General features: G+C 40.4%; 209 protein-coding genes, 12 tRNA genes and 1 riboswitch (2 of these 222 only partly in view). Of the genes, 120 read left to right on the top strand and 101 right to left on the bottom strand.

Going from position 1 to position 230,686, the window contains the following annotated elements; translation table 11 throughout:
• Positions 1–393 carry the end of an exodeoxyribonuclease V subunit alpha gene (gene recD, locus ACU696_RS18390; RefSeq protein ID WP_109911790.1) on the top strand. 1,455 nt of this gene lie to the left of the window's left edge, so only the last 393 of its 1,848 coding nucleotides appear in the window; its start codon lies beyond the left edge, outside the window; the stop codon is at positions 391–393.
• Between the two features lie 53 nt (positions 394–446).
• A complete protein-coding gene (locus ACU696_RS18385; RefSeq protein WP_004908691.1) occupies positions 447–1,016 on the top strand; it encodes a hypothetical protein in 570 nt (189 codons plus the stop codon).
• A 103-nt stretch (positions 1,017–1,119) separates the two neighbouring features.
• Here ACU696_RS18385 and argA read toward each other — a convergent pair whose 3' ends face one another.
• Positions 1,120–2,463: an amino-acid N-acetyltransferase gene (argA, locus tag ACU696_RS18380; protein WP_109911792.1), complete on the bottom strand. Its 1,344-nt coding sequence runs from the start codon at positions 2,461–2,463 to the stop codon at positions 1,120–1,122.
• Between the two features lie 362 nt (positions 2,464–2,825).
• Between argA and amiC the strand changes: the two genes are divergently transcribed.
• The gene (amiC, locus tag ACU696_RS18375) at positions 2,826–4,076 is read left to right on the top strand and encodes an N-acetylmuramoyl-L-alanine amidase AmiC (protein ID WP_004257585.1); all 1,251 of its coding nucleotides are present in this window, start codon (positions 2,826–2,828) and stop codon (positions 4,074–4,076) included.
• A 136-nt stretch (positions 4,077–4,212) separates the two neighbouring features.
• Here the strand turns inward: amiC and ACU696_RS18370 are convergent.
• The 3 genes from ACU696_RS18370 to ACU696_RS18360 form a co-directional block, all read right to left on the bottom strand.
• Positions 4,213–4,289: transfer RNA gene (locus tag ACU696_RS18370), tRNA-Met, on the bottom strand.
• 18 nt (positions 4,290–4,307) lie between these two features.
• Positions 4,308–4,384 (bottom strand) — tRNA-Met (locus ACU696_RS18365).
• Positions 4,385–4,445: 61 nt separating this feature from the next.
• A tRNA-Met gene (locus ACU696_RS18360) sits at positions 4,446–4,522 on the bottom strand.
• A 232-nt stretch (positions 4,523–4,754) separates the two neighbouring features.
• On the opposite strand from ACU696_RS18360, the gene mltA reads away from it, so the two are divergent.
• Positions 4,755–5,876 (top strand): murein transglycosylase A, encoded by a 1,122-nt coding sequence (gene mltA / locus ACU696_RS18355; protein ID WP_004908700.1) that lies wholly within the window; start codon positions 4,755–4,757, stop codon positions 5,874–5,876.
• Positions 5,877–5,906: 30 nt separating this feature from the next.
• The gene (tcdA, locus tag ACU696_RS18350; RefSeq protein WP_004908703.1) at positions 5,907–6,722 is read left to right on the top strand and encodes a tRNA cyclic N6-threonylcarbamoyladenosine(37) synthase TcdA; all 816 of its coding nucleotides are present in this window, start codon (positions 5,907–5,909) and stop codon (positions 6,720–6,722) included.
• A gap of 41 nt (positions 6,723–6,763) precedes the next feature.
• On the opposite strand, the gene csdE is transcribed toward tcdA, so the two are convergent.
• Together csdE and csdA are read right to left on the bottom strand one after the other, a co-directional pair.
• Positions 6,764–7,222: a cysteine desulfurase sulfur acceptor subunit CsdE gene (gene csdE, locus ACU696_RS18345; RefSeq protein ID WP_004908705.1), complete on the bottom strand. Its 459-nt coding sequence runs from the start codon at positions 7,220–7,222 to the stop codon at positions 6,764–6,766.
• Positions 7,223–7,240: 18 nt separating this feature from the next.
• Positions 7,241–8,446: a cysteine desulfurase CsdA gene (gene csdA, locus ACU696_RS18340; protein ID WP_196723987.1), complete on the bottom strand. Its 1,206-nt coding sequence runs from the start codon at positions 8,444–8,446 to the stop codon at positions 7,241–7,243.
• Positions 8,447–9,143: 697 nt separating this feature from the next.
• Here csdA and ACU696_RS18335 point away from each other — a divergent pair.
• The 3 genes from ACU696_RS18335 to rlmM are packed head-to-tail and all read left to right on the top strand — an operon-like array spanning position 9,144 to position 11,604.
• Entirely contained in the window at positions 9,144–10,085 is a 942-nt protein-coding gene (locus ACU696_RS18335; RefSeq protein ID WP_004908711.1) for a transcriptional regulator GcvA, read from the top strand.
• A gap of 27 nt (positions 10,086–10,112) precedes the next feature.
• Positions 10,113–10,508 (top strand): DUF423 domain-containing protein, encoded by a 396-nt coding sequence (locus ACU696_RS18330; RefSeq protein ID WP_004908716.1) that lies wholly within the window; start codon positions 10,113–10,115, stop codon positions 10,506–10,508.
• Complete coding sequence (gene rlmM / locus ACU696_RS18325; RefSeq protein ID WP_109911794.1) at positions 10,501–11,604, top strand: 23S rRNA (cytidine(2498)-2'-O)-methyltransferase RlmM; 1,104 nt, start codon at positions 10,501–10,503, stop codon at positions 11,602–11,604. The genes ACU696_RS18330 and rlmM overlap by 8 nt, the downstream gene beginning before the upstream one ends.
• A gap of 54 nt (positions 11,605–11,658) precedes the next feature.
• Here rlmM and xni read toward each other — a convergent pair whose 3' ends face one another.
• From xni to queF, 3 genes are all read right to left on the bottom strand, one after another.
• On the bottom strand, positions 11,659–12,414 hold the full coding sequence (xni, locus tag ACU696_RS18320; protein WP_209101905.1) for a flap endonuclease Xni: 756 nt from the start codon (positions 12,412–12,414) through the stop codon (positions 11,659–11,661).
• Positions 12,415–12,432: 18 nt separating this feature from the next.
• Positions 12,433–13,800: a nucleotide 5'-monophosphate nucleosidase PpnN gene (gene ppnN, locus ACU696_RS18315; protein ID WP_123382299.1), complete on the bottom strand. Its 1,368-nt coding sequence runs from the start codon at positions 13,798–13,800 to the stop codon at positions 12,433–12,435.
• A gap of 85 nt (positions 13,801–13,885) precedes the next feature.
• Positions 13,886–14,731, bottom strand: a complete 846-nt coding sequence (gene queF / locus ACU696_RS18310; protein WP_123382300.1) for an NADPH-dependent 7-cyano-7-deazaguanine reductase QueF — start codon at positions 14,729–14,731, stop codon at positions 13,886–13,888.
• Between the two features lie 146 nt (positions 14,732–14,877).
• On the opposite strand from queF, the gene syd reads away from it, so the two are divergent.
• Entirely contained in the window at positions 14,878–15,438 is a 561-nt protein-coding gene (gene syd / locus ACU696_RS18305) for a SecY-interacting protein (protein ID WP_004908733.1), read from the top strand.
• Between the two features lie 463 nt (positions 15,439–15,901).
• On the opposite strand, the gene ACU696_RS18300 is transcribed toward syd, so the two are convergent.
• A complete protein-coding gene (locus ACU696_RS18300) occupies positions 15,902–16,798 on the bottom strand; it encodes a DUF535 family protein (RefSeq protein ID WP_209101907.1) in 897 nt (298 codons plus the stop codon).
• 255 nt (positions 16,799–17,053) lie between these two features.
• On the opposite strand from ACU696_RS18300, the gene ACU696_RS18295 reads away from it, so the two are divergent.
• The 3 genes from ACU696_RS18295 to ACU696_RS18285 are packed head-to-tail and all read left to right on the top strand — an operon-like array spanning position 17,054 to position 18,629.
• On the top strand, positions 17,054–17,389 hold the full coding sequence (locus tag ACU696_RS18295; RefSeq protein WP_109911797.1) for a YqcC family protein: 336 nt from the start codon (positions 17,054–17,056) through the stop codon (positions 17,387–17,389).
• 7 nt (positions 17,390–17,396) lie between these two features.
• Positions 17,397–18,155, top strand: coding sequence for a tRNA pseudouridine(65) synthase TruC (truC, locus tag ACU696_RS18290; RefSeq protein ID WP_004908740.1), 759 nt, complete (start codon positions 17,397–17,399; stop codon positions 18,153–18,155).
• 21 nt (positions 18,156–18,176) lie between these two features.
• Positions 18,177–18,629: a flavodoxin gene (locus ACU696_RS18285; protein ID WP_004908745.1), complete on the top strand. Its 453-nt coding sequence runs from the start codon at positions 18,177–18,179 to the stop codon at positions 18,627–18,629.
• A gap of 83 nt (positions 18,630–18,712) precedes the next feature.
• Here ACU696_RS18285 and ACU696_RS18280 read toward each other — a convergent pair whose 3' ends face one another.
• The 4 genes from ACU696_RS18280 to map all read right to left on the bottom strand — a co-directional run bounded on the left by ACU696_RS18280 (position 18,713) and on the right by map (position 23,944).
• Complete coding sequence (locus tag ACU696_RS18280) at positions 18,713–19,093, bottom strand: DUF3461 family protein (protein ID WP_004908747.1); 381 nt, start codon at positions 19,091–19,093, stop codon at positions 18,713–18,715.
• A 418-nt stretch (positions 19,094–19,511) separates the two neighbouring features.
• Positions 19,512–20,339, bottom strand: coding sequence for a 2,3,4,5-tetrahydropyridine-2,6-dicarboxylate N-succinyltransferase (gene dapD / locus ACU696_RS18275; protein WP_004908750.1), 828 nt, complete (start codon positions 20,337–20,339; stop codon positions 19,512–19,514).
• A 62-nt stretch (positions 20,340–20,401) separates the two neighbouring features.
• Positions 20,402–23,038 carry a bifunctional uridylyltransferase/uridylyl-removing protein GlnD gene (glnD, locus tag ACU696_RS18270; RefSeq protein ID WP_109911799.1) on the bottom strand — a complete coding sequence of 879 codons (2,637 nt, stop codon included), beginning with the start codon at positions 23,036–23,038 and terminating at the stop codon, positions 20,402–20,404.
• 108 nt (positions 23,039–23,146) lie between these two features.
• Positions 23,147–23,944, bottom strand: a complete 798-nt coding sequence (gene map, locus ACU696_RS18265) for a type I methionyl aminopeptidase (RefSeq protein WP_036957992.1) — start codon at positions 23,942–23,944, stop codon at positions 23,147–23,149.
• Between the two features lie 651 nt (positions 23,945–24,595).
• On the opposite strand from map, the gene rpsB reads away from it, so the two are divergent.
• The 19 genes from rpsB to tilS all read left to right on the top strand — a co-directional run bounded on the left by rpsB (position 24,596) and on the right by tilS (position 46,530).
• A complete protein-coding gene (rpsB, locus tag ACU696_RS18260; protein WP_004908759.1) occupies positions 24,596–25,321 on the top strand; it encodes a 30S ribosomal protein S2 in 726 nt (241 codons plus the stop codon).
• 142 nt (positions 25,322–25,463) lie between these two features.
• Entirely contained in the window at positions 25,464–26,315 is an 852-nt protein-coding gene (gene tsf, locus ACU696_RS18255) for a translation elongation factor Ts (RefSeq protein WP_004908761.1), read from the top strand.
• 190 nt (positions 26,316–26,505) lie between these two features.
• Entirely contained in the window at positions 26,506–27,234 is a 729-nt protein-coding gene (gene pyrH / locus ACU696_RS18250; RefSeq protein WP_004257499.1) for a UMP kinase, read from the top strand.
• A gap of 107 nt (positions 27,235–27,341) precedes the next feature.
• Positions 27,342–27,899, top strand: coding sequence for a ribosome recycling factor (frr, locus tag ACU696_RS18245; RefSeq protein WP_109911800.1), 558 nt, complete (start codon positions 27,342–27,344; stop codon positions 27,897–27,899).
• A gap of 147 nt (positions 27,900–28,046) precedes the next feature.
• Positions 28,047–29,240: a 1-deoxy-D-xylulose-5-phosphate reductoisomerase gene (ispC, locus tag ACU696_RS18240; RefSeq protein ID WP_004908768.1), complete on the top strand. Its 1,194-nt coding sequence runs from the start codon at positions 28,047–28,049 to the stop codon at positions 29,238–29,240.
• Positions 29,241–29,426: 186 nt separating this feature from the next.
• Positions 29,427–30,182 (top strand): polyprenyl diphosphate synthase, encoded by a 756-nt coding sequence (uppS, locus tag ACU696_RS18235; protein ID WP_109911801.1) that lies wholly within the window; start codon positions 29,427–29,429, stop codon positions 30,180–30,182.
• A gap of 9 nt (positions 30,183–30,191) precedes the next feature.
• The gene (gene cdsA, locus ACU696_RS18230) at positions 30,192–31,052 is read left to right on the top strand and encodes a phosphatidate cytidylyltransferase (protein WP_004908774.1); all 861 of its coding nucleotides are present in this window, start codon (positions 30,192–30,194) and stop codon (positions 31,050–31,052) included.
• An 8-nt stretch (positions 31,053–31,060) separates the two neighbouring features.
• Positions 31,061–32,413, top strand: a complete 1,353-nt coding sequence (rseP, locus tag ACU696_RS18225) for a sigma E protease regulator RseP (protein WP_109911802.1) — start codon at positions 31,061–31,063, stop codon at positions 32,411–32,413.
• A gap of 42 nt (positions 32,414–32,455) precedes the next feature.
• Positions 32,456–34,870: an outer membrane protein assembly factor BamA gene (gene bamA / locus ACU696_RS18220; protein WP_109911803.1), complete on the top strand. Its 2,415-nt coding sequence runs from the start codon at positions 32,456–32,458 to the stop codon at positions 34,868–34,870.
• Positions 34,871–34,959: 89 nt separating this feature from the next.
• Entirely contained in the window at positions 34,960–35,454 is a 495-nt protein-coding gene (gene skp, locus ACU696_RS18215) for a molecular chaperone Skp (RefSeq protein ID WP_004908780.1), read from the top strand.
• Positions 35,455–35,457: 3 nt separating this feature from the next.
• Positions 35,458–36,495, top strand: a complete 1,038-nt coding sequence (lpxD, locus tag ACU696_RS18210; protein WP_109911804.1) for a UDP-3-O-(3-hydroxymyristoyl)glucosamine N-acyltransferase — start codon at positions 35,458–35,460, stop codon at positions 36,493–36,495.
• A 129-nt stretch (positions 36,496–36,624) separates the two neighbouring features.
• Positions 36,625–37,077 carry a 3-hydroxyacyl-ACP dehydratase FabZ gene (fabZ, locus tag ACU696_RS18205; protein ID WP_004257450.1) on the top strand — a complete coding sequence of 151 codons (453 nt, stop codon included), beginning with the start codon at positions 36,625–36,627 and terminating at the stop codon, positions 37,075–37,077.
• Position 37,078: 1 nt separating this feature from the next.
• Positions 37,079–37,876 (top strand): acyl-ACP--UDP-N-acetylglucosamine O-acyltransferase, encoded by a 798-nt coding sequence (gene lpxA / locus ACU696_RS18200; protein WP_004908785.1) that lies wholly within the window; start codon positions 37,079–37,081, stop codon positions 37,874–37,876.
• Positions 37,877–37,920: 44 nt separating this feature from the next.
• A complete protein-coding gene (gene lpxB / locus ACU696_RS18195) occupies positions 37,921–39,072 on the top strand; it encodes a lipid-A-disaccharide synthase (RefSeq protein ID WP_115167780.1) in 1,152 nt (383 codons plus the stop codon).
• Positions 39,072–39,665: a ribonuclease HII gene (gene rnhB, locus ACU696_RS18190; RefSeq protein WP_109911807.1), complete on the top strand. Its 594-nt coding sequence runs from the start codon at positions 39,072–39,074 to the stop codon at positions 39,663–39,665. Before lpxB ends, rnhB begins: the two co-directional genes overlap by 1 nt.
• Positions 39,666–39,676: 11 nt before the next feature.
• A complete protein-coding gene (gene dnaE / locus ACU696_RS18185) occupies positions 39,677–43,159 on the top strand; it encodes a DNA polymerase III subunit alpha (protein WP_164529102.1) in 3,483 nt (1,160 codons plus the stop codon).
• 12 nt (positions 43,160–43,171) lie between these two features.
• Positions 43,172–44,131: an acetyl-CoA carboxylase carboxyl transferase subunit alpha gene (gene accA, locus ACU696_RS18180; RefSeq protein ID WP_004908798.1), complete on the top strand. Its 960-nt coding sequence runs from the start codon at positions 43,172–43,174 to the stop codon at positions 44,129–44,131.
• Positions 44,132–44,276: 145 nt separating this feature from the next.
• Positions 44,277–45,164 carry a DMT family transporter gene (locus ACU696_RS18175; protein WP_042851536.1) on the top strand — a complete coding sequence of 296 codons (888 nt, stop codon included), beginning with the start codon at positions 44,277–44,279 and terminating at the stop codon, positions 45,162–45,164.
• A gap of 13 nt (positions 45,165–45,177) precedes the next feature.
• Positions 45,178–46,530, top strand: a complete 1,353-nt coding sequence (gene tilS / locus ACU696_RS18170; RefSeq protein WP_109911810.1) for a tRNA lysidine(34) synthetase TilS — start codon at positions 45,178–45,180, stop codon at positions 46,528–46,530.
• A 63-nt stretch (positions 46,531–46,593) separates the two neighbouring features.
• Here the strand turns inward: tilS and rof are convergent, their stop codons facing one another.
• A complete protein-coding gene (rof, locus tag ACU696_RS18165; RefSeq protein WP_004908806.1) occupies positions 46,594–46,857 on the bottom strand; it encodes a Rho-binding antiterminator in 264 nt (87 codons plus the stop codon).
• 271 nt (positions 46,858–47,128) lie between these two features.
• On the opposite strand from rof, the gene ACU696_RS18160 reads away from it, so the two are divergent.
• The 7 genes from ACU696_RS18160 to chbG all read left to right on the top strand — a co-directional run bounded on the left by ACU696_RS18160 (position 47,129) and on the right by chbG (position 53,466).
• Complete coding sequence (locus tag ACU696_RS18160; RefSeq protein ID WP_209101909.1) at positions 47,129–47,785, top strand: copper resistance protein NlpE N-terminal domain-containing protein; 657 nt, start codon at positions 47,129–47,131, stop codon at positions 47,783–47,785.
• Positions 47,786–48,156: 371 nt separating this feature from the next.
• Positions 48,157–48,477 (top strand): PTS sugar transporter subunit IIB, encoded by a 321-nt coding sequence (locus ACU696_RS18155; RefSeq protein WP_004908810.1) that lies wholly within the window; start codon positions 48,157–48,159, stop codon positions 48,475–48,477.
• Positions 48,478–48,592: 115 nt separating this feature from the next.
• A complete protein-coding gene (chbC, locus tag ACU696_RS18150) occupies positions 48,593–49,951 on the top strand; it encodes a PTS N,N'-diacetylchitobiose transporter subunit IIC (protein WP_036957985.1) in 1,359 nt (452 codons plus the stop codon).
• A 44-nt stretch (positions 49,952–49,995) separates the two neighbouring features.
• Positions 49,996–50,343, top strand: a complete 348-nt coding sequence (chbA, locus tag ACU696_RS18145) for a PTS N,N'-diacetylchitobiose transporter subunit IIA (protein ID WP_004908815.1) — start codon at positions 49,996–49,998, stop codon at positions 50,341–50,343.
• 10 nt (positions 50,344–50,353) lie between these two features.
• Positions 50,354–51,220, top strand: a complete 867-nt coding sequence (chbR, locus tag ACU696_RS18140; protein WP_109911813.1) for a transcriptional regulator ChbR — start codon at positions 50,354–50,356, stop codon at positions 51,218–51,220.
• Positions 51,221–51,328: 108 nt separating this feature from the next.
• Positions 51,329–52,681, top strand: coding sequence for a 6-phospho-beta-glucosidase (locus tag ACU696_RS18135; RefSeq protein WP_109911821.1), 1,353 nt, complete (start codon positions 51,329–51,331; stop codon positions 52,679–52,681).
• 35 nt (positions 52,682–52,716) lie between these two features.
• The gene (gene chbG / locus ACU696_RS18130; RefSeq protein WP_196723988.1) at positions 52,717–53,466 is read left to right on the top strand and encodes a chitin disaccharide deacetylase; all 750 of its coding nucleotides are present in this window, start codon (positions 52,717–52,719) and stop codon (positions 53,464–53,466) included.
• A 62-nt stretch (positions 53,467–53,528) separates the two neighbouring features.
• On the opposite strand, the gene proS is transcribed toward chbG, so the two are convergent.
• The 6 genes from proS to metN all read right to left on the bottom strand — a co-directional run bounded on the left by proS (position 53,529) and on the right by metN (position 59,156).
• Positions 53,529–55,247 carry a proline--tRNA ligase gene (proS, locus tag ACU696_RS18125; protein WP_004908825.1) on the bottom strand — a complete coding sequence of 573 codons (1,719 nt, stop codon included), beginning with the start codon at positions 55,245–55,247 and terminating at the stop codon, positions 53,529–53,531.
• A gap of 99 nt (positions 55,248–55,346) precedes the next feature.
• Positions 55,347–56,066, bottom strand: a complete 720-nt coding sequence (gene tsaA / locus ACU696_RS18120) for a tRNA (N6-threonylcarbamoyladenosine(37)-N6)-methyltransferase TrmO (RefSeq protein ID WP_447343208.1) — start codon at positions 56,064–56,066, stop codon at positions 55,347–55,349.
• A 7-nt stretch (positions 56,067–56,073) separates the two neighbouring features.
• The gene (gene rcsF, locus ACU696_RS18115; protein WP_004908829.1) at positions 56,074–56,475 is read right to left on the bottom strand and encodes an Rcs stress response system protein RcsF; all 402 of its coding nucleotides are present in this window, start codon (positions 56,473–56,475) and stop codon (positions 56,074–56,076) included.
• Between the two features lie 122 nt (positions 56,476–56,597).
• Positions 56,598–57,419: a MetQ/NlpA family lipoprotein gene (locus ACU696_RS18110; protein ID WP_004257378.1), complete on the bottom strand. Its 822-nt coding sequence runs from the start codon at positions 57,417–57,419 to the stop codon at positions 56,598–56,600.
• Between the two features lie 59 nt (positions 57,420–57,478).
• Positions 57,479–58,132, bottom strand: coding sequence for a methionine ABC transporter permease MetI (gene metI, locus ACU696_RS18105; RefSeq protein WP_004257375.1), 654 nt, complete (start codon positions 58,130–58,132; stop codon positions 57,479–57,481).
• Positions 58,125–59,156, bottom strand: a complete 1,032-nt coding sequence (gene metN / locus ACU696_RS18100) for a methionine ABC transporter ATP-binding protein MetN (RefSeq protein WP_004915275.1) — start codon at positions 59,154–59,156, stop codon at positions 58,125–58,127. The genes metI and metN overlap by 8 nt, the downstream gene beginning before the upstream one ends.
• A gap of 168 nt (positions 59,157–59,324) precedes the next feature.
• On the opposite strand from metN, the gene gmhB reads away from it, so the two are divergent.
• Entirely contained in the window at positions 59,325–59,891 is a 567-nt protein-coding gene (gmhB, locus tag ACU696_RS18095; protein ID WP_004915273.1) for a D-glycero-beta-D-manno-heptose 1,7-bisphosphate 7-phosphatase, read from the top strand.
• Between the two features lie 118 nt (positions 59,892–60,009).
• Here the strand turns inward: gmhB and ACU696_RS18090 are convergent, their stop codons facing one another.
• The 7 genes from ACU696_RS18090 to ACU696_RS18060 all read right to left on the bottom strand — a co-directional run bounded on the left by ACU696_RS18090 (position 60,010) and on the right by ACU696_RS18060 (position 67,033).
• Complete coding sequence (locus tag ACU696_RS18090) at positions 60,010–60,720, bottom strand: ArsR/SmtB family transcription factor (protein WP_109913266.1); 711 nt, start codon at positions 60,718–60,720, stop codon at positions 60,010–60,012.
• A complete protein-coding gene (locus tag ACU696_RS18085; RefSeq protein WP_109913267.1) occupies positions 60,701–61,108 on the bottom strand; it encodes an amino acid-binding protein in 408 nt (135 codons plus the stop codon). The genes ACU696_RS18090 and ACU696_RS18085 overlap by 20 nt, the downstream gene beginning before the upstream one ends.
• Entirely contained in the window at positions 61,101–61,424 is a 324-nt protein-coding gene (locus tag ACU696_RS18080) for an antibiotic biosynthesis monooxygenase family protein (RefSeq protein WP_109913268.1), read from the bottom strand. The genes ACU696_RS18085 and ACU696_RS18080 overlap by 8 nt, the downstream gene beginning before the upstream one ends.
• 118 nt (positions 61,425–61,542) lie before the next feature.
• A complete protein-coding gene (locus ACU696_RS18075; RefSeq protein ID WP_184957451.1) occupies positions 61,543–61,875 on the bottom strand; it encodes a YfiM family lipoprotein in 333 nt (110 codons plus the stop codon).
• 67 nt (positions 61,876–61,942) lie between these two features.
• Complete coding sequence (gene pssA / locus ACU696_RS18070) at positions 61,943–63,298, bottom strand: CDP-diacylglycerol--serine O-phosphatidyltransferase (RefSeq protein ID WP_109913270.1); 1,356 nt, start codon at positions 63,296–63,298, stop codon at positions 61,943–61,945.
• A 159-nt stretch (positions 63,299–63,457) separates the two neighbouring features.
• Positions 63,458–66,103 (bottom strand): bifunctional acetate--CoA ligase family protein/GNAT family N-acetyltransferase, encoded by a 2,646-nt coding sequence (locus ACU696_RS18065; protein WP_164529097.1) that lies wholly within the window; start codon positions 66,101–66,103, stop codon positions 63,458–63,460.
• 228 nt (positions 66,104–66,331) lie between these two features.
• Positions 66,332–67,033: a tRNA-uridine aminocarboxypropyltransferase gene (locus ACU696_RS18060; protein WP_109913272.1), complete on the bottom strand. Its 702-nt coding sequence runs from the start codon at positions 67,031–67,033 to the stop codon at positions 66,332–66,334.
• A gap of 169 nt (positions 67,034–67,202) precedes the next feature.
• On the opposite strand from ACU696_RS18060, the gene ACU696_RS18055 reads away from it, so the two are divergent.
• On the top strand, positions 67,203–68,297 hold the full coding sequence (locus tag ACU696_RS18055; RefSeq protein ID WP_110731775.1) for a tRNA/rRNA methyltransferase: 1,095 nt from the start codon (positions 67,203–67,205) through the stop codon (positions 68,295–68,297).
• Between the two features lie 151 nt (positions 68,298–68,448).
• Here ACU696_RS18055 and emrB read toward each other — a convergent pair whose 3' ends face one another.
• The 11 genes from emrB to nrdH all read right to left on the bottom strand — a co-directional run bounded on the left by emrB (position 68,449) and on the right by nrdH (position 81,879).
• On the bottom strand, positions 68,449–69,987 hold the full coding sequence (gene emrB / locus ACU696_RS18050) for a multidrug efflux MFS transporter permease subunit EmrB (RefSeq protein WP_109913274.1): 1,539 nt from the start codon (positions 69,985–69,987) through the stop codon (positions 68,449–68,451).
• 14 nt (positions 69,988–70,001) lie between these two features.
• Positions 70,002–71,183, bottom strand: coding sequence for a multidrug efflux MFS transporter periplasmic adaptor subunit EmrA (gene emrA, locus ACU696_RS18045; RefSeq protein ID WP_447343207.1), 1,182 nt, complete (start codon positions 71,181–71,183; stop codon positions 70,002–70,004).
• A 216-nt stretch (positions 71,184–71,399) separates the two neighbouring features.
• Positions 71,400–71,915 (bottom strand): transcriptional repressor MprA, encoded by a 516-nt coding sequence (mprA, locus tag ACU696_RS18040; protein ID WP_109913276.1) that lies wholly within the window; start codon positions 71,913–71,915, stop codon positions 71,400–71,402.
• A 663-nt stretch (positions 71,916–72,578) separates the two neighbouring features.
• The gene (locus tag ACU696_RS18035; protein ID WP_209101132.1) at positions 72,579–73,778 is read right to left on the bottom strand and encodes an MFS transporter; all 1,200 of its coding nucleotides are present in this window, start codon (positions 73,776–73,778) and stop codon (positions 72,579–72,581) included.
• 130 nt (positions 73,779–73,908) lie between these two features.
• Positions 73,909–74,904, bottom strand: coding sequence for a glycine betaine/L-proline ABC transporter substrate-binding protein ProX (gene proX, locus ACU696_RS18030; protein WP_109913278.1), 996 nt, complete (start codon positions 74,902–74,904; stop codon positions 73,909–73,911).
• Positions 74,905–75,005: 101 nt separating this feature from the next.
• On the bottom strand, positions 75,006–76,181 hold the full coding sequence (proW, locus tag ACU696_RS18025; RefSeq protein ID WP_109913279.1) for a glycine betaine/L-proline ABC transporter permease ProW: 1,176 nt from the start codon (positions 76,179–76,181) through the stop codon (positions 75,006–75,008).
• Entirely contained in the window at positions 76,174–77,373 is a 1,200-nt protein-coding gene (gene proV, locus ACU696_RS18020; RefSeq protein WP_004908883.1) for a glycine betaine/L-proline ABC transporter ATP-binding protein ProV, read from the bottom strand. The genes proW and proV overlap by 8 nt, the downstream gene beginning before the upstream one ends.
• A gap of 728 nt (positions 77,374–78,101) precedes the next feature.
• Positions 78,102–79,073 carry a class 1b ribonucleoside-diphosphate reductase subunit beta gene (gene nrdF, locus ACU696_RS18015; protein ID WP_004908884.1) on the bottom strand — a complete coding sequence of 324 codons (972 nt, stop codon included), beginning with the start codon at positions 79,071–79,073 and terminating at the stop codon, positions 78,102–78,104.
• A 12-nt stretch (positions 79,074–79,085) separates the two neighbouring features.
• Positions 79,086–81,218 (bottom strand): class 1b ribonucleoside-diphosphate reductase subunit alpha, encoded by a 2,133-nt coding sequence (nrdE, locus tag ACU696_RS18010; RefSeq protein WP_117162201.1) that lies wholly within the window; start codon positions 81,216–81,218, stop codon positions 79,086–79,088.
• An 11-nt stretch (positions 81,219–81,229) separates the two neighbouring features.
• Positions 81,230–81,643 (bottom strand): class Ib ribonucleoside-diphosphate reductase assembly flavoprotein NrdI, encoded by a 414-nt coding sequence (gene nrdI, locus ACU696_RS18005; protein WP_209101135.1) that lies wholly within the window; start codon positions 81,641–81,643, stop codon positions 81,230–81,232.
• 8 nt (positions 81,644–81,651) lie between these two features.
• Positions 81,652–81,879 (bottom strand): glutaredoxin-like protein NrdH, encoded by a 228-nt coding sequence (nrdH, locus tag ACU696_RS18000; protein WP_109913212.1) that lies wholly within the window; start codon positions 81,877–81,879, stop codon positions 81,652–81,654.
• A gap of 288 nt (positions 81,880–82,167) precedes the next feature.
• Between nrdH and ACU696_RS17995 the strand changes: the two genes are divergently transcribed.
• Positions 82,168–82,626 (top strand): methylated-DNA--[protein]-cysteine S-methyltransferase, encoded by a 459-nt coding sequence (locus ACU696_RS17995; RefSeq protein ID WP_004908893.1) that lies wholly within the window; start codon positions 82,168–82,170, stop codon positions 82,624–82,626.
• Between the two features lie 216 nt (positions 82,627–82,842).
• Positions 82,843–83,052 carry a transcription antiterminator/RNA stability regulator CspE gene (cspE, locus tag ACU696_RS17990; protein WP_004257099.1) on the top strand — a complete coding sequence of 70 codons (210 nt, stop codon included), beginning with the start codon at positions 82,843–82,845 and terminating at the stop codon, positions 83,050–83,052.
• A 133-nt stretch (positions 83,053–83,185) separates the two neighbouring features.
• Here the strand turns inward: cspE and lipA are convergent, their stop codons facing one another.
• The 9 genes from lipA to rsfS all read right to left on the bottom strand — a co-directional run bounded on the left by lipA (position 83,186) and on the right by rsfS (position 91,882).
• Positions 83,186–84,151, bottom strand: coding sequence for a lipoyl synthase (lipA, locus tag ACU696_RS17985; protein ID WP_004908904.1), 966 nt, complete (start codon positions 84,149–84,151; stop codon positions 83,186–83,188).
• A gap of 123 nt (positions 84,152–84,274) precedes the next feature.
• Complete coding sequence (gene lipB, locus ACU696_RS17980) at positions 84,275–84,838, bottom strand: lipoyl(octanoyl) transferase LipB (protein WP_231136593.1); 564 nt, start codon at positions 84,836–84,838, stop codon at positions 84,275–84,277.
• Between the two features lie 391 nt (positions 84,839–85,229).
• Positions 85,230–85,493: a DUF493 family protein YbeD gene (gene ybeD / locus ACU696_RS17975; protein ID WP_004908910.1), complete on the bottom strand. Its 264-nt coding sequence runs from the start codon at positions 85,491–85,493 to the stop codon at positions 85,230–85,232.
• A 151-nt stretch (positions 85,494–85,644) separates the two neighbouring features.
• Positions 85,645–86,856: a D-alanyl-D-alanine carboxypeptidase DacA gene (gene dacA, locus ACU696_RS17970; protein ID WP_110731776.1), complete on the bottom strand. Its 1,212-nt coding sequence runs from the start codon at positions 86,854–86,856 to the stop codon at positions 85,645–85,647.
• Positions 86,857–87,028: 172 nt separating this feature from the next.
• Complete coding sequence (gene rlpA, locus ACU696_RS17965; RefSeq protein ID WP_209101138.1) at positions 87,029–87,997, bottom strand: endolytic peptidoglycan transglycosylase RlpA; 969 nt, start codon at positions 87,995–87,997, stop codon at positions 87,029–87,031.
• 13 nt (positions 87,998–88,010) lie between these two features.
• The gene (gene mrdB / locus ACU696_RS17960) at positions 88,011–89,123 is read right to left on the bottom strand and encodes a peptidoglycan glycosyltransferase MrdB (protein ID WP_109913209.1); all 1,113 of its coding nucleotides are present in this window, start codon (positions 89,121–89,123) and stop codon (positions 88,011–88,013) included.
• 37 nt (positions 89,124–89,160) lie between these two features.
• Positions 89,161–91,050 (bottom strand): peptidoglycan DD-transpeptidase MrdA, encoded by a 1,890-nt coding sequence (gene mrdA, locus ACU696_RS17955; protein WP_004908921.1) that lies wholly within the window; start codon positions 91,048–91,050, stop codon positions 89,161–89,163.
• 32 nt (positions 91,051–91,082) lie between these two features.
• Positions 91,083–91,553, bottom strand: coding sequence for a 23S rRNA (pseudouridine(1915)-N(3))-methyltransferase RlmH (gene rlmH, locus ACU696_RS17950; protein ID WP_004908925.1), 471 nt, complete (start codon positions 91,551–91,553; stop codon positions 91,083–91,085).
• Positions 91,554–91,555: 2 nt separating this feature from the next.
• Positions 91,556–91,882, bottom strand: coding sequence for a ribosome silencing factor (rsfS, locus tag ACU696_RS17945; RefSeq protein WP_080641496.1), 327 nt, complete (start codon positions 91,880–91,882; stop codon positions 91,556–91,558).
• 344 nt (positions 91,883–92,226) lie between these two features.
• Between rsfS and ACU696_RS17940 the strand changes: the two genes are divergently transcribed.
• A complete protein-coding gene (locus ACU696_RS17940; RefSeq protein ID WP_238789255.1) occupies positions 92,227–92,871 on the top strand; it encodes a DUF1722 domain-containing protein in 645 nt (214 codons plus the stop codon).
• On the opposite strand, the gene nadD is transcribed toward ACU696_RS17940, so the two are convergent.
• The 8 genes from nadD to ACU696_RS17900 all read right to left on the bottom strand — a co-directional run bounded on the left by nadD (position 92,859) and on the right by ACU696_RS17900 (position 101,204).
• On the bottom strand, positions 92,859–93,524 hold the full coding sequence (gene nadD / locus ACU696_RS17935) for a nicotinate-nucleotide adenylyltransferase (RefSeq protein ID WP_109913207.1): 666 nt from the start codon (positions 93,522–93,524) through the stop codon (positions 92,859–92,861). The genes ACU696_RS17940 and nadD overlap by 13 nt on opposite strands.
• Positions 93,517–94,548 carry a DNA polymerase III subunit delta gene (gene holA, locus ACU696_RS17930; protein ID WP_209101141.1) on the bottom strand — a complete coding sequence of 344 codons (1,032 nt, stop codon included), beginning with the start codon at positions 94,546–94,548 and terminating at the stop codon, positions 93,517–93,519. Before holA ends, nadD begins: the two co-directional genes overlap by 8 nt.
• Positions 94,548–95,087, bottom strand: a complete 540-nt coding sequence (gene lptE / locus ACU696_RS17925; protein WP_004908937.1) for an LPS assembly lipoprotein LptE — start codon at positions 95,085–95,087, stop codon at positions 94,548–94,550. Before lptE ends, holA begins: the two co-directional genes overlap by 1 nt.
• A gap of 30 nt (positions 95,088–95,117) precedes the next feature.
• Positions 95,118–97,700, bottom strand: a complete 2,583-nt coding sequence (leuS, locus tag ACU696_RS17920; protein ID WP_109913205.1) for a leucine--tRNA ligase — start codon at positions 97,698–97,700, stop codon at positions 95,118–95,120.
• 350 nt (positions 97,701–98,050) lie between these two features.
• Complete coding sequence (locus ACU696_RS17915) at positions 98,051–98,776, bottom strand: amino acid ABC transporter ATP-binding protein (RefSeq protein WP_004257041.1); 726 nt, start codon at positions 98,774–98,776, stop codon at positions 98,051–98,053.
• Complete coding sequence (gltK, locus tag ACU696_RS17910) at positions 98,773–99,450, bottom strand: glutamate/aspartate ABC transporter permease GltK (RefSeq protein WP_109913215.1); 678 nt, start codon at positions 99,448–99,450, stop codon at positions 98,773–98,775. The genes ACU696_RS17915 and gltK overlap by 4 nt, the downstream gene beginning before the upstream one ends.
• A gap of 4 nt (positions 99,451–99,454) precedes the next feature.
• Positions 99,455–100,195 carry an amino acid ABC transporter permease gene (locus tag ACU696_RS17905; RefSeq protein ID WP_109913204.1) on the bottom strand — a complete coding sequence of 247 codons (741 nt, stop codon included), beginning with the start codon at positions 100,193–100,195 and terminating at the stop codon, positions 99,455–99,457.
• 115 nt (positions 100,196–100,310) lie between these two features.
• A complete protein-coding gene (locus tag ACU696_RS17900) occupies positions 100,311–101,204 on the bottom strand; it encodes an amino acid ABC transporter substrate-binding protein (RefSeq protein ID WP_004908948.1) in 894 nt (297 codons plus the stop codon).
• Between the two features lie 582 nt (positions 101,205–101,786).
• On the opposite strand from ACU696_RS17900, the gene ACU696_RS17895 reads away from it, so the two are divergent.
• The 5 genes from ACU696_RS17895 (at position 101,787) to ACU696_RS17875 (ending at position 106,571) form a co-directional block, all read left to right on the top strand.
• Complete coding sequence (locus ACU696_RS17895) at positions 101,787–102,197, top strand: hypothetical protein (protein WP_042851762.1); 411 nt, start codon at positions 101,787–101,789, stop codon at positions 102,195–102,197.
• A gap of 48 nt (positions 102,198–102,245) precedes the next feature.
• Positions 102,246–104,318, top strand: coding sequence for a protein-disulfide reductase DsbD family protein (locus ACU696_RS17890; RefSeq protein ID WP_109913203.1), 2,073 nt, complete (start codon positions 102,246–102,248; stop codon positions 104,316–104,318).
• On the top strand, positions 104,315–105,046 hold the full coding sequence (locus tag ACU696_RS17885; protein ID WP_004908958.1) for a DsbA family protein: 732 nt from the start codon (positions 104,315–104,317) through the stop codon (positions 105,044–105,046). The genes ACU696_RS17890 and ACU696_RS17885 overlap by 4 nt, the downstream gene beginning before the upstream one ends.
• Positions 105,047–105,432: 386 nt before the next feature.
• Positions 105,433–105,933, top strand: coding sequence for a protein disulfide oxidoreductase (locus tag ACU696_RS17880; protein WP_004908960.1), 501 nt, complete (start codon positions 105,433–105,435; stop codon positions 105,931–105,933).
• A 110-nt stretch (positions 105,934–106,043) separates the two neighbouring features.
• Complete coding sequence (locus ACU696_RS17875) at positions 106,044–106,571, top strand: hypothetical protein (protein ID WP_004908962.1); 528 nt, start codon at positions 106,044–106,046, stop codon at positions 106,569–106,571.
• 48 nt (positions 106,572–106,619) lie between these two features.
• Here ACU696_RS17875 and ACU696_RS17870 read toward each other — a convergent pair whose 3' ends face one another.
• Positions 106,620–107,333 carry an NUDIX hydrolase gene (locus ACU696_RS17870; RefSeq protein ID WP_004908966.1) on the bottom strand — a complete coding sequence of 238 codons (714 nt, stop codon included), beginning with the start codon at positions 107,331–107,333 and terminating at the stop codon, positions 106,620–106,622.
• Positions 107,334–107,484: 151 nt separating this feature from the next.
• Here ACU696_RS17870 and ACU696_RS17865 point away from each other — a divergent pair, with 151 nt between their 5' ends.
• Positions 107,485–108,504: an SPFH domain-containing protein gene (locus ACU696_RS17865; protein WP_109913202.1), complete on the top strand. Its 1,020-nt coding sequence runs from the start codon at positions 107,485–107,487 to the stop codon at positions 108,502–108,504.
• Positions 108,504–109,427, top strand: coding sequence for a sugar kinase (locus tag ACU696_RS17860; protein WP_209101144.1), 924 nt, complete (start codon positions 108,504–108,506; stop codon positions 109,425–109,427). The genes ACU696_RS17865 and ACU696_RS17860 overlap by 1 nt, the downstream gene beginning before the upstream one ends.
• A gap of 47 nt (positions 109,428–109,474) precedes the next feature.
• Here the strand turns inward: ACU696_RS17860 and lnt are convergent, their stop codons facing one another.
• The 5 genes from lnt to miaB all read right to left on the bottom strand — a co-directional run bounded on the left by lnt (position 109,475) and on the right by miaB (position 115,244).
• On the bottom strand, positions 109,475–111,004 hold the full coding sequence (lnt, locus tag ACU696_RS17855) for an apolipoprotein N-acyltransferase (RefSeq protein WP_123382158.1): 1,530 nt from the start codon (positions 111,002–111,004) through the stop codon (positions 109,475–109,477).
• On the bottom strand, positions 111,004–111,888 hold the full coding sequence (gene corC / locus ACU696_RS17850) for a CNNM family magnesium/cobalt transport protein CorC (protein WP_004908986.1): 885 nt from the start codon (positions 111,886–111,888) through the stop codon (positions 111,004–111,006). The genes lnt and corC overlap by 1 nt, the downstream gene beginning before the upstream one ends.
• Positions 111,889–112,253: 365 nt before the next feature.
• Positions 112,254–112,721, bottom strand: a complete 468-nt coding sequence (gene ybeY, locus ACU696_RS17845) for an rRNA maturation RNase YbeY (RefSeq protein ID WP_004908987.1) — start codon at positions 112,719–112,721, stop codon at positions 112,254–112,256.
• Entirely contained in the window at positions 112,722–113,774 is a 1,053-nt protein-coding gene (locus tag ACU696_RS17840) for a PhoH family protein (RefSeq protein WP_209101634.1), read from the bottom strand. It lies immediately after the preceding gene.
• 39 nt (positions 113,775–113,813) lie between these two features.
• Positions 113,814–115,244 carry a tRNA (N6-isopentenyl adenosine(37)-C2)-methylthiotransferase MiaB gene (miaB, locus tag ACU696_RS17835; protein ID WP_004908990.1) on the bottom strand — a complete coding sequence of 477 codons (1,431 nt, stop codon included), beginning with the start codon at positions 115,242–115,244 and terminating at the stop codon, positions 113,814–113,816.
• A gap of 461 nt (positions 115,245–115,705) precedes the next feature.
• Here miaB and ubiF point away from each other — a divergent pair, with 461 nt between their 5' ends.
• Positions 115,706–116,893 (top strand): 3-demethoxyubiquinol 3-hydroxylase, encoded by a 1,188-nt coding sequence (ubiF, locus tag ACU696_RS17830; RefSeq protein WP_209101147.1) that lies wholly within the window; start codon positions 115,706–115,708, stop codon positions 116,891–116,893.
• A gap of 70 nt (positions 116,894–116,963) precedes the next feature.
• On the opposite strand, the gene ACU696_RS17825 is transcribed toward ubiF, so the two are convergent.
• From ACU696_RS17825 to nagB, 10 genes are all read right to left on the bottom strand, one after another.
• Positions 116,964–118,319 carry a dicarboxylate/amino acid:cation symporter gene (locus tag ACU696_RS17825; RefSeq protein ID WP_109912839.1) on the bottom strand — a complete coding sequence of 452 codons (1,356 nt, stop codon included), beginning with the start codon at positions 118,317–118,319 and terminating at the stop codon, positions 116,964–116,966.
• A 545-nt stretch (positions 118,320–118,864) separates the two neighbouring features.
• Positions 118,865–118,939: transfer RNA gene (locus ACU696_RS17820), tRNA-Gln, on the bottom strand.
• Positions 118,940–118,949: 10 nt separating this feature from the next.
• Positions 118,950–119,026, bottom strand: a tRNA-Met gene (locus ACU696_RS17815).
• Positions 119,027–119,076: 50 nt separating this feature from the next.
• Positions 119,077–119,151: transfer RNA gene (locus ACU696_RS17810), tRNA-Gln, on the bottom strand.
• Between the two features lie 31 nt (positions 119,152–119,182).
• A tRNA-Gln gene (locus tag ACU696_RS17805) sits at positions 119,183–119,257 on the bottom strand.
• Positions 119,258–119,288: 31 nt separating this feature from the next.
• Positions 119,289–119,373: transfer RNA gene (locus tag ACU696_RS17800), tRNA-Leu, on the bottom strand.
• Between the two features lie 6 nt (positions 119,374–119,379).
• Positions 119,380–119,456 (bottom strand) — tRNA-Met (locus ACU696_RS17795).
• A gap of 369 nt (positions 119,457–119,825) precedes the next feature.
• Positions 119,826–121,049 (bottom strand): DNA-binding transcriptional regulator NagC, encoded by a 1,224-nt coding sequence (gene nagC / locus ACU696_RS17790; RefSeq protein WP_115167741.1) that lies wholly within the window; start codon positions 121,047–121,049, stop codon positions 119,826–119,828.
• A gap of 11 nt (positions 121,050–121,060) precedes the next feature.
• Entirely contained in the window at positions 121,061–122,224 is a 1,164-nt protein-coding gene (nagA, locus tag ACU696_RS17785) for an N-acetylglucosamine-6-phosphate deacetylase (RefSeq protein WP_004908999.1), read from the bottom strand.
• A 75-nt stretch (positions 122,225–122,299) separates the two neighbouring features.
• The gene (gene nagB / locus ACU696_RS17780; protein ID WP_004909001.1) at positions 122,300–123,103 is read right to left on the bottom strand and encodes a glucosamine-6-phosphate deaminase; all 804 of its coding nucleotides are present in this window, start codon (positions 123,101–123,103) and stop codon (positions 122,300–122,302) included.
• A 416-nt stretch (positions 123,104–123,519) separates the two neighbouring features.
• Here nagB and nagE point away from each other — a divergent pair, with 416 nt between their 5' ends.
• The 6 genes from nagE (at position 123,520) to glnS (ending at position 131,149) form a co-directional block, all read left to right on the top strand.
• Complete coding sequence (gene nagE / locus ACU696_RS17775) at positions 123,520–125,547, top strand: N-acetylglucosamine-specific PTS transporter subunit IIBC (protein ID WP_209101150.1); 2,028 nt, start codon at positions 123,520–123,522, stop codon at positions 125,545–125,547.
• 241 nt (positions 125,548–125,788) lie between these two features.
• Positions 125,789–126,043: a colicin E3-like toxin immunity protein gene (locus tag ACU696_RS17770; protein ID WP_209101153.1), complete on the top strand. Its 255-nt coding sequence runs from the start codon at positions 125,789–125,791 to the stop codon at positions 126,041–126,043.
• 186 nt (positions 126,044–126,229) lie between these two features.
• On the top strand, positions 126,230–127,483 hold the full coding sequence (locus ACU696_RS17765) for a hypothetical protein (RefSeq protein ID WP_272659368.1): 1,254 nt from the start codon (positions 126,230–126,232) through the stop codon (positions 127,481–127,483).
• Positions 127,480–128,286, top strand: coding sequence for a sel1 repeat family protein (locus tag ACU696_RS17760; protein ID WP_226537870.1), 807 nt, complete (start codon positions 127,480–127,482; stop codon positions 128,284–128,286). The genes ACU696_RS17765 and ACU696_RS17760 overlap by 4 nt, the downstream gene beginning before the upstream one ends.
• A gap of 210 nt (positions 128,287–128,496) precedes the next feature.
• A complete protein-coding gene (locus tag ACU696_RS17755; RefSeq protein ID WP_110732271.1) occupies positions 128,497–129,312 on the top strand; it encodes a sulfite exporter TauE/SafE family protein in 816 nt (271 codons plus the stop codon).
• A 169-nt stretch (positions 129,313–129,481) separates the two neighbouring features.
• Positions 129,482–131,149 carry a glutamine--tRNA ligase gene (glnS, locus tag ACU696_RS17750; RefSeq protein WP_004909016.1) on the top strand — a complete coding sequence of 556 codons (1,668 nt, stop codon included), beginning with the start codon at positions 129,482–129,484 and terminating at the stop codon, positions 131,147–131,149.
• A gap of 207 nt (positions 131,150–131,356) precedes the next feature.
• Here glnS and ACU696_RS17745 read toward each other — a convergent pair whose 3' ends face one another.
• The 7 genes from ACU696_RS17745 to kdpF all read right to left on the bottom strand — a co-directional run bounded on the left by ACU696_RS17745 (position 131,357) and on the right by kdpF (position 139,723).
• Positions 131,357–131,752, bottom strand: coding sequence for a DUF5329 family protein (locus ACU696_RS17745; protein WP_209101162.1), 396 nt, complete (start codon positions 131,750–131,752; stop codon positions 131,357–131,359).
• 96 nt (positions 131,753–131,848) lie between these two features.
• Positions 131,849–132,535, bottom strand: coding sequence for a two-component system response regulator KdpE (kdpE, locus tag ACU696_RS17740; protein WP_004909034.1), 687 nt, complete (start codon positions 132,533–132,535; stop codon positions 131,849–131,851).
• Between the two features lie 16 nt (positions 132,536–132,551).
• Positions 132,552–135,239, bottom strand: a complete 2,688-nt coding sequence (gene kdpD, locus ACU696_RS17735) for a two-component system sensor histidine kinase KdpD (RefSeq protein WP_109912834.1) — start codon at positions 135,237–135,239, stop codon at positions 132,552–132,554.
• 8 nt (positions 135,240–135,247) lie between these two features.
• On the bottom strand, positions 135,248–135,841 hold the full coding sequence (gene kdpC, locus ACU696_RS17730; protein WP_109912833.1) for a potassium-transporting ATPase subunit KdpC: 594 nt from the start codon (positions 135,839–135,841) through the stop codon (positions 135,248–135,250).
• A 10-nt stretch (positions 135,842–135,851) separates the two neighbouring features.
• A complete protein-coding gene (gene kdpB / locus ACU696_RS17725; RefSeq protein WP_109912832.1) occupies positions 135,852–137,915 on the bottom strand; it encodes a potassium-transporting ATPase subunit KdpB in 2,064 nt (687 codons plus the stop codon).
• A 13-nt stretch (positions 137,916–137,928) separates the two neighbouring features.
• Positions 137,929–139,632, bottom strand: coding sequence for a potassium-transporting ATPase subunit KdpA (gene kdpA / locus ACU696_RS17720; protein WP_209101170.1), 1,704 nt, complete (start codon positions 139,630–139,632; stop codon positions 137,929–137,931).
• 1 nt (position 139,633) lies between these two features.
• Positions 139,634–139,723: a K(+)-transporting ATPase subunit F gene (gene kdpF, locus ACU696_RS17715; protein ID WP_071524535.1), complete on the bottom strand. Its 90-nt coding sequence runs from the start codon at positions 139,721–139,723 to the stop codon at positions 139,634–139,636.
• Between the two features lie 444 nt (positions 139,724–140,167).
• Here kdpF and ACU696_RS17710 point away from each other — a divergent pair, with 444 nt between their 5' ends.
• Positions 140,168–140,374, top strand: a complete 207-nt coding sequence (locus tag ACU696_RS17710; RefSeq protein ID WP_004909050.1) for a YbfA family protein — start codon at positions 140,168–140,170, stop codon at positions 140,372–140,374.
• Positions 140,375–140,573: 199 nt separating this feature from the next.
• Positions 140,574–141,317 (top strand): type 2 GTP cyclohydrolase I, encoded by a 744-nt coding sequence (locus tag ACU696_RS17705; RefSeq protein ID WP_004909053.1) that lies wholly within the window; start codon positions 140,574–140,576, stop codon positions 141,315–141,317.
• A gap of 285 nt (positions 141,318–141,602) precedes the next feature.
• On the opposite strand, the gene ACU696_RS17700 is transcribed toward ACU696_RS17705, so the two are convergent.
• A complete protein-coding gene (locus tag ACU696_RS17700; protein WP_117162193.1) occupies positions 141,603–142,730 on the bottom strand; it encodes a multidrug effflux MFS transporter in 1,128 nt (375 codons plus the stop codon).
• A 132-nt stretch (positions 142,731–142,862) separates the two neighbouring features.
• Between ACU696_RS17700 and ACU696_RS17695 the strand changes: the two genes are divergently transcribed.
• Entirely contained in the window at positions 142,863–143,624 is a 762-nt protein-coding gene (locus ACU696_RS17695) for an AraC family transcriptional regulator (protein WP_117162219.1), read from the top strand.
• A gap of 84 nt (positions 143,625–143,708) precedes the next feature.
• On the opposite strand, the gene ACU696_RS17690 is transcribed toward ACU696_RS17695, so the two are convergent.
• Positions 143,709–144,995: a citrate synthase gene (locus tag ACU696_RS17690; protein WP_004909058.1), complete on the bottom strand. Its 1,287-nt coding sequence runs from the start codon at positions 144,993–144,995 to the stop codon at positions 143,709–143,711.
• A gap of 670 nt (positions 144,996–145,665) precedes the next feature.
• Between ACU696_RS17690 and sdhC the strand changes: the two genes are divergently transcribed.
• The 22 genes from sdhC to ACU696_RS17580 all read left to right on the top strand — a co-directional run bounded on the left by sdhC (position 145,666) and on the right by ACU696_RS17580 (position 165,838).
• Entirely contained in the window at positions 145,666–146,055 is a 390-nt protein-coding gene (gene sdhC / locus ACU696_RS17685) for a succinate dehydrogenase cytochrome b556 subunit (RefSeq protein ID WP_004909059.1), read from the top strand.
• Positions 146,049–146,393, top strand: a complete 345-nt coding sequence (sdhD, locus tag ACU696_RS17680; RefSeq protein WP_004909064.1) for a succinate dehydrogenase membrane anchor subunit — start codon at positions 146,049–146,051, stop codon at positions 146,391–146,393. Before sdhC ends, sdhD begins: the two co-directional genes overlap by 7 nt.
• Positions 146,394–148,160: a succinate dehydrogenase flavoprotein subunit gene (gene sdhA / locus ACU696_RS17675; protein ID WP_004909067.1), complete on the top strand. Its 1,767-nt coding sequence runs from the start codon at positions 146,394–146,396 to the stop codon at positions 148,158–148,160.
• Positions 148,161–148,195: 35 nt separating this feature from the next.
• On the top strand, positions 148,196–148,912 hold the full coding sequence (locus ACU696_RS17670) for a succinate dehydrogenase iron-sulfur subunit (RefSeq protein ID WP_004256824.1): 717 nt from the start codon (positions 148,196–148,198) through the stop codon (positions 148,910–148,912).
• A gap of 496 nt (positions 148,913–149,408) precedes the next feature.
• On the top strand, positions 149,409–152,222 hold the full coding sequence (gene sucA, locus ACU696_RS17665; RefSeq protein ID WP_004909072.1) for a 2-oxoglutarate dehydrogenase E1 component: 2,814 nt from the start codon (positions 149,409–149,411) through the stop codon (positions 152,220–152,222).
• A gap of 14 nt (positions 152,223–152,236) precedes the next feature.
• Positions 152,237–153,448 (top strand): 2-oxoglutarate dehydrogenase complex dihydrolipoyllysine-residue succinyltransferase, encoded by a 1,212-nt coding sequence (gene odhB, locus ACU696_RS17660; protein ID WP_004909074.1) that lies wholly within the window; start codon positions 152,237–152,239, stop codon positions 153,446–153,448.
• Positions 153,449–153,580: 132 nt separating this feature from the next.
• Positions 153,581–154,747 (top strand): ADP-forming succinate--CoA ligase subunit beta, encoded by a 1,167-nt coding sequence (sucC, locus tag ACU696_RS17655; protein WP_004909077.1) that lies wholly within the window; start codon positions 153,581–153,583, stop codon positions 154,745–154,747.
• Positions 154,747–155,619 (top strand): succinate--CoA ligase subunit alpha, encoded by an 873-nt coding sequence (sucD, locus tag ACU696_RS17650; protein ID WP_004256808.1) that lies wholly within the window; start codon positions 154,747–154,749, stop codon positions 155,617–155,619. Before sucC ends, sucD begins: the two co-directional genes overlap by 1 nt.
• An 841-nt stretch (positions 155,620–156,460) precedes the next feature.
• On the top strand, positions 156,461–158,029 hold the full coding sequence (gene cydA, locus ACU696_RS17645; protein WP_004256799.1) for a cytochrome ubiquinol oxidase subunit I: 1,569 nt from the start codon (positions 156,461–156,463) through the stop codon (positions 158,027–158,029).
• Positions 158,030–158,043: 14 nt separating this feature from the next.
• Positions 158,044–159,183 (top strand): cytochrome d ubiquinol oxidase subunit II, encoded by a 1,140-nt coding sequence (cydB, locus tag ACU696_RS17640; RefSeq protein WP_004909081.1) that lies wholly within the window; start codon positions 158,044–158,046, stop codon positions 159,181–159,183.
• 11 nt (positions 159,184–159,194) lie between these two features.
• A complete protein-coding gene (gene cydX, locus ACU696_RS17635; protein ID WP_004909083.1) occupies positions 159,195–159,308 on the top strand; it encodes a cytochrome bd-I oxidase subunit CydX in 114 nt (37 codons plus the stop codon).
• 5 nt (positions 159,309–159,313) lie between these two features.
• Positions 159,314–159,601: a cyd operon protein YbgE gene (gene ybgE / locus ACU696_RS17630; protein WP_004256791.1), complete on the top strand. Its 288-nt coding sequence runs from the start codon at positions 159,314–159,316 to the stop codon at positions 159,599–159,601.
• 134 nt (positions 159,602–159,735) lie between these two features.
• Positions 159,736–160,131 carry a tol-pal system-associated acyl-CoA thioesterase gene (gene ybgC, locus ACU696_RS17625; RefSeq protein WP_004256789.1) on the top strand — a complete coding sequence of 132 codons (396 nt, stop codon included), beginning with the start codon at positions 159,736–159,738 and terminating at the stop codon, positions 160,129–160,131.
• Entirely contained in the window at positions 160,128–160,811 is a 684-nt protein-coding gene (gene tolQ / locus ACU696_RS17620; protein WP_004256787.1) for a Tol-Pal system protein TolQ, read from the top strand. Before ybgC ends, tolQ begins: the two co-directional genes overlap by 4 nt.
• 17 nt (positions 160,812–160,828) lie before the next feature.
• Positions 160,829–161,251: a colicin uptake protein TolR gene (tolR, locus tag ACU696_RS17615; RefSeq protein ID WP_004256786.1), complete on the top strand. Its 423-nt coding sequence runs from the start codon at positions 160,829–160,831 to the stop codon at positions 161,249–161,251.
• Positions 161,252–161,302: 51 nt separating this feature from the next.
• The gene (gene tolA, locus ACU696_RS17610; RefSeq protein WP_109912828.1) at positions 161,303–162,421 is read left to right on the top strand and encodes a cell envelope integrity protein TolA; all 1,119 of its coding nucleotides are present in this window, start codon (positions 161,303–161,305) and stop codon (positions 162,419–162,421) included.
• 146 nt (positions 162,422–162,567) lie between these two features.
• Positions 162,568–163,860 (top strand): Tol-Pal system beta propeller repeat protein TolB, encoded by a 1,293-nt coding sequence (tolB, locus tag ACU696_RS17605; protein ID WP_004909089.1) that lies wholly within the window; start codon positions 162,568–162,570, stop codon positions 163,858–163,860.
• A 44-nt stretch (positions 163,861–163,904) separates the two neighbouring features.
• Positions 163,905–164,402, top strand: a complete 498-nt coding sequence (gene pal / locus ACU696_RS17600) for a peptidoglycan-associated lipoprotein Pal (protein WP_004909091.1) — start codon at positions 163,905–163,907, stop codon at positions 164,400–164,402.
• Between the two features lie 22 nt (positions 164,403–164,424).
• Complete coding sequence (gene cpoB / locus ACU696_RS17595) at positions 164,425–165,216, top strand: cell division protein CpoB (RefSeq protein ID WP_109912827.1); 792 nt, start codon at positions 164,425–164,427, stop codon at positions 165,214–165,216.
• 196 nt (positions 165,217–165,412) lie between these two features.
• Positions 165,413–165,488 (top strand) — tRNA-Lys (locus ACU696_RS17590).
• Positions 165,489–165,526: 38 nt separating this feature from the next.
• Positions 165,527–165,602 (top strand) — tRNA-Lys (locus ACU696_RS17585).
• A gap of 160 nt (positions 165,603–165,762) precedes the next feature.
• Positions 165,763–165,838: transfer RNA gene (locus ACU696_RS17580), tRNA-Lys, on the top strand.
• Between the two features lie 50 nt (positions 165,839–165,888).
• Here ACU696_RS17580 and ACU696_RS17575 read toward each other — a convergent pair.
• Together ACU696_RS17575 and ACU696_RS17570 are read right to left on the bottom strand one after the other, a co-directional pair.
• Entirely contained in the window at positions 165,889–166,158 is a 270-nt protein-coding gene (locus ACU696_RS17575; protein ID WP_147318174.1) for a hypothetical protein, read from the bottom strand.
• A 23-nt stretch (positions 166,159–166,181) separates the two neighbouring features.
• Entirely contained in the window at positions 166,182–167,060 is an 879-nt protein-coding gene (locus ACU696_RS17570) for an aminoglycoside 6-adenylyltransferase (protein WP_164529082.1), read from the bottom strand.
• 400 nt (positions 167,061–167,460) lie between these two features.
• Between ACU696_RS17570 and ACU696_RS17565 the strand changes: the two genes are divergently transcribed.
• The 5 genes from ACU696_RS17565 (at position 167,461) to ACU696_RS17545 (ending at position 173,380) form a co-directional block, all read left to right on the top strand.
• Positions 167,461–168,306: a hypothetical protein gene (locus ACU696_RS17565; protein WP_209101172.1), complete on the top strand. Its 846-nt coding sequence runs from the start codon at positions 167,461–167,463 to the stop codon at positions 168,304–168,306.
• 498 nt (positions 168,307–168,804) lie between these two features.
• Positions 168,805–169,845, top strand: coding sequence for a quinolinate synthase NadA (gene nadA / locus ACU696_RS17560; RefSeq protein ID WP_004909097.1), 1,041 nt, complete (start codon positions 168,805–168,807; stop codon positions 169,843–169,845).
• A gap of 64 nt (positions 169,846–169,909) precedes the next feature.
• On the top strand, positions 169,910–170,632 hold the full coding sequence (gene pnuC, locus ACU696_RS17555) for a nicotinamide riboside transporter PnuC (protein ID WP_109912823.1): 723 nt from the start codon (positions 169,910–169,912) through the stop codon (positions 170,630–170,632).
• A gap of 355 nt (positions 170,633–170,987) precedes the next feature.
• The gene (aroG, locus tag ACU696_RS17550; RefSeq protein ID WP_109912822.1) at positions 170,988–172,043 is read left to right on the top strand and encodes a 3-deoxy-7-phosphoheptulonate synthase AroG; all 1,056 of its coding nucleotides are present in this window, start codon (positions 170,988–170,990) and stop codon (positions 172,041–172,043) included.
• Positions 172,044–172,459: 416 nt separating this feature from the next.
• Positions 172,460–173,380: a hypothetical protein gene (locus tag ACU696_RS17545; RefSeq protein ID WP_209101174.1), complete on the top strand. Its 921-nt coding sequence runs from the start codon at positions 172,460–172,462 to the stop codon at positions 173,378–173,380.
• 65 nt (positions 173,381–173,445) lie between these two features.
• On the opposite strand, the gene ACU696_RS17540 is transcribed toward ACU696_RS17545, so the two are convergent.
• Together ACU696_RS17540 and gpmA are read right to left on the bottom strand one after the other, a co-directional pair.
• Positions 173,446–174,186 carry a hypothetical protein gene (locus tag ACU696_RS17540; protein ID WP_109910947.1) on the bottom strand — a complete coding sequence of 247 codons (741 nt, stop codon included), beginning with the start codon at positions 174,184–174,186 and terminating at the stop codon, positions 173,446–173,448.
• Between the two features lie 173 nt (positions 174,187–174,359).
• Positions 174,360–175,112, bottom strand: coding sequence for a 2,3-diphosphoglycerate-dependent phosphoglycerate mutase (gene gpmA, locus ACU696_RS17535; RefSeq protein WP_004909107.1), 753 nt, complete (start codon positions 175,110–175,112; stop codon positions 174,360–174,362).
• A 928-nt stretch (positions 175,113–176,040) separates the two neighbouring features.
• Between gpmA and ACU696_RS17530 the strand changes: the two genes are divergently transcribed.
• From ACU696_RS17530 to ACU696_RS17500, 7 genes are all read left to right on the top strand, one after another.
• Positions 176,041–176,487 carry a hypothetical protein gene (locus tag ACU696_RS17530; RefSeq protein ID WP_109910949.1) on the top strand — a complete coding sequence of 149 codons (447 nt, stop codon included), beginning with the start codon at positions 176,041–176,043 and terminating at the stop codon, positions 176,485–176,487.
• Positions 176,488–176,509: 22 nt separating this feature from the next.
• Complete coding sequence (locus ACU696_RS17525; RefSeq protein WP_004909112.1) at positions 176,510–176,830, top strand: PTS fructose transporter subunit IIB; 321 nt, start codon at positions 176,510–176,512, stop codon at positions 176,828–176,830.
• Entirely contained in the window at positions 176,817–177,935 is a 1,119-nt protein-coding gene (locus ACU696_RS17520; RefSeq protein WP_110731791.1) for a PTS fructose transporter subunit IIC, read from the top strand. The genes ACU696_RS17525 and ACU696_RS17520 overlap by 14 nt, the downstream gene beginning before the upstream one ends.
• A gap of 91 nt (positions 177,936–178,026) precedes the next feature.
• Positions 178,027–180,612, top strand: coding sequence for a glycoside hydrolase family 38 N-terminal domain-containing protein (locus ACU696_RS17515; RefSeq protein WP_209101176.1), 2,586 nt, complete (start codon positions 178,027–178,029; stop codon positions 180,610–180,612).
• Between the two features lie 12 nt (positions 180,613–180,624).
• Complete coding sequence (locus ACU696_RS17510; protein WP_123382146.1) at positions 180,625–182,175, top strand: fructose PTS transporter subunit IIA; 1,551 nt, start codon at positions 180,625–180,627, stop codon at positions 182,173–182,175.
• Positions 182,176–182,351: 176 nt separating this feature from the next.
• A complete protein-coding gene (locus ACU696_RS17505) occupies positions 182,352–183,059 on the top strand; it encodes an oligogalacturonate-specific porin KdgM family protein (RefSeq protein ID WP_109910953.1) in 708 nt (235 codons plus the stop codon).
• 32 nt (positions 183,060–183,091) lie between these two features.
• Entirely contained in the window at positions 183,092–185,209 is a 2,118-nt protein-coding gene (locus ACU696_RS17500) for a metallophosphoesterase family protein (RefSeq protein WP_109910954.1), read from the top strand.
• A 120-nt stretch (positions 185,210–185,329) separates the two neighbouring features.
• On the opposite strand, the gene ACU696_RS17495 is transcribed toward ACU696_RS17500, so the two are convergent.
• From ACU696_RS17495 to modE, 3 genes are all read right to left on the bottom strand, one after another.
• Complete coding sequence (locus tag ACU696_RS17495) at positions 185,330–186,157, bottom strand: CPBP family intramembrane glutamic endopeptidase (protein ID WP_109910955.1); 828 nt, start codon at positions 186,155–186,157, stop codon at positions 185,330–185,332.
• 204 nt (positions 186,158–186,361) lie between these two features.
• Positions 186,362–187,831: a molybdate ABC transporter ATP-binding protein ModF gene (gene modF / locus ACU696_RS17490; protein ID WP_164529078.1), complete on the bottom strand. Its 1,470-nt coding sequence runs from the start codon at positions 187,829–187,831 to the stop codon at positions 186,362–186,364.
• A gap of 139 nt (positions 187,832–187,970) precedes the next feature.
• Positions 187,971–188,759: a molybdenum-dependent transcriptional regulator gene (gene modE, locus ACU696_RS17485; RefSeq protein WP_004909124.1), complete on the bottom strand. Its 789-nt coding sequence runs from the start codon at positions 188,757–188,759 to the stop codon at positions 187,971–187,973.
• A gap of 218 nt (positions 188,760–188,977) precedes the next feature.
• Here modE and ACU696_RS17480 point away from each other — a divergent pair, with 218 nt between their 5' ends.
• A complete protein-coding gene (locus tag ACU696_RS17480) occupies positions 188,978–189,130 on the top strand; it encodes an AcrZ family multidrug efflux pump-associated protein (protein ID WP_004909125.1) in 153 nt (50 codons plus the stop codon).
• An 85-nt stretch (positions 189,131–189,215) separates the two neighbouring features.
• Here the strand turns inward: ACU696_RS17480 and ACU696_RS17475 are convergent, their stop codons facing one another.
• Complete coding sequence (locus ACU696_RS17475) at positions 189,216–190,265, bottom strand: ElaD/SseL family deubiquitinase (RefSeq protein WP_004909126.1); 1,050 nt, start codon at positions 190,263–190,265, stop codon at positions 189,216–189,218.
• A 277-nt stretch (positions 190,266–190,542) separates the two neighbouring features.
• On the opposite strand from ACU696_RS17475, the gene modA reads away from it, so the two are divergent.
• The 3 genes from modA to modC are packed head-to-tail and all read left to right on the top strand — an operon-like array spanning position 190,543 to position 193,103.
• A complete protein-coding gene (modA, locus tag ACU696_RS17470; RefSeq protein ID WP_109910958.1) occupies positions 190,543–191,319 on the top strand; it encodes a molybdate ABC transporter substrate-binding protein in 777 nt (258 codons plus the stop codon).
• A gap of 25 nt (positions 191,320–191,344) precedes the next feature.
• Positions 191,345–192,034, top strand: coding sequence for a molybdate ABC transporter permease subunit (modB, locus tag ACU696_RS17465; protein WP_109910959.1), 690 nt, complete (start codon positions 191,345–191,347; stop codon positions 192,032–192,034).
• 1 nt (position 192,035) lies between these two features.
• Positions 192,036–193,103 carry a molybdenum ABC transporter ATP-binding protein ModC gene (modC, locus tag ACU696_RS17460; RefSeq protein WP_004909131.1) on the top strand — a complete coding sequence of 356 codons (1,068 nt, stop codon included), beginning with the start codon at positions 192,036–192,038 and terminating at the stop codon, positions 193,101–193,103.
• Positions 193,104–193,187: 84 nt separating this feature from the next.
• Here the strand turns inward: modC and ACU696_RS17455 are convergent, their stop codons facing one another.
• Complete coding sequence (locus ACU696_RS17455; RefSeq protein ID WP_209101180.1) at positions 193,188–194,006, bottom strand: pyridoxal phosphatase; 819 nt, start codon at positions 194,004–194,006, stop codon at positions 193,188–193,190.
• Positions 194,007–194,766: 760 nt separating this feature from the next.
• On the opposite strand from ACU696_RS17455, the gene ACU696_RS17450 reads away from it, so the two are divergent.
• From ACU696_RS17450 to pgl, 5 genes are all read left to right on the top strand, one after another.
• Positions 194,767–195,729, top strand: coding sequence for a Gfo/Idh/MocA family protein (locus ACU696_RS17450; protein WP_209101182.1), 963 nt, complete (start codon positions 194,767–194,769; stop codon positions 195,727–195,729).
• A gap of 14 nt (positions 195,730–195,743) precedes the next feature.
• A complete protein-coding gene (locus ACU696_RS17445) occupies positions 195,744–196,946 on the top strand; it encodes a DegT/DnrJ/EryC1/StrS family aminotransferase (RefSeq protein WP_209101185.1) in 1,203 nt (400 codons plus the stop codon).
• Positions 196,943–197,371: an NUDIX hydrolase gene (locus ACU696_RS17440; RefSeq protein WP_004909135.1), complete on the top strand. Its 429-nt coding sequence runs from the start codon at positions 196,943–196,945 to the stop codon at positions 197,369–197,371. The genes ACU696_RS17445 and ACU696_RS17440 overlap by 4 nt, the downstream gene beginning before the upstream one ends.
• A 31-nt stretch (positions 197,372–197,402) precedes the next feature.
• Positions 197,403–198,197, top strand: coding sequence for an inositol monophosphatase family protein (locus tag ACU696_RS17435; protein ID WP_109910963.1), 795 nt, complete (start codon positions 197,403–197,405; stop codon positions 198,195–198,197).
• A gap of 116 nt (positions 198,198–198,313) precedes the next feature.
• Positions 198,314–199,294: a 6-phosphogluconolactonase gene (gene pgl, locus ACU696_RS17430; protein ID WP_109910964.1), complete on the top strand. Its 981-nt coding sequence runs from the start codon at positions 198,314–198,316 to the stop codon at positions 199,292–199,294.
• Positions 199,295–199,571: 277 nt separating this feature from the next.
• Here pgl and bioA read toward each other — a convergent pair whose 3' ends face one another.
• Positions 199,572–200,840: an adenosylmethionine--8-amino-7-oxononanoate transaminase gene (bioA, locus tag ACU696_RS17425; RefSeq protein ID WP_209101187.1), complete on the bottom strand. Its 1,269-nt coding sequence runs from the start codon at positions 200,838–200,840 to the stop codon at positions 199,572–199,574.
• A 93-nt stretch (positions 200,841–200,933) separates the two neighbouring features.
• Between bioA and bioB the strand changes: the two genes are divergently transcribed.
• From bioB to uvrB, 5 genes are all read left to right on the top strand, one after another.
• Positions 200,934–201,971, top strand: coding sequence for a biotin synthase BioB (gene bioB, locus ACU696_RS17420; protein ID WP_164529075.1), 1,038 nt, complete (start codon positions 200,934–200,936; stop codon positions 201,969–201,971).
• Positions 201,971–203,128 (top strand): 8-amino-7-oxononanoate synthase, encoded by a 1,158-nt coding sequence (gene bioF / locus ACU696_RS17415; protein WP_117162176.1) that lies wholly within the window; start codon positions 201,971–201,973, stop codon positions 203,126–203,128. Before bioB ends, bioF begins: the two co-directional genes overlap by 1 nt.
• Positions 203,106–203,891: a malonyl-ACP O-methyltransferase BioC gene (gene bioC, locus ACU696_RS17410; protein WP_196723766.1), complete on the top strand. Its 786-nt coding sequence runs from the start codon at positions 203,106–203,108 to the stop codon at positions 203,889–203,891. The genes bioF and bioC overlap by 23 nt, the downstream gene beginning before the upstream one ends.
• On the top strand, positions 203,884–204,561 hold the full coding sequence (gene bioD / locus ACU696_RS17405; protein ID WP_209101190.1) for a dethiobiotin synthase: 678 nt from the start codon (positions 203,884–203,886) through the stop codon (positions 204,559–204,561). The genes bioC and bioD overlap by 8 nt, the downstream gene beginning before the upstream one ends.
• Positions 204,562–205,188: 627 nt before the next feature.
• On the top strand, positions 205,189–207,207 hold the full coding sequence (gene uvrB, locus ACU696_RS17400) for an excinuclease ABC subunit UvrB (protein WP_004909151.1): 2,019 nt from the start codon (positions 205,189–205,191) through the stop codon (positions 207,205–207,207).
• A 214-nt stretch (positions 207,208–207,421) separates the two neighbouring features.
• Here uvrB and ACU696_RS17395 read toward each other — a convergent pair whose 3' ends face one another.
• The gene (locus ACU696_RS17395; RefSeq protein WP_004909155.1) at positions 207,422–208,330 is read right to left on the bottom strand and encodes a gluconeogenesis factor YvcK family protein; all 909 of its coding nucleotides are present in this window, start codon (positions 208,328–208,330) and stop codon (positions 207,422–207,424) included.
• A gap of 291 nt (positions 208,331–208,621) precedes the next feature.
• Here ACU696_RS17395 and ACU696_RS17390 point away from each other — a divergent pair, with 291 nt between their 5' ends.
• The 8 genes from ACU696_RS17390 (at position 208,622) to ACU696_RS17355 (ending at position 216,447) form a co-directional block, all read left to right on the top strand.
• Positions 208,622–209,119 (top strand): RNA polymerase sigma factor, encoded by a 498-nt coding sequence (locus tag ACU696_RS17390; protein ID WP_004909157.1) that lies wholly within the window; start codon positions 208,622–208,624, stop codon positions 209,117–209,119.
• Positions 209,120–209,121: 2 nt separating this feature from the next.
• Positions 209,122–210,063 carry a FecR family protein gene (locus tag ACU696_RS17385; RefSeq protein ID WP_209101193.1) on the top strand — a complete coding sequence of 314 codons (942 nt, stop codon included), beginning with the start codon at positions 209,122–209,124 and terminating at the stop codon, positions 210,061–210,063.
• Between the two features lie 134 nt (positions 210,064–210,197).
• Positions 210,198–212,864 carry a TonB-dependent hemoglobin/transferrin/lactoferrin family receptor gene (locus ACU696_RS17380; RefSeq protein WP_209101196.1) on the top strand — a complete coding sequence of 889 codons (2,667 nt, stop codon included), beginning with the start codon at positions 210,198–210,200 and terminating at the stop codon, positions 212,862–212,864.
• 432 nt (positions 212,865–213,296) lie between these two features.
• A riboswitch (molybdenum cofactor riboswitch) is annotated at positions 213,297–213,436 on the top strand.
• The gene (moaA, locus tag ACU696_RS17375) at positions 213,426–214,406 is read left to right on the top strand and encodes a GTP 3',8-cyclase MoaA (RefSeq protein ID WP_109910973.1); all 981 of its coding nucleotides are present in this window, start codon (positions 213,426–213,428) and stop codon (positions 214,404–214,406) included. It overlaps the preceding riboswitch by 11 nt.
• Positions 214,407–214,430: 24 nt before the next feature.
• Entirely contained in the window at positions 214,431–214,907 is a 477-nt protein-coding gene (gene moaC / locus ACU696_RS17370; protein WP_109910974.1) for a cyclic pyranopterin monophosphate synthase MoaC, read from the top strand.
• Positions 214,907–215,152: a molybdopterin synthase sulfur carrier subunit gene (gene moaD, locus ACU696_RS17365; RefSeq protein WP_004909166.1), complete on the top strand. Its 246-nt coding sequence runs from the start codon at positions 214,907–214,909 to the stop codon at positions 215,150–215,152. The genes moaC and moaD overlap by 1 nt, the downstream gene beginning before the upstream one ends.
• Position 215,153: 1 nt before the next feature.
• Positions 215,154–215,606, top strand: a complete 453-nt coding sequence (gene moaE, locus ACU696_RS17360) for a molybdopterin synthase catalytic subunit MoaE (protein WP_004909169.1) — start codon at positions 215,154–215,156, stop codon at positions 215,604–215,606.
• A 133-nt stretch (positions 215,607–215,739) separates the two neighbouring features.
• Positions 215,740–216,447 (top strand): Bax inhibitor-1/YccA family protein, encoded by a 708-nt coding sequence (locus ACU696_RS17355; RefSeq protein WP_109910975.1) that lies wholly within the window; start codon positions 215,740–215,742, stop codon positions 216,445–216,447.
• 212 nt (positions 216,448–216,659) lie between these two features.
• On the opposite strand, the gene ACU696_RS17350 is transcribed toward ACU696_RS17355, so the two are convergent.
• From ACU696_RS17350 to cecR, 5 genes are all read right to left on the bottom strand, one after another.
• Positions 216,660–217,766, bottom strand: a complete 1,107-nt coding sequence (locus ACU696_RS17350) for an ABC transporter permease (protein WP_109910976.1) — start codon at positions 217,764–217,766, stop codon at positions 216,660–216,662.
• Between the two features lie 9 nt (positions 217,767–217,775).
• Positions 217,776–218,915: an ABC transporter permease gene (locus ACU696_RS17345; protein ID WP_110731799.1), complete on the bottom strand. Its 1,140-nt coding sequence runs from the start codon at positions 218,913–218,915 to the stop codon at positions 217,776–217,778.
• Positions 218,912–220,651 (bottom strand): ATP-binding cassette domain-containing protein, encoded by a 1,740-nt coding sequence (locus ACU696_RS17340; protein WP_209101200.1) that lies wholly within the window; start codon positions 220,649–220,651, stop codon positions 218,912–218,914. Before ACU696_RS17340 ends, ACU696_RS17345 begins: the two co-directional genes overlap by 4 nt.
• 9 nt (positions 220,652–220,660) lie before the next feature.
• Positions 220,661–221,656, bottom strand: coding sequence for a secretion protein HlyD (hlyD, locus tag ACU696_RS17335; RefSeq protein ID WP_004909179.1), 996 nt, complete (start codon positions 221,654–221,656; stop codon positions 220,661–220,663).
• 153 nt (positions 221,657–221,809) lie between these two features.
• Entirely contained in the window at positions 221,810–222,508 is a 699-nt protein-coding gene (cecR, locus tag ACU696_RS17330; RefSeq protein ID WP_109910978.1) for a transcriptional regulator CecR, read from the bottom strand.
• A gap of 285 nt (positions 222,509–222,793) precedes the next feature.
• Between cecR and rhlE the strand changes: the two genes are divergently transcribed.
• The 3 genes from rhlE (at position 222,794) to ACU696_RS17315 (ending at position 225,649) form a co-directional block, all read left to right on the top strand.
• Complete coding sequence (gene rhlE / locus ACU696_RS17325) at positions 222,794–224,131, top strand: ATP-dependent RNA helicase RhlE (RefSeq protein ID WP_109910979.1); 1,338 nt, start codon at positions 222,794–222,796, stop codon at positions 224,129–224,131.
• A gap of 168 nt (positions 224,132–224,299) precedes the next feature.
• A complete protein-coding gene (gene dusC / locus ACU696_RS17320; RefSeq protein ID WP_109910980.1) occupies positions 224,300–225,241 on the top strand; it encodes a tRNA dihydrouridine(16) synthase DusC in 942 nt (313 codons plus the stop codon).
• A gap of 159 nt (positions 225,242–225,400) precedes the next feature.
• Complete coding sequence (locus tag ACU696_RS17315) at positions 225,401–225,649, top strand: GlsB/YeaQ/YmgE family stress response membrane protein (RefSeq protein ID WP_004256598.1); 249 nt, start codon at positions 225,401–225,403, stop codon at positions 225,647–225,649.
• An 80-nt stretch (positions 225,650–225,729) separates the two neighbouring features.
• On the opposite strand, the gene sseA is transcribed toward ACU696_RS17315, so the two are convergent.
• On the bottom strand, positions 225,730–226,569 hold the full coding sequence (sseA, locus tag ACU696_RS17310; protein ID WP_004909190.1) for a 3-mercaptopyruvate sulfurtransferase: 840 nt from the start codon (positions 226,567–226,569) through the stop codon (positions 225,730–225,732).
• Between the two features lie 38 nt (positions 226,570–226,607).
• Positions 226,608–226,769: a hypothetical protein gene (locus ACU696_RS17305; protein ID WP_004256593.1), complete on the bottom strand. Its 162-nt coding sequence runs from the start codon at positions 226,767–226,769 to the stop codon at positions 226,608–226,610.
• 257 nt (positions 226,770–227,026) lie between these two features.
• On the opposite strand from ACU696_RS17305, the gene dinG reads away from it, so the two are divergent.
• A complete protein-coding gene (gene dinG / locus ACU696_RS17300; protein WP_004909193.1) occupies positions 227,027–229,138 on the top strand; it encodes an ATP-dependent DNA helicase DinG in 2,112 nt (703 codons plus the stop codon).
• A 136-nt stretch (positions 229,139–229,274) separates the two neighbouring features.
• On the opposite strand, the gene dps is transcribed toward dinG, so the two are convergent.
• Together dps and rhtA are read right to left on the bottom strand one after the other, a co-directional pair.
• The gene (gene dps / locus ACU696_RS17295; protein ID WP_004909197.1) at positions 229,275–229,778 is read right to left on the bottom strand and encodes a DNA starvation/stationary phase protection protein Dps; all 504 of its coding nucleotides are present in this window, start codon (positions 229,776–229,778) and stop codon (positions 229,275–229,277) included.
• Between the two features lie 326 nt (positions 229,779–230,104).
• Positions 230,105–230,686, bottom strand: the 3' portion of a protein-coding gene (gene rhtA / locus ACU696_RS17290) for a threonine/homoserine exporter RhtA (protein WP_109910981.1). 306 nt of this gene lie beyond the right edge of the window; only the last 582 of its 888 coding nucleotides appear in the window; its start codon lies off the right edge, out of view — the gene reads right to left on this strand; it ends in the stop codon at positions 230,105–230,107.

Here is a 230,686-nt window from a genome sequence, read left to right as displayed (position 1 = left end):
TATGCAGGCCGGCCAATTATGATTAGTCGTAATGATAGCCCTCTAGGACTCTTTAATGGGGATATCGGTATCATTTTACCTGATGAAGAAAATGCACTTAGAGCTTATTTTCAATTTCCTGATGGGACTATACGTGGAGTGCAACCTAACCGACTCCCACAACATGAAACAGCTTATGCGATGACAGTTCATAAATCACAAGGTTCGGAGTTTGCTCATACCGCATTGGTTTTACCAAATGTATATTCTCCCGTAATGACCCGTGAGCTAGTGTATACGGCGATAACTCGAGCTAAAAAAGAGCTATCTCTTTATGGCAGTCCAAAGGTATTACGTCGAGCAGTTGAAACGCCAACCAAGCGGCGAAGCGGTTTAGCGACCCAATTAATGTGACTAGTTTATATGTAAGTTACGTGAATATTTAACCCTAAAGTAAAGGTAATGAGATGGATAACCAGCAAGCAATGACGGCAATTACAGTAACATTAAATGCAAGGCTTGAACCGATTAGACGTGGCGATTTAGAAGACGCATTTAATGAAGTCATGAAAAGCATGGGTAAAAATATCCATGTCACAGGTGGTGGAACACTATTAGCTGATAATGGTGAAGCGCAGGAATGCGATATAGAAATAGCACTTGAAGAGGCCAGTGACGAAAATATCAGTTTAATTATTCAACTTTTTTCTTCAATGTTAGCTCCAAAAGGTTCTCGTTTATTTATTCATGGCGAAGATGTGCGAATTGATTTTGGCTCAGATGAAGGTATGGCTATTTATTTCAACGGGACAGAGCTCGCAGATGAGGTTTATGAAAATGGGGATATCAATGAGGTGTTCGATATCCTAGATGAAGCAGTGGAAGACATCGGGAGTATTCACGGAGTTTGGGATGGCCCGACAGAAACCGCATTTTATTTTTATGGTACTTCTTTCGCTGAGATGAAAGCTGCAATACAGCCACATATAGACTCCATTCTTTTGTGCGAGAAAGCCAGAGTTATTCAGATAGCTTAGTGGCTATTCCGTGGTTTTAAAGTCACAACCCAAACTATACATCCTTGTATAGTTTGGAGTTAAAGCAGGCGACTAAACAGTCATTATTTGACGATTCTAATGTTTATTTATCCGGTTGGTTTTTTAAATCTAAAATCAATATCTTAGAACGGCGCTGGTAGTTATATAAAGCCTGTTTTTTCATTGGTAACATCTCAATTTCCGCGGGGGTAAAACCACGCTCTTGAAACCAATGGATGCTACGAGTTGTCAGAACAAATAGTTTATCTAGGCCAAATTGTTTCGCCTGTACGGCAATACGGTGCAGAAGTTCTTCTCCTCTAGACGAACTGCGGTAATCAGGATGAACAGCGACACATGCCATTTCACCTAATTTTTCTTCTGGATAAGGGTAAAGCGCTGCACAAGCGATGACTAAGTTATCACGTTCAATAATGGTAAATTTATCAATTTCCATTTCTAACTGTTCACGTGAACGTCTAACTAAAATCCCTTGCTGCTCTAATGGGCGAATAAGCTCTAATATTCCACCAATATCATTAATGTTAGCACGGCGAATTTGTTCCGCACTTTCCATGACGATTTGTGTACCAATACCATCACGTGAGAACAATTCTTGAATTAAAGACCCATTTTCTTGATAGCTCAATAGATGGCTACGGCGGACGCCTCGGCGGCAAGCTTTTGCTGCTCCACGCAGGAAACGCACGGTTCCTGAATAGAAATCACCTTCAGATTCCAGCTCTTGAATGCGGTTTTCTGCTTCATTCGGAAATAATTCAGATAAAATATTGCCGTTTTTATCTGCAACACCTTGAGAGGAGCAAAAGCCAATCAGCTTTTCTGCTTTCATTTTAACTGCCAATTGGGTGGCAATTTCTTCAGAGGTCAAATTAAAACTTTCCCCTGTGACTGAGACAGCAACCGGCCCAATTAGAACGATAGAACCATTATCTAACTGATTATTAATAGCTTCTTCATTAATACGACGGATCCTTCCGCTGTGGCAATAATCAATGCCATCATCGACCCCGAGAGGCTGGGCAATAACGAAATTGCCACTAACCACATTAATATGCGCCCCTTGAAGTGGGGTATTTCCTAAGCTCATAGATAACCGAGCTGTAATATCTAATTGTAAAGCTCCAGAAGCTTGTTTTACATATTCAAGTGTATTCGCATCGGTTACGCGAGTATGTTTATGATAAACCGCCTCATATTGGTGCTCAGCTAAGATATCCTCGATTTGAGGTCTTGCGCCATAAACGACAATAATTCGGATGCCTAAACTATGCAATAACCCTATATCATTGACAATACTGGGAAAATTTTCATGCGCAATCGCTTCACCACCAAGCATAATAATAAATGTTTTGCCGCGGTGGGCGTTTATATAAGGGACCGAATGGCGAAACTCATCAACCAACTCGGTGCTGCGCTCTTTCATAACAACCCTCTTAATTGAATTTTTATTCGTTAATAATGTATTTTTATTCTTTTTGTTGGGAAATATCAAGTAAAAGATAGGATAAAAAAAGTAACATTTTTATTTTTTACATTTACATATCTCTAAACTTAACTGGATATACTCTACGAAATCTAAATTGCATAAAATTGACACAGAAAGTCACTCACAAATATTTTCTCTTAGTATGATTAAGTTATACTCATTACTGTAACTCTATAGATGCTTTGATATATTCTTAATGACAGAGTGCAAATGATTAGTTAGAGTGCGTGTTTCAAGTCTAATTATTAGCAATTATCCTAAAATCACTTTATTTCTCAGTTCTAGGTTCGGAATTATTGATGAGTCACCAAGATCACAACCCATCTAAGCGTCGTTTTATTCAAGGCGCAGCTGCAGTTATGTTACTGAGCATTAGCCCATTCGGTTTTTCTGCGAGTAGCAGTGTGGTGGCTGTGCGTATTTGGCCAGCATCGAGCTATACTCGAGTTACATTGGAATCTAGCACTCCATTGAAGTACCGTCAGTTTGTGCTTAATAACCCTGAACGTATTGTGGTCGACCTTGAAGGGGTGCAGTTAAATAATGTGTTGAAAGATATGGGAACTCAAATTCAAACACGTGATCCCTATCTAAAACTAGTTAGAGTTGGGCAATTTGATCCAAAAACGGTTCGCTTGGTGTTTGAGGTTAAAAATAAAGTCAGTCCTCAATTCTTTTCGATGGCACCTGTCGCGGAATTTAAACACCGCTTGGTTCTGGATTTTTATCCAGGCAAAGGTGTTGATACCAATGATGACCCACTATTGGCATTGCTTGAGGATTACAATAAAGGTGATCTTGAAGAAAGTATGCCTGCTCAAGCGAAGAAACCTGGAAAGGCGGGAACGGATCGTCCAATTATTATTATGATCGACCCAGGACATGGTGGCGAAGACCCTGGTGCGATAGGTAAATATAAAACGCGTGAAAAAGATGTGGTTTTACAGATTGCCCGTCGCTTAAAAGCGTTGATAGATAAAGACCCTAAAATGCGCTCCTATATGACACGCAATGAAGATGTCTTTATTCCGTTAAAAGTCCGAGTAGCGAAAGCACGTAAAATGCAGGCAGATTTATTCGTTTCAATTCATGCAGATGCATTTACTAATCGTTCAGCCCGTGGTTCTTCTGTTTTTGCACTATCAACGAAAGGGGCTACTAGTAACACGGCTCGCTACCTTGCACAAACACAAAACGAAGCAGACTTAGTGGGGGGAGTGAGTAAAAGCGGTGATGTGTATCTTGACCATACGATGTTTGATCTCGTGCAAACCGCGACGATTAATGACAGTTTGAAATTTGGTGATGAAGTGTTAAAGCGGATGGGGAAGGTTAATAAATTGCATAAGAATAGAGTTGACCAAGCTGGATTCGCGGTACTGAAAGCACCAGAGATCCCATCTATTCTAGTCGAAACGGCTTTTATTAGTAATTTAGAAGAAGAACGGAAATTAAAAACAGCTAAATTCCAACAGCAAATGGCGGAATCCATTTTTGAAGGAGTAAAAGCTTACTTCCGTAATGGCGGTGCATTAGCAATTCGCAACTAATTGATTAAAATCAGATTAAGATAAAGAAAGGTGATAAGCGAGTGTGTGAATCGCCTTTTTTATTGATGATTAAAAATAGAAGATCTTATTGTGAAGTTATAAAAGGAACTGAATCAGAAATGATATTCGAAAGAATTGGTTGCGGGGGCTGGATTTGAACCAACGACCTTCGGGTTATGAGCCCGACGAGCTACCATGCTGCTCCACCCCGCGACTGAAGAGGTAAAAAATTGGTTGCGGGAGCTGGATTTGAACCAACGACCTTCGGGTTATGAGCCCGACGAGCTACCAAGCTGCTCCATCCCGCGACTGAATTTTTACGACTTTATACTGCAGATTTTTTGTTACTTTACTGATTTAATCAGTAATTGGTTGCGGGGGCTGGATTTGAACCAACGACCTTCGGGTTATGAGCCCGACGAGCTACCATGCTGCTCCACCCCGCGTCCGATGCGGGCACTATACTCGGGATGAGATCTGATGCAAGTTTTTTCGTGTTTTTTTTACAAAATTTAGCATTTACAGAACAAAATATGTTCTGTCTGGCTGTTTTTTACACTTTGATGAGTAGGGAAAGGAAAATAACCTCTCTAAATATATTTACACGTTTCATTCCCTAATTGGGTTTGCTATTGTGCGCTTCATATTGGATTGTTGGATTTATCTGGGTGGTAGAGCATGAATATAGGGCTAACAAAAATCGTCAATAAACATACAGTAAAAAAATGGTTAGTAACCAGCGTATTTCTTTCTTTATTGGCTGGATGCCAAACCCATCCAACGGATAAAGGCCAACAATATAAAGATGGTCGCTTAGTTCAGGATTTACAGAAAGTAAATCAGGTGAATGTAAATGGGCGACCTATAAATGCGCCAGATTTTAATCAACAGGTTAATGAAATTAAAAATGCATCACCGCGGTTGTTTAAAAATAATAACGACACCTACCATGCTATAGAGAATTGGTTGATGGCGGGAGGAAATCCGGCTCAATTGGCTAATTTCAATTTAACCGCTTTCCAAATGGAAGGCGCCGATAATTATGGAAACGTACAATTCACAGGGTATTACACGCCTGTTATTGAGGCCCGCCGTATGGCTCAAGGGGAGTTTCGTTATCCGTTGTACGGCATGCCACCAAAAGGAAAAACTCGCTTACCTAGTCGAGCAGCTATTTATAACGGTGCCCTGAGTGATAATTTAATTTTAGCTTATAGCAATTCACCGGTTGAAAATTTTATGATGGAAGTTCAAGGAAGTGGCTATGTTGATTTTGGGGATGGTAGCCCACTGAATTTCTTTGGTTATGCAGGTAAAAATGGTCACGCATACAAAAGTATTGGAAAAGTACTGGTGGATCGTGGCGAGGTTCCTCTGAGCCAAATGTCATTACAAGCTATTCATGATTGGACTAATCAGCATAGCGAGCAAGAAGTTCGCCAGCTTTTAGAAGAAAACCCGTCATTTGTATTTTTTAAACCACAATCATTTGTTCCTGTTAGAGGGGCAAGTGCTGTTCCTTTAATCGCTAAAGCATCCGTTGCATCAGATAAAACCCTTATTCCACCGGGTACAGCCTTGCTCGCAGAAATCCCTGTATTAGATAATAACGGGAAATTTACGGGGCAGTATGAAATGCGTATGATGATAGCCTTGGATGTCGGTGGGGCGATTAAAGGGCATCATTTTGATATTTACCACGGTATAGGCCATGAAGCTGGAAAAATGGCCGGTTTTTATAACCATTACGGGCGAGTTTGGGTGCTGAAAAAAAGCCAGCCGCTATTTGGTTCACTGTAGTTACAGGTTTAACTGAGGTTGTTCGTTATTATGCAAGCTAAGCTTTCTGATGCTTGGATGCAGCGTTTTGCTGGGATCGGGCGTTTATATGGGCAACATGCTCTTCATCTTTTTGCACGTTCCCACATTTGTGTCATTGGTATTGGTGGGGTAGGTGTGTGGGCCGCTGAGGCACTTGCTCGTTCAGGTATTGGGCATATCACATTGATTGATATGGATGATATCTGTGTGACTAATACTAATCGGCAATTACATGCCATCAAATCGACCGTTGGGCAGCCAAAAGTTGATGTGATGAAAAATCGTATTTTAGAAATTAACCCCGAATGTGTAGTAAATGTTATTGATGATTTTATTACGGTTGATAATGTCGCTCATTACCTTGATGCGGGGTTTGATTATGTTATTGATGCGATTGATAGTGTAAGGCCTAAAGCTGCGCTGTTAGCGTATTGTAGGCGCTTTAAAATACCCGTTATCACCACAGGCGGTGCTGGTGGGCAAATCGACCCAACAAAAATTCAAGTAGTGGACTTGGCTAAAACAGTTCAAGACCCGTTAGCGGCTAAGTTGCGAGAACGCTTAAAATCCGATTTTAACGTCGTTAAAAATGGAAAAGGAAAGCTTGGGATTGATTGTGTTTTTTCTACCGAACAGCTTGTTTATCCACAAAGCGACGGTACTGTGTGTGCGGCAAAAAGCACTGCGGATGGTTCAAAGCGAATGGACTGCGCTTCAGGCTTTGGTGCGGTTACTATGGTTACGGCTAGTTTTGGGTTTATTGCTGTTTCACATGCACTTAAAAAGATGATAGCAAAATCACAACGGGAAATGGAAAAACAGTAAAGTGAATGAGGCTATTGCGATAGATAGCCTCATCCAATGAATTATGCAGGCGTCATTTCATTAGCAATATTTTGAATTGCAGTAATGAGTGACTGAATACCATTTTGGCGCGATTCACTGAGCTGCCCAGGTAAGCCGGTTTGAGTTAGTAAGTGATTAAAATCAATTTCCATAATCTCTTTCGCTGTTTTTTGCTCAACTGCAGCTAACAAAATGGCAAATAATCCTTTCACTACTCGGCCTTCACTATCCCCATAAAAATGAAATGTTTCATCATCATTCAGTAGTGCGCCAATCCAAACACGGTTTTCACAGCCTTTAACTTCTTGAGTTTGCAGCTTTTCATCATCAGACAATGCTGGCAACTTTCTCGCCAATTGAATTAATAAACGATATTTATCTTCCCATGCTTTATGTGTGGAAAACTGTTCAACTATTTCTTGAATTTTAATCTCTGTACCGAATGGGTGCGGAGCAAGTTCATGGTTAGTCGAAGTCATTAGGCTTCCTTTATTGATTTATTCATTGAGTATAGAAAGTGAAACAGTAACTGCATCGATAAATTTATCGACATCTTGCTGGTTATTGTAAGGCATCATTGAGATGCGCAAGCAGCCACTTATATTTAATGCATCCATTAATGGTTGGGTGCAATGTTGACCATAGCGTAATGCAATATTTTGCTCGGTCAAGAGGGCTCCCAGATCACTATGGTGAACATCTTTGAAGTTAAATGATAGCAAAGGAGAATGAGGTACACTATAGCTAATAAAGCCGGGTAGCGCCGACAGTTTTTTAGCTGCATATTCGATTAATGAGCAAGTATATGTTTCTGCTAGTGTTAAATTTATTTCTTCCAGCCACTCTAAAGTAGCCGAAAAGGCAATTACCCCTGCAATATTCGGTGTTCCTGCTTCGAATCGTTGGGGAATAGGGGCAAGAGTGAAATTATCAAATGTGACGTGAGTCAACATTTTTCCTCCACCATGCCAAGGAGTCATTTGCTCTAAAAGTTCTGTTTTGGCGTAGCAAACCCCAAGCCCAGTCGGCCCATATAACTTATGTGCTGAAAATACATAGAAATCGATATTTAGCTCACTGACATTTATAGGGCTATGAACGACACCTTGTGCTCCATCAACAACGACTAGCGCCCCTACTTGGTGAGCAAGTTGAGTCACCATCTGTATATCTGGCTGATAGCCAGTTACATTAGACATTTGTGTGATAGCGATGACTTTCGTTTTTTCCGATAATTTAGATTTGAGAACATCAAGGTTCAACGTCAGGTTTTTTTCAACCGGCCATTTTATAATTTTGGCGCCAGTTTGCTGTGAAAGCATAATCCAAGGTAATAAATTTGAATGATGTTCTATTTCGCTGACAATAATTTCATCGTTAGGCTGTAATCTTGAGCGAAAATAACCTTGTGTAATTAAATTAATTGATTCTGTTGTCCCGCGAGTCCAAATAATATTTTTTTCACTTGAAGCATGAATATATTTCGCCGCACGAATTCGACCTAGTTCATAGTTACGGGTTAATTTTAATGATTCAGGTGATTGCCCGCGATATACCGAACTGCCTGACAAGCGATAATAGTCATTTGATGCATTGATCATGGCAATGGGCTTTAATGCTGTAGCTGCACTATCAAAAAATAGTGTTGGTGAGTCTATCGCTGGAAAAGCGAGACGAAATGTGGCGGCGCTGAAATGATCCATGAGTATTTTCTTTTTAGTCAAAATTTCAATGTGATTTGATATTACTGAGTGCTGTATTAATGGATTGTACATTTATTAGTACATTTATGGTTATTTCTGATTAATTTAAACGCATCATTTTTTAATCTAATCATTGAAATATTTTGTTACGTTTGGTATTAATTGTTAGCATTATTCTCTATGTGGTTTCAAGATGATTCAGTGTTTTGCATTACAATACAATGCCTTTAACTTATAAAGTTATTTTTTTCAGCACTTAGTAAATAATTTTCAAGATTTATCTTAAATATCTTACTGATAGTTTTTTCGGTACACTAGTAATTATCTATAGATATCTGTATTTGTTAAGTTAAATTGTTTAAGTAAATACCATTAAAATATTAAAAAAAGAGTAAAAAAAAGCACCGCGCGTTGGCGGTGCACTATATAAAATCACTATGGACAGACAGGGTAAATGTACAGGAAGTGAAAAAACAGTAGCTAAAGCTACAAAGGTCTGGTTCAACCAGACAACTTGCAAACACAACATCACAACCACAAAGCCAAAAGTTTCAAAGTAACTAAACTCTGTAACTTTTCGTTCCGGCTTAGGAAGTGTGCATACTATAGGTATTTACTAGCGTATCCTCAAGGGACAAATTATAATGCTTCGGATGAAAAAAACTAATGCATAACAAGATGCCAAGTAGAAGTGATTATGTCTAAAAGATTACCGCCCCTAAATGCTCTGAGAGTCTTTGATGCTGCAGCTCGTCATTTAAGTTTTACTAAGGCAGCAGAAGAATTATTTGTAACTCAAGCGGCCGTTAGCCACCAAATGAAAAGTTTGGAGGATTTCCTTGGGTTGAAATTGTTTCGCCGACGCAATCGTTCATTGCTATTGACAGAAGAAGGTCAAAGCTATTATCTTGATATTAAAGAGATTTTCTCTTCTTTGAACGAGGCGACACGTAAATTACAAGCTAGAAGTGCAAAAGGGGCATTAACGGTGAGTTTATCCCCAAGTTTTGCGATTCAGTGGCTGGTACCAAGGCTTTCTGGTTTTAATCAAGCCTATCCCGGAATTGATGTGCGGATCCAAGCTGTAGATAGAGAAGAAGATAAATTGGCAGATGACGTTGATGTCGCTATTTTCTACGGTAAAGGTAATTGGCCTGGGCTAAGAACAGACAGGCTTTATGCTGAATATTTAATGCCAGTATGTTCACCATCTTTATTAACAGGGGATCGCCAACTAAAAAATCCTGAGGATTTAGCAAAACATACGTTACTTCACGATTCTTCACGAAGGGACTGGCAAGCATATGTTAAGCAACTAGAGTTACAAAATGTAGTTAATGTACAGCAAGGTCCTATTTTTAGTCATAGCGCTATGGTTATTCAAGCCGCGGTTCATGGCCAAGGAATTGCACTAACGAATAATGTGATGGCTAAAAATGAAATTGATGCAGGGCGCTTAGTTTGTCCCTTTAGTGAGGTATTAGTTAGTAAAAATGCATTCTACTTAGTTTGCCAAGAAAATCAGGCTGATTTAGGCAAAATAGCTGCATTTCGCCAATGGATTCTTGGGCAGGCTGCAAGTGAACAAGAGAAATTAGGCTTTATTACGGGTGACCAAGATGTGGCGCTTATTCAGTAATCAAGTATTTAAATAAAAGGTGTTACTGTGAATAGTCGTTTGATGTTAATTTTCGCTGGAATTAGTGGTTTCTTTACTGTTGCTTTTGGGGCTATTGGTTCACACGCGTTATCGTCAATTATGAGTGTCCACCAAATGGACTGGATTGAAATCGGGCTACGTTATCAAATGTTGCATACTGTTGCATTGATGGTGCTCGGGGCAATTCTATTACGTAAAATTATTCTGTGGTTCTACTGGTCAGGTGTGTTTTTCTCTGTTGGGATACTTCTTTTTAGCGGTAGCCTTTATTGTATGGCACTATTGCAGGTAAAATACTTTTCTTATTTTACGCCAATAGGTGGTGTATGTTTCCTAATTGGTTGGCTGTTAGTGGTTATTGGCGCTATGCGTCTAAGGAAATCGGCGTCACGCAATGAGTAATAAAATTGCACTATATTGCCGTCCAGGCTTTGAAAAAGAATGTGCAGCAGAGATTACAGATAAAGCTGGGCAAAAAGAAATTTATGGTTTTGCCCGCGTAAAAGAAAATAGTGGTTATGTTATTTTTGAGTGCTACCAAGCAGAAGATGCGGATACACTCGCACGAACGTTACCTTTTCGAGAATTAATTTTTGCTCGTCAAATGATTGTAATAGGGGACTTACTTAAGGATTTACCGCCTGAAGACCGTATTACCCCGATTGTAAATGCATTGAGTCAGCAAGTTGTGCGGGCAGGAGATCTCCGTGTTGAAGTTGCTGATACCAACGAATCGAAAGAATTGCTAAAGTTTTGCCGCAAGTTTACGGTACCTTTGCGTAATGCATTACGTAAAGAAAAAATCTTATTACCACTTGAAAATTTTAAGCGACCAGTTATTCATGTATTCTTTATTGCCCCAGGTTGCTGCTATACCGGGTATTCATATACTAATAATAGTTCGAATTTCTATATGGGGATCCCAAGGTTAAAATTCCCATCAGATGCCCCGAGCCGTTCAACCTTAAAACTTGAGGAAGCTTTCCATGTCTTTATTCCTTATGAAGAATGGGAGGAGCGTCTAGCAAGTGGAATGAAAGCTGTAGATCTTGGAGCATGTCCAGGGGGATGGACTTATCAATTGGTGAAACGCAGTATGATGGTCGATGCTGTAGATAATGGTCCTATGGCGGAAAGCCTTATGGATACAGGGCAAGTTAAGCATCACCGTGAAGATGGTTTTAAATTTAAGCCTACTTCCCATAACATCACTTGGTTAGTCTGTGATATGGTCGAAAAACCAGCTAAAGTTGCTGCATTAATGACGGATTGGCTTGCTCAAGGTTGGTGCCGAGAGGCCATTTTTAACTTAAAATTGCCGATGAAAAAGCGCTATGAAGAAGTCTCACATATCTTAGAAAAGTTGAAAATACAGCTTAAAGAACAAGGCGTTAATGTGTTGATTCAAGCGAAGCAGCTTTATCATGACCGAGAAGAAGTGACTGTACATGTGATGAGGGTATGGTCGGCGAATCCGATGGCACGTGAGTATTATTAATTCATAAATTCAGTCAATAAAAAGGCCACTAATGAAGTGGCCTTTTTATTTCTACTAGCTGGTTGTATAACGCAGCTGATTTAAATTTCCTTGGAGCACAATATCGGTTCTTAACGTCGCAATATCTCGGCAAATCAATGCAATCTCCTGCTGATTGATTAGCTTTTTCTGCCATTTCTCTTCAATTTTATCTAAATTGGCAAATATATTTTCAATTGAGTGGTATTGCTGCAAGAGTATTGTCGCACTTTTGGGGCCAATGCCCGCGACACCAGGAACTTTACTACTACTGATCCCAGCAAGTCCCCAATAATCAGGGAGCTGCTCAGGAGAAACGCCAAATTCCTTTTCAATAAAAGGGATATCAAGCCAGCGCTTTTGAAAATAATCGCGAATTCTTAAGTTAGGGGCAAGTAGCTGGCAGTAACCTTTATCTGTGGATACGATGGTGACAGTGTGCCCCGAACCTGCAATACGTGTTGCTAAGGTAGCGGCTAAATCATCGGCTTCATCTCCTTCAGACTGCCAACAGTGAATCCCTTTTTCTTTAAATAAGGCTATTAATACGGGGAGCTCAGTATGCAAATCTTCAGGCATAGGTTGCCGACCTGCTTTGTAATCGGGCAGTTTTTCATGACGCCAGCTTTGATGACGCCCTTCTTCATCGAACACCGCAACAACGTGTGTGGCATTAGTGTGGGCGATCAACTGCGATATTGCAGATAAACAAGTTTCTCCACACGGGCTTCCTTGCACCGCGTGGATACGGCGTATTAAGTTTAATGCATCAATAATTAATAAGTGGATCATAAATACGCCATCATTTACTTATTTCACGATTTCATAGCAAGGTTCATATGCCGTACCACCCGGTAATTTCATACGATGTTGCTCAACGAAGCCTTGTAATAGCACATCCATACGCTTCATTAGCTCACTATCGCCGTGAATTTTGAATGGTCCATGCTTTTCTATGGCTTTCATACCAAATTCTTTCACGTTACCAGCCACAATACCGGAGAAAGCACGGCGTAAATCTGAAGCCAATTTTTCAGGGGCTTGCCCTGGATGGAGGTTCAGTGATGCCATATTTTCATGCGTTGGTTCGAATGGATGCTGTAAATCGTGAGCAATTTTAATGGACCAGTTAAAGCTATAGGCATCGCCGGTGCTACGGCGATTTTCTTTAACTTGTGGCATGCTACGTTTCATTACACGAGCAACTTCTGGTGCATCGTCAATAATAATTTGGTAATGCTTACTGGCTTCATCACCTAAAGTGTGACGAATAAAATCGTCTAACACTTCAAAGTATTCTGCACTTTCTTTTGGACCCGTTAAAATCAATGGTAGAACTTGTTCACTGTTGGCTGGGTCCATCAAGATACCAAGTAAATAAAGCAACTCTTCAGCGGTACCAACACCACCAGGGAAGATAATAATCCCATGACCTAATCGAACGAATGCCTCTAAACGTTTTTCGATATCAGGCATAATGATGAGCTCGTTCACTAATGGGTTTGGTGGCTCAGCAGCGATAATTGAAGGTTCAGTTAAACCGATAAAACGGCTATTTTTGTATTGTTGTTGGGCATGGCCAACAGCGGCACCTTTCATTGGTGCTTCCATCGCTCCCGGGCCACAACCAGTACAGATATTGAGTTCACGCAAGCCAAGCTCGTTACCGACCTTACGGCCATATTGGTATTCAATTTCATTAATTGAGTGGCCCCCCCAGCAAACAATCATACTTGGGTCTTCATCAATATGTAGTGCGCGAGCATTACGTAATATAGAGAAAATCATATTGGTGATATGCGTGCCGTTTTCGAGGTCTAGATTAAATTGTTCTTTGGCATGCGTAATCTGCGCATGAACAAATAAAATGTCACGTAAGACGGCAAACAGGTTTGCTTGTAAGGTGCGGATGATTTTACCATCAACAAAGGCTTTTTCTGGGGGCTCGATAAGTTCAAGCTTAACGCCACGTTCACGACGTAATACATTGATATCAAAATTTTTACTTTTTTCTAATAGCTCTTTGCTGCTATCAGTTAAGCTGCCTGAATGCAAAACGGCTAAAGAGCAATTCCTAAATAATTGGTACAAATCGCTACTGGCCGTGCGTTTTAGCATATCAACTTCAAGTTGAGAGAGTAGATCCATAGATCCTAATGGACTGATATGAGTAATCAAGTAGTACTCCTTTACCCCATGGGTTCTTGATATGTGAATTGTACTGCAAATGTATTAATTACATTTACTTTTCAAGCATATATATTTATTGCCGTGATAAGCGACCTAATTCAGGCGTAAATTCTTCATTACTACGCCATGGGTTTATGTCAAGCCCTCCACGGCGAGTATAGCGTGCGTAAACACTTAATTTTTCAGGTTTACATAATTGCATAATATCAGTGAAAATGCGTTCAACGCATTGTTCGTGAAACTCATTATGATGGCGAAATGAGACCAAGTAACGTAATAAGGCTTCGCGATTAATTTTTGGTCCGCGATAGTGGATCTGCACAGAGCCCCAGTCAGGTTGATTGGTAATTAAACAATTTGATTTTAATAAATGGCTCACTAACGTTTCGTCAACAACTTGTTGTTGGGTACAATTCGCCAAATAGTCACGATTAAACTCATAATTATCAATGTCAATTTCTTGCTCATCAATACATGTGCCAAGTAATGGCTGGATAGGTTGATGAGAAAAGTGCTCTAATTTATGGAGTGTAACGCTTACTTGCCCATTAGCACAGCGGCTTAAATCATTTTGCAAAGCGCTTCGCACATTTTCCCAAGTTTCAAAACGCGTTTGGTTAAAACTGTTTAGATAAAGCTTAAAACTTTTAGACTCAATTAAATTTTCGCTATTTGCATCAACACTAATCGAGCCTATCGCTACTTGGGGAACACCACGCTGATTTAGCCATGAAAGCTCGTACATTGTCCAAATGTCAGCACCGTGAAATGGAAGCGACTTAGCGTGAATGGCTAAAGGATCACGATTTAAGCTACGAGGGACAGCTTGTAATAATGTGGCATCATACTGGTCATGATAAGCCGTTTTTTTCCCAAGAGTTAAATTATTAAGTGCGGGATTATTCTGATAGTGTGACATAGGAGTCCTTATACTTCATAAACTAAAAATGAGGCTAACAGGTAAAAATTGGGATATTTTCTTCGTCTGTGAACTTCTGTCATAATACCATTTATCGGCAACATTGACGCCTTTCTCTTTAAATTGACTACAAAAAATAGATAATTATGAATACATCACATTCTGCCGCACTACATAATTTTACTCAAAAATATGTTTCACAATGGCATCAACAAACGGGGTTACCTCCTGCCTCAACAGATTTATATGGCATTCCATCTCCCTGTATTGTCCGTACAGGTGAAAATTGGGTTTACTGGGAGCCTCAAGCATTTCCAATAAAGGATGCGAACTTGGATAAAGTCGCGACAGCATTGGAGATTAATTTACAAAGTGATATCCATACTTTTTATACGACACAGCTTGCTGGCGATATGAAAGCCACATTTCGTGATATTACGCTGAGTTTAGTGCAGGTTTGGAATGAAGATGACTTCATCCGTTTGCAAGAGAATTTAATTGGTCATTTAGTCACTCAAAAGCGTTTAAAACTATCCCCCACGCTGTTCATTGCGACTTTAGAGTCTGAGATTGAAATGATATCAATGTGTAATCTCACGGGGGAAATTATATTAGAAAAATTTGGTAGTCAGGACCGGCGTGTACTTTCTTCGAATTTAACAAGTTTTCTGGATGAACTAGGGGTTGTCGTTGAACCTCAGGGGTAAGTATTTTTAAGTGGGTTTGTGTAAGTAAATGCCTACAATTGAACTAAGTAATTTCTTAAAAAATGATCTTTATATTGTAATGATAATTATTTAACTTTTAATTTCATGGCGTTACTATCTGGTATGCGATTTTTGCGTGTTTTACTGTGTTATTGTTTATTTTGCTAGGTTGTTTCATTAATAGATTTAATGCATTCTTATCTCGCTGGACAGGGTAAACTCGTTTAGCTTTTTATACCTTCTTGTGAGGTATAAAAATTGTTTAAAACAAAGCGATGGAACGCGACTAGATGACGAATCTATGAATTTGTTTTAATCAACAGGATGTTGAATGACGGGAAGTCATTTTGCAGGATGCGTAAATTTTAAAGTATGGGCCAGTCAGCTTAGGTTGACTGGCTTTTTTAGTTATGAATCACTCGTAGCTAAGTGGTGTTAAAGTGCTAAAGATAATTTATTAAAATTAATGCTCTAAGCTAATTGAATTCTTGGTTAACGAGGTAATAATCTCTTGAGTCATGGCATCGCGTAGTGCTTCCCGGCGGCGAAATTCAGCACGACGCTGGCTTTTCACTGACTCAATATCTCGTACAGGCTCTTGAGTGGGTAATTGGAACCAACCATCAGGTGTTTTCGTTGCACTACATTCTTGCCAAAACGTATCGTAGCTTGATTTCAAATGTTGGCTCTTAATATGGCACTGGTTTGAAATTCCTAATATTGATTTTACCTGAAAGAAGCTTGCTACGGCATAAATGGCTGACATTAATAAGTTTTTTGGTCTCATACCGTGCATCTGTTTAGTAATTAATCTAACTTGGTCGACACTTTGTTCAGTGGAAGGGCCTTGCAAAGAGCATACGTATAGTTGACCTTCAGGGCCAAAGGAAAAGCTCATTAAATAAATATCGTCGCCCGTTTCATTTTTCAAGTGTAAAGTGAGATCGCCTTCCCGAGGGTATTGAGAATAAATCAAAGTTAATTGAGCGAACTCGCCTGATTTTAATTCAATGTTTGCCACGATAAGCCCTTTTCGCTTAGCAGAAAACATCGCTTCAATAGCTTCAGGTTTAAATGTCTTTTCAATTAAGTTGAGAGTGTAGCTGGCGGTTAATAGCTTTTGCTTTCCGCTCCAGCTTTTATGTAGATACTTATTTATAGGGCGTTCGATAAAATGAGGAACGCTTTCAATAACTGAAGAAAATTGCGCACTACGGTAGTTTTGGCACATAACTTGATAATGCTGATATTGTGACGAAGGTAGCTTTGAAATACGTATTTTTCTTTTTAATTCAATATAGTTAGAATTTAAAGCTTTCCAGACTTTATTTTCTTTACGCCACTGTTTTAGTCGTCCCATAGATAAACCATTTTGTTGTTAATTATTCTGTAAGTACTAAATTGATAAAACATTTAATCTTACATGTGCTATCTGCAACAAAATATAAACGAATCTTATTAAATGAGTTGTTCGATTAATAGCTACGATAATAATTATTATCGATATGCAAAATAAATAAACTTGTATTTGTTAAGGCTTAACCCCATGTATCCGACAGAATTATGATAGAAAATACCGTATATTTGCTGCAGCCATCACTAAATGAGTTTAAGTATGAATATTGAACAACGTATTATTGAGAAACTTCGTCACTTAGAAGAGGAAATGAAATTAAAATCCCTTTGGAATGAACAGCCACCTTCACCTGAAGCTTTTAACAGCATAGAGCCTTTTTGTATTGATACGATGGAGGCTATAGAGTGGCTGCAGTGGATTTTGATACCTCGTCTTCAAATGTTAATTGAACAAGGGGCAGTACTGCCAACTAATTTTGCCGTCGCGCCTTATTTTGAAGAAGCTTATAAGCATGATGAAGAAGAACAATACACGCTAATTATTAATTATTTGCGTGAATTAGATGGTTTTTTCTCAACGAAGACCAACGGGTAATTTATTGATGTTGGAAATTATTTATCACGACGAATATCTGGTGGCGGTGAATAAGCCTGCGGGTATGTTAGTGCACCGCAGCTGGTTGGACAGTAAAGAAACCGTATTTGTTATGCAAACATTACGTGACCAAATTGGCCAGTATGTTTATCCCATTCATCGCCTCGATAGGCCTACCTCAGGTATATTACTTTTTGCATTATCGAGCGAGGTTGCAAGGCTGTTATCGGCTCAATTTGAAAACCATCAGTTAGAAAAAGTGTATCACGCTGTTGTTCGTGGTTATTTAACCGAAGAGCAAACCATCGATTATCCGCTATTAGAAGAATTAGATAAAATTGCAGATAAACATGCGTCACGTGAACCTGTTCTACAGGAATGCGTTACCCACTGTAAACCGATAGCAACAGTTGAGTGCGCGATTGCGATTGGGCGATATGAAACATCAAGATTTAGTTTAGTTGAGTTAAAACCTGAAACTGGTCGTAAACATCAATTGAGAAGGCATATGTCTCACCTTCGTCACCCTATTATTGGTGATAGCAAGCATGGAGACTTACGGCAGAATAGAGGAGTGAATACACATTTTTCAGTGTCTCGCTTGATGTTACATGCCAGCTTATTAAATTTAAATCACCCAATAACAAAAGAAAATATATCGTTAGTTGCCACGTGGGATACACAATGGTTGTCATTAATTGAGCAATTTGGATGGTCAGATAAAGTTGCAAAATTAGGGATAAACGTCATTAACTCATCAAGTTAACTATGAAATAGAGGGAATGTTATGTCAAAAATAGGCATTTTTGTTGGAACTGTCTATGGGAACTCTTTAGCTGTTGCGGAAACGGCACAAGAAATTTTAGAGCAGCAAGGGCATGAAGTGGTTGTTTTTGATGAGCCCACCTTGAATGATTGGCAACTTTATAATTCAGGCAATGAAATTGCACTTATTGTTACTTCGTCGACAGGGCAAGGGGATTTGCCTGATACAATCGCCCCGTTATATAGCGAAATCAAAGATGTTGTCGGTTATCAACCGGATTTGCGTTATGGCCTAATTGCTTTAGGCGATAGCAGTTATGAAAGTTTTTGTGGCGCTGGTATTCGTTTTGATGAGTTGTTAGCTGAGCAATCAGCAACCCGTATTGGTGATATTTTATTTATTGATGCGATTGAAGTCGATGTTCCCGAGGAGTTTGCTAAGCCTTGGGTTGAAGCATGGGCTGAGTTACTTTAAATGTCTGCGCCGTAGTATTACCAGTATTAATGATAAATATCGGCAGTACTACGGCGCAGTAAATCAATCGTTTCGCCTGTAAATTATTTACGGGTCAATTTTTCTAGATCCGCTTCAATTTCCGCGATCTTGTTTGAAACCACATGTTCAAGATGACGTAAATCATCAAGAATTTTGTGTTTTAAATCAATATCAGTTTGATCTGTTTGGCAAATTTGGTCTAGTTCTTCGATGGCATAACGCAGGTTAGTGTTAATTTCATTAATTTCTTTGAAATTATTATTACCATCCGCAATGGTTTTACGCTGGCGTGGATATTTGAATTTTACGCTTTTAGCGAAAAACTCCCCTTTATCTTTGCGAAAATAAATTTTTAAAATGTCATTATTCGCTTCTTGGCGTAAGGTGTAGCGGTCGATGTCTTGAGGGTTACTGATGCCTAAACTTTTCAAATTATCGTACATGTTAGCTCGCTTTACTGTAGAGACAGAGTCGGTGAACAAAGTGATAGTGTGAGCAGGCCGTAACAATATCGGTCTATTTCTCGTTAAGAAGTTATCTATTCTACCCATCTGGGTGATAGATTGAATGATGTTATTACGCAAACAGCATCATTATAATGAAAAATAAAATAATACAGTTTTATTAGAGGTAAACGGCAAAAGCTACGGACATATTATGCGCGATTTCTAGAAATTGACAAACTTCTCTTTGCAATTAATGCGCTAATATTAAAAGGTAACGCTGATATGGCCACCCGAGTTGCATACGAGTGTATGCGATTCGGGATAGCTTCGATTTTTAACCTAATTACAATGGCTCATGACAAAAACTTATTATAAAAACCAGTAACAGGTTTGGTATGAGATTCTAGGTGATTAATTACTCATCAATCGTTCTTAATAATTCATTAATACCGACTTTGCCGCGAGTTTTCTCATCGACTTTTTTAACAATGACTGCGCAATATAGGCTATAGCGACCATCTTTTGATGGTAAATTTCCCGATACAACCACGGAACCAGCAGGGACTCGGCCGTAATGAATTTCACCTGTTTCACGGTCATAGATTTTGGTGCTTTGTCCCAGATAAACCCCCATTGAAATAACGGAGCCTTCTTCAACAATCACCCCTTCGACCACTTCGGAACGAGCACCAATAAAGCAGTTGTCTTCAATAATCGTTGGGTTGGCTTGTAGTGGCTCTAAGACACCGCCAATACCCACGCCACCAGATAAATGCACGTTTTTACCAATCTGCGCACATGAGCCCACGGTTGCCCATGTATCCACCATGGTGCCTTCATCAACGTAGGCACCAATATTGACATAAGATGGCATTAATACGCTATTTTTAGCGATATAAGCGCCTTTACGTACAGCCGCTGGAGGAACAACTCGGAAGCCTTCTTTCTCGAAGCGAGCTTGGTCATAATCTGCAAATTTCATCGGCACTTTATCGAAATAACGGCTTTCTGCACCGTCAATCACTTGGTTATCTTGAATGCGAAAGGATAACAAAACCGCTTTTTTCAGCCATTGATGGGTAACCCAAACACCGGCAATTTTTTCAGCTACACGCAATTTGCCGCTATCGAGTAATGCAATGGTATCTAGCACGGCTTGTTTTACCGAACTTGATACAGTATTTGGTGTGATACTGGCTCGCTCTTCGAACGCTTGTTCAATGATCGCTTGTAAATGCTGCATTGATTGTATTTTCCTCTTGAATGACATAAAAGTGAACGTTCACCATGAAAATGTGATGGACGCTATATTTTATCCTTCGATTTTAGGGTTTCTGTCAACCTTTCTGATAACTCTTGTTGCATATTTTTAGTCAACGCTTTGTGATCTTTATCTGCTAACACAAAGAAATCTTCCACTTTTTCGCCAATTGTGGTGATGCGCGCGCCATACAGAGAAATTTCCATTTGAGCAAAAATATGACCGATGCGAGCTAATAAACCAGGTTGGTCCAAAGCGAACAACTCCATATAAGTGCGACGTTCGTTAGTGGAATGTAGAAAATTAACTTTTGTTGGCACGGTAAAGTGACGTAACTTTGACGGTAAAGTACGTGGCTTAGGCAGTGAAATTTCGGGTTGCTGAACGGCTAATAACAACATTTTTCGAATATGATCGTATCTGTCTTTGGATAGGGGGCTACCGTTAGGTTCAAGTACGACGAAGGTATCCATGGCCATATTGTCTTTGTTAGTAAAAATTTGAGCACTGTGAATGCTTAAATTTCGTCGATCTAATTCGCTGGCGACAGCGGCAAATAAATGGGGTTTATCATGGCACCAAATGAAAATTTCTGTTCCGCCATGTTTAGGTTGCGTGCTGATTAACACTAAAGGCTGGCTCAAATCATGGGCTAGTAGGTGCTTAGCATGCCATGCTAATTGGGATGGAGTGTGACGTAAAAAATAATCTGCATGGCAACGAGACCATAACCCTTGTAGTTTTTCTTCATCAATGGATGATTGGCGCAGTAATGATAAAGCCTGATAACGATGGTGACGAATGCGTTCACGTAAGTCAGGGGTGCTTTGCATGCCTTGATTTAACTGGTGTTCTGTTGATAAAAATAGTTCACGAATTAAACTTTGTTTCCAACTATTCCACAGCGTGCTATTTGTCGCACAAATGTCAGCGACAGTTAGACACATCAGGTAGTTAAGCCGTGAAACGGTTTTTACTTCCCCTGCAAATTGTTTAATGACATCAGGATCTTGGATGTCGCGTCGTTGAGCGGTTACTGACATCAATAAGTGATTTTTCACCAACCATGACGCCAATTCAGCTTCTTTGGTAGAAAAATCATGTAGTAAGGCAAAATCATAAACAAACTCAGAGCCGAGATCGGAGTGATCTCCTGAGCGGCCTTTAGCAATATCGTGGAAAATCGCTGCTAATCGTAAAAGCTCAGGTTGCAATAATTTGGGATAAACACTAACGCAAAGAGGGTGATCTCGTCGGTTTTCTTCTAAGGTAAAGCTATCAATTTTTTGCAGCACACGAATAGTATGTTCATCAACGGTATATGCATGGAATAGGTCGAATTGCATTTGCCCGACAATATTGCTCCATAGCGGTGTGTAAGCGCTTAATACACTATGAAGGTGCATGGGAACAAAGGCACCTTTGATTGCTCTGGGGTGGCGTAGAATTTTGATAAACAGTTTTCGGGCTTCAGGAATTTCACATAATGGCACTGAAAGGTTACGGCGTGCATAACGAAGCTGACGTAATGTGGTGGAATAGATCCCTGTAATATTTGGATAGCGAGCCATTTGATAAAACATTTTTAAAATAGCAGCTGGTTGCTTAATAAATAATTCTTCATCAATAACATCAATCAATGACCCGCGTAATTGGAATAGCGAATCAATAGGGCGTGGTTTTTCGTTAGGGTTAAGCGTTAAAATGGCCTCATCAAATAATTGTAATAGCATTTGATTGAGTTCTCTCACCCGGCGAGTGACACGATAGAAATCTTTCATCATTCGTTCAACGGGTTGGTTTTTTTCGCCCTCATAACCCAGTAACCGAGCTACACTAAACTGGCGGTCAAATAGTAGACGATTATCATGACGTTTCACCACTAAATGGAGCGCAAAGCGAATTTTCCATAAAAACATTAAGCACTCTTTGAGTTCTTGGCGCTCTTCTTCGGTGAGAAAGCCAAAGCCCACCATTTCATCGACGGTGGTTGCGCCAAAATGGCGCCTGCCGACCCACAGTAATGTATGGATATCTCGCAATCCCCCTGGGCTACTTTTAATATCAGGTTCTAAATTATAGCTGGTGCTATGGTAGCGTTGATGACGTTCTTGTTGTTCTTCAATTTTTGCAGCAAAAAAGACCGCGGAAGGCCAAAAATCATCGCTAAAAATGGTTTTTTGTAATTGTAAAAACAGGGTGACATCACCACAAATTAGCCGTGATTCAATGAGATTAGTTGCAGTGGTTAGGTCTGCATTTCCGGCTTCAATGCATTCAGCCAGCGAACGAACACTGTGGCCGATATCAAACCGTAGATCCCACAATAGAGTAATAAATTGCCCAATTTCGCTAGCAATGTGCTCTGGAAGAGGGGTTTTGCTTAACACTAAAATATCAATGTCAGAAAGTGGGTGCAATTCATGGCGTCCATAACCCCCAACAGCGATTAGTGACATATCTGGTTGCTTATCAAATTGAAAGGATTGCCATAATCGCGTTAGTAAGGCATCAAGATAGTCACTACGTAAGTGAATGAGATCGACAACATCTTTACCTTGCTTGAAAGCCTCTTCGAGCCACTGATCAAAATTATCGACATGTTGCCTTAATGAATTCAGCTCAAGGTCATGAGTACTAAATTGATTAGGGGGTAGGTAGGAAGCTGAATTTACAGTCATCTTTATCTTTCCGTATTGATAGCAATAGGGGTTAGCTACCAGCTTACGGTTTTTTGATAAAAATGAACAGAGGAAGAGCCTTCGGTTAGGAAGGCTCTACAGAGAAGATTATTCGTTAACTAATACCGCAGAGATAAATGGTTCTTCTTCTTTACGCAGTGTGAGGATTTCACAGCCGTTATCCGTCACAACTAACGTATGTTCATATTGGGCAGACCAGCCGCGGTCTTTGGTTTTTACTGTCCAACCATCTTTCATGGTACGAATACGGTGATCGCCTGTATTGACCATAGGCTCAATGGTAAAAGTCATCCCTTTTTGCAGGACTACGCCACTGTCGTCAGCGTCGTAGTGTAGAACTTGTGGTTCTTCATGAAAACCTTGGCCAATGCCGTGGCCGCAATATTCACGCACAACAGAGAAATCTTGTTTTTCGACAAATTCTTGAATGGCTTTACCCAAAGTTCGTAAGCGAATACCCGGTTTAACCATACGAATTGCCAAATACAAGCTGTCTAGTGTGACTTGGCAAAGGCGCTCACCTTGAATCGTCGGTTTACCAACGATAAACATTTTGGAGGTATCGCCATGGAAGCCATCTTTGATGACGGTAACATCAATATTGACAATATCGCCATCTTTCAAAATTTTATCATCACTAGGAATGCCGTGGCAGATGACATCATTGACGGATATACAAACTGATTTAGGAAAACCGTGATAATTCAGGCACGCAGGGATAGCTTGCTGTACGTCAACAATATGTTGATGACATAGGCGATCTAATTCACCTGTACTAACTCCCGGCACAACGTGCGGAGCAATCATTTCTAATACTTCTGCGGCTAAGCGGCCAGCAACGCGCATTTTCTGAATATCTTCTTCAGTTTTGATAATAATAGCCATGAGTGTAGTCCATTCATGCCAACATTGATTAAAGGCATGTTAAAAAAGAGGGGTAAAAATAGGGAGCCCATTTTACATCGATGAGACATATGGTAACAGCCACCGCATTTTCTGCCAACTAGCTATCGAACGGATTCGAAAGTCGAAGTTACTTTATAGTAGATAAGGAAAGGAGCAGAGCTTGTTCATTTTGAGCTTTTAACAGCACAAAATGCAAAATAATAATGAAGGTCATCTAGAAGGCATTGCAAAAATAAGGCTTTTTTATCTTGCCAAATAGTGTCTATAATTGAGCTGAGCAATGGTTAAATATTGCTCAGCTCAATAGCTTTAAATCAAATCCACTTTTAGGCACTTTTGTGAGCGAAAAAAACAACAAAAGTTGGCTTCTAAGTTGGTTTTATGGTATAAAGCGCGCCGGCAATCCATATTATTTCTTATCACCATCATCGAAATGTCATTTTATGGCGTCAAGATGAAGCCGTTGATAAAATATTGGATGTGCGAAACTTAAAACTCAATTGTGTAATAACACACACAAATCGACACGTGCACCGGGGTGCTCTTATGCGTTTTTTAACGCAGCTTTGGAGTCGGTAGCATGGGATTTGTGGAGGCATAACCCCAATTACTTAAATACAGAGGTATTAAATGGCAACTGTTTCCATGCGCGATATGTTACAAGCAGGCGTACACTTTGGTCACCAGACTCGTTACTGGAACCCAAAAATGAAACCTTTCATTTTCGGTGCGCGTAACAAAGTTCATATCATCAACCTGGAAAAAACTGTTCCAATGTTCAACGAAGCTCTGGCTGAGTTGACTAAAATTGCTTCTCGTAAAGGCAAAATTCTGTTTGTCGGTACTAAACGTGCTGCAAGCGAAGCCGTTCAAGAAGCTGCTAACAGCTGTGATCAGTATTTCGTTAACCACCGTTGGTTAGGCGGAATGTTGACTAACTGGAAAACCGTTCGTCAGTCAATCAAACGTCTGAAAGATTTAGAAATTCAATCACAAGACGGTACTTTTGACAAACTGACTAAGAAAGAAGCGCTGATGCGTACTCGTGAACTTGGTAAGTTAGAAAACAGCTTAGGCGGTATCAAAGATATGGGCGGTTTACCTGACGCTCTGTTCGTTATCGATGCAGACCACGAACACATTGCTATCAAAGAAGCAAACAACCTGGGTATCCCAGTATTTGCTATCGTTGATACTAACTCTGATCCAGACGGTATCGACTTCGTTATCCCTGGTAACGATGATGCAATCCGTGCAATCAAACTGTATCTGGGCGCTGTAGCAAGCACCGTTCGTGAAGGTCGTTCACAAGATCTGGCTGTTCAAGCAGAAGAAAGCTTAGTAGAAGCTGAATAATAAGGCTCAAACCCTTATTTAGGTATTGCTATACAGGTACTGCTATATGTTAGAAGGGGCCTGATTTAGGCCCCTTTTATATATGAATCAGAACTATCCACGTGGGGAAGACTCCCACGGGGAATATCGAGGAATAAATCACATGTCTGGAATTACCGCTGCATTGGTAAAAGAACTGCGCGAACGTACTGGCGCAGGTATGATGGAATGTAAAAAAGCACTTGTTGAAGCTAATGGCGACATCGAATTAGCGATTGATAACATGCGTAAATCAGGTCAAGCAAAAGCGGCTAAAAAAGCAGGTCGCGTTGCAGCTGAAGGTGTTATCCTGACGGAAGTTTTCAACGGTGGTAAAACAGGTGCTCTGGTTGAGCTGAACTGTGAAACTGACTTCGTTGCTAAAGATGCAGGTTTCTTAGCATTCGGTAAAGAAGTTTTAGCTTCTGTTGTCGCTGACAAAAATGCTGACATCGATGCACTGAAAGCAAAATTCGAAGAAGCTCGTACAACATTAGTTGCGAAAATTGGTGAGAACATCAATATTCGTCGCGTTGCTATTCTGGAAGGCGCACAAGTAGGTAGCTACCTGCACGGTGCTCGTATTGGTGTTTTAGTTGCGGCTGAAGGCGCTGACGAAGAGTTACTGAAACACATCGCTATGCATATCGCTGCAAGCAAACCTGAATATGTAACTCCAGATGATGTTCCTGCTGATGTTGTTGCTCACGAGCATCAAATTCAGTTAGACATCGCAATGCAATCTGGTAAACCACGCGAAATCGCTGAAAAAATGGTTATCGGTCGCATGAACAAATTCACAGGCGAAATCTCTCTGACTGGCCAGCCTTTCGTAATGGACCCAAGCAAATCTGTTGGTGACTTACTGAAAGAGAAAGGTGCTACTGTTTCTGGTTTCCTTCGTTTCGAAGTAGGTGAAGGTATCGAGAAAGTTGAAACTGACTTTGCAGCAGAAGTTGCTGCGATGAGCAAGTAATCAACTAAGGGCCGCCAATTGGCGGCTCTGTTTTATATACGTATATTCCCCGGATGTTAGCGTCATCGGCATACGCTAGAATTTGTGTGTATAAAAAAATTATATTTAAATTAATTAAAAATTTTAGGTACGTAGAACCGTGTGATTCTACGTGTGTTACCCCAATAAATATCTGTTAGGACAGAACACCATGGCAACCAATGCAAAACCCGTTTATCAGCGTATTCTGCTTAAATTAAGTGGCGAAGCCTTACAAGGCGCAGAAGGTTTTGGTATCGATGCTAGCGTTTTAGATCGTATGGCTCAGGAAATTAAAGAACTCATAGAACTGGGTATACAGGTCGGTGTGGTTATTGGCGGTGGTAACCTGTTTCGTGGTGCTGGTTTGGCACAAGCTGGCATGAACCGTGTTGTCGGAGACCACATGGGAATGCTAGCAACGGTGATGAACGGACTCGCGATGCGTGATGCATTACATCGCGCCTATGTGAATGCAAGACTGATGTCTGCGATCCCACTTAACGGTGTCTGTGATAACTATAGCTGGGCAGAGGCCATTAGCTTGTTACGTCACGGCCGCGTTGTTATTTTTTCGGCAGGAACAGGAAACCCATTCTTTACAACAGACTCCGCTGCGTGCCTACGTGGTATTGAAATTGAAGCGGATGTTGTGTTAAAAGCAACAAAAGTTGATGGTGTTTATTCAGCAGACCCTGCTAAAGACCCTGACGCAGTTCTTTATGAAAATCTGAGCTACCAAGAAGTGTTGGAACGTGAACTTAAAGTGATGGACTTAGCAGCATTCACATTAGCACGTGACCATAACTTACCGATTCGTGTATTCAATATGAATAAACCGGGCGCTTTACGACGCGTTGTTATGGGCGAAAATGAAGGAACTCTGATTTCTCACAATTAATACTCAGAGACATGACCTGAGTTTAAATGTATTATCTAATATAAATTCAGACAATTTAAGCGAGGTCGCATGCGGCCTTTAATAACCAGTTCTTAAGGGTTGAAAACGTGATTAACGAAATCCAAAAAGATGCTCAAGACCGTATGGAAAAGAGCCTTGAAGCATTCAAAAACCAAATTAGTAAAGTTCGTACAGGCCGTGCATCTCCAAGCCTATTAGATGGCATTACTGTTGAGTACTACGGTTCAGCGACACCTTTGCGCCAATTAGCTAACGTCACTGTTGAAGATTCACGGACATTAGCTATTTCGGTTTTTGACCGTAGCATGTCACCAGCGATTGAAAAAGCAATCATGGCATCAGATTTGGGCCTGAACCCGTCATCAGCGGGTACTGTTATCCGTGTTCCACTTCCTCCATTAACGGAAGAACGTCGTAAAGACTTAATTAAAGTGGTCCGTGGTGAGGCAGAGCAAGGTCGTATCGCAGTTCGTAACGTTCGCCGTGACGCTAACGACAAAGTCAAAGCGTTACTGAAAGATAAAGAAATCAGTGAAGATGACGAACGTCGTTCACAAGATGATATCCAAAAACTGACTGATAGCTACATCAAGAAAGTTGATGAAGCATTAGCGCAAAAAGAAGCAGAGTTGATGGAATTTTAATCCATCATAATAATAAAGCCACCAATGCAGACGGTAAAAGTGTGCGTTAGCGTGGCTTTATTATTTTTCAAGTTTATTAAAAAATCCTTTCTAACCTCTAAGCTGATATAATCTCAGTATTGAATTAATACAGAGTACTCAATCACTATGAAACGTCTGACAATCCTAGGTTCTACAGGCTCAATTGGTACAAATACACTTTCTGTTGTTCGCCAAAATCCCGAAAAATTTCAAATTGTTGCTTTAGTGGCAGGAAAAAATGTCACTGAAATGGCGAAACAATGCCTTGAGTTTAATCCGAAATATGTCTCAATGGCGGATGAATTATCAGCAAAAGCCTTAAAAACTATTTTGATTGAGAATAACTGCAAGACTGAGGTTTTGTCAGGAAAACAAGCGGCTATTGACCTTGCGGGCCTTGATGATGCCGACCAAGTTATGTCAGCAATTACCGGAGTTGCCGGTTTACTTCCTACCTTGGCTGCAATACGTAAAGGTAAAAGAATATTATTAGCGAATAAAGAGTCTTTAATTACCAGTGGCCGTTTATTCTTTAATGAGATTCGTAAGCACAATGCAACCGTATTTCCTATTGATAGCGAGCATAATGCTATTTTCCAAAGTTTACCGGAAATTATTCAACGCAATTTAGGCTTTGCTGATTTATCAGCCTCGGGTATTTCAAGTATTGTTTTGACCGGTTCTGGCGGGCCTTTTAGGGATACACCATTATCGCATTTTGATAACGTGACACCTGATGAAGCATGTAACCATCCAAATTGGTCAATGGGACGAAAAATATCAGTTGATTCAGCGACAATGATGAATAAAGGTCTAGAATATATTGAGGCTTGCTACTTTTTTAATGCGAATGCTGAGCAGATGGAAGTAATTATCCATCCTCAATCGGTTATTCATTCTATGGTTCGGTATAAAGATGGCAGCGTGATAGCACAACTGGGTACGCCTGATATGCGCACTCCGATTTCATATAGCATGGCTTATCCTCAACGTATCATATCTGGTGCAAAACCTCTTGATTTTGCAACGCTTTCATCATTAACGTTTGTTCAGCCTGACTACCAACGCTATCCTTGCTTGAAGCTCGCAATCGATGCCTGCCACCAAGGGCAAGCCGCTACAACCGCGCTTAATGGTGCAAATGAAGTGACTGTTGCGGCCTTTCTTGAAGGCAAAATACGCTTTACGGATATAGCAAAAATTAACCACAGTGTATTAGATAGCCAAGTTTTTTCTGAACCTGTTTCAATTGAAGAGGTCTTAGAAATCGACGAGCGAGCACGTAAAAATGCAGAAAAAATAATCGCTCAGACAATTTAACGCTGGTATGTGTTTTATTTAGTTGCTGATAGCCATAATAACTCTTTAATATGTGACGTGTTTAAAAAAAGAAAAATAACATAGCACTACTTTGAGAATTAAGGATGTGTCTTATCAGCAAATTCAATAATAGTAGTTATTATTGGTCTGTATACTCAAAGTGGTACTCACAAGGATTAATATTTAATGAACTCTAGTGGTGAAAATCTCTCTGATTCAATGATGCCTAAGCATGTTGCTATCATTATGGATGGTAATGGTCGATGGGCTAAGCAAAGAGGGAAACTCAGAATTACAGGTCATAAGGCAGGTGTTGAATCTGTCCGTAATTCGGTGCGTTTTGCGGTGAAAAATAAAATTAGTTCGCTCACATTGTATGCATTTAGCAGTGAAAACTGGAGACGACCAGAGAAAGAAGTGAGTTCTCTAATGGAACTATTTGTTTTTGCTCTTGATAATGAAGTTAAAAACCTGCATAAAAACAATGTCAAACTAAAAGTCATTGGTGATATTAGTCGTTTTAGTGAACGCCTCAGAAAAAGAATTGATAAGGCAGAAGCATTAACGCAAAACAACACTGGGCTAAAACTGAATATAGCCGCGAACTATGGTGGTCGCTGGGACATCAGTAACAGTGTAAAACAAGTATTTGCAAAGGTACAAAGTGGTGAACTTTCTATTGATGACATCAATGAAGAAAATATTAATGACCATATTTGTATGCATGATCAAGAAAATGTCGATTTAGTCATTAGAACCGGTGGGGAGCATCGCATTAGCAACTTCCTATTATGGCAAGTCGCTTATGCGGAATTTTATTTCACCAACGTTTTGTGGCCAGATTTTGATGAAATGGTGTTTCAGAGTGCAGTTGATGCTTTTAGTAAGCGTGAGCGCCGTTATGGTGGAGCTGAATCAGATGATGAACTGGGCAAGGAATAGGGGATAGATGTGCTGAAATATCGTTTACTTACTGCGATAGTCTTAATACCGATTGTTATAGCAGCTCTGTTTTTACTTTCCCCAGCAAATTTTGGGCTTGTCGTAATTGCGGTTTGTGCTTTAGGAGCTTGGGAATGGGCACAATTTGTCGGCTGGCATTCACAAGCTAAACGTGTCGGGTTGGCGGTTGTTTTTGCAGCAATATTACTTGCAATGCAATTTTCTATCTCCAATATAAACCAGTTCTCCTCTGAGCCTATGGTTTTGTATGGCCTGTGGGCAGGTCTTATTTGGTGGGTAATAGCGATTATTTTAGTTGTTACCTACCCAGCATCGGCTTCTTGGGGTAAATCAGCAATTATCCGGTTGTTATTTGGCGTGTTAACGATTATCCCATTTTATTGTGGAATGATGGTTTTAAGAACTGTGGGTTATCAAAGTGATACATTCTTCGGTGCTTGGTGGTTACTGTATGTCATGTTGCTAGTTTGGGGGGCAGATTCAGGTGCCTATGCATTTGGTCGTACTATCGGACGCAACAAAATGGCACCTAAGGTATCTCCTGGTAAAACGTGGGAAGGCTTAGTCGGTGGGCTGATAACAGCAGGGATTATCTCATGGTTATTTAGCGCCTTTGCGCCAATCCCTGTGATGCCTGATTATTTACTAGTGACTTCAATTATTGTTGTTGTAGTATCAGTATTTGGTGATTTGACCGAAAGTATGTTTAAGCGTCAATCAGGTATTAAAGATAGTAGCCACTTAATTCCAGGGCATGGCGGTATTTTGGATCGTATTGATAGCCTGACGGCAGCAATCCCTGTTTTTGCTGGGCTAAATTTGTTAATTTTTAACGGTTTTGGTCTTTAGGAAGATACATGGGATTTATTTGGAGTTTAGCTGCATTTATTATCGCGATAGGCGTGTTAATTACAGTACACGAGTTCGGTCACTACTGGGTTGCTCGTCGCTGTGGTGTTTATGTTGAGCGCTTCTCTATTGGCTTTGGCAAAACGTTATGGCGTAAAGTCGATAAACATGGCACTGAGTTCGTTTTAGCCATTATCCCATTAGGGGGTTATGTCAAAATGCTTGATGAACGTGTTGGAGAGGTTGTTCCTGAGCGTCGTCATCAAGCGTTTAATAATAAAACAGTAGGTCAACGAGCTGCCATTATTAGTGCGGGGCCTATTGCGAACTTTTTATTGGCAATTGTTGTCTATTGGATTGTCTTTATGATTGGCGTTCCTTCTGTGAAGCCTGTCATTGAAGATGTAAAACCAGGTTCTATTGCGGCAATTGCAAATTTTGAACCAAAAATGGAACTAAAATCCATTGATGGCATCGAAACTCCTGATTGGAATTCAGTTCGCTTAGCATTGGTCGGCAAAATAGGTGACCACGAACTGACTGCACAAGTATTACCGAGTGGTTATAATGAACCGATGACAAAAACGGTTGATTTAACGACTTGGCAGTTTGATCCTGAGAAACAAGATCCAATTTTGTCGTTAGGGATAATGCCTGTTTCTGCAAAAATTGACCCTGTTATTCAAAAAGTCACAGAGGGGTTAGCTGGCGAACGAGCAGGTTTACAGAAAGGTGACAGAATAGTCAGTGTTAACGGGGAGGTATTAGGCCTTTGGAACCCAGTAACACGAATTATTCGTAATAACCCAGGTGTACCGTTAAAACTAGAAGTACAACGGTCGCAACAATTGGTTTCACTCACGTTGACTCCTGATAGCCAAGATGGACAACGTGGAGAGAAAATTGGATTTGCAGGCGTAGAACTTTCAGTGTTACCGTTAGCAGATGAATATAAAATGGTGCAGCAATATGGGCCATTCTCTGCGTTTTACCAAGCCAGTGATAAGACGTGGCAGTTAATGAAGTTGACGGTCAATATGATGGGTAAACTGGTTGTTGGGGATGTCAAACTCAATAACTTGAGCGGTCCGATATCTATCGCTAAAGGTGCGGGGGTATCCGCCGAGTCAGGCTTGGTATATTATTTGATGTTTATTGCGCTTATTAGCGTCAATTTAGGTATCATCAATCTGTTTCCATTGCCTGTTTTAGATGGGGGGCACTTGCTCTTCTTATTAATTGAAAAAATTAAAGGAAGTCCAGTGTCTGAGCGAGTACAAGACTTTAGTTTTCGGATAGGTGCAATGGCATTGATTCTGTTAATGGGACTTGCACTTTTTAATGATTTCTCTCGCTTCTAATTTTTATAAGCTGGGGACCAGTAAGGAATACGCATAACAACGATGGCGATGAAAAAGTTGCTCATAGCGTCGCTGCTTTTCGGCAGCGCCACTGCATACGGTTCAGACGGATTCGTAGTTAAAGACATTCGTTTCGAAGGTCTACAACGCGTCGCCGTTGGTGCAGCATTATTGAACATGCCAGTTAGGGTTGGCGATTCAGTTGATAACGATGATATCAGCCGTTCGATCCGTTCCCTATTTTCAACCGGTAACTTCGAAGATGTTAGGGTCCTGCGTGATGGAAACACGCTGATCGTTCAAGTTAAAGAGCGGCCAACGATTGCCAGTATCACCTTTACAGGTAATAAGTCTGTTAAAGATGATATGCTCAAGCAGAACTTGGAAGCTTCAAATATCCGCGTTGGTGAGGCACTTGACCGCACGACAATTGCGAATATCGAAAAAGGTTTAGAAGACTTTTACTATAGCGTTGGTAAATATAATGCAACAGTAAAAGCTGTTGTGACACCTTTACCACGTAACCGTGTGGATTTAAAATTTGTTTTCTCTGAAGGTGTTTCAGCTCAAATTCAGCAAATTAATATTGTAGGTAATAAAAATTACACTACAGCAGAATTAGTTAATAAGCTGCAATTGCGTGATGATGTACCTTGGTGGAACCTTGCTGCTGACCAAAAATACCAGAAGCAAAAACTGGCGGGTGATTTAGAAACTCTGCGCAGTTTTTATCTTGACCGCGGTTATGCACGTTTTAACATTGACTCCACGCAAGTCAGTCTGACTCCAGACAAAAAAGGCATTTATATTACGATTAACATTACTGAAGGCGACCAATACAAAATATCGGGTGTCGAAGTTAATGGTAATACTGCAGATCACTTAACTGAAATCCAAGAACTTATCACTATCACACCGGGAGAGTTATATAACGGTGCTCAAGTGACAAGCATGGAAAACAAAATCAAAGATATGTTTGGCCGCTATGGTTATGCATATCCTCGAGTAATGACACAGCCTGAAATCAACGATGCAGATAAAACCGTGAAATTGCATTTAAATATTGATGCAGGTAACCGTTTCTATGTGCGTGAAATTCGTTTCCAAGGCAATGACACCAGTAAAGACACCGTTTTGCGTCGTGAAATGCGCCAAATGGAAGGGGCATGGCTTGGAAATGACCTTGTTGAACTCGGTAAAGAACGTCTGAATCGTACAGGTTATTTCGAAACTGTTGATGTTGAGACTCAACGTGTACCGGGCAGTCCTGACCAAGTAGATGTTATCTACAAGGTTAAAGAGCGTAATACAGGTTCAATGAACTTTGGTATCGGTTTTGGTACTGAAAGTGGTGTGAGTTTCCAAGTTGGGGTTACACAAGATAACTGGTTAGGTACAGGTAATGCGGTTGGTATTAACGCAAGTAAAAACGACTACTCAACTAACGTTGAATTCTCATTTACTGACCCGTATTTCACCGTGAATGGTGTGAGCTTAGGCGGTCGTATTTTCTATAACGACTTTAGTGCGAAAGATGCGGATCTATCTGGCTATAACAACAAAACGTATGGTCTAGACAGTTTCTTAAGCTTCCCGTTCAATGAAAATAACTCTTTCCGTGTTGGTGCGGGTTACGTTCATAACCGACTTTCAGACATGCGAGCTCAAGCTGCGATGTGGGATTACCTCGACTCTATGGGGAAAAATCCACCAGTTACAGAAAATGGGCGTAATAAAGAAAGTTTTGATGCGGATGACTTTACGCTTAACTTAGGTTGGACTTATAACTCGTTAAACCGTGGTTTCTTCCCAACATCGGGTAATAAAACGAACGTATCGGGTAAAGTAACAATACCTGGCTCTGATAACGAATACTATAAACTGCGCTTTGATACCGCACAGTATTACCCACTGGATGAAGACCAAACTTGGGTAGTTCTGGGGCGTGCACAAGCAGGTTATGGTGATGGTATTGGCAGTAAGCAAATGCCATTCTATGAAAACTTCTATGCGGGTGGTTCAAGCACCATTCGTGGTTTCCGTTCGAATAATATCGGTCCAAAAGCGGTTTACTTGAAGAGAATTAATGGTGTGGATGGCCCTGAGCCAGGAAGCCCATCAAGTGATGCGGTCGGTGGTAATGCGATGTACGCAGCATCATTTGAATTAATCACTCCGACTCCATTTATTGACGAGAAATATTCGAACTCAGTTCGTACGTCTCTGTTCGTTGATGCGGGTACGGTATGGGATACTAATTGGAACAGTATCAATGCTGATTGGCGTAAAGGTATGCCTGACTACGGTAAGGCAACTAACGTCCGTGCTTCTGCTGGTGTTGCTTTACAATGGATGTCCCCTCTTGGACCACTGGTCTTCTCTTATGCGCAGCCGATTAAGGACTACGAAGGGGATAAATCAGAACAGTTCCAATTTAATATTGGTAGAACGTGGTAAGCTATTCCAGTTTCTACTTATGATGGCTCCCATAATTTTATGGGAGCAACCAAAATTTCCAGCCATACGTATGGGTTAAGGAGTTTAGTGTGAAAAAATTGTTGTGTGCAGCGGGTGTGAGTATTGCTTTAGCAATGTCTGCGGGTGCTTATGCTGAGAAAATCGCTATCGTCAATGTTGGTGAAATTTTCCAAAATATGCCTGCGCGTGAAGCCGTTGCTAAACAGCTTGAAAGTGAATTCAAAAGCCGTGCGACTGAGTTACAAAATCTAGAAAAAGATTTGCAAACTCGTGTTGAAAAATTGCGCCGTGATGGTGCAACGATGAAGCAAAGTGAGCGCGAAAAGCTTGAATCTGAACTCATGACTAAACGTGATCAATTCGCTGAAAAAGCTCAAAAATTTGAAGAAGACAACCGTCGTCGTCAAGGTGAAGAGCGTACTAAAATTTTAACTCGTATTCAGAACTCTATTAAGTCTGTTGCCGCTAAAGAAGGCTATGATGTCGTTATCGATGCAAATGCAGTTGCCTATGCAAAAGATAGCGTTGACATTACAAGTCAGGTTCAAAAACAGGTTAAATAATAGATGTCTTCAATTCGATTGGCTGACCTTGCTCAGCAGTTGAATGCGCAATTACACGGTGATGGTGATATTACCATCACCGGTATTGCTCCAATGCATTCAGCGAATAATCAACAGATTACTTTTTTATCTGACAGCCGTTATAGTGACAAATTGGCCGATTGCCAAGCTGCAGCGGTGGTTCTCACAGCAAAAGATCTCGAAGCATGTAAAGTAGCTGCACTGGTAGTGGATAACCCATACCTTGCTTATGCACGCATGGCTCAAATTATGGATACAACGCCAAGTCCGGCTGAAGATATCCACGCATCAGCGGTAATTGCTGATGATGCAAAACTCGGTAAGAATGTCGCAATTGGCGCAAATGCTGTTATCGAAAGTGGTGTTGAACTTGGCGATAATGTGGTGATTGGCGCAGGTTGTTTTGTGGGTAAAAATACACGCATAGGTACAGGGACCCGTTTATGGGCAAATGTCAGCGTGTACCACAATATCGAAATTGGTACACATTGTTTAATTCAATCTGGCACTGTGATTGGTTCAGATGGCTTCGGTTATGCAAATGATCGTGGTAATTGGATCAAAATTCCTCAGTTAGGCACAGTGATCATCGGCGATCGTGTTGAGATCGGTGCAAGCACAACGATTGATCGCGGTGCGTTAGATAACACTGTGATTGGTAATGGGGTTATTATCGATAACCAATGCCAAATTGCACACAATGTCATAATTGGTGATAATACCGCAGTTGCTGGCGGAGTTATCATGGCTGGTAGTTTAAAAATCGGTCGTTACTGCATGATTGGTGGGGCTAGCGTCATCAACGGTCATATGGAAATTTGCGATAAGGTCACAGTAACAGGAATGGGTATGGTCATGAGGCCTATCACTGAACCGGGAGTATATTCTTCAGGAATTCCTTTACAGCCTAATAAAGCTTGGCGTAAAACAGCTGCTTTAGTCTTAAGTATCAATGAGATGAATAAGAGACTGAAACACGTTGAGCGTGAATTAGATAGCCAAAATCAAAAAAATCAGTAATCATTTTGTAATTCAGGCTAAAATAGTTATCTGAGTTACGTTTTCCGGCCTGCCAGTTAACCTAATTTATGGGTTAAAGCAGGCCGATTCATTAATTAAACCGTATTAATAGACAGGAAGAGTATTTCGATGAGTGATAATCATACTCTGAATATAGAAGAAATCTTAGAACTGCTTCCACACCGTTACCCATTCCTTTTGGTTGACCGTGTATTAGATTTTGAAAAAGGCAAATCATTGCGTGCAGTGAAAAATGTGTCATTTAATGAGCCATTTTTCCAAGGGCACTTTCCAAGCAAACCCATTTTTCCTGGCGTATTAATTTTAGAAGCCATGGCACAAGCGACTGGGATCCTTGCGTTTAAAAGCGTTGGAAAATTAGAGCCTGGTGAGTTGTACTATTTTGCAGCGATAGACAATGCGCGTTTTAAACGTCCTGTTCTACCAGGAGACCAAATGGTCTTAGAAGTAGAATTTATTAAAGAACGTCGCGGAGTTGCACGTTTTAAAGGTGTTGCTAAAGTTGATGGAGAAGTGGCCTGCGAAGCAGAAATGATGTGCGCCCGTCGCCGTGAGGTCTGATATGATTGATAATACAGCCTATATTCATCCATCCTCTATCGTAGAAGATGGAGCTATCATCGGTGCCAATGTTCGTATTGGCCCTTTTTGTTATATTGGCGCGAATGTCGAAATTGGCGAAGGTACTGAGTTGAAATCTCATGTTGTCGTTAATGGCCATACAAAAATAGGCCGTGACAATGTGATTTTCCAGTTCGCTTCCATTGGTGAGATTAACCAAGATCTTAAATATCAAGGTGAACCAACACGAGTTGAAATCGGGGATAGAAACCGTATTCGTGAAAGCGTAACTATTCACCGTGGTACAGTTCAAGATGTTGGCCTGACAAAAGTGGGCAACGATAATTTACTGATGGTGAATGTGCATATTGCCCATGATTGTATCATTGGCAACCGTTGTATTATTGCAAATAACGGTACTTTAGGTGGCCATGTAACACTTGGTGATTATGCCATCATTGGTGGTATGACCGCAGTTCATCAATTTTGTAAAATTGGTGCTCATGTTATGGTCGGCGGTTGCTCTGGTGTTGCACAAGACGTGCCACCTTATGTTATTGCACAGGGTAACCACGCAACACCATTTGGTTTAAATCTTGAAGGTTTAAAACGCCGTGGTTTTGAAAAAGAATCACTACATGCTATTCGTAATGCATACAAGGTGTTATATCGTTCAGGTAAATCATTAGAAGAAGCACGTGAAGAAATCGCGGAAGCGGCAAAAGCCAATGAACACGTTAAAGTGTTTAGTGATTTCTTAGAGGATTCAGCACAGTCTAAACGTGGTATTATTCGTTAATCTAGTATTAATGAATCTGGGCCTTTAATAAGGAGCGAATTTCGGTGAATAATAGCCGCCCACTTACTATTGGCCTTGTTGCCGGAGAAACATCTGGTGATATTCTCGGTGCTGGGCTTATCCGTGCACTTAAAGAGCAAATACCAGATGCTCGCTTTGTTGGTGTTGCTGGTCCATTAATGCAAGCGGAAGGTTGTGAAGCTTGGTATGAAATGGAAGAGCTTGCTGTCATGGGCATTGTTGAAGTCCTTGGCCGTCTACCTCGGCTATTATCCATTCGTAAGGATTTAACCCAGCGTTTTACTGAACTACAGCCGGATGTTTTTGTTGGGATTGATGCCCCTGATTTTAATATTACCCTAGAGGGGCGCTTAAAATCGAAAGGTATCAAAACCATTCATTACGTTAGCCCATCAGTTTGGGCATGGCGCCAGAAGCGGGTATTTAAAATTGGTCGTTCAACAAATTTAGTATTAGCTTTTTTACCTTTTGAAAAAGCATTTTACGACCGTTTTAATGTTCCTTGCCGTTTTATCGGGCATACAATGGCGGATGCCATTCCATTACATCCTGATAAACAAGCCGCTCGACATCGGCTGAATATTCCTGAGCATGTTAAATGTTTGGCTTTACTGCCAGGAAGTCGTCATTCAGAAGTCGAAATGCTAAGCGCAGATTTTCTCAATACAGCGAAAATATTACAACGCAATATCCCTGATTTACATATTGTGGTGCCGTTGGTGAATGAAAAACGCCGCCAGCAGTTTGATGAGATAAAAGAAAATACCGCACCTGAATTGCAAGTCCATATTTTAGATGGTCAGGCTCGTGATGCAATGATTGCAGCAGATGCGACTTTGTTAGCATCAGGAACAGCAGCACTTGAGTGTATGCTAACAAAATGCCCAATGGTGGTGGGGTATCGTATGAAACCTTTCACTTTCTGGTTAGCTAAACGGTTAGTGAAAACGCCGTATGTTTCTTTGCCTAATTTGTTAGCAGAAAAAGAAATTGTGAAGGAGTTACTACAAGAGGAATGCCAGCCTGATAAACTCGCACAGCAGTTGCTTCCTCTCCTAGATGGTGGAGAACAGGTTGAAAACCTGAAACAAACTTTTTTACAATTACATCAGCTTATTCGTTGTGATGCAGATAAACAAGCTGCTGAAGCGGTATTAGATATGGTCAAAAATTAATGGAATTTATCTATCCAAAAGCAAATTTAATCGCTGGTGTTGATGAAGTGGGTCGAGGCCCGCTAGTTGGAGCTGTAGTGACCGCGGCAGTGATTCTTGATCCCAATAACCCAATTACAGGGCTGGCAGACTCAAAAAAACTCACCGAAAAAAAACGTGAGAAATTATTTGATGAAATCCAACAAAAAGCGCTGTGTTGGTGCATTGGTCGCGCAGAACCAGAAGAAATTGATAACATAAATATATTACATGCAACTATGTTAGCGATGCAGCGCGCAGTTGCGGGTTTATCTATTGTTCCTGAGTATGTTTTAATTGATGGCAACCGCTGTCCTAAATTGCCAATGCCTTCACAAGCAGTCATTAAAGGCGACAGCCTAGTACAAGAAATTAGTGCAGCATCCATTTTAGCTAAAGTGATTAGGGATAGGGAAATGGTCGAATTGGACAAAACCTTTCCTGAATATGGCTTTGCGAAGCATAAAGGCTACCCAACCGCGTATCATTTAGAAAAATTGGCGCAGTATGGTGCAACCGAATTCCATCGTAAAAGCTTTGCTCCAGTGAGAAGAGCTTTAGACAGCAATAAGTAGGTATTAGGTCGATGGCATCACCTCGTTTTATTCATTTACGTGTTCACAGTGACTATTCCATGATTGATGGGCTAGCCAAAACGGGGCCACTGGTTAAAAAAGTGGCTTCAATGGGCATGCCTGCGTTTGCGATCACCGATTTTACTAACCTTTGTGGGCTAGTCCGGTTTTATGGTGCAGCACATGGTGCAGGGATCAAACCCATTATTGGTGCTGATTTTTATGTGGAAAGTGAACTATTGGGTGATGAAATATCTCACTTAACTGTTTTAGCACGTAATAATGAAGGTTATCAAAACCTTACCCTACTCATTTCTGAAGCGTACCAAAAAGGCTATGGTGCGGTTGGACCAACAATTAAACGTGAATGGCTGGCTAAGCACAAAGATGGTTTGATTCTACTCTCTGGTGGCCGTAAAGGGGATGTCGGGCAATGTCTATTAAGAGGTAATCAAACTTTAGTGGATGAGTGCCTTGCATTCTATGAAACGCATTTTCCAGATTGCTACTACTTAGAATTAGTCAGAACAGGGCGGCCAGATGAAGAAAGTTATCTGCATGCGGCTGTCGAGTTAGCAACTAAAAAAGGCTTGCCTGTTGTTGCAACGAATGATGTTTGCTTCATTGAAAGTAGTGATTTCGACGCCCATGAAATACGTGTTGCTATCCATGATGGTTTTACATTAGCTGATCCGAAAAGGCCTAAAAATTATAGCCCTCAGCAATATTTACGTTCCGAAGAAGAGATGTGTGAGCTATTTGCTGACATCCCTGAAGCGTTAGAAAACAGTGTAGAGATTGCTAAGCGTTGTAACGTCACGATTCGCCTTGGTGAATACTTCTTACCGCAATTCCCAACAGGGGATATGAAAACCGAAGACTTTTTGGTTATGCGGTCAAAAGAAGGGTTAGAAGAGCGCCTCGAGTTTTTATTCCCAGACGAAAAAGTACGAGCGGAAAAACGCCCTGAATACGATGAGCGTCTGGAAATTGAACTTAACGTGATTAATCAGATGGGGTTCCCCGGTTACTTCTTGATCGTGATGGAATTTATCCAATGGTCAAAAGATAATGGCGTACCTGTGGGGCCGGGGCGAGGTTCCGGTGCGGGCTCTTTAGTTGCTTATGCCCTTAAAATTACGGATCTTGATCCGCTTGAGTTTGACTTGCTTTTTGAGCGTTTCTTGAATCCGGAACGTGTTTCGATGCCTGACTTTGATGTCGATTTCTGTATGGAAAAACGCGACCAAGTGATTGATCACGTAGCCCAAATGTATGGGCGTGACGCTGTTTCACAGATCATTACTTTCGGTACGATGGCCGCCAAAGCGGTTATCCGTGACGTGGGGCGCGTACTTGGGCACCCATATGGTTTTGTTGATAGAATTTCAAAATTAGTGCCGCCAGACCCCGGTATGACACTGGAAAAAGCGTTCGAAGCAGAACCACAGCTACCTGAAATTTATGAGGCTGATGAAGAGGTTAAAGCGCTTATCGATATGGCGCGTAAGCTCGAAGGTGTCACACGAAATGCTGGTAAACATGCGGGTGGGGTGGTTATCGCTCCAACTAAAATTACTGACTTTGCGCCGCTTTATTGTGATGCGGAAGGTAATAACCCTGTCACACAATTCGATAAAAACGATGTCGAATATGCGGGGTTAGTGAAGTTTGACTTCCTTGGTTTACGGACATTGACGATCATTAACTGGGCGTTGGAAATGATCAACGCGCGTCGAGCCAAGAAAAATTTAGAACCGATTGATATTGCAGCTATTCCGCTACACGATCAAAAAAGCTTTGATATGCTGCAGCGCTCAGAAACCACAGCGGTATTCCAGTTAGAATCCCGTGGAATGAAGGACTTAATTAAGCGATTACGCCCCGACTGCTTCGAGGATATGATCGCACTGGTGGCATTGTTCCGTCCCGGGCCACTGCAATCAGGCATGGTAGATAACTTTATTGACCGTAAACATGGTCGTGAAGAAATATCGTACCCAGATGTACAATGGCAACATGAATCATTAAAACCTGTTCTAGAGCCCACATATGGGATTATTTTATACCAAGAACAGGTTATGCAGATTGCTCAGGTTTTAGCTGGCTATACGCTTGGCGGTGCGGATATGCTGCGTCGTGCGATGGGTAAAAAGAAACCTGAGGAAATGGCGAAGCAGCGTTCTGTTTTTGAAGAAGGTGCAATTAAAAACGGAGTAGACGGCGAGCTATCAATGAAAATCTTTGACTTGGTAGAGAAATTTGCCGGTTATGGGTTTAATAAATCGCATTCAGCTGCCTATGCTTTAGTTTCTTATCAAACATTATGGTTAAAAGCGCACTATCCCGCTGAATTTATGGCTGCAGTTATGACCGCGGATATGGATAACACGGAAAAAGTGGTTGGTTTAGTTGATGAATGTTGGCGAATGGGCTTAAAAGTATTGCCGCCAGATATCAATAGTGGGCTTTATCACTTCCATGTGAATGATGAAGGTGAGATAGTTTACGGTATCGGTGCAATCAAAGGGGTCGGCGAAGGCCCGATCGAAGCGATTGTTGAAGCTCGTCAACAAGGCGGCATCTTTAAAGAGATTTTTGACCTTTGTGCGCGAGTTGATATTAAAAAAATTAACCGTCGTGTGATGGAAAAGCTTATCATGGCAGGGGCATTTGACCGATTAGGCCCTCATCGTGCAGCGTTGATGTCTTCCCTTGAGGATGCGTTAAAAGCAGCTGACCAACATGCTAAAGCAGAGGCAATAGGCCAAGCAGATATGTTTGGTGTACTAGCTGAAGCACCTGAACAAGTTGAAAGTTCATATGCAAGTGTACCTAAATGGCCAGAGCAAGTAGTATTGGATGGTGAACGAGAGACGCTTGGTTTATATTTAACAGGGCATCCAATAACGCGATACTTGAGCGAAATAGAGCGCTATACTAATGGGCTTAGATTAAAAGATGTGAACCCCACCCCTCGTGGTCAAGTAACAACTGTGGTAGGTTTAGTACTTTCAGCTAAAGTGATTACAACCAAGCGTGGAAATAGAATAGGGATTTGTACGCTTGATGATCGTTCCGGTCGTCTGGATATTATGTTATTTTCAGATGCACTCGATAAGTACCAACATATGTTGGAAAAAGACAATATCCTGATAGCCACCGGTCAGGTCAGCTTTGATGATTTCAATGGTGGTAATAAAATGACAGTGCGTGAGTTAATGGATATTAGTGAAGCAAGGGAAAAATATGCACGAGGACTTGCAATTTCACTGTCAGATAAACAAATTAACGATCAATTGCTGAACCGGCTTCGCAGTACTCTTGAACCTCATCGTTCAGGAACGATCCCGGTTCATCTGTATTACCAGAAGGATGATGCCAGAGCCAAGCTTAAATTTGGTGTTGTTTGGCGTGTGACGCCAGTGGATCCCCTTTTGAACGATCTTCGAACTCTGCTGGGTAGTGAGCAGGTAGAATTAGAATTTGACTAAAATAGGAATATTATGAGTCTGGATTTTCTTGATTTTGAACAGCCAATCGCGGAATTAGAGGCGAAAATTGATTCTCTAACAGCGGTTAGCCGTCAAGATAACAACTTAGAAGTTAACCTAGATGAAGAGGTTGCTCGTTTACGTGAAAAAAGTGTTGAACTGACACGTAAAATTTTCTCTGATCTAGGGGCTTGGCAAATAGCTAAACTCGCTCGTCACCCACGTCGTCCATATACATTGGATTATATTTCTCGCATTTTTACTGATTTCCAAGAATTAGCAGGGGATCGCGCTTATGCAGATGATAAAGCCATTGTCGGTGGAATGGCGCGTTTGGATGGTCGTCCAGTCATGATTATTGGGCATCAGAAAGGGCGTGAGACAAAAGAAAAAATCCGTCGTAATTTTGGTATGCCAGCCCCAGAAGGTTACCGTAAGGCACTGCGTTTGATGGAACTGGCTGAGCGTTTTAACTTACCTATTATCACCTTTATTGATACTCCAGGTGCTTATCCGGGAGTTGGTGCTGAAGAGCGTGGTCAGTCAGAGGCTATCGCACGTAATTTACGTGAAATGTCACGTTTATCTGTCCCAGTCATTTGTACCGTTATTGGTGAAGGTGGCTCTGGTGGTGCACTTGCTATCGGTGTGGGTGATAAAGTCAATATGCTGCAATACAGCACTTATTCTGTTATTTCACCAGAAGGCTGTGCATCTATTCTATGGAAAAGTGCAGATAAAGCACCATTAGCAGCAGAAGCAATGGGGATTACCGCCCCACGTCTTAAAGAACTGAAATTAATTGATAATGTTATTCCTGAGCCATTAGGCGGTGCACATCGTAATTATGATGAAATTGCAGAACAGCTAAAAGCACGCCTAACCGAGGACTTAGACGAATTAGAATTATTAGATGCTGAAGCATTGAAAAACCGTCGCTATCAGCGCCTGATGGACTATGGTTATTGTTAATCATTAACAGCTAATCATTAATAAATACGGGAGTTTGCTTTTGCCAGCTCCCGTTTTTATTTTTAAGCTAGTCATTTTTAATGATAACCGAGTGTTTTGATTTAAATTATTCATCTACTGAAAATAACTATAGATAGGGACTAGGGTGCGACAATATAATTATTTGCTATATGCTTTTACTTGCGTGTTGATATGGAGCTTTATTCCTATTGTCTCTCGTTTTGGGCAAGAAGGCATGGACAGCTTTCAATTCCTGTTCTGGTCGAACGTAATATCTGCGATATCTGTGATTATTGTTGCTCTTGCTTCAGGCTATCGACTGACAAAACTGTTTATTTTGCCAAGAGATATATTAGTCAAAGTCTTTGTTCTTGGCTTTCTTGACTGTTTATTCTATTTGTTGCTGTACTACGGATATTCCATTGAGAATGGTATAGCGGTATTGGTCATTCAATATAGTTGGCCATTAGTTATTATCTTGTTATCAGTAGTATTGCTAAAAGACAAATTAGCTGGAAGACAAATAATTGGTATCATAATCGGTTTTATTGCGGTGATTATTACTTTTACCAAAGGGCAAATTACGCAATTACATGTTGAAAACCCAACAGCGTTATTACTGGTTTTTAGTGGTGCGTTTTGCTTTGCCCTAATGTCAGTTTTCTCCCGTCAATATTCGATTGACCCCTATATTAGTACTGTATGGTTATTTATTTTTTCAACGCTGACTTCTTTTGTCTTATTGATGCTGTTTAGTGAAATGCGATTACCTTCAAAAGCGGCTTTTTGGCCAACGTTGATTAATGGTATTTTAATCAACGGGGTGTCTTACATTTTATGGTTCAAGGCGATGAATACAGGGCACTCGGCGAAAATAGCTTCTGTGGTATTTTTGTCTCCCGTATTATCGGTGCTCTGGTTAGTGTTAATCTTAAATGATGCTTTTGAAATTGCGTATGCAATAGGGGTATTACTGGTAATTATTTCTGGTGTTCTGTGTGTTGGCGCAAAGAGCCAAAGTCAGAAGTTGTGAGAAGGGCGAATAAATGTCACAGCATTCGCAAGTCATTGTTGATAGGGTTCTTAATAAAATAAGCGGTATCGAAAAAATTCTAGTGGGATTCAGTGGTGGTATTGACTCAACAGTTTTATTACATGCACTTTATCTTATTCGAAAGAAACAGCTTCCTCTATTAGAGGTTCGCGCTATTCATATTCATCATGGGTTGAATAGAAAAGCAAATGAATGGGAGCAGCATTGTGCTCAATTGTGTTTACAGTGGGACATTCCTTTCATTTGCCGACACGTAGTGGTTGATTCAAGCCAAAAAGGTATTGAAGCAGCGGCACGAGATGCCCGTTATCAGGCTTACCGAGAAGAATTACAAGAAGGTGAGGTGCTAGTTACGGCTCAACACCTTGATGATCAAGCAGAAACTTTCATGTTAGCGTTAAAGCGTGGTAGTGGGCCAGCAGGGTTGTCTTCAATGCCTGAACAATTAGCGTTTTCAGCATGTTGCGGTTCAACATCGCTGCTACGACCATTACTCTCAACACCCCGTATAGCGCTAGAAGCTTATATGCAAGAGCAGCAATTATCGTGGGTTGAAGACGATAGTAACCAAGATGATCGTTACGATAGAAATTTTTTACGCCTGAATATCATGCCTGTTTTGACTGAGCGTTGGCCGCATTTTTCGAGTGCAGTTGCCCGCAGTGCAGCGTTATGTGCAGAGCAAGAAACATTACTTGATGAGTTATTAAAGGATTCCCTTGATGAAATGATGGATTATCGAGGGGGGCTATTTATTGATGACTTGAAAGCCTGTTCATCAGCAAAACGCAATGCACTTATTCGCCGCTGGATTGGTCTGCATCAGCTACCAATGCCACCATTTAACCAATTGGAACGTATTTGGCAAGAAGTGGCGTTAGCTCGGCAGGATGCGGATCCTATTTGCCGTTTAGGGCAATTCGAAATTCGCCGTTATCAAGGTGCGTTGTGGGTTGTTAAGCGCATTAATAGCTTAGCTAATCAACAATTTGAATGGATTTATCCCGAGGCTTTTGAGTTACCTGAATCCTTAGGAATTTTACAAATTATGGAAGGTGAGGGGCAAATACGTCCACCATTTTCACATGAAAATGTGACGGTTCGTTTTGGGCTGCAAGGCACGCTCAATATTGTAGGACGGCATCGTTCCAGAAGCAGTAAGAAGATCTGGCAAGAATTAGGAGTAGCTCCATGGATGAGAGAAAGAGTGCCTCTAATTTATTATAACGACCAGCTCATTACTGCGGTGGGGTGTTTTATTACTCCTGAAGGAATGGCTGATGAAGCGACTCTTGGTATTGCTATTGATTGGCAAAAAGAGAGTGAATTTAAGGTGTTGAGTTAATGAGAAGCCCCTTATGACTGTGATTACCATAAGGGGCCATAGAAGGACTCAAAATAGCGAGTATTAGTGAGAGTGGTCGACAACAATCGTGCCGATTTCTGGATGACTGAAGGAAATTATGCAATCCAATCTTAACTCCTTGGTTCCTTCATGTGTCTCAACAATCAGGTACTCAACTTTTTTTCGTAGGAGTAAATCATTGGCCTGCCCCTCAATATTCACGCCGTCATTAAGTGCTATTTGCAATTTTAGCTGACGTTGGCATGCGATTTCTAGATATTCGTAATCATCACAATTGATAGGTTGATATTCAGTATCTGTAGACATATTCCCTCACCACTGTGTTAGTGGCGGTTATTGCCGCCTTGAACATGTTGTACCAAGCAAAAATGTGCTTAGTACGATAATAGCACAGTAACTTTAATAACTATAATCACAGCACTGGGAAAAAGACAATTCTTATTCACCAAATCAATGCATAACGTATTTTATCAGTAATGTCCGAATTTTCTTATGTTTGCCATATTTTTATTAGATGAAATGCTATGATGTTTATATTGGTTAATAAGTTAAAACACATGGTTTTAAGGGAATTATAATGAAAAAATCACTAATGTTAGTCTTAATGGCGGTTGGAAGCATTACGTTAGCTGGCTGTCAGAGTGCGACAAAAAATATTGATGCAGCACCAGTCGATAAAGTATATACAGGGGTTTTGCCTTGTGCGGATTGCTCTGGTATTGAGGCGACATTGCTAGTTAACCAAGACGGTAGTTATGTAGAACAGCTTGTCTACTTAGGAACTAAAGATGGTGATACTGCTTTCCATGATACTGGTAAATGGGATATAGAAAATAATAAATTACGTGCAACGAATCCTAAAGGTGAGAGCACTTATTTTGCCCAATCAGCAGATGGCCAATCAATGACCTTACTGGATTTAGACGGTAACCCGATTGAAACACAGATGAATTATACATTAGACCAAGTTAAGCCAAGTAAAAAAGTGGGGCAATACCGCTATATGGCAGATGCAGCGGTATTCTCAGAGTGCGCTAGTGGTCGTCAATATGCAGCTTCTGGTATCGAATTAGAAAAAGCGTATGGAGAAACGGGTGTAGATGGTGGTACGCCAGTTTACGCTGAAATTGAAGGTTATTATACCATTCGTCCTTCAATGGAAGATGGTCAGTTCGACTCAGCATTAGTACCAACAGGTACAATTAAATTCGACAAATCGACTTCTTGTAACTAATTCGTACTTTTTCCTTTCTTAAAAGACCCACTTCAGTTGAAGTGGGTCTTTTTCTTTCGGACTCCTAAATTATCGACTAACGCCTCGTATTCTCTATCTTTAATTCATTTCTTATCATTATTTGACATCAGTATAACTTTTTTATTGACGCAAAATATTTATATAAATGTGAAGGTCGTCATAGCTGCTGGTCAATAGGAGACAATTGTTGCTCAGTTTGAATTATCGAAAAGGCTGGGAAGGCAGTATACTCAATTCAACTAGAGATAATTATACTCTTTAGCGTGTAGGGCTGAGTTATATGATAAGTCTATAAGAAAACTTATAAGTCACAGCGGTAATAAAAAATAGAACGAATTAAAGGATAAGGAATGAATAAGAAAAATATTTATCTATTTTGTTCTGCAGGTATGTCTACCTCACTGCTAGTTAACAAAATGAGACAGCAAGCAGAAAAATATGATGTACCTGTCAATATTGAAGCCTTCCCTGAAAGCTTAGCTTCAGAGAAGGGTGTAGATGCGGATGTAATATTGCTGGGCCCGCAAATCGCGTGGATGTTATCGGATATTCAGAAATTATTACCTAATAAGCCAGTTGAAGTTATTGATTCACTTTTATACGGAAAAGTGGATGGGCTTGGTGTACTAAAAGTCGCTGTTGCAATCATAAAACAACAATCGGCAAGCTAGTATCAAAAAGCTATTTACTACCTCTACAACATAATAACTCCATCGACATTAACGCTATTAATACAACGTAATTAGTTAAGAATGGAGCACACTCAAAAAAATTGAGGGTAATTTTATGAGTCTTTTTATCACTTCGCTTGAAAAGGTTCTCCTTCCATTCGCAGTTAGATTGGGAAAGCAACCTCATGTTAATGCAATAAAGAATGGTTTTATTCGAATTATGCCTCTGACATTAGTTGGGGCAATGTTTGTGCTAATTAATAATGTTTTTCTGAGTTTTGATACAGGGTCTTTTTTCTATTCTTTGGGCGTTAGACTAGAACCCTCAACGATAGAAACACTAAATGGCTTTAAAGCCATCGGTGGAAATGTTTATAACGGGACATTGGGGATAATGTCCTTAATGGCACCTTTTTTTATTGCAATGGCACTGGCGGAAGAACGTAAGGTGGATCCTCTAGCGGCTGGTTTGTTAGCCGTTGCATCTTTCATGACAGTAACACCTTATGACGTCAATGGTGCTTATGCTGTTGGTGCTAACTGGCTCGGTGGGGCAAATATCATTTCAGGGATCATTCTAGGGCTAGTCGTTGCTGAAATGTTCACTTTTATTGTTCGCCGTAATTGGGTGATCAGATTACCCGATAGCGTACCTCCATCTGTATCTCGTTCATTTTCTGCACTTATTCCTGGTTTTATTATCTTATCCATTATGGGAATTGTGTCGTGGGCATTAAGCGGTATTAGTAGTAACTTCCATCAAATTATAATGGATACAGTATCAACACCACTTGCTTCTATGGGGAATGTTGTTGGTTGGGCATATGTTGTATTTACGTCTCTACTATGGTTCTTTGGTATTCACGGTTCTCTCGCATTAACCGCATTAGATAGTGGCATAATGACCCCATGGGCATTGGAAAACGTGTCTTTGTATGCTGAATATGGCTCAGTTGACGCTGCGATTGCTGCGGGTAAGTCTTTCCATATGTGGGCAAAACCGATGCTTGATTCCTATGTGTTCTTAGGTGGAACCGGTGCTACATTAGGATTAATTATTGCTATCTTTATTGCATCACGCCGTGCCGATCATCGTCAGGTTGCGAAATTAGCATTACCAGCGGGTATTTTCCAAATTAATGAGCCGATTATTTTTGGTCTACCCATTATTATGAACCCAGTAATGTTTATTCCATTTATTCTTATTCAGCCTTTATTGGCGGGAATAATGGTCGCGGCTTATTATCTAGGGATTATCCCGCCAGTGACGAATATTGCACCATGGACGATGCCTACTGGGCTAGCTGCATTCTTCAATACAAATGGTAGTATTGCCGCTTTATTACTTGCATTATTTAACCTTGGTGTGGCCGTACTCGTTTATCTTCCATTTGTTGTGATTTCTAATAAAGCACAAAACACAATTGATGAAGAAGAAAGTGAAGAAGATATTGCTAACGCACTTAAATTTTAAAATAGGGAGGAGCTTGCTCCTCTCATTAAAATAGAGATAAAAATATGTTTGAGCTTAATGATATCCAAGAAAATGCCACTACGGATGAACTTGAAGAAGTTGTCATGGGACTGATTATTAATGCAGGGCAAGCAAGAAGCTTAGCTTACACCGCATTAAAAAAAGCGAAAGAAGGTGATTTTGTGACCGCAAAAAGTTTAATGGCGCAATCTCATTCCTCGTTGAATGAAGCTCATAAAGTGCAAACTCAGTTAATTGAAAGTGATATGGGGGAAGGGCGAATCAAAGTAAGCCTAGTCCTAGTTCATGCGCAGGATCATTTAATGAACGCAATGTTAGCCCGTGAATTAATTACAGAGTTAATTGAATTACATGAAAAACTAAACCATTAGAGAGAGGGTCATGATGCAGACACTGATGAATAGAACCGACACTAATGCTGAAATTAAACTAGTTCAAGAAAGTGAACTTTTTAATAATAAAACCTTTCATGTCTTTATTTATAATAAAGTTGAGAGTGCAAGTGGACTGCATCAACATGATTATTATGAATATATGATCGTTTTAACGGGGCGTTGTTATCAAATAATTAATGGAAAAAAAGTTTTATTAGAACGAGGAGATTTCATTTTTCTTCCAATAGGGTCTTATCACGAAAGTGCTTATGATTTTGGGCCAACACGAATATTGAATGTGGGTATCAGTAAATCATTTTTTGATAAACATTACTTACCACTATTACCAAGTTGTTTTGTTGCATCACAGGGTTATCAATTGAAAAATGAGTTTATGGCTTATATAGAATCCGTAATCGCATCATTAAATTTTCGTGATAGCGAATTTAATGAATTTATTGAGTTAGTTACATTTAATGTAGTAAATCGATTACGCCATTATCGTGAAAAAAGTATGCGAGATGATGCACCGCAGTGGTTAAAAAGCACATTGGAAGAAATGCATGATATCGCTATGTTTAGTGAGAGAGCTCTACAAAATATGATTTCTATAACGGGAAAATCACAAGAATACTTAACCCGGGCAACAAAAAGATATTATGGCAAAACGCCAATGCAGATTATTAATGATATCAGAATTAACTTTGCTAAAAAGCAACTTGAAATAACTAATTATTCAATTACAGATATTGCTTTTGAATCAGGTTATAGCAGCCCAAGTTTATTTGTAAAAAAATTTAAAGAGCTAACTTCATTAACACCGAGTGATTACAGAAAAAATCTATTTAGCGTTGAACAAAAAATGGTAGGTTAAATTATTATCTAAATAAGCTTTCCATTACTAAAATCTCTAGCATACCCATCTTTATATATAAGGATGGTGTGCTTTTCTATGTCTATTATAAAGGTCCATGAGGTTAATATGACTCGGAAATTAAAAGTTGTTACTATTGGAGGGGGGAGTAGCTACACTCCTGAATTACTGGAAGGTTTTATTAAACGTTACCATGAATTACCTATTACTGAATTATGGTTAGTGGATGTCGAAGAAGGTAAAGAAAAATTAGATATTATCTATAATTTATGCGAACGCATGGTTAAGCATGCCAATATACCTCTAAAGATATTTAAAACACTGGATAGGCGAGAAGCATTAAAAGATGCTGATTTCGTCACGACTCAATTAAGAGTTGGGCAATTAAAAGCGCGTGAATTAGATGAATCGATCCCTTTAAAACATGGTTATTTGGGACAAGAAACTAATGGTGCTGGTGGTTTATTCAAAGGGTTACGAACAATACCTGTGATTTTTGACATTATCAAAGATGTTGAAGAAATTTGCCCGAATGCTTGGATAATTAATTTTACTAACCCTGCTGGTATGGTGACTGAGGCTGTTTATCGGCATACTAATTTCACACGCTTTATTGGTGTTTGTAATATCCCTATCGGTATGAAAATGTTTATTACCGACGTTTTAAAACTATCTGATAGTGATGAATTATCTATCGATTTATTTGGTTTAAACCATATGGTTTTTATCAAAGATGTTATTGTAAATGGCTCATCGAGGTTTAATGAATTATTAGAGGGTATTGCCTCTGGAACGTTAAGTGCCAATTCAGTTAAAAACATTACTGACCTTGCTTTTGACGAAGGTCTAATTCGCGGGTTAAATCTGATCCCATGTTCCTATTTATTGTACTATTTTAAACCTAAGGAAATGCTAGCGATTGAGCTGGGTGAGTATTATAAAGGCGGTGCTAGGGCACAAGTCGTGCAAAAAGTTGAACATCAACTATTTGAACTATATAAAAACCCGACATTAGATGTAAAGCCTAAAGAGCTTGAATTAAGAGGTGGGGCTTATTATTCAGATGCAGCTTGTGAAGTCATCAATGCGATATACAATGATAAGCAAACGGAGCACTATGTTAATATTCCACATCATGGACATATCGATAATATTCCTGAAGACTGGACTGTCGAAATGACATGTATATTAGGTCGTGATGGTGCGAAACCGCACCCACGGGTAAAACATTTTGATGATAAAGTACTTGGTTTAATTTATACCTTAAAAAACTTTGAGATTGCGACTAGCCAAGCTGCAGTAAATGGTCAGTTTAATGATGTTTTATTGGCGATGAATTTAAACCCATTAATTCATTCTGATAACGATGCGCGTTTAATTTCTAAGGAATTACTTATCGCCCATAAAAAATATCTACCCAACTTTGCTAAAGCAATACAACAGCTTGAGCAAGAAGGTTAATTAGCCAGATAGCTTATAGAATTAAGGGAGAGCATATGGCTGTACTACTTATTGTAAATGCTGATGATTTTGGGCTCTGTGAAGCTGTCAATTATGGTATTATTGAATCTCATCGTAATGGGATAGTTCATTCAACTAGTGCGATGATGAATATGCCAGCAATATCCCATGCAGCTAAATTAAGCCAAGAAAATCCGAACTTAGCGGTGGGCATGCATTTTGTTTTAACTGCAGGAAAGCCCTTCTCATCAATGCCTACACTCAGCCGTGATGGAATGTTGGGGAAATGGCTTTGGGATATTAATGATTTACCATTGATTGAGATTGAACAAGAGCTAAACTTGCAATATCAAAAGTTTATCGAAATTTTTGGTCAAAAACCTAGCCATATTGATAGCCATCATCATGTCCATATGATTGAAGGTATTTTTCCAATTGTAGTTGCTTTCGCCCAAGAGAAGGGAGTTGCATTACGCGTTGATCGTCAATTAGAGAAGAATTGGCCACCATTATCATATCAAGTGGTGAGTACGGACTGTTTTAGTAGCGAATTCTATGGTGATGAAATTTCAGAAACACTGTTTTTGAAGATTATTAATGAAGCTAAGGTACAAGGTAATAGATCTATTGAAGTTATGAGCCATCCTGCTTTTATTGATAATGCACTATTAAAAAGTAACTATGCATATCCACGTTTAAATGAATTGGAAGTTTTAACATCTGAAAACTTAAAATCACAAATTTTGGCACATGGCTTTAAGATTGGTTCGTACCGAGACATCTAAAGAAAAAGCCCAAATTCAAAGTAACCTAAATTTGGGCTTTATTTTCTAGCTTTTAACCTGTTTTATTTACCGAGCTTACCTTTTAGGAAGCTAACAATATTTTCTAAACCAACAAGTTCTTTATCATCACTTCGGCGTGATTTATATTCAATTTGGTTGTTGTCTAAGTTACGGTCACCAATAACGATAGTATATGGAACACCAATCAGCTCCATATCGGCAAACATCACACCAGGGCGCTCTTTACGGTCATCGAAAATCACATCAATACCGTTTGCTTTTAAGTCAGTGTAAAGTTTTTCTGCAACCTCTTTAACACGATAAGATTTGTGCATATTCATTGGTAAAATAGCCACTTGGAACGGAGCAATTGCATCCGGCCAAATAATTCCTCGGTCATCATGGCTTTGTTCAATGGCAGCGGCAACAATACGCGTTACACCAATACCATAACAACCCATGGTGACGATTTGGTTATGGCCATCTTCATTTTGGACTGATGCTTTCATTGCTTCTGAGTATTTAGTGCCTAATTGGAAAATGTGGCCAACTTCGATACCGCGTTTAATTTGTAGTACGCCTTTACCATCAGGGCTTGGGTCGCCTTCAACAACGTTACGTAAATCAAAAGCTTCTGGTAACGCTAAATCACGTTCCCAGTTGATGCCAAAATAGTGTTTGCCATCAATATTTGCGCCAGCACCAAAGTCGCTCATTACTGCAACGCTACGGTCGATAACAATCGGTAGAGGCATATTGACAGGGCCTAAAGAACCTGGGCCTGCATTCACCGCATTTCTGATTTCAGCTTCAGTAGCAAATTCTAATGGGCTAGCCACTAAAGGGTGTTTTTCTGCTTTGATTTCATTTAATTCATGGTCGCCACGAATTAATAAAGCGACTAAAGTGTGCCCTGAATCTTTTTTTGCGTGGACAATCAATGTCTTAACAGTTTTCTCAACAGGTAAATTGAATTGTTCGACAAGCTCTGCAATTGTTTTTGCATTTGGCGTATCAACAAGCCGCATTTCTTCTGTTGGAGCGCCACGAGGTGTTGTTGGTGCTAATGCTTCTGCGAATTCAATGTTAGCAGCATAATCAGATTCGGTAGAGAAAATAACGTCATCTTCACCATTTTTTGCTAATACTTGGAATTCGTGGGATGCGCTACCACCGATAGAGCCTGTATCAGCTTGAACAGCACGAAAATCAAAACCAATCCGCGTGAAAATTTTGCTGTAGGCTTCGTACATTGTATCGTAGGTTTCTTGCAATGATTCTTGGCTAGTGTGGAAAGAGTATGCATCTTTCATGATAAATTCACGTGAACGCATCACACCAAAACGTGGGCGAACTTCATCACGGAATTTGGTTTGAATTTGGAATAAATTCAATGGTAGTTGTTTGTAAGACGTAATTTCGTTACGCACTAAATCGGTGATCACTTCTTCATGGGTTGGGCCGAGAACAAACGGGCGCTCACCACGGTCAACAAAACGCAGCAATTCAGGGCCATACTGTTCCCAACGTCCACTTTCTTGCCATAAATCTGCAGGTTGGACGACGGGTAAAGATACCTCTATAGCGCCTGCATTTTCCATTTCTTCACGAACGATGGTTTCTACTTTTCGCAGAACACGCACACCAGTGGGTAACCAGTCATACAGACCAGAGGCAAGTTTACGGATCATTCCTGCACGCAGCATCAGCTGATGGCTGATAACTTCTGCATCCGCAGGGGTCTCTTTTAGAGTTGAGAGCAGATATTTGCTAGTACGCATTGTATAGGTTCCATTAGAACAACAAGTTATGGCAAACGACTTATTTGCCAAGGTATATAGTGAGCTAGTCTACCAGTGACGAAGACTTGTCAAAAGGGGTTAAGGTGATTTTTCGTATGGTTCAATAGCGAATACTTCAGTCACACCATCAATTACTCGCCAACGAATATTAAAATCTAATAAATAGACTGCATAGTCACGTATTTCAGTAGATTGTTTTTTATATGCAGGGCGAGGGTCTTGCATTAAAACTTGTGAAATAAATTGTTTAATACCCGGGTACTGACTTTGATAAGTATTTAATACAGTTTCTGTATGTGGGGTAAATATAACCGGCATATTATCTGAAGGTGTTTCTTGCGCATACCCTGCAGTTGCTGTAGGTATTGCCTCAGCGAAAGGTAAATAAGGTTTTATATCGATAACTGGGGTGCCATCAACCAAATCAAGACTACCAAGCTCAAGGATCACTTGGTTATTTTTTATTGTTATTCCATGTAATTCAACAAGTGACATACCTATTGGGTTTGGTCTAAATGTTGAACGGGTTGCGAAAACACCCATTTTATCATTGCCTCCTAGCCTTGGAGGACGCACTAGTGGCTTCCAGCCATTTTTCATCGTTTGATGAAAAATGAATAAAACCCAAACGTGGCTAAATTGATTGAGACCTCGGACTGCATTTGGCTGGTTAAATGGAGAATTTAGATGTAAGCGTCCCGCACCTCCCTGAACAAGTCCAGGTTGGCGAGGGATCGCAAACTTTTCTTTATAAGGTGATTCAATGTGCCCAATAACATTAAACTGAAAAGATTGCATAAGATACTTATTCAACAATTTTTAATGCACTGCCTTCGCAAATAGTTGCCTGGTAACAACCTGGGGAGGTCATAGTTTGGCACTGGTGTAAAAGTACTGCATCAGCCGCAATATAGGCAGCCTGTGATAACATACTGTTTTTTGCGGTATTCAAATTTGCCGGAGGGCTTTGAACACTTTCTCGACAAGATTCCCCAGAAACAACACCTAAATCTTTGAAAGGCATCCCTAATAATTCTTCTGGACTATTCATTAATTTAACGTTTGCAGTGTTTGGTTTTGTCTCACTCGGTACAGGTTTAGACAATTTCATACTAGTGAAACCTTTATTTTGCCCTGGACTCGTGTATTGGTTAATTCCACACCCGGCTAACAAAAATGTCACCAAAGTGAGCAATAACAGTCTCATAATTATACCTTTCTTATATTATTCAAAATAATGCCGTTGTTTTATAGTCTATAAATTACAAAAAATACTAGACGGCGTTAAGCCGTCTAGTATTTTAATCGTTTTTTAAATAATAAAAAAGATTACCAGCCTTTAACTGCACCACCATCGAAGACTTCGTTAGCTTTATTTGCCACTTCATCTGATTGATATGCTTGAATAAATTTCTTCACATTTTCGCTATCTTTATTATCTTCACGAGCAACAATAATATTTACGTAAGGAGAATCTTTATCTTCAACAAATAAACCATCTTTTGCTGGGGTTAATTTAGGTGTAGCACTACTCGCCCAAGTAGTATTGATGATCGCTAAGGCAATTTTTTGGTCATCTAAAGCACGAGGTAATTGAGGTGCTTCTAACTCAACAAATTTCAGGTCTTTCGGGTTTTCAACCACATCTAAAACCGTTGGCATTAAACCTGTACCATCTTTTAATTTAATTAAACCTTGTTGTTGTAATAACAGTAATGAACGGCCTAAGTTAGTTGGGTCATTTGGTAACGCAATTTGTGAACCATCTGCAAGTTCATCAACTGACTTAATCTTTTTAGAGTAAGCCGCAATTGGATAAATAAAAGTATTTCCAACAGGGACTAATTTATAGTTACGGTCTTTAATTTGCTGATCAAGATAAGGCTTGTGCTGGAATGCGTTCGCATCGATATCGCCTTTACTTAATGCTTCGTTTGGTAAGACGAAGTCATTAAATGAAACAAGCTCAACATTTAAACCGTATTTTTCTTTAGCGACTTTTTGCGCGACTTCAGCAACTTCTAATTCTTTGCCCATGATCACACCAACTTTAATGCTGTTAGCATCTTTCTCTTTTTCACCACAACCAGTGAGAACGAGTGTGCCTAATAGCGCGCCGACAACTGCGATAGATTTTAATTTAATAGACATTGGTTTACCCCTTTAAAACGGACTTTATAAGCACCTCAACGGCGCCGCTATTTTACTAACTATCGATGTGAAACTTTTTTCATTAAATACTCGCCACCAAACTGAATTAGATTTACTAAAATGACAAGTAGAACAATAACGGTATTCATCACAACAGGGTTATAGGTTTGATAACCATATTGTAGTGCGATTTGGCCTAAACCACCGGCACCAACTGCACCACCCATTGCAGAATATCCGACTAACATAATTAACGTGATAGTGGCTGCATTAATTAAACTTGGCAATGCTTCAGGGATTAAAATCTTACGAATAATCTGAAGTGGAGTTGCCCCCATTGCACGAGCTGATTCAATTAAACCACTTGGAATTTCTAATAACGCATTTTCAACCATACGAGCAATAAATGGTGCGGCCCCAATAGTTAAAGGCACGATAGCTGCTTTTAAACCAATGGTGGTACCAACAAGAAACGACGTTAATGGAATAATCCAAACTAGCAAAATAATAAACGGTACTGAACGGAAAATATTAACAACAACCGCAAGAGCACGATATAAGCCAACATTTTCCATAACTTGATCTTTGCGCGTAATATAGAGCAACACGCCTAAAGGTAAACCTAAAACAAAACCTAAAAAGCCGGAAACAAAGGTCATTGTGATAGTGTCAATTGTGCCGTTAATCAGCAGATAAATCATTCTCTCAGACATAACCCAAAACCTCTACTTTCACGTGGTGCTCTTTCAAAAATGCAATTGTGGACTCAACGCCACCATTGATGCCATGTAGCTCTGCTAGCATCACACCAAATTTCACGCCGCCAGCGTAGTCAATTTGTGAACTTAAAATATTAATATCAATATCAAACTTACGTACTGCCATTGAAATTAAAGGTGCATCAACAGACTGCCCTGTAAATTCGAGCTTAAGTAATGGAGATAGGTCTTGACCTGGTTCTGTTTTCAATCGTTCTTTATAATCATCTGGAATATCAATGACTAATGTTGACTGTATAAATGCTTGAGCGACAGGTGTTTTTGGGTGAGAGAATACTTCGCTCACTTTATCTTGCTCGATTAATTGACCTCCACTTATTACAGCAACTTGATCACAAATACGTTTTACAACATCCATTTCGTGAGTAATTAATAAGATAGTTAGTCCTAATCGGCGGTTAATATCTTTCAACAATTCTAAAATTGAACGAGTTGTCGCCGGGTCTAATGCACTTGTAGCTTCGTCACATAGCAATACTTTAGGGGAATTAGCTAATGCGCGAGCTATAGCTACACGTTGTTTTTGTCCGCCGGATAAATTCGCAGGATAAGCATCTTTCTTTTCACTTAAACCAACTAAATCTAGTAATTCATTCACACGCTCTTTAATTTTTTCTTTAGGCGTATTATCAAGCTCTAAAGGTAGAGCAACGTTATCAAAAACAGTGCGTGAAGATAACAAGTTAAAATGTTGAAAAATCATGCCAATGCCGCGACGTGCTCTCGTCAAGGTTTTTTCAGTCATCGACGTTAAATCTTGCCCATCAACAATAACTTGGCCTGAAGTTGGGCGCTCAAGCATATTTACGCAACGAATAAGCGTACTTTTACCTGCACCTGAAGCACCAATAACGCCATAGATCTGACCAGCAGGCACATGCAAGCTAATATCAGTAAGTGCTTGAATGTTACGGCTTCCTTGCTGGAAAACTTTATTAATATTTGAGAGCTTTATCATTTATAGTTTCTAACTTTATCTGAATTGTTTTTAGATAGTGTATCTAATAAGGTTGGATGTTAAGGCGTCTAGACGTCTAAGTCAATAAAGATTGTTCTATTTATTCTATTCTCCTTTTATTTCTTTTCATGAGATACTAAAAAAATACTAAATTTTAGGAGCAAACAGGTGAGTAACGGGATCCCAGCAGTCTTTTTAGATAGAGATGGAACAATTAATATCGATCATGGCTATGTGCATAAAATTGATGACTTCGAATTTATCGAAGGGTCAATTGAAGCAATGCTTGAATTAAAAAAGATGGGCTATGCATTAGTTATCGTAACCAACCAGTCAGGTATTGGTCGGGGAATTTATACAGAAGACCAGTTTATGCAACTAACAGAATGGATGGATTGGTCATTAGCAGATCGCGGTATTGACTTAGACGGTATTTATTTTTGCCCCCATCATACTGAAGCTACAGTAGAAGAATATCGCCAAGACTGTAATTGTCGTAAACCAAAACCTGGAATGCTATTAGATGCACAAGACTTTTTAAAGATAGATATGGCTTCATCCATTATGGTCGGTGACAAACTGGCTGATATGTTAGCAGGTAAAGGTGCTAACGTCGGTACGACCGTATTAGTAAAAAGTGGCGAGCCAGTCACAGATGAGGCAATTAATAATGCAGATCTTGTTATTAATAGTATTGCCGAACTGCCAGAAGCACTAAAAAGAATCAAAAAGTAGTCGTTTTGTGTGGTAAATAGGCAGTTAGAAAAAAAATGTTCGAAGCCTCGTGATGAAAATCGCGAGGCTTTTTTGTATTGATAACATACTGAATTTTATCGATAATGCCTATTTTAGGTTAACCGATATTAATATCAAAAATACGTTTTAAAGCTTTTTTACCATTGGAAGTAAAAGTAATTTCTCTATAGCCTTTTGCTTTATCTATCCATCTATTTTTTTCAAAGAATTGTAGTAGCAAGGCTCCTGCAAGTCCTCCTAGGTGCATACGCCTTTCACTCCAATCCAAGCAAGCGCATGCTATTTTTCGTTTTGTATGAGGAATAATATCTATCCCAAATTTTTTAAATTGCGCCATACCAATATCTGATAACTTGTTTTCTTTAGCGGTAAACCAACCATTTTTATCCATAAATTCGTAGATCTGAACAGCAACTTCCCCTGCTAAGTGATCATAGCAAGTACGTGCTTTTCGCAGATGAATAGGTGTTGCTATTGTTGGGGTATACTCTAATTTAATGGATACCCCCATTAATGTTTCTAATAATTCGGCAATATCTGAGCCTGCAAGTCGGTAATACCGGTGCCTTCCTTGAGATAGACAGCTAATTAAGTGGCTATTTAATAGCTTAGTGAGGTGTGCGCTCGTTGTTGATGGTGCTATATCTGCAACTGCACTTAATTCTGTTGCTGTCCATGCCCTACCATCCATTAATGCACACAAAATGCTGACTCTTGAAGGGTCAGCAATCGCAAATGCAACTTTTGCGATAGATTTCTCTAATGGTTCTTTTTCTTCAATGAGAATACTATTTTTGCTTGGTATCATATGGTAGGTTTTCCCACTTCTTTGTAACTTCAGTAGTTAATATATTATTGTCTGTTATTAATATTAGCCTGTTATTATGGTCGCTATATTGGACTAAGATATTAATTTGGTGGCGTGCAAGCAGAGAAACAATTTCTCCAAGTTCGCCTGGGCGTTCTTGTTTTAATTTGCGGATCACAGGTTTTGAAATACTTTCAATCTTCAGCCCTACTGTAGCCAGAGCATTGCTTGCTTTTTCTGGCTGGGTGACGAGAAAGTGAGCATGGCTTTTTCCTTCGATAGAAAAAACACCACCACCTTCAAGGCCAATACCATGTTTCCCTAATGTTGTCGCCAATAGTGCTAAAGCACCCACTTGGTTTTCAATAATCACATGAATATCATACATTAAAATTATCCTCTTTATTGAATGAGTAATCCTTTAGGGTATTAGCAATTCGAATTCTATAATGAGAAAAAATGGTTTGTTGTCCTTCAACTTGTGCTTCAATATGCATGAAATGTTTTTTCCAATTTTTTACGGCTTCTTCTGTTTCCCACCACGAAAGTGAGAGAATTTTTCCTTCAGTGGTTATACTTTGAAAACGTTCAACCGAAATAAACCCTTCTATGCGCATAAGTTCAGATTTTAGTTGACCGGCTAGTTCAAAATAACGATTTTTTTGTTCTGGTACTGGGATGGCTTCGAAAATCACTGCGATCATGAGTCTCTCCTTAATATTGAGAGCTCAACTATAAAGGGTTAATTAAGAGATACTTCGATGGTGAGCGAAATATTGAAAATAGCAGGGGAATTTAAAAGAATGGGAAGTAAGGAGAGGGTTACTTTAAGGACTGATATAAACTATAACCCGCTATTGACCCTGCAACATCATAGGCAAAATCATGCCAACTCCACCCCGTACCAGCAGGCCTGCTGTCATAAAGCTCTTTTGCTGCGCCAAGAGAAACTGAGAATAGAATACCGAATATGGCAGCATCGCGGTGTTGTATATTTTGTTTGTCTGCATAAGCGTTACCCGATGCAGCCATAGCGGCTGAAAATGCAAAATGTTGTGCTTTATCTTTGCCTTGCCAATTGTCATTGGACCAATGAAAACCACTGCATCCTGTGATGGAAAATATAAGTAAGCTAAAAATTAATGGCTTAAACATATTAGGTATCATTATCCAGATGATGAATGTAAAAAGCGTCACTTAAGTGACGCTAAATTGAGATGTATTATAAAATCCGACTAATTAACCGATCCACTCGTATTCGACGTAGACGTCGGATTAATTTTTTCACTTTAACAGGATAGGTTTGAATACTGTCTAATTCACGAAAATGGCTAACAACCTTAGTATGAGTTCGAATACACTCTAGCTCGTGATTGCGTTGCTCTTGCAACTGTTGTTTTGGGTCGTGAATTAATACTGCGTTTTCAAGATCTAACCCCCAAGCGCGTGGGTTTAAGTTGTTACCCGTGATCAATTGCCAGTGATTATCAACCCACATTCCCTTTAGATGATAGGTATTGTCTGCGTCTTTCCAGAGCCTAACTGTTAACTGCTGGCTATCAATAAAGCGTTGCAAGCGACTAACAAAACGGCGCAGATTGATCTCATAAAGGTATGGTAACGCACCAATTATTTTAAAGGGTTCTTCAGGTGGGATGTAGAAGTCATTGGCAGTTTTGTCGCCAATGATAATTTCTACTTGTTTGCCATCACGGAGTAACCGACTAATAACTCTGACTAACACCGCAGGTAAATTAAAATAAGGCGTGCAGATTGTTAGTTTATTATTTGTTGCACCCATTAAATGAGTGATAACACGGTTTAAATCGTTTTTTTTGCCGAGGCCAACAAAGGGAGTGACAGACAACTCATCATTTGATGCGTTTCCTGAAAATTGATAGGACGCTCCCCGTAAGCCCAAACGAAATTGCTTAATTAGGTGCTTAAACTCAGCTGTTTTTGGCCGATTCGGTGTATTTAATAGATGAATGGCATCAGACTGTAGTAATGCGTCATCAATAAATTTTTTCATTGATGCGGTAAGTTGGCTGTTTTTGATAAGGTGATAACGGTCATAACGGTATTTATTATGACGCTGTAAATAGACGTCATTAATACTTGCACCGCTATAGAGCAGAGTATCATCAAATAAAAAGCCTTTTAGGTGCAGAACACCTAGTGCTTCCCGTGTATTTACAGGAATACCGTAGATAGGAATTTCAATTTCAGGGTAATGTTTTGCAACATCGTAATACCAATCGGCGTTTGTGGCATTTGCAGCAGCCCCTATCCGGCCTCGTTGAGCACGGTGCCAGTCTACGAGAATTTTGATATCCAATGATGTATTAGCTTGTTTTGCAGCATATAGAGCATGAAGTACGTCTTTACCTGCATCGTCTTTCTCTAAATACAAAGCCGTTATGTAGATAGTATTTTGAGCCTGAGAGATTTGTTTAAGCAGTTCATCACGAAAATCTTCTGTCTTATATAGCGTTTTTACATCAGCAATTTCTTGAGATAGTTTTGGCAAACTGACCAAATATTGTTGATGTTTTGCTTGTTTTAATTTTGACAACATCACAGTGTGAATTTTCTCTTATTAGTCTAATAGCAACTCGCTTTGCGCACATTTTTAAGCGAATGATCTATGGATGATAGCATATTTAGCCAAACCATTTAGTATAAATTGACGACTTGTTTAATTACTATACAAGTTGAGCCGTATTCTTGGATATTTCTATAAGTGCAGTGTCAGATTAACTACTCCATCTTCAAACTGAACGTCAATTTCAAAGCCGAGTTTTTTCGCTAGGCTAATCATATTACGGTTTTCAGGCATGGTTATTGCCGTCAGTTTTTTAATGCCGTGGCTCCGAGTATAGTTAAGTAACTTTTGCATCAGTTGATAACCGAGCGTTTGCCCCTTCATGTCGGAACGAACCAGTACTGCAAATTCAGCTTCTTGGTTATCAGGATCCGCCATAGCCCGTGTTACACCTATAATTTCAGGAGCTGTATTGGGGTTTCTTACCGCAACAAAAGCCATTTCCCGATCATAATCAATCTGAGTCATATTGGCGAGATCATCATGGGTAAACTCACTAATTTCGCTAAAGTAACGATAATAAAGATCCTCTTTAGTAACTTGTTCTATAAAGGATTTTAGCAAAGGCTCATCTTCAGGGAGGATCGGACGTAGTAAACAGGTAAGGTCTTCTTTTAAATGAATCGTTTCTTCGAGTTCACTAGGGTAAGGGCGAATTGCCAGCCTAGATGTTGTTGCATCATCTGTTGGGCTTAGAGTCATGGAGACATCAAGTAAAGTGAATTCATCCCCTGAGGCAAGTAATGGGTGAATGTCTAACCTTGTAATATTTGGGCAATCAATAATTAAATTTGAAACGCGCACTAATAAAGCTGACAACCCTATGATATTTAAAGGTTCTAAAGCACTTCGAGATTTGATTTTGTAACTTTTGATGGCATTGATAACTTGGTAGCGAGCTAAAGCCATATTTAGCGGGGGAAGAGCGACAGCAGCTTGGCTCTCTTGTTGCCACTCAATACCACCTTCTCCTAACATGATGAGAGGGCCAAAAACAGGGTCTAGCTCAACAGCGATTCTGAGTTCTTGAGCGCCAGCTCGATTGGCCATACTTTGTACCAACAGGCCTTCAATTCGTGCATTAGGGAAATTTGTTGAAACACGTTCCATAATCGCTTTAGCTGCATCTTCTACCTCTTTAGCATTGCGTAAATAGAGCATGACCCCTTGTACTTCTGACTTATGAACAATATCAGGAGAGCGTAATTTCAAGGCGACGGGATAGCCAATTTTTTCTGCAATTTCAATGGCTTCATTACTAGAGTGTGCTATCCATGTGGGTAAGCTATTTAACCCGTAGGCTTTTAAAATAGGTTGAACTTCATGTGTATCCAAGTGTAGCTTATTATTTTCCAGTGCTTGTTGAATATATTCATGAGCTTGTTGAGTATTCGCTGTAATACCAATAGGTAAAGCCGGAGTTTCTTTGAGTTGTTTTTGGTTACGGCGATATTCCACCATATGCATGTATGCTGTGATTGCCCCTTCTGGAGTACGGTAGGTTGGGATCCCTGCTTCACTAAATAGCCTGCGAGATTCTTGAGATGAATATTCTCCACACCAGTTGGTTAAGATGGTTAGCCATTTTCCTCGTGGGTGCTGCTTAATCGTTTTAATAATTTTTTCTGCCATGGCTTTACTTTCCGTTATCGCACTGGGAGTGTGGATAAGCAATAAAGCGTCATGGTCGTGGCTGTCGAGCATTTTGTTCAGTACATTGATGTAGCGCTCAACGGTGGAATCATCCCCCAAGTCAATTGGGTTTTTCGTCGATAAATCAAGAGGTAACAGGGAGCTTAATTCATTTTCTGTTTCAACACTTAACGTTGCAAGTTTGCCACTACGCAAGAGAAGTTCGTCTAATGCCATCGCTGCGGGTGCAGAACCGTTGCTCATAATAGAGAGGCGTTCACCGCGTAATGGTGTCATATAGCTTAATGTTTCAACCGCAGAAAACATTTCGTGAGTATCTTGCACGCGAAGTAGCCCAGCACGTTGGATAGCGGCGTCATAAGCGGCATCTAGGCTCGGTTTATCGCCTAGAAGTTCTTGTGCTTTGCGGGTTCGACCGCTTTTTATTACTAATATAGGTTTATTACGTGAAGCACTGCGAGATGAGGATAAGAAACGTCGCGCATCACTAATACTTTCGAGATACAGCAAAATGGCACTGGTTTTGCTATCACGGGCTAAATAATCGAGTAAATCGTCAATATCAATATCGATGCTATCACCAAGGGCAATAAAATAAGAAAAACCGATGTCTCGGTGCCTTGCCCAATCCAGAACGGTATTTGATACAGCAGCAGATTGTGAGATAAACGCGAGTTTCCCTTTTAAGATTGGAATCGGGGAGAAACTGGCATTCAATCCTTGCCATGGGGCGAGAAAACCGAGGCTATTCGGGCCTAATAGGCGAATTTGATATTGCTGGGCGACTTTTTTTAATTCATTAAACTGAATGGAAGGGGATGATAAAATAATAACCACTTTACAGCCGGCTTCCCCTAATTGCTGTAAACAGGCGATATTACGTGAGTAATGCGTGCAGATAACGGCAAGGTCGGGTTTGAGTGGCAATTTATCTATGGAAGGATAAGCAAGTACGCCAAGGACAGAGTTTCGGTTTGGGTTAACAGGTAAAATAGGGCCTTTAAAGCCGCTGGTAAGTAGGTTTTTCATCATCACCGAACCTGCACGGCCAGGATTTTCAGATGCTCCAACGACAACGATAGACTTTGGCCTGAATAAAGATTCTAACTGACTGACTAAACCCATAGTTGATAACCCTTTGCTTTGCTGAACGAGATAAGCGTTCAATAGGTAAAAAGTGGCTGAGTGATACTTATGAATACTATGCCTTATCTTTGCGATTGCGCTAGTTTATCTGGTGAGTTTAATTAATTTATACAAGCACGTTCACGTTTTATCAGCACGATTATCTAAAAGTTATCATTTAATGGTACTAGGCTCGAAAAGAAAGAGAAAAATAGTACCAATAAATAGTTAGAGATGAGATTCAGTGAGTAGCATCTGTGCGATAGGGTGATGCGGCTTTCCTTCAAGGTATTTTTGACGGAACAAATTGAAATGGCTAAAGAGTTGTTGTGAAGCGTTTAAATCTCCCGCTAATTCTAAAACGGTAGCTGCAACTTCAGCGGTACAATGTTGCTCTTCCCTTGATGGTGTACGTAGTAAGTAATCACTCCTTGCTTTGGTATTAATTGAAAGCATTGGAATATCATTAAGATAAGGGCTTTTCCGAAACATTTTACGTGCTTCTGGCCAGGTCCCATCGAGTAAAATAAATAAAGCGGGTTTATCCGACAAAGTAGGCTCGTTGACTACGACGCGTTCATTTTGAGCGTAGCTTTCTGGGAAAATGAGGTAAGGTTGCCTTGTGGTGTCTTGTAATGCTGCCAGTAGCTGCGCATCAGGCTCTGTCCTTGACCACTGAAAGGCCAAAGTGTTGGGCAAAACATCCGCAATCAATTTTCCCGTATTACTTGGCTTAAATACTTCACCATCAAACATAATCAAGCAGAATTGACTTTTTGCTTGTGACGATACGGTATCTTGGCACAGGCATTGTGGGATAGGTAACAAGCAATATTGGCAACGTTTTACTCGGCAGCCTCGCGCTTTAAATGGTTTAGTTGATAATGCGAGGCGCTGTTGACGCAAGTGATAAACGGCATTCGAAGTCATGTTGAGTGATATTTTTTAGGTCTAAAATGAAGGCACATATTGTACGCAAAACGATTTCTATGCGATAGAAGTATATTCAATAACTTTTAGATGAGATAATAGTGTGAATCGGTAGCGTAGCCATGCAACATCATGTAATCTTCGCGCCATAGCTTAGTAGGGGATAGTGATGAACGACTCGAATGATTTTAGTGGTAAAAACGGCAAAGTAAAAGTGATGTATGTCCGCAGTGAAGAGCAGGACAATAATAAAGGTAATGACAAACGCCGAGGCGGTGGCCGTGACGATAGGCGTGGTAATGACAAGCGTGGTGGCGATAGACGAGAGGGGGCCCGTCAAGATCGTGGTGGCCGCTCAAATCGCCCTGAAGGAAGTCGTGAAGGGCGTCGCTCCGATAACCGAAATGAGGTATCTCGTGAACGTTCGCCATGGCGCACTGTTTCAAAGCCAGATAGCGAAGAATTAGCGAATGACCACGGCGGAATTGTTGGCAAGAGTCAAATAGATCCTGAACAACTACGTAAGCAGCGCCAGGAAGAAACTCGTATCTATGGTGAGAATGCCTGCCAAGCTATGTTTAAAAACCGCCCTGATGCGATTGTTCGTGCATGGTTCTTACAATCCGTTACGCCGCGTTTTCGAGACGCGTTAAAATGGATGGCGGCAAATCGCAAGGCTTACCACGTGGTAGATGACGAAGAGTTATCGAAAGCATCAGGAACCGAACATCATGGTGGTGTCTGTTTTATCATCAAAAAACGTGGTGGAATGAGTGCGGATGCGTATTTACAACAAGCCGCAGAAAAAGATTGCGTATTGGCACTTGAAGATGTGGGGAATCCACATAATCTAGGTGGAATGATGCGTAGTTGTGCCCACTTTGGCGTAAAAGGCGTTATTTTACAAGATGCTGGCATGTTGGAGTCAGGTGCAGCAATTCGTACCGCAGAAGGTGGGGCTGAGCATATTAAGGCGATTGATGCTGATGGGCTGACTGACACTTTGGATAAATTCCGTAAAGCAGGCTACACCATTGTGACGACTTCCAGCCATAAAGGCAGTCAAGATCTCGCAAAAGCGAAGTTACCCGCCAAAATGGTACTAGTTTTAGGCCAAGAGAGTGATGGTTTAAGTGATAGTACGTGGGATCAAGGCGATATGAGTTTGTATATCGGTGGAACAGGTAAAGTGGAAAGCTTGAATGTCTCTGTTGCAACGGGAATTATGTTGGCCCAGTGGTGGCAACAAAACCAAGTTAAATAATCCTTACGTTTTATAAGAAAAATAAAGCCATACATAAAGGATGCATATCCCAGTTGTATGGCTTTTTTATTTCTGTCATGAAGGCAACTTACTGAATCAGTAAGAGTATTTTGCCAATAGCCTCCCATAAAATTATATGGGGTTAGGCTGATTAATGAGCACCACCGCCGTCTTTCGAACCTGCCCCAAATGGTGGCTTAGCGAACCAGACAATGACCATTAGTAGGATGAAAATTCCAGCTGAGAGCCAAAATATCTCATTTGCTGACATAATCAGTCCTTGGTCAGTGATCGTTTTAGCGAGGTATGCCGAACTTTGCTGCTCATTCATACCAATTTTTGCCAGCTCGCTGTACATCTGTTGGGCATTTGGGTTGTATGGGTTAACAAATTCAGTGAGGTTTTCATGATGCATTGACTCTCTTTGGGTCCACATGGTCGTTGTGATTGATGTCCCGATGGCTCCAGCTAAGGTACGAGTGAAGTTAGATAAACTGGATGCAGAGGCCATTTTTTCTGGTGGTAGGCCAGATAATGTAATGGTTGTCAAAGGCATAAAGAAACAAGCGATAGCTAAACCTTGCACAAATTGCGGCCAAGCGGCCTCGGCAAAACTCATTCCAGGTTCGAATGTATAAGCACGCCAATAGTAACAAACTGCATAGATAATAAAGCTGAATGTCACTAAATAACGCATATCAATTCGGTTACCAAAACGTCCTATAATTGGCGTAATCAGTAGCGGTAATAACCCTACAGGAGCAGAGGCTAGCCCTGCCCAGGTCGCAGTATAGCCATAAACCTCTTGTAGCAATTGCGGCAGTAGTACAATCGTCCCGAAATAGAGCATGTAAGCCAAACTTAGGGATAAACAGCCAATCGTAAAATTGCGTTCTTTAAACAGGGATAAGTCGATGACGGGATGGTCATCGGTGAGTTCCCAGACAATTAAGAAGGCGATAGCGACAACGGCAATAACGGTTAGGACGATAATTTCAGTCGAGTTAAACCAATCCAGCTCTTTGCCTTGGTCAAGCATGATTTGTAAAGCACCAATACCGACAACCAATAGTACCAAACCAATAGTATCAATACGCTGAATAGATATTTTAGTTTCACGGCCTTTTAAGGTACGCATGATTGCAAAAATGATTGCAATACTAAATGGCACATTGATAAAAAATATCCAGCCCCAATGGTAATTATCACTAATATAACCACCAAGAATCGGTCCGCAAATAGGTGCAATAACGATAGTCATTGACCAAAGGGCGAGGGCCATGTTGCGCTTGGCAGGAGGATAATTATTAAGCAGTAGGCTTTGAGACAAAGGAATGAGAGGCCCTGCGACTAAACCTTGTAAAACACGAAATAAGATCAACATCTCTAGGCTGCCAGAAATACCGCACAGCCATGAAGTTAAAGCGAACAAGCCAGTGGACCATAAAAATAGCCTGACTTCACCGATTCTACGCGCTAACCAACCAGTAACAGGGATGGAAATTGCATTAGCAACACCGAAAGAGGTTATTACCCATGTTCCTTGTGAATTGGAAGCTCCTAAATTTCCAGCAATGGTCGGAATAGCTACGTTAGCAATTGTAGAATCAAGAACTTGCATAAATGTTGCCAATGAAAGGGCAATCGTCATCCATGCGAGTTTAGATCCCGTTAAAGGTGCTGTCGTCACGATTGCACCTCCACCTATTGATTCTCTAGGTTATTATTAATTATCTCAGTAACTATTTTGTCTGCAGGAGACATATCCACAGCTAATGCAGCAGTATGATAAGCAGGAGTAGCGCGCATCCCTTTAGAAAGCACTTTGCCGTTTTTATCTAATGTATCAACCGTAACTTCGGTGGATAAACCGATACGTAGTGGATGCTCTTCAAGCTGAGTTTCATCTAAGGCAATACGCACGGGGAGGCGTTGGACTACCTTGATCCAGTTACCACTGGCATTTTGTGCAGGTAATAAAGAGAATGCGCTACCGGTTCCCATATCAAGCCCAACGACAGTACCGTTAAACACGATATCTTTACCGTAAAAATCAGTCGTGACTTTCGCAGGTTGGCCGATACGCATGTCCGCAAGTTGTGTTTCTTTAAAGTTCGCATCAATCCACATACCATTGGAAGGGACAATGGCCATTAATGGTGTTGAATGAGTAATTTGTGAACCCACTTGCACACTGCGACGTGAAACATAGCCATCAACAGGGCTGACGATCTTCGTCCGTTGTAGGGTGAGCCAAGCGTTTCTAACTTGTGTCGCGGCCTGTTCTACTGCGGGTTGTTTTTCAATTGCGGTATTCAAAACAATGGCTTGATTAGCATTATATTGTTCTATTGCCATGTCTAATGCTGCTTTTGCACTGACAACGGCTTCTCTCGCGTGTTGTAGTTCTTCTTTACCGATGACATGGCTACTGCCTAAAACTTCGCGACGTTTTAAATCATTCTGTAAGCGGTTTAATTCAGACCGTTTTACGTCAATATTGGCTTGTAGCTGGCGGCTATTAACCATGTGCTGGCGAGTCTGGCGTACACTGTTCGCTAATTCTGTTTTTGCTTTATCGAGTGTTAATTCTGCATCACGTGGGTCTAGTTCAACCAAAACAGTTCCACTTGTCACGAAATCGGTATTATCCACATTGACTGTCATAACGCTCCCAGAAACTTGGGATTGTATTTGTACTTGGTTACCCGCGACATAAGCGTTGTCAGTTGATTCATAGTGGCGAAGAACGAGATACCAGTAGACCACCCAGCCAACGCCTATAATAATAAATAATAGAGTCAAAAAGATCAGCGCACTTTTGCGTTGTCTTTTTTTATTTCGTTGGGGAGTTTGCGTTTGTTGCATTTCCTCAGGGGAACTCATACTCGTATTTCTCCACTTCTATGGATAAGGATCACGGTTGTTTCCAGTAGTTAGGTATTAACCACTGGAAACTGAGACTACAAATGATTTTGCTGTTTGATGGGATATCGTAAAGCATAAGGCTGAAAGGATAATGAAATATTATTGGCTGAAAAGTATTTTTTCAGCTTTGAGCTAAAGAATGGCTCAAATACATTAACCTTACAATTTCTGTGGTCAATCTTTTATAGTATCTAGTTTTGTCAGTAATTTACGCATCAGCGTGTCAAGCTGTTGTTTTTCATCAGTATCTAAAACAGACCAAATATCAATTAATGCGCTGTGTTGAGGTGGCAATAGACCATTTAAAAATTCAGTCCCTTTTTCTGTGAGGTGTAGATGAAGGCAACGTCTATCGTTGTGACTTTCTTTGCGTTCAATCCAACCATTTTTTTCCAGTTCATCTGCAATTCGTGTCGCATTGGTTCTTGAGGAACCAAGAGCAGCACTGAGTTCAGATGGCTGAATACTGCGGGAGTCTTTTGTATCAAGGATCATGAGTGCCATAAACAGTGTTTCATTGATACCTTGAGACCTTAACATATTATTCCGAGTTTCAAGTAATTTTCCATGAACATGCATGCATAAGCGTGTTAGCAGAATTTCTTGATACGGAATAGGACTTTCATGTGAATCTTGTTGTTCTACACGAGCATTGAGTAGCTCTTCAGTCGGTGTAAATGAACTTTCCATTATTGGGATACCTTATTAGTTTCAGTTGGTAAGATTACAACTGTCATCAACCATCTAAATGGTATATTAAAAGATAGAATTAGCAATTATACTTAATTAATATCGCCGATTTTATTTTGATAATGATACATGATTCATAAATTTTATGAATGTAATTCGCCAGTTTTAGCATAGCCTATCGACTATTTAACTCAGAGTGCGTTAATTTTGACTATAAAACAACCAACCTAATACTAAATTAAAGGCTAATTCCAATCATACAAAACAATATATAATCACATGACATTAACTCAATACCATTTTTTTTGTTACCCAATAATTACAAGTTAGATAGATATTTTCAATGTGTAGGTGTAATTACTTATTTTTGTATAATTAAAACATTATTTGATGAAACAGTAATTTAATTTATTAACAGGAATACTACCTTTTTATCGAGTCATTGTATTTGTTTAACTGTGTCATTCACTAATATTTACTTTGTTTACTATTACAGTTGATAACTATCAGTTCTGTGATGGGCTGTTTATTTATTCAATATTCAACGTATTGGATGGATAAAATTGAACCGTATATTTTTAATGCATTATAACTTTTTATATATTGATGTGTGGGCTCGTTAATTTTTATCTAAAAACGTATTGATATCGGTATGAGTCATATTTAGTCATCAGTTGTGGTGATGACGGGATCAAAGCGAATCCCTATAGACCAAATAATTAAACTTATGGTGGTCAAGATTGCACCTGCAACCGCAACACCCTCCCAACCCGCATGTTCATAGGCATAACCTGAAAGGAGAGACCCTAGAGCGCCTCCAATAAAATAACTGGTCATATAGCCAGCGGTTAGGCGGTTACGAGCTTCTGGTAATATACGATATAACGTACTCTGACTAGTGACATGGACGGCTTGCACTGCAAGGTCTAACACTAATACACCAATGATAAATGCAACGAGGGAATATTTAGCTAAGCCGATAGGTATCCAGGACAATAGCAATAATACCAATCCAATAGTCGTAATGCGCTTTCCTTTTCCTTTATCGACAAGATGCCCTGCTTGGGAAGCCATAAGTGCACCTGCAGCACCGGCTAAGCCAAATAAACCAATAGTCCCTTCGGAATAATTGAATGGCGGGCTGGCTAACAAGAAAGCCATTGCGGTCCAAAGTAAACCAAAATTAGCAAATGATAGTGCACCGAGAGAAGCGCGTACCGCGAGCACTGGAGTGCCGAAAAATAGCCGGCCAATAGAGCAAATCAGCTGAAAGTAGTTTAAGTTAGTTTTTTGATGATAACGTGGAAGTTTAATGGCTAGAACAATCATTAATAGCATCAATAGCGCAAAGGCCACCCAATAGATAGCACGCCAGCCACCGACCATAGCAACAGCACCCGATACAGTTCTCGCAAGTAAAATACCTAGCAATAAACCACTCATAATCATTCCTACCGCTTTGCCTCGTTTATGTGGCTTAGCAATAGATGCCGCGAGAGGGATCAGAACTTGTGCAACAACAGAAAATAGCCCTGTAAGGGCGGTACCTAAAAGGATTTGCCAAATATTATTTGAAAGCGCTGTAATTAATAACCCTAATGCAGAAAGAAAGGTCATGGTTAAAATTAAGCGTTTACGCTCAAATAAGTCGCCCAAAGGGACTAAAAATAGTAAACCTGCGGCATAACCGAGTTGGGCGGCGGTGACAATAAACCCAGCCATATTGGTTGTTAAATTAAACTGCCCCGCAATGGTCTCTAAAAGCGGTTGAGCATAGTAATTACTGGCAACGACAAGGCCAGTGGCAATGGCCATTAAAATAGTGAGGCCCGTTGTCAGCTCTGCAGTTTGGGTCTGTTTCATGAGGATTACCTATTATTAGCTAGGTGACTACTATAAACAAAATTTATTACCTTGGTTTATTTCTTTTTGTCATTGATGCAAAAAAGCCACCGGTTAGGGTGGCTGAGGTTATTAATCGGTTTGTTTATTTTTACTTAGCGGCTGCTTGCGCTTCCTTTACCCAACCATCAAAAGTGGATTGATGGGCTTTGATCCACGCATTTGTGTGGCGTTGAATATCCGATTGTGAGGCTTCACCATTATGCATTCTTAAGTTCTGTGCATTGATATCGGCAATAGGTAGCTTCATCACTTCAAATAATTTTGCTGCTGCTGGGTTATCCGCAGCCCATTTTTTATTGGCGACGATATGCATGGTATTTGGTGGGAAACCATAATTTTTTCCGTTAGGTAATGTGGTGTCTGTTTTTTCACCATTTGGCATTGAAGAGAATGGCACTTCTAACCAAACTACATCACGACCCGGCTTGAGGACATCACTTATCCAATAAGGCGTCCACGTATAATATAAAATAGGCTTACCTTCTTTATATCGGGTAATGGTGTCAGCCATCATCGCCGCATAGTTACCTTGGTTATGGTCGACCGTTTTTTCTAGGTCATAGGCTTTTAAATGGTTATTGATGGCCGCTTCACAGCCCCAACCTGGGTTGCATCCCGTTAAATCCGCTTTACCATTGCCATTTGAATCAAAGAGCTTGGCAATTTTAGGATCTTTGAGTTGTTCAACATTGGTAATATTGTATTTTTCAGCCGTTTTTTTGTCGATGAGGTAGCCTTGAGCCGCATTAACAACATAATTCCCTTGACGATAGAATACATTATCGCCGCCAGCAGCGTCATATTGTGCGTTATGTAAAGGAACCCAGCTGGTGGCTAGGTAAGTCGCATCGCCGTTCGCAATGGATGCGTAAGCTACGTTATAGTCGACTTCTTTGATAGGCTGAACATCATAGCCAAGTTCTTCAAGGGCTTTCGCCACAATCAGTGTTTGGAATGTTTCTTCACTGATCGTGCTTTGCACTGGGTTAATTTTGATTCCTTTACCCGGCAGGTCGTTAGCACCGGCAAATGGAACGGCAAACATGGCTGTTAGTGCAGATGCAAGAATGATTTTATGTTTCATTATATTGTTCCCTCTGTTTTTTCCAGCGAGCTTGGCTTTCATGCTAAGTGCCAAGTTAGGTGCCATATGAATGGCACTCAGGTGAATGGAGGATGTTTTGATTAATGGTTTTTTTTACAAAATGGGCGCATAACTAACCCAATAGGCCCTTTTTGGTACCAGCGGCATGATGTTTTGCCACGAGTATCTTGCCCTAAAGATTGGGTAAAACGGTCTAAGATGATAGCTAGAATAACAATACCGACCCCTCCGACAGATGCGAGCCCCATATCAAGTCGACCAATACCCCGTAAGACCATTTGGCCTAAGCCCCCAACAGCAATCATTGAAGCGATAACGACCATTGACAGTGCTAACATCAAGGTTTGGTTGACCCCAGCCATAATGGTTGGCATCGCTAATGGTAATTGCACTTTAAACAACATTTGGCGAGGGCTTGCACCAAATGATTCAGCGGCTTCAATTAAATCAGCTGGAACTTGTTTGATCCCTAAAATGGTCAAACGAATGATGGGCGGTAAAGCAAATATAATAGTGACGACAACACCAGGTACATTACCGATACCAAATAACATAACAATCGGGACTAAATAGACGAATGCTGGTGTGGTTTGCATCGCATCAAGTAATGGACGAATAACTTTAGCGGCTCTATCACTACGTGCCAGCCAAATACCCAGAGGCAATCCTATGACAATACAAAACAGCAAAGAAGTGAGAACCAGAGACAGAGTCACCATGGCTTCTGACCAAGCACCAATTGCTCCGATGGCTATCATCGAAACAAATGTGGCCACCCCCATCGCGCGTCCTGCTAATTGCCAAGCGAGTAATGCGAAAATGATAATGGCAACAGGGGACGGTAGTGAGGTGAGAAATTGTTCAAACCCACTTAGAATAAAATCAATGGGGGCACGAATCCCTTGGAATACAGGACGAAAGTTAAGTACTACCCAATCGATAGCATGCGCAACCCATGAATCAAGAGGGATCAGTGTGTGCTGGAAGGGATCCATAATATTAAACTGATCGGGGATGATGCTATCTGTTGGAGTGGCATCAAGCCAATCACTTGAACTGGTGTCAGCAGGTGTGGTTGTGTCTGATGCATTTCCCCAAGGATCATCCCCAGCGGTATTTGTTTCGCTAGAGCTTGTTGCTGCCCATGGGTCATCCGCCGGTATATTCTCAGTACCTTGTGTTGGCGTATTCGTGGCTTCAGTATCCGCCCACGGGTCTTGTTGGGTATTCGTTGCTTCTTGATTCTGCTTACTCATTTGGTGTCTCCTTATCCAGCGCCTGTAACAGCATTCCTTTTGAAATTACGCCCAAATAGCGGTTTTTTTCGTTAATAACCGGAACAGCACAAGGGGCTTGTGCCACGGTAGAAATAACTTCATTTAAGGATGTATCACCTTGAATTGGCTCGATATCAGTTAATATTGCAGCTTCAATACCAGCTTTTTCATGGAGTGCTTTTTCTAAGGATTCAACAGAAACCACACCGGCAAAGGTATGTCCTCGAGAAATTAAATAACCGTGATAGCGGTCTTCATCGTTGAGGACTTTTAGCGCTGAACGAGGGCCAAAACCCGGTGCGATATGCAATAGTGCATTAGGCCGTCTGCGTGCAATGTCCTTAGCACTGAATACTTGGCTGATATCTACACCGCGGAAGAAGGTCTTAACATAGTCATTTGCTGGATTATTGAGAATTTCATCAGGTGTGCCGACTTGAACGACAACGCCTCCTTGCATAATGGCAATACGGTCGCCAATTCTCATAGCTTCATCAAGATCATGAGAAATAAAGACAATCGTGCGTTGTTTATCCCCTTGTAAGGATAGCAATTCATCTTGCATTTCAGTACGAATGAGTGGGTCGAGAGCGGAGAACGCTTCGTCCATTAACAGAATATCAGGGTCATTAGCTAGCGCTCTGGCTAACCCGATACGTTGACGCATCCCACCAGAGAGCTCATCTGGGTATGAATTAGCCCATTTTTCAAGATTAACTTGCTCAAGCGCACTCATGGCTTTTTTATGGCGTTCTTCTTTTGGAATGCCAGAAAGTTCCATACCAAAAGCAGTGTTATCGATCACGTTCATATGTGGCATCAGCGCAAAGGATTGAAACACCATACTAATTTTTGTTCGCCTAACTTCGCGCAGTGCTTTGTCTGAAATATTGGAAATATCCTCTCCATCTATCATGACTTGCCCGCTGGTCGGTTCGATCAGGCGATTGAGGAGGCGCACCAAGGTCGATTTTCCTGAGCCAGAAAGTCCCATGACAACAAAGATTTCGCCTTCTTCAATCGTCAGATTAACATCTTGAACACCTACGGTAAGGCCTGTTTTTTCAAAGATATCATCTTTATTCATACCTGACTCTAATAGCTTAAATGCTTGATCAGGATTGTCCCCAAATATTTTATATAAATTTTTAACTTGTAATTTTATTGCCATATATTATTTACCCAATTTTCAATCAACAAGGAAGACAAATTACCTATATTGAAAGTGATGAATTCTATAGTGATAGTTAACATTATGTTTCCTATCTATGATTATCCTTTGAAAATTATTAGGGCAGAGATTCCTATATTCGGTTTAATGGGTTAGTTAATTATGGATTAAATTCAAATTTCTCCATTTGAGTTATTAGTAAAATTTGCAAGCAATAAACCCTAGCATAATAAAATCAGCTGACAACCCTAGGTTAAGTATAATTAATCAAAAATAATAGAGATGAAATATGATGCGATTAATGTAAATAAAAACGATGTTAAGTTATATGATGATAGCTTTTATAGTTTCTATATTAAAGTTAACTTACTGTTGGGATTGAATTTAATTGAAAATAATTCACACTAATTTAATCAATATGCGAGTTGCCGATTTTATTCGATTTTTATGTGGAATAAATGCTTGGTTGATAGATGAAAAAATAGAAATTAATATCAAATTCATTAAATAAATTTATGTAAAATAAGGTGATAATTGATTGAATTAAAAATAATTGCCAGATTAACTCATTAAAAATGAGCAATTAAACAGATATACATATAAAAAACGAATTAATTCGGCTGTTTTTTGAGCGAAAAAATACCATGACAAATAAAATTATTATAATTCATCATGGTATGGATTTGGTTGTGAGTGATTCTTATTGATAAATTAAATTAACAGTTCAATTAGAAGTTCCAGTCATCATCTTCGGTACTGACTGCTTTACCAATAATATAAGATGAACCGGAGCCCGAAAAGAAATCATGATTTTCATTTGCATCAGGAGATAAAGCCGATAATATCGCTGCACTTACATCGGTGACGGTATCAGGAAATAAGGCTTCATAACCTAAATTCATTAATGCTTTATTGGCATTGTAATGAAGGAATTTTTTGACATCTTCCGACCAACCTACTGTGTCATAAAGTTCTTGTGTATATTTCACTTCATTTTCATATAAATCGAATAATAATGAAAAAGCAAAATCCTTAATTTCTTTCTGAGTATTTTCATCATATTGGGATAATGACTTTTGAAATTTATAGCCAATATAATAGCCGTGTATGGCTTCATCTCGAATAATTAAACGTATAAGATCTGCGGTATTGGTTAACTTTCCTCTACTTGACCAATACATTGGTAAATAGAAACCCGAATAAAACAAAAATGATTCTAAAAAGACACTTGCGATCTTTTTCTTTAAAGGGTGTGAATCACAATAGTAAGATAGGATGATCTTAGCTTTATTCTGTAATGCAATATTTTCTTCACTCCAGCGGTATGCATCATCAACATCAATCGTTGAACAGAGAGTTGAAAATATTGAGCTATAAGAGCGCGCATGTACTGCTTCCATAAAGCTAATGTTCGATAAAACGGCTTCTTCGTGAGGTGTTTGTGCATCTGGCATTAAGCAAGGCGCACCCACTGTATTTTGAATCGTATCTAGCAGGGTAAGGCCAGTAAATACACGTATTGTTAGCTGTTTTTCTGCAGCAGTTAAAGTATTCCAAGAAGGAATATCATTAGATAATGGCACTTTTTCGGGAAGCCAAAAATTACTTGTTAATCGGTTCCATACTTCTAAGTCTTTATCATCCTGAATACGGTTCCAGTTAATGGCTTTTACTGGTGTGCTAGATGTGCTGGTGGTCATAATATTTTCCTATTACAAAGTGCAAGATACGCAGCCTTCGACTTCAGTTCCTTCGAGGGCAGTTTGGCGTAATCGGATGTAATACAATGTCTTGATTCCTTTTCGCCAAGCATATATTTGCGCTCGGTTAATATCTCGCGTGGTGGCATCATCTTTAAAAAATAGAGTCAAAGATAAACCTTGGTCAACGTGCTGAGTTGCCATGGCATAAGTATCAATAATTTTTTCAGGCCCGATTTGGTAAGCATCTTGGTAATATTCCAAGTTCTCATTCGTCATGAAAGGCGCAGGGTAGTAGACACGACCAATCTTACCTTCTTTACGAATTTCAATTCGTGAAACAATGGGGTGAATGCTTGATGTTGAATTATTGATATAAGAGATAGACCCTGTCGGAGGTATCGCTTGCAAGTTTTGGTTATAAATTCCATAGGTAATAACAGACTGTTTTAAGGCTTGCCAGTCTTCACGAGTTGGAATTTCGATACCCGAACGTCGGAATAATTCCTGAACGGCTTGTGTTTTTGGCAGCCAAATATTGTTGATATATTTATCAAAATAATCACCAGACGCATAAGTTGAATGTTCAAAACCAACAAATGCAGTTTTTCTTTCAATAGCTAATTGATTGGATGTTTTTAATGCGTAATAGGTGACGGCATAAAAATAGATATTGGTGAAATCGAGCGCTTCTTCTGAACCATAATAGATATGTTCTCTTGCCAAGTAGCCATGTAAATTCATTTGCCCTAACCCAATCGCATGTGATTGTCGGTTACCTTCGGCAATGGAAGGGACAGAACGAATGTTACTCATATCTGAAACCGCACTCAGTGCTCTAACGGCAGCCGCTATTGATTGAGCGAAATTCGGTGAATCCATCGTTTTAGCAATATTCATGGAGCCTAAATTACAGCTAATATCTTTACCAATTTGTTGATAGCTTAAATCGTCTTCATAAACACTAGGGCGATTAACCTGCAGTATTTCTGAGCACAGATTGCTCATATTAATGCGCCCTGCGATAGGGTTGGCTCGATTCGCGGTATCTTCAAATAAAATATACGGATATCCTGATTCAAACTGGATTTCAGCTAAAGTTTGGAAAAATTCCCGAGCATTAATTTTGTATTTTTTTATCGCTTTGTTATTGACCATTTCATGGTATTTGTCTGTCACACTGATTTCAGACATAGGGACACCATAGGTGCGTTCAACATCATATGGTGAAAACAAATACATGTCCTGGTTATCTTTCGCTAGCTGGAAAGTGATATCAGGAATAACTACCCCTAAAGACAGTGTTTTAATCCGTATTTTTTCATCTGCATTTTCACGCTTCGTATCAAGAAAACGCATGATATCAGGGTGGTGAGCGTGCAAATAAACGGCACCGGCACCTTGCCTTGCGCCTAATTGGTTGGCATAAGAAAAAGCATCTTCTAACATTTTCATAACAGGAACAACGCCAGAAGATTGATTTTCAATTAGTTTTATTGGGGCACCTTGCTCTCGTAAATTGGTCATTAAAAAGGCAACACCGCCCCCGCGTTTGGATAACTGCAAAGCAGAATTGACTGAGCGACCAATGGATTCCATGTTGTCTTCAATTCTTAAAAGAAAACAAGAGATTAACTCACCACGTTGTTTTTTACCGCAGTTAAGGAAGGTGGGAGTTGCAGGTTGAAAACGACCTGTAATAATTTCATCGACATACAACTTAGCAAGGGATTCATCCCCTTGAGCAAGGGTTAAAGCAACCATACAGACGCGATCTTCATAGCGTTCGAGGTAGCGTTCACCATCAAAGGTTTTCAGCGTATAGCTAGTATAATATTTAAAGGCACCGAGAAACGTTTGAAAACGAAATTTGTGTGCGTATGCCTGTTTAAACAGTGCTTTGATAAATTCAAAGTTATATTGTTCTAATACACTGTTTTCGTAATAGTTTTCTTGTACTAAAAAGTCTAACTTTTCTTTTAAATCATGGAAAAATACGGTGTTTTGGTTCACATGCTGTCGAAAATAGTGATGAGCCGCTTCTTTGTCTTTATCAAATTGAATACGGCCTTCGTTATCATATAAATTCAACATCGCATTGAGCGCATGATAATCCACATCTGATATATTTTGCATTTTATCCATTTGGAATAACTCTAGTTGTTTGTACGTTGCCAAAACGTTTTTAGGCCTCGTTGAACGGATTGAACATCTTTATCAGTACCAAGAAGTTCAAACCGATATAGGTAGGGAATATGGCATTTTTGCGCGATGATATTTCCAGCTATTGCATAGGCCTCACCAAAATTGGTATTACCCGCAGCAATAACACCACGGATAAATGCGCGATTGGCTTCAATATTAAGAAATTGAATCACTTCTTTTGGAACAGCCCCTTTTGTACCGCCACCACCATAGGTTGGTAGTAATAAAACATAAGGTCTTGTCGCAATTAGGCTACTTTCGTGGTTGCCAATAGGTAACCGTGTTGCAGGGATACCGAGCTTTTCAATAAAGCGATGGCAATTTTCTGAGCGACTTGAAAAATAGATGAGTGATTCCGTTTCCATGACATCACCTAAGCGGCTAATAGGCTAATCATGTCAGGTCGAAAACCGGCCCAATGTTTGTCACCTGCAATAACAACAGGGACTTGTTGATAACCTAATTTTTTTACGAGTTCAAGGGCTTGGTTATCTTCAGTAAGGTCAATAATTTGGTAGGAAATAGATTTGCGATCTAAGGCTTGATAAGTAGCATTACACTGAACGCAGTTAGGTTTACTATAAATGGTAATCTCAGTCATGTTATTTACCTTTTGAATGTTTATTCGCATTAAAAATAAGGCATGTGATACATGAATACTATATATGGATTTTAAATTTATCAACCATACAATATGTAGTGAATATGAAATATTGAATGATAATCATTCTAATTGTTGGCTAGGTGGTTATTAACATTGAAAATAAAAAAATATCGTATTAGATGATTCAGATAGACACTCTAAGAAAAAAGATCATTGCAAAGTGGAAATAATTTACTCTATAACTGTATATACAATCAGGTAATTGAGTCCTTTTGAGGAGATACTATGTACCATCAATATTTAGCGACACCGGATAAATTTCCTAAACCGTGGGTCCATATTACGGCTGATGACAACGGAATAACGAGCCTTTATTTTGTTGATGAAAAAACAGAAAAAGAAACGAAGAATGAGCATTCGAAGCTTTGTGTGAAAGAACTAAAGGAATATTTTAATCACAAAAGAACCGTTTTTACGGTGGCATTAAATCCACAAGGTACAGAATTTCAGAAAAAAGTCTGGAAACATCTTTGTGGGATACCTTATGGGGAACGCTGGAGCTATAAAGATTTGGCTTTAAAGTTAGGCTCAGCTAATTATTGTCGCGCAGTCGGCATGGCAAACTCACGTAATCCAATCTCATTAATTGTTCCTTGTCATCGTGTACTTGGACATGATGGGAAATTAGTGGGGTATACAGGGGGCTTAGATATCAAAGACTGGCTACTTTTACATGAGAAGTAAAAACTAAATAATTAGCTATAGATAATACTATTGGTTGTGATAATTGCTATTGATAAGAATTATTGTCGAAATCAGAACCTGTTCTATCGATAAATAATATTTTTTTATCTTTTTAGTCCATTTTCGTGATCTAGGTTGTAGACAAGTAACTGAGAAATCTGATGTACTGAGCTTGATACAGATGGTGTGTCTATTTTATTTTAAAGGTAATATTTGATGTCTAAAGTTAAAGGTAACGTTAAGTGGTTCAACGAATCTAAAGGTTTTGGTTTTATCACTCCAGAAGATGGTAGCAAAGATGTATTTGTTCACTTTTCTGCGATTATGGGCGATGGTTTCAAAACCTTAGCTGAAGGCCAAAAAGTGGAATTTGAAATTACTGAAGGTGCTAAAGGCCCATCTGCTGCTAACGTTATTCCTCTGTAATTTTTATAATTAAGATTAAAACGAACAGCTGAAAACTCGCGCTAGTTATCTAGGGCGAGTTTTTTTATCTATTGCAATAAAAAATGCCTGATGAAAATCAGGCATTTTTTGTTTATACGTAAAATAGTGGAGGCTATTTAACTTCCTCACCTTTAGCTTGTAAATCAGCATGGTAAGAAGAGCGAACGAATGGGCCGCAAGCTGCGTGAGTGAAGCCCATTGCCATGGCTTCTTCTTTCATCTCATCGAACTCCGCAGGGCTGACATAGCGTTTGACGGGTAAGTGATGACGGCTTGGTTGTAAGTATTGGCCTAGTGTAAGCATCGTTACGCCATGGCGACGTAAGTCGCGCATAACCTCGATAATTTCTTCATTGGTTTCACCAAGACCAACCATTAACCCTGATTTAGTTGGGATATCGGGATGGGCTTCTTTAAATTTTTCGAGCAATTTTAAAGACCATTCATAATTAGCACCAGGGCGAACTTGACGGTAAACACGTGGTACATTTTCAAGGTTATGGTTAAACACATCAGGTGGTGTTGCGGTTAAAATTTCTAATGCGCGATCCATACGGCCACGGAAATCAGGAACTAGTGTTTCAATTTTAATCGATGGGCTTTTTTCACGAATAGCGCTAATGCAATCAGCAAAGTGCTGTGCTCCGCCATCACGTAGATCATCTCGGTCAACTGACGTAATAACGACATAGCGTAATGCCATATCTTTAATGGTTTGCGCTAATTTTTCAGGCTCGTTGGCATCCGGTGCATTTGGACGACCATGAGCAACATCACAGAATGGGCAGCGGCGGGTACAGATAGCGCCTAAAATCATAAAGGTCGCAGTACCATGGTTAAAGCACTCAGAGAGATTAGGGCATGAAGCTTCTTCACAAACAGAATGCAGCCCATTTTTGCGCATGGCTGCTTTAATGCCTTGAATACGAGTGGAGTCAGCAGGAAGCCTAATTTTCATCCAGTCAGGTTTACGTAGAATTTCTTCTCGTTCAGTCACAACGTTTTTGACAGGGATCAGCGCCATTTTGTCGGCGTCACGATATTTAATTCCGCGTTCTATCTGAATTGGTTTACTCATAATATGACGGTTCCAGTTATCTTTTATGCTGATGGATAAGTGATAATTCTAAATAAAACCAAATGAAGGCTGTTATCCATTCATTAAAATATTTTTTAAAAATGTTAAAAAATTATAGCATTATTATTGAACAATATGAAATCCCAGTGTGTCACAGAATTGACGAATTAGCACAGGTTGAACATCAGATAATGACACATTGGGAGCAAGATCACTAACCTGAGTCATCTTTAATTCACTGTAACCACAAGGGTTTATGCGATTAAAGGGTTCAAGATCCATACTAATGTTCAAAGCGAGACCATGAAAAGAGCAGCCTTGCCTTATGCGTAATCCAAGAGAACAAATTTTGTCGCCATTCACATAGACACCGGGAGCATCAGGGCGAGGATACGCTGCTATATTAAAGTGGGCAAGGGTATTCACGACGGTATTTTCCAGTGCGGTGACGAGTTCTCTAACACCAATTTTGTTGCGCTTTAAGTTGAGCATCACGTACATCACTTGCTGTCCTGGCCCATGATAGGTGACTTGACCACCTCTATCACTTTGTATAACAGGGATATCACCGGGGGCTAGTACATGCTCTGCTTTCCCTGCTTGACCTTGAGTAAATACGCGAGGGTGTTCAACTAGCCATACTTCATCACACGTATTTTCAGTGCGCTCTTCAGTAAATTGATGCATCGCATCGGATACTTGCTGGTACGGCGCAAGGCCTAATTGACGGATAATTATCGTTCGTTCTGACAATGTTTTAACATCCACCTGAAAAAATTGAGTACTTAGTATAACGCTGGTAGGGGGGGAGTGCTAGTTTTGTCATGTTATGAATATGTTAACGCGATTTTTTTGAGTGAAATATGAAAAAGGTAAAAATTTGGGGACGTTTATATTTTTAGGTTTGGGAATTGATATGAAAAGTTATTTCTCATTAGGCATTTTGATGAAAAACTTATTTTATTTGTACTATCAGCAAGAAAAAATAATTATAAGGCTCTGTAGTGCAGAATAAATAAAAAACTACACCTTAATCGGTTATGGTTAACCTTTGGGATGTAGTTTATTTTTACAGAAATTAAAGTACAACTTTAACTAATTCTAATGCACCTAATTCGCTATACAAAGTTTCCACTTGTTCAATATGGGTGGCATTGATAGTTATAGAAACGGAGTGATAATTCCCCTTGCTGCTCGGTTTTACGTCTGGAGAGTAATCCCCCGGAGCATGACGTTGTATCACTTCAATCACTTGATCAACCAATTCAGGCTGTGCCAAACCCATGACTTTGTAAGTTAATGGGCATGGGAACTCAAGCAGTTCACCTAATTTCGTTTTCATGGGCACTCCTAATTTTTAAATTGGGCTGCTGGCTGAAAAAGATTGGCTGGTATTAAACCAGCCAATGAGATGTATTCATCCAACAAACATTTCGATACTTACTCTATTTCGATATTTACTATATGGGGATGACTTATTTTAGTTTCAAGTCTTAACCAAACCAACGGTGGAAGAGTAATTTAATATAGTCAATTAACCGACTGAAAAAGCCACCTTCTTCAACATCTTTTAATACTGCTAAAGGGTGCTGTTCGATAATTTTACCATCAAGTTGGAAGCTAATAGTACCGACTTGCTGCCCTTTGGTTAATGGGGCTTCTAGCTCAGTTGTAGATAGCTCATAACTGGCTTTTAAATCTTTTAAGCGACCTCGTGGGATGGTGAGGTATAAATCTTCAGTGACACCTAATTTTACTTCATTTTCATCACCAAACCAGACTGGCACACTGGCAAAATCCACATTGGCTTGTAATGGTTTAACGGTTTCATAAAAGCGGAAACCGTAAGTGAGTAACTTTTTACTTTCGGCATCACGGCCTTTGCTGCTTTTACCTCCCATAACAACGGAGATCAGGCGCATATCACCATCGGTTGCGGAGGCGACAAGGTTATAGCCAGCGGCATTAGTATGGCCTGTTTTGATGCCATCAACAGCAAGGCTCTTATCCCACAATAGGCCATTACGGTTTGTTTGGCGGATATTGTTAAAGGTAAATTCTTTTTCTTTATAGATTGCGTACTCATCAGGCACATCACGTACGAGTGCTTGCCCAATAAGTGCCATATCACGGGCTGAGCTGTATTGGCCTTCGGCATCTAAACCATGAACGGTTTGGAAATGGGTATTTTTTAGCCCTAATTTGTTTACATAGCCATTCATTAATTGAACAAAGTTGGCTTGGTCACCCGCAATGTAGTCGGCCATAGCAACACAAGCGTCGTTACCTGATTGCAAGTTAATACCACGAGTTAATTGAGATACGCTAACGCGGTCGCCAGGTTTTAAGAACATCAATGATGAGCCTTTAAACACCGGGTTACCGGTAGCCCACGCATCATTTCCGACCGTGACGATATCATTTTCACCAATTTTACCTGACTTAATTGCTTGACCAATAACATAACTGGTCATCATTTTTGTCAAACTCGCAGGATCGCGGCGTTGGTCGGCATTACTTTCAGCGAGAACTTTCCCTGAATTATAATCAATTAAGATATAAGCTTCTGCATCAATAGGAGGTGCTGCAGGAATTGATGTATTCGGGAAGGTTTCATTAGCATTCGCAATATTAGCAGTCATAAGAAGGAGTGCGGAGCCCAGCACAGTATGACGCACGATGCGTGATGGAGCGACATTATTCATGGTTTTACCATTACATCCGAAATTCGGTTAACACAAGGAGGCGCAGTTTAGCAAAAGAATGGGATAAGAAAAAAGCCACTTTTGCACTGTACCAATGATTTTTTTGTCAGTTTAACATTGCCTAACTTTAGGTTGCATCAAATGTAATGGAGCAACCTAAAGCTACGTTGTACTAAGGCGCAACGACCATTGACGATTGATTTTTTTCAGACTGTAAACGGCCTTGAACCTCAACGGCTTGTTGCCTTGTACTAAATGGTCCTAACTGTACTCGGTAAATGCCATTATAGGGTTGTAACCGCCCAGGAACATTAAACTGTGTTTTCAATTCATTCAGCATATTTTGTGCATTGGTTTGGCTACTAATGGCGCCTGCTTGAACGAGAAAACCACGCTCAGGAACCACTTCTTCCGTTGTTGTTGGTGGTGGCGTTGGTGTTTGTAAGCTCATGTCAGGCATCGTAGGCTGCATCGGCTCTTTTGGTTGCTGAACGGGCAATGTATTTTCTGGCGTTGGCAAGTTCTCCATCACAGGGGTACCCATTGGGCCAGAACCTAATTGCGGGCGCCCCGGCAATGCATAGCTTTGTTTCACAAAATTAGAGCCAACGGTTCCAGTTCCTGACAAGGTGCCGTCTTGAGCGACTTGAATGACATCAATTTTAATTTTTGTCGTTGGCATTAAATTCAGGCGGTCAGCGGTTGCACGTGACACCGCAATACTTTTTCCTGGCGTATAAGGCCCACGATCATTAACACGCACGACCATCATCCGGCCATTCATCATGTTGGTGATGCGGACATAGCTAGGGATCGGTAACGTTGGGTGAGCTGCAGTTAATTCCACTGGATTAACACGTTCACCAATCGCAGTCATATTTCCTGCAGACTCCGCACCATAAATAGACGCATAACCCACTTGGCTAAATTGTGACGGGTCGCGTACGATTTGGTACTGTTGACCATTACGTGAGTAATCATTATTGGCAGTTGGATGATACGGCTCATAATGAGGCTCTGCACCTAATACATCTTGAGTGGGTACATTGGTTGGCACTTGGGCTGGTTGTTTAACTTCGTCTGTCACACAGCCACTAAGTAGCGCGGCGGTGACGCCAAGCATTATCCATTGTAAACGCATACTAAGCCTCATTTTATAAACTTTTGGAAAGGAATTTTCGGTGTGTATGTATCGACATGATAATACCGAATCCAGCCATTAAAACAATCAAAGCGGAGCCCCCGTAGCTCACTAAAGGGAGGGGAACACCAACCACTGGTAATATACCACTGACCATACCGATATTCACAAATACATAGACAAAAAGGATTAAGATCAAACCACCAACCATAACCCGACCAAAAGTATTTTGTGCGCTAGCAGCAATATAAAGCCCACGAATAATCAATAAAAGGTATAAACCAAGTAAAATAAGCACACCGACTAAGCCAAGTTCTTCTGCTAACACGGCAAAAATAAAGTCGGTATGTCTTTCCGGTAAAAATTCAAGTTGTGATTGTGTGCCATGTAGCCAACCTTTACCCATTAATCCACCAGAACCAATCGCAATTTTTGATTGGATAATATGGTAACCAGCGCCTAGTGGATCAGTTTCTGGGTCTAATAACATCATGACACGGGCTCTTTGATAACCATGCATTAAAAAGAACCACAGTAGTGGAATAAAGGCGGCGAGCGCAATGGCGGCAACTGCAATAAGCCGCCAACTCATTCCGGCAAGGAACAAAACGAATAGGCCTGAAGCTGCAACTAAAATCGAGGTACCAAGGTCAGGCTGTGCAGCCACTAATAATGTTGGTACAAAAATCAATACGAGTGCAATTAATGTATTTTTGAATGAAGGAGGGCATAGGTCTCGGTTCATGAAACGAGCGACCATTAAAGGGACGGCAATTTTTGCAATTTCAGAGGGTTGGAACCGAATAAAACCCAAGTCTAACCAGCGCTGTGCCCCTTTACTTATCTGCCCAAAAACATCAACAAAAATCAGTAAAATAACGCAGAAGATAAACAGGTGAGGCGCCCAATTTTCATACATTCTAGGGGGGATCTGCGCCATTACTATCATAACGACGAAGCCTGTCGCTATCTGCCCTAATTTACGCTCCATCATTTCAGGATCTTGGCCGCTAGCACTCCACATAATAAATGCGCTGTATGCAAGCAACGCGATAATAATTAGCAGCATAGGCACATCTATATGCAGACGTGTGGATAACGAAATTTTTTTCTTATCGTCTGTCATATTCTTTATAGCTCATTGTTATTATTAGGATTATGCATCAGCGATCTTCTCCTGCATTAGTTGCTGACACCGCGACTTCAGTACGGTTATCACCAAGAAGAACGTGGTCAAATATTTGCCGCACAATGTCACCGACTGCTGGGCCCGCGCCCCCGTTTTCCAGAATAATTGCAACGGCAATCGTGGGTTTATCATACGGAGCATAAGCAATCATCAATTTGTGGTCGCGTAGGTGCTCAGCAAGTTTACTGGCATTATAGGTTTCATAGCTGAAGACCTGCGCAGTACCTGATTTTGCTGCCGCTTTATAAGGGGTACCAATGAAACTACGGCGTCCAGTACCATTCGGTGCATTAGCGACACCGTACATTCCATGCTTCGCTAGCTCCCAAAAACCGGAATTGATATCGCCAATTTGTTTGGTTTCTTTGTCTTCATAAGGCACCATGGCATTACCCAATTTTGTGCCGTAAAGCAAATGTGGGGTTTTAACTTGGCCATCATTGATTAATGTCATTAATGCTTTTGACATTTGAATTGGTGTTGCTGTCCAATAGCCCTGCCCAATCCCAACTGGAATGGTATCGCCTTGATACCAAGGCTTTTTATAGCGTTTTTGTTTCCATTCACGGGTTGGCATGATACCAGAACGTTCTTCTGCAAGGTCAATTCCGGTATAATCACCAAAACCAAAACGACCCATCCACTCAGAAATACGATCAATCCCCATATCATAAGCCACTTGATAGAAGAAAGTATCCGCTGATTCAATGATTGACTTTGAAACATTCAGCTTGCCGTGCCCCCAGCGCTTCCAGTCACGGTAACGTTTTTCGGAGCCCGGCAATTGCCACCAACCAGGGTCAAAAATGGTCGTATTCGGTGTGATGACCTTTTCACTTAATGCCGCAACAGAAATAAAGGGTTTTACTGTCGATGCAGGGGGATATAACCCTTGAGTTGTTCGGTTAATCAGCGGTCTGTCAGGATTATTTAATAACGCTTGATAATCTTTATTTGAGATGCCGTTTACAAACAAGTTAGAGTCATAACTTGGATTAGATACCAGAGCCAAAATTTCGCCATTACGTGGGTCAGTGACCACTACGGCTGCACGGCTGGTGGTTAACAGTTTTTCGATATAAATTTGTAATTCAAGGTCAATAGTGAGGTAGATATCTCGACCTGCTTGCGGTGGTTGCTCATGCAATTGTCGAATAACGCGACCGCGGCTATTCACTTCCACTTCTTCATAGCCGGTTTTACCGTGTAAGACATCTTCATAATAACGCTCAATACCTAATTTACCGATATCATGACTAGCAGCATAATTAGGTAATAAACCTTCTTTATCAAGACGTTCAACATCTTTGTCATTGATTTTTGCCACATAACCAATCACATGGGTTAATGCTGAACCATATGGGTAAGAGCGTCGTTGGTAACTTTTGACTTCTAAACCGGGAAAACGGTACTGATTAACGGCAAAACGAGCAACTTGAACTTCGTTGAGCTGGGTTTTCAATGCAATAGAGGTAAACCGACGTGAGCGCTTACGCTCTTTTTCAAAATTAGTAATGTCTTCGTCAGTTAAATCTACTACATTACGAAGGTTATCTAAGGTTTCTTGCAGATTACTGACTTTTTCCGGCACGATTTCTAGCTGGTAAAACGTGCTATTAAGGGCGAGTTGAGTCCCTCTGCGGTCATAAATAATCCCACGGCTTGGTGCAATAGGCACCAATTTGATTCGGTTATCATTTGACCGTGTTTGGTAATCTTCGTGGCGGACAATTTGTAAGTGATACAAATTGGTCACAAGAATAGACGTTAAAATGACAATCACACCGAAGGCGATAAGCGCTCGGCGGATAAATAAAACTGATTCAGCGGTATGGTCGCGAAAAGGGGTGCGTTGTGTTTTCATCCCATTGCCATTTTGAACATATTTAAACCTGACTATTCCCTGTGATAAGGGTGGTTAGTCGTAATACTCCATGCGCGATAAAGACTCTCGGCAACAAGAACACGAACCAGTGGATGGGGGAGCGTTAGTGGTGATAGTGACCAACTTTGCTCTGCCGCCGCTTTACAAGCAGGTGCAAGGCCTTCGGGACCACCGATTAATAAGCTGACATTACGGCCATCTTGTTTCCATTTATCGAGTTGTACGGCAAGTTTTGGGGTGTCCCAACGATCGCCTGGAATATCCAAGGTGACGATGCGATTTCCTTTACCTACAGCTGCGAGCATTAATTCGCCTTCTTTTTCTAGAATGCGTTTTATATCTGCATTTTTCCCGCGTTTTCCTGCAGGGATTTCCGTTAATTCAAATGGCATATCTTTAGGAAAACGGTGGAGGTAATCCATAAAGCCGGTCTGGACCCAGTCCGGCATTTTTGTTCCAACGGCGATGAGCTGTAATTTCAAACTCAGCTCCAGAGCTTTTCTAATTCATACATACGACGACTCTCATCTTGCATAATATGAACAATGGCATCGCCAAGGTCGACGACTATCCAATCAGAAATACCTTGCCCTTCAACACCTAATGGCATTAAACCATTTTTACGGCAAGCTTCGATTAACCTGTCAGCGACTGACATCAAATGGCGACTTGATGTCCCTGTACAGATGATCATCTGATCGGTAATACTTGATTTCCCTTGAACATCGATAGTAATGATATCTTCTGCTTTAGCATCATCAAGCTGATCGATAATAAATTGTTGGAGTTCAGTTCCTTGCAAAAGGTTCACCTTTTATTCAAATAAACAGAATATCACGTTAAACACTGTTTGTAGTTTGTAGATAAAATAATCGCTGATAACAAAGTAAACATATTAACAGCCCTGCTATTTTACCCTAGATTTTAAGAAAAATCGGCTAAATTATTTTTTATTCATCGTGGAGTGAAATTTATAGGGATATCCGTACATTTGAGCAAGAAGTTTGTGCTAACTTTACAAAATAACGCTAAAAACTGTACTCCTGACAAATATTTTAGAATGAGACGTGTATTGTGCAAATAATTAAACCAAAAGTTTTTATATTTGAAGGAATTAATCATCTATCCGCTAATATTCATCCACAGGTGAATTCTATGGTTGAATTTGTAACGAACCTCACCCATGAGCGGATGCAAAATAAAGTTAATGGTATTATTTGCTCTAGACAGCAACTTGTTAAATTACAAGGATTATTCCCTGCGAATATTCCGATATTAACGGATGATAAGCTACAAGATATAGCGTTGTGGGACTGCTTTTTAACGAAATTGTATACGATAGAAAGATTAGATGGTTTATATAACGATTTAACACATCACAACATGATTCAATTTCATAGTTGCCATAAATATCTCATCATGGCGTATTCACCTATTGGCTATCAGTATACAGGGCGTTTAGTGGCGAGTATTAAAAGTAGTACCGACCTTGTGTGTTTTTTTAATCAATATAAAGCCTGTTTAATGGAAATATTGGCGGCAGTGCCAGCAAAAAACATTGAAGTTAATGCGTTGAGCCATATGCAAGGCTATTTCAAACATAAAGCCACGAAAGATGAGAAAAAACGCTTATTATGGCTGATTAATGACTATTTAGCGGGTAATTTACCACTAAACAGGCCATTAGAGATGATGAAGCAATTGCTTGTTCAATACCCAGACAGCTATTTAATGGAGCAAGTTATTTTTGAGCCATATCCTAATAGTTGTTCAATAAGAGAGTTCCCTTATTGTTGGTAAAGGTGCTGTTGATGAATATATTGCAAAACCGCATCTGGAATTAATTCGTGACAAGAGTCGCCCGAGCTTAATTTTTCGCGGATCTCTGTTGCAGAGATATTTACCAATGGGGTATCCCCAATAAAAATGTACCCATTGGCCGTTTGATTTAAAGCAATCGGGTCTGTTGTTTGATGTTCTAACAGCCAGTTTTGCATTATAGGGTCGGAAAATTGAGTGGCATACCCCGGACGCGAACAGACTAATAGATGACAGTTATCTAAAATTCGATCCCAACCGTACCATTTATTAATCGACAATAAAGAATCTTGACCAATAATAAACGCAAGGGGCTTTTCTGGCCCAATTTCTTGACGTAGTTCAGCGAGAGTTTCTATCGTATAAGAAGGGCTATTTTTCGCTAATTCACGCGTATCGATAGCAAATAAAGGGTTATCCTGTATTGCTAACTTCACCATTTCTAAACGTTGTGATGGAGTTGCTTCTGGTTGTGGGCGATGGGGGGGAACGTGGTTTGGTAGCAAGATCACTTTTTCGAGCCCAACTTGCTGAGCAAGGGCTTGCACAGGGCGTAAATGGCCAAAGTGAATGGGGTCGAATGTTCCACCGAATAACGCTAGTAAGTTATGCTGTTTTGAAAATGAATTACTCATGAATAAAATTCTCTGCAAATGCTTTGCCGCATAATAGCATAGACAGTGATTGCAGGTCAGGCCATGGAGAATGGCTAAAATCTTGTTTTATATTGATTTCTGCTTGCGTTAATAACATTAATGCGGATTGCAATTGATGCAGTGTTAAGCGTTGTAAGGCTTCAGTGAGCACACCTCGGCGGTTTTGCCAAACTTTGTGCTGATCAAACAATGTTTTTAATGGGGTTGTTACAGATTGGCGTTTCAATGTAATTAGCAGCATCAGATCGCGTTGGATTGAGCGCAATAATATAACGGGCTCAACATCCTCTTGTTGCAGTTGCTCTAAAATATGCCAAGAACGGCGCGATTTACCAGCCAATAGGGCATCAACCCAATGATAGGGCGTAAAATGCGCAGAATCATTCACGGCACTTTCGACACGAGGGTAGGTGAGTTTACCATCAGGATAAAGAAGGGATAGCCGTTCAAGTGCTTGCGCTAAGCCAAGTAAATTCCCTTCATAACAATAGCAAAGTAGTTGGTTAGCTTCGGTTTCTAAAGAAAGCCGCATACTGTAGGCGCGTTTAGAAACCCATTGTGGTAACCGTTGATATTCAGGGGTCAGGCAACTGATATAAATGGCGTCTTGGCTAATCGCTTTAAACCAAGCACTGTTTTCTTGTGCTTTCGTGAGTTTATGGCCGCGTAACACAAGAAGTAGGTCTGAATGGAGTAGCTGCGCCAGTTGATTCAACTTTTCTGCCATGGCAGCGTTAGGGCCATTTTCAGGCAACAGCAGAGTGAGTGTTTGGCGGCTAGCAAACAGGCTTAAAGCTTGACAGAGACTAAAAATTTCATCCCAGTCAGTATTTTGCTCAAGAGAAAACGAAAAATGTTCCTCAAAGCCTTGTTCTTGTGCCGCTTTGCGGATGGCATCTTGGCTTTCTTGAAGAAGAAGGGGCTCATTGCCCCATATGAAATAGCGGCCTCTTAGAGACTCTTGTAACGAAGAGGCCAGCTGTTCAGGGTAGATACGCGTCATTATGGTTGAGTATTCGCATCAGCCGCTTGGTTTTTTGCCTTCTCAAGTTCTGCTGAATGAACAAGCAATAATTTACGTACAATATTACGTGCAGCTTGTTCTTGCATTTCTTGTCTTACAATTTCTTTTTCAGCATCTTTCGCAAGCGCTTCTAAAGGGTTGTCGAAGAAAGTGCGTTCAACACGGCTTTGTAAAGGATAGATAGCTCCATCAGGCATCAACACTTGCACATTCATTACCAGTGTTAATTGTTTCTCTGCCGCTTTACCATCTTGATAAACGGACACAGTTTCAGTGTTTTCATTAGAGCTCAAAACTTTCAAAATGGGGACACCGGCTCTTCCCGTTTCGAGAATGGTCACGTTATTGAGCCGCAGTTGCTCCCTAAGCGCCCTTGTAAGGTAGCCATATGGGTCACTTGAACTTAGCTGCAATGTTCTCAGTTCCTCAGGAATTTGAGTTGTTCCTTGAAGACGAAAACCGCAACCTGCGGTGACTAGTACCGCTAAGCTCAAAAATAAAGTTATCAGATAACGCACCTGGCCTCCTTATCAGCCAATAACCTAATATTAACCTACAACAAGGTTAAGCAATTTGCCTGGGACATAGATTACTTTGCGGATGCTAACACCTTCAAGGTATTTCGCTACGCTCGGTTCATTTTTTGCCATATCTAGGACAAATTCTTGGTTTGCATCAGCCGGAACGGTAATGCGACCACGAACCTTGCCATTAACTTGAACGACAACCAGTTTGGTATCGTCAATCATGGCTGTTTCATCAGCAACTGGCCATTGTGCGAAATCGATGTCTGTTTGGTGACCGAGCGCTTTCCACATTTCAAAGCAAGCATGTGGAATGATTGGAGATAGCATCAGTGTGATTGCTTCGAGAGACTCTTGTACTAATGCACGGTCTTGCTCAGTTTCCTGTGGTGCACGAACTAATTTGTTCAAGAATTCCATGATAGCGGCAATCGCAGTGTTAAATGCATAACGACGACTGAAATCATCGGAGACTTTCGCGATTGTTTTGTGCAGGTCACGACGTAAGTCTTTTTGTTCTGGTGTTAATGTGCTGATATCTAAAGGTGAAGTTGCACCTTTTTGTGAATGCTCATGCACTAAACGCCAAACGCGACGCACGAAGCGGTTAGCCCCTTCAACGCTGGATTCTTGCCACTCAAGGGTTAACTCTGGTGGAGCAGCAAACATCATAAACAGACGAACAGTATCCGCACCGTATTTTTCGACCATTAATTGAGGGTCAATACCGTTGTTTTTCGACTTAGACATTTTGCTCATGCCGGTATACACCAGCTCATGACCTTCATTGTCTACCGCTTTAGTTATACGGTTTTTGTCGTCACGTTCAACAATGGCATCGGCTGGGGAAACCCAAACACGTTGGCCATCGCTACCTGTGTAGTAGAATGCATCAGCCAGCACCATGCCTTGGCACAGTAAGCGTTTTGCTGGTTCATCGGAGTTGACTAACCCTGCATCACGCATCAACTTATGGAAGAAGCGGAAATACATTAAGTGCATGATGGCGTGTTCGATACCACCAATATATTGGTCAACCGGTAACCAGTAGTTTGCTGCCTCAGGGTCTAACATGCCGTCGTCATATTGCGGGCAGGTATAACGAGCATAGTACCAAGAAGATTCCATGAAGGTATCGAAGGTATCGGTTTCACGTAATGCAGGTTGACCATTAATGGTCATTTTAGCCCATTCAGGATCTGCTTTAATCGGGCTTGTAATACCGTTCATTACGACATCTTCTGGCAAAATGACAGGTAACTGATCTTCAGGAACCGGAACCACAGTGCCATCTTCCAATGTTGCCATTGGGATTGGAGCACCCCAGTAGCGTTGACGTGAAACACCCCAGTCACGTAAGCGGTAGTTTACCTTGCGTTGACCAGCACCCAGAGCAACGAGTTTATCTGAAATAGCATTGAAACCCGCTTGGTGGTCTAATCCACTGAATTCACCTGAGTTAATCAGTGCATTTTTCTCAGTCATCGCTTCTTGGGATAAATCAGGCTCGTTGCCATCAGCATCGGCAATAACCGCTTTGATGGGTAAGTTGTATTTGTGGGCGAATTCCCAGTCACGTTGGTCGTGAGCAGGAACGGCCATAACTGCGCCAGTACCGTATTCCATTAAAACAAAGTTAGCGACCCAAATTGGCAGTTTTTCTTGGGTTAATGGATGAATAACGAATAAGCCGGTTGCCATGCCTTTTTTATCCATGGTCGCCATATCCGCTTCCGCAGTTTTGGTGTTACGGCATTCATCAATAAATTGGGCTAATTCAGGGTTATTTGTCGCGGCTTCTTTAGCCAGAGGGTGACCCGCTGCAACAGCCACATAAGTTGCCCCCATAAAGGTATCAGGGCGAGTGGTATAGACTGTTAAGGTTTCATCACGGTCTGCAACATTGAATGTGATCTCAGTCCCTTCGGAACGGCCGATCCAGTTGCGCTGCATGGTTTTGACTTGCTCTGGCCAGTCATCTAATTTGTCGAGGTCGTTGAGCAGCTCTTCTGCGTAGTCGGTAATTTTAATAAACCACTGTGGGATTTCTTTGCGCTCAACAGGGGTGTCACAACGCCAGCAGCAGCCATCAACCACTTGTTCATTCGCCAAAACAGTTAAGTCGTGAGGGCACCAGTTAACCGCAGAGGTTTTTTTGTACACTAAACCTTTTTCATACAGTTTAGTAAAGAACCATTGTTCCCAACGGTAATATTCAGGAGTACAAGTGGTGACTTCGCGATCCCAATCGTAACCGAAACCGAGCATTTTTAGCTGGTTTTTCATGTAATCGATATTGGCGTAAGTCCATGGCGCAGGAGCAGTATTATTTTTAACCGCAGCACCTTCAGCAGGTAGACCAAACGCATCCCAACCAATTGGTTGGAGAACGTTTTTCCCCAACAAACGTTGGTAACGAGAGATAACGTCACCCATGGTGTAGTTACGTACGTGGCCCATGTGTAGTCGACCAGAAGGGTAAGGTAGCATGGACAGGCAATAGTATTTTTCTTTGCTGTTGTCTTCTGTCACTTTGAAAGTTGCTTTTTCATCCCAGTGACGCTGTACTTTAGGCTCTATATCTTCTGGACGATATTGTTCTTGCATGGCACCGATAATCCTATGGTGAATAAAGGCTACATCTGTAGCGTGAATGTCTTTCTTAATTGAGATCCGCATAGCATAGCGGATCTACACCGAAAACAACAATAGTTGATTAGCTGAACCTAATAGGGGGAAGCTGGATATTGTTTTTCGGGGAACGGATCAGGATATTTAACGCTGATAACCAAACAACTTAACTAAAAAACCAGTGAAATGGTAGTGGTTTCGTGAACTATTTCAAATTCAGCAAGTTGTTGTTGATTTATTCGCTTAGGCAATACTCATAGTGCAACAATATTGTCCCGCATGAATGTGTGTTAAGGCTAGGGAGCCTAATGGCTCCCTGAGAAAGATTAATGGAGAATTTTTGCGAGGAAATCTTTTGCACGATCAGATTGTGGGTTAGCGAAAAAGTCTTCTTTTTTACTGTCTTCGACAATCTTGCCTTCATCCATAAAAATAACGCGATTAGCCACTTTTTTGGCGAAGCCCATTTCATGGGTCACCACCATCATGGTCATTCCTTCATTGGCGAGCTCAACCATAACATCGAGTACTTCATTGATCATTTCAGGGTCAAGGGCCGATGTTGGTTCATCGAACAACATGGCGATAGGATCCATACACAGCGCTCGAGCAATAGCGACACGTTGTTGTTGTCCCCCTGAAAGCTGAGCTGGGAATTTATTGGCATGACTGGATAAACCCACGCGTTCCAATAATTTCAAACCTTTTGCTTCAGCTTCTTTTTTATCGCGGTTTAATACTTTAACTTGCGCCAATGTCAGATTTTCAATAATCGACAAATGAGGAAATAGCTCGAAGTGTTGGAATACCATCCCAACTTTAGAGCGAAGTTTTGCAAGGTCAGTTTTTTTGTTATTAACTTGAATATCATTCACAAAAATCTCACCCTGTTGAATTGGTTCTAAACCATTTACTGTTTTTATTAATGTGGATTTACCAGAACCAGATGGCCCGCACACAACCACAACTTCACCTTTTTTAACTTCAGTTGTGCAGTCTGTAAGCACCTGAAACTGGCCATACCATTTGGATACATTTTTCAGGGTTATCATGAAACAGTCCTTTTCTTAAGATAATTCACTAACATAGAAGCGCCAAAACTGATAATAAAGTACACCAGACCCGCAAACAGTACCATCTCTACTTGTGTCCCATCACGCTCACCAATATTGGTGGCAGTACGGAAAAAGTCTGTCAAACTGAGTACATACACGAGGGATGAGTCCTGAAACAGAACAATTCCTTGAGTTAACAACAGCGGCACCATGGCTTTAAAGGCTTGCGGTAATACCACGAGCCGCATGGTTTGCATATTTGTCATTCCCAAAGCTAACGCCGCAGAAGCTTGTCCTCGTGAAATACTTTGAATACCCGCACGAATAATTTCAGAATAATAAGCGGCTTCAAAAAGAGAGAAGGCTATCATTGCAGAAATTAAACGAATATCATTTTTTGGTGATAAGCCTAGAACATTTTGTAATAAGCTAGGAACGATTAAGTAGAACCACAGCAAAACCATAACCAACGGAATAGAACGGAATGTATTCACATACAGGGCTGCAAACCAGCTGATTGGCTTGAATGTGGATAACCGCATCACGGCCAAAACCGTTCCCCACAAAATTCCCACCACTATCGCGGTCAGTGTAATTTTCGCAGTGACAATGAAGCCATCGATTAAAAAGGGCATACTCGGAGCAATTGAGCTCCAATCAAATTCATACATCATTTTATCGCCCTCCAATGGTGCCTGGTAAGCGAACTTTGCGCTCTAATAACGTCATCAAAATCATGATAATGACGTTAATACCGACATAAGCTAATGTAATTGCGGTAAAGGATTCCCATGCGTGAGCAGAATAGTCCAATAGCTTTCCTGCTTGTGCTGCCATATCGACTAAGCCAATGGTTGACGCAATGGCTGAGTTTTTAACCAAGTTCAACATTTCTGAGGTCATTGGTGGCAAAATGACCCGATAGGCATTGGGTAATAGAACGTAGCGATAGGTTTGTGGCAAAGTGAGCCCCATTGCGAGTGCGGCACTTTTTTGCCCTCTAGGCAGTGACTGAATGGCTGCACGTACTTGCTCAGTCATTCGTGCTGCGGTGAATAACCCAAGGCAAAGCATTGAGGAAATAAAGAATTGGTAGTTAGGATCTAATTCCATTTTAAACCAATCCCCGATTGAACGAGGGAGAAGTTCTGGAATAACTAAATACCAAGTAAAAAATTGTACGATAAGCGGTACGTTACGGAATAACTCTACGTAAGCGGTACCTAAAAAAGCTAAAAAGCGGTTAGGTACGGTACGTAAAATACCGAAAAATGAACCGACTAAAAATGCGATGATCCAGGCGCAAATAGAAAGTGTTACGGTGACTTCGAGGCCAGATATTAACCACCCTAAGTAGGTGGTATTCCCAAAAGGGGCTTCCTGAAGGAAAATCCCCCAATTCCAATTAATAGACATAATATTGACTTCCTGTGGGCAATGAAATTCCCGAATACTGTCGTAAAAGAGGATGCAAGGCGGGGAACGACCGCCTTGCAATTCTTACTTCAGTAATACCCTGTTTGTCTTTTTATTAGTTTAATGCTTTATCATTTGGTTCTTTAAATAAGGCTTTCATTTCATCGGATAACGTAAATTTCAGGTTCAGATTTTTCGGAGGAATAGGTTGGTTGAACCAGCGATCAAAGGATTTTTCAGCGACACCTGATGTTTGTGCATTCGCAATGGTTTCATCGATAAGCGCTTTAAATTGAGGGTCATCTTTACGCAACATACAGCCATAAGCTTCTTCGGTTTGCGGCTTGCCAACGATTTCCCAGATATCCGGTTTCTTCGCTTTTGCACGCTCACCTGCTAACAACGCATCGTCCATCATAAAGGCAACAGCACGACCTGATTCTAAGGTACGGAACGAATCACCATGGTCTTTCGCACTGATAATGCGCATTTTCATATTTTTTTCATCATTTAACTGATTCAACAGAATTTCAGAAGTTGTACCTGAGGTCACGACGACATTTTTACCGGCTAAGTCAGCAAAGTCTTTCACACCAGAGTCACCTTTAGTGAGTAAGCGCGTCCCAACCACAAAGATTGTGTTAGAGAAAGCGGCTTGTTTTTGTCTTTCTACATTATTGGTTGTTGAACCACATTCAAAATCAAATGTGCCATTTTGCAGGAGTGGAATACGGTTTTGTGATGTGATTGGAATGAGTTTGACTTGCAGATCAGGCATGTTTAATTTTTTCTTCACTGCATCAACAATGGCATTTGAATAATCCTGTGAGTAACCAACCACTTTCTGGCTATTATCATAGTAAGAGAAAGGTACGGAAGATTCACGATGACCAACAACTATTACACCGTTGTCTTTGATTTTTTTCAGGGTGCCGTTTAACTCCTCTGCTTGGACTGCGCAGGTTGCACCTAAAATCATCATCGATAATACAAGTTTACTTATACGCATAGTTACAACTCCTTTAGAACATCGGTGTAAACCCGTTGTAATTTTTAAGGTGCTATCGCGAGATAACGCCTGAATTACTGTGGTTTCGTAGTGTTGTGTTTGCAAATATTTCGCAGATTTAGACAATTCCGCGATTATCCGCTATATGTTTTATTGTTGTTAAAAAGTAATTAAATTTGTTAATTAATGAAAACGAATTGTTTCAATTTCGGGAGCTGTCTCGCATATTATTTGGGTAATTTTTGAATTACCGCACTAACATGGTGATTTACCATCTAAAATTGTCTTAAATTGATAATCATGCACTGTTAAGGTGCAAGTTATCTTCGTTTCATGCCATATATTAGATAAAGCAATTTGCGTGCCTAGTTTTGGTAGAACTGCATTTTTGTTTACTGAAAAAGAGGGTGATATTTGTAAAGTTAGCTGATGGCACTTGTACGGAATGTTTTGCTGTGTAAGATGTAACCTCTATTTAACTTATAGATGGGGTAACGGTATTAGTCAAAGATAGGTTTTTATCGTTATGGTTGTCAAAGTCGCATAATTAGTGTTATTTCAGGAAGTTATACCAAGATGCGCATGAACAGGCATTTAAAATTAGGTAAAGGATTAGTGATATTCGCCTGTCTGATGGTATTGGTTTGTATGAATCAACGTGCCGTCGGAGAGCGTTTGCTCGCCAATTTTTTTGTGCCAGATGTATTAGCGCAAGCACAAATTAACACGGGTACTCACGTTTCTTATATCGATCAGTCACAGGTAAAACAAAGTGATAGCAGCGGTACACATCTTTCCAGCTGTGAACTGAGTGCTAAGTCATTAATGACTTTGTTACCTGCTGTTCTTGAACCATTCTTCTTCATGTTTCTTTCTTTGGCTGCGCTAACTTTATTTTGTACTAATCTATTTATATCTAGAGCAAATAATGAAGAAAAGCATGCCCCTCCAAGAGTCAGACGACACTTACAATTTTGTAATCTTCGGAATTAGCACACAACGGATAGGGACTCGTTTGTGTAATTTATTCTGGAGGAAACAATGCGTTTTTTAATTAATTCATTTTTTATATTTTTTGCACTATTTTCGAGCAGTTTATACGCTGCAGATACGGGGTGGTTGCAACCTGCGAATACGGGGTGGATGAATGACAACACTCCACGGCATGCGCAGGTCAGGTTATTAAGTTCGGCACAGGAAAATGGCAAAATCGACATTTTGCTCGATGTAAAACTTGATGACGGGTGGAAAACCTATTGGCGTTCGCCTGGCGAAGGTGGAGTCGCACCTGAAATTGTATGGTCGTCACCTGTTGAATCAACAGATTGGCAATGGCCAACACCTGGTCGCTTTGATGTCGCGGGTGTTTCAACTCAAGGCTATATGGGAGATATTGTTTTCCCCATTACAGTCACAAGTAATGAAAAGCTCGATAAACTTGCTGGAACACTCACGTTATCAACCTGCAGTAATGTGTGTATTTTAACCGATTACCCGTTTGAACTCGATTTAACAGAGCCAGCTCCTGCTGACTTTACTTGGGCATTTAACCAAGCCAAAGGGGCGGTTCCACCATCTAGTGGCTTAGTAGAGCAAACCAAAGTTGGCTTTACCAATGATAAGCTAATCATTGAATTACAAAAAAGTTCAGGAAATTCGTGGGAACAACCTAACATTTTTACTGATGTGGTTGAAGGTGCAGCATTAGGCGTGCCTGTAATAGAGACAACAGGCAATCATTTAACAGCAACAATAGATGTTGGTGATGATTGGGGAGGCGAGTCTCCCGATTTAACCGGTAAAACAGTTTCTTTTGTGGTTGCAGATGGCGAAATTTCGCAGCAAATTAGTCATCAAGTGAGTACATTTACTGGCACGATAGCATCAAAAGTGAGTGGTGCTTCGTTATGGCAGGTGATGCTATTTGCACTTTTGGGGGGCTTGATCCTTAATCTGATGCCATGCGTTCTGCCTGTGTTAGCGATGAAACTTGGCTCTGTATTGATGGTGCCTCATGGTGAGCAAAATACCATTCGCCGTCAGTTTTTATTGTCATCTCTTGGTATTTTAGTTTCCTTTTGGTTACTGGCGCTATTGATGACGTTATTACGAGTCGGTCAACAAGCTGTTGGTTGGGGTATTCAGTTCCAAAACCCATGGTTTATCGGTTTTATGGTATTGGTAACAGCGCTATTTACTGCAAATTTATTTGGCTTATTTGAAATCAACTTAGGTAGCAAGGCCAATACACGCTTGGCAACAGCTGGGGGGCATGGTAGCAGCGGTCATTTTTGGCAAGGGGTATTCGCGACATTATTGGCAACACCTTGCTCTGCACCATTTTTGGGCACAGCCGTAGCATTTGCACTGGCAGCGCCGATGGAAGAGTTGTGGTTGATCTTCACCGCATTAGGTATCGGTATGAGTTTACCGTGGTTACTGATCGCTGCTTTTCCGGCTATCTCTCGCTTACTACCAAAACCAGGTATGTGGATGCTGAAATTACGCGCCATACTAGGGTTAATGATGCTGGTATCTAGCTTATGGTTAATTAGCTTATTAATACCACATTTTGGTGTGCCTACTTCGACGGCGATTGCTGTCATTTTCTTAGTATTATTAGTTGTTTTTATCGCGATAAAACGAGGTGTAAGGGCAGCTATCTTGCCATTCATATTATTTGCCGTTTTTGCTGGTGGGTTTGTTTGGATGACGCAAGAACAGCATTCCGGCAGCCGTTCTCTCGTTAAAGATACCGTAAATTGGCAACCTTTGACTGAGCAAGCGATTACGGCTGCGCTGGCGGATAACAAGCGCGTCTTTATTGATGTTACTGCTGAATGGTGTGTGACTTGTAAGGCAAATAAATACAATGTACTACTGAGAGATGATATCCAACAGCTACTTAGTGAACCTGATGTTGTTGCTTTACGGGGTGATTGGACCAAACCTTCACCTGAAATTACGGCATTTTTACAAAAACGTGGGCAGGTCGCTGTTCCATTTAATCAAATTTATGGCCCTAACTTGGCCGAAGGCGAAGTACTGTCAACAATACTTGACCGTGAATCGCTAATATCCGTTATGAATCAGGCCAAAGGAGCCACAAAATGAAAAAAACAATCTTAGCCGTTTTATTTTCGTCGCTAATGATGGGGTCAGTAGCACAAGCGGCACCTTTAAGTGCAGACCAAGAAGCGCAAGTGCGTAAATTAGTGCGTGATACTTTGATTGAAAACCCAGAAATTTTGGAAGAAGCGATTGTTGCCCTGCAAGCTAAACAAGGGGAAAGACAACAAGCCCAAATGAAAGAAACGTTAAAAGCGGAGCACGATGCTTTGTTTAATGACCCAACCAGCCCGCGTATCGGTAAAAAAGATGCCAAGTTAGTTTTGGTTAATTTTACTGATTTTAACTGCCCATTCTGTAAGCGTTTCGACCCACAACTGATGGATCTTGTGAAAAAATACCCTGATGATGTGGCTGTGGTAATTAAATACTTACCATTTAAAGGCCAGACTTCAATGGATTCAGCTCAGTTAACCATGACGCTGTGGCAAGAAGACCCGAAAGCATTTGAAGCTCTACACCACAAATTTATGCAAAAACAAGGCATGCTATCAGATGCCAATATCAAAGATGCGCTTAAAGCGACAGGAAACGATAAACTGAAAGCCAGTGATAAGAGCCGTGATGGCATTCGCACCAATATGATGTTGGCAGAGAAATTGGGTGTGAATGGTACGCCAGCAACATTGGTAGGTGATGAGTTGATCCCAGGTGCTATTGATGCACAGCAGTTTGAGGCGGTAGTGAAGGAGCAGTTGGCTAAGCTCAAATAATCCTCGTTATCCTCGTCATATTTCGCGCTGTGGCGTTGTTGGCTGCTCTCGACTACGTGAGTCACATACTTGTGTATGCTCCCCACGATAGTCTCGTTTGCCGCCTAGCCACAACGCGAATTATTTAGAGGATAAAGATTAAATAATCCAAACTCTAAAATTAGAGGATAAAGATTAAATAATCCAAACTCTAGAATTAGAGGATAAAGATTAAACAATCCAAACTCTAAAATTAGAGGATAAAGATTAAACAATCCAAAACTCTAGAATTAGAGGATAGGAAAACAAATATTTAATTAAATGCTAAAGCATTCATTTTAAGTGGATGTTTTGGTTTCTTACATCATTGATTTGTACTATTTGATACCAAATAGGTAAGCAACTATATGAATAAAATAAAAAAATGGTCTAAAGAAATTATTGTTTTGGCAATTATTTTATTTATTGCCTTTACAGTGATGGATTTATGGCGCAAGCCACAAACCCTTGCGCCTGTATTATTGGAACAACACACTCTGGCCAACGGTGAGACGGTTTCATTGGCAGAGTTAAGTAAAGAAAAACCGATATTGGTTTATTTCTGGGCGACGTGGTGTGGGGTCTGTAATTTGACTTCGCCAACGGTATCAGAATTAAGCCAATCAGGTATGCCAATTATTTCGGTAGCGATACGTTCAGGTGAAACATCTCGCTTAATCAAGGGGATGGAAAACAAGGAGCTAACCTTTCCTGTGATCAACGATATAAGCGGGCAACTTTCCAATGCGGTTGGGGTCAGTGCGACGCCCACTTTTATGGTGATTGATAACGGTGAGCTAGTCAGTTTTACATCGGGTTGGACGAGTTCTTATGGCTTAAAAATGCGTATGTGGTTGGCATCTTTTTAGTTTTCTATCATCCCCTTTGGGCTAAAAAAGGGGATTTTTCTGCCTATAAGTTTAATTTATCATTATGGTAAACTCATTCGTCTATATAAATAATAAAATAGGTGAATGGGATGGCTATGTTTAAAAAAGTGGTTGGATTATTTTTAGGTGTGATACTAATCGCGGGATGTTCCCCTGAGGTGGAAGAGAAAACAGTACCAGAACAACCGTCAGGAACGATCGGAAATTCACAAATAGAACAGCGTTATGATGAAATAAAAGCTAATTCAACAGAAGATAAAATTAATGCCTTTAATGCTAAAGGAGATGATGACCCAACGATGTTACGGGGCATTTTTCTGTCTGACATGGCAGAATCATTACCTATGCTGATTGATGATGTGACTCTATTGACTGAAGTCACCGCGAAAAATGGCATGTTATTTTACCAATACACCATCAAAGGGATCCCTGATAACGTATTGGAAGGCGATAGCTGGCAGCAAAATATGCGTGAAATTTTGAACCGCAACTACTGCGGTAAAAATGCAGGTATGGATATTTTGCATGGAATGTTCCCTGAAGGCATTACGCATAATTACCATAAGTCCAACAAACTCATTTTTACTTATATTGTGACCCCTGCGATTTGCCAATAGCATTCATTGCGGTGCCTGATAATATTGATTTATCAGGCAGTTCAAAAATTAAAATTCCAAATTACGAATAAAACGGTAATCCGCTGATTGTGGTTTTAAGCGATATAAATTAGCAGGGCGACCGCGCTCATGGCGTTTCTCTCCAGTATCAATCAACAAATCCGCTTGTTCAAGTCGGCGCCTAAATGATTTATTTTGCAGGGGCTTACCAATCAGAACTTCATGGACATGTTGAAGTTCAGCTAAGGTAAAAACTTCAGGTAATGCAAAGCCTGGAACTATCGAATAAAGTGATTTTTGCTTTAGACGTTCTCTCGCTTGTTGATAGAGTTTAAAATGGTCGAACGCAAGAGAAAGCTGATCTATTTCATCAATAGAGACCCACCTGACAGAATCTACTGTATCAATATGGGCTTCACAGGCTTGGTAAGCAATTAGAGCCGTATAACAAACAGTGACAGACCAACCGCGTGGATCACGTTGGTGGTTTCCAACTGTACAAAGCTGCTCAATATAAGGGGGGATCACGCCTGTTTTTTCTTTTAGTTTACGTAAAATAGCTTCTTCTAAGGTTTGATCATGTTGCTCATCAATAAATCCTCCCGGCAAACCCCATTTCCCCTTTTCGGGGAAACTAGCTCGTTCAACCAGTAATACCTTCAACGTGTTTTCATGGTAAGCAAACAAAACGGCATCGACAGTGAGTAAAGGTGATAAATAATCCTTTCTGTCATAGCTAGCAAGAAATTCTTTTTCATTCATATTGTTACCACTCAAATTCAAAGGTGAAGTTTAGGGGGAAATCATACAGATAAAAATAGTTATTGTCATTAGGACATTTATTTCTTGACTTATTTTTGTCTATAAGACAATAATAAATTAAAGTCTTAAGGACATTAATGAGGAGTACACTATGTTTAACTTTAAATATTTCAAAGCAGACTCATCAACTTTTGTTATTCAATCAGTGAATGGAAAAGTGCGTAAACAAGGTAAGGGGCTCAGTTTTTGGTATAACTCGGATAAAACCTCTATTGCGGCGCTTCCATTGAATGCACAAGAAGCCCCCTTTATTTTTAATTTACAATCTTCTGATTTCCAAAGTTTACGTATTCAGGGACAAATTTCTTTTCAGGTAGTCGCTGCCGAAAAAACGGCGGATGTTTTAAATTTTAACTTAACTAAAGATGGAAAAAGCTATGCATCTGAAGATCCACTTAAACTGAGCGACAGGGTAGTGCGTGCGGCTCAAACTATTATCCAAGCTAAGATACAAACTACTTCATTACGAGATGCATTATTGATTAGCCAATCATTGGTGACATTAGTTAGCAAGCAACTTGCAGAACAAGCTGCAATCGAGTCATTAGGCATCGCTATTTTAGATGTTTCCATTGCAGCAATTGCACCTTCACCTGAAACCCTCAAAGCATTAGAAGCACAAGCGAGAGAATCCATTTTGAAAGAAGCGGATGACGCTATCTATGCCAGACGAAAATTTTCTGTCGAACAAGAAAGGACGATTAAAGAAGCTGAGCTAGAAACTGACTTATCTGTGCAGGCCAAAGAGCAGCAAATTGAAGAAGCTCGCCTTGATAATGAACGTAAGTTGTTACGTGAACGTGCAGAGATTAAGCAAGAAGAATTAACAGCACAGGTGAGTGCGGAAGCAAAACGTAATGAGTTGGTGGCACTTAGCGTGGAAAACCAACGGATCCAATCTGATGCAGATGCTTATGCGATTGAATCTAAAATGAAAGCTTATAGCCAATTACCAGTGGAGAACTTAAAAGCGCTTGCGTTAGCGAAAATGGGACCAGAGCAATTGATGGCAATGGCATTTGAATCATTAGCACAAAATGCAGGAAAAATTGGCGAGTTAAATATTTCCCCTGATTTATTTGGACAGCTAATGAAAAAAGGGGCGAAATAATGAATAAGATTGATGATGCCCGATTTATTCTCGTGATACGTAAAACTCGCTTACAGGAGCTCATTGAACGCTTCAATACATGGCCTCAGGCAAAATTTTATTTGGAACATAATCATGTGGAAGTCGATGATTACTTGAATGAACATGATTTATATCAGCGGCAATTAGTTCAAGCTGAATCAATTTTGAAGTCTTTAGGCCGATTTCAATTATTGGAAAGAAAATTATTACCAAGCTACCAATTTTCTAAGCAGGACATTATCGTCGTGATTGGGCAGGATGGCTTAGTGGCTAATACGTTAAAGTATTTAAAAGGGCAGCCCATTATTGCGATTAACCCCGATCCTGCAAGGTGGGATGGAAAACTACTGCCATTTGAAATTAGTCAATTACAGGAGGTGGTAACGAAAACATTGAAAGGTCAGGTTGAACAAAAATCAGTGACCTTTGCACAGGCAACAACCAATGACGGGCAATCACTACTGGCGGTGAACGATTTATTTATTGGCCCGAAAAGCCACACATCGGCACGTTATTTATTGAACTGGAATGGAGAACAAGAGTTTCAATCATCCTCTGGAATTATTATATCGACCGGACTTGGGTCAACGGGGTGGTTTCAATCTATTTTAGCGGGGGCACAGGCAATTATGGGAGGGAATAATCATCCGTTAGCACAAGGATTTGGCTGGGAGGAATGTAAGTTACAGTTTAGTGTTAGGGAGCCGTTTTTAAGTAAAACGACAGGAACCAGATGGGTATTTGGCACGATAGAGCCGAGTAACCCGTTAGCGGTGGAGTCATTAATGCCCGATAACGGCGTTATTTTTTCCGATGGTATTGAAGATGATTTTTTACAATTCAATGCAGGTTGTATTGTGACAGTGAAAATTGCAGATGTACGAGGGTTATTAGTTGCTTAGCTAGTTTCCCCACCTCATTTATAGACATCGAGGTGGGGTTAACATCGTTACTTTTGACGCCTATTCATAGCAAAACCGAGAATACCAAATACCACGACCACTCCCCACATCGGATAATTACTCCAACGTGCGTAAGGAGTCAGCCCTGTTGTTGGGGTGACTTCAGTAGCCAGTGTTGCCGTTTTAAATTGTGGCAGCATATCCTGAATAGAGCCATCTGCACTGATCACTGCGGTGATACCATTATTGGTTGAGCGCAACAGTGGGCGGCCTAACTCCAAAGAACGCATCCGTGCCATTTGGAAGTGTTGCCAAGGGCCTATGGATTTTCCAAACCACGCATCATTTGAAACAGTAAGTAAGTAGTCGCTATCAGGCTTAAAGTTATCTCTGACCTGTGTACCTAAAATAATTTCATAGCAAATCGCAGCCGTTAGATGAATATTACCAACTGCTAATTGCGCTTGTTCATAATCGCCACGGCTAAAACCCGACATCGGCAAATTAAAGAACGGTGCGATAGGGCGCAGTAAATCTTCTAAAGGTACATATTCACCAAATGGCACTAAATGGTGTTTGTTATAGCGGTTTTTAGATGGATATAAATACGGTTTTTTATCGCCTAATACAATGATTGTATTATAAAAAGTATATTCACCATCCATCGGGCGTGCATCCACAATACCCGTAATTAACTGAGTGTTCGACTCTGCCAGTAATTGGTCGAGAGATTTAAGCCACGTTTGGTTGTCGAGCTCAACGGAAGGTACTGCCGATTCAGGCCAAACAATCAAAGACGCTTTACCGATATAAGGGCGAGAGAGCTCCATATAGGTGTCTTTGGTTTGTTGTAAGAAGCTGGCTTCCCACTTCATTGATTGGGGAATGTTGCCTTGAACCAGTGCCACTTCCATTTTCTTGTCTTCAAGGGAGGTAAACCATTGTACATTTTTGGCAATTAATGGGGCAAAAATTAAGGCAGCCGCAACAGCGAGCGCGATAAAGCTGCGGCGTAGGATAGCGAGTACTAGCAGACCACTGATGCTAAATAATAGCAACGTAATCATTTCCACCCCAAATATAGGAGCGAGAGCTTTCATCGGCCCATCAATTTGGCTATAACCAAATTGCAGCCATGGAAAACCAGTGAGAACCCAACCACGTAAAAACTCAGTAACCTGCCACAGTGCTGGGGCAAAAAAGACTAAACGCCAAATATTGGCATGTGGGGCAAATTTAGCCATCAATGCGCCAAAAAGCCCAGTATAAAGAGAAAGGTATGCCGCTAAAAGAATAACAATAAATACGTTAACAGGGCCTGGCATGCCGCCAAAATCTGCAATGCTGACGTAAACCCAGTTAACGCCACTACCGAATAAGCCAAATCCCCAAGCAAAGCCGATAGCAAAAGATTGCTTGACCGTGCGCTGCAAGGTCAGTAATTGGAGGAAAAGGATAGAAAGTAGTGCGGCAGGCCAGATGTCAAAAGGCGAAAAAGCCAGCGTTCCACTGGCTCCGAAAATTAAAGCCAGCAGTAACCGCAACCGCTGACTTTGATAAATAGACGTTGAGTTCATTAAGTCTTTTCTTCTTCCAAAGTTGGAACTGGCGCGTCGTCTGGGATTTTTACGTGAAGCAGAAGGATCCGGCGACTATCTGCCATCGCAACTTTAAATTGATAGTTGTCTATGGTTATGGTTTCACCACGAGAAGGTAGATGACCAAAGGCTTGCATAACGAGGCCACCGACCGTATCAACTTCTTCGTCACTAAAATGAGTCCCAAAGGCTTCATTGAAATCTTCAATCTGCGTCAGGGCGCGGACAGAATAAGAATGGCGGCTAAGCTGGCGAACATCAACATCGTCTTGGTCGTCATACTCGTCTTCGATTTCGCCTACGATGAGCTCTAAAATATCTTCAATGGTTACTAGACCAGAAACACCACCAAACTCATCAATAACGATAGCCATATGATAGCGTTGAGAGCGGAATTCTTTGAGTAGTCTGTCTACTCGCTTACTTTCAGGTACAACAACCGCTTGGCGTAATACCTTATCGATACTAAAAGGCTCTGCGTCGGTACGCATAAATGGCAGTAAATCTTTTGCCATCAATAACCCTTCGATATGGTCTTTGTCTTCACTAATAACAGGGAAGCGTGAGTGAGCAGAGTCAATAATGACATCAAGGCACTCATCAAGCGTTTGATTACGTTTTAAGGTAACAATTTGGGAACGCGGGATCATAATGTCGCGCACGCGTTGATCCGCGATATCCATTACCCCTTCAAGCATTTCGCGGGTGTCAGGATCGATCAAATCGTTCTGTTCAGAGTCGCGGATTAATTCGACCAAATCATCACGATTTTTAGGTTCACCATGAAATAGGTGATTTAACAGTGCAAAGAACCCTTTCTTAGGACCAGGGTTATCGCTACTCGAAGAGTTATCGTCGCTCATGGCGGTTAATTTTTTTTTCCTCAAAAAATACTCGTCATACTTCGAACCGCAGCGTTGTTGGCTGCACTCGGCTACTCGAATCACATACTTATGTATGCTCATCGAGATATCCTAGCTTGCCGCTTAGCTGCAATTCGAATTATTTAGAGTATTCACTCGTCGTATCTCGAACTGCAGCGTTGTTGGCTGCACTTGGTACCAAAAGTAGCCCAAGTCAAAGTATTTGGAGCTTAGGTTAGTTAATAAAAACAGTTTGCTACATTCTTTTTTAGCACAAAATTGACGGTTTATCTGCAAAATAACCGTCAGTTTTTTGTAAAATAATGCTTTCTTTGAGAAAGATATCTCAAAAAATTATAGTTAGGTCACTCTTTTTCTGCAAGATATGGGTCTTCGTAGCCTAATTCAGCCAGAATTTCGGTTTCTAAACTTTCCATTTCTTCTGCTTCATCATCTTCAATATGATCATAGCCTAAAAGATGAAGGCAACCATGAACGACCATATGAGCCCAGTGTTCTTCTGCCGTTTTTTGTTGCTCGATAGCTTCTTGCTCAACAACTTGGCGACAGATAATTAAATCACCGAGCAAAGGCAGCTCAATTTCTGGCGGAGCCTCAAAGGGGAATGACAACACGTTGGTCGGTTTGTCTTTGCCACGATAGGTTAAGTTTAAGTGATGGCTTTCGGGTTCATCAACCACCCTAATAGTGACTTCACTTTGTGCTTGAAATTTAGGCAAAACAGCTGTTAACCAACGCTGAAATTCGGCTTCAGGAGGCAAGCCTTCAGGGTTTTCGCACGCAATTTGTAAATCGAGAATAATGTCACTCATTTATAGATTTTCCTGCTTTTCAAATTGCTTTTGCTGTTCTTTTTCTTCACGTAACTGTTGGCGACGTTTATTGTCTTGTTCTTCCCATGCTTCATAAGCCATGACGACTTTGGCAACAACAGGATGACGAACCACATCTTCACTGTGGAAGAAATTGAAGCTTAAATCATCGACTTCGGAGAGCACTTCAATGGCATGACGTAATCCTGATTTACTACCGCGAGGCAAGTCAACCTGAGTAATATCTCCCGTCACAACCGCTTTAGAATTAAAGCCAATACGTGTTAAAAACATCTTCATCTGCTCGATGGTGGTGTTTTGGCTCTCATCTAAAATAATAAAAGCATCATTCAACGTACGGCCACGCATATAGGCCAGCGGCGCGACTTCGATAACATTACGCTCAATCAGTTTTTCAACTTTTTCAAAGCCTAACATTTCGAATAGCGCATCATAAAGTGGGCGCAGGTAAGGGTCGACTTTTTGGCTGAGGTCGCCCGGTAAAAAACCAAGTTTTTCACCTGCTTCAACAGCAGGGCGCGTAAGCAGAATGCGGCGAACTTCTTGGCGTTCTAAGGCATCAACTGCCGCGGCTACCGCTAAATAGGTTTTCCCAGTTCCCGCAGGGCCAATGCCAAACGTAATATCATGGTCTAAAATATTGGCGATATATTGCGCTTGATTTGGGGTGCGTGGTTTGATCACACCACGTTTAGTCTTAATATTCACCGCTTTACCGTAGTCAGGAACGCTATCGGCGGATTGCTCTAAAACACGGCTATCCAGAATGGCTAAGTGAATATTTTCAGGGTCGATATTAGGGATAACACCGCGCACAGGCGCGGTATCAACATACAGTTGACGCAAAATTTTGCTGGCCGCTTGAACGTTCAGCGGCTTACCCGATAACTTAAAACGGTTATCACGGCGATTAATTTCGATAGCAAGGCGGCGTTCTAGCTGCTTGATATTATCGTCAAATGGCCCGCAGAGGCTCATTAAACGTTGGTTATCTGCGGGTTCTAGAAAGATTTCTTGTGTTGCGATTTGCAAATTTTTTGTCTCGGTCACTGAATATCCTATGGTTGTGGCTTAGGGCTGAAAACTACCAACACCTAGCTCATCTTCTTTACGGGTGCGTGCAATAACAGACTCTGGCGATTCATGAACGCGAAGACCCATTTGATCTTCTGTACGAATGACTTTACCGCGTAATGAGTTGGTATAAACATCCACAATTTCGACATCCACAAATTTACCAATCATATCCGGTGTACCTTCAAAGTTCACAACACGGTTATTTTCAGTACGTCCAGACAGCTCCATAACATTTTTACGCGATGTTCCTTCAACTAAGATACGTTGAATGGTTCCCACCATTTGGCGGCTGAAGCTTAATGCCTGCTGATTAATGCGCTGTTGCAGTAAGTATAGACGCTGTTTTTTCTCATCTTCCGTTACGTCGTCAGGTAAATCTGCAGCGGGTGTGCCAGGACGTGCGGAATAAACAAAGCTGTAGCTCATGTCAAAATTCACGTCAGCAATCAGTTTCATGGTTTTTTCGAAGTCTTCGGTTGTTTCACCGGGGAAGCCCACGATAAAGTCTGAACTGATAAGAATACCAGGGCGTGCTTCGCGTAGTTTGCGAATAATGGCTTTGTATTCAAGTGCCGTATGAGCACGTTTCATCATCGTTAGAACGCGGTCTGAGCCACTTTGCACGGGTAGATGCAAGAAGCTGACTAATTCTGGAGTATCCCGGTAAACTTCGATGATATCGTCAGTAAATTCAATTGGGTGGCTAGTGGTAAAGCGAACACGGTCGATACCATCAATAGCTGCAACTAAACGCAGTAATTCTGCAAATGAGCAAATTTCACCATCAAAGGTCTCACCGCGGTAAGCATTCACGTTTTGACCCAGTAAGTTAACTTCACGCACACCTTGTGCAGCTAACTGTGCGATTTCAAATAGAATATCATCACAAGGGCGGCTAACTTCTTCACCACGGGTATAAGGCACTACGCAGAAGGTGCAATACTTATTACAGCCTTCCATAATCGAAACGAAAGCCGTTGGCCCTTCAGCACGAGGTTCGGGTAAACGGTCAAATTTTTCAATTTCAGGGAAGCTGATATCAATAACTGGGCTGCGCGTACCTTGAACTTGGTTAATCATCTCAGGCAAACGGTGCAAAGTTTGCGGGCCGAAAACGATGTCAACGCTTGGTGCACGTTGGCGAATAAAATCCCCTTCTTGTGAAGCGACACAGCCGCCTACACCAATAATAATGTCAGGGTTTTTGTCTTTAAAAAACTTCCAACGACCAAGTTGATGGAAGACTTTTTCTTGTGCTTTTTCACGAATTGAACAGGTATTAAGCAGTAATAAATCTGCTTCTTCAGCAATTTCAGTGAGTTGATAACCATGGGTATTTTCTAATAAAGAAACCATTTTGGATGAGTCATACTCATTCATCTGGCAACCCCAAGTTTTAATGTATAGCTTTTTATTCGTCGACATGTCGTATATCCGGTGTTTTCGAAGCGGCTAGTGTAATGGACTCCGAAACGCGTTGTAAATCCAAAGTCCTACCCTTTATATTTGGGAACTCGCATGCATTTTGATTAAGGACATCATTGTATGATGGGATAAATGCAAAGATATTTAAAATAATATCACCACACGAAATCTAAGGGCAGGCAATTTGCCTATTGTTTTAAAATTAGCACGTATTGTATTCATTTGCGGCATCAGTGACCAGAGGATGTTGCAAAATTGTGGTTGTTTTTTGTGCAAATTAAAGTGTTTTCGGCAAAATACACTGTTTGTAAGGTTATAAAGATGAAGGGCGCGAATAACCTCTAAGCCTTCAATGCTTATATTTCCTGTGAGGATCATCATTTTTCGGTACAATACCTTTATCAACGTGGTCACTGTTATCAAACAACAATCTTTATTAAACAATAAATAGTAGCGAACGTATGAATAAATTAATCGAATCTTATGATGTTGTCGTCGTTGGCGCAGGTATGACTGGCGCGGCAGCAGCATTGGGCTTTGCTCAAGAAGGCATGCGAGTCGCTTTGCTTGAAAAAGCACAACCTGCGGCCTTTGCCCCACAAAGTGCTCCAGATGTTCGTATTTCTGCGATTAGCCGTGCTTCTGTTGAATTGTTGGAGCAATTAGGGGCTTGGCAACATGTTAAGGCAATGCGAAGTGCTCCATATCGTCAGTTAGAAACATGGGAAGAGCCAGAGAGCAATGTGGTTTTTGATGCTCAGAGTCTTGGGTTGCCTGAACTTGGGTTTATGGTAGAAAACCGTGTGTTACAGCTTGCATTATGGCAAGAATGTGAAAAATACAGCAATCTAGACCTTGTCTGCCCTGCGAGACTTATCAATTTATACCAACCTAAGTCACAAGAAGAGTGGATATTAGCATTAGATGATGGCCGAGCTCTGCAAGCTAAGCTTGTTATTGGAGCTGATGGCGCGAATTCGCAGGTCCGCAAAATGGCAGGGATTGGTAGCCGTGGCTGGCAGTATCGCCAATCATGTATGTTGATTAGCATTCAAACACAGCAGTCTCAGCAAGATAAAACATGGCAGCAGTTTTTTCCATCAGGGCCTAGGGCATTTTTACCGCTGTATGATAATTGGGCTTCATTAGTCTGGTATGACAGCCCTGCAAAGATTAGGCGTTTACAAGGCATGTCAATGGAACAGTTGACGGGAGCGATTTCTGAAGCTTTCCCTGAACGTTTAGGGCCTGTTACCGCAATTGCGTCAGGGGCATTTCCACTGACTCGTCATCATGCTCGTCGCTATGTAATAGATGGATTAGCATTGATTGGTGATGCCGCTCATACCATTAATCCATTAGCGGGGCAGGGAGTGAATTTAGGCTACCGAGATGTTGATGCGTTGTTGAAAGAAGTGATTTACGCGCGCGAATACATACAACCTTGGCATTCCCTTGATGTATTGAAGCGTTATCAACGCCGTCGTTTGCCTGATAATTTAATTATGCAAGCTGGAATGGACGTATTTTATATGGCATTTAGTGAAAAGTTACCAGGATTGAAAATAGTTAGGAACCTTGGGTTGATGGCGGCACAGCGTGCTGGAGAAGCGAAAAAGCTGGCGTTGAAGTATGCTTTAGGTTTATAGAAATTATCTTGAATATAATAAATAGGCCGCTAATTAGCGGCCTATTTATTATTAAGTGAAGAAGTTATGGTTATTTATTATTAGCTAAATCAACCGGCTGAATATTACTTGTGTCTGTATTGATGCTGTCATCTTCAGTAATCACTGAATCTAATGTTTCATTTTTTGCTGAAAATGCATGAGCCAGTTTTTCTGTGTCGAGTTCTTTTTCCCAACGCGCAACAACGATACACGCACATGCGTTACCCACTAAGTTAGTTAATGCACGGCACTCAGACATAAAACGGTCGATACCTAAAATAAGCGCCATACCTGCGACAGGAACGCTTGGCACCACCATCAGTGTGGCTGCTAAGGTAATAAACCCTGCACCCGTCACACCAGCTGCACCTTTTGAGCTGATCATCGCAACTAACAGCAACGAAATTTGTTGCCAAATAGTGAGCTCAATATTAGTGGCTTGGGCAATAAACAATGCAGCCATCGTCATATAAATATTCGTACCATCAAGATTGAATGAATAACCCGTTGGGATAACTAACCCGACAACCGATTTTTCACACCCTGCATGCTCCATTTTGCGCATTAAGCTTGGCAGTGCCGCTTCGGAAGAAGAGGTACCTAAAACTAACCATAGCTCGTCTTTGATATATTTAATTAGCGCAATGATGGAGAAGCCGTTGTATTTAGCAACTGCACCCAGAACAAGTAAGACGAACAACAGTGAGGTAATATAGAACGTCATAATCAGCATCATTAAGTTGCCGATAGAGGATATTCCATATTTACCAATAGTAAATGCCATTGCGCCAAATGCCCCGATAGGTGCGAGTTTCATGAGCATCGCAACCATTTTGAACACAGGCTCAGAGAAGTTTTGTAGTAGTTTTACAATGGGCTCGCCGTGTTTACCTGTTGCAGCTAATGCTAATCCGAAAATGACAGCAATAAATAGAACTTGCAGGATGTTGCCGTTTACTAATGGACTAATGACGGTATCAGGGATGATATTCATCAAGAAGCCAACTATCGAAGATTCGTGTGCTTTTTCAACGTAGGTGGCAACTTTAGTGCTATCAAGGGTTGCCGGATCAATATTAAGGCCTGAACCTGGGCGAATGATATTCGCGACGATAAGACCGATGACGAGGGCGATGGTCGAGAAAGTGATGAAGTAGAGCATCGCTTTACCTGCGACGCTACCAACGGCCTTCATGTTTGACATGCCAGATATACCAGTAACAACAGTTAAGAAGATAACTGGCGCAATAATCATTTTAACGATTTTGATGAATGCATCACCAAGCGGTTTTAATGATTCTCCAATGTCTGGAAAAAAGTGGCCAAGTGCGATACCCAGAACGATGGCTACGATTACCTGAACATATAAAATCTTATATATTGGTTGCTTTATCATGTTTCGCATAAATTTTCTCTGTAAAAATGTTGCGTTTGGCAATTTATAATTATTAGGTTTAAAACTTTTATTAGAGTTTCTGAGAACTAATTTAGTTGGAATGGAAGAAGGGGCTGAATCTATTAGTACCAGAGGTTGATAATAATTTAACTGGTAATAATCATACCTAACTACAATTCGAGCGCAGATTACCACTTTCAGCAGTTATAGAGAAATGATTGAAGTCACATATTTGATAGAAAAGTTATGCAAACGTAAATTTTATGAGCTAAATGTTGCTTTAATATCACTTTAAGCGATTAAGCTATTGGTTATCCGATAATATTGGAATTAAATAAATAAAGAAACTACCAAAAAGTCATCATTTAAGCTAAAAATAGAGATAGAAATATAAAAAACAGTAGAGATGAAGCCTCAACCTATTAAAAAATGGAGTTATCTGCTATTTTTTTATTTTTTATTTAATTTATCAATAAAATCGATAAGCAAAATTAAGATAGTTTAGGCAGAGAAAGAGAGAATAGGCGTTAATTTAAGTGATATTGAAAAGAGAATGGCTGGGGTACCAGGATTCGAACCTGGGAATGCCAGGATCAAAACCTGGTGCCTTACCGCTTGGCGATACCCCAACAAAAGAAATGGTAGCTACGACGGGATTCGAACCTGTGACCCCAACATTATGAGTGTTGTGCTCTAACCAACTGAGCTACATAGCCATATATAATTTCTTTGAAATGAATTGTGCAACTCTAGGTAGGATAGTAGATGGCTGGGGTACCAGGATTCGAACCTGGGAATGCCAGGATCAAAACCTGGTGCCTTACCGCTTGGCGATACCCCATCCGGGAATTCTACTATTGATTGTTTTAAGATGGCTGGGGTACCAGGATTCGAACCTGGGAATGCCAGGATCAAAACCTGGTGCCTTACCGCTTGGCGATACCCCAATCTTAAATTCAATGCTACCGAGAAGGAAAATGGTGCGGGAGACAAGACTTGAACTTGCACACCTTGCGGCGCCAGAACCTAAATCTGGTGCGTCTACCAATTTCGCCACTCCCGCAAATAATGGTGGCTATGACGGGATTCGAACCTGTGACCCCAACATTATGAGTGTTGTGCTCTAACCAGCTGAGCTACATAGCCATCTTTTTTTGCATAACCTTCGTCGGCGTTGCGGGGCGCATTATGCTAATTACAGACCCGACAGTCAACAGCTTTTTGCACTATTTTTCAGAAAACGTGACTGTTTGTTTGTTGAATAATCATTTTGTCGATAAAGCCAGCAAAAAACAAGCCCGTATTTGAAAAAAATCACTTTTTGTCTTAGACGCTAGATAAATGTAATTTGGTTATGGTGTGAAATAAAACAGCGAAAGAGCTAAAAAATTTGTGTGGGGGAACAAAACGGAGGAATGGGGAGTATGCTAAAAGTGATGTATGGAATGCAGCGTTCAGTTTATAGACAATAAAAAAGCAGGTATCTCAACCTGCTTTAAAAAAACACGCCAAAAATTAGCTTTCAAACAGTTTTTGTAATAATTCACCATTGAGCATCGCGCGTTTAGTGAGTGCGAAAGCGCCTATTGCCGAGTTATGAACTAGCTGCGATGTGACGATGGGAAGATTCTCTCTAAATCCTTTTAAGGCTTGTGTATCAATGCAGCTTTGAATTGCGGGTAACAGAATTTGTTCTGCTTCCGTGATATCGCCTGCAATAACGACTTTTTCAGGGTTAAATAAGTTTATAGAGATAGCTATCGCTTTACCGATTTGCCGGCCAACGTGCTGGATAACTTCCGTAGCAAGAGGATCTCCCTTATTAGCGGCTTGGCAAATATGGGAAATCGTACAAGTTTCCAATGTAAGGGAGCTCGAATAGCCTTGTTCTAAACGCTGTTTTACGCGGGCTTCAATCGCTTGGTTTGAGGCAATGGTTTCTAAACAACCAAAATTACCGCAATGGCAAAGTTCGCCAAGAGGGTCAACTTGAATATGCCCAATTTCCCCGAGGTTACCTCGATGGTTGAGTAATATCTCTTTATTGATGACTAAACCCGCCCCTGCGCCTCTGTGGATGCGAACTAGTAGAGAGTCTTCGCAATCACGAGTAGCACCAAAATAGCTCTCAGCGAGGGCTAGGCTGCGAATATCATGCCCTGCATAACAGGTAATTTTAAAGTGTGCTTGTAAATTGTCGATGAGATGCCAATTGTCGACCTTGATATGTGGCATGTAGTAAACAATCCCACTATTTGGGTTAACTAGTCCAGGGAGAATAATAGAAATCGCGATCAGCTCTTTTAAGCGCTTGTGATTGTGCTCAATAAAATCTTCAAGAGCGGCAATCAACTTTTGTTCTACGGCTTGCTGAGAAGGCTCTGTGATAGGGTAATGGGCATCGACAATCATTTTGCCACCTAAGTCGTATAAGGCGATGGTGGCATCATAGCGCCCTAAGCGGACGCCAATCGTGTGAAAATTTTTGTGTTCAGAAACAATAGATATGGCACGACGGCCTCCAGTAGAGGCCTGTTGGTCAACTTCTTTAATTAAACCACGTTCGAGTAACTGGCGAGTGATTTTAGTCACACTGGCTGGGGCAAGTTGGCTTTGCTCCGCGATTTGAATTCTTGATATCGGGCCATGTTGGTCAATTAAACTATAGACGACAGCGCTATTTAGTTGTTTGACGAGATCAATATTACCAATTTGCTTCAGCGAGTGGCTTTGATTCATTAGCTAGTTACTCATTTTTTGTAGACTTCTGCTCCGTTAACATAGGTTGCAAGGACGTCGAAGTCGTGGTTAAACGCGGTTAAATTCGCAATTTTACCCGGAGCAATAGACCCTAAAGTCTCATCAACTCCAATGGCTCTTGCGGGGTAGAGCGTTGCCATTCTCAGTGTTTCATCTAATGGAATACCCACGTACTCTACACTGTTTCTCACTGCTTCTATCATGGTGAGTGACGAGCCGCTGAGTGTGCCATTTTCATCTACACATAATCCATCGCGGTAGTATATGGTTTTACCCGCGAAGATAAAATGATCCATTTCACCAGTTTGAGGATCTATTCCTGCCGGCGCTGTGGCATCAGTCACTAAAATTAATTTATCACCTTTTAAGTGCTTACTATTACGGATATTTGCCCACTGAACATGTAAGCCATCAGCAATAATTCCTGCATACACTTCAGGAGTGTCATAAATAGCACCAACTAAACCGGGGCCACGGCCTGAAATATATGGCATGGCGTTGAAAAGATGCGTTGAAAAGCGAATTCCGGCTTTAAAGCCCAGTTTAGCCTCTTCATACGTTGCATTTGAATGCCCAGCAGAAATAACAATGCCGGAATCTTTCAATTGATGAATGTAATCAAGTTCAACCATTTCAGGCGCTAAAGTGATTTTAGTGATGGAGTCTGCATGAGCAGCTAAATAATCAATCATCTGCGCGGATGGTTGGCGGATAAATTCAGGGTTATGTGTGCCTTTTTTAATAACATTAATATATGGGCCTTCTAAATGGAGCCCGAGAGCTTGGTTCTTGTGGTCTTTTAAGTACTCAGTCATGACCTCAATACCATGCTTCATCAATTCGTCAGAGCAGGTAATCAGCGTTGGCAGGTAACTGGTACATCCTGTACGCTCATTGGCTTTTTGCATGATATCCAAATTCTTTAATGTGACATTTTCTTTATTATCATTGAATTGGACACCACCACAGCCGTTGACTTGCAGGTCAATAAACCCTGCAGATAACGTCGCACCTTGTAGGTCATGTTGTGGAATATGGGAAGGTAATTCAGAGACAGGACAAACATCTTTGATGATTTCACCATCAATGACGACCGCATGGTTATCCAGTCTTTCATGACCTGTATAAATAATGCAATTTGTTAATGCATACATGGCTTAAAACTCCTGACCTCTGGAAAGTGGGTCACCGATCAGCCTTCGCTGATCGGGTGATTGATAAATATAATCTTAGTTAAACTTTTCAATAATTTCAGATTCTAGCTGTTTGAAATATTTAAGCGTTTTAACTTTTAATTCGAGTGTTGCGGGTTCATCACAGACGACCAGTGCTTTTGGGTGCATTTGCACGCAGCTCACTGTCCACATATGGTTAATTGAACCTTCAACTGCGGCATGAACTGCGTTCGCTTTATTCGCACCCGTTGCAAGTACCATTAACTCTTCAGCATCCATTAATGTGGCGACACCGACAGTTAAAGCAAATTTTGGTACTTGATTGATATCATTATCAAAGAAACGTGAGTTAGCTTGGCGCGTTTCTGGTGTCAATGTTTTAATGCGGGTGCGTGAGTTCAATGAAGAACCGGGTTCATTAAAAGCAATGTGACCGTCGTTACCTACGCCGCCCATAAATAAATTAATTTTGCCGTAAGATTTAATTTTATCTTCATAACGTTGGCATTCCGCATCAACATCTGGGGCATTACCATTCAGTAAATTAATATTTTGCGCTTGAATGTCGATGTGGTTAAAGAAATTTTCATGCATAAATGTGTGATAGCTTTGAGGATGATTAGCTGGAATACCAATATATTCATCCATATTAAATGTTACCACATGCTTAAAACTAACTTTTCCTGCGTTATATAAAGCAATCAGTGCTTTATAAGTGGCAAGAGGGGTACCGCCTGTTGGTAACCCAAGAACGAAAGGGCGATCAGCAGTAGGGTTGAATGCGTTGATTTTGTCAGCGATATACTGTGCGGACCAAATGCCAACATCATGCGCATTATTAAGTGGAATTAGCCTCATGTCTCAATTACCTCTAATAAGTCTGTGAAATCTTTCATGTATATATGTATCCCTGATGTTATTCATTAGATATAGGAATACTCGTTATACTTCAAATTTATTGTGCATTATCACTTGGTTGACATGCTATTTTTGTTTCAGGACATGCATTCAAGTGTGCTGAGAATATACAGGTTAATAGTACAAATAAGTTATTTTTAATCATAAAATAAGTTTTCGATAATAGCTAGTAATTTAGTCATATCAGTAACTCTTTCGTTGACATTTATCACAAATCGAACCTATTTATTTTGCATCGCGAAACAATTAATTTAGACTATGAAATTGATACTCTCAATAACCTAAATTATGATTTAGGTGTGTGAACAATAAGATCCCGTAAATGGGGCAAAAATAGGGCGATAAAGGGGGAGTTTGTGAATATTCTTAGCTACTTACAGCGGATTGGTAGGGCACTTATGGTGCCAGTTGCTGTACTACCAGCCGCAGCAATCCTGATGGGGATTGGCTATTGGATTGACCCAGATGGTTGGGGAGCCAATAGTGCAATCGCAGCGTTACTGATAAAATCGGGTGCGGCTATTATTGATAATATGTCCGTACTGTTTGCTATTGGTGTTGCTTATGGAATGTCAAAAGATAAGGACGGTGCGGCTGCGCTGACCGGTTTTGTTGGCTTTTTAGTCGTGACAACACTGTGTTCGCCAGCATCTTATTCCATGATCATGAATGTTCCGTTGGAAAGCGTTCCTGCGGCATTCGGTAAAATAAATAACCAATTCGTGGGTATCTTAGTTGGGGTATTGTCTGCTGAATTGTACAACCGCTACAGTGGCGTAGAGCTACCAAAAGCGTTGTCTTTCTTTAGCGGTCGTCGCCTCGTGCCGATTTTGACATCATTCTTAATGATCATCTTAGCCTTCATTCTGATGTATGTTTGGCCGGTGGTATATAATGGTTTGGTTTCTTTCGGTGAAAGCATTAAAGATTTAGGTTCTGTGGGAGCGGGTATTTATGCCTTCTTCAACCGTTTATTAATTCCTGTTGGTCTACACCACGCACTTAACTCTGTGTTCTGGTTTGACGTTGCTGGGATCAATGATATTCCGAACTTCTTAGGCGGCGCTAAGTCAATTGATGCCGGCTTGGCAACGGTAGGTATCACTGGTCGCTATCAAGCAGGCTTCTTCCCAATCATGATGTTTGGTTTACCTGGTGCGGCATTAGCGATTTACCACTGTGCTCGCCCGGAAAACAAAGCCAAAGTGGCTGGTATTATGATTGCTGGTGCGTTTGCGGCATTCTTCACCGGTATCACTGAACCACTTGAATTCTCATTCATGTTCGTGGCGCCAATTCTGTACGTAGTCCACGCATTGTTAACGGGTATTTCGGTTTATATCGCAGCAACAATGGAATGGATTTCAGGGTTCGGTTTCAGCGCAGGTTTAGTCGATATGTTATTGCAATCACGTAACCCATTAGCCGTTCAGTGGTATATGTTGATTGTTCAAGGCTTAGTCTTCTTTTGCATTTACTATGTCATTTTCCGTTTCATGATCCGTAAATTCAACCTGTTAACACCAGGCCGTGAAGAGAGCGCAGGTGATGAAACGATTGATGGTTATGACGAAAGCATTAGCCCTGCCGATAACAGTGACAGCGATATTCAAAAAGAAGCTCGCCAATATGTTGCAGCGGTTGGTGGTAGTGATAACATCGTCAGTATTGATGCTTGTATTACACGTTTACGTTTAGGCGTTAAAGATTCAGCAGTTGTTAACGATGCGATGACTAAACGTTTAGGCGCTTCAGGTGTTATCCGCTTAAGCAAACAAAATGTGCAAGTGATTGTCGGTACACGTGCTGAATTGGTCGCAAAAGCAATGACTGAAGTAATTGCAAAAGGCCCTATTGCCGGTTCTGCACCAGTTGCAGCAGCAGAAGAGAAAAAAGCCGCAGAGCCTGCGAAAACAAAAGGTAATGTGATTTTATCTCTGGTTGCGCCAGTCAGTGGTCAAGTGTTCTCCCTTGACGATGTGCCAGATGAAGCGTTTTCTAGCCGCATTGTGGGCGATGGTATTGCCATCAAACCAACAAGCAGCGAAGTGTTAGCGCCGGCGTCAGGTACGGTGGTGAAAATTTTCGAAACTAACCACGCATTCTGCCTTGAAACAGAAAACGGTGTTGAACTCATTGTTCATATGGGGATCGATACGGTTGCACTGAAAGGCGAAGGTTGCGCACGTTTAGTGGAAGAAGGTGCTGAAGTAACCGCTGGCACACCAATCCTGAACTTAGACCTCGCGTTCCTTGAAGCCAATGCTAAATCAATGATTAGCCCTGTTATCATCAGCAATATCGATGATTTTGCTGGCGTCGAAATTTTAGTTGAAGGTGACGTGAAAGCAGGTGAAACTGTTATTTATAATGTTCTGAAATAATTCAGTTTAATATTATAAGTGAGTAAGAGGGTGGCTTAGGCCACCCTCTTTTTTTATGCAGCTTAAATAAGAAAAAGATAATCATATAGGGCATAACAAATAATGATAATCAGTATCAATTGAGTCCAGTGTATAAAGAAAATATAATTAATTGTTAGCTTTGTGGAGAGGCTGAAATACGAGAGTAATTAAAATAAAAGCGCCTAAAAGCAATATAACAAAGTATCTATAAGGAGAAAAAATGGGATTAAAAATTCATCTGGTTTGGTTTGATAAACAAACAGAAGAATATGTTGGTGAAGAGTATTCTCTTGACTTAGGGGATGATGGTAGCATTATAGAAAAAACTATTAACCCTGAAGAAAACATTATTAATAATGGTTGTTTTGATGTGCTTTCTGATTGGGCCTCTAATCTTCAAAAGCATATAAAACATAAATTTAAATTTAATAAATATAATTATCAATTTTCATTCGATTATCGAGAAGAATGGTAATTATTTATATTTATAAATTATTAGTAAATCATTTAATTTGCTTTTTTTTATGCAGGTTAATATTTACCCATAAAAATGGGGGTTATATAAAATAATTGGTAAATAATTTATTTATTTAAAATAAAGGTAAAAATCTGTAGAAATATTAGGGATTTATTCAAAGTAATAACATAAGGAATATGTATTATGACAGAGTCAATAAAGCACCTACAGATCCATAAACTAGAAGATATGAATATTCATAGAAACTTAGGCGCAGGTCATGACCCGATGCAGATAGGGCCACCCAGCATAACCATTCATGTGGCGCCTAAAGGTAGTCCAATTTACAATCAGTTAGGAGAAGACACGGGGAATACATCACAATGGGGACATACCTATATTAGTATTCGAGGCATTAATCCTGTGACACATAATTATGAACAAATTAGCATGGGACTTAGTCCAGGAGAAGATTGGGGGTCATCAAAAGATAATTTGTCTTTTAATGATCATGTTCGTTATAAAAGTGCTTCCACATTGACGATAACATCAAATAATCAACAGTTTTTTAGTCATTTCAATAATCTATATACGGCTATGCATGATTATAAAACAGGAAAAACGCAGCCTCCGAATTATAATCCATTTAGTTTAACTGGGGAAAAAACGTGTGGTAAATTTGTTCAGTCAGAGCTAGAAAAAGCAGGCATGCAAGGTATTAATATCCCCTTTTGGCCTGATGATGCTTATGAGAATTTAGACAATTTGGCTGATGATTACGAAACACCATTAGTAATTGATTTAGATGGTAATAGTGTACAAACTTTAGTAGATAGTTTTGGCGTTGAATTCGATTTTAAAGGAAATGCAATTAAGTCGCGAACAGGCTGGGTACACCCAGATGATGGATTACTGGTGTGGGATAAAAATAAAGATGGCATGATTAATTCAGGTAACGAATTGTTTGGTAACAATAGCCTACAGATTAGTAATACACGACTGAAAGATGGCTTTTCTGCTTTATCTGAATTGGACAGTAATACTGATAGAATTATTAATTCAAGTGATAAGTTTTGGTTGGAGTTAAAAGTCTGGCAAGATAAAAATTCGGATGGTATTAGTCAATTCCATGAATTAACAAATTTAAGTAATATGGGCATTAACGCAATTGAGTTGAATGCAAATGAGCTCAATTTTTATGATGAGAATGGTAATTTCCATAAATTAATGGCTAAGGTAAGTTGGGATAATAATAAGCAAACTGAAGTCGTTGATGTATTATTTCACCAGCGAGCGAATACGATTAATTTACAACAAAATTTTAATCAATTTATTGATAATATGGTTGGTTTTTCATTCCCCTCAAATGATGACTGTATCTTTTTAATTGCAGACACCATAACAAGCTATCCTCATGCAACTTCACTCTTTACCAATGATTTAGGAAAAATCTCGTGAGGTTGCTTTCATGGTCTATCGTTATAGGAGCGTTCATTATCGGGACTCCAACTTGGGGAGGGAATACAAATCCTCCTTTAATTCCAACTGTAAGAGATCGTCTATATACCATTGGGTATAATGAAACAGAACTACGTTATGACCCAGACCTACCTAAAAAAGTTTCTTATCCTGCAAACCAACAGCAAGTGCTTGAGTTATATCATCGGGCATTAAAAAATAATAATGAAGATGATAATTATGCCTTATTTTCTTTTTTCAGAATTGGTTGCACCGATTTTAAGCATTTACATAATGTGAAAGCTGCAAAAGAAGAGTGTGCACTGGCAAATTTCTTTTTGAAGAGAGTATTAAAAATTAATTCTAACAATGGGTTAGCTCTGTTATTTACAGGGGTAAACTATCAGCATGGTAATGGGGGGGAAGTAAATATGCCAGAAGCAATTTCATATTATGAACGAGCTTACCACCTTCATGGTAATAAGGTAATTGTAGCAGGAAAAAATCTTTCGACGATTTATTTACATGGACTCGGCGGGATCCCTCAGGACTTTAATAAAGCTAAATACTATTTAGAAATGGCCGCAAGAGATAACCCAAAGGGGCAAGATGCATATTACCTCAAGAATTTTGATACATATGTTGATTTACTTAAAATATCAAATGAAGGTGATAAATGTAAGCAACAAAACCCTAATAACCGTATCTGGGTAAAAGAATGTAATGATAAAGTAGAAAAGAAAATAGAAGCGTACTTAAAAAAACATAGAGGAAATCAGAAAGAGAAAGATGCGATTGGTTAATTTACCAAAATTTTATTTTATGACTAGTATGAAAGGTAGTTATGAATAATACGTTAAAAATAGAGTGTAAAAACACTCTATTTTTCGTATTAAAAAATTGCATTTATTAATAACATTGGCGAAATCTCAAACAAGGTTGTCAAATCTGCATAAGCAAGGGGCTTTTTTCATCGATAAGATATTTTCTCAATGACTGATGAGGAATTTTCTGTGGAACTGCTTCTGTGCTTATTTGGCTTTATTTCGGGGATCACCACCGCACTATTTGGTTTTGGTGGCGGCTTTATCACCGTTCCACTGTTATATGCGCTAATTACCTTAGTATGGGGGCCACAAAGCGATGCAGGAACTGTGGCGATGCAAATCGCGGTGGCAACATCCACTTGCGTGATGATTTTTTCATCAACATTATCAAGTCGCGCTCATTATTTAAAAGGAAATCTCAGCTGGCCAATTATAAAGCCATTTATTATCCCTATTTCAGTGGGGGGGATATTTGGGGCGATTGTGGCGTTATCGGTAGATAATGCATTAATTCGTTGGATATTTATTGGCTATCTCATCATCACTATTTTAGATTGTTTTATTCGTCCCGGTTTTATGAAGACAGAATCTACGGGGATACAACTCTCTCGTGGTGGTATTTTTGCAGATACTCCGATTGGTGTGGTGATTGGCGCGGTAGCGGCATTTTTAGGTGTTGGTGGCAGTGTGATGACTGTTCCATTAATGCGGCGCCGTGGTGCCAGTATGATCCAAGCCGCTGCCTTTGCGAATCCATTGACATTACCAATGGCGATCACGGGTACATTAACCTATTTTTATTTCGCTATTGATAAACACATTGACCTCGGATCGGGCTTTCTGGGGATGATCTATATCAAAGGGGCATTAATTTTAATTGTGACATCGTGGCTAGGGATACGTTTTGCTTCTTTATTAATGCCTTACCTTAGCGATAAACGTCATGCCCAAAGTTATCCACTACTGTTACTCGTGGTTTTAGCTGTTATGTTACTGGTTTAAAATCGCGTATTTCGGTAGGCAAAAATGAGGTTTTTGTCCTAAATTCCTTCTGATCATCGCTTTTGCCGCACTTGGCGCAATCAAACGGTTGTTTCCTGATTGATTATGGTAGAATATATTTAGTTACTACACGCTTTTAGCGCGCTTTTGGCATTGAGGAATGATGACAATGAATGAGGCAGATGCTCGCCCAACAAATTTTATCCGTCAGATCATAGATGAAGATCTGGCGACCGGAAAACACACGTCAGTGCATACGCGTTTTCCACCTGAACCGAATGGTTATTTACATATTGGTCATGCGAAATCAATCTGCTTGAATTTTGGCATTGCCAAGGATTATCAAGGCCAATGTAATTTGCGTTTTGATGATACAAACCCTGTAAAAGAAGATGTCGAATACGTTAACTCGATTCAAGAAGATGTTAAATGGCTTGGTTTTGAGTGGAGCGGTAATGTTCGCTATTCCTCTGACTACTTTGATACCTTGTATCAATATGCAATTGAGCTGATCAAAAAAGGCTTAGCCTATGTTGACGAGCTCAGCCCAGATCAAATTCGCGAATATCGTGGAACATTGAAAGAGCCGGGTAAAAATAGCCCATACCGTGAGCGCCTTATTGAAGATAACTTAGCATTATTCGAAAAAATGCGTGCGGGTGGCTTCGAAGAAGGAAAAGCGTGTTTACGTGCGAAAATCGATATGGCATCCCCATTTATGGTGATGCGCGACCCGGTTTTATATCGCATTAAATTTGCGGAACATCACCAATCTGGCAATAAATGGTGCATTTACCCAATGTATGACTTCACGCATTGTATTTCTGATGCATTAGAAGGTATTACACACTCTTTATGTACCTTAGAATTCCAAGACAACCGTCGTTTATATGATTGGGTATTAGACAATATCACCATTGATTGCCATCCACGTCAGTACGAGTTTTCTCGTCTGAATTTGGAATACACGGTGATGTCTAAGCGTAAATTAAACCAATTAGTCACTGAAAAACACGTGCATGGTTGGGATGACCCTCGTATGTTAACCATATCAGGCTTACGCCGTCGTGGTTATACTGCAGCCTCTATCCGTGAATTTTGCCAACGTATTGGTGTGACAAAACAAGACAACAACGTTGAAATGGCCTCTTTAGAGTCTTGTATTCGTGATGATCTGAATGAGTCAGCACCACGTGCTATGGCGGTTATTGACCCAGTTCGTGTGGTGATTGAAAACATGCCAGCGGGTGAAGAGATTTTAACAGCGCCAAACCATCCAAATAAACCGGAGATGGGAACGCGCCAAGTGCCATTTAGCAATGAAATTTATATCGACCGTGCAGATTTCCGTGAGGAAGCGAACCGCCAATATAAGCGTTTAGTATTAGGCAAAGAAGTTCGTTTGCGTAATGCATACATTATTAAAGCAGAGCGTGTTGAAAAAGACGCAGATGGTAACATCACAACCATCTACTGTACTTATGATGCAGGCACATTAAATAAAGACCCAGCAGATGGCCGTAAAGTGAAAGGCGTTATTCATTGGGTAAGTGTCGCTCACGCATTACCTGCAGAAATTCGTCTGTATGACCGTTTATTCACTGTGCCAAACCCAGGTGCAGAAGACGATTTCTTATCGGTTATCAATCCAGATTCACTGGTTATTCGTCAAGGTTTTGTTGAGCCGAGCCTGAAAAATGCCGTGGCAGAAAAAGCGTATCAGTTTGAACGCGAAGGCTATTTCTGTGCGGATAACAAGTTAAGTAGTGCAGAACATTTAGTCTTTAACCGGACTGTGGGGTTGCGTGATACTTGGGCGAAACTCGAAAATTCTTAATTTGATGTCCCCGTCATACTTTGCACCACAGGGGTGTTGGCTTCATTAAGTTACCCGAGTCACATACTTATGTATGCTCACGGGATAACTTAATTTGCCGCCTACCTGTGGTACAAATTATTTAGGGGCCAGATCGAGTATTAGCACAAAAAACGCTGACAAATAAATGTCAGCGTTTTTTATAGTAATCTACAAAGCCTACAGAACCTACTCGTGTTTGTTATCCACTTTTTCTTTTAATAATTCATGCAGATATTCATTCGCGGAAGTCACATTACCTTGAGCATCTTTGACTTGGTACTCTTCGCCAGTAATGGACGATTTTGAAGCTACGTTATCAATAAATTGTTCTACAGTTTTGAGACGTTTTTCTGTTTTACGCAGTTTTAATCGCAAATGAGATTCTGCGTCAGCGGCAGAATATTCAGTGCCATTACGTGTAAAAGTAAGGTTTTGTTGTTTACCAAGCTCAGCTAATAATGATTCAGTACGCATTTTTTCTTCAGGGCTTAACGCAAGGGCTTGAGTAGTCACAAAAACACTTAAAAAAAGGACTAAAGCAGATGAAAAACGGTTTGATAGTTGGGCTGTGAGTGATTGCACGAATTTCTCTCCATAGAAAAAAGGTGAGTAAATTATAAGCAGTCTTTTAATTTAAACTATCGGTAAGATTCCTAGAATTCAATAAATGGTCATCTGTTAAGGCATAAACCGATAACCAATTCCTGTTTCGGTTAATAAGTGAATAGGGCGTGCTGGGTCATTTTCTAATTTTTGCCGTAGATGGCCCATGTAGATGCGTAAGTAATGATTATGTTCCACATAATTAGGCCCCCAGACTTGCAGTAATAAGTGCCTCTGAGTTAATACTTTACCGCTGTTAGCCACGAGTTCACTGAGTAAACGAAATTCAATCGGGGTTAGATGAAGTTCTTCATTTTGTTTGGTCACGACACGATTAATAAAGTCGATGGTAATATCCCCAAACTGGCATTTTGAGTTTTCTTGAGTGGCTTTGCCGAAGCGCCGTAAAGCCACTCTAACTCGAGCCAGTAACTCACTAATTCCGAAGGGTTTTGTGAGGTAATCATCAGCACCTGCATCCAATGCTGCCACTTTTTGTGATTCTTCTTCACGAGCGGATAAAACAATAATCGGAATACTACTCCACTGACGTAGATCACGAATTAAATCAAGCCCATCACCATCGGGTAAGCCAAGGTCTAAAATTAACAAATCAGGTTGTCGCGTACCGGATTCAATGAGGCCGCGTTGGTAATTTTCCGCCTCAAATACCTTCCAGCCTTCACCTTCCAGCGCTAAACGAACAAAGCGGCGGATTTCTTTTTCATCTTCAACAACCAGAATTTGATGGCTAGTACTCACAATATTGTTAATCCTTTTATGTTTCTACTTCGATATCAGGTAGTTGCTTTAAAGGTAAGACAAAATGGAAACTCGCTCCACCTTTATTATTATTTTGCGCCCAAATTTCGCCTTCATGTAACTGAATAATAGCACGACAAATGGCGAGCCCTAAGCCAACTCCTGGAATTGCGGACTCTTTTTGCGCCCGAGAAAATTTATCAAAAATGGTTTTTTCTTGTCCGTTTGGAATCGCATTGCTGGCATCCCATATTTCAATATGAATTTTTTGCCCTTCAACTGTAGCTCGAATACCAATCGGGGTATCGTCATGACTGTATTTTACGGCATTTTCTAATAGGTTGATTAGCACCCGTTCAATCAAGTTAGCATCACAATAAAGTAGTAAGTCTGCTGGAATATCAATTTCTAAAGGATGGCTGTGTAAGGTGTAATCTAAGGTTCTAACAGCACTACTGGTAATTTCTTGCAGTGATTCCCACGCTAAATTGGGCTGAATACTGCCAGATTGTAAGCGAGCCATATCCAGTAAATTATTCACCAAGCGCGAAGTGCTAAGTACTTGCTGGCGCATTTGGTTCACTTGTTCTGTTAGTGGTGATTTTTCCGCAGACAAATTCAACATTAAGATTTCGGTTTGGCCGAATAAAACGGTGAGCGGTGTTTTTAGGTCATGAGACAGTGCGGCAAGTAAGGAGTTTCTTAGTTGTTCTCGTTCAATATCTAATTTGGCTGATTCAGCTTGTTTTGTCAGCTGCAGACGTGCAAGAGCACTCGCAATCAGTCCTGTAAAGGTTTGCAGCATGCGTTGCTGTTCTGGGATCAATAACTGGCGCATGTTTCTTGGTTCAATGGCAAGAACGGCAAGGGTTTGATCGGCAGTGATGATAGGTTGCAATTGATAGGGAACGCTTGGTAGTGTATCCGTACCAGCACCGGCGGGTTGCCGCTTATCAAAACACCATTTAGCAATGGCTTTATCAATCAGCATTTCACTGTGGCCTTCACATTTTAATGGTGATAACTGGTCGTTTTCATCGGGGAGCAGTAAGCAGCTTTTGGCTTGAAATGCATTATTAAGGAAATGGTACCCAGTTCTCCCAATATCATCAGTCGTGATAGCTTGTCCTAATTCTTTTGTCATTTCATATAGGTGACGTGTTCGCTGCTCTCGATACCGAGCGATACGAGCTTGGTAGCGCATACCTGCAGTTAAATTCCCCACAACAACCCCCACAATTAGCATCACTGTAAACGTGACTAAATATTGCATATCCATGATAGCAAGGGAGAAATGGGGTTGAACAAAGAACAGGTCAAAACTGATCACGTTGACCAGAGCGGCGAAGACAGAGGGGCGTCGGCCATAAAATAATGCGATTAACACGACACCTAATAGATAGAGTGTCACGAGGTTGGCTTTATCGAGGGCCAATAAAAAGGTGCGCGAAAATAAGGTGATAGCAGCACACATCACAATAGCCATTAAATAGCCATTCATATCCGATCGCCATTTTTCAGAGAACGGCTTTCTTTCTGGTTCTTTGTCCCACTCACTTTTCTCTTCAAGTGCGACGATCACTAAATCCAGATCAGGGCCGAGCTTACCAAGACGATCGGCAAAACCGGGACGTAAATTGAGCTTAAACCATTTGTTTACTTTATTACGCCGACCAATCAATATCTTCCCTAAATTATGTTCTCGGGCATAACGTAATATCGCTTTTTCTTCCGAAGGGTCGGATAAAGTTGCTGTTTCTGCACCTAAGTCTTGAGCAAGACGCAACGCTTTTAAGATAGCTCTACGCTGGGTTTCAGGTAGCTGATGAAGTGAGGGAGTTTCAACATAAACAGCATGCCAGACACTACCGAATTTTGCAGCAAGTCGTGCGGCAGTACGGACTAATTTTTCATTTCCGGTATTATGGCCAATGCATAGCAAGAGCCCATCGCGAGTGTGCCATACGGGGGCTTGGCCTTTACCATCACGAAATTCACGCATCTGGTCATCAACCCGGTCAGCAGTACGCCGAAGAGCCAGCTCACGCAGTGCAATTAAGTTTCCTTTGCGGAAAAAATGCTCAATAGCGCGTTCGGCTTGCCCCGGTATATACACTTTGCCTTCTTTAAGGCGTTGTCGTAGGTCGTCAGGAGGAAGATCAACTAATACCACCTCATCAGCTGCATCAAAAATATGATCTGGAACTGTTTCACGTACGCGAATACCTGTAATACTTCCCACGATGTCATTCAGGCTTTCAATGTGTTGAACGTTGATGGTTGTCAGTACGTCAATTCCGGCATCAAGGAGTTCTTCGACATCTTGCCAACGTTTAGGGTGGCGGCTGCCATGGGGGTTACTAAATGCTAATTCATCCATTAAAATTATGGCTGGATGCCTAGCAATTGCTGCGTCAATATCGAAACCATTTAGGCGGCGACCGTGATGAGTTATGCGCCTAGGTGGCAACAGAGAAAGGCCGTCAAGTAGCGCGGCCGTTTCTTCTCTTTCATGGGTTTCTACTACGCCAATCAGCACATCTAGCCCTTGAGCTCTGAGTCTCTGTGCTTCTTGCAGCATGGCATACGTTTTTCCAACACCAGCACAGGCACCGAAAAAAATCTTTAATTTGCCACGCCCAATTTCATTGGCTTTGACCAAGAGTTCATCAGGGTTAGGGCGAATAGGTTCTTGATTGTCCATCACAGCCCCTAGTGAGTTTGACTGTTTATTTGTTGTTGATATTCATCAAGTGCTAAGTTCAGTTTTAGCACATTAATGACGGGTTCACCTAAAAAGGGCAACAATGCCTGTTCAGTATGCGTTTCTATCAATGATTTTACTGTATCTAATGGAATTTGCCTGCTTTTTGCAATACGTGGAGCTTGGTATAACGCTGCATCAATAGAAATATTGGGGTCTAAGCCACTGGCGGAAGACGTGAGTAAATCTACTGGGATGGCATTACCTGCATCGGGGTTCTCTGCGCGCAGTTGTTCGCTACGCTCTGCCATCGTTTGTTGTAATAATGGGTTACTGACAGCCAAATTACTTCCACCAGAAGCTAAGGTATTGTAGGGGATATCGACAGTTGCTGAGGGGCGACCGTGAAAATAGCGAATATTACCCACATTTTGCCCGATTAAGGCAGAACCAACAATGCGCTCATCTTGTGTGAGTAAAGAACCGTGAGCCTGCCATGGAAAAAAAATATTAGCGAGGCCAGTCACCATTAATGGGTAAGCAATACCTGTAAAAATGGTGAGTATAAATAACATAATCATCGACGAACGGATCATATTCATAATCAATTCCTTATATTCCAAAGAGACTAATAAGCAGATCAATCAGTTTGATCCCAACAAATGGCACAATTAACCCGCCTAAGCCATATATGCCTAAATTACGTTGCAATAATGATTGAGAGCTCATTGGGCGATAGTTGACCCCTTTAATGGCGAGGGGGATCAAGAAGATAATAATCAATGCGTTGAAGATAACGGCAGAAAGGATAGCGGATGCGGGTGAATGTAATTGCATAATATTTAACGCATTTAACTGTGGCCATGTTACGGCAAAAGCGGCAGGGATAATGGCAAAATATTTAGCAATATCATTAGCAATACTGAAGGTGGTTAATGAGCCACGGGTCATTAGCATTTGTTTACCAATATGCACCACTTCAATCAGTTTGGTTGGGTTGGAGTCTAAATCCACCATGTTACCGGCTTCTTTTGCGGCTTGGGTACCTGAGTTCATTGCGACTGCGACATCCGCTTGCGCGAGTGCTGGCGCATCGTTGGTGCCGTCACCGGTCATAGCAACTAAGCGACCCTCAGATTGATATTGGCGGATCAACGCTAGTTTGGCTTCTGGTGTCGCTTCTGCAAGAAAATCATCGACGCCTGCTTCGGCTGCAATTGCGGCTGCTGTTAAATGGTTATCTCCGGTGATCATCACCGTTTTGATGCCCATACTACGCATTTGGGCGAAGCGTTCTTTCATGCCCCCTTTGACGATATCTTTTAATGCTACGACACCTAAAACCGTTTTATTATCAACCACCACAAGTGGCGTTCCGCCTAAATGGGCCACTTTTTCGACCAGTTGATCCGCTTCGACAGGAAATTTACTGTGATTGGCTTCGATATAACGGCGGATGGCATCCGCAGAGCCCTTGCGGATCATTCGCTCGCCAATATTGACACCACTCATACGTGTCATTGCGGAGAAAGGAACAAAAGTTGCATTCAGGGCATGAATATCTCTTTCACGTAAATTAAATTTTTGTTTTGCCAAGACCACAATACTGCGTCCTTCTGGGGTTTCATCCGCTAAAGACGATAGTTGTGCGGCATCCGCCAGTTGCTGCTCTGTAATACCTGTTAGCGGTAAAAATTCAGAGGCTTGGCGGTTTCCCAGTGTAATGGTCCCCGTTTTATCAAGTAATAGAACGTCGACATCACCTGCTGCCTCTACAGCACGGCCGCTGGTGGCAATTACATTTGCTCCTAGCATGCGGCTCATCCCTGCCACACCAATAGATGAAAGTAAGCCACCGATGGTTGTTGGAATTAAGCACACTAATAACGCTATTAACACTAAAATAGAAACGGCACTGCCTGCGCCTGCATGCTCTGCGGCAAAAACGGTGAATGGGTACAAGGTGGCACAAACTAACACAAAGATAATAGTCAGTGCAGTTAATAAAATAGTGAGCGCGATTTCATTGGGGGTTTTACGGCGTTGTGCGCCTTCAACCATGGAAATCATTCTATCTAAGAAGGTTTCACCGGGATTGACGGTACACTCGACTATCAGCCAATCGGAAAGTACGCGAGTTCCGCCTGTCACTGAAGAGAAATCACCACCAGATTCGCGGATCACGGGAGCGGATTCCCCCGTGATGGCACTTTCATCCACGGAAGCACCACCTTCGATGACTTCGCCATCGCAAGGAATGGTTTCTCCGGCACGGATCAACACAATATCGCCTTTACGTAACTGATCTGAACTCACGATATCTTGGTTCGCCTCCAATGAGGCAGACGCTAGCCGCGTTGCGCTACTTTGTTGCTTTACGCCTTTTAAGCTTTGAGCTTGTGCTTTACTTCGCCCTTCAGCAAGCGCTTCTGCAAAGTTGGCAAAAATAACCGTGAACCACAGCCAAAGGGTGATCATTCCGCTGAACCAAGCACTGCCTTGTGTGTAACCCGTTACCATCGCTAACCAGAGTAACGTGGTGATAATACTGCCAATAAAAACTACAAACATGACTGGGTTACGCCATTGTGCTTGTGGTGTACATTTTTTGATAGATTCAATAATGGATTGTTTAATTAATTGATTATTGAATAATTTAGTTTGTTTGTTTTTCATTTTTTTTTCCTCATTATCCGGCAAAACCAATGTGTAATTGCTCAGCGATAGGGCCTAATGCAAGAGCGGGTACAAAGGTCAGTGCGCCAATGAGAAGTACGGTGAAAACCAGTAAGCCAATAAATAATGGGCCAGTTGTCGGCAATGTGGCATGGCTTTTGGCTTGGGGTTTCTTATTGGCCATGGAACCTGCGATAGCCAAGACAGGAAGAATGACACCAAAGCGGCCTATAAACATCGTAATGGCAAGTAGCACATTGTAAAACGGAGTGTTAGCGCTGAGCCCAGCAAAAGCGCTACCGTTATTATTAGCCGCAGAAGAAAAGGCGTATAACACTTCACTAAACCCATGCGCTCCAGAGTTTAAAATTCCTGCACGGCCCGCTTCGGTTATTAATGAAAGAGTGGTACCAAGTAGCACTAAGGTTGGGGTGACTAAAATCGCCAGTGCCACCATTTTCATTTCTCGAACTTCGATTTTTTTACCGAGGTATTCAGGCGTACGACCAATCATAAGTCCAGCAAGGAAGACAGCGAGTAGCACAAACAGCAACATACCGTATAAGCCGGAACCAACGCCACCAAAGACCACTTCACCAATTTGCATTAACCACATCGGTACCATTCCGCCCATTGCGGTAAAGGAGTCATGCATGGCGTTAACTGCTCCGCAAGATGCGGCAGTGGTAACGACAGCAAACAAAGCGGAACCAACAATCCCAAAGCGGCTCTCTTTTCCTTCCATATTGGCAGAGCTAGTGGCATGTAGTTCGGTTAAAAATGGGTTTCCCACATATTCAGCCTTAACCACAACGATGGCGGCAACCACAAAAATGATCCCCATAACCCAGAGTAAAGTATGGCCTTGTTTGTTGTTACCAACTGCACGACCAAAAGCAAAGCAAAGTGCAGTAGGGATCAGGAAAATAGCAAACATTTGCACAAAATTACTCAGTGCGGTTGGGTTTTCAAAAGGATGTGATGAGTTAGCGCCAAAGAAGCCGCCACCATTGGTGCCGAGCAATTTTATCGCTTCTTGGGAAGCTACTGGCCCCATCGGCAATAGTTGTTCACTGTTATCTAAAGGGTGAATAAGTAAATAACTGGAATAATTTTGAATAACCCCTTGGCTGACAAAAAATAATGCAAAAATAATCGCTAAAGGAAAGAGTAAATACACCGTAATTCGGTAAATATCTAACCACGCATTACCGACAGTTTTACTACCATGGTGTGAAAAAGCGCGAATAATTGCGAAAGCAACGGCAATACCTGTTGCCGCGGAAAGGAAGTTTTGTACCGTCAACCCGGCCATTTGGCTCAAATAACTTAATGTATTTTCGCCGCTATAAGCTTGCCAGTTAGTATTAGTAATGAAACTAACGGCGGTATTAAAGGCTAAATCCCAGCTCATCCCTTCAAAGTGTTGAGGGTTAAGGGGCAAACGGCCTTGGCAGATTAAGATAACGAATAATAAAATAAAACCTAAAAGATTAAATAATACAATCGCTAAGGCATATTGTTTCCAATTCATCTCAGCCATGTCTCTTCCTGGCTGTTTGACTCCGGTTAAACGCCAAAGTAAGGACTCACTGCTTGCTAACCGATGAGGTATATCATTGTCGATTAACCGAGCAATAGCATTGCCTAAAGGCTTTGCTAAGATGAATAAGAACAGTAAAAAACTACCTAAAAATAGCAATGTGGTGGTAGTCATATCAGAAATCCTCCGCGTTAAGCAGGGCATAAATCAGATACGTCAGCAGTAAAACAACGAGAACTGCCCCAATAATGGAAAGTAATGACACAGTATTTTCTCCTTATTATTTCCATGTGATAAGGCTAAAGAGTTCGCTGTAAAGAAGCTGATAAAAAGCACGGGTAGGGTGTAAAAAAAGTATAAAAATGGCTGTTTATTTAGCAAAAATAGAGAGCTTAATAGAGAAAGCGGCGTACGGCCTTGTTTGTTAAATTATTGTGATTTAAATGTATAATTAAAACATTGATTGGTTAAAAAATGTAATAAAAATACGGAATGAGCAGATTTTTTAGAAAAATTTACAGATTAAGTGGTCAGATGAGTAGTTTTATTACACAATTTGCGATATCCTATCTACAGTCAATATATTTCATATTATCTGTCCGGTTTTAGTCGCTCTTTACTACTGTGTTAATGGGAAATGTGTGTTAATGGGGAATGATAGAGCAAAGCTGGAATCGACAAATAAAGTGGCAACTGAAGGAGGATACCGATGTCCACATATCGCGAATATTCCCGTAATCAGGTACTTGCACGCCGCACTGCTGCTGTAACAGCTGGCATTATTGCGTTTCCGGTTATGGTTTTTTATCCAAAAAGAGCAAAGTTTTATAGTCATTTACATAAGGTTTGGGCAAAAACCAGTGATAAACCTGTTTGGCTAGAACGTTCAGAAACAACCCTAGAAGGCCATCGTTAATTTAGTGCTTAATGGTGAGTAATAACCCCTGCAATATTGAATTGTGGGGGTTTTGTTTTTAATCCCGCCTATTTTTATTCTATATACTTCAAATAACACAGAAGAAAATCATGTTTCCGTTTATGCTTATTGATTATCAGTCAATTACGTTCAAACTGGTGGATAAACCGTTTAGCTGTGCAGTAAAAAGGACAACATAATGCATAACTTAAGATTAGAAGAAATCATTAATGACGAATTGAAAGTTAGTGAGTTCCAAGATTTTGCACCGAATGGATTGCAAGTTGAAGGGCGACCACATGTACATAAAATCATCACCGGTGTGACAGCTTGCCAAGCATTATTGGATGTTGCCGTTGAAAAGAAAGCCGATGCCATCATTGTTCATCATGGCTATTTTTGGAAAAATGAGCCCGCCATTATCAAAGGAATGAAGAGAAATCGCTTAAAAACATTATTAGCGAATGATATCAACCTGTATGGTTATCACCTTCCATTAGATGCACATCATCAATTAGGTAATAATACCCAGCTTGCCTATATTATGGGGGTGCAGGTAAATGGCCAAATCGACCCATTAATGCCATTTGGTTTTTTTGATCAACCGATTACTCCTTCAGAATTAACGTCTCGTTTAGAAACTCGCCTTGGTCGTAAAGTCCTACATTGTGGTGATAATGCAAAAGAAGAAATTCGTCAAATCGCATGGTGTACAGGGGGAGGGCAAGGCTTCATCCTACAAGCGGCTGAATTTGGTGTTGATGCCTTTGTAACAGGTGAAGTTTCGGAACAAACCATTCATATAGCAAGGGAAATGGGGATCCATTTCTACAGTGCAGGGCATCACGCAACGGAACGTTATGGGATTAAAGCGCTGACTAAGTGGCTTGTAGATGAACATGGGTTAGATGCGGAGTTTATCGATATCGATAACCCTGCCTAAATTCTCGCCATATTTCGAACTGTGGCTGTGTTGGCTTCACTCGGCTACTTGGGTCACATACTTTTGTATGCTCCCCAAGATACCCTTATTCGCCGCCTAGCCACAACTCGAACTATTTAGAGAATTAAATTTTTGCCGCCTTTTACATCAAAGCGTTGTTGGCTGCATTCACGAACCCTAGTCACATACTTATATATGCTCCTAGGGCTTCACTCTTTTGCCGCCTAGCGGTGATTCGAAATACTTAGAATATTTATAATCTATTGAAAATAAAAATAAAAATAGCTATTGGGTTCGGTATTTTAACGATGCGAAAACCAATACTGCACTTGAAATAGTTAACACTAAACCTAAGTGCTGGCTCCAACCTGCAACCATCAAACCAATGGCGAGCCCGATGTAGTAAAATAACCCTAAAATGGCGCCGGCGGTGCCTTTTTGTTCACCATAACGGTTTAATGCATGGGCAAGTATGTTCGGGATCGCAATTCCATAACCAATAACAATGCCAATAACGGGTAAAACAAACCAAATTGAATCCATTAGCACAAAAACTAAACAACCACTCACCAATGAAATGAGGCTGGCAAGCTTAACAAGTTGTTCAGATGTGTGTTTTTTAGCCAATAAATAGCGATTTGATATCGAACCTAAACCGACTCCAAGTGCTAATAAAATCCCAGTTAATCCAAACTGTTGTTGAGTGAGCATTAATTGTTCAAAACTGAATGGTGCCAGCTGATAATAGCTAAATAAATTAATGTTGAAAAATGCTATCAAGATCACATTTCTAACAATTTCTTTATCTGCGATCATGCGTAAAAATGTCTTAATAAATGAGATATGAGTCACGGTTTTAGGCTTAGTCTCGGGTAAACGACAGATTGACCAGAGAAAAAGCACCACAGCTAAAATCGCTAAGCCGATAAAAACGGTTTGATAACCACCAAAATTAACGAGTCCAGCACCAGATAACATCCCTAAAGCAGGGCTGATAGCCAAAGCAACGCCCATAATAGAAAAAACTTTGGCTAATTCATGGCCTTGGTAGCTATCGCGCATGGCGGTTTGTGTACCAATTGAACCTACGGCAGCGCCAAAGGCTGACAACATTCTCATTAGTAATAATAAATAAAAATGTGTGACAAATAACGCGCCAATAGACGCAATACCATATATCAATAAACCCGCCAGAATAGTCGGGCGGCGCCCTAAGGTGTCACACATGCGGCCCCAAAACACCACGCCTAATGCAAAAGCAAAGAAATAAAGCGATAGCGTTTGTGAAGCTTGTTCCGCATTTACTGAGAAAGCACTAGCGATATCAGTGAGTGCGGGGCTGTATATGGTCTCCACAATTTGTGGAAACATCATCAAGGCAACAGCAAGCCATAATGAAAGAGGGTGTTTCATACTTTTTTTCCTGCCAATCTACTAAAAATAAAGGGTCTAATTAGATACAACGATTCAATGGCAGGCAGTTTAGTGTTATTTTTATTGTCTTATTACAATAATAAAGACTATAAATATCAAAAAAGAGACATTATGGCTTGGCTAAATCAAACAGATGAATTTCAAACTCACTGGTACCGCTCGCCAGTATTGGGAATTGCAGCAAAAATGGGGCAGCATGACTCTGGCTTTCATAAACATGAAATGGGACAACTTCTTTTTACACAACAAGGATGTATACGAATTTCACTGGAAAATCGTTTGTCTTTACTTCCTCCGGGAAGGGTGGCTTGGATCCCACCATTTGTTCTTCATCGGGCTCAAATGCGGGCATCAGTGGGTTACCGTTCGGTTTATTTAGCGCAAGAATACGCTGACAGAATAGGGAATGAAGTGATGATATTAAGCATTTCATCCTTATTGAGAGAAGTACTTGAACGTATTGCGATTGCGCCATTTGATAGTGATTGGCAACAAGGGAATTTAGCTAATTTATTGCCCGTATTTATCGATGAGTTACAAAGTGCAACTTTAGAGCCAACACTGCTACCATTACCGCAAGATAGGCGTTTTAAAGGGGTTGATATCGAACAATTACCTCCAAATTTAAACCAATTAGCACAAACTGTTGGGGCGAGTGAGAAGACGATTACCCGGATTTTTTTTAAAGAAACAGGAATGAATTATCAAGCATGGCGTCAACAATGGCGTTACATTAAAGCGATTGAATTACTCGCACAAGAAAAACCCTATCACTATATTACTCAAGAACTTGGTCTAACAAGCGATAGCGCATTTATTAGTTTTTTCCGTAAAATGAGTGGGATGACACCAAGGGAATATCAACAACAGTAAGTTAAACAACTTCGGTAAACAAAAATGAAAAAAGCCCCGAAAATTCGAGGCCTTAGCATGTGTAGGGGTAGATTTAATTAAATATTATTTTTTTGCTAATTCTGAGTTGAATTCACGTTTATCATAACCCGTGTACAACTGACGAGGGCGAGCAATTTTCAAGCCGTCATCGTGCATTTCATTCCAATGTGCAATCCAGCCAATAGTACGTGCAATGGCAAAAATAACAGTAAACATTGAAGAAGGAATACCCATTGCTTTCAAGATGATACCTGAATAGAAGTCAACGTTCGGGTACAGTTTTTTCTCAATGAAGTACGGGTCGTTTAATGCGATACGTTCCAGCTCCATTGCGACTTCTAGCAAACTGTCATTCAGGCCAAGTTCGTTTAGAACTTCATGGCAAGTTTCACGCATTACTGTTGCACGTGGGTCATGGTTTTTATAAACACGGTGGCCGAAGCCCATTAAGCGGAAAGAGTCATTTTTGTCTTTAGCGCGCTCGATAAATGCTGGGATGTGCTCGACGGTTTGGATTTCTTCCAACATACGCAAGCAAGCTTCGTTAGCACCACCATGAGCAGGCCCCCACAGTGATGCAATACCCGCTGCGATACAAGCAAATGGGTTTGCACCAGATGAACCCGCAGTACGAACTGTAGATGTTGAGGCGTTTTGCTCGTGGTCAGCGTGCAGAATCAAAATACGATCCATTGCGCGCTCTAAAACAGGATTAACCGTGTATTCTTCACAGGGTGTAGAGAACATCATGTGCAAGAAATTACCCGCGTATGACAGGTCATTACGTGGATAAACAAAAGGTTGGCCAATTGAATATTTGTAACACATCGCTGCAACTGTTGGCATTTTTGACAGCAGGCGATAAGCCGTAATTTCACGGTGACGTGGGTTGTTAACATCCAACGCATCGTGATAGAACGCGGCTAATGCCCCCGTAACACCACATAAAACGGCCATCGGGTGTGAGTCACGGCGGAAACCATTAAGCATGCGTGTAATTTGCTCATGGATCATTGTATGGCGAGTCACCGTATTTTTAAATACGTCATATTGTTCTTGAGTCGGTGCTTCACCGTATAGCAGGATATAACAAACTTCGAGATAAGAGGCTTCAGTGGCGAGTTGATCGATAGGGAAACCACGGTGCAACAGAATGCCTTGATCACCATCGATATAGGTGATTTTTGATTCACAGGATGCAGTAGAAGTAAAACCAGGGTCGTAGGTAAAGAACCCTTTAGAACCTAAAGTTCGGACATCGATAACGTCTTGACCAATCGTTGGGCTTAAAATATCTAGGTCAATATCACCCTTACTACCAGTCGTTAGCTTAGCTTTGTTATCAGCCATTACGGTCTCCTTAGCGCTTGATAATCGACACCCAACAACCCAGAAGCTCAGCGTTATACTGTGTCTTCGTGCATTGTTCTACCGGTATGCTTTGGAAATCAGCTCGCTATCACATAAAACCTGAAATCTGAGACCGACGACAATGTAATTAGGTTGTTTATGAGTGTGTAGATGTTATGTTCTTTTTGTTGTTTTCCCTACAATATCATTATTTGTGGTAAGAGGAACAACTTTCATAACTTTTGTTATTAATACCCATCATAGTTCAAATTGAAGAGTATTTAACATTGCAACATTCACGTTTTTTCTTTTCCGATGAAGGGTAAACAGCACCGTTAAGATAATTCTGCCAGACCTATATGTAAGATAAATGTTGAATCATTGTCAAATAAGATAAGCACATTTATACAAAATGTTTAAATCGTGATCCTTCTCACTGTTCGGGCTAAATGTCTCCAAACATTTTGTGTGGGAATTGTAATGGCATTGTGAAGACTTTATACTAGCGGCAGGTCTCCGGATTACCCTGTAGTAGGAGTTCCCAGCGTGATCAGTATGCAACTTTATTTAAACATGATGGATTAGAGTTTGTGTTAAGTTGCATTTTGTACCCCTGTCGCTGTCTGATTTCCACCCCAGGTCCGGAGGATGGAAAATAATAAAGAGCTGTGTGGGCAAAATTGTGAAAAAACAAAGACCTGTCAACCTTGATTTGCAGACGATTCACTTCCCGATCACTGCAATATCTTCGATCTTGCACCGTGTCTCTGGCGTCATTACTCTCATCGCAGTTGGTATTCTGCTTTGGTTGTTAGGGACATCTCTCTCCTCTCCAGAAGGTTTTCAATACGCGTCTGAAATAATGACTGGCTTTTTTGCTAAGTTCATTCTTTGGGGCATCTTGACTGCTTTGGCTTACCACATCTGTGGTGGTATTCGTCATATGCTAATGGATTTCGGTTGTGTTGATGAAACGCTTGCTGCTGGTAACTCATCTGCAAAAATTACATTTGTCATTACCGTGATTTTAGCAATTCTGGCGGGGATTTTAGTATGGTAAGTAATGCTTCAGCTTTAGGCCGTACTGGTATCCAGGACTGGCTATTAATCCGTGGTTCTGCGATTGTCATCGCACTCTACGTACTCTACATTGTTGGTTTTGTTGCTATTAACGACATTACCTATGAAGTCTGGCGTGGCTTTTTCGCCTCTTCTGTGACGAAAGTATTCACAATCCTCACCTTGTTCTCGATTCTTGTCCATGCGTGGATTGGCATGTGGCAAGTGCTGACTGACTACGTTAAACCTTTAGCAATTCGTTTAGTATTGCAGCTGGCTATCGTTGTAGGTCTGTTGGCTTATTTAATTTACGGAACAATTGTTGTGTGGGGTGCATAAATGAATCTGCCAATCAGAGAGTTTGACGCTATCGTTATCGGTGCGGGTGGCGCAGGTATGCGTGCCGCATTACAAATTTCACAGATGGGCCTATCTTGCGCACTTCTGTCAAAAGTCTTCCCAACCCGTTCTCATACTGTATCAGCACAAGGCGGTATTACTGTTGCTTTAGGTAATACTCATCCTGATAACTGGGAATGGCACATGTACGATACCGTGAAAGGTTCCGACTACATCGGTGACCAAGATGCGATTGAATATATGTGTAAAACAGGGCCAGAGGCTATCCTCGAATTAGAGCATATGGGGTTGCCATTCTCTCGTCTTGATGACGGAAGTATTTATCAACGTCCATTTGGTGGTCAGTCTAAAAACTTCGGTGGTGAGCAAGCTGCACGTACTGCGGCTGCGGCTGACCGTACTGGCCACGCACTGTTACATACTTTGTATCAGCAGAACTTAAAAAACCACACAACCATTTTTTCTGAATGGTATGCCCTTGATTTAGTTAAAAACCAAGATGGTGATATCGTAGGTTGTACTGCAATTTGTATGGAAACAGGTGAGCTGGTTTATTTCAAAGCGAAAGCCACTATTTTAGCAACCGGTGGTGCTGGTCGTATTTACCAATCAACTACTAACGCACACATCAATACGGGTGATGGCGTAGGGATGGCTGCTCGCGCAGGTGTTCCACTACAAGATATGGAAATGTGGCAATTCCACCCAACAGGTATCGCAGGTGCAGGTGTTCTCGTCACTGAAGGCTGCCGTGGTGAAGGTGGTTATCTGTTGAACAAAGACGGTGAACGCTTCATGGAGCGCTATGCGCCGAACGCAAAAGACCTTGCGGGTCGTGATGTTGTCGCACGTTCTATTATGATTGAAATCCGTGAAGGTCGTGGTTGTGATGGTCCATGGGGCCCACATGCCAAACTGAAACTGGATCACTTAGGAAAAGAAGTTCTGGAATCACGTTTACCGGGTATTCTTGAGTTATCTCGCACCTTTGCTCACGTTGACCCAATCAAAGAGCCAATTCCAGTTATTCCTACTTGTCACTACATGATGGGCGGTATTCCGACTAAAGTCACTGGTCAAGCTATTCGTTATAACGAAAACGGCGAAGATGAAGTTATTCCGGGTCTGTTTGCTGTCGGTGAAATTGCCTGTGTATCTGTACATGGCGCTAACCGTTTAGGCGGTAACTCACTTCTCGACTTAGTCGTATTTGGTCGTTCAGCGGGTCTGCATTTGAAAGAGTCCATCATGGAACAAGGTTCAATGCGTGATGCGTCTGAATCTGATATCGATGCAGCGATGACTCGCTTTAACCGTTGGGAAGGTGCTCGTACTGGCGAAGACCCAACTGAAATCCGTAAAGCACTGCAAACTTGTATGCAGCATAACTTCTCGGTATTCCGTGAAGGTGATGCGATGGCGAAAGGCTTAGAAGAGCTGAAAGTGATTCGTGAACGTCTACAAAATGCGCGTCTTGATGATACCTCGACTGAATTTAATACTCAGCGTATCGAATGTTTAGAACTGGATAACCTGATGGAAACGGCTTATGCAACTGCTCAAGCTGCAAACTTCCGTACAGAAAGTCGTGGTGCGCATAGCCGCTTTGACTACCCAGAGCGAGACGATGCGAATTGGTTATGTCACTCATTATATTTACCGCAATCTGAAACGATGACGCGTCGTGAAGTCAACATGCAGCCAAAACTGCGTGAAGCCTTCCCACCGAAAATTCGTACCTACTAATGCGTGGTGTTAATCCAGTTGCGGAGAAATAAACTATGAAATTACAATTTTCGATTTATCGCTACAATCCTGATGTGGACAACGCACCTCGTATGCAAGATTACACGCTAGAAGTTCCTGAAGGGCGTGACATGATGTTGCTGGATGCGTTAATCCAAATCAAAGAGCAAGATCCAACATTATCCTTCCGTCGTTCTTGTCGTGAAGGGGTGTGCGGTTCTGATGGTCTGAACATGAACGGTAAAAACGGGTTGGCATGTATTACGCCATTATCTGCTTTAATCCGTGGTGGGAAGAAAATTGTCATTCGTCCATTGCCGGGTCTGCCTGTTGTGCGTGACCTGATTATCGACATGACACAATTCTATACCCAATACGAAAAAATTCGTCCATATCTCATTAATGATAACAAGAATCCACCGGCGCGTGAGAATTTACAAACTCCTGCACAACGTGAAAAACTCGATGGTTTATATGAGTGTATTTTGTGTGCTTGTTGTTCGACTTCTTGCCCATCTTTCTGGTGGAATCCGGACAAGTTTATCGGGCCTGCAGGCTTGTTGGCAGCGTATCGCTTCTTAATTGATAGCCGTGATACTGAAACCGATTCACGATTAGATGATCTGAACGACGCTTTTAGTGTCTTCCGCTGTCATAGCATCATGAATTGTGTCAATGTATGCCCTAAAGGACTAAATCCAACGAAAGCTATTGGTCATATTAAATCTATGTTACTAAAACATAGCGCTTAATGATGAATATTTAACCCGCAGTGCTCAGGTGCTGTGGGTTAAAATGGAAATAGCACAAAATAAAAACATAAGTTAAAAGAAACGCGTAAAGTAAAAACAATGACATGATTTTAATGCGCGGAAGCTCACAAAAGCGCGAAAACGAAATACCAACAATGAGCATCAGAAAGTAACATTGTCACCCATAAAAAGTAGTATTTATTAAAACGTTGTCATTACAAAAGCGTAAAAAAGTGAAAGCAAAGAAAGTAACAGTAAAAAGTAGAAAAAATAGCCAACTGCAAAAGATGAAGACGACAGCCCAAGCATAGGGGCCTTTAAAAACCGCAGCCAGTTTTTAAAGGTTCCTTAAAAGGGAAACCCTTACTGATAAAGGGCCTCCCAAAGAGAGAACATGCATAAAGCACGTCCAAGAGAACCTTTATCGAGGTCGCTTAAATGCGGCGATTAGTTAACCACGGCGAAAACTAAAGCTTTAATAGCTTAAGGGATCACAATGCAGAACGGCGTAATGAAGGACTGGCTGGATTCAAGCTTTCTGGCAGGCGCGAACCAGACTTATATAGAACAGCTCTATGAAGATTATCTGACTGACCCTAACTCTGTCGATGCCGAGTGGAAAGCAATTTTTGAGCAACTCCCTGGTGCAGCATTAGGCACTAGCGGCGAACAATTCCACTCCCAAGCGCGCGATTACTTCCGTCGCTTAGCAAAAGACTCTACACGTTATCACACCTCTGTTAGCGATCCAGCTATCGACGCAAAACAAGTTAAAGTTTTGCAATTAATCAATGCGTTCCGCTTCCGCGGGCACCAAAATGCGAATCTTGACCCGTTAGGTCTTTGGAAACGTGAATCTGTTCCAGATTTAGACCCAGCATTCCACAACCTGACGAAAGAAGACTTCAACGAAACATTCAACGTGGGTTCATTTGCTATTGGCAAAGAAACCATGAAGCTTAGTGAGCTATATGAGCACCTGAAACGTATTTATTGCGGTTCTATCGGTGCTGAATATATGCATATCACGAATACAGAAGAAAAACGTTGGATCCAACAACGTCTTGAGTCTGTTGACGTTTCTAAGATCTTCTCAGTAGAAGAGAAAAAACGCTTCTTAGCTGAATTAACTGCGGCTGAAGGGCTTGAGCGTTACATTGGGGCTAAATTCCCAGGCGCCAAGCGTTTCTCATTGGAAGGTGGTGATTCACTGATCCCAATGCTGAAAGATTTAATCCACCACGCAGGCAAGCAAGATACCCGTGAAGTTGTTTTAGGTATGGCTCACCGTGGTCGTTTAAACGTTTTAGTTAATATCTTAGGTAAAAAACCGGGCGAATTATTTGATGAATTCGCGGGTAAACATAAAGACCACTCTAGTGCGGGTGACGTTAAATATCACCAAGGTTTCTCTTCTGACTTTGAAACCGCAGGCTCTCGTGTTCACTTAGCATTGGCATTTAACCCATCTCACCTTGAAATTGTTAGCCCTGTGGTTATTGGTTCAGTACGTGCTCGTCGTGACCGTTTAGATGAAGGCCGTAGCAACATGGTTCTGCCTATTACTATTCACGGTGACTCCGCAGTAACTGGCCAAGGTGTTGTGCAAGAAACGTTGAATATGTCACAAGCACGTGGTTATGAAGTCGGCGGTACGGTGCGTATCGTAATTAACAACCAAATTGGTTTTACCACTTCTAACCCGAAAGACACCCGTTCTACAGAATACTGCACAGATATCGTGAAGATGGTGCAGGCTCCAATTTTCCACGTGAATGCAGATGACCCTGAAGCAGTGGCATTTGTAACTCGTTTGGCACTGGATTTCCGTAACACGTTCAAACGCGATGTTATGATTGATTTAGTATGTTATCGCCGCCATGGCCATAACGAAGCGGATGAGCCAAGTGCAACTCAGCCAGTGATGTATCAAAAAATCAAGCAGCACCCAACACCACGTAAAATTTATGCAGACCGTTTAATTGCAGAAAATGTGTTAAGTGCTAATGATGTCACTGAAATGGTCAATCTGTATCGCGATGCGCTAGATGCAGGTAACTGTGTGGTTGAAGAGTACCGTGAAATGGGTCTGAATTCATACACATGGGCTCCATATTTAAACCATGAATGGGATGCATCATATAAATCAACCGTTGATATTAAACGCTTAACTGAACTGGCAACTAAAGTTAGTACCATTCCAGAGGGCGTGGTTGCGCAATCTCGTGTTGAGAAAATTTATGCAGACCGTGCCGAAATGGCGAAAGGTGAAAAGCTTCTCGACTGGGGTGCAGCTGAAACTTTAGCGTACGCAACATTGGTTGATGAAGGTATTCCTGTTCGTTTATCGGGTGAAGATGCGGGCCGTGGTACATTCTTCCACCGTCATGCAGTGGTCCACAACCAAACGAATGGTTCAGTTTATGTTCCACTGCAAAATATTCATAATGGCCAAGGCGTGTTTAATGTTTGGGACTCTGTTCTGACTGAAAATGCCGTATTAGCATTCGAATATGGTTATGCAACCACAGAACCTCGTGCATTGACTATCTGGGAAGCACAATTTGGTGACTTCGCTAACTGTGCTCAAGTGGTTATCGACCAATTCATTAGCTCTGGTGAGCAAAAATGGGGTCGTATGTGTGGTCTGGTCATGTTACTGCCTCATGGTTATGAAGGTCAGGGTCCAGAGCACTCATCTGCACGTTTAGAGCGTTACTTGCAACTGTGTGCTGACCAAAACATGCAAGTGTGTGTTCCGTCAACACCTGCTCAGGTTTACCACATGTTACGTCGCCAAGCCTTACGTGGCATGCGTCGTCCTCTGATTGTGATGTCACCAAAATCTCTGCTACGTCACCCATTAGCGGTCTCTAGCATGGAAGAATTGGCAAATGGTACATTTGAGCCAGTTATCGGTGAAATCGATGAAATCAATCCGAAAAATGTGAAACGCGTCGTTATGTGTTCAGGGAAAGTCTATTACGATCTGTTAGAACAACGTCGTAAGAATGAACAAACTGACGTTGCTATCGTGCGTATCGAACAGCTATATCCGTTCCCACACGAAGACATTCAAAAAGCGTTGGCGCAATTTACTGATGTAAAAGACTTTGTATGGTGTCAAGAAGAGCCATTAAACCAAGGTGCTTGGTATTGCAGTCAACATAACTTCCGTGAAGCTATCCCAGCAGGGGCAACTTTACGTTATGCAGGTCGAGCTGCTTCTTCATCTCCAGCAGTTGGCTATACGTCCGTACACCAGGAACAACAAAAAGCCCTGGTTAATGACGCTTTGAACATTGAATAATTAAAGGATAGAAAATGAGTAGCGTAGAAATTCTTGTTCCCGATCTTCCTGAGTCCGTTGCAGATGCTACGGTTGCCACATGGCATAAAAAACCAGGTGACAGTGTTCAGCGTGATGAAGTACTGGTTGAGATCGAAACAGATAAAGTCGTATTAGAAGTTCCTGCAAGCGAAGCGGGTGTTTTAGAAGCTATCGTTGAAGATGAAGGTGCAACGGTATTATCTAAGCAATTACTGGGGCGCATTCGTTTAGGCGACAGCACTGGTATCCCTGCTGAAGTGAAAGAAGCACAAGAATCAACACCTGCACAACGTCAAACTGCAAGTCTAGAAACAGAAAGCAACGATGCGCTGACCCCAGCTATTCGCCGTTTAATTGCAGAGCACGATTTAAACCCTGCGGATATCAAAGGGACTGGCGTTGGTGGACGTTTAACTCGCGAAGATGTTGAAAAACATTTAGCAGCAAATAAATCTGCGGCACCTGCGGCGAAAGCACCAGAAGCGCCACAAGCGCCTTTAGCGCATCGTAGCGAAAAACGTGTTCCAATGACGCGTTTACGTAAACGTATCGCAGAGCGTCTGTTAGAAGCGAAAAACACTACTGCAATGTTGACGACGTTTAACGAAGTCAATATGCAACCAATCAAAGACTTACGTAAACAATATGGCGAAGTATTCGAAAAACGTCATGGTGTTCGTTTAGGCTTTATGTCTTTCTATGTGAAAGCTGCTGTTGAAGCACTGAAACGCTACCCAGAAGTGAATGCTTCTATCGATGGCGATGATGTGGTTTACCATAACTATTTCGATATTAGTATTGCAGTTTCAACACCACGTGGTCTGGTAACACCTGTTCTACGTGATGTCGATGCAATGAGCATGGCTGATATCGAGAAGAAAATTAAAGAACTGGCTGTCAAAGGTCGTGATGGTAAATTAACTGTTGAAGACTTAAGTGGCGGTAACTTCACTATCACTAATGGTGGCGTATTCGGTTCTCTGATGTCTACACCTATCATTAACCCACCACAGAGCGCGATTTTAGGCATGCATGCGATTAAAGACCGCCCTATGGCTGTAAATGGTAAGGTAGAGATTCTTCCTATGATGTATTTAGCACTGTCTTACGACCACCGTTTAATCGATGGTAGTGAGTCAGTTGGCTTCTTAGTCGCTATCAAAGATATGCTGGAAGATCCAACTCGTTTACTGCTGGACGTATAGCAACATAACAGGGCAGGGTACAACTTGTCCGGTCTGAAGTAACCGATGCAGCCCGTTCGCGGGTTGCTAAATCAGTAACAATTGCAGGAGGCGAATAAACGCCTCTTCAGACTCAATTATGGATAGAACATCATGAATTTACACGAGTACCAGGCAAAACAGTTGTTTGCACGTTATGGGATGCCTGCACCGACAGGTTATGCCTGTTCATCAGTCGCTGAAACCGTCGATGCTGCTAAAAAAATTGGTGACGGCCCATGGGTAATTAAATGCCAAGTTCACGCAGGTGGACGTGGTAAAGCTGGCGGCGTAAAAGTCACTAGTGATATCAATGAAGTGAAAGCATTTGCAGAACACTGGTTAGGTAAAAACTTAGTTACCTATCAAACTGATGCAAACGGCCAGCCTGTTAACCAAATTCTGGTTGAAACGGCAACTGATATTGCTAAAGAACTCTATTTAGGTGCGGTTGTAGACCGTAGCACTCGTCGCGTTGTATTCATGGCATCTACCGAAGGTGGCGTGGAAATCGAGAAAGTAGCAGAAGAGACTCCAGAGTTAATTCATAAAGCGATTATCGACCCACTGACTGGCCCAATGCCTTTCCAAGGCCGTGAATTAGCATTCAAATTAGGCTTAACCGGTAAACAAGTTAGCCAATTCGCGAAAATTTTCATGGGTCTGGCAACGTTATTCTTAGAACGCGATTTAGCATTAGCTGAAATCAATCCACTGGTTATTAGTACTGCGGGTGATTTAGTTTGTTTAGATGGTAAATTAGGTATCGATAGCAACGCGTTATATCGCCAACCAGAAATTCGTGAACTGCGTGATGAATCACAAGAAGATGCACGTGAAGCACAAGCCGCTCAGTGGGAACTGAACTACGTTGCGTTAGATGGCAATATCGGCTGTATGGTTAATGGTGCGGGCCTTGCAATGGGTACCATGGATATCGTTAAGCTGCACGGTGGTGCACCAGCTAACTTCTTAGATGTTGGCGGCGGCGCGACAAAAGAGCGTGTAACTGAAGCATTTAAAATTATTCTTTCTGATGAAAACGTGAAAGCAGTTTTTGTTAACATCTTTGGTGGTATCGTTCGCTGCGACCTGATTGCAGACGGCATCATTGGTGCAGTTGAAGAAGTTGGCGTAAATGTACCAGTAGTTGTGCGTTTAGAAGGTAACAATGCAGAGTTAGGTGCTAAAAAACTGGCAGACAGCGGCTTGAATATTATCGCTGCGAACAGCCTGACAGATGCAGCTAAGAAAGCAGTAGCAGCAGCGGAGGCTAAATAATGTCTATTTTAATCGATAAAAACACCAAAGTAATTTGCCAAGGTTTCACAGGTGGCCAAGGTACATTCCACTCAGAACAAGCGATTGCTTATGGCACGCAAATGGTGGGTGGTGTGACTCCAGGTAAAGGTGGCACTGTACACTTAGGTTTACCTGTATTTAACACCGTTCGTGAAGCTGTAGAAGCTACGGGTGCAACAGCCTCTGTTATCTATGTTCCAGCACCATTTTGTAAAGATTCTATCTTAGAAGCTATCGATGCTGGCATTAAACTGATTATCACCATCACTGAAGGTATCCCAACGTTGGATATGCTGACAGTTAAAGTGAAATTAGACGAAGCAGGCGTTCGTATGATTGGTCCTAACTGCCCAGGTGTTATCACTCCGGGTGAATGTAAGATTGGTATCCAACCTGGTCATATCCATATGCCAGGTAAAGTCGGTATCGTTTCGCGTTCAGGTACGTTGACTTATGAAGCTGTTAAACAAACAACAGATGCAGGCTTAGGTCAATCAACGTGTGTTGGTATCGGTGGTGACCCAATCCCCGGTTCAAACTTTATTGATATCCTGAAATTATTCCAAGCGGATCCACAAACTGAAGCTATCGTCATGATCGGTGAAATCGGTGGTAACGCAGAAGAAGAAGCAGCGGCTTATATTAAAGAGCACGTCACTAAACCTGTTGTCGGTTACATCGCAGGTGTAACTGCACCAAAAGGCAAACGTATGGGCCACGCAGGTGCAATCATCGCAGGCGGTAAAGGCACTGCTGATGAGAAATTTGCTGCATTAGAAGCGGCTGGTGTGAAAACCGTTCGTAGCCTTGCAGACATCGGTGATGCAGTAAAATCACTGTTGAACAAATAAGTAATTCGCTAGGTAACTAGCAAGAGTAAGAGACGAAAGCCCGTGCTCATGAGAGCGCGGGTTTTTTTATACCTTGCAAAAATGTTTCAAACAATTTTTGTATGGTTATGCGGTTTTATGAAAAGTATGTCTATACTTAAAAATGCGGACTAAAGGGTTATATGAAGGAAAATGGGTAATAAAATGCCAATCAGGCGAGGAAGGGGGGAGTTAGTCGCATTTTGTGCAAAAAATAGCAAAATTGCGACATGTCAATTTTATAATATTGACGATAATTCAATTAAGCCAATATAACCGTTTTTTGATAAAAAAGGCTATATTAATAAAATTCATAATAAGTTTAAAATAAGATACTATTACAAATTAAATATTCTTTTTTCGAGGCTTTAATTCATAGATTATATTTTTTGTTAATCTTTGGAAAAATTAAGAACATTTATGTCATTATCAATAACAGCATTTTAACAAGTAAATAACCATTAATTGACTGGCAGGTATAGCAATTAACAATAGGAAAAAAATTGACGTAAATCAATTCATTGCCTCTGGCTTTATTTGCTTAAATTGCTTAAATTGGTGCTCGATCAAATACTCGGTTTTCTATTAAAGGGTATAATTATTGATGTAAATTCAGAATTCAAATCTGAGTCACGTAAAAGAAGTTTATTGTGTGTGAAGATAGGCGTACTATTATTATAGTAATGTTCGTTCTTTTAATTTTGTTAATTATTTGTTGTTTTGAGGCATTTTTTGCTGGTAGTTAAGAGGCTTTCTAAGTATTAAAAACTGGAAGCTGGGTTGCCGCAAGTCGGTGTCTTCCTGCTAGGAGCAAGGAGTCAAGATGTTTGATATTGTCGAACTGTCACGATTACAGTTTGCCTTAACTGCGATGTATCACTTTCTGTTCGTACCATTAACGCTAGGTATGGCGTTTTTGCTTGCGATCATGGAAACGGTATATGTACTGTCAGGCAAGCAAATTTATAAAGATATGACTAAGTTCTGGGGTAAGTTATTCGGTATTAACTTTGCCCTAGGTGTTGCAACGGGTTTGACCATGGAGTTCCAATTCGGTACTAACTGGTCTTACTACGCGCACTATGTTGGAGATATCTTCGGTGCACCTCTTGCAATCGAAGGTTTGATGGCGTTCTTCTTAGAATCTACCTTTGTCGGTTTATTCTTCTTTGGTTGGGATCGTTTAAGCAAAAAACAACACCTTGCTGTAACATGGTTAGTTGCTTTAGGTTCTAACTTCTCTGCTCTGTGGATTTTGGTTGCGAATGGTTGGATGCAAAACCCAATCGCTGCTGATTTCAACTTTGAAACTATGCGTATGGAAATGGTTAGCTTCTCTGAGCTAGTCTTGAACCCAGTTGCACAAGTTAAGTTCGTCCACACAGTTGCTGCGGGTTATTGTACCGGTGCAATGTTTATCTTAGGTATTAGCTCTTACTACCTGCTTAAAGGTCGTGATGTTGCTTTTGCTAAGCGTTCTTTTGCAATTGCAGCAAGTTTTGGTATTGCAGCGGTTCTATCTGTTATCGTTCTTGGTGATGAATCAGGTTACGAAATGGGTGACGTGCAAAAAACTAAACTTGCAGCGGTTGAAGCTGAGTGGGAAACTCATGCTCCTCCTGCCGCGTTTAACTTAATCGCTTGGCCAGATACCGAGAAACAAGAAAATAAATTTGCGATCTCGATTCCTTGGGCGATGGGTATCATTGCAACCCGCTCGGTTGACACTCCTGTTTTAGGTCTGAAAGACCTAATGAAACAACACGAAGTTCGCATTCGTAACGGTATGATTGCATATGGTCAGTTACAAGAACTTCTTGCAGGTAACAAAGATCCTGAATTGCGCGCAGCATTTGAAGCAAGCAAAAAAGATCTTGGGTATGGTCTGCTGTTAAAACAATATGCACCAAATGTTGTTGATGCAACTGAAGCTCAAATCCAAAAAGCAGTGAAAGATAGTATTCCTAACGTTGGGCCTCTGTTCTGGGCATTCCGTATCATGGTTGGTGTTGGCTTCCTGTTACTGTTAATTATTGGCTGGGCATTCCTGTCAGTAGTTCGTAACCGTATTGGTCAAAATAAACTGTTGCTGCGTATTGCACTGCTCGGTATTCCACTACCATGGATTGCAATTGAGTCAGGTTGGTTCGTTGCAGAGTATGGTCGCCAGCCATGGGCAATTGGTGAAGTGTTACCTGTTTCGGTTGCACACTCTAACTTGACGACTCATGACCTGATCTTCTCTATGGTATTGATCTGTGGTCTGTACACACTGTTCTTAATTGCTGAAATGTTCTTAATGTTCAAATTCGCTCGTAAAGGGCCAAGTAGCTTGAAAACCGGTCGTTATCACTTTGAACAGAAAAACACTTCTGCACACGACGTTCAGTAAATAGGAGTCCACTTATGTTTGATTATGAAGTTCTTCGATTTGTGTGGTGGATCCTTATCGGTGTATTACTGATTGGGTTTGCTGTCACAGATGGCTTTGACATGGGCGTTGGCTTCTTATTACCTATTTTAGGTAAAACAGATACTGAACGCCGTATCATGATTAATGCTGTTGCACCGCACTGGGATGGTAACCAAGTTTGGTTAATCACTGCGGGTGGTGCAATGTTCGCTGCATGGCCACAAGTTTATGCTGCGGCATTCTCTGGTTTCTATGTTGCTATGATTTTGGTATTAGCTGCATTGTTCTTCCGTCCGGTTGGTTTCGACTACCGTTCAAAACTGGAGAACCCAAAATGGCGTAACATGTGGGACTGGGGTCTGTTTATTGGTGGTTTCGTTCCACCATTAGTTATCGGTGTTGCGTTTGGTAACCTGTTATTAGGTGTTCCACTGCAAATCGATAATCAACAGTATCTGACTTACACAGGTAACCTGTTTGGTCTGCTAAACCCATATGGTCTGTTAGCGGGTGTTGTCGGCTTAATGATGATTGTGACGCAAGGTGCAACTTATTTGCAAATGCGTACCACTGGTGAACTGTACTTACGTGTTCGTAAAGCAACTTATATCTGTGCATTAGTCACTTTAGTGGCTTTCGCAGGCGCAGGTGTTTGGTTAGTGATGGGTATTGATGGTTATGTTGTTACTTCAACTATCGATACATTAAGCGTATCTAACCCACTAAACAAAACTGTTGCCGTTGAATCTGGTGCTTGGTTAACTAACTTCAATACTTACCCAATCCTGTGGGCGTTGCCTGCTCTGGGTGTAGCACTGCCGTTAGTGACAATGCTGTTTAGTAAAGCAGACAAAAATGGTTTGGCGTTTGTGAGTTCTTCATTAACCATCGCTTGTATCATTTTAACCTGTGGTGTAGCAATGTTCCCATTCATCATGCCTTCAAGCATCATGCCAAACGCAAGTTTGACCATGTGGGATGCAACATCTAGCTTGTTCACACTGCAAGTAATGACTGTTGTTGCTATTATCTTTGTACCAATCGTACTGGCATACACCGCATGGTGTTACTACAAAATGTTCGGTCGTTTGGACAAAAACTTCATCGAAGGCAACAAGCATTCACTGTATTAAGGAACATAACTATGTGGTATTTCGCCTGGATCCTCGGCACGCTGTTAGCTTGTAGTTTTGCAGTGATCGCAGCATTAGCGTTAGAGCACTCTGAAGACTCTAAAGCCGCTAAAGATGGTGAGTAATAAAAATGCTGGTGGATAAAACCTATCAGCTATTGGATAAGGGGCCGATAAGGGCCCTTATCCTTATTTTAGCTTTAGTTACTGCAGGTGCAGTCATGTGGGATCCAACCCTATTTGCTGCAAAAACTAGTTCATTTCAAATATGGCAAGGGCTGCTGTTAATATGGGCAACGTGTACCGCGATGATTTTTGGTGTGGGTTTTAAACCTAAAAAAGTTATCTTTCGTGCAATTTTTCATCCATTGCCTGCTGCCATCATTCTTATTTGGGGACTTTTTCAGGTCTTTAGATAATTCTAATTGCTAATTATGGGTCCATTGACCCATAATTATTTTTGATATCTTTACTTTCAAAGTGATTCCAAACTGGCACTGTCTTGCGTATAGTGGCACCGTTAATTAATTTAACCTAAGACGGAGTGATTGTTATGTTATTTCGCTGGCCTGTTCGCGTGTATTATGAAGATACAGATGCGGGCGGTGTTGTTTATCATGCACGCTATTTAGCCTTTTTTGAGCGAGCAAGAACCGAAATGCTGCGAAATAAAGGTATCAATCAACAAAGTATGCTTGCTGAGAACCTTGGCTTTGTTGTGCGAAGCATGACAATTGATTTTGTCAAAGGGGCGAAGCTGGATGACCTGCTGGAAGTTGAAACACAAATTATTGAAATGAAACGTGCTTCCTTAACTTTTCAGCAAAGGTTAGTTGATTCGCAAGGTAACCTGCTTTGTGGGGCAAATGCCCTTATTGCTTGTGTGGACACATCAAAAATGAAGCCAATTGCGCTTCCTAAGTCTATTGTCGCGGAGTTTAAACAGTGACTGACATGAATATCCTGGATTTATTCCTTAAAGCGAGCCTTTTGGTTCAGCTCATTATGTTCGTTTTGATCGGTTTTTCTATCGCATCATGGGCGATCATTATTCAAAGAACGAAAATTTTAAATGCGGCAACGCGTGAGGCTGAAGCATTTGAAGATAAGTTCTGGTCAGGTATTGAGCTATCGCGCTTATATAAAGAAAGCCAAGCTCGCCGTGATGAATTGAGTGGTGCCGAACAAATTTTCCATTCTGGTTTTAAAGAGTTCGTTCGTTTACACCAAGCGAATATTCATGCGCCAGATGCAGTAGTGACGGGAGCTTCCCGTGCAATGCGTATTTCAATGAATCGTGAACTCGAATCAGTTGAAGCACATATCCCATTTTTAGGTACTGTTGGTTCAATTAGCCCATATATTGGTTTATTTGGTACTGTTTGGGGGATTATGCATGCGTTTATTGCATTGGGAGCGGTAAAACAAGCAACATTACAAATGGTTGCACCGGGTATTGCTGAAGCGCTGATTGCAACCGCAATTGGTTTGTTTGCAGCGATCCCAGCAGTTATGGCATTTAACCGTTTGAACTTACGTGTCAGCAAATTAGAGCAAAACTACGATAACTTTATGGAAGAGTTTTTAGCCATCTTGCATCGTCAAGCCTTCTCTGCTGATAAGAAATAAGACGGGGAGATAAGCGAATGGCGCGCACAAGTCGCAGACGTGAGCTGAAATCCGAAATCAACATTGTTCCATTACTGGACGTATTGTTGGTACTGTTGCTGATATTTATGGCAACAGCACCGATTATTTCTCAAAGTGTGGAAGTTGAATTGCCGGATGCAACAGATACACAAACCGTATCATCAAGTGATAACCCACCGATTATTTTAGAAGTGTCGGGGGTTGGCCAATATAACATGCGCCTTGATGGTGAGGTTTTAGAATTGCTGCCACCAGAGCAAATTGCTGCAGAGGCGAAATCTCAACTAGAGAAAAATCCAAAAGCAATTTTCTTGATTGGTGGTGCAAAAGAAGTCCCTTACGAAGAAGTGATTAAGGCGCTGAATATATTACACAGCGCAGGGATAAAATCGGTTGGCTTGATGACTCAGCCTATTTAGGCTGGGTTATTGTCGTTTGAATAAGTCACAATTCTTTTTTTGGATACCAGAGTGGGAAAGACAAAAGAGAAAAAAGATAACTTAAATCGATCGTTAGTGATGTCAATCGTATTGCACGTCCTATTGATTGGTTTGATTGTTATAGGCTCTTTAGTTTCCGTCGTCAAACTTGGTGGTGGCGGGGAAGAGGGAACTGTCATCGATGCGGTGATGGTTGACCCTGGCGTGGTTGTTGAGCAGTATGAAGAAATGCAAAGACAGCAAAATAACGTCAGACAAGCGGCAAAAGAGCGCAAAGAGCAAGAACAAAAGCAAGAGGCTGAGCTTAGAGAACAGCAAGAAAAGGAACAAAAGCGTCTTCAGCAGCTTGAAGAAGAGCGTATTAAAATTCAACGTGATACAGCTGAGCAACAAAAGCAAGCTGAGGAACAACAGAAAAAAGCATTAGACGCTGCTAAAAAAGCGAAGGAAGAGCAAAAAATAGCGGAAGAAGCTGCTGCAAAAGCGAAAGCTGAAAAAGAAAAGCTAATTAAAGAGCAAGCGGCTGAGAAGGCGAAGGCCGAGGCGCAAGCGCAGAAAGAAGCCGAAGCCGCCAAAGCCAAAGCTGAAAAAGAAGCTAAAGAAAAAGCGGAAAAAGAAGCCAAGGAAAAAGCCGATAAAGAAGCTAAAGTAAAAGCTGAAAAAGAAGCGAAAGCTAAAGCGGATAAAGAAGCTAAAGAAAAAGCCGATAAAGAAGCTAAAGCAAAAGCGGCGAAAGCCAAAGCTGAAGCGGCTAAAAACGCGGCTTCCGTAGATGATTTGCTTGGTGATTTAACTGCCTCGGGCCCAAGCAAACAAGGTGGTGAAGCCGCAGCTGGAAAAGGTGGTGGTAAAAAATCGGGCGCTTCCAATGCGGATGTGGACAGCTATGCTGGTAAAGTCAAAGCGGCTATCCAAAGTAAATTTTATGATTCAGATACTTTCCGTGGACGTACTTGTGAACTTCAATTGAAGCTCGCGCCTGATGGGTTATTGGTGAGTATTACACCAAAAAATAGCCCAGCTAATGACGCGGCACTCTGTGATGCAGCAATTCGTGCAGCAAAACTTGCAACGATGCCTAAGCCACCGAGCAGAGAAGTCTATGATACGTTTAATAAAGCGGGTAGCACAGTTGTGTTTAAGCCTTGATTTTCAATAACTCAGAGCAGTCTGTATTGATATTATTAAGGCAATAGCATAAATAGTTTGTGTGGTATCTAGTTTTGTTATTATACCTTTGTTAAAATTCAGCGAATTATTGCGGTAGTAAATAATCCGCAGTAAGGGAGATAAGAATGAAGCAGGCTTTTAAAGTAGTTTTAGGGTTCCTAATGCTATGGGCGACAGTGGCTCAGGCTGAAATACGTATTGAGATCACTGAAGGTGTTAATTCAGCTCAACCTATTGGCGTTGTGCCGTTTAAATGGTCAGGTGCGGGTGCACCACCACAAGAAGTCGGCCAAATAGTCGGCGCTGATTTACGCAATAGTGGGAAATTTAACCCTATCGAGCCAAGCCGCATGCCTCAACAACCTGGTACCGCTTCTGAAGTGATTCCTGAAGCGTGGACAGCATTAGGTATTAATGCTGTTGTTGTGGGGCAGGTACAGCCAGCAGCAGATGGTAGCTTTGTCGTTAGCTATCAGTTAGTTGATGTTGCGGCTAACCCAGGTGCTGTTTTATCTCAGAACCAATATAAAGTAACCAAAGAATGGTTACGTTATGCAGCGCATACTGCAAGTGACGAAGTCTTTGAAAAATTAACAGGTATTCGTGGCGCATTCCGTACTCGTATTGCTTATATTGTTGTTAACAAAGGCGGTCAGTATCCATATGAATTACGAGTTTCTGATTATGACGGTTTTAACCAGTTTACGGTTCACCGTTCACCAGAACCTCTGATGTCGCCAGCTTGGTCACCAGATGGTGAAAAACTGGCATACGTGACTTTTGAAAGCGGTAGTTCAGCACTTGTCATTCAAACGTTATCAACAGGAGCAGTTCGTCAGGTCGCATCTTTCCCACGTCATAATGGGGCACCTGCATTCTCTCCAGATGGCACAAAATTGGCATTTGCACTGTCTAAAACAGGCAGCCTGAATTTATATGTTATGGACTTAGCGAGTGGGCAAATTCGTCAGGTGACCGATGGACGTAGTAACAATACGGAACCAAGCTGGATGCCAGATAGCCAAACTTTAGTCTATACTTCAGATCAGGCGGGACGTCCGCAGATCTATAAAATAAATATTAATGGTGGCAGCCCTGAACGTGTGTCTTGGGAAGGAACACAAAATCAGGACGCTGATGTTAGCCCGGATGGTACTTTCTTAGTGATGGTCAGCTCCGGCGGCGGTCAGCAACATGTCGCCAAACAAGATCTGGCAACGAACAACGTTGAATTTTTAACGAAAACGTTCCTAGATGAAACGCCGAGTATCGCACCTAACGGCACTATGGTAATTTATAGCTCCTCTCAAGGCTTGGGGACTATATTGCAGCTAGTTTCGACCGACGGGCGTTTCAAAGCGCGTCTTCCGGCTACCGATGGACAGGTTAAATTCCCTGCCTGGTCGCCGTATCTGTGATGCATAATAATAATGTGTGGCAAAAAATATTAAGGATCAAAACGATGCAACTGAATAAAGTGCTTAAAGGGCTGATGATCGCGTTACCAATCATGGCAGTCGCAGCTTGTAGCTCTAACAAAAACAATGACCAAGATGGCGTAGATACTTCTACTAACCAAACTAACACTGGTCTGTCTGCGGAAGAGCTGGCACGTCAGCAAATGGAACAGCTGCAACAAAATAACACTGTTTACTTTGGCTTTGACAAATACAACGTATCTCCAGAATACGCTGAAATGTTAGATGCACACGCAGCATTCCTGCGTAGCAACCCATCTGTACGTGTTGTTGTTGAAGGTCATGCGGATGAGCGTGGTACTCCAGAATACAACATCGCGCTGGGCGAGCGTCGTGCTAATGCAGTTAAAATGTACCTGCAAAGCAAAGGTGTTTCTGGTGACCAAGTTTCACTGGTTTCTTACGGTAAAGAAAAACCAGCTGTGTTAGGTCACACTGAAGCAGACTACGCGAAAAACCGTCGTGCAGTCATTGCATACTAATAGATAAGCGAAATTATCTATTATGAACAGTAACTTCAGACACTTACTAGTCGGTCTGTCGTTATTGGTTGGCGTAGCGGCCCCTTGGGCCGCTATTGCCCAAGCGCCAATCAACAATGTCGGATCTGGTTCAACAACAGATCGCCTTACCCAACTTGAGACAGCAGTTAGCTCTCAAGGTCAAATCATGTATCAAATCCAACAACAACTCGCTGACAACCAACGCGACATCGACATGTTACGTGGTCAGATTCAAGAAAGTGAATACAAATTGAATCAAGTTATTGAGCGCCAGAAAGATTTATACATGCAATTAGACAATGCAGGCGGTGGAAACTCAGCAACTTCAGGTGATACAACAACACCTGACACTAGTGCATCAAACGCATCACCTTCCTCAACGGCACCTACGGCAGCTGCCAATACAGGTGGGAATGAGAAAGATGATTACAATGCTGCAGTCAAATTAGCGATGGAAAGCAAATCCAAAGCTCAAATTGATCAGGCAATAGGGGCATTACAAGGCTTTGTTAAAGCCTATCCTAAGTCTGGGTATCAATCTAACGCCAATTATTGGTTGGGGCAGTTAAACTACAATAAAGGTAGCAAAGACGATGCTGCTTTTTATTTCGCAACTGTAGTTAAGCAATATCCTAAATCCCAAAAAAGCAGCGAAGCCTTATATAAAGTTGGGCTGATCATGCAAGATAAGGGACAGAAAGATAAAGCAAAAGCTGTTTACCAACAGGTGTTGAAACAATATCCAAACAGTGCTGGTTCAAAATTAGCCGAAAAAAAGCTGAGTACACTTTAATTTATAACCCCGAAGCCATATTACCGAATATTTCGGGGTTATCAGTATGATAAGTGTGCATTTAATCTTTTTTTGCAAAAAAATCATTGCACCCTCGCCAGAAATCAGTAATATAAGCCGCCGTTGATACGAGAATACGGTTAGCCAAAAATCTCGAAAGACAAAAAGAAATTTAGTTAGAAATATTGTTTTAGATGGGTCGTTAGCTCAGTCGGTAGAGCAGTTGACTTTTAATCAATTGGTCGCAGGTTCGAATCCTGCACGACCCACCATACTAAAACCTATAGTAGCAAAAAGAAGTAATCCAGATGGGTCGTTAGCTCAGTCGGTAGAGCAGTTGACTTTTAATCAATTGGTCGCAGGTTCGAATCCTGCACGACCCACCATCTAAAACCTATAGTAGCAAAAAGAAGTAATCCAGATAGGTCGTTAGCTCAGTCGGTAGAATATTTGAGTTTTACAAGATGGTTGCAGGTTCGGCCCGTAAGGGGAAGTTCGAAGAACTTAAAATCCTGCACAAACAAGTAATTAAGTAATCCCAAAGATGGGTCGTTAGCTCAGTTGGTAGAGCAGTTGACTTTTAATCAATTGGTCGCAGGTTCGAATCCTGCACGACCCACCATCTCAAGTCCAGCCTTAGCATTCAGTTCCAATTCAGTAAATACTCAATCGTTAAGCCATACCTCGTAAGCTGGTTGCAGGTTCAGCCCGTAGGGTAAATCCGAAGGATTTAAATCCTGCACGACCCACCATCTCAAGTCCAGCCTTAGTATTCAATTCCCAATTCAGTAAATACTCAATCGTTAAGCCATACCTCGATAAGCTGGTTGCAGGTTCAGCCCGTAGGGTAAATCCGAAGGATTTAAATCCTGCACGACCCACCATCTCAATACCAATCCAGTAAATGTTCAGCTGCCGAGCCATATCTCGACATGAAAGCACTGCATTCCTTTGCTGTACTTTATTTATCTTATTTCACCAGTTTCTGGAAGTAAGGCGTTATCCTGTAAAATACCAATAAGTAGTTCTTGCATTTTCTCAGCCATAATCTGCATATTATCAAATCCTTGAAGGCTAGCGAGCTCAATAGTTACATCTTTAAAGCAGCGCATTAAACACTGAAGAGACAATGCGGCGCTTTGAGCCGTTCCACAATTAAAAATAACCTCCAATGCCTCGATATAAGGTTTAGGCATCCACTCATGGTAGTTGCGTCCTTTATACCAAACATGTCCACCTTGTAAAGAAACAAGGCGTTCTAGCAGCGTTAAAAAATACTGTTTCATATCCGCACTTCTTGACCATGCGACCCACAACTCATCTCGTGTTAAAGCAATGGTAACTTGATGTGCTTCATGCCAAAAATCAGATACAACGTCAGCGAATTGCGATATTGTTAATTGAGGAGGAGCAAATACTTGTTGGTTAGCACTTTCAGGTAAGCCTTCAGTGATCCCTGTTTTATCGAGTAATACAGTAAAACCACGGGAAAATGTCGTATCTAAACCTTGCAGCTTCATCTTAGATAAGCGCTCAGGCTCAGCAAAAGTGAAATCCACTTTGCGGCCTTCTTCAAAGATCACCAAGCAAGTTGGCCAATCAGGGGCATCCTCTTCAAGATTTAGCAAATGAAGGGCAACCATAGGTCCACCAAACTGATTTATCCAAGACTTCTGATTGAATATTTCAGATGTACCGTGGCCGATCAGCTCGATATCAATATCGGAATAACTATCAACATGTTGATCTCGCCCTCGAGAGCCAGTTAATACCACGGCTTCAATTCTTGGATCGAGCAATGAAACTGAAATAATTTTATTTATTAATAATGCAGGTGATTCCATAACTGACCTAATGAATTAAGTAAGGATGGCTAAGATACCGATAAAGAGGCAGAAAAGCGAAGCTTCAGACGCAAAAAACTACTTAAATGCCCAAGTTTTTTTCGAAGTGAGGGAAAATTGTTAGCGTTTATAGGTGATGTGACAGAATTTAAGCTGTGTTAGTACCAAAATTGCCTTAATTGCGAAAAGCACATTGTGTTAAACATGGGGACGGAAAAAGTACCGTGGTGATATCGCTAATGTAAACTTAATTTAAATTTTACTTTTTGGAAAGTCTCCTGAACTTACGCTGTTTTTTATTATCTGTAGCTATATTTATAAATTATTGTTTCCCTTATTATATATTAAAATAGAATTTTATTTCTTATCAAATTATCATTTATTTTTTAAAGGGAATAAAATGAAAATAAGTATATTAAAACGAGATGATAATCTTTTTGAATTAAAAGATTATCATGAATCCATAAGTGGAAATATAAAAGAATTTCATGTAGAACTAGATACATTAACTGAACAAACATTAAAAATAGAAGCTGAACACGAGAGTATATTCCTTGCCGAAAGTTATAAGTTGGAAAGTAAACTAACATATGTTGAATATATTCAATCTAAAATATATATTGATAGGGTTAAAGTTTATATTCATACCGTTAAGAATGCTCTAGATAAATATAAGCAACTGCAAGATGAATTGCGCTTTTATATTAAAAACCCAGAAGAGATAAAAAACATTACACCAAATATCGCTGAGTGTTATGACAATGTGACAGAAAGCATTCGTAATTATCCATCCATTAGTTCTAGATTACACAGATTGTTATCCACGTTTGACTCGAAGGTTAGCCAGTTGATCACTGATACTAAAGAATATACTTTAACTTTTCACTCTTCCTTGGCTAATTTAAGATACACTGCAAGTGATATATCTTATTCGATAGGAAGTTTACAGCAATATAAACAATCGGATGAGGAATTAGAGATTAATAATGCTGAGAATGATGAACTTGAAATTATTACTGAGTATAGGCAAAAAATGGATATGTCGAGTGATAAATTAATACAAGATAGTACTAAAGAGGGTGATGCTATTAGTTACGAAAACAAAATAAAATCTGAATTACATATTGAGAGTGGAAATTTGACCGAGAATATTGCAGGGTTTTACAGTAGAGAGAAAATTCTATCTAATATAGTAAGTCATAATAATATTATAGAATCCATTTTTCTACCTATACCAATATATTAGTTGCATATCTTCCTTTGATTTATCATACCTGTCTACAGTACAAGTCGGCAGGTTGTAACTTTTTTATTTCATGACATTTATACCCGTGACTCTTCAAGTTGCAGGGCATTTCGTTGAGGTATAAGTGACTACGCTCGTCGAGCCACAGAGTTTATCTATGCACTCCGTCTATTTTCCTTGTCGCCTGCCCGCAACCCGAATTATTGGGGGATATAAAATTAACGTGTACGATCCCTATTACATATACAAGTTAGCCTCTTAATTAAACACCATCTATTGATAAATCAAAGAGCAATCAACTTTTGCTTTCATGCAGGGTATATCCTTTGAGGAGAATCGCTAATGGGGAGGAAATGATGCTAGATAAGTAAAAATAGTGAAGACTTATTGAGCAAATTAGCGTATCGTGTTTAGTATATAAAACAAGAATTGTGAATTTAGGCGGTTTTTAGCTTGGTTTAACTATTAAAATCGCTTTTTGCTAAACAGAGGCAACCAATGAGCGTGTTTATCGATTTTGACCAGTCAGTTTATCCATTCCCAGCAAAACCCGCACGATTAAGCTCGGATGAAAAATCATTTTATCGGCAGCGGATCAAATCGCTTTTGTTCGAAAAAAATGCGGTGATCGTTGCACATTACTATACTGACCCTGAAATTCAAGCATTGGCTGAAGAAACGGGGGGTTGTGTCGCAGACTCTCTTGAAATGGCGCGTTTTGGTGCAAAGCATTCGGCATCAACTTTGGTTGTTGCTGGGGTGAAATTTATGGGCGAAACTGCAAAAATTCTCAGCCCAGAAAAGCAAGTCTTAATGCCGACATTAGAAGCCCAATGTTCCCTTGATATTGGTTGTCCTGAAGCGGAGTTTATCCGTTTTTGTGATGAGCACCCAGATAGAACCGTAGTGGTGTATGCCAATACCTCTGCAGCAGTTAAAGCTCGGGCTGATTGGGTTGTGACCTCAAGTATCGCAGTGGAATTGATTGAACACTTAGACAGCTTAGGTGAAAAAATTATTTGGGCTCCTGACCGCCATCTCGGACGTTATGTTCAACAGCAAACTGGGGCAGATATTCTGTGTTGGCAGGGGGCTTGTATTGTTCATGATGAATTTAAAACGCAATCATTAGAAAAAATGAAAGCACTATACCCTGAAGCAGCGGTATTGGTGCACCCTGAATCACCCCAAGCGATTGTCGACCTAGCGGATGCGGTTGGTTCTACAAGTCAATTAATTAAAGCAGCACAAAATTTACCTAACCCATCGATGATAGTGGCGACGGATAAAGGTATTTTTTACAAAATGCAGCAAGCTTGCCCCGAGAAGACGCTTTACATCGCTCCAACAGCGGGTGAGGGCGCTACATGCCGTACTTGTGCACATTGCCCTTGGATGGCAATGAATGGCTTAAAAGCGATTGCTGACGCCTTAGAAGGGAATACGCAAGATCATCAAATTCATGTCAGTGAGATATTACGAGAAAAAGCATTACGACCATTAAATAAGATGCTAGATTTTGCAGAGAGTCTAAAATAATAAATTCAATTTAATGAAGTACTGAGCAATACAACATTAACGATCACTTATAAAGGATTTTGGGATGGATTTCTTTAGTACAGCCAATACGTTAGTGCAGATCCCGCTATGGGGTTCAGTTTATGATTTATCTTACATTGAAGCCGTGGGTACAATTGCCGGCTTACTTTGCATCTTGCTTGCCAGCTTAGAAAAAACGATTAATTATCTGTTTGGGCTAATTAACGTTTCTCTGTTTGCAGTTATTTTCTTTCAAATTCAGCTATATGCAAATTTATTGCTACAGATATTTTTCTTTGTCGCCAATATTTATGGCTGGTATGCATGGAGTAGGGTCACCAGTTCGCAGCAAGCAGAGTTAAAAATTCGTTGGTTGAGCTTACCAAAAGCGGCTATAACACTGGTTATTTCAGTCGTTGCTATTATTTATCTCACATTTAATATTGATGCAGTATTTGGCGTACTAGCAAGATGGGCAGTCGAGTTGTTAAATCTGTTTGGTGCCAACCTTGCGATGCCTACGATAGAACCGGATGCATTCCCATTCTGGGATTCTGCAATGACCATACTTTCTGTCGTCGCAATGATCTTGATGACGCGTAAGTATGTAGAAAACTGGCTACTGTGGGTCATTATTAATGTGATTAGTATTGTTATTTTCTTTATTCAAGGTGTTTATGCGATGTCTTTAGAATACTTAATTTTGTTAGGTATCGCGGTCAATGGCTCCAGACTTTGGATAAAATCAGCTAAAGAGAATGGCTCCTCACCAATTTCGCGTATTTAGCCAGAAAAAATCCGATAAAACGGCTAAAGTGACATCATCGTTGTTTAGCTGTTTTAGTTATTCTTTGCTCTGCTAAATGGGTTTTTAGCTTGTTTATTGTGCTAAATATCAGCCTTTCACCTCATTTTATAATTAGCGATTAATAAAACCATGGTTTTATCGTGCGTTTGCCTGTTTACAGACTTCGGTTGAACGGTTAGATTAAAAATTCGATGCTAATTATCTTGTAAGTTTTTTAAGTCCAGTGAAGTCATTCACCGTTCCGCTCAACGCTTTACTCAAGCGCAGTAACTTGGGAGAAACCTAGCATGCAAATCAACTACAGTAAAAAATAATAAACATTGGATATACGGGTATGAATTATCAGAACGATGACGTCAGAATAAAACAAATAAAAGAATTATTACCACCAATTGCTCTGCTTGAAAAATTTCCAGCAACCGATAAAGCTGCGTTTACCGTTCATGAAGCACGCCTCGCTATCCACAATATTTTAGCAGGCAAGGACGACCGTTTGGTTGTCGTCATCGGGCCTTGCTCAATCCATGATACTAAAGCGGCTTTAGAGTACGCAGAGCGTTTAGGTAAATTGCGTGAAGAACTTAAAGGTTCTTTAGAAATTGTCATGCGTGTATATTTTGAAAAGCCGCGCACCACAGTGGGTTGGAAAGGGTTGATCAACGACCCTAAAATGGATTGTAGCTTTGATATTAACGAAGGTTTGCGTATTGCACGTGAATTGCTGTTAACAATCAATAACCAAGGTTTACCGACTGCAGGTGAATTCTTAGATGTTATTAGCCCGCAATATGTTGCAGATTTGATGAGTTGGGGAGCAATCGGTGCTCGTACGACGGAATCACAAATTCACCGTGAATTAGCGTCAGGTTTATCTTGTCCTGTCGGTTTTAAAAATGGTACCGATGGCACGATTAAAATTGCCATTGATGCAATTAATTCAGCGCGCTCAGCTCATTGTTTCTTATCGGTCACTAAATGGGGGCATTCTGCCATTGTGAACACTAGCGGAAACCCTGATTGTCATATTATTTTACGCGGCGGTAAAGAACCAAATTACAGTGCTAAACATGTACAAGAAGTACGTGAAGGGCTAGAAAAAGCAGGGCTTGTACCGAGTATTATGATTGACTTTAGCCATGCGAATAGCTGTAAAAAATTCGAGAAACAAATGGAAGTGGCGACCGATGTGAGCGAGCAAATCCGTAATGGTGACCGTTCTATTACAGGGATTATGATTGAAAGTAATCTTGTTGAAGGTAACCAAAACTTAGAATCGGGCGAGCCATTAGTTTATGGTAAAAGTGTCACTGATGCATGTATTGGTTGGGATGATACTGAAAAAGTTTTACGTCAATTATCTGATGCAGTGATTACACGTCGTACGAAATAAATATCTTCTTTTTAAAATAAAAAGCTAATTCTATAATTGAATTGGCTTTTTTAATATTTATATAATTATAAATATTAAGCTCTCTAGTTTCAATCCATATGAAATATATTATTTTCATTTTTAATGTTTGTGTGTTATTAAATATTAAATAAAAATTTGTTTATTTTATTAGGTTGGGTTAAATTGATTTTAAACCTAATTATTGAAGTGTGATATTTTTTATTCACTATCTTAGTTGTTAGATTTTATTTGGCTCTTAGAGGCTTATTTAATGGAATGATTTTTTAATTTTACTAGCAAATATGCTTTTCTAGAATCTATGGTTAATTTTATCAATTTATTAAGTGTGATTTAGTGAAAGTTATTTTGTTAAATTTAGTTATGATTAAATAAATATGGAAAGTAAAGGAAATAAAATGGAAAAAAATATCAAAGTTGAATTGAATCGTAATATATATATGAGAATAAATTCACATGATTTAGGTGTGTATATTGATTCTGGAGAGAAAATTTATCATATAATGAGTAACAGTACAGAAAAATACATTAAAATTTTTTCTGATAAGAAAGATATGGGGGAGATTAGTGAAAAAAAATTACAGCAGATTAAAGATTATATTCTAGAAGTTAATAATTATGCTATTGGAACACTAAAGCAGATAAGTAGTATAATTGATTTCAAGGAAATGATTATCAAATATTTTAATTCTGAAAGCCTTGATGAAAGAGAGTCATTACTTAAAGAATTAAGTGAATATGGAAGTAAATTAGTTAAAGAAGAGCCTTATTTAAAGTATGTATTCGATGTTATTGATACTGATGGAATGAATGATAAACTATTTCATGAATTGAAGTCAATTGACAATGAATTTTCAGAACTAGCTAAAAACTCTAGGTATGGAAGTAATAGTGTACATTCTTTAGTTAATAATGTTAAGGAATTTCTTGCGGATAAAGAAGCTTTTTATTCGGATTATATTGGCGAACTAAACAGTAATCAGAAAATGGTTGATTTGTATGATTCAATGGCAAAAAATTATCAGAAACAAATATTTGATAAGTGTCTTCAGGGATCTCTAACGGAAGCAAGAGAAATAGAAACCAAATATAACGATACTATAAGTAACCGAGATATTTTCGAGTCTCATATAACTCATACTAAATCAACGATGAAAGCGTACAAAGAGGCGATTAGAAAACAAGAAGATGGAACTCAAAACTTTGTTTCTGTTATGGCAGGTTTTGCTCCAGCAGATATGAGTTTTGGGGTGAGGAATGATCATCAAATTAATTCACTCAGCCATACACAGATTATTCACCCAGCTATATACAACTAATAGTAAAATTTAATTAATAAAATTCTCTGTCAATATATTTATTGGCAGAGAATATTATCCTCTAGTTATTTTTGTATTTTACTCAATAACTCCATTAGCTTAGCTTTCTCTTCAGATGTTGCATTAGCTGGCGTTGCCGTTAATTGCAATACTTCATTGTCGGTCTGAACATCGAAATGCACTTTTCCTTTTTCACCTTTCACGTAAGTGACATCTTTTAAGGGAATACGGTAACAATGAGCAAAAATATTGGGGCGAATATATAAATGAGCATCTTTGACGGCTAAATAAACGCCATCTCCCGCTTTTTTGCCGAAGTAACCAAGAAAAATGGTAAAAACAAACAGGAACATCCCTAAACTTTGGCTTAATATAATGAAAGTGATACTGATTAAACCAAGTGCGCCGACTAAAATACGGTTATTACGTTTGTTGAACTCAACACGTTGGTCAAATTGAACATTTAAAGATGTATCAAATTGGTTTAGTTGATGATAGCGCCAGCGGATCGCAGAGAAAATCATTCCCATAGTAAATACAATGGTGATTGGCATCAATGCTAGGCTACTTAATATCGTAAGAACAATGGATAACCGAGGTTTATAAGCCATCACCATCATACTAATAATTTGTACTGGAAAGCTGACACAGGCAATGATCATTAAGGTTTTCATCAGCTCAGCATTAGCTGCACCATTTGAACCATCAACGACTAATTCGCCACCTTGGATCATATACAGCAGAGAGCCTAAGATACTGGCGCTCAATACAAGACCAACCCAAACATACATATTAAATTTGTTCATTTTGTTGTTTTATCAACCTTTCAATGTGTTTTCCCTATGATAGCCGCTTATTCCTCTTTCTAAAACTAACAGTTAGTGTTTTTTGTTATAGAGGGAATAAGGTCATATTTCAGATAATAAAAAAGGGCTAAGCAAATGGCTTAACCCTTCTGTATTAAAGATAAAGTAAGTAATTACTTCGCTTTACCTTGGTTTGCAACTGCAGCTTGTTTAGCAGCGATTTCATCTTGGTTACCTAGGTAGTAACGTTTGATTGGTTTCATGTTTTCATCGAATTCATAAACCATTGGTACCGCAGTTGGGATATTTAATTCAAGAATTTCATCTTCACTTAAGTTGTCTAAGTGTTTAACTAAAGCACGCAGTGAGTTACCGTGAGCGGCAATGATCACTTTCTCACCACTGGTGACACGTGGTTTGATCACTTCTTCCCAATAAGGGACAACACGTTCAATTGTTGTTGCTAAGCTTTCAGTGACTGGTAATTCGTTTTCTGACAGTTTCGCATAGCGAGGGTCGTGGCCAGGGAAGCGTTCATCATCTTTAGTCAGGTCAGGTGGTGTGATGGCAAAGCCACGACGCCATAATTTAACTTGTTCGTCACCGTATTTTGCTGCGGTTTCTGATTTGTCTAAACCTTGCAGAGCACCGTAATGACGTTCATTTAATTTCCAGCTTTTTTCGACTGGTAACCATGATTGTTCAACTTGATCAAGGATGTTCCATAAAGTATGGATAGCGCGTTTCAGAACGGAAGTGTAAGCAAAATCAAAAACAAAACCTTCGTCTTTTAGCAGTTGGCCTGCAATTTTTGCTTCTTCGCGGCCTTTATCAGACAGTTCTACGTCAGTCCAACCTGTGAAGCGGTTCTCTTTGTTCCACTCACTTTCACCGTGTCTTACTAAAACCAGTTTAGTTACAGCCATAGCTAAAACTCCTATCAGTACATTCTAATTAGAAATGAATTGTTGCTGACCTACATTATAGGGATAGTCAACTCGAACGCCAGTAGCAACTTGCGTTTTCTCCCTATCTATGTGAAAAACAAATTTTACATGAGGGTAATGACTTGTTTTCTAAGTTTGTAGATCCTGTGGATACTCTAAATTTAACTCGAATTGAATCGATACAGCAAGCGATGAAATGACGGTTTGTACATTCTTATGATGGATATCAAGCAAAGTGCCTAATAACTTTAAGGCAAAGAACTGGTAGTTGGTTGTTTTTTTACAAATTACTGATGATTGCTGTTTAAACCAAGTTTGTTTTTTCACCATAAGTTTTTTGTTCGGTGATTGAGGTACACTGACTCGTTTGAACATTGTGCTTGAAGTCGTGAGTTTGTAATGGTCTAATGATCTGATAACATTGAAAATGTTATCAGCTTTTGATGAATTACATTGTCTCACTTATTGAGCAATATAAATTTAATGAGTTAAGCATTAATCAATACTTCATTATTCTGACCTATCTTAAATTTGTTATTTTTCAAATTTTTTATTTCATTAAATTCCTTTTAATTAAGCTTGTGGGTTGAATCGCATTCTATATAAAAATGCATAAAAATACTTTTTTTGAATTAATATAAAGAAGCCAGATTAATAATTTATATTATTGTGGAATTTCCAGTTTTTTATTCTTTTGCTTTTTTTACTAAAATATATTTTTAAAATAAAAAATATTTTTATAATTTAATCTAAGTCATTAATAATCAATTTATTATTAATTAACGAAGGTCGTTAATAAGGTTTTGACGGTTTTAATTTATATCTATTTTAATAAATGAGTGTGGAATCACAGTAATTTTCTATTTTATACGTTTAGAATGATGCCAATTTCTAAAGGGGAAACACGATGTCTTTACATTTTGCTTCATTTTTTAAGACCTGCATTTTATTTTTGCTGTCACTTGATAGCAAAATGAAGGCTTTATTGAGCAAAATTTGCTGGTTTGTTCCCGTTACCTCTTTAGAAAAAGACGAATCCGAATACCCTAACCAATTAGAAAATGATTTTTCAGTTAATTGGTCGCAATTATGGCTGAGTGCACAGACGCTTTATACCGAATTATTTGCTAGCGGTGTGGTTAAAGTAGAAAGAAAGTATTACGTAAAGCCATTAATATCACTGAATATTCGTAAGCGTTACGAATTGCTATTTTTGTTCCTTGTTTCTAGTTTACGTCACATGATGACTTGCCGTCATTCTAGTGGTGCGCCTGGAAATTTGGCTAATTTAACTTTAATTGTCTTTCAAAAGCACAATGCGCGTTTTCGCCATTGTGCTTTTTTTATTACCTGAATTAAATTTTTAAGGAGTTGTTATGTTTATTATCTGTGTCGCTGCTTGTCCTACTGGTGTTGCTCATACTTATATGGCAGCGGAAGCATTGGATATCGTAGGGAAAAAACGTGGTCACGAAATCAAAGTTGAGACCCAAGGGAGTATGGGAATTGAAAATGAAATTACCAGTGACGACTTAGCAAGAGCAGATGCGGTCATTTTGGCTGCTGATGTCGCTGTTATTAATAAGGAACGATTTGATGGAATGATTAAGCTTGAATGTAGCGTTGCTGATCCAATTAAGTATGGCGATGCAATTATTGATGCCATCGAGGAGGAAATGAAGAATGGGGCAGTTTAATGGTGCGTCTAAATTAGGTATTGGTACGGAAATTAAAAATGCCATTATGACTGGTGTGTCATGGATGCTGCCATTTGTTATTGCTGGTGCGGTAATTATGGGGATAGCGCGTATTGGTGCATCTTTATATGGCATTGATAATATTTGGGATGCAAGCCATCAGGATGCGACAAATTTTGTGGTGCAAATGCTTCATAAATTTGATGGTTTTGGTGGGTTAGCGTTATCACTCATGTTACCCATTGTTGCGGGTTATATCAGTTTTGCGATTGCGAATAAACCCGGACTAGCGCCAGGCATGGTTGGCGGCCTATTGGCTAGCAATTTAGGGACGGGGTTTTTAGGTGCATTAGCGGCAGGATTTATTGCGGGTTACATTGTTCGTTTATTAGCGAAATATACGAAATTACCCAAATCACTTGCATCAGCAGGACCTATTTTTATTTTACCAGTCGGGGGTACATTACTCACCTGTATTATTATGGCATTTGTGATTGGTGCACCTTTAGCGGCACTTAATCATGGTATGGAACAATGGCTTTTATCAATGTCGGGATCTAACAAAATTATTCTTGCTGCCGTTATTGGTGCCATGGTTGGATTTGACCTTGGGGGGCCAGTTAATAAAGCGGCTGTAACTACTGCAATGGCATTATTAGCATCGGAAATTTATGAGCCAAATACTGCGGCTCAAGTGGCTATTATTATTCCCCCAATTGGCATTGGCTTAGCAACGTTAATTTGGGCAAAACGTTTTCCTGAGTCATTACGAGAGGCTGGCAAAGCGTCGACATTAATGGGGTTAATTGGTGTTTCAGAGGGTGCAATTCCATTTGCGCTGGCAAATCCAAAAATTATTATTATTAATATAGTTGGTGCAGCAACAGGTGCGGCGATGGCAGTTGGTTTAGGTGCAATAAATCATGCGCCTATTTCAGGGTTTTATGGCTGGTTGGCCGTAGATAAATGGCCGATATATATATTATCGGTTGCTGTAGGATCTGGAATTATCACTGTTGGTTCTTTATTAATATTTCGTGGAAATAAAACGATAGAAACTAAAAAAATAGAAACGGCGATTCCTAAATTTAAAGTCGGACGTTAATTAGAACTTTATCTTAATAATCTTATGCTGTGTTAATTAGCGTGAATAACGTGACGGGTTTGTTCTGCTAAAAATATTTTAAGGTCATAAAATGAAAACGGTACATTTAATTCAACATACGCACTGGGATCGTGAATGGTATTTCACTGAGAATGATTCAAAAATTGTTCTTTATTATTTCATGAATGATTTAATAAAACATTTAGAAGAAGACCCTTCTCTTGGCCCATTTGTCTTAGATGGACAGACTGTAGTGTTGGAAGATTATTTACAGGTTGCACCAGAAAGGCGTGATTGTTTACAGAAATTAATTAAACAAGATCGAATTCTTATTGGGCCTTGGTATACACAAACGGATTTTTTAGTGGTGGGAGCTGAATCCATTACGCGTAATTTATTATTGGGCAAAGCCGATTGTGATCAATGGGAAAATTATATGCCAATAGGTTATGTACCTGATTCATTTGGACAAAGTTCGCAACTTCCAATGTTTTTACAAGAGTTTGGCATTAACCATGCGGTGGTATGGCGCGGCTGGTGTGAACATGATGTTGCCAGTAGTGAATTTATTTGGAAATCGCAGTCAGGCCATCGAGTCACTACGGCGGTATTACCTTGGGGGTATGGTTGTGCGAAATGGTTGCCTGATAACCCGGAAAAAGCGTCAGCTGTTTTGCCTGCAATCCTAGAAAAACAGGCTCGGTTTGCTCATTCGGACCAGATATTGTTACCTAATGGTAATGACCAGTCGCCATTTGAGTATGCCGTTCCTAGAATGCTTGAGCAGCTAAATAAAGTACAAAATGACTATTATTTTGTCAAAAGTAGCTTTAGTGCATTTTTTGATGCGCTTCAAGCTAATAGTTCGGGATTACCTGAATTCGAAGGTGAATTACTGAGCTCGAAATATATGCGTGTCCACCGCGGTATTTTTTCCACACGGGTGGATATCAAATTATTAAATGCGCAGTTAGAGCAATTTGTTAGCCAACAACTCGAGCCACTTTTGGCGATTAATTGGCGGCTTGGTTTGCCTTACCCACAAACCGCGATTGATAATATTTGGCGCAAAGCGATGCAGTCGCATGCCCACGACAGTATTGGTGGGTGTAACTCTGACCGTGTTAATAGCATGGTAAAAGCGCGCTTAAAAGACGGCTTAGAAAGTGCGAATCAACTGTTTGATCTGAATATGAAAATGCTTGCTTGTGGGATAGAGGCGACCCAAGAAGGTAAAAAAGTGATTATCTTCAATTCATTGCCACATAAAAGAGATGCGCAGGTTCGCATTACACTTTATACACCGGAAAAACAATTTTGTATTAAGGACGATGCAGGAAGACCTTGCCGCTGGCAACTTATTCACGAAGAAAAACAGGATATGTCATTGATCGTACAGGAACTAGCAAATAGTACAACAACGACATGGTATCGGAAGTGTGAAATATTACTTGAAGCGAAAGACTTGCCTTCCTGTGGTTATCGGACTTTTTATTTACTTGAAGGTGAAAATGCGGGCTTTGACACTCCTACCCATATTCAGGCTGAGAATATATTAGAAAATGAATGGTTGAAGCTCGAAATACATCAAGGGCAGTTGATGCTAACCGATAAACGCAGTCAGCAGCATTATCCGAACATTCTTCGGTTAATTGATGGTGGGGACGCAGGGGATAATTATAACTATTCGCCACCTGAAAATGATTGGTTAATCAGTAGTGATGGCCATTTAGAGCAATTTGATTGTATCAGGGCGCCTTTAATGGATTCGCTTATGCTTAATTGGCTGATACCCGTTCCTCAAAATGCGATGGCCCGCCAAGAAAAGCAAGCTAATGCGCATTTAACTGCCACCATGAAACTTTCTTTGCCTCATGATAAGGCATGGTTAGATGTTGAAATCACGATCAATAATACAGTCGAAGACCATCGAATCCAGGTAGAGATCCCTACGGTAGTTCAACAGGTATTTCATTTCGCAGACCAACCTTTTGGTTTGATCCAGCGAGAAAATCAGCCAGCTGCCATGAAAATATGGCGAGAAGAAAACTGGACGGAAGCACCAACGGCACTCTATCCAATGCAAAGTTTGGTAATGCAATATGATGATAAAAAAGGTATGTGTGTTGTTACGAAAGGGCTCAGAGAGTATGAGATACCAGCAAACCAAACCGATATTATTCGCGTAACCCTGCTGCGCAGTGTGGGTTGGTTAGGCCAAGCCAATCTCACTTGGCGGCCGGGACGTGCATCGGGTATGGTTCTTCCATCACCAGAGTCACAAATTCAGGGGCTCCATCATTTCCATTTTGCCATACTACCGATAGACAATAGTCAAAGTTCCCAACTTTGGCGTGATATTGAGCATTGGCGTTTACCTGCGTTTGGTTACCTAGACTCTGGTTGGTCTCAATTTAAAACTAACCCTCATTATATTGTTTTTCCTGATATTTATAGTTTATTGACGTGGGATAGCGAGCTGCATTTCAGCACTTTGAAAAAAGCACAGAACCAAGAATCACTTATTTTACGAGGGTGGAACCCAAGTAGTGAAACCAAAACTTATTCAGAGCCTAAGTCGAATACACAGATACACCAAGTTACTTTATCGGAGTCTCCATGCATAAATACAGATAAAGCAGCCCCTTGTACGCCTGTGTCTTGGTTGATTAATTAATAAGGAAAAGTAATGAAAGTACTTACATTTCGTTGTGAGTTACCAAATGGTATTCATGCAAGACCAGCGAGTGCAATTGAGCAAAAAACAGCTTGTTTTCAATCAGATATTTTACTTTTTAATAAAAGTAAACAACGCCAAGCCAATGCGAAAAGTGTGCTGGCTCTTGTTGGTGCAGATGTCACTGTTGGTGACGAATGTTATTTTACAATCAGTGGAAATGATGAAAATCTAGCTTATGAAAAACTAAAAATATTTATTGAGCAAGAGTTTATTCATTGTGATGGATTAATGCCGAAAAAAGATAAACCAGAACAAGGAATGATCCCGATATATCTGAGCCGGACACTATCCCAAATTATTCAGGGTGACGGTGTTAGCAAAGGTATTGCAAAAGGTAGGTCTATTTATATGGAATCTTTTGATTTACAAAAGATTTCATTATCAGAGCCATCGAGTTCACAATCAGAGCAATGTGAAATACTAAAACTTGCGTTACAAAGAGCTCGTCAGCAATTTAGTCTAGACATTCAGCAAGCTGATAAAGCAGCGGTTGATATTCTAGAGGCACAAAGCCAATTATTGGATGATGAGGATATTGAAGCCTGCTTGCTTGAACCAAGAGAGGCACGTAATGCGATTGCGGCGTTATCAATGGCAATTGAGGAACTCAGCTTGCCATTTCGAAGCAGTAGTAATGAATATTTACGCCAACGTGAGTTAGATATTAAGGATTTGGGATTGCGTATAGCGAGGCATCTTGGTATTCAATCTAAAATACAACTTCCTAAATTAACAGAAGATTCGATTATTATTTGTCAAGGATTACTAACTCCAAGCGAATTATTGGCATTGAGAGGTGAATATTTGCAAGGTATTGTGATGGCTACAGGCGCAGAAATATCACATACCGTTATTTTAGCGCAATCTTTCTCTCTTCCTTTAATATGCCTTTCATCCTCTATGATTGAATCAATCCAATCTGCTCATGTTTTATTGGTAGACACGCAATACGATTTATTAATTATTGAACCTGATGTATATGCAGATAATTGGTTCAAGCTTGAAAAATATAAATTATCTCATTTGGCTATTTCTACGAATAAACCAAAAATTAATTATTCAGTATTGGATCCGTCTTTAATTTTTCTTGATGAAAAAATGGAAAGTAAAGAGGAAGTCATTAAACGATTAACTGATAATTTAGAGATTAATCATCGAGCTGATTCAGGGGCACAAGTTGAACAAGCAATATGGCAGAGGGAAGAAATTTTTAGTACGGCATTAGGTTTCTCAATTGCAATACCGCACTGTAAATCACCTTTTGTTAAACATAGTAGTATTTCAGTATTGCGTTTACCGAATGAGCTAGCGTGGGGAGACAATGTTGATGTTAAATTGGTAATTATGCTAACAATTAATGATTCAGATGAAAATCAGCATATGCGAATCTTTTCTGTTCTCGCACGTAAATTAATGCATGAGTCTTTTAGAAATGAAATATTAAATGCGAAAAAATCAAAATATATTGTTGATTTATTAAAGTTGGAATTAGGGATGTGAGATAAGAATATAAAATAATTTTAAAATTTTAATAAGGTTAATTTTCTTTTAAGTTACTTAAAGGGATGGGATGGTTTTTTCAAAAAAATAAGGAGTGTATATACATAAAAGATAACTAATAACTCATTGTTTTAATCGTTAAATAAAAAATAAATATTAATTATAGGAATCAGTTTATGAAAAACTTAACTCTAGGTATCTCTACGTTATTATTTTGCACAGCAGCGAATGCGACATATATTGACTATCGTCATGAATGGTTAGGGGATGAGCATCGTCATGAAGATCGTGTCAAAATTGGCCATAGCATGCAAAATGGAACTTATTTTAGCCTTGAAGGAAAATGGAGAAGCCGAGATGGCGGTTTCGGTGAAAACCTATCATCAAAAGGAAATGAGGTTGAAGTCGGTTATAAATATAAAGCCACAAAAGATTTTGTTTTAACTCCTTCTTTTGCGCTAGATTCAGGAGATAAAGATACAGCTTATAAATTCAGTGTCAAAGCTGCTTATAATTTAACGGATGATTTTAATATTGGAACTCGTTTACGTTATGGCGTAAGGCATTATGATAACTCTAATAAGCCTAAAAAAGATAATCAACATTATTGGCAGAGTAATTTTTATTTAGGTTATAAGTTGCAAGATTTCTCATTAAGTTATGACTTTGAATATAAATTTGATACTGATTATCCCGCATATAAAGGTAAAGAAAAGGATTATGCACATAATCTGAATGTGTCTTGGATTGGTAATAAGACATGGGTTCCTTATATTGAATTAGGCTATGTTTCCTATGATGACGGTTCATACGTCAAAAATGGACAAACTTACCGTGATGCATGGCAGTGGCGTTATCGTGTTGGCATTGCATATAACTTCTGATAGAAATAGTTAATTATCTAAAGGGAACAAATATGAACAATAAATTAAAATATGGTTTTGCCCTTGCATTAATGTCCGTTGGAACTGTCGCAATGGCAAATGACCCTACGGCTCAATCTTATAATTATCGCGTCGCGTTTATGCCCGACATCCATTTTCATGATGTTTATGGGCAGTTTGCTGATAATGCATTTGAAGGATTAAAAAATAGTAAAAGTGGTCAAAATGCCGTTATTCGTTCTATGTATGCGCAATTAACTTCTACGCGTTTATTTAATGAAAATTATTTTGCTCTACGTGCTGCACTTGATGATGCAGGTAAGAAAGGTATTAAACTCATTGCATTACCTGGCGATTTTACCGATGACGGCCAACCTATTCATTTACGTGGGCTAGTGAAAGTCTTGCAAGAGTACGAGCAAAAATATGGTATGCGTTTCTTTGCAACGCCAGGAAATCATGATCCGAACCGCCCATTTGATATGCCAGCAGGAAAGGAAGATTTTCTTGGAATTGATGGTAAAACTCAACGTATCTTTAGTTTAGGGGCTAATGAGTGTACGGGATATAAAGGAAAAACGGCCGTTATAGAAACGGGCGCTGAGTTACCGACAATTTGTACCGAAGAAATGGTATATAGTGGTTATGGTCGAGTGATGGATGCAATGAAATCGTTTGGTATTAATCCACTACCAGAAGATATTTATTGGGAAACGCCATACTCAAACTATGATTCTCAAGGTTACAGCTATGAAGCAGCTTTAAAATCCAGTGATTTTAACCAAAGACAGTATGAAATTTGTACTCAAGGAACAGGCGGTAAATATAAGCAGGAGGGATATGGGCCTTGTTTTAATGTTGCAGACAGTAGTTACCTTGTTGAGCCTACTCCTGGTTTGTGGTTAATGGCCGTTGATGCCAATGTCTATGTTCCTTCTGAAAAAGCAGATATTAACCACCCTAAGGCGGCTAAAAACTTTGCGGGGTCGGGGAATGCGGGTTACAACAAAATGTTGACATACAAACAACAGACTGTTGAGTGGATGGCGGATGTTGCAAAGCGCGCGAAAGAACAAAATAAAACATTAATCACGTTTAGCCATTTTCCGATGGTTGAATTTGATAATGGCGCAGCGGATGACCTTGAAACCATTTTTGGTAAAGGTAAATTTCAGTTAGAAAGGGCTCCAAAAGAAGACACGAGCCATGCAATGGCAAAAACAGGCATCGGTGTTCATGTTGGCGGTCATATGCATTTTAATGATACAGGTGTACGTAAGTATTCGGATGGCAGCTTACTTTTTAATATTCAAGCTCCCTCAATGGCAGCATATGTCCCTGCTTATAAAATATTGAATTTTAGAAATGCCAATGAAATTGATGTGCAAACTATTATAATAGAAGATGTACCTCGGTTTGATGAGTTATTTGAGCACTATCAGCAAGAATGGGATCACCTCAAAAATACCAACTCGTCGCATCTTTGGAATAAAGATATCTTAAGCGCAAATAATTATTATGACTTCACTAATTGGCATATTACTGAACTGACACGTTTACGTTTTATTCCAGAGGAATGGCCATGTGAAATTCGTCAAATGTTATTTAGTTTGAATGGTGAAGAGATGCTTATTTTAAGCCAATTAGATACAAAGAAAGCTTATAATGAAGTATTAACGGCACCATTGAGCCAAAATCATGAAATCTGTGCAAACGACCCTGGGACTGTTAATGTCACCGAAATCTATTTGAAGAAAGACTCTGATGCATGGAAAAAAGCCAGTGATAAAGCCGCTATTCTTGCTAAAAATACAGGGTATCAGTTAAAGGACTTTGCAAAATGGAATGGTTTTGATCTTGCTGTGGATTTTTATCGTTTACGTAATGCAGACGAGCTTGCGTTACAAGATATACCTGTAGAAAGATTAAATCAGTATCGATTCCTCACAGGAACCTTGTTATCGTCATTACCAACTGAGACTGACAAAATTAATGCGGGTAGTTCATTTGAAAATATTTTTAAATTACGTTTTGGCAGTATTTTCACTGTAATTGATAAATATCTACAAGGAAATCCGAGTCGAGATTTTTATCTTAATATTGAGTCTGGTGAAATTAAACCAATGAATGTTAATCAAGCTAGTAATTAGATTAACGATAGATAACATGGCTATAATAATGAAAAATCACTAACATCACTTGTGTTAGTGATTTTTTATGATAAAAATCATCCAGTTTATGGGGGATTATGAATTTTCAATTCGCTAATATTAACTAGTAACCAACTTAAATGGGTAAGTAAAAAATAATAGATGCCCTAAATTCAACCCGAAATGAATTGATACCGCCAGCCATAATTTACCACTCCACATCCAAGCTAAGCCATAAATCAAACCAGCTAACGTAGCAAAGAGAATTAACAACGGCCCACCAGCAAAATGCACTGCACCAAATAACAGTGAAGTAATAACTAATGCGAGGTAAGGTGATTTTAACCAAAGGGTTAGGCGTTGCTGTAAATAGCCACGAAATAGCGCTTCTTCTGCTAATGAAACAAAAAATAGATTACAGAGCATAAAAGCAGGTAACCAACTAGGAAAATGCCATTCAAAGGCTAACCCACCAGCAGCAGTCGCAATTAGCAATAAAAGTGGAACAAAACTAACTAATAGTGCCCATTGAACTTTAGTTGCATGTTTGGCTGGACGGCAAATAAATAATGTTGGTAAGCAGGCAAGTAAAATAAAAGGGACGAGTGCCTTATCAAAATTAAAATACATTGTGAAAGGAGCGCTATGTGTTCCTACTGTGACTTTATCTAGATATTTCAGGTTATTAAAACCAGGAAATAAGTGAATGAATAACCCGATCGCACAGATTAGTAAGGTGATTTCACTGATAATTTTTATGGGTAGGTAGTGTTGGAAACGCAAACGAATAATGGCAATTAACGTAATACAAGCTAAGAGTAGAATCGCTTGCCAATCAATAATGTGTGTGTATGCAGCAGTAATGATTGTGCAGATGAGTAAAAAAAGAGCAATTAAACGATGTGTTGCAAGTGTAGCAAGTGAAGAGGCTAACATTAACCAAGCCATAAAGAATATCCATTATAATGTCTAAATTATTAGAAGAGGCGAAGTGTAATGATTTTGTGTGATTTTTCTAATTGAAAATAACTGAATAATAATAAATTAAACAAAATCAAATGGTTGTAATTAGATAATTTAGTTATCATCTATTAAACATTAGATTAAATTTGCCAATAGTTTCATCGTATCTATTGGCAAATAAGTCAAAAATTAGAGCGCTTCAATATCGTAACGGTATTTTCCATTATCAGGGACAAAAGTGAGCCGATGCGTAATACAAGCAGGGGCATCTTCATGATGATGGGTAACGAACAGGAGTTGTGTGTTACCTTGGCTTAGCATTACATCAATAAACCGCAGTACTAATAATCGGTTAAGACCATCTAAGCCTTGTAATGGCTCATCTAAAATCAGCATGGCAGGCTGTTTAACTAGCGCTCGGGCAATCAAAACTAAGCGCTGCTGCCCCCACGAAAGACTATGGAAAGGTTGCTGAGCTGTTTGTGTTGAAAAACCTAACAAAGCTAACCATTCATGCGCTAATTGTATTTGACGGTCAGAAGGTGCTTGGTACAAGCCAATAGAATCATGAAAACCGGAAATAATGACATTGAGTACACTGGTTGCGACTCGGTATTCTTGGTGAATGCTATTGCTGACATACCCAATATGGCGCTTAATATCCCATATGGTTTCTCCTGACCCACGACGGAGGCCAAATAAGGTTAAGTCATTACTGTACCCTTGAGGGTGATCTCCTGTAATCAAGCTCAGTAACGTTGATTTTCCTGCTCCATTTTCGCCGATAATTTGCCAGTGTTCGTTTGGATTTACCTGCCAATTTAAACCGTGCAGTATCGGTTTGTCATTGTAGCTAACGGTCCCATTTCTCAAAATAATACGAGGCGTTGTATCATCCAGTTTTTCGTCTGCGGTTGGGTCTTCGGTTTCAGGGATGAAAAGATGTTTAATTTTCTCGCTGTGCTGTAATTGTGTGATTAGCGTGTTAGCGAGTACTGACTCTCTATTTCCCGCCATCGTTAGCTTACAGTCTGCGACAACACCCATATTTTCAATAAATTCAGGGAGTTCATCAAAGCGATTTAGCACTAACACCAAGGTGAGGCCTTTTTCAGACAAACTAGAGAGTAGTTCACTAAGATGATTTCTTGAGTAAACATCTAAGCCATCAAATGGCTCATCAAGGATTAGCAAGTCAGGGTTGCCCATTAATGTTTGGCATAATAAAACCTTACGAGTTTCACCGGTGGAAAGGTATTTAAAGCGACGCGAAAGTAAGTCACTGATACCAAAGCGAGCGGCCAGTTCGAGACAAAATTCATTGTCTTTATGGTTAAATTGAATGATTTCAGCAGCGGTATACCCTGTGTCATCTTCATCATCACTGAGCATATCCGTATTGTTGCGCTGCCATTCTTCATTGATGATTTTTTGTAATTGTTCAAATGATAAACGAACTGGAGAGGTGAATGTATTTTTTACGACACCCGAAAGTGGAGGGAGCTCATTGGAAAGCACTCGAGCGAGTGAAGATTTACCGCTGCCATTAGCACCAATAAAAGCCCAACTTTCCCCTTTTTCGATGTTAAGTTGTTGAATGTCTAAAGTCTGGATTTCGCTGAGCTTAAAGTTGCCATGTTGTATTGTTATTGTGCTCATCAAGCTTCCTTATCATGATTATTTACCTTGTCATCTATCACAAATAATCAGGATTGAAGATAAAGTCAACAACTGAACGGCATGGCAGGAAAAAAAAGGTGAATGCTTACTTACTTTTATAGTAAGTAAGCAGGACAAATTAACACAGGGTGGCAATAATCACTTGGTCAGCATTGAATAGTGCAGTAACGCTATTATTAATTTTCAAAGATTGGCTATCAATTTCACTGTTTGGCATAGTTGAACATAAAGTTTCACCGCCTGTGAGTGTCACTATCACTTCGCTGTTCTCATCACCTCTCTCTAAAGTGGTAATTTTCCCTGCAAGGTAGTTATCAAAGCCTGTTGGGTTAGGTTGTTTAGTTATTTTTACCCAAGGTGCTTTAATCAATGCGAGAACTTCTTTACCTTCGGTTAACCCTAAACGGTTAGCACTTTGCTCTGTTAGTGCGGCATTAATCACAGTGCTGTTATCGGCTAAGCGAATTTGTACATGTTGTTGAACTTGCATATGGTCACGGGAAATTAAAGTACCAAAAAATTGGTTACGGGCACTGGTTTGCAATGAAAACCGTGAAATAGCCGCTAATAAGCTGTCTAAAGGGAGATTATCTTCTTTGAGTACATCAAAGGCTTTTTGTTGAATTTGCGCCAGTAAATCATAAAGTTGAAGTAATCTTTCACCATAATGGGTGAGTGTTGTGCCGCCACCGCCTTTGCCACCTGTTGCTCTATCAACAAGGATATCATCAGTGAGTTGATTCATTTCATTGATGGCATCCCAAGCACTTTTATAGCTGATCCCTGCGAGTTTAGCGCCTTGGCTGATTGACCCTGTCGCTTTAATTTGTTTTAGTAGCGCGATACGGCGAGGATCAGCAAATAAACTGCCCTGTAGTTTCAGTGTGAGTAAAATTTCGGCCTGCATAAATTTCTCCCTTCCGGCGTGGCTGGTGATGACAGACGTAAAAAGCACGTTTAGTATGTCGTTAGTATAATATTTTGTCTAAAATAGTCTCCATTATAACGTAATTGTGCGTTATTATTCTGATTTGATTTATACTCAATGTACTGAGAGTCAAGTTTTCCCTCGTCGGCGTATCTTGTAGGCTGGTGGGCACAGTATCACTGAAGAGGTTTTTTCCTATGTTTGAACTAATTAAAAGTTTGGGTTTTGCCCTGATGATGGTTCCAGTCGTTATGTTTTTGATCATGGGTTTGATCTATGGCTTGGGTGCATTCTTTAACTTACTGTCTAAAGCACATGTACCTCATCATCACAACACTGAAAACAAGTAATTTTTAACAAAATTTCTTATGTGGCTGATTATAGACCCCCTGACTGTAAATGCAGTCAGGGGGTTTTTCATATTGGAGAGGAATTTCATGATGGTCGGTATTCGTTATCGTAGTAAGTAGAAAATAATTGCCGACGTTCATGAAGATTAAATTGCTCTTGTTCATAAATTGTTTTATTTAAGAAATCTTGGTGGAATTGTTTGAGCGTTTTATCAGGATCTTGCTGAATATTTTCAGTTAATTGCTTTATTGCTGCAATAACAAATAATCCACAGCCATTAGGTACGTTCTGTTGGATGTTTCCTTCTATGTAAGTGATATCTTCTTCAGTAACACCGCCCTTTTTGGCTGCCACTGTTATTTCTTTTCGAATATCGGTACTCACGTTATCGTATGAATTAAATAGAATGCATTTTCTTTTATTATTCGCTGATTGATGTATTGGATCTGCCTGATAGAGCACAAATAAGATCCAATGGTTATCATTAACATTGATAGGGAATAATTCGAATTGGTTTAATGTGTTGCTATTCAAGACTTTTTGTTCAATTATTTCTGCTAATAAATTGTATCCGCTTTGGGTGAGGCCTATTGAGTCATTGACCGTCATATTTGATGGCAAAGTTGGGTTATTTTTATTGCTTGCATCAATCTCATCACTTGTTGTCATCCTGTTATTATCCCAAAGAGTGGATTCCGTAGGTTCATTTTTCATCAATAGTTTTGTTAAACCAAGTCTATCAATAACTTTTTCTATTGCAGATCCGACAATATAAAGCAGCTTAGAAGGGGTCGTTAGTTTCGAGTCTTTTAGGTGTTTTTTGGTTTTTGTATTAAGGTGTAATTGATATAATTTTTTGCTAGTTTCTTGTATTTCTTTATCTATACCTTTCTTTGCAGGCAGCTTTCCGCTAAATAAATCAAACAGAATATTTTCTGCTTTTCTTCCCTCACTGTCTTGCCGTAGAGCGATATTGTGTAATAAATCGATACTCTCTAAGTTCCCATTACTAGCCGATTTTGCTAAAGAAGCTAAGGTTTCAGATGCTATTTCTTTATCAAACAGTCCATTAAACTGTTCGACTGTTAATTCTGCCATAAAGTGCGTACTAAGCTTTGTCGGAAAGGCCACCATATAATTACCTTTGCTATGTCATTTGTAAAAGTGGAATGGAATACTGAAATGTGCACAACTTGTGCCGATAAAGTTATAAGGGCAATAGAAAGTTTTCTATAGAAAAACGATTTGGGTACTTGTGTGTTTTTTCATCAGCTAATTTATCCTTTAGGGAAAACATGCAACAAAATTGCATCATTTCTTGCGCCAGCACACTTTTATCGCGAGTTTGACTTTAAGTTATCGCTGTGTCCTGTTATATATAACGTGTCGATTAATACTAGGGTAGATAAAAATGAAAAAAGGTTTGGTATCACTTCTCGCGGGCGCAACATTGACATTAACGATGGCTAGCCACAGTTTTGCAGCTGATAAAATTACGGTTTTTGCCGCTGCATCACTGACTAATGCATTAAATGAAATCTCAGAACAATATAAGAAAGACACCCAAGTTGAAGTTGTTGCTTCTTATGCATCTTCTTCGACTCTAGCTCGTCAAATTGAGCAAGGTGCTCCCGCTAATTTATTCATTTCTGCTGACCAACAGTGGATGGATTACGCTATTGATAAAAAGTTGATGGTCGAAGATACACGCTATACATTATTAGGTAATGAATTGGTGTTAATCGCACCGAAAGATGCAAAAATTGATAAAGTCGAAATCAATAAACAAACGGATTGGAAAAAATTGCTAGATGGTGGCCGTTTAGCCGTTGGTGATCCTGACCATGTCCCTGTTGGTATTTATGCCAAAGAAGCGTTAAGCAATTTAGGCGCATGGGAAACGGTTAATCCACTATTAGCGCGTACGAATAATGTGCGTAGTGGTATGGCATTAGTTGAACGCCAAGAAGCCCCTTTAGGGATTGTTTATGGTTCTGATGCTGTCGCTAGCCAAAAAGTCAAAGTGGTCGGTGTGTTCCCAGCAGATACACATAAACCTGTTGAATACCCAATGGCAATTGTTAAAGATCAAGATAACCAAGCAACGCGTGATTACTATGAATACTTGAAAACCCCTGCGGCTTCAGAAGTATTCAAACGTTACGGTTTTGAACCTCGAACTAAATAAACGTTAAGAGAGCATTTTTTTGCAGATGTTAAGTCCTTATGAATGGGAAGCGATTTACCTAAGTCTAAAAGTATCCAGTGTAGCTGTAATTTTCAGTTTACCATTAGGTATTTTAATTGCGTGGGTATTGGTTCGCTGTAATTTTCCTGGAAAAACACTGCTTGATAGTATTATCCACCTACCACTGGTATTGCCGCCAGTGGTAGTGGGGTACTTACTGTTGATCAGTATGGGTAAACGCGGTTTTATCGGTGAATGGTTATATAACTGGTTTGGCTTTAGTTTTACCTTTAGTTGGCGGGGCGCTGCGCTTGCGTCTGCCGTGGTTGCATTTCCACTAATGGTGCGTGCAATTCGTTTAGCGCTTGAAGCGGTTGACCAAAAATTGGAGCTAGCAGCGAGGACATTAGGTGCGACACCATTACGTGTATTTTTCACGATAACCATTCCGCTCTCTCTTCCCGGCATTATTGTCGGAACAGTGTTAGCCTTTGCACGTTCGCTTGGTGAATTTGGCGCCACAATTACTTTTGTTTCGAATATACCAGGTGAAACACAAACCATCCCATTAGCGATGTACACCTTAATTGAAACGCCGGGGGCAGAAGTAGACGCTGCGCGCTTATGTGTCATTGCGATTATTTTAGCCTTGATTTCATTATTGATCTCAGAGTGGCTAACCCGCTGGGGTAAAAAGCGTTTGGGAGTGGCCTAATATGTTAGAACTCGATTTTTCACAAAAATTAGGCGACTTACAGTTAGAAGTTAAAACGCAATTGCCAACGGAAAGTATTACCGCGGTTTTTGGGCTTTCTGGCGCAGGAAAAACCTCGCTTATCAATGTGATAGGTGGGCTAACTAAACCCAGTAAAGGGCGTGTTGTACTCAATCGTCGTACATTGGTGGATGTAGAAAAAGGGATTTGCTTACCGCCCGAACAACGCCATATCGGTTATGTATTTCAAGATGCACGGTTGTTTCCTCATTATCGGGTGAAAAGCAATTTGCGTTATGGCATGGCGCCTGAAATGAAAGCCCGCTTCGACGATATTGTCGGGCTGCTTGGTATTGAAAAATTACTCAATCGCTACCCGATAACCCTTTCTGGTGGTGAAAAACAACGAGTTGCCATAGGTCGTGCATTGCTTACAGCCCCTGAAATTCTCCTGATGGATGAGCCGTTAGCCTCTTTGGATCTGCCCCGAAAACGGGAATTGCTGCCGTATTTAGAAAAGCTTTCTCAAGACGTTAAAATTCCGATTTTATATGTCAGCCATAGTTTGGATGAAATTTTGCGTTTAGCAGATAAAGTCATCGTGATGGCACAAGGTAAAGTTAAAGCCTTTGGCGCCTTGGAAGATGTTTGGGCAAGCAGTGCTTTGCGTCCTTGGCTACAGCAAGAAACGTTAAGCAGTGTGGTCAGTGCAACTGTACATAGTCAACACCCTGATTATGAAATGACAGCGGTGATTGTGGGGAGTCAAAAACTGTGGATCCCACGTGTTAACGCACCACAAGGCACTAACGTTCGGATACGTATTGATGCATCGGATGTATCTTTGGTGCTTGAAAAACCACAAGTGAGCAGTATTCGAAATATTTTGGCCGCAGAAGTGGTTGAATGGATTGAAGATGGCGAACAAGTGGATGTGAAGCTAGATTTAGGCGAAGAACATTATTTATGGGCACGTATTACCCGCTGGGCAAGGGATGAGCTGTCTATTCGTAAAGGTAGAAAAGTGTATGCGCAAGTGAAGGCTGTATCGCTATCTCGTCATCTATAATCACTCGTCGTTCTTGGCGTTGTGACAATAGAAAATAAGAAAAGGAAAGCTGAGCTTTCCTTGAATTAATAAAATAATTGGACGTTACAGAACGTACTTACGGATAACTTCAGCAATACCCGGTTCAGTATTAACTCGAGTCACGAGCTTAGCTTGTTGCTTGACTTCATCAACCGCATTACCCATCGCGACACCTAAACCTGCGGTTGTCAGCATACTTAAATCATTGAAATTATCACCAAAAGCGACAACATCATTCATTGTCATCCCTTGGGATTCAACCCATTCCTTTAAGCGTTGGCCTTTACTATTACCTTTACGGCCGACATCCACCTGATCCATCCAAGACCATTCACAATCTAAACCAAAGTCATTTTCAATTTCACTAACGACTTGATGAAGTTGATCTGTATTTGGTGAGCTAACAGCAAATTTCCAAATAGAATCATAGTTATGCATCACATCAGCGTAATCTTCAACAAATTCAATGGTTGGACGCTGTGCAACAGGTAAGGATTCAGCCCAATTTAATGTACGTTTAATGCCTTCTGTTTGCGCGTTATAGAGCATCGCATTATCAACATACATTAAATGTTGAATATCAGTACCACGCAGTTTATCGATCATTTGCGTGACTGAATCGAGGGTCATCGGATTAGATTTTAGGACTTTTTTGCCTAAATAATCGTATAGATAAGTTCCGTTACAGCAGATCGCTGGTGTATCAAGGTCTAAGGTTTGGTAAAACGGATGAATAGCGACATGATGACGACCTGTCACAATGATGACCTTAACGCCTTGGCGACGGGCTTCCTGTAAGACAGCTAGAGATTCCGGTAGAATTTTCTTTTGGTTATCAAGTAGTGTTCCATCAAGATCGAGCGCAATAACGCGGTATGACATAAACGGCTCCACGTGATTTTAGAGTTATCTATACGATGATTGGCAGCATCAGTATAGGAGATGAGGATATATTGAGCACAGCTATAAACTATCATATTCATGTTAGTAAGCTAAGGTTGTTTTATCATCATAGCGGATAATAGTAACGAACTGAACCGTTTTAGTATCACTATTATTTGTTCTTGGCACGATATATATAGTGGTGTTGGTGTCATTTTTTACAGTTAAAGCGAAATTAAACTAATAGCTGCGATAAATTGTAGATAATATTAATTGGCATTGTTAAATCTAGCTGTTGTTGAGGTTGTCTGTCAGAGACAGATATTCCATATTGTTTAGGTAGATACTTTTGATGTGAAAAGCTCAATATCGACTATGATTTTAAAATTTTAAGATAATGAGGCGTTTTTTTAGTAAATTGCAGAATTGAAATTTCGAACGCTCAAAAAGTTGTTAGCATGGACTCATACTACATTGAAGTGATTTGTGGCGAAGGTTATTTAGATAGTATTTAGCATCTTGCTAGTAAGAATAAAGGGTTTATTGTGGTAGCCAATAAAACTTTGATGTTACATTAAAAAATCAAGTTGAAATAATATACTTCGTTATTTATTAAAAATAAACAAGCATAATATAAAAAGTAATTTTCTTAGATTGTTTTCTTTGTAAAATATTAACTAATATGCATGTCGTTTTAAATTGAAAATAAATTTCATGCGAAATAGTTGGGCCATTAATATGGGGATTTAATTATATAAGGTTGGCGATAATTGGATGTGGGAATATTGTAAGAAAGGAACACATACCTGCATTATGTAGTTTGGGGGTGAGTATTAGTGCGCTGTGTGATATATCGATAAGTAATATTTATAAAACAAAATTATTATTAAATTACAGTCCTCCTACTTATTTATGTTATCGTAAAATGTTCGATGAAATTGAGCCAGATACAATTATTATTGCTCTTCCTCATGAGTTATATGAAAATGTAATTTTTTATTGCTGTAAAAATAATATAACAATAATAAAAGAGAAGCCATTTGCTTTAAATGTCATGCAGGCGAAAAAATTAAAGAATTTAATAATTAAAAATGATATGAGATTTTTTACTGTTTGTCAAAAGAGATATACGTTAGCTTATGAAAAACTGAAAGAATATTTAATCTCAACAGAAGAAAAAGTCTCCCAAATAGAAATAAGATACACTATTCCTAGTAAAAATCCAAATAGTGACTGGAGAAGCAGTCATGCGAGTTCTGGTGGTGGTGTTTGGTTGGATATGGGCTATCACATTGTAAATTTAGTAAACTATTTATTTGATGGAGATGAAATTAATGTTAATTACTCTAGGTTAATAAATACTTCTTCTGGTGAATATGATGTTGATGATGTTGCTTTTGTAGAGTTACAATGCAGAGATACAATTATTTTTATATATATATCATGCGTAGGATATAAGAAACATGAAGATGTAACGTTAATAAGTAATAATTGTATTATTTATGGAAATGAAAATATAGTTCAGGTTAAGTCAAAGAAACAAAAAATAATAAATGAATTTAATTTTATTAATGCACTTGAGTCACCATTTGTTCGTATGTATCGAGAGCTTTTTTTCAGTGATTCTCAAGACAGTTTCAATAGTAACTTAGTCAGTTCACTTGCCGTGACCGATATTTTAGAAATTGCTTTCAAAGAAAGTGGTTATAAAGCGATAAAATAAAAAGGAATGGAAGTATGATGAAATCAAAATACTGTAAGTTTAGTCATCCAATTATTACAGATGAAATTAAAGATAGTGTTAATAGGCAACTTTTTGAAGATATCTCAATTTATGATAATGGTGGAATTTACGAGCGCCTAGAAAGTACATTTAAAGAAATTTTTGATGTAGAAAATGCAATTGCTGTTAATTCTGGTACTACAGCATTATTTTCCATGTTTTATGGTGCTGGTATAGGCCGAGGGGATGAAGTAATAGTCCCTAGCTATACATTCTTTGCTACATGCTCTCCACTCCACCAGCTAGGCGCTGAGCTAAAATTTGCAGACTGTGGGGATAATGGCAATGTAGATCCAAAATCCGTAGAAGCCCTGATTAGCGATAAAACAAAAGCGGTGATTATTACACATATGTGGGGGATACCGTGTGATATGGATGAACTGATAGATATATGCGAACGACACGAAATTCTTTTATTAGAAGATAGTTCTCATGCACATGGAGCAACTTGGGATGGCAAAATGATTGGGAGTTTTTCTGATGGTTCTGTTTGGAGTTTTCAGGGTAAGAAAATACTAACTTCAGGCGAAGGTGGCTTCTTTGCCACTAAGCATCGTGAATTCTACGAACGAGCTGTGTTAGTCGGGCATTTTAATAAGCGTGCAAAAAAGGAAGTGAACACTGATAGTTTAAGAGATTTTGCTATTACAGGGACTGGCCTTAATTTACGAATGCACCCACTTGGTGCTTCGGTTGTTATGCCTCAGATGCTAAACTTTGAGCAGATGATGCAAGAAAAAAGGGAAACGGCTCATTTATTGAAAACTGGAATTGAGCAGATCGATGGTTTAAAGATAGTTCGCATTCCTAAAAAAGCGAACCCAGCTTGGTATGCCATGCCAGTTATGTTTGATCAGTCTAAATTTTCAATTGGTCTGCATGAATTCGTAGATATATTAAACCAAGCTGGTGCACTTGAGGCTGATATACCTGGCTCAACGTGCCCTATCAATGAATATTCTCTCTTTCACTCACCAAATAAAATCTCTCGTGACTATGGTGAGAAAATTCGAATTAATAAAGCTTATTTCGGAAATGCTATAAAATTTCACAATAGTATGTTTAAGTTGGATATTTGGTACGGAGAAGAGCGTTTCAATTTTATTGATAATTATTTATCAATCATTTCATCTGTTGCAGAGAAGTATCGAAGATGATAGAAAAATATATCCCTCATTCAGTCATGTCCAAACTTAAAAACTATGATCGTGTTGTTGTAGGCGGTTTAATCAAAGCTGGACATGATTCAAAAATTCTTTTTTTGAAGCGTTCAGAAGGCGAGTTCATGCCAAATGTATGGGAAATTCCTTCTGGTGGCATGGAGTGTGATGAAGATATGCAGACAGCGCTTAGTCGTGAAATCGCAGAAGAAACCGGAATGATAATTATTGAAATTTCTGGGTTTTCCGGTGCGGTTGAGTACCAAGCAATGGGCCAACGTTGTATCCAATTAAACTTTAATGTTTCATGCTCTGGTCATGTTTGTTTAAGCTCTGAGCACTCAGATTTTGCATGGTCTACTGTTGAATCATTCAAGGGAAATCTTGATCGTTTTATGTTGAGAACGTTAGGGTTGCAATGAGTTACCAAAAAGCTAGTTAAGGAGTTCTACAGTGTTAAATATTGCTTTAGAAGCCGCGAATACTGCTAGTAAATATTTACTAAAAGGTTTTTACGAAGCTGGTACATTTACCAGAAAAATAGATAACACCATTGTTACCGCTACAGATCTTAAAGTAGAAAATGTGATAAGAGAAGTACTTCAGGCGAGAACTCCACATATTCCTATTTTAGGGGAGGAGTTCGGAACAAATATTGAAGGTGAATTTTCTACCGGATGGATAATAGATCCTATTGATGGAACACGAGCATTTTTGTATGGCGTTCCATTATTTAGTACGTTAATTGCTTATGTTGAAAGTGGCATTCCCCTTGTCGGAGTTATATCATTTTCCGCTATTGATTCTATATATTATGCATCGTTAGGGAACGGGTGTTGGTCTAAAAAAGGTGATCTTGCACCAAAACGGATATGCACTCAGATAAAAAAAACGAAAAAATTAGGCGAAGCTGTTGTTTCGATATCAGGTATACACAGTACCAATTTTGATAACAGAGAAGGTAACAAAGCTTACAATCTATCAAATGTCGTTAATTCTGCTCAAGATATGGTTTTTATAAATGATTGTTATCAGCATTTAATGGTAGCAGCAGGAAGGATCGATTGTGCTATTGATACGTTAATGAAACCATGGGATATCGCGGCTATTTTACCTTGCCTTACTGAAGCTGGAGTTTATTATGCAAACATTAATGGTAATAAAACAAACGTGATCAATGGGGGAAGTTTGGTGTCAGCATCCTCCTCTGAGTTATTGGATGAATTAATTGTAGCTTTAAATTCATGACGCTGAACTTTGGCGCTATTTACTCACTGTGATTTGCATAATATAGGGTATAGTGAAGCCAATGTAGTGGACTATAGATGCGGTTTTGTATTTTTATCATGAATTAAGGAGTCAGGATGAATCAGGTTGTTTATATTGCGAGCCCCGAGAGTCAGCAAATTCACGTGTGGTCGATGAATGAGGTTGGGGAACTTACTCTTTTACAAACAGTAAAAACACCAGGCCAAGTGCAACCTATGGTATTAAGCCATGATAAAAAATACCTTTATATTGGTGTGCGCCCGAATTTTCGTGTCGTAACCTATGAAATTGAAGGCAAAGGGACACTGCGTTTAAAAGCAGAAACATCCGTTCCGGGAACGCCAGTTCACTTATCATTGGATAACACGGGCAAATATTTATTTGTTCCTTCATATCATCAACATAATCTATCAGTTCTGACTATCAATGATGAAGGTGTACCAAACCAAGTCGTTCAAGTGATTGAAGGATTGCAAAATCCACATTCGTCTCATGTTGATGTTGATAATCAACAGCTTTGGGTGCCTTGCTTAGGTGAAGACCATATCCGTTTATTCGATTTACATGAAAATGGTTATTTAACCGAAGCAACTGCAGACCAAATTACTACGGCTGAAAAATCTGGCCCTCGTCATCTGGCCTTCCATCCGACTGAAAAGGTCATTTATTGTGTGAATGAGTTAGATTCAACGGTAGGCGTATATCGTAAATTCACTCGCTATCGTAACATGCAAACTTTGGCAAATTACCCATTAGGTAACGAAAGCCAGCGCTGGGCTGCCGATATCCATATTACGCCAGATGGCCGCCATTTATATGTTAGTGAACGTTCTGAAAGCTACCTCAGCCACTATCTGGTTTCTGATGACGGTTGCGAGCTAACATTAGAAGCACGTTACCCAACAGAGACGCACCCAAGGGGCTTTAATATTGATGCGACAGGTCGTTTTTTAATTTCCAGCGGGCAAAAATCAGACCACGTTTCAGTTTCTGAAATTGACCCGATTACGGGAAAATTGCGTTTATTAGCACGCTATGGGGTAGGGAAAGGACCTATGTGGGTCACTATCCTTTAATCTTCGTCATACTTCGAGCTATAGCGGTGTTGGCTTCACTCGGCTACTTGGGTCACATACTGGTGTATGCTCCCCAAGATATCCTCGATTGCCGCCTTGCTATAACTCGAATTATTTAGAAGATTCTCTAGTTAAAAATCGAGTTAAAAATCGAGTTAAAAATCGAGTTAAAAATCGAGTTAAAAATCGAGTTAAAAATCGAGTTAAAAATCGAGTTAAAAATCGAGTTAAAAATCTAGTTAAAAAATCGACTTAGATTAAGATTGAATTTATTGAGTTATCCCAACACTTTTGCCATCGTATTCGTCACTTTGCTCAGTTGCTCTGGGGTGATGATGTACGGTGGCATTACATAAATCAGTTTGCCGAATGGGCGAACCCAAACACCATTTTCCACAAATACTTTTTGCAAAGCCGCTGTGTTTACAGGTTTCTTCATTTCAATCACGCCAATTGCACCGAGAACTCTCACATCTGCCACGTTAGGATGGGATGCTAATGGTGTTAGCTCAGTCTTAAGTTGTTGTTCAATAGTGGTAATTGTTGTTTGCCAAGGGCTATTGAGCAGCAAAGTCAGGCTAGCATCTGCAACGGCACAGGCAAGTGGGTTGCCCATAAAGGTTGGGCCATGCATAAAACAACCCGCTTCCCCATTGCTAATAGTTTCTGCAACGTGGCGGGTTGTGATCGTTGCCGAAAGGGTCATATAACCACCGGTTAATGCCTTTCCTAAACACATAATATCCGGTGATATATTTGCATGATGGCAAGCAAACAATTTGCCCGTACGACCAAACCCCGTAGCGATTTCATCGGCAATTAATAATAGACCATATTGATCGCATAAATGGCGAACTCCCTTTAAATATTCAGGGTGATAGATGCGCATTCCACCAGCGCCTTGAACAATCGGTTCAAGGATGATCGCTGCAATTTCATGGCTATTTTCGGCAAGTTGTACCTCAAGAGGGTGCAAATCTGCACTATCCCATTCATCGTAAAAACCGCATTGTGGGGCTTCCACAAAAATATGCGGAGGTAAATACCCCTTATACAGGCCATGCATTGAATTATCAGGGTCACAAACGGCCATCGCACCGAAGGTATCACCATGATATCCATGACGTAATGTGAGGATCCGTTGACGCTTTTCCCCTTTGGCTTGCCAATATTGCAATGCCATTTTCAGAGCAACTTCAACCGCCACTGACCCGGAATCGGCAAGAAAGACACATTCGAGTGGCTCTGGCGTGATTGCTACCAACTGTTTGCATAGGTTCACTGCGGGTGGGTGCGTAATTCCGCCAAACATCACATGGGACATTTTCGCTAATTGCGTTGTGACCGCTTGGTTTAATACAGGATGATTATAACCATGAATGGCTGCCCACCATGAAGACATCCCATCAATTAATTTTTTCCCATCGGCCATGATTAGCTCAGCTCCATGGGCTTCAACAATCGGATAAGCCGGAATTGGCTGGCTCATCGAGGTATAAGGGTGCCAAATATGTTTGGCATCAAATTGAATATCTACGTTATCCATTTGCTATTATCGTCAACTTTTTTATCTCATTTTAGTTGACATGATAATCACAATATTTAAACTGGCAACAACTTTTTCAACTGGAGCGTTTCCGTGAGCCAATTAAAACAGTGGACAATAAAACAAGCTAATGAACTGTTTTCAATGCCTTTTTTTGAACTATTATTTCAGGCACAGCAAATTCATCGCCAACATTTCGACCCCCAGCAAGTGCAAGTCAGCACTTTGTTATCGATTAAAACTGGGGCTTGCCCTGAAGATTGTAAGTATTGCGCGCAAAGCGCCCGCTATAAAACAGGGCTAGAAACTGAAAAATTAATGGAAGTTCAGCAAGTTCTGGAATCGGCGAAAAAAGCAAAACAAGCAGGTTCAACCCGTTTTTGTATGGGCGCGGCATGGCGTAACCCGAAAGAACGCGATATGCCTTACCTTGAAATGATGGTAAAAGAAGTGAAGTCACTCGGCATGGAAACCTGTATGACTTTAGGGATGATTGATAATTCCCAAGCTCAACGCTTAGCAGAAGCAGGATTAGATTATTATAACCATAACCTTGATACCTCTCCAGAATACTACGGCAATATTATTACGACTCGCAGTTATCAAGATCGCTTAAATACACTCGAAAATGTACGAGATGCAGGGATCAAAGTCTGCTCGGGTGGGATTTTAGGCTTAGGTGAAAAAGTTAGTGACCGAGCGGCCTTATTAGTCCAATTAGCCAATTTACCGAAACCGCCAGAAAGTGTGCCGATCAACATGTTGATGAAAGTTGAAGGCACCCCAATGGCAGATAACGAAGATGTCGATGCATTTGATTTTATTCGTACTATTGCCGTTGCACGCATCATGATGCCAACGTCATACGTTAGGCTGTCTGCAGGCCGTGAATACATGAATGAGCAAACCCAGGCATTATGTTTTATGGCCGGTGCAAACTCCGTATTCTATGGGTGTAAATTATTAACGACGCCAAACCCTGACGAAAACAAAGACTTGGCGCTATTCAGAAAACTGAATATTAACCCTGAGCGTTTTGAAACCGACGAAGGGAATAACCATCAAGCTGCTAAGTTAGCCGAAACGTTGTTAACTGCTGATAACGCTCAATTTTATAACGCTGCAGTATAATGACTTGGCAATCATTTATACAAAACCAGATAGCGCAGCGTAAGCAGGCGTCTATCTGGCGTCAGCGTCAGTGCATTGATCATGCGAATGGTAGGTCTCTTTATTTTTCCGGAAAAGAATATCTCAACTTTTCATCCAATGACTATTTGGGGTTATCTCACCATCCCCAAGTGGTTGCCGCTTGGCAACGTGGTGCCGATGAATATGGCGTGGGGAGTGGGGGATCGGGACATATCACAGGGTTCACCAAAGCGCATAATAAATTAGAGCAAGCGCTCGCTGGTTGGCTAGGCTACCCAAAAGCCTTATTGTTTATTTCTGGATTTGCTGCGAACCATGCGGTGATCACCGCATTAATGACGGAAAAAGATCGTATCTTAGCGGATAAGCTCAGCCATGCATCGATCATGGAAGCCTCGATTCATTCGGGGGCTCAATTAAGGCGCTTTCAGCATAATAATCCATTATCACTCGAAAACTTAATCCACAAGCCTATTTCGGGAAAAACGCTTGTTGTGACGGAAGGCGTTTTTAGTATGGATGGTGATAGTGCTCCCCTTCAACAATTACAGGAAATAGCAAGAAATCAGCATGCTTGGTTGATGGTTGATGATGCACATGGTATTGGCGTTATCGGAGAACAAGGTCGTGGTAGCTGCTTTGCGAGTGGGGTTAAACCTGAAATTTTAGTCGTAACATTTGGTAAAGCATTTGGTTTAAGTGGCGCAGCGGTGCTGTGTGATGAGCCAACGGCTGAATTTTTCATCCAATCTGCACGCCATTTAATTTATAGCACTTCGATGCCTCCGGCTCAGGCAGTTGCTCTTCTAGCGGCCGTTGAGCAAATTCAGTTCGCAGATCAGGCACGAGAAGACCTTAAGCAACATATTGAATATTTTAGACATAATGCTGATTTTCATGGCATGCAACTGACTGATTCAACGACGGCTATTCAGCCATTAATTGTTGGCGAAAACCAAGCTAGCCAACAGTTAGCCAATTTTTTACGCAACAAAAATATTTGGGTGCAAGCGATTAGGCCGCCAACGGTTCCGCCCGGGAGTGCTAGGCTACGGATCACGTTAAGTGCTGCACACCAACGTCAAGATATCGATCAATTATTGGAGGCTTTACATGACTTTATCGCTCAGTCGTGAAAAGCATAAAATTGCAGCGGCATTTGGCCGTGCAGCTAAAAGTTATGATGCAGTGGCAAGTTATCAACGATCAACAGGAACACAACTCCTTGATCATCTGACTTCAGCCTTAAATCACTCACAATCAACGGCGCCATTGCATATTTTAGATGCAGGGTGCGGTACGGGCTATTTTAGCTATAAATTGAAAAACCAAGGGCATCGCGTCACTGCATTAGACCTTTCTGTGGGAATGCTTGAAATGGCACAAACGAAAGCCGTGGCCGATCACTATTTATGTGCTGATATAGAATCCATTTCATTAGATTCACAAACCTTTGATGTGGTTTTTTCAAATTTATCGGTCCAATGGTGCCAAGATCTGAGTAAAGCATTAAGCGAATTGTATCGGGTGACAAAACCGGGTGGAGTTGTGGTGTTCACTACGCTTGCAGAGCATTCTCTCACAGAATTATCTTCAGCTTGGCATTCACTTGATGGCTATTCGCATGTGAATTCCTTTCTCAGTGTTCAACAGATACGAAATAGTTGTCAGTCATGGAGACATAAACTTATTTTTCAGAAGGATACACTCTATTTTCCTGAGTTAATAGCGTTGCTCCATTCATTGAAAGGGATTGGCGCGACACATTTGACCACTGGGCGTAAAGCTGGGCTAGTGACTCGTCAGCATTTGCAGCAACTTGCTTTGCTCTATCCAATGACAGAGCAAGGCCTACCTTTAACTTACCATACGGTGTTTGGAGTGATTTACCGTGACTAAAGTGTATTTTGTAACAGGAACGGATACAGAAGTAGGGAAAACCGTTGTAAGTTGTGCTTTACTGCAAGCCGCAGGTTATCAAGGTTTGAACACGGTGGGCTTTAAGCCCGTTGCATCTGGAAGTGAACTCACGGTAGACGGGTTGCGTAATAGCGATGCGTTATTATTACAAGCCAATAGCCGAGTAAAATTACCCTATCAGGTGATTAACCCGATTGTGTTTGAAGCACCCACTTCGCCACATATTATCAGTGAAGAATTAAATCAACCTATTGAATTTTCAATAATCAATCAAGGGTTGGCTTATTTGAAATCTCAAGCTGATTGGTTATTAGTGGAAGGTGCTGGTGGCTGGTATACCCCGTTATCCGTAGAAAAAACGTATGCAGATTGGGTGATTGAACAGCAGTTACCCGTTATTTTAGTGGTTGGTGTTAAGTTAGGTTGTATAAACCATGCATTGTTAACCATGGAATCTATCGAGGCTTCAGGTTTGCCTGTGGCTGGCTGGGTCGCCAATGAAGTTGAACCTGCTGGTCGTTTCCAAGCACAATATTTGCTGACACTTAATCGAATGATTAAGGCACCTTGTTTAGGTGTGATCCCACATAAAGACACTCTTAACGGTGAATTAGGCAGCTATTTAGATCTTTCTTTATTAACTCTTTGATTATATAAAATTTATAAATATTTTACCCCAAGTAAGTCAAGTGCTTGGGGCTGATCAATTGTTAAATAGAGATCCGATCTTTTTTAACGTTCTCAACTGAAATACTGTCAAGTATTTCAGTAAAAATACCACTCAGATCTTAATAAAAAAGATAAAATCTGTTTTTCATCGCAGTTACTACGTAAAAATTTTTTCATTAAACTGCCATCTTTTTGTCATTTAGCCTCCATTGAACAAATCTTAGGGATCTTGTGAATCCATGAGCCTAAAGGGCTTCAAGAGTTATCCACCATTTCTGTGGATAACCTTGTGTATTAACGTTATAAAACAAGTTCTACGCTAGGCGACAAGCGGCTTTGACTTTATTTGATGTGATTCTGGACTTTAAATTAATTTTTAATAAATACAAATGGTTAAATAAAATCAAGCCTTCAATTTGCATTTGAGATACGGCATAAAAATGCAATAGCATAAAATATAAAGTTTCAAAAAGGTCAAGCACTTTTTTGGGGATAACATTTTTATAAACATATTAGAACGGAGAATAACAGAAAATTTAGCTTCAATACTTGAAGCTGGTTTTTTATCCAGTATCATAATGGGAGAAACTAGTTAAGGGGCGTTAATATGAGTAAGGATTTTAAGCTGTATTCTGATTTTCAGCCGGGAGGGGACCAACCCGAAGCCATCCATAAGTTAAGGGAAGGGCTACAAGATGGACTTGCTCATCAAACCCTATTAGGGGTAACGGGGTCTGGTAAGACGTTCACTATTGCCAACGTTATTGCGCAAGAGAACCGGCCTACCATGTTAATGGCGCATAATAAAACCTTAGCGGCACAGCTTTATAGCGAAATGAAAGCCTTCTTCCCAGACAACGCTGTGGAATATTTCGTTTCTTACTATGACTATTATCAGCCTGAAGCTTACGTTCCAAGCTCCGATACTTTCATTGAAAAAGATGCGTCTGTAAACGAACACATTGAGCAAATGCGGTTATCTGCGACCAAGGCCTTACTCGAACGTCGCGATGTGATTGTGGTGGCTTCTGTGTCGGCTATTTACGGTTTGGGTGACCCTGACAGCTACTTAAAAATGATGTTGCACCTAACGGATGGCATGATCATCGACCAACGCTCAATTTTAAGGCGTTTAGCGGACTTGCAATATACGCGGAATGACCAAGCTTTTACGCGGGGGACTTTCCGTGTCCGTGGTGAGGTTATCGATATTTTTCCTGCGGAATCAGACGAGTATGCCTTACGTGTTGAGCTATTTGATGACGAAGTTGAACGGTTGTCATTATTTGACCCATTGACAGGGCAAATACAACATCGTGTTCCTCGTTTCACCGTTTATCCAAAAACGCACTATGTCACACCGAGAGAACGCATTCTTGAGGCAATGGAACAAATTAAGGTTGAATTGGCGGATAGACGAAAAGTATTACTAGAAAACAATAAATTACTGGAAGAGCAACGTATTACTCAACGAACGCAATTCGACTTAGAGATGATGAATGAGCTCGGTTATTGTTCAGGTATTGAAAACTATTCACGCTACTTATCGGGTCGTGCTCCTGGTGAGCCACCGCCGACACTATTTGATTACTTACCCGCAGATGGCTTGCTGGTGGTGGATGAATCTCACGTTACTATCCCGCAAATAGGCGCGATGTATAAAGGGGATCGCTCAAGAAAAGAAACCTTAGTTGAATATGGGTTTCGTCTTCCTTCTGCATTAGATAACCGCCCAATGCGCTTTGAAGAATTTGAAGCCTTAGCTCCTCAAACTATTTATGTGTCGGCAACGCCGGGTAACTACGAGCTTGATAAATCAGGCAATGAAGTGATTGAGCAAGTTGTTAGGCCTACTGGCCTACTTGACCCGATTATAGAAGTCCGCCCAGTTACTACCCAAGTGGATGATTTACTGTCTGAAATCCGTATCCGTGTACAGAAAAATGAACGTGTATTAGTCACTACTTTAACAAAACGTATGGCAGAGGATTTAACGGAATATCTCGAAGAGCACGGTGAGCGAGTGCGTTATCTTCACTCAGATATCGATACAGTCGAGCGTGTGGAAATTATTCGCGACCTGCGACTTGGTGAGTTTGATGTACTGGTTGGGATCAACTTATTAAGAGAAGGCTTGGATATGCCAGAGGTCTCTCTGGTGGCTATTTTGGACGCGGACAAAGAAGGTTTCTTGCGCTCAGAGCGTTCACTTATTCAAACCATAGGGCGTGCGGCTCGTAACTTAAATGGTAAGGCAATCCTTTATGGAGACAGGATCACCAACTCCATGCAAAAAGCGATTGCAGAAACAGAGCGTCGCCGTGCTAAACAAATGGCGTTCAACGAAGAACATGGAATCGTACCACAAGGTTTGAATAAGAAAATCGGTGATATCCTGCAAATTGGCCACAAAGTGGGTGGTAAAGGAAAAAACCGTACGAAAGACAATGGTAAAAATAATAATTCGGTTGATATCCAATCGATGTCGACAAAAGAGTTGGAGCAACGGATTTCACAACTTGAAGCGCAAATGTATAAGTATGCTCAAGATCTTGAATTTGAAGCGGCTGCGCGAGTCCGAGACGAATTGCAGGAGATACGCTCTCAGTTTATCGCTAATTCGTAATTTTCCTCATACCTCACGCTGTGGGGGGTGTTGGCTACGTTTAGTCACTCGGGTCACATATTTATGTATGCTCCCCGAGCTGCCTTCACTTGCCGCCTACCCACAACGCAAAGTATTTTGAAAATAGATTTTGTGGAAATACAGGAAACAAAGGGCTAATTTTAGGGAAGGTTTTCCGCTGCGGGTATTTAGCAGCGGAATGGCGGTTAGGGGGTTATAACAAGTTGATGGTTTCTTCGATGGCTTGCAGTAACAGCTTTCTATCATGGCGATAGGGAATATCGTCAGCTTCGAGTACCCGTTGAATTATTTTGCGTTCAGGGCTGATATTGCTTGTTTGTGTGCGAGGGCCAAGGATTAACGCATCAATTTTTTGGCAACCAATATAATGCTCCATCATTTTTAGCTTGTCAGGCAAAGACAGGTTTGCTGCTGGGGAGCTAATTTCTTTCGCTAAGTTACCAATATAAATCATCGGGGCTTTACATTCGCGCAGTGCAGCTGCAATTTCATCCAAAAGCAATAATGGCATTAAACTGGTAAAAAAGCTGCCGGGGCCGATAATAATTAAGTCTGCTTGGTGGATAGCCTGTAAGGCTTCTTTCGTTGCCTTTACTGTCGGGTATAAGCGTAATTCTTGCGGGATTTCATGTAAGGCATCAACATTCACCTCACCGTATACTTCATTGCCCATTTCATCGATAGCCATTAAATCAACAGGGGATTCCGACATCGGGATCAACTGCGCATCAACTTTTAGCATATTACGGATAAGATTTATGGCTTCTAACGGACGAACACTTAGGTGGTCTAATGATTTTAACATTAAATTACCTAAATTATGGCCTGAAAGTTCACCATTACCGCTGAAACGGTATTCAAACATCGCAGAAGCAATGGATGGTTCAGTAATTAGCTGATTTAAACAGTTACGCATATCTCCCCAAGCGATCCCGCCTTCAGAGCGACGAATACGGCCTGTTGAGCCCCCATTATCGGTTGTGGTAACAATACCCGTTAAACGAGAACCTAAAGAAGAAAGTGAAGACATCACGCGACCAAGTCCATGCCCGCCACCTAGAGCGACAACATGCCTGAGATCCGCCAGACTGCAATTCGGCATAGTGTTCCTATATCAGTTAATTTTCAGTACTTATAAAAGCAAGTAAACCAGCGAGTTACGAAATGCGTTTTTTACGCTAAGCCCGTTTTATGGCGACTAAAATAAATTGGGCGTTAATCTATCATAAAACATCATTCTTAGCTTAAGTACTGTGACAAAAAACAATAAAAGAGACGATTCTGTATTGATGTGAGTCTTAGAAGGAAAAATGCGCTAGGGAGTTTTCATTTTAAATTATTATCTATATCATGTAAATAATTCTCATTTTCATTATTTATTTTATGGATCAATATGTCTGATTCAGAATTACAGCGCCTGTTTGCTCGCCATTCATCGTCGTTATGCCGTTATCTGAATATGTACCTTAAAGACCATAATTTAAGTATGGATATCACACAGGAAAGCTTTGCTCGAATGGCAGAGTTAATGAAAACATCAACTATTCAAGATTTTGATGCGTATTTGTATCGAATTGCGAAAAACCTGATGGTTGACCACTTCCGGCTACAGAAAAAACAACAATTAATGGCGATCAGTGACCAACAATGGCAAGAGATCCCATCGCGGGTAAAAGGTATTGAAGCCACGGTTATTCATGATCAACAACTTGCACAAATTCAGAAAATTATTCAATCTTTGCCGCCCAGGACTCAGGAGATATTTCGCTTGCATCGAGAAGAAGGATTAGCTCAAACGGAAGTAGCGCAGCGCTTAAATATTTCATTAAGCACAGTCGAAAAACATTTAGCCAATGCATTGGCAATGCTAATTCATAAATGGAGAGACTAGTCATGAAGCCATCTGATAGTCCATCTGAAATTGAAAACAAAGCCGCAATGTGGGTTGTTAAAACCACGCAACGAGAGCTGACGTCGCAAGAAAATGAAGATTTCCAGTCTTGGCTCAATGCGTCAGAGTTACATAAGTCTACATACTATCGTGCACGGCAATTATGGGCATTAACAGCCAATAAACCGCGACAACAAACAGTAGATAACCAACAGGGAATGAATAAAAAGAGGCGGCCTCGCTATATTGGTTTATCAATAGCGGCGGTTGTGCTAGTGAGTGTGTTATCCATGTCAATTTGGTATTTTCAATATACACAGCCAGTGGATTACTATGCGAAAATCGGTGAAATACAGCATATTACCTTACCTGATGGTAGCCGTGTTGACCTCGACAGTGGTGCGCAATTGCAATTAGCGTTTAGCCCGCAGTATCGGCAAGTTAATTTATTACGAGGGCGTGCTTATTTTACTGTTGCACCAAAAACGGATACGGAACCAAGGCCTTTTCAGGTTATGGCGAAAAATGGGATAACTCAGGCACTTGGCACTGAATTTTCAGTTGATAATGAAAATAGCAAAGTGGCAGTCAGTGTTTATCAACACAGTGTAAAGGTGTCACTATTCTCAGGGCAAGAAATGGTCATTCCAGCAGGAAATTTCACTCAATATCAATCAGATATAACGCCTATGACTTCAATGGTCAACTCACATTCTACGGTATGGCGAGAAGGACAAATTATTTTTCAGCAGCAAACCTTTCCGGAGGTTATTGCTGAAATAAATCGATACCGTGACAAGCAAATTATTTTATTGACTGAGGAGCGAGTAGGGCACATTAGTGGTGTATTACAAATTAACACACTTGATAGTGGGCTAACGCATTTGGTGTCATCATATGGCTTATCCGTTTATGAAATCCCATTTTTCACTTTAATATATTGATTATTAATAATTAATATAGATATCGAATAATAATAAATTATTTTTTTAAAATTTATTTACGGGTTTTCCTAATTCCCGCGTCTTAATCTAAGTGATTATGATTTTTATTACCATTATCATTTTAGGGATGGGAAATGACTCAAAAAAAGCACCACTATAAAAAAGCAACACTCTGTGTTCACCTTGCATTATTTACGTTACCTGCATTTTCATTTTTCAATCTAGCACAGGCTAACTCAGCGGTAGCATCCGCACAGCAGGAAATAACATTTTCTGTTGCTGCAGGTTCACTTGAAAATGCTTTGCTGCAATTCGCTAGGCAAGCAAAGGTAGAAATAATCATTCAGAGCCGAGAAATTAATGACTTACAAAGTCAAGGCTTGAAAGGAAGCTTTACGCTACAGGAGGGATTACGTCGATTAATTGGTTCAAACCCTGTGCAATATCAATTACAAAATAACCGAATAACAATAGAGCGTATCGCGCCTATTACCGGTGATTCGGTGATTAAGCTAGATAACATTACCGTCACAGCAAGCCAGATCCAACAAGGGGATTGGGTATATAACAGTCCATCATCTGTCAGTGTAATTAGTAAAAAACAAATTGATGACCGCCCACCAAAGCACATAGCTGATGTGTTAGAGCTAACGACAGGTGTCTATTCGAGTGTTAGCCAACAAGACCCTTCTTTATCTGTGAATATCCGTGGGATACAGGATTATGGTCGTGTGAATATGAATATCGATGGTATGCGGCAAAACTTTCAAAAAAGCGGACATGGGCAGCGCAATGGTTCTATGTATATCGACTCAGAACTGCTTTCTGGGGTGGAAATACAAAAGGGCAATACAAGTGGAATGGGAAGCGGTGGAACCTTAGGTGGTGTGGCGACCTTCAATACAGTCAATGCGTCTGATTTTTTATCAAAAGATAAAACTTTTGGTGGAAAATTACATGCGAGTACGGGGTCAAATAATACTCATTTTATTGGCAGTAGTGTGCTGGCATTAGGGAATGAAAACGCGGATTTGTTATTTGCGGCCAGTGAACGACGTCTTGGGGATTATAAACCAGGAACTCACGGTAATATCGGTAATATTCGAGTCAATAATGGGGCAGGGCATTATGATGAACTTGCGCACCAATTAAAACACACTCGTATTAATGACAGTAATTACCGAATGACCTCTTATTTGGCAAAAGCCGGTTGGAATATAAGTGACGAACAGCGTTTACAATTTAATTACTTAGAAACCAAAGTGGCAACGCCAAATGCAGGAACGCTAACGAATTTAGGTAGCTCGTGGCCTTATAAGCTAGGGTGGAAAAGTAGCGGTTTCAGTGATGTAACAGCCAAGAATTATTCCCTTGATTACACTCAATTTAGCGATAAACCATGGAGCACCGAGCTAAAAGGAAAAGTGTATTTTGTTGATACCAAAGACAATACAGACACCTATTCCACTAGCCAAATTTATAATAATGGCTACCAGATGGACACTCGAGTCAAAACGGTAGGGATACAGCTTGAAAATCATTCAGAAATTGAATTTAACCATAACAATGTATTAAAAGCGCATTATGGTTTGGAAACTTTCCAAGACAAAGCGAGTAGTAGTTCGACACGTGAAGCGGCGAGTGGAGTGACACCGGACGGAAAACGTTCATTGAGCTCACTTTTCACTAATTTGACTTATGAATATGATGATTGGTTAACATTAGAAGGGGGAATGCGTTATGACTATTATTCTCTCAAAGGCCAAACGAGTATGAGTTATGCAGTACTTCCTTATACCAGAGACAATCCATGTACAGGAAGAAGGTTACGTGATTGCAAGGTTGTTATGACGACGGAAAATTGGGATGTTGATAACTCAGAAGGGGCATTTTCACCCCATATTCGTTTAGCGGTACGTCCTAATGTTGAATGGATGGAATTGTTTACCAGTTATGGGCGGTCATGGCGCCCGCCAGCGATTACAGAAACGTTAACCACAGGAAGTGCTCACAGTAGTTCGACTCAATTTCCCAATCCGTATTTAAAACCTGAGCGTTCAAATGCTTGGGAAGTGGGGATGAACATCAATTATCCGCAATTGTTTATCGAAGAAGACCGATTTGTGGCAAAAGTTGCCTATTTTGATACACGTGTAGATAACTACATTAACTTAGCGATTGACCGTAAGAAACCAGGGATGGTTAGCCCTAATATTGGAAATGCTGCTTATAGCAACAACTTGGTTGCGACCCGTTTTAGAGGGGTTGAATATCAACTAAATTACGACGCAGGTTTTGTGTATGCAGACCTGACCTTTACCCATATGATTGGCAAAAATAAATTTTGTTCACATCCTGCATGGCTAGGTGGTGTATTGAAGTATGGCGAAGACGTTGGCCCAGGTAACTGGTATGTTGAGCCAAATGAGGCATCAAATAACCATGTGGATTGTGACAGCAGCGCCATTTTCAGCAGTGCAGCGAACTTACCCGGTGATCGTGGTTCCTTTACATTAGGTGGGCGAGCGTTTGATAGAAAACTCGATGGTGGTGTAGTCGTTCGCTTCACGCCAGGTTTTCAAGACTACTCAGTACAATCAAATTCCCCTTACTTAGCTGACTGGCCTAAATATACATTGATTGATTTATATGCAAGTTATGCTTTAACCGATAATTTAACTATTCGAGGAAATGTCGAAAACTTGACCAATCGGGCGTACGTGGTTAGTTATGGGGAAAGCTTGGCCAATACGTTAGGTAGAGGGCGAACGGTGTCGGGCGGGATAGAATACCGTTTCTAAATATACGTCATACTTTACGCTGTCGTGTTATTGGTTAATAAATTTTGCACCTTACTATTTATTTTTAATTGATATGCCAATTATTCAATTTGAAATATCGGTTTTGATAAGCGTTGAGTGTTGATATTGATAACGTAAACAATTAGATGGGGAGCTTGCTCCCCATTTTAGATCTATATCAATAAATGTTTAATTAAATAATTAGAGATGTTAATCAATTAGTATGAAATTATGTTTTTTAAAGCCATCTAAAATGGAAAATTATCAGTGATAATAATAGCTTCGGTGATTCTATAATATTTTTTGTAAGTCGTTGTATATAATGATATATATCGAATTGCAATTCGCTTTTTCAATTTCTATCGGCTAGAATCCTTACATAAATTAAGTGAACAGAGTGACGCATTTTACAGTTTAAAATCAGTGACTCGGTTCCAAATAAAACTCCTAGCCTTTGCGTCTAAGTTTGAACGACTGAATATGATGCACTGGCCGTGGCCTAGAGCCACCAGGGTGCAAGATAGAAATGTCTGCATCTCCCGTACTTGGAAAGGTGTGATTATGCAGCAACTTGTCGATCAATTTGACCGGAAATTTTACTATCTCCGACTTTCTATAACAGATGTTTGCAACTTTCGTTGCACATACTGCCTACCCGATGGCTATAAGCCAAGCGGTCGTCATGAATTCTTAACACTGGATGAAATTCGTCGTATCAGTACGGCATTCGCAGAATTAGGCACAGAAAAAGTGCGTATTACTGGCGGTGAGCCGACCATGCGCAAAGATTTCAGTGATATTATTGCTGCCATCAATGAAAATGAATCGATCAAAAAAATCGCCGTGACCACTAATGGTTATCGTATGGCCAGAGACGTAAAAGAGTGGAAAGATGCTGGACTGAACGCGATCAATGTGAGTGTTGATAGCCTCGATCCACGTCAATTTGCGGCCATCACGGGACAAGACAAATTCTTTCAGGTGATGAAAGGTATTGATGCTGCTTTTGAAGCTGGCTTTGAAAAAGTCAAAGTGAACGCGGTATTAATGAAAAATGTCAACGATATCGCTTTGAAGTCATTCCTAAACTGGATCAAACATCGTCCTATTCAATTACGCTTTATTGAGTTAATGGAAACCGGCGACGGCAGCGATATTTTCCAACGTTTTCATATTTCGGGTGAAACTATTCGCGAGCGTTTAATTGAAGAAGGCTGGTATATGCTTCCACGTTCCCGAAGCGACGGCCCTGCTCAAGTCTTTAGTCACCCAGATTACCAAGGCGAAATCGGGCTTATCATGCCGTACGAAAAAGATTTTTGCCAAAGCTGTAACCGCTTACGTGTTTCCTCACTAGGAAACCTACATTTATGTTTATTTGGTGAAAATGGCATTCCGCTGCGTGATTTATTGGGTGCAGATGACCAAAACGAAGCGTTAAAAGCCCGCATTCAGCGAGGCTTACACCATAAACGAGAAACCCATTTTCTGCATATGGGTGATAGCGGAATTACACCTAATTTATCTGTAATCGGCGGTTAACTCTTTTTTATTTCAGGAGAAGATATGTCCCAACTGACTCACCTCAATGCGTCGGGCGAGGCGCATATGGTTGATGTTTCAGCCAAAGCTGAAACTGTTCGTGAAGCTCGCGCAGAAGCTTATGTCACTATGAATCCAGCAACTCTAACGATGATTGTTGACGGTAGCCATCATAAAGGCGATGTGTTTGCCACGGCGCGTATTGCGGGTATTCAAGCGGCAAAAAATACCTGGCAGCTTATCCCATTATGCCACCCACTGCTGTTAACCAAAGTTGAAGTGATACTCAAAGCGGAACCTGAGCATAACCGAGTTCGTATTGAAACTTGTTGCCGATTAACAGGGAAAACAGGGGTTGAAATGGAAGCATTAACTGCTGCATCCGTTGCTGCTTTGACGATTTATGACATGTGTAAAGCAGTGCAAAAAGATATGGTGATTGGCCCTGTTCGTTTATTAGAAAAAACAGGCGGTAAGTCTGGACATTTTAAGGTGGAATAATGATCACAGTATTATTTTTTGCTCAAGTACGTGAGCTAGTCGGAACAGAACGCTTAGAACTCACTGACACTTACCAAAAAGTTGAAGATTTACGTCAAGCGCTTTCACAAAAAGGCGATCGCTGGGCGTTGGCACTTGAAGATGGCAAATTACTTGCCGCTGTTAATCAATCATTTGTTTCACTAGACCACCCACTCTCAGAAGGGGACGAAGTGGCCTTTTTCCCACCAGTCACTGGGGGGTGATATGGAAAACACCCATATTGCAGTACAAACAGAAAATTTTAGTGTTGGCGAGCAATATCAATGGCTTGCTCAATGCGATAGTGATGGTGCAGTCGTGACTTTTACGGGGAAAGTGCGTAACCATAATTTAGGTGACAGTGTTGCGGCATTAACACTCGAACACTACCCGGGAATGACAGAAAAAGCGTTAACAAATATAGTTGTAGAAGCAAAAGAACGTTGGCCATTGCAGCGAGTCAGTGTGATCCACCGTATTGGTACCTTACAACCTGGCGAAGAAATTGTTTTTGTTGGGGTGACGAGTGCCCATCGAAATGCAGCATTTCAAGCTGCTGAATTTATTATGGATTACTTAAAAACTAAAGCACCATTTTGGAAAAAAGAAACATTACCTGAAAATGAGCGATGGGTGGAAGCGAAAGAAACCGACGAGGCGTCTGCAAACCGCTGGTAATCGCACTTTTTCCTCTGAAAAATACGAATTTGCTGAATGGTATTGTCAAAAGAATGTGTTAGACTTTGGTTAATTTCTCCGATTACAGTATTTTTACTGGGTCGATTTTTCTTTTAGCGAAAGGGTAACCATCATGGGTCAGTTTGATCAACGTAATGATTCTCTTGTCCAGGGTGCCAATACTGGCGTTCAGGCATTTATGTCGCAAGTATACGGCTGGATGACAGTCGGTCTACTGCTGACAGCTTTTGTTGCATGGTATTCAGTTAGCAGCGGTTTGTACTACACCATTGCAACCAATAAAATTCTCTTTTTTGGAATGATTATTGCTGAGCTCGGTTTAGTGATGGGAATTTCATTCCTACTGCAAAAAATTAGTGGCATGGCAGCAACGGGCATGTTTATGCTCTATTCATTGCTCACAGGCTTAACGATTTCAGTTATTCTTGCTGCGTATACAGGTGAGTCTGTTGCGGGCACATTTGTCATTACCGCGGTAATGTTTGGTGCATTAAGCTTCTACGGCTATACCACTAAACGTAGCTTAACAGGTATGGGTAACTTCCTGTTTATGGCGCTGATTGGTATTGTTGTTGCTTCTTTGGTTAACATCTGGCTGCAAAGCACCATGATGTATTGGGTGATCACATACGGTGGTGTTTTACTGTTTGCTGCTTTAACCGCGTATGACACACAAAAACTGAAAGAAATGGGTTCACAAATTGATGAAAACGACAGAGAAACAATGCGTAAATACTCTATCATGGGTGCATTATCTCTGTATTTAGACTTCATTAACCTGTTCTTAATGTTACTGCGTATCTTTGGCGACCGTCGCTAATTTGGTTGGCATTCCTCATTACTCAGTGAAATGAGGGGATAGCAGTCGTTAAAATTGAAAACCCTTGTTACTTTGGTAACAAGGGTTTTTTGATCTAAATACTATCGTAAAATATGATTTGAATATTATTAGCTCATTTGTAATTCAAGATGTTAATGGTAGTTCCAGCACTTTTAGTTGTACTTTCAAAGCGTAATGTTGTTTCTTTATGATCACGCTATTTTCTTCCTAAATAAATAATAAGCCACTGAACTGGTGATTATCGCAATGATAAATAATGGCCATAAACTATGGAAGATAACTGAAAAATCAGCATTTTTTAGGTATATCTGCTTAGTGATTTCAGTAAAGTGGCGAATTGGGTTAATCCAAGTAATTTGTTGCAGCCAAACTGGCATGTTCTCGACTGGGGAAATATAACCTGATAACAACACCGCTGGCATCATAAATACAAATACCCCAATGAACGCTTGTTGCTGAGTTGAACACAGTGCTGAAATAAGTAAACCAAATCCCACCAATGACAATCCGTAAAATAACATGGTGGCATAAAACAGGAGCAGGGAGCCAGCAAAAGGAATTTGATAGCAAAAGATCCCAATAACTAGGACTAAGCTCGCCTGTGCAGTCGCAACGATCAATGCAGGCACCGCCTTACCAATAAATATTTGCCAAGTGGTCAGGGGAGAAACGAGTAATTGGTCAAGGGTGCCTTGTTCTCTTTCCCTCGCGATAGAAAGAGATGTCACAATCAATACCCCAATCGTCGTTATTAAAGCTACCAATGAAGGTACAATAAACCATTTATAATCTAAATTTGGGTTGTACCAATTACGAACGATTAATTTACTGTTGTTTGGTACGGGTTGTGATTGAGTTAGCTCATGTTGGTATTGAGTGACAATTTGTGCAACATAGTTTGCTGCAATTTGCGCACTATTTGAATTACGTCCATCAAGGAGTAACAGCATATTAGCATTATGGTGACTTGCAATATCAGCACTAAAATTTTGCCCAAAACGGACAACCAGCAGCGCCTTGCGGTTATCAAGCGTTTCACGAATATCGTGTTCATTCTTCAATAATAAAACTTGAGAAAACGCACTGGCTTTAGCGAGACGTTGCGTCAGCTCGATAGAATGCTCACCATTGTCTTGGTCAAAGATAGCAATAGTTGTGTTAGTCACCTCAAGTGTGGCGGCCAGAGGAAATAAAATCATCTGAAATATTACGGGTAAAATGAGGATAACCCGTGTTTGCGGTTCTTGAAGTAATGATTGAAGTTCTTTCATAATTAAGGTGTATAGACGATAAAACATAACTTCACCTCAATCCAAACGACGGCGAGTTTTTAGCGCCGTTAGTCCAATAAATAGTATTGCAGATGCGATTAATAGCAGAAAATCTATCAATAAAACGATATAGATATCACCTGCAAGAAAGAGTGTTTGTAAGCTACTGACAAAATACCGGGCAGGGATAAAATAAGTTACAGCCTGAATAATGGCTGGCATACTATCAATTTCAAAAATAAACCCAGATAACATGATGGCAGGTAAGAAGGCGGCATTCAGAGCTACCATTGCTGCATTAAATTGGTTACGAGTAATTGTTGAAATCAATAACCCCATCCCCAGTGCGGTTGCCAAATAAAGACTGGTAATGACAAATAAGACCAATAGAGAACCGCGATAGGGTACCCCTAAGATAAATGTGGTGACAAACATGCATAACACCATCACAAAAGTACCGAGAACTTGGTAAGGCAATAATTTTGAAAGCAATAATTCAGTTTTAGTAATCTGAGTTGAAAGTAATGCTTCCATCGTGCCACGTTCCCATTCTCTTGCAATAACTAAAGAGGTCAAAATGGCACCAACTACGGTAATAATGATACTAATTGCCCCTGGAATAATAAAATGCTGACTAATTGCAGCTTCATTAAACCAATAGCGCATATTGAGCTCAATTAAGGGTTCTGTTGGGTAGCCTTTATTTTCCCCTTGTTGAATTAGCCACGTTTGCCACACGCCTTGAGTATAAGCTTGTACAAAGTTAGCGGTATTTGGTTCGCTACCATCAGTAATGACTTGAATTGCAGCATTGCCTTGTTTTTTCAACAATTCGGCTGCGAAATTCACTGGGATGACGATAATGCCGCGAATTTCTCCTGCTTGCATTTTATCGATTAATAAATGGCGGTTATTACTAATGGTGGCATCAATAAATGGTGAGCCCGTGAAGGTATCAACCAATTCACGTGCTTGCGAACTTTGTTGCTCAAGTAAAATACCGACACGTAATTTACTTGAGTCTAAATTGATACCGTAACCAAAAATAAATAATAACATCAATGGGATAAGTACAGCTATAAGGGCGCTGCTAGGATCCCGCACAATTTGTTTACTTTCTTTCCAGCATAGCGCTTTAAGCCTACGCCATGAAAAATGGGAAGCGGTGTGAGTCATTGAGCCTCCTGTTGCTTATCATAATTCATGATAAGCTCAATAAATGCATCTTCCATGGAAGGATCAGGGTTTTCAGTACTGGCGATTTGCTGTTTCAGTTCATCAGGGGTTCCTGCTGCAATAATTTTTCCATGGTAAACCAACCCGATACGGTCACAATACTCTGCCTCATCCATAAAGTGGGTCGTAACCATAACGGTAACGCCTTTATCAACCATCCCATTGATATGTAACCAAAATTCCCTACGAGTTAGTGGGTCAACTCCTGAGGTCGGCTCATCTAAAAATAAGATATCAGGCTCATGCATCAATGAGCAGGCGAGGGCTAAACGTTGTTTATAACCCAAAGGGAGGGATTCAGTAACCTGATTGATAATCGGTTTGAAGTTAAAAGCCTCAACCATTTCTTGGATTTTTTTTGCTTGTTGTTGATGATGCAAACCATAAACACCTGAAAAAAATTTCAGGTTTTGCCCTACTTTTAGGTTGCCATACAGCGAGAACTTTTGTGCCATATAACCAAGGTGCTGTCTGACTTTGTTTGAACTTGTTTTTAAATCCATTCCAAGAACGAGTGCTTGCCCATCTGTTGGCTTCATTAACGCACACATCATTTTAAAAGTCGTCGATTTCCCTGCGCCATTTGGCCCCAATAAACCAAAAATTTCTCCACGTTTAACTTGGAAATTTACGGTATCAGTTGCCGCAAATTGACCAAATTTTTTGGTTAAGTTACGCGCTTCTATGACGGTTTCTTCAGGATTAGGCGGAATTTGCGGTACGATAGCGGCTAATTCTGAACGATGAGATGGACCCCCACCTAATAAATCAATAAACGCATCTTCAAAACGCGGCTGCGCCTCAATGAGTTTTCCATCTGCCATATTTAATGCAGTTAATAAATTCGCTTGTGACGCATTAGGTTTCAAAATTAAGCGAATATAGCGGCCTTGGATCACACCATCGGTGGTTTCAGGTAATACGAGTGCATTTTGCAATACCGTGCGTTTTTGTGAGGCAGGTACATCAAGTAAAAACGAACGTCCCGCCATTTTTTGAGTCAATAATTCGGGTTTTCCTGCATAAAGCTGTTTGCCTTTATTTAACAGCAGCACATTTTTACATTGCTGAGCTTCATCTAAATAGGAGGTACTCCAAAGAATTAGCATTCCATCATCGGCAAGAGTATGAACCATTTGCCATAATTCGCGTCGAGCGATGGGATCAACACCAACACCGGGTTCGTCGAGTAAAAGAACTTTGGGTTTTCCTAATAATGTACAGGCTAATCCGAGTTTTTGCTTCATTCCTCCCGATAACTTACCGGCTAGCCTATCGGTAAAAGGAGCTAGGCTGGTGAAAGAAAGCAGTTGTTGGTAGGTTTTTTGCCGCTCTTCGCCGATTACCCCACGCAAATCTGCATACAAATTTAAATTTTCTTGTACGGTCAGGTCTTCATATAAACCAAATTTTTGGGGCATATAGCCTAGGCTGGCTCGCATAGCAATGCTGTCGTCGATAGGGTCGAGCCCCATCACGCTAATTTTCCCTGCATCTGGTTTTAATAGTCCTGCAATCATACGCATTAAGGTTGTCTTTCCTGCACCATCAGGGCCGACAAGGCCTGTTACAGAACCCCCATGAATCTCGATTGTTAAACTTTCAACGGCTGGAGTATCCAAGCCAACAAATGTTTTCTCGACATTGGATAGGCGGATACTGTAATCATCACTCATAGCAAACTCTTACTGTTTATTATCAGCAAATTGAATAGTCACTGGCATTCCTTGACGTAAAGCATCATCAGCATCATTGACGACGATACGTAGTCGATAGACTAAGTCGGTTCTTAAATCGGGTGTTTGTACGCTTTTAGGGGTAAATTCGGCAGTAGGGGAAACAAAACCGATGGTGCCATGGTAAGGCTGGTTTGGGCGGCTATCCGTATACAGTAAGACTTCTTTACCGGGGATGGCATCACCAAGGTGCGGTTCACTCACATAGGCTCGAACCCAAACTGGATTTGTTAAAGTGACGCTAAAAACGGTATTACCTGCACCGATGATCGTGCCTGGCTCTATTGCTCGGGTTAAAACAGTTCCAGGGGAAGGCGCAGTTAAAACGGTATCTTGTAAGTCAAGTTCAGCTTGAGCGACAGCTGCCTCGGCTTGTAGCCATTCGCCTCGCGCAGCCGCTATCTCCTCTTGGCGAAAGCCACTTTGGTATTGATTCAGCTTATCTTGTGCTGCTTGAAGGGCGGCAAATGCTTGGTTTCGATTGTTCTTCGCGTTGTCTAAGTCATTAGCTGAAATAACGCGAGACGCAGCAAGCCCTTGCTGACGTTTATAAAAGTTATCGGCATACTGCCAAGCGGCTTGTTTTTGCGCTACTTCAGCTTCAACCTGTGCAATCTCTTGAGTTCGGTAACCACTTTCTTTCAAAGCAAGTTGAGCTTTGGCGCTATCACGTACCCCTTTGGCTTTATTTAAGGCGTTAATGTAGGGGCGATCATCCAGTTGACCAAGTTGCTCGCCTGCAATAATTTTTGCGCCTTCATCAACGTTTAGGGATTTGAGCTTACCTGATACTCGGAAACCAAGATTCACTGTCCGAACATCTACATTGCCGTAGAGTGTTAATATTTTGTCTTGCTGTGATTGATAGTAGTAATAACCGCCAATTGCAGCACTGATTAATATGAGAATAATGAAAACAACAACAGAACGGTTTTTATTGCTCATAGCTAACCTTACTTAAAGAATCCATGATATGAAAACAAATTATGTTGTTAGAGGCCGCTGTTTTTAATGGGAAAATGTGGCTCAAGTTGCAATAAAATCATCAGCCTCTAGTTATTATCAATGTGAATGAATCACTTTAATATTTTTATCATATCACTTTTCATATTGTTTGCGATGGCGTAAGCCTGCTAATAATATATTTGTATGTTCAATAAGAACTTGATTAATAATTTTAAATTCATTTTCATTAATATGTTTCCAACCAGTTTGGCGTAATAACGTTTCTCGAGCAATACGAAATGAAAGGGTTTCGCCAAGGATTGCGTGTGTATGAATTAACGTTGTTAAATGATTGGGGTCAGCACCAATATAAATCGCTATCAAACGGTTTAGGCGCGAATGTATTGGGCCTAAAGCCTGTTCATGAATTATCGTATAGGCTTCGGTGGGGTTGAGTTGTTCACGTGCTAATATGCGAGAAAAGCTTAAATTTTTCTTTTCCAACTGAAAATGATTATAAGCAATGACTGTTTTTTGTAGTAAATCAAGCGCATCATCAGTTACCTGTACTGACAAAGGTTGATTTAGAAAGTTGTCAATTGCTTGAAAAACATCATGGAAATCATCCCTGATTGTTTTTGCAATAAGCTGAGCAACAGCTAAGTAAAGCCCTTCTTTTGATCCAAAATAATAAGAAATTGCGGCAATATTTTGCCCTGATGCCTGTGCGATTTTGCGTGTAGTAGCGCCATCAAGCCCTTGTTCTCCATATACATCAGCAGCAGTGAGAAGCAATTGCATTTTCGCATTTTCTCCTCGCAACGTTGACGATGAACTTGTATTCATAACCATTCCTTTAAAAATTCAGAATTAAATAACACCTAACTAGCTCTTAATGGCTTTTCATGTTAATAAAAAGTAAAAAACGACATCTCATAGTACCATATAAGTATATATACTATACGAATGAGATTTTATATTAATTTATTAAGCAAACTAAATTAATATATTTATCATCTGCAAATAATGTTAGAATTTTACACAGTGTCGCACGGCAGTTTGCGCTTTTTCTTCTGACTCACTTCCCCCATAACTGCCACATTCAATTTGAAGCGGTGAAGCCCGGAGTAATTTAATTTGACTACTTTTTCAGACCTCGCGTTAAACGAGGAAATTTTGCTTGCCATTAATGAATTAGGTTATGAAAGCCCTACGCCTATTCAACAACAGGCTATCCCAGCTGTGCTTGCAGGAAACGACCTTTTAGCTAGCGCTCAAACTGGTACGGGTAAAACAGCAGGTTTTACATTACCAATTTTACAAAAGCTTATTACAACTCCTCGTGCAGGAAAGGATCGCAAGCCTATTCGTGCGTTAATTTTGACGCCAACAAGGGAGCTTGCAGCGCAAGTTGCTGAAAATGTAAAAGAATATAGCCGTCATTTACGTATTCGTTCTTTTGTGGTCTTTGGTGGGGTGAGTATTAACCCACAAATGATGAAGTTGCGTGGTGGGGTTGATATCTTAATTGCGACTCCGGGGCGTTTATTAGATTTAGAACACCAGAATGCGGTAGACCTTTCTCAAGTCGAAGTTTTTGTACTGGATGAAGCTGACCGTATGTTAGATATGGGGTTCATTCATGATATTCGTAGGGTGATTAATAAGTTACCCAAAAAGCGCCAAAACTTATTATTCTCAGCAACGTTTTCAGATGAAATCAAACAACTGGCAAATAAATTACTCAATAACCCTGTGACTATTGAGGTTGCTCCGCGAAACTCAGCTTCTGAGCAAGTGACTCAATATGTGCATTTGGTTGATAAAAAACGAAAAGCGGAATTACTTTCGTTTATGATTGGCCGTGAAAACTGGCAACAAGTCCTTGTTTTTACACGTACAAAGCATGGTGCAAACCGTCTGGCTGAGCATTTAAATAAAGATGGTGTCAAAGCTGCTGCTATCCATGGCAACAAAAGCCAAGGGGCTCGTACTCGTGCACTAGCTGACTTTAAATCTGGAGATATTCGTGTGTTAGTGGCAACGGATATCGCAGCCCGTGGTCTCGATATTGAACAGCTTCCTTATGTGGTGAATTTTGAGCTTCCTAATGTTGCCGAAGACTATGTTCACCGTATCGGTCGAACAGGCCGCGCAGAAGCAACTGGGATGGCAGTTTCCTTAGTGTGTATCGATGAGGCTAAATTACTCAAGGATATCGAAAAATTATTGAAAAAATCGATTCCATTGATGGCGATTGAAGGTTATGAGCCCGACCCTTCCATAAAGGCTGAGCCAATTCAAAAAACACCACAACGCAATGAACGTCGTTCAGGCGGTTCAGGTGATAGGAATCAAAGTAAAGCACCACGTCGTAGCAATGCACCATCATCAAAGCCGAGTTCAGGGAAGGGGGCGGGTTCCCCATGGAAAAACGCACAGAAAAAAGTTAAACAAGGGCGAAGTGACAGCTAACCTTCCATAAGCTTGCGGCTCTTTTTAATGTTAATAGCATTAAAAAGAGCTACTTGCAAAGTCACGTTAAGCTAGTTTTTGGTATCTCCCACCTTAGAAGTTTTTCTGCTCATCTATTAAATAAACGGTATGATAAGCAGGTATTATTACGTTTTTTGTGAGCCATTTATGCGCGTTTTGTTAGCTCCTATGGAAGGAGTTTTAGACCCTCTAGTTCGTTGTTTATTAAGTGAAGTTAATGACTATGACCTGTGCATAACCGAGTTTGTTCGCGTGGTTGATACCCTTTTACCGGCAAAAACATTCTACCGTTTATGCCCTGAACTAAAGTATGGAAGCCGCACCCCTTCAGGGACATTAGTTCGTGTGCAGCTATTAGGGCAGCACCCTCAGTGGTTGGCAGAAAATGCAAACCGAGCGGCTGAATTAGGATCTTGGGGAGTCGACTTAAATTGTGGTTGCCCATCAAAAACAGTGAATGGTCATGGTGGTGGTGCGACTTTATTAAAGCAACCCGATTTAATCTATCGAGCCGCTAAAGCAATGCGAGAAGCAGTTCCAAAAGAGTTACCTGTTTCGGTTAAGGTTCGTTTGGGGTGGGATAGTTCTGAATTTGCTTATGAGATTGCAGATGCAGTTCAACAAGCAGGAGCAACAGAACTTACTGTTCACGGTAGAACCAAAGAAGACGGTTATAAAGCAGAGAACATTAATTGGTCTGCCATTGGCGAAATCCGTCGTAAATTGTCGATTCCAGTGATTGCTAATGGTGAGATTTGGGATTATACAAGCGCACAGCGCTGCCTTGAAATCACAGGATGTGATGCCGTAATGATTGGCCGTGGAGCACTCAATACGCCAAACCTTAGCCGGGTGGTCAAATTTAATGAGTCTAAAATGCCTTGGGAGCAAGTTGGCAAGTTGCTATTAAAGTATACGGAACTTGAAAAACAAGGAGATACAGGCCATTACCATGCAGCCCGAATTAAACAATGGCTAGGCTATTTACGCAAAGAATATCATCAGGCAGATGAACTATTTTCTCAAGTTAGATCATTAAAAAATGCCCAACAGATTGCACAAGTGATAACTGAAATAGTGAACAATTAATTATGAATAATGTTAATTAGCAAGAATTTATAGTTGCGAAATTAACTTATAGGGTCTTTACTTAATTGGTAGGAGAGTGATTTAATTTATTTAAAGCTCTACTATTATATGGGAACATTTTAACATTATAGTGAAATTACCGAGTCTGGGAGGCGTAAGATGGGTGTAATTGCTTGGATTATTTTTGGTTTAATTGCTGGTGTTTTAGCTAAGTGGCTGATGCCAGGTACTTATCACATGGGGTTCATTATGACCACCGTGCTGGGGATTGTTGGTGCTGTTGTGGGTGGTTACATCAGTACTTTCTTTGGTAAAGGAAAAGTTGATGGCTTCAACTTTGGGAGTTTTGTTGTCGCGGTCATCGGTGCGATTGTCGTACTGTTCTTAGCCGGGATATTTGCCAAATAGCCATTTCTTCTACTTGGTAAATGCTCATTCTATAAGCCACTTAAATATCGAGTGGCTTATATTTTTATGGAAGAAGAGGGTTACGACTCGATTGGCAGGCCGTTATCTTGCCCCCATTGGGCCCATGAACCATCATACAAACGCAGGTTTTGGTTACCTAATAAGGTTAATGCCATTAATACCACTGCAGCGGTCATTCCTGAACCACAGGTCGTCACAGAAGGCGCATGGATATCTACACCTTGCTTAGCAAAGATAGCTTTAAGTTGCTCTGGTGATTTGAATGTACCATTTTCCACAAGAAGATCCCATGGGACGTTTTTGCTCCCTGGAATATGCCCCATACGTAAACCCGGACGCGGTTCTGGCGCTTGGGCAAGAAAGCGTGGCTCTGCGCGAGCATCAATAATTTGAATTTTGCCTTGATTTACAATCTCAAGTACTTGTTCTTGATTCAGTGCGTTACTGTCTTTACGTGTGGCATGGAATTGCTTCGCAGCTGGCGGAGTGACTTCCCCTGACTGAACATCAAACCCAGCAGCTTTCCAAGCATCGATGCCACCGGCTAAAATTTTAACGTTTTTGCAGCCCATCGTGGTGAAAGTCCACCATGCTCTTGGGGATGAAAATAAGTTATTCTGAGAATAAATAATAACTTGGGTGTCATTGCCAATACCCATGGCACTAACTGCTTGGCTAAAAACTTCAGCACTTGGCAGCATATGAGGTAAATCACAGCTTTTGTCTGCAATTTCATCTTGATGAAAGAACTGAGCGTTAGGAATATGTTCTTCTAAATATTGTTGGCGGCAGTCATAAGGTGCGGTTGGTGGTGGAGAGGAAGCATCGAGCACAATGATGTTATTATCAAATAGATGTGAATTTAACCATTGTGGGGTTACGAAATAATCGTTGTACATAAGCTATCTCCATCCTGGGTTGCTAAATTATTTAAAAATTACTGAATTTGATTAGGTGCTGGCAGTGCTGAAGGGGATTGCGGTTGACCTTGTTCAAGTGGTGTTGTTGAACGGGTATAAATGTTCATACCAGCTAAAACAATACCGCCTACAGAACCAAAAGCACATAATGCGCAAAGTGCGATAACAACCTTTTTCATTTTCTATAGCCTGCCTAGTGATAAAAATCCAAATAGTGTAAGAACTCAAAGTATAACCGGATGAGTGTTGCAAACAAGTTAAAAGCTATTTTTTCTGTCGCATAATGGGCGTTTTGCAAAAAGCTTCCCAATTTTTATGTATAATGGGTATTAATACAGTAGTTTTGCGAAGCGGTTGGCAAAAGAGTTTTTTTCATATTTCATATTGTTGTCAGTTTCGTTATCTTTCATTTTAACTTTGGTCACCTGCATAATTTATGTCCCTGTCGAATAAAACTAAAGAACAAATAACTCAGTGGTATAAAGGGTTGTCCGTACAAATTGATGGGTTTGTTTCAAGAGCCCCGCAGCGGCAGATGATAGCGCAAGTCGCGAAAAATTTAGCGGATGATGACGGTCGCCATTTGGTCATAGAAGCGCCTACTGGAGTAGGGAAAACTCTATCTTATTTAATACCGGGGATAGCGGTTGGTAGGGAAGAAGGAAAAACCTTAGTGGTTAGTACGGCGAATGTGGCATTACAAGACCAAATTTATAGTAAGGATTTACCGTTATTAAGCAAAATTATTCCTGATCTAAAATATACAGGTGCATTTGGGCGTGCTCGTTATGTTTGCCCCCGTAATTTAGAAGCTATTTGTGCAGCAGAAGGTGAGCAAATAGATTTAATGTTATTGGTGGAAGACAAAACGGAAATTGCGAATAGTGAAGAACGGGCAATTTGTCAGCAGCTGCGGCATGATTTTCAAAGCTTTGCATGGGATGGGCTAAGGGATCATCACAAACGGGCATTTAGCGATAGCTTATGGCGTAAAGTCAGCACAGATAAAATGAACTGTTTAGGCCGTAATTGCCAATTTTATCAGCGGTGCCCATTTTTTATTGCTAGGCGAGAAATCGAAGATGCAGATGTAGTGGTTGCTAACCACGCGTTGGTAATGGCAGCTATGGAGAGTGAGTCGGTATTACCTGACCCGAAAAATTTATTATTAGTGCTTGATGAAGGTCACCATGTTCCAGACGTTGCAAGGGATGCCCTTGAAGTTGAAGGCGAAATTACGCTAGTTCAATTAACGGCACAGCTTGATAGCTTTATTCAGCATGTTGGGCAATATATGGGGCAATTTCGCCCAGCAAAACCACCAAAGTTAGCTAACCCTGAACGATTACAGCAACATGCAGAAAAATTGCGTGAAACATTTCGTGATTTTTCATTACTAGCAAATGCCTTATTGCCAGAAACGTCAAAAGAAACTGAGTATTTATTTCCGCTAGGTGTATTGCCTGAAGCAATGCAATTAAGCTGTCAGGTGCTATTTAAGCAGACAGATGCCCTACAGGGGTTAGCGGAAGCTATCTTAAATGATTTGACGGAACAAACTGCGAAGCAAGATATTGTTCGCTTACATCGGTCGATTATTGTAACTAGTAGGGCTATGGGATACTTTGAAAATATGTCGAAGCTCTGGCGGCTGGCGGCATTAGAGCAAAGTTCAGGTGCCCCTGTGTCAAAATGGTTAAGTCGGCGTTATGAGAAAAACCAATCTCGTTTCTTTATGCATTGTGCTGGGATCCGGGTGAGTGAGCAATTACAACATTTGTTATGGCGAAATATTCCTCATATTGTGATTACATCAGCAACGCTGAGGTCGTTGAACAGTTATTCACGTTTTATGGAACTTACTGGGCTGTCTGAAAAAAGTGATGATCGCTTTGTGACATTGTCCTCTCCTTTTAACCATGTTGAGCAGGGAAAAATTATTATTCCTAAAATGGAATATGAGCCAACGATAAACAATGAAGCGGAACACTTAGCGGAAATGGCGGTGTTTTTTCGTGAACAATTTATTAAAAATACTCACCGTGGCGTGTTGGTTTTATTTAGTAGTCAAAGAGCAATGGAAGGTTTTCTTGAGCACGTAAAAGATTTGCGTTTGCAGCTTTTAGTTCAAGGAGATCAACCACGTTATCGGTTAGTCGAAACACATTGTGAAAGAATTAATCAAGGGCAATCTAGTGCTTTAATTGGCTTACAATCGTTTGCTGAGGGGTTAGACCTAAAAGGGGAATATTTAACGCAGGTCCATATTCATAAAATTGCATTTCCACCAGTAACAAACCCTGTGATTATCACTGAAGGTGATTGGTTGAAGTCGTTGAAGCGATACCCGTTTGAAGTTCAAAGTTTACCGAGTGCTTCATTTAATTTGATACAGCAAGCAGGTAGGTTAATTCGTAGTCATGAATGTTATGGTGAAATTATTATTTATGATAAACGGTTATTAACTAAAAATTATGGCAAAAGATTATTAAATGCATTACCTGTATTTCCGATAGAACAGCCTGAAATATCTAAAAACAGTAAATAATTATCATTAAGTTAATGTATTTTTTTAAGGTATTTAAATTTCAATAATAGTTTGATTTATATAGCTAATTGTTAGTAAATAAAATGGCCACTTTGCAGTGGCCATTGGTCAATTTGAATTGACTCTATTTACGACATTACTCAATATTAGCTTCTAAAAACCAGAGGAATTTATCCATATCGCGGGAAGCCGCGGTAAACATATCTGCGGTATCTTCGTCTTCCACTTCATCAATTGCTTTTCGAATATCATTCGCGACGACCGCATAACGGTCTGCTAATGCTTTCAAATGATCTTGTACACTGTGAATATTAATTGGGTAAGCCTCTAACGAAGTGAAGCGGCTAACTTCTTGGGTTGTACCAATAGCAACGCCTCCCAATTGAACTGCGCGTTCAGCGAATTCATCTAAGTGTTCAACTAGCGTGGTTCTAAAACCATCTAACATTTCATGTACGGCGATAAAATTGCGACCACGCATATTCCAGTGGGCTTGTTTAGTCATTAGAGAGAGATCGGTAAAATGGACTACCATAACATTAAGTATTCCAATGGTTTCCAATTTTACGCTGTCTTCCATATCATTGCGTGTATATAAAAGTTCATTTGAAGATGCTTTAAATAATTTAGCTGTACTCATGATTCATCCTCTCTTAAATATGAATTTGTTTAGTAACCTCATCTGTCAATAAATATAAAATAATAAACCGACATTTGTCATAATGTAATAAACGATTAGTTTAATAGGCCTATTCGATAGGTTTTATTAACTGTTAATTTATTGTGGATCTTGAATGCTGATAGTTTTTAGCAATAAGTGCTATAGCACCAATTAAATAATAAAATAAAAATAAAAAATGATTATTTCAAATTGATGAATAAATCTTTACATGAAAAAAGGTTAATAAATATCAGCATATCGAATTTATTAACCTTAACGACTTCGTTTGCCATTAGATTTTGTAGCTAGGACACTTTTTCTATTTTTGACTTTGGTACCGCTGTTGAGGTTGAACCAATAGAAGCACAGACAATACATAACAATGCCAACCATTGAGTCATCGTTAAGTGTTCATGTAGAAAAACGATCCCCAAAAATGCGCCCATACAAGGTTCAAGGCTCATTAATGTACCAAAAGTTCGAGCAGGCAAGCGAGTTAGCGCGATCATTTCTAATGTATAAGGGAATGCGGTTGATAAAATCGCGACGGCTAGCGCAAGAGGTAAGATTGATGGGTCAAACATCACCTCGACTCCAGTTTGCATTAAGCCAATAGGGAAGAAGATCAAGGCAGAAATAAATGAACCGATTGCGACGGTTGCTGCACCGTAGCCAGCCCCTGCGCGTTGTCCGAAAATAATATAAATACCCCAACAAACCCCTGCACCAAGTGCATAAATGGCGCCAAGTGGGTCAATGGAATCGATATCATCGCCAATAGGAAGTAAAAATAACAACCCAACAATAACCAGCGCTATCCACAGAAAATCAATAGGGCGACGAGAAGAAAACATCGCAACGGCTAATGGCCCTGTAAACTCTAATGC

The organism is Providencia sp. PROV_01, from assembly GCF_053098325.1.
This window is presented reverse-complemented; position numbering and strand designations above follow the sequence as displayed.

What these genes read in the sequence shown, in the direction of transcription:
- rpsB (WP_004908759.1), top strand. Translation starts at nt 24,596, where the DNA reads ATGGCAACTGTTTCCATGCGCGATATGTTACAAGCAGGCGTACACTTT.
- nadD (WP_109913207.1), bottom strand. Translation starts at nt 93,524, where the DNA reads ATGAGTAATTCATTTTCAAAACAGCATAACTTACTAGCGTTATTCGGT.
- ACU696_RS17515 (WP_209101176.1), top strand. Translation starts at nt 178,027, where the DNA reads ATGAAAACGGTACATTTAATTCAACATACGCACTGGGATCGTGAATGG.
- sseA (WP_004909190.1), bottom strand. Translation starts at nt 226,569, where the DNA reads ATGTACAACGATTATTTCGTAACCCCACAATGGTTAAATTCACATCTA.
- nadA (WP_004909097.1), top strand. Translation starts at nt 168,805, where the DNA reads ATGAGCGTGTTTATCGATTTTGACCAGTCAGTTTATCCATTCCCAGCA.
- syd (WP_004908733.1), top strand. Translation starts at nt 14,878, where the DNA reads ATGAATACATCACATTCTGCCGCACTACATAATTTTACTCAAAAATAT.
- corC (WP_004908986.1), bottom strand. Translation starts at nt 111,888, where the DNA reads ATGAGCGACGATAACTCTTCGAGTAGCGATAACCCTGGTCCTAAGAAA.
- ACU696_RS18060 (WP_109913272.1), bottom strand. Translation starts at nt 67,033, where the DNA reads ATGACTTCGAATGCCGTTTATCACTTGCGTCAACAGCGCCTCGCATTA.
- ACU696_RS17390 (WP_004909157.1), top strand. Translation starts at nt 208,622, where the DNA reads ATGTCTGATTCAGAATTACAGCGCCTGTTTGCTCGCCATTCATCGTCG.
- lpxD (WP_109911804.1), top strand. Translation starts at nt 35,458, where the DNA reads ATGTCTTCAATTCGATTGGCTGACCTTGCTCAGCAGTTGAATGCGCAA.
- lpxA (WP_004908785.1), top strand. Translation starts at nt 37,079, where the DNA reads ATGATTGATAATACAGCCTATATTCATCCATCCTCTATCGTAGAAGAT.
- sucA (WP_004909072.1), top strand. Translation starts at nt 149,409, where the DNA reads ATGCAGAACGGCGTAATGAAGGACTGGCTGGATTCAAGCTTTCTGGCA.
- ACU696_RS17570 (WP_164529082.1), bottom strand. Translation starts at nt 167,060, where the DNA reads ATGGAATCACCTGCATTATTAATAAATAAAATTATTTCAGTTTCATTG.
- kdpC (WP_109912833.1), bottom strand. Translation starts at nt 135,841, where the DNA reads ATGAATATGATCCGTTCGTCGATGATTATGTTATTTATACTCACCATT.
- mltA (WP_004908700.1), top strand. Translation starts at nt 4,755, where the DNA reads ATGAATATAGGGCTAACAAAAATCGTCAATAAACATACAGTAAAAAAA.
- mrdA (WP_004908921.1), bottom strand. Translation starts at nt 91,050, where the DNA reads ATGAAAACACAACGCACCCCTTTTCGCGACCATACCGCTGAATCAGTT.
- mprA (WP_109913276.1), bottom strand. Translation starts at nt 71,915, where the DNA reads ATGGAAAGTTCATTTACACCGACTGAAGAGCTACTCAATGCTCGTGTA.
- proV (WP_004908883.1), bottom strand. Translation starts at nt 77,373, where the DNA reads ATGGCAATAAAATTACAAGTTAAAAATTTATATAAAATATTTGGGGAC.
- cspE (WP_004257099.1), top strand. Translation starts at nt 82,843, where the DNA reads ATGTCTAAAGTTAAAGGTAACGTTAAGTGGTTCAACGAATCTAAAGGT.
- nagA (WP_004908999.1), bottom strand. Translation starts at nt 122,224, where the DNA reads ATGTATGCATTAACAAATTGCATTATTTATACAGGTCATGAAAGACTG.
- tsaA (WP_447343208.1), bottom strand. Translation starts at nt 56,066, where the DNA reads ATGCAATCTTTTCAGTTTAATGTTATTGGGCACATTGAATCACCTTAT.
- moaD (WP_004909166.1), top strand. Translation starts at nt 214,907, where the DNA reads ATGATCACAGTATTATTTTTTGCTCAAGTACGTGAGCTAGTCGGAACA.
- tcdA (WP_004908703.1), top strand. Translation starts at nt 5,907, where the DNA reads ATGCAAGCTAAGCTTTCTGATGCTTGGATGCAGCGTTTTGCTGGGATC.
- ACU696_RS17705 (WP_004909053.1), top strand. Translation starts at nt 140,574, where the DNA reads ATGCATAACTTAAGATTAGAAGAAATCATTAATGACGAATTGAAAGTT.
- csdA (WP_196723987.1), bottom strand. Translation starts at nt 8,446, where the DNA reads ATGGATCATTTCAGCGCCGCCACATTTCGTCTCGCTTTTCCAGCGATA.
- ACU696_RS18080 (WP_109913268.1), bottom strand. Translation starts at nt 61,424, where the DNA reads ATGATCGCAGTGATTTTCGAAGCCATCCCAGTACCAGAACAAAAAAAT.
- lnt (WP_123382158.1), bottom strand. Translation starts at nt 111,004, where the DNA reads ATGAACTCAACGTCTATTTATCAAAGTCAGCGGTTGCGGTTACTGCTG.
- ACU696_RS17500 (WP_109910954.1), top strand. Translation starts at nt 183,092, where the DNA reads ATGAACAATAAATTAAAATATGGTTTTGCCCTTGCATTAATGTCCGTT.
- ACU696_RS17355 (WP_109910975.1), top strand. Translation starts at nt 215,740, where the DNA reads ATGGGTCAGTTTGATCAACGTAATGATTCTCTTGTCCAGGGTGCCAAT.
- nrdI (WP_209101135.1), bottom strand. Translation starts at nt 81,643, where the DNA reads ATGGAAACGGAATCACTCATCTATTTTTCAAGTCGCTCAGAAAATTGC.
- modE (WP_004909124.1), bottom strand. Translation starts at nt 188,759, where the DNA reads ATGCAGGCCGAAATTTTACTCACACTGAAACTACAGGGCAGTTTATTT.
- ACU696_RS18295 (WP_109911797.1), top strand. Translation starts at nt 17,054, where the DNA reads ATGAATATTGAACAACGTATTATTGAGAAACTTCGTCACTTAGAAGAG.
- mrdB (WP_109913209.1), bottom strand. Translation starts at nt 89,123, where the DNA reads ATGACAGACGATAAGAAAAAAATTTCGTTATCCACACGTCTGCATATA.
- pnuC (WP_109912823.1), top strand. Translation starts at nt 169,910, where the DNA reads ATGGATTTCTTTAGTACAGCCAATACGTTAGTGCAGATCCCGCTATGG.
- ybeD (WP_004908910.1), bottom strand. Translation starts at nt 85,493, where the DNA reads ATGAAAACGAAATTAGGTGAACTGCTTGAGTTCCCATGCCCATTAACT.
- sdhD (WP_004909064.1), top strand. Translation starts at nt 146,049, where the DNA reads ATGGTAAGTAATGCTTCAGCTTTAGGCCGTACTGGTATCCAGGACTGG.
- ACU696_RS17495 (WP_109910955.1), bottom strand. Translation starts at nt 186,157, where the DNA reads ATGGCTTGGTTAATGTTAGCCTCTTCACTTGCTACACTTGCAACACAT.
- ACU696_RS17350 (WP_109910976.1), bottom strand. Translation starts at nt 217,766, where the DNA reads ATGTTTTATCGTCTATACACCTTAATTATGAAAGAACTTCAATCATTA.
- ybgE (WP_004256791.1), top strand. Translation starts at nt 159,314, where the DNA reads ATGCTGGTGGATAAAACCTATCAGCTATTGGATAAGGGGCCGATAAGG.
- ACU696_RS18385 (WP_004908691.1), top strand. Translation starts at nt 447, where the DNA reads ATGGATAACCAGCAAGCAATGACGGCAATTACAGTAACATTAAATGCA.
- bioA (WP_209101187.1), bottom strand. Translation starts at nt 200,840, where the DNA reads ATGGATAACGTAGATATTCAATTTGATGCCAAACATATTTGGCACCCT.
- ACU696_RS17770 (WP_209101153.1), top strand. Translation starts at nt 125,789, where the DNA reads ATGGGATTAAAAATTCATCTGGTTTGGTTTGATAAACAAACAGAAGAA.
- moaA (WP_109910973.1), top strand. Translation starts at nt 213,426, where the DNA reads ATGCAGCAACTTGTCGATCAATTTGACCGGAAATTTTACTATCTCCGA.
- modB (WP_109910959.1), top strand. Translation starts at nt 191,345, where the DNA reads ATGTTAAGTCCTTATGAATGGGAAGCGATTTACCTAAGTCTAAAAGTA.
- sdhA (WP_004909067.1), top strand. Translation starts at nt 146,394, where the DNA reads ATGAATCTGCCAATCAGAGAGTTTGACGCTATCGTTATCGGTGCGGGT.
- ACU696_RS18285 (WP_004908745.1), top strand. Translation starts at nt 18,177, where the DNA reads ATGTCAAAAATAGGCATTTTTGTTGGAACTGTCTATGGGAACTCTTTA.
- tsf (WP_004908761.1), top strand. Translation starts at nt 25,464, where the DNA reads ATGTCTGGAATTACCGCTGCATTGGTAAAAGAACTGCGCGAACGTACT.
- bioC (WP_196723766.1), top strand. Translation starts at nt 203,106, where the DNA reads ATGACTTTATCGCTCAGTCGTGAAAAGCATAAAATTGCAGCGGCATTT.
- hlyD (WP_004909179.1), bottom strand. Translation starts at nt 221,656, where the DNA reads ATGAGCAATAAAAACCGTTCTGTTGTTGTTTTCATTATTCTCATATTA.
- argA (WP_109911792.1), bottom strand. Translation starts at nt 2,463, where the DNA reads ATGAAAGAGCGCAGCACCGAGTTGGTTGATGAGTTTCGCCATTCGGTC.
- ACU696_RS17510 (WP_123382146.1), top strand. Translation starts at nt 180,625, where the DNA reads ATGAAAGTACTTACATTTCGTTGTGAGTTACCAAATGGTATTCATGCA.
- ACU696_RS17890 (WP_109913203.1), top strand. Translation starts at nt 102,246, where the DNA reads ATGCGTTTTTTAATTAATTCATTTTTTATATTTTTTGCACTATTTTCG.
- moaC (WP_109910974.1), top strand. Translation starts at nt 214,431, where the DNA reads ATGTCCCAACTGACTCACCTCAATGCGTCGGGCGAGGCGCATATGGTT.
- ACU696_RS17880 (WP_004908960.1), top strand. Translation starts at nt 105,433, where the DNA reads ATGAATAAAATAAAAAAATGGTCTAAAGAAATTATTGTTTTGGCAATT.
- nrdF (WP_004908884.1), bottom strand. Translation starts at nt 79,073, where the DNA reads ATGACCACCAGCACATCTAGCACACCAGTAAAAGCCATTAACTGGAAC.
- ACU696_RS17525 (WP_004909112.1), top strand. Translation starts at nt 176,510, where the DNA reads ATGTTTATTATCTGTGTCGCTGCTTGTCCTACTGGTGTTGCTCATACT.
- ACU696_RS17440 (WP_004909135.1), top strand. Translation starts at nt 196,943, where the DNA reads ATGATAGAAAAATATATCCCTCATTCAGTCATGTCCAAACTTAAAAAC.
- ACU696_RS17480 (WP_004909125.1), top strand. Translation starts at nt 188,978, where the DNA reads ATGTTTGAACTAATTAAAAGTTTGGGTTTTGCCCTGATGATGGTTCCA.
- ACU696_RS18300 (WP_209101907.1), bottom strand. Translation starts at nt 16,798, where the DNA reads ATGGGACGACTAAAACAGTGGCGTAAAGAAAATAAAGTCTGGAAAGCT.
- cydA (WP_004256799.1), top strand. Translation starts at nt 156,461, where the DNA reads ATGTTTGATATTGTCGAACTGTCACGATTACAGTTTGCCTTAACTGCG.
- ACU696_RS18090 (WP_109913266.1), bottom strand. Translation starts at nt 60,720, where the DNA reads ATGATACCAAGCAAAAATAGTATTCTCATTGAAGAAAAAGAACCATTA.
- pyrH (WP_004257499.1), top strand. Translation starts at nt 26,506, where the DNA reads ATGGCAACCAATGCAAAACCCGTTTATCAGCGTATTCTGCTTAAATTA.
- chbR (WP_109911813.1), top strand. Translation starts at nt 50,354, where the DNA reads ATGATGCAGACACTGATGAATAGAACCGACACTAATGCTGAAATTAAA.
- nagB (WP_004909001.1), bottom strand. Translation starts at nt 123,103, where the DNA reads ATGAGGCTAATTCCACTTAATAATGCGCATGATGTTGGCATTTGGTCC.
- ACU696_RS17700 (WP_117162193.1), bottom strand. Translation starts at nt 142,730, where the DNA reads ATGAAACACCCTCTTTCATTATGGCTTGCTGTTGCCTTGATGATGTTT.
- chbC (WP_036957985.1), top strand. Translation starts at nt 48,593, where the DNA reads ATGAGTCTTTTTATCACTTCGCTTGAAAAGGTTCTCCTTCCATTCGCA.
- ACU696_RS17380 (WP_209101196.1), top strand. Translation starts at nt 210,198, where the DNA reads ATGACTCAAAAAAAGCACCACTATAAAAAAGCAACACTCTGTGTTCAC.
- dnaE (WP_164529102.1), top strand. Translation starts at nt 39,677, where the DNA reads ATGGCATCACCTCGTTTTATTCATTTACGTGTTCACAGTGACTATTCC.
- modF (WP_164529078.1), bottom strand. Translation starts at nt 187,831, where the DNA reads ATGAGCACAATAACAATACAACATGGCAACTTTAAGCTCAGCGAAATC.
- ACU696_RS17505 (WP_109910953.1), top strand. Translation starts at nt 182,352, where the DNA reads ATGAAAAACTTAACTCTAGGTATCTCTACGTTATTATTTTGCACAGCA.
- metN (WP_004915275.1), bottom strand. Translation starts at nt 59,156, where the DNA reads ATGATAAAGCTCTCAAATATTAATAAAGTTTTCCAGCAAGGAAGCCGT.
- ACU696_RS17345 (WP_110731799.1), bottom strand. Translation starts at nt 218,915, where the DNA reads ATGACTCACACCGCTTCCCATTTTTCATGGCGTAGGCTTAAAGCGCTA.
- ACU696_RS18075 (WP_184957451.1), bottom strand. Translation starts at nt 61,875, where the DNA reads ATGTTTAAGCCATTAATTTTTAGCTTACTTATATTTTCCATCACAGGA.
- ACU696_RS17885 (WP_004908958.1), top strand. Translation starts at nt 104,315, where the DNA reads ATGAAAAAAACAATCTTAGCCGTTTTATTTTCGTCGCTAATGATGGGG.
- ACU696_RS17565 (WP_209101172.1), top strand. Translation starts at nt 167,461, where the DNA reads ATGAAAATAAGTATATTAAAACGAGATGATAATCTTTTTGAATTAAAA.
- ACU696_RS17860 (WP_209101144.1), top strand. Translation starts at nt 108,504, where the DNA reads ATGAATAAGATTGATGATGCCCGATTTATTCTCGTGATACGTAAAACT.
- miaB (WP_004908990.1), bottom strand. Translation starts at nt 115,244, where the DNA reads ATGTCGACGAATAAAAAGCTATACATTAAAACTTGGGGTTGCCAGATG.
- ACU696_RS17670 (WP_004256824.1), top strand. Translation starts at nt 148,196, where the DNA reads ATGAAATTACAATTTTCGATTTATCGCTACAATCCTGATGTGGACAAC.
- kdpA (WP_209101170.1), bottom strand. Translation starts at nt 139,632, where the DNA reads ATGACTACCACCACATTGCTATTTTTAGGTAGTTTTTTACTGTTCTTA.
- ACU696_RS17940 (WP_238789255.1), top strand. Translation starts at nt 92,227, where the DNA reads ATGGTTGAATTTGTAACGAACCTCACCCATGAGCGGATGCAAAATAAA.
- rlpA (WP_209101138.1), bottom strand. Translation starts at nt 87,997, where the DNA reads ATGCGTTTACAATGGATAATGCTTGGCGTCACCGCCGCGCTACTTAGT.
- rof (WP_004908806.1), bottom strand. Translation starts at nt 46,857, where the DNA reads ATGTCTACAGATACTGAATATCAACCTATCAATTGTGATGATTACGAA.
- ybeY (WP_004908987.1), bottom strand. Translation starts at nt 112,721, where the DNA reads ATGAGTGACATTATTCTCGATTTACAAATTGCGTGCGAAAACCCTGAA.
- queF (WP_123382300.1), bottom strand. Translation starts at nt 14,731, where the DNA reads ATGTCACACTATCAGAATAATCCCGCACTTAATAATTTAACTCTTGGG.
- uppS (WP_109911801.1), top strand. Translation starts at nt 29,427, where the DNA reads ATGAACTCTAGTGGTGAAAATCTCTCTGATTCAATGATGCCTAAGCAT.
- pssA (WP_109913270.1), bottom strand. Translation starts at nt 63,298, where the DNA reads ATGTTGTCAAAATTAAAACAAGCAAAACATCAACAATATTTGGTCAGT.
- ACU696_RS18280 (WP_004908747.1), bottom strand. Translation starts at nt 19,093, where the DNA reads ATGTACGATAATTTGAAAAGTTTAGGCATCAGTAACCCTCAAGACATC.
- dps (WP_004909197.1), bottom strand. Translation starts at nt 229,778, where the DNA reads ATGAGTACAGCTAAATTATTTAAAGCATCTTCAAATGAACTTTTATAT.
- proW (WP_109913279.1), bottom strand. Translation starts at nt 76,181, where the DNA reads ATGAGTAAGCAGAATCAAGAAGCAACGAATACCCAACAAGACCCGTGG.
- modA (WP_109910958.1), top strand. Translation starts at nt 190,543, where the DNA reads ATGAAAAAAGGTTTGGTATCACTTCTCGCGGGCGCAACATTGACATTA.
- ACU696_RS17915 (WP_004257041.1), bottom strand. Translation starts at nt 98,776, where the DNA reads ATGATAACCCTGAAAAATGTATCCAAATGGTATGGCCAGTTTCAGGTG.
- lipA (WP_004908904.1), bottom strand. Translation starts at nt 84,151, where the DNA reads ATGAGTAAACCAATTCAGATAGAACGCGGAATTAAATATCGTGACGCC.
- ACU696_RS17395 (WP_004909155.1), bottom strand. Translation starts at nt 208,330, where the DNA reads ATGCCGAATTGCAGTCTGGCGGATCTCAGGCATGTTGTCGCTCTAGGT.
- ACU696_RS17455 (WP_209101180.1), bottom strand. Translation starts at nt 194,006, where the DNA reads ATGTCATACCGCGTTATTGCGCTCGATCTTGATGGAACACTACTTGAT.
- ubiF (WP_209101147.1), top strand. Translation starts at nt 115,706, where the DNA reads ATGAATAAATTAATCGAATCTTATGATGTTGTCGTCGTTGGCGCAGGT.
- cpoB (WP_109912827.1), top strand. Translation starts at nt 164,425, where the DNA reads ATGAACAGTAACTTCAGACACTTACTAGTCGGTCTGTCGTTATTGGTT.
- ACU696_RS18135 (WP_109911821.1), top strand. Translation starts at nt 51,329, where the DNA reads ATGACTCGGAAATTAAAAGTTGTTACTATTGGAGGGGGGAGTAGCTAC.
- rcsF (WP_004908829.1), bottom strand. Translation starts at nt 56,475, where the DNA reads ATGAGACTGTTATTGCTCACTTTGGTGACATTTTTGTTAGCCGGGTGT.
- tolR (WP_004256786.1), top strand. Translation starts at nt 160,829, where the DNA reads ATGGCGCGCACAAGTCGCAGACGTGAGCTGAAATCCGAAATCAACATT.
- ACU696_RS17765 (WP_272659368.1), top strand. Translation starts at nt 126,230, where the DNA reads ATGACAGAGTCAATAAAGCACCTACAGATCCATAAACTAGAAGATATG.
- glnD (WP_109911799.1), bottom strand. Translation starts at nt 23,038, where the DNA reads ATGACTGTAAATTCAGCTTCCTACCTACCCCCTAATCAATTTAGTACT.
- tolB (WP_004909089.1), top strand. Translation starts at nt 162,568, where the DNA reads ATGAAGCAGGCTTTTAAAGTAGTTTTAGGGTTCCTAATGCTATGGGCG.
- cydX (WP_004909083.1), top strand. Translation starts at nt 159,195, where the DNA reads ATGTGGTATTTCGCCTGGATCCTCGGCACGCTGTTAGCTTGTAGTTTT.
- proS (WP_004908825.1), bottom strand. Translation starts at nt 55,247, where the DNA reads ATGCGTACTAGCAAATATCTGCTCTCAACTCTAAAAGAGACCCCTGCG.
- bamA (WP_109911803.1), top strand. Translation starts at nt 32,456, where the DNA reads ATGGCGATGAAAAAGTTGCTCATAGCGTCGCTGCTTTTCGGCAGCGCC.
- rnhB (WP_109911807.1), top strand. Translation starts at nt 39,072, where the DNA reads ATGGAATTTATCTATCCAAAAGCAAATTTAATCGCTGGTGTTGATGAA.
- metI (WP_004257375.1), bottom strand. Translation starts at nt 58,132, where the DNA reads ATGTCTGAGAGAATGATTTATCTGCTGATTAACGGCACAATTGACACT.
- ACU696_RS17385 (WP_209101193.1), top strand. Translation starts at nt 209,122, where the DNA reads ATGAAGCCATCTGATAGTCCATCTGAAATTGAAAACAAAGCCGCAATG.
- ACU696_RS17340 (WP_209101200.1), bottom strand. Translation starts at nt 220,651, where the DNA reads ATGAGTGATGATTACAGTATCCGCCTATCCAATGTCGAGAAAACATTT.
- ACU696_RS17875 (WP_004908962.1), top strand. Translation starts at nt 106,044, where the DNA reads ATGGCTATGTTTAAAAAAGTGGTTGGATTATTTTTAGGTGTGATACTA.
- glnS (WP_004909016.1), top strand. Translation starts at nt 129,482, where the DNA reads ATGAATGAGGCAGATGCTCGCCCAACAAATTTTATCCGTCAGATCATA.
- kdpB (WP_109912832.1), bottom strand. Translation starts at nt 137,915, where the DNA reads ATGAAAAACAAACAAACTAAATTATTCAATAATCAATTAATTAAACAA.
- ispC (WP_004908768.1), top strand. Translation starts at nt 28,047, where the DNA reads ATGAAACGTCTGACAATCCTAGGTTCTACAGGCTCAATTGGTACAAAT.
- rseP (WP_109911802.1), top strand. Translation starts at nt 31,061, where the DNA reads ATGGGATTTATTTGGAGTTTAGCTGCATTTATTATCGCGATAGGCGTG.
- fabZ (WP_004257450.1), top strand. Translation starts at nt 36,625, where the DNA reads ATGAGTGATAATCATACTCTGAATATAGAAGAAATCTTAGAACTGCTT.
- bioF (WP_117162176.1), top strand. Translation starts at nt 201,971, where the DNA reads ATGACTTGGCAATCATTTATACAAAACCAGATAGCGCAGCGTAAGCAG.
- ACU696_RS17865 (WP_109913202.1), top strand. Translation starts at nt 107,485, where the DNA reads ATGTTTAACTTTAAATATTTCAAAGCAGACTCATCAACTTTTGTTATT.
- ACU696_RS17905 (WP_109913204.1), bottom strand. Translation starts at nt 100,195, where the DNA reads ATGTCTATTAATTGGAATTGGGGGATTTTCCTTCAGGAAGCCCCTTTT.
- ACU696_RS18065 (WP_164529097.1), bottom strand. Translation starts at nt 66,103, where the DNA reads ATGGGTTTAGTCAGTCAGTTAGAATCTTTATTCAGGCCAAAGTCTATC.
- gpmA (WP_004909107.1), bottom strand. Translation starts at nt 175,112, where the DNA reads ATGGCTGTAACTAAACTGGTTTTAGTAAGACACGGTGAAAGTGAGTGG.
- emrA (WP_447343207.1), bottom strand. Translation starts at nt 71,183, where the DNA reads ATGAGTTCCCCTGAGGAAATGCAACAAACGCAAACTCCCCAACGAAAT.
- dusC (WP_109910980.1), top strand. Translation starts at nt 224,300, where the DNA reads ATGCGCGTTTTGTTAGCTCCTATGGAAGGAGTTTTAGACCCTCTAGTT.
- holA (WP_209101141.1), bottom strand. Translation starts at nt 94,548, where the DNA reads ATGACGCGTATCTACCCTGAACAGCTGGCCTCTTCGTTACAAGAGTCT.
- aroG (WP_109912822.1), top strand. Translation starts at nt 170,988, where the DNA reads ATGAATTATCAGAACGATGACGTCAGAATAAAACAAATAAAAGAATTA.
- ACU696_RS17900 (WP_004908948.1), bottom strand. Translation starts at nt 101,204, where the DNA reads ATGCGTATAAGTAAACTTGTATTATCGATGATGATTTTAGGTGCAACC.
- moaE (WP_004909169.1), top strand. Translation starts at nt 215,154, where the DNA reads ATGGAAAACACCCATATTGCAGTACAAACAGAAAATTTTAGTGTTGGC.
- pgl (WP_109910964.1), top strand. Translation starts at nt 198,314, where the DNA reads ATGAATCAGGTTGTTTATATTGCGAGCCCCGAGAGTCAGCAAATTCAC.
- ACU696_RS18055 (WP_110731775.1), top strand. Translation starts at nt 67,203, where the DNA reads ATGAACGACTCGAATGATTTTAGTGGTAAAAACGGCAAAGTAAAAGTG.
- nagC (WP_115167741.1), bottom strand. Translation starts at nt 121,049, where the DNA reads ATGAATCAAAGCCACTCGCTGAAGCAAATTGGTAATATTGATCTCGTC.
- dinG (WP_004909193.1), top strand. Translation starts at nt 227,027, where the DNA reads ATGTCCCTGTCGAATAAAACTAAAGAACAAATAACTCAGTGGTATAAA.
- ACU696_RS17825 (WP_109912839.1), bottom strand. Translation starts at nt 118,319, where the DNA reads ATGCGAAACATGATAAAGCAACCAATATATAAGATTTTATATGTTCAG.
- ACU696_RS17895 (WP_042851762.1), top strand. Translation starts at nt 101,787, where the DNA reads ATGAACAGGCATTTAAAATTAGGTAAAGGATTAGTGATATTCGCCTGT.
- ACU696_RS17870 (WP_004908966.1), bottom strand. Translation starts at nt 107,333, where the DNA reads ATGAATGAAAAAGAATTTCTTGCTAGCTATGACAGAAAGGATTATTTA.
- ACU696_RS17710 (WP_004909050.1), top strand. Translation starts at nt 140,168, where the DNA reads ATGTCCACATATCGCGAATATTCCCGTAATCAGGTACTTGCACGCCGC.
- ACU696_RS17540 (WP_109910947.1), bottom strand. Translation starts at nt 174,186, where the DNA reads ATGAACAAATTTAATATGTATGTTTGGGTTGGTCTTGTATTGAGCGCC.
- truC (WP_004908740.1), top strand. Translation starts at nt 17,397, where the DNA reads ATGTTGGAAATTATTTATCACGACGAATATCTGGTGGCGGTGAATAAG.
- csdE (WP_004908705.1), bottom strand. Translation starts at nt 7,222, where the DNA reads ATGACTTCGACTAACCATGAACTTGCTCCGCACCCATTCGGTACAGAG.
- accA (WP_004908798.1), top strand. Translation starts at nt 43,172, where the DNA reads ATGAGTCTGGATTTTCTTGATTTTGAACAGCCAATCGCGGAATTAGAG.
- ACU696_RS17530 (WP_109910949.1), top strand. Translation starts at nt 176,041, where the DNA reads ATGTCTTTACATTTTGCTTCATTTTTTAAGACCTGCATTTTATTTTTG.
- dapD (WP_004908750.1), bottom strand. Translation starts at nt 20,339, where the DNA reads ATGCAGCATTTACAAGCGATCATTGAACAAGCGTTCGAAGAGCGAGCC.
- ACU696_RS18110 (WP_004257378.1), bottom strand. Translation starts at nt 57,419, where the DNA reads ATGTCTATTAAATTAAAATCTATCGCAGTTGTCGGCGCGCTATTAGGC.
- ACU696_RS18160 (WP_209101909.1), top strand. Translation starts at nt 47,129, where the DNA reads ATGAAAAAATCACTAATGTTAGTCTTAATGGCGGTTGGAAGCATTACG.
- odhB (WP_004909074.1), top strand. Translation starts at nt 152,237, where the DNA reads ATGAGTAGCGTAGAAATTCTTGTTCCCGATCTTCCTGAGTCCGTTGCA.
- ACU696_RS18085 (WP_109913267.1), bottom strand. Translation starts at nt 61,108, where the DNA reads ATGTATGATATTCATGTGATTATTGAAAACCAAGTGGGTGCTTTAGCA.
- rlmM (WP_109911794.1), top strand. Translation starts at nt 10,501, where the DNA reads ATGAGTAATAAAATTGCACTATATTGCCGTCCAGGCTTTGAAAAAGAA.
- ACU696_RS17690 (WP_004909058.1), bottom strand. Translation starts at nt 144,995, where the DNA reads ATGGCTGATAACAAAGCTAAGCTAACGACTGGTAGTAAGGGTGATATT.
- pal (WP_004909091.1), top strand. Translation starts at nt 163,905, where the DNA reads ATGCAACTGAATAAAGTGCTTAAAGGGCTGATGATCGCGTTACCAATC.
- ACU696_RS17520 (WP_110731791.1), top strand. Translation starts at nt 176,817, where the DNA reads ATGGGGCAGTTTAATGGTGCGTCTAAATTAGGTATTGGTACGGAAATT.
- lipB (WP_231136593.1), bottom strand. Translation starts at nt 84,838, where the DNA reads ATGCATCAATTTACTGAAGAGCGCACTGAAAATACGTGTGATGAAGTA.
- cydB (WP_004909081.1), top strand. Translation starts at nt 158,044, where the DNA reads ATGTTTGATTATGAAGTTCTTCGATTTGTGTGGTGGATCCTTATCGGT.
- uvrB (WP_004909151.1), top strand. Translation starts at nt 205,189, where the DNA reads ATGAGTAAGGATTTTAAGCTGTATTCTGATTTTCAGCCGGGAGGGGAC.
- tilS (WP_109911810.1), top strand. Translation starts at nt 45,178, where the DNA reads ATGTCACAGCATTCGCAAGTCATTGTTGATAGGGTTCTTAATAAAATA.
- kdpD (WP_109912834.1), bottom strand. Translation starts at nt 135,239, where the DNA reads ATGGACAATCAAGAACCTATTCGCCCTAACCCTGATGAACTCTTGGTC.
- ACU696_RS18155 (WP_004908810.1), top strand. Translation starts at nt 48,157, where the DNA reads ATGAATAAGAAAAATATTTATCTATTTTGTTCTGCAGGTATGTCTACC.
- ACU696_RS18335 (WP_004908711.1), top strand. Translation starts at nt 9,144, where the DNA reads ATGTCTAAAAGATTACCGCCCCTAAATGCTCTGAGAGTCTTTGATGCT.
- modC (WP_004909131.1), top strand. Translation starts at nt 192,036, where the DNA reads ATGTTAGAACTCGATTTTTCACAAAAATTAGGCGACTTACAGTTAGAA.
- amiC (WP_004257585.1), top strand. Translation starts at nt 2,826, where the DNA reads ATGAGTCACCAAGATCACAACCCATCTAAGCGTCGTTTTATTCAAGGC.
- sucC (WP_004909077.1), top strand. Translation starts at nt 153,581, where the DNA reads ATGAATTTACACGAGTACCAGGCAAAACAGTTGTTTGCACGTTATGGG.
- ACU696_RS17545 (WP_209101174.1), top strand. Translation starts at nt 172,460, where the DNA reads ATGGAAAAAAATATCAAAGTTGAATTGAATCGTAATATATATATGAGA.
- leuS (WP_109913205.1), bottom strand. Translation starts at nt 97,700, where the DNA reads ATGCAAGAACAATATCGTCCAGAAGATATAGAGCCTAAAGTACAGCGT.
- proX (WP_109913278.1), bottom strand. Translation starts at nt 74,904, where the DNA reads ATGAAACATAAAATCATTCTTGCATCTGCACTAACAGCCATGTTTGCC.
- nrdE (WP_117162201.1), bottom strand. Translation starts at nt 81,218, where the DNA reads ATGGATAAAATGCAAAATATATCAGATGTGGATTATCATGCGCTCAAT.
- ACU696_RS17315 (WP_004256598.1), top strand. Translation starts at nt 225,401, where the DNA reads ATGGGTGTAATTGCTTGGATTATTTTTGGTTTAATTGCTGGTGTTTTA.
- xni (WP_209101905.1), bottom strand. Translation starts at nt 12,414, where the DNA reads ATGATCCACTTATTAATTATTGATGCATTAAACTTAATACGCCGTATC.
- ACU696_RS17995 (WP_004908893.1), top strand. Translation starts at nt 82,168, where the DNA reads ATGTACCATCAATATTTAGCGACACCGGATAAATTTCCTAAACCGTGG.
- cecR (WP_109910978.1), bottom strand. Translation starts at nt 222,508, where the DNA reads ATGGTTATGAATACAAGTTCATCGTCAACGTTGCGAGGAGAAAATGCG.
- ybgC (WP_004256789.1), top strand. Translation starts at nt 159,736, where the DNA reads ATGTTATTTCGCTGGCCTGTTCGCGTGTATTATGAAGATACAGATGCG.
- ACU696_RS17475 (WP_004909126.1), bottom strand. Translation starts at nt 190,265, where the DNA reads ATGGTGGCCTTTCCGACAAAGCTTAGTACGCACTTTATGGCAGAATTA.
- ACU696_RS17695 (WP_117162219.1), top strand. Translation starts at nt 142,863, where the DNA reads ATGGCTTGGCTAAATCAAACAGATGAATTTCAAACTCACTGGTACCGC.
- ACU696_RS17305 (WP_004256593.1), bottom strand. Translation starts at nt 226,769, where the DNA reads ATGAAAAAGGTTGTTATCGCACTTTGCGCATTATGTGCTTTTGGTTCT.
- ACU696_RS17445 (WP_209101185.1), top strand. Translation starts at nt 195,744, where the DNA reads ATGATGAAATCAAAATACTGTAAGTTTAGTCATCCAATTATTACAGAT.
- chbA (WP_004908815.1), top strand. Translation starts at nt 49,996, where the DNA reads ATGTTTGAGCTTAATGATATCCAAGAAAATGCCACTACGGATGAACTT.
- gltK (WP_109913215.1), bottom strand. Translation starts at nt 99,450, where the DNA reads ATGTATGAATTTGATTGGAGCTCAATTGCTCCGAGTATGCCCTTTTTA.
- ACU696_RS18035 (WP_209101132.1), bottom strand. Translation starts at nt 73,778, where the DNA reads ATGAAACAGACCCAAACTGCAGAGCTGACAACGGGCCTCACTATTTTA.
- dacA (WP_110731776.1), bottom strand. Translation starts at nt 86,856, where the DNA reads ATGAATAATGTCGCTCCATCACGCATCGTGCGTCATACTGTGCTGGGC.
- chbG (WP_196723988.1), top strand. Translation starts at nt 52,717, where the DNA reads ATGGCTGTACTACTTATTGTAAATGCTGATGATTTTGGGCTCTGTGAA.
- nrdH (WP_109913212.1), bottom strand. Translation starts at nt 81,879, where the DNA reads ATGACTGAGATTACCATTTATAGTAAACCTAACTGCGTTCAGTGTAAT.
- sucD (WP_004256808.1), top strand. Translation starts at nt 154,747, where the DNA reads ATGTCTATTTTAATCGATAAAAACACCAAAGTAATTTGCCAAGGTTTC.
- map (WP_036957992.1), bottom strand. Translation starts at nt 23,944, where the DNA reads ATGGCTATTATTATCAAAACTGAAGAAGATATTCAGAAAATGCGCGTT.